The organism is Halorubrum sp. JWXQ-INN 858 (genome assembly GCF_009806985.1).
GTDB lineage: Archaea > Halobacteriota > Halobacteria > Halobacteriales > Haloferacaceae > Halorubrum.
In genome coordinates, this window is the sequence record NZ_WUAX01000016.1 from 405,638 (window position 1) to 633,754 (window position 228,117).

General features: G+C 66.2%; 210 protein-coding genes, 1 tRNA gene and 4 pseudogenes (2 of these 215 only partly in view). 70 read left to right on the plus strand and 145 right to left on the minus strand.

The features are described 5' to 3' along the window. The 15 genes from GRS48_RS13885 to GRS48_RS13955 all read right to left on the minus strand — a co-directional run. Positions 1-2,007, minus strand: partial view of a phage tail tape measure protein gene (locus GRS48_RS13885; RefSeq protein ID WP_159487532.1) — the 5' portion only. It extends 633 nt beyond the left edge of the window; the window shows 2,007 of its 2,640 coding nt (coding positions 1-2,007); it begins with the start codon at positions 2,005-2,007; its stop codon lies off the left edge, out of view. A gap of 269 nt (positions 2,008-2,276) precedes the next feature. Beyond that, a complete protein-coding gene (locus tag GRS48_RS13890; protein WP_159487534.1) occupies positions 2,277-2,726 on the minus strand; it encodes a hypothetical protein in 450 nt (149 codons plus the stop codon). 78 nt (positions 2,727-2,804) lie between these two features. After that, positions 2,805-3,008, minus strand: coding sequence for a hypothetical protein (locus GRS48_RS13895; RefSeq protein WP_159487536.1), 204 nt, complete (start codon positions 3,006-3,008; stop codon positions 2,805-2,807). Between the two features lie 68 nt (positions 3,009-3,076). Next, a complete protein-coding gene (locus GRS48_RS13900; RefSeq protein ID WP_159487538.1) occupies positions 3,077-4,276 on the minus strand; it encodes a hypothetical protein in 1,200 nt (399 codons plus the stop codon). 50 nt (positions 4,277-4,326) lie between these two features. Further along, positions 4,327-4,818 carry a hypothetical protein gene (locus tag GRS48_RS13905; RefSeq protein ID WP_159487540.1) on the minus strand — a complete coding sequence of 164 codons (492 nt, stop codon included), beginning with the start codon at positions 4,816-4,818 and terminating at the stop codon, positions 4,327-4,329. A 3-nt stretch (positions 4,819-4,821) separates the two neighbouring features. After that, positions 4,822-5,214: a hypothetical protein gene (locus GRS48_RS13910; protein ID WP_159487542.1), complete on the minus strand. Its 393-nt coding sequence runs from the start codon at positions 5,212-5,214 to the stop codon at positions 4,822-4,824. Beyond that, positions 5,211-5,522 carry an HK97 gp10 family phage protein gene (locus GRS48_RS13915; protein WP_159487544.1) on the minus strand — a complete coding sequence of 104 codons (312 nt, stop codon included), beginning with the start codon at positions 5,520-5,522 and terminating at the stop codon, positions 5,211-5,213. Before GRS48_RS13915 ends, GRS48_RS13910 begins: the two co-directional genes overlap by 4 nt. Positions 5,523-5,536: 14 nt before the next feature. Further along, on the minus strand, positions 5,537-5,695 hold the full coding sequence (locus tag GRS48_RS13920) for a hypothetical protein (RefSeq protein WP_159487546.1): 159 nt from the start codon (positions 5,693-5,695) through the stop codon (positions 5,537-5,539). Positions 5,696-5,773: 78 nt separating this feature from the next. Beyond that, positions 5,774-6,106 carry a hypothetical protein gene (locus GRS48_RS13925; RefSeq protein WP_159487548.1) on the minus strand — a complete coding sequence of 111 codons (333 nt, stop codon included), beginning with the start codon at positions 6,104-6,106 and terminating at the stop codon, positions 5,774-5,776. 48 nt (positions 6,107-6,154) lie between these two features. Beyond that, positions 6,155-6,964 carry a phage major capsid protein gene (locus GRS48_RS13930; protein ID WP_159487550.1) on the minus strand — a complete coding sequence of 270 codons (810 nt, stop codon included), beginning with the start codon at positions 6,962-6,964 and terminating at the stop codon, positions 6,155-6,157. Between the two features lie 115 nt (positions 6,965-7,079). After that, positions 7,080-8,246: a hypothetical protein gene (locus GRS48_RS13935; RefSeq protein ID WP_159487552.1), complete on the minus strand. Its 1,167-nt coding sequence runs from the start codon at positions 8,244-8,246 to the stop codon at positions 7,080-7,082. Further along, complete coding sequence (locus GRS48_RS13940) at positions 8,243-8,563, minus strand: BppU family phage baseplate upper protein (RefSeq protein ID WP_159487554.1); 321 nt, start codon at positions 8,561-8,563, stop codon at positions 8,243-8,245. The genes GRS48_RS13935 and GRS48_RS13940 overlap by 4 nt, the downstream gene beginning before the upstream one ends. Positions 8,564-8,579: 16 nt before the next feature. Next, a complete protein-coding gene (locus GRS48_RS13945) occupies positions 8,580-8,957 on the minus strand; it encodes a hypothetical protein (RefSeq protein ID WP_159487556.1) in 378 nt (125 codons plus the stop codon). A 149-nt stretch (positions 8,958-9,106) separates the two neighbouring features. Next, complete coding sequence (locus GRS48_RS13950; protein ID WP_159487558.1) at positions 9,107-12,226, minus strand: PQQ-binding-like beta-propeller repeat protein; 3,120 nt, start codon at positions 12,224-12,226, stop codon at positions 9,107-9,109. A gap of 70 nt (positions 12,227-12,296) precedes the next feature. Continuing rightward, positions 12,297-12,827: a minor capsid protein gene (locus tag GRS48_RS13955; RefSeq protein ID WP_159487560.1), complete on the minus strand. Its 531-nt coding sequence runs from the start codon at positions 12,825-12,827 to the stop codon at positions 12,297-12,299. A gap of 15 nt (positions 12,828-12,842) precedes the next feature. On the opposite strand from GRS48_RS13955, the gene GRS48_RS13960 reads away from it, so the two are divergent. Next, positions 12,843-13,019 carry a hypothetical protein gene (locus tag GRS48_RS13960; RefSeq protein ID WP_159487562.1) on the plus strand — a complete coding sequence of 59 codons (177 nt, stop codon included), beginning with the start codon at positions 12,843-12,845 and terminating at the stop codon, positions 13,017-13,019. Positions 13,020-13,215: 196 nt separating this feature from the next. Here GRS48_RS13960 and GRS48_RS13965 read toward each other — a convergent pair whose 3' ends face one another. The 7 genes from GRS48_RS13965 to GRS48_RS13995 all read right to left on the minus strand — a co-directional run bounded on the left by GRS48_RS13965 (position 13,216) and on the right by GRS48_RS13995 (position 21,703). Next, positions 13,216-14,754 carry a hypothetical protein gene (locus GRS48_RS13965; protein ID WP_159487564.1) on the minus strand — a complete coding sequence of 513 codons (1,539 nt, stop codon included), beginning with the start codon at positions 14,752-14,754 and terminating at the stop codon, positions 13,216-13,218. A 27-nt stretch (positions 14,755-14,781) separates the two neighbouring features. Then, positions 14,782-16,290 carry a hypothetical protein gene (locus GRS48_RS13970; protein WP_159487566.1) on the minus strand — a complete coding sequence of 503 codons (1,509 nt, stop codon included), beginning with the start codon at positions 16,288-16,290 and terminating at the stop codon, positions 14,782-14,784. Between the two features lie 91 nt (positions 16,291-16,381). After that, positions 16,382-16,819: a hypothetical protein gene (locus tag GRS48_RS13975; protein ID WP_159487568.1), complete on the minus strand. Its 438-nt coding sequence runs from the start codon at positions 16,817-16,819 to the stop codon at positions 16,382-16,384. Between the two features lie 118 nt (positions 16,820-16,937). After that, positions 16,938-17,096 carry a hypothetical protein gene (locus GRS48_RS13980; RefSeq protein WP_159487570.1) on the minus strand — a complete coding sequence of 53 codons (159 nt, stop codon included), beginning with the start codon at positions 17,094-17,096 and terminating at the stop codon, positions 16,938-16,940. 18 nt (positions 17,097-17,114) lie between these two features. Continuing rightward, positions 17,115-17,426: a hypothetical protein gene (locus tag GRS48_RS13985; RefSeq protein WP_159487572.1), complete on the minus strand. Its 312-nt coding sequence runs from the start codon at positions 17,424-17,426 to the stop codon at positions 17,115-17,117. Further along, complete coding sequence (locus tag GRS48_RS13990) at positions 17,419-17,709, minus strand: hypothetical protein (RefSeq protein ID WP_159487574.1); 291 nt, start codon at positions 17,707-17,709, stop codon at positions 17,419-17,421. The genes GRS48_RS13985 and GRS48_RS13990 overlap by 8 nt, the downstream gene beginning before the upstream one ends. 142 nt (positions 17,710-17,851) lie before the next feature. Then, positions 17,852-21,703 carry an Eco57I restriction-modification methylase domain-containing protein gene (locus GRS48_RS13995; RefSeq protein ID WP_159487576.1) on the minus strand — a complete coding sequence of 1,284 codons (3,852 nt, stop codon included), beginning with the start codon at positions 21,701-21,703 and terminating at the stop codon, positions 17,852-17,854. A gap of 192 nt (positions 21,704-21,895) precedes the next feature. On the opposite strand from GRS48_RS13995, the gene GRS48_RS14000 reads away from it, so the two are divergent. Next, entirely contained in the window at positions 21,896-22,684 is a 789-nt protein-coding gene (locus tag GRS48_RS14000; RefSeq protein ID WP_159487578.1) for a hypothetical protein, read from the plus strand. 78 nt (positions 22,685-22,762) lie between these two features. Here GRS48_RS14000 and GRS48_RS14005 read toward each other — a convergent pair whose 3' ends face one another. The 3 genes from GRS48_RS14005 to GRS48_RS14015 all read right to left on the minus strand — a co-directional run bounded on the left by GRS48_RS14005 (position 22,763) and on the right by GRS48_RS14015 (position 27,319). Next, positions 22,763-23,374: a hypothetical protein gene (locus GRS48_RS14005; protein ID WP_159487580.1), complete on the minus strand. Its 612-nt coding sequence runs from the start codon at positions 23,372-23,374 to the stop codon at positions 22,763-22,765. Positions 23,375-26,032: 2,658 nt separating this feature from the next. Continuing rightward, positions 26,033-26,251 (minus strand): hypothetical protein, encoded by a 219-nt coding sequence (locus tag GRS48_RS14010; protein ID WP_159487582.1) that lies wholly within the window; start codon positions 26,249-26,251, stop codon positions 26,033-26,035. Between the two features lie 462 nt (positions 26,252-26,713). Beyond that, entirely contained in the window at positions 26,714-27,319 is a 606-nt protein-coding gene (locus tag GRS48_RS14015; protein ID WP_159487584.1) for a hypothetical protein, read from the minus strand. A gap of 195 nt (positions 27,320-27,514) precedes the next feature. Here GRS48_RS14015 and GRS48_RS14020 point away from each other — a divergent pair, with 195 nt between their 5' ends. The 5 genes from GRS48_RS14020 (at position 27,515) to GRS48_RS14040 (ending at position 31,395) form a co-directional block, all read left to right on the plus strand. Further along, the gene (locus GRS48_RS14020; RefSeq protein ID WP_159487586.1) at positions 27,515-28,519 is read left to right on the plus strand and encodes a hypothetical protein; all 1,005 of its coding nucleotides are present in this window, start codon (positions 27,515-27,517) and stop codon (positions 28,517-28,519) included. 113 nt (positions 28,520-28,632) lie between these two features. Next, positions 28,633-29,127 carry a hypothetical protein gene (locus tag GRS48_RS14025; protein ID WP_159487588.1) on the plus strand — a complete coding sequence of 165 codons (495 nt, stop codon included), beginning with the start codon at positions 28,633-28,635 and terminating at the stop codon, positions 29,125-29,127. A 75-nt stretch (positions 29,128-29,202) separates the two neighbouring features. Beyond that, complete coding sequence (locus GRS48_RS14030) at positions 29,203-29,760, plus strand: hypothetical protein (RefSeq protein ID WP_159487590.1); 558 nt, start codon at positions 29,203-29,205, stop codon at positions 29,758-29,760. 156 nt (positions 29,761-29,916) lie between these two features. Further along, positions 29,917-30,531, plus strand: a complete 615-nt coding sequence (locus tag GRS48_RS14035; RefSeq protein WP_159487592.1) for a hypothetical protein — start codon at positions 29,917-29,919, stop codon at positions 30,529-30,531. Between the two features lie 252 nt (positions 30,532-30,783). Further along, a complete protein-coding gene (locus GRS48_RS14040) occupies positions 30,784-31,395 on the plus strand; it encodes a hypothetical protein (RefSeq protein ID WP_159487594.1) in 612 nt (203 codons plus the stop codon). A gap of 568 nt (positions 31,396-31,963) precedes the next feature. On the opposite strand, the gene GRS48_RS14045 is transcribed toward GRS48_RS14040, so the two are convergent. Beyond that, on the minus strand, positions 31,964-32,983 hold the full coding sequence (locus GRS48_RS14045) for a tyrosine-type recombinase/integrase (RefSeq protein ID WP_159487604.1): 1,020 nt from the start codon (positions 32,981-32,983) through the stop codon (positions 31,964-31,966). 523 nt (positions 32,984-33,506) lie between these two features. Between GRS48_RS14045 and GRS48_RS14050 the strand changes: the two genes are divergently transcribed. Both GRS48_RS14050 and GRS48_RS14055 read left to right on the plus strand, forming a co-directional pair. After that, positions 33,507-34,586, plus strand: a complete 1,080-nt coding sequence (locus tag GRS48_RS14050; RefSeq protein WP_159487606.1) for a type I restriction enzyme HsdR N-terminal domain-containing protein — start codon at positions 33,507-33,509, stop codon at positions 34,584-34,586. Between the two features lie 496 nt (positions 34,587-35,082). After that, positions 35,083-36,073, plus strand: a pseudogene (locus tag GRS48_RS14055) (transposase). 29 nt (positions 36,074-36,102) lie between these two features. Here the strand turns inward: GRS48_RS14055 and GRS48_RS14060 are convergent. The 8 genes from GRS48_RS14060 to GRS48_RS14095 all read right to left on the minus strand — a co-directional run bounded on the left by GRS48_RS14060 (position 36,103) and on the right by GRS48_RS14095 (position 43,481). After that, positions 36,103-37,194: an Mrp/NBP35 family ATP-binding protein gene (locus tag GRS48_RS14060; RefSeq protein ID WP_159487608.1), complete on the minus strand. Its 1,092-nt coding sequence runs from the start codon at positions 37,192-37,194 to the stop codon at positions 36,103-36,105. Then, positions 37,191-37,565 carry a hypothetical protein gene (locus GRS48_RS14065; protein ID WP_159487610.1) on the minus strand — a complete coding sequence of 125 codons (375 nt, stop codon included), beginning with the start codon at positions 37,563-37,565 and terminating at the stop codon, positions 37,191-37,193. Before GRS48_RS14065 ends, GRS48_RS14060 begins: the two co-directional genes overlap by 4 nt. Before the next feature lie 206 nt (positions 37,566-37,771). Next, complete coding sequence (locus tag GRS48_RS14070) at positions 37,772-38,404, minus strand: helix-turn-helix domain-containing protein (RefSeq protein WP_159487612.1); 633 nt, start codon at positions 38,402-38,404, stop codon at positions 37,772-37,774. 62 nt (positions 38,405-38,466) lie between these two features. Then, positions 38,467-38,928, minus strand: a complete 462-nt coding sequence (locus GRS48_RS14075; protein WP_159487614.1) for a hypothetical protein — start codon at positions 38,926-38,928, stop codon at positions 38,467-38,469. A 78-nt stretch (positions 38,929-39,006) separates the two neighbouring features. Continuing rightward, positions 39,007-39,210: a hypothetical protein gene (locus GRS48_RS14080; RefSeq protein ID WP_159487616.1), complete on the minus strand. Its 204-nt coding sequence runs from the start codon at positions 39,208-39,210 to the stop codon at positions 39,007-39,009. Next, a complete protein-coding gene (nrfD, locus tag GRS48_RS14085) occupies positions 39,207-40,517 on the minus strand; it encodes an NrfD/PsrC family molybdoenzyme membrane anchor subunit (protein WP_159487618.1) in 1,311 nt (436 codons plus the stop codon). Before nrfD ends, GRS48_RS14080 begins: the two co-directional genes overlap by 4 nt. After that, positions 40,517-41,734 (minus strand): 4Fe-4S ferredoxin N-terminal domain-containing protein, encoded by a 1,218-nt coding sequence (locus tag GRS48_RS14090; RefSeq protein WP_159487620.1) that lies wholly within the window; start codon positions 41,732-41,734, stop codon positions 40,517-40,519. Before GRS48_RS14090 ends, nrfD begins: the two co-directional genes overlap by 1 nt. Before the next feature lie 82 nt (positions 41,735-41,816). Further along, positions 41,817-43,481: an ethylbenzene dehydrogenase-related protein gene (locus GRS48_RS14095; RefSeq protein ID WP_159487622.1), complete on the minus strand. Its 1,665-nt coding sequence runs from the start codon at positions 43,479-43,481 to the stop codon at positions 41,817-41,819. An 853-nt stretch (positions 43,482-44,334) separates the two neighbouring features. Here GRS48_RS14095 and GRS48_RS14100 point away from each other — a divergent pair. Further along, a pseudogene (locus GRS48_RS14100) lies at positions 44,335-45,165 on the plus strand (IS5 family transposase). Between the two features lie 93 nt (positions 45,166-45,258). Next, positions 45,259-45,639: a 2Fe-2S iron-sulfur cluster-binding protein gene (locus GRS48_RS14105; protein ID WP_159487624.1), complete on the plus strand. Its 381-nt coding sequence runs from the start codon at positions 45,259-45,261 to the stop codon at positions 45,637-45,639. Positions 45,640-45,768: 129 nt separating this feature from the next. Here GRS48_RS14105 and GRS48_RS14110 read toward each other — a convergent pair whose 3' ends face one another. Next, positions 45,769-46,122, minus strand: coding sequence for a hypothetical protein (locus GRS48_RS14110; protein WP_159487626.1), 354 nt, complete (start codon positions 46,120-46,122; stop codon positions 45,769-45,771). Positions 46,123-46,180: 58 nt separating this feature from the next. Further along, entirely contained in the window at positions 46,181-48,736 is a 2,556-nt protein-coding gene (locus tag GRS48_RS14115) for an RND family transporter (RefSeq protein WP_159487628.1), read from the minus strand. A 315-nt stretch (positions 48,737-49,051) separates the two neighbouring features. Between GRS48_RS14115 and GRS48_RS14120 the strand changes: the two are divergent. Further along, positions 49,052-49,801 (plus strand): annotated as a pseudogene (locus GRS48_RS14120) (transposase); the annotation flags it as partial. 1,007 nt (positions 49,802-50,808) lie between these two features. On the opposite strand, the gene GRS48_RS14125 reads toward GRS48_RS14120, so the two are convergent. After that, on the minus strand, positions 50,809-51,087 hold the full coding sequence (locus GRS48_RS14125; RefSeq protein ID WP_159487630.1) for a hypothetical protein: 279 nt from the start codon (positions 51,085-51,087) through the stop codon (positions 50,809-50,811). A 221-nt stretch (positions 51,088-51,308) separates the two neighbouring features. Between GRS48_RS14125 and GRS48_RS14130 the strand changes: the two genes are divergently transcribed. Then, positions 51,309-51,794: a hypothetical protein gene (locus GRS48_RS14130; protein WP_159487632.1), complete on the plus strand. Its 486-nt coding sequence runs from the start codon at positions 51,309-51,311 to the stop codon at positions 51,792-51,794. Between the two features lie 397 nt (positions 51,795-52,191). After that, positions 52,192-52,384, plus strand: a pseudogene (locus tag GRS48_RS15450) (hypothetical protein). A gap of 2 nt (positions 52,385-52,386) precedes the next feature. On the opposite strand, the gene GRS48_RS14135 reads toward GRS48_RS15450, so the two are convergent. Both GRS48_RS14135 and GRS48_RS14140 read right to left on the minus strand, forming a co-directional pair. Further along, positions 52,387-52,833, minus strand: a complete 447-nt coding sequence (locus tag GRS48_RS14135) for a type IV pilin (RefSeq protein ID WP_159487634.1) — start codon at positions 52,831-52,833, stop codon at positions 52,387-52,389. A gap of 475 nt (positions 52,834-53,308) precedes the next feature. Next, the gene (locus GRS48_RS14140; protein ID WP_159487636.1) at positions 53,309-53,752 is read right to left on the minus strand and encodes a type IV pilin; all 444 of its coding nucleotides are present in this window, start codon (positions 53,750-53,752) and stop codon (positions 53,309-53,311) included. A gap of 193 nt (positions 53,753-53,945) precedes the next feature. Between GRS48_RS14140 and GRS48_RS14145 the strand changes: the two genes are divergently transcribed. Together GRS48_RS14145 and GRS48_RS14150 are read left to right on the plus strand one after the other, a co-directional pair. Next, positions 53,946-54,764, plus strand: a complete 819-nt coding sequence (locus tag GRS48_RS14145; RefSeq protein WP_159487638.1) for a hypothetical protein — start codon at positions 53,946-53,948, stop codon at positions 54,762-54,764. Between the two features lie 253 nt (positions 54,765-55,017). Then, the gene (locus GRS48_RS14150) at positions 55,018-55,782 is read left to right on the plus strand and encodes a glycerophosphodiester phosphodiesterase (protein WP_321168472.1); all 765 of its coding nucleotides are present in this window, start codon (positions 55,018-55,020) and stop codon (positions 55,780-55,782) included. Between the two features lie 31 nt (positions 55,783-55,813). On the opposite strand, the gene GRS48_RS14155 is transcribed toward GRS48_RS14150, so the two are convergent. The 4 genes from GRS48_RS14155 to GRS48_RS14170 all read right to left on the minus strand — a co-directional run bounded on the left by GRS48_RS14155 (position 55,814) and on the right by GRS48_RS14170 (position 62,052). Further along, on the minus strand, positions 55,814-57,499 hold the full coding sequence (locus GRS48_RS14155; protein WP_159487642.1) for a histidine kinase N-terminal 7TM domain-containing protein: 1,686 nt from the start codon (positions 57,497-57,499) through the stop codon (positions 55,814-55,816). Between the two features lie 125 nt (positions 57,500-57,624). Then, the gene (locus GRS48_RS14160) at positions 57,625-58,962 is read right to left on the minus strand and encodes a M28 family peptidase (RefSeq protein WP_159487644.1); all 1,338 of its coding nucleotides are present in this window, start codon (positions 58,960-58,962) and stop codon (positions 57,625-57,627) included. 75 nt (positions 58,963-59,037) lie between these two features. Next, positions 59,038-60,513 carry a CoA-acylating methylmalonate-semialdehyde dehydrogenase gene (gene mmsA / locus GRS48_RS14165; protein ID WP_159487646.1) on the minus strand — a complete coding sequence of 492 codons (1,476 nt, stop codon included), beginning with the start codon at positions 60,511-60,513 and terminating at the stop codon, positions 59,038-59,040. A gap of 87 nt (positions 60,514-60,600) precedes the next feature. Next, on the minus strand, positions 60,601-62,052 hold the full coding sequence (locus GRS48_RS14170; RefSeq protein ID WP_159487648.1) for a short-chain fatty acid transporter: 1,452 nt from the start codon (positions 62,050-62,052) through the stop codon (positions 60,601-60,603). Between the two features lie 417 nt (positions 62,053-62,469). On the opposite strand from GRS48_RS14170, the gene GRS48_RS14175 reads away from it, so the two are divergent. Both GRS48_RS14175 and GRS48_RS14180 read left to right on the plus strand, forming a co-directional pair. Then, on the plus strand, positions 62,470-63,234 hold the full coding sequence (locus GRS48_RS14175; protein ID WP_159487650.1) for an IclR family transcriptional regulator: 765 nt from the start codon (positions 62,470-62,472) through the stop codon (positions 63,232-63,234). A gap of 87 nt (positions 63,235-63,321) precedes the next feature. Next, entirely contained in the window at positions 63,322-64,638 is a 1,317-nt protein-coding gene (locus tag GRS48_RS14180) for an MFS transporter (RefSeq protein ID WP_159487653.1), read from the plus strand. A gap of 11 nt (positions 64,639-64,649) precedes the next feature. Here GRS48_RS14180 and GRS48_RS14185 read toward each other — a convergent pair whose 3' ends face one another. The 3 genes from GRS48_RS14185 to GRS48_RS14195 all read right to left on the minus strand — a co-directional run bounded on the left by GRS48_RS14185 (position 64,650) and on the right by GRS48_RS14195 (position 68,164). Next, the gene (locus tag GRS48_RS14185; RefSeq protein WP_159487655.1) at positions 64,650-66,308 is read right to left on the minus strand and encodes a GAF domain-containing sensor histidine kinase; all 1,659 of its coding nucleotides are present in this window, start codon (positions 66,306-66,308) and stop codon (positions 64,650-64,652) included. Between the two features lie 57 nt (positions 66,309-66,365). Then, positions 66,366-67,667, minus strand: a complete 1,302-nt coding sequence (locus GRS48_RS14190; protein WP_159487657.1) for a ribonuclease catalytic domain-containing protein — start codon at positions 67,665-67,667, stop codon at positions 66,366-66,368. 188 nt (positions 67,668-67,855) lie between these two features. Further along, the gene (locus GRS48_RS14195; protein WP_159487659.1) at positions 67,856-68,164 is read right to left on the minus strand and encodes a hypothetical protein; all 309 of its coding nucleotides are present in this window, start codon (positions 68,162-68,164) and stop codon (positions 67,856-67,858) included. A 116-nt stretch (positions 68,165-68,280) separates the two neighbouring features. Here GRS48_RS14195 and GRS48_RS14200 point away from each other — a divergent pair, with 116 nt between their 5' ends. After that, positions 68,281-68,763 (plus strand): RNA-binding protein, encoded by a 483-nt coding sequence (locus tag GRS48_RS14200; RefSeq protein ID WP_159487661.1) that lies wholly within the window; start codon positions 68,281-68,283, stop codon positions 68,761-68,763. A 129-nt stretch (positions 68,764-68,892) separates the two neighbouring features. On the opposite strand, the gene GRS48_RS14205 is transcribed toward GRS48_RS14200, so the two are convergent. After that, positions 68,893-69,402: a redoxin domain-containing protein gene (locus tag GRS48_RS14205; RefSeq protein ID WP_159487663.1), complete on the minus strand. Its 510-nt coding sequence runs from the start codon at positions 69,400-69,402 to the stop codon at positions 68,893-68,895. Next, a complete protein-coding gene (locus GRS48_RS14210; protein ID WP_159487665.1) occupies positions 69,403-69,684 on the minus strand; it encodes a glutathione S-transferase N-terminal domain-containing protein in 282 nt (93 codons plus the stop codon). 168 nt (positions 69,685-69,852) lie between these two features. On the opposite strand from GRS48_RS14210, the gene GRS48_RS14215 reads away from it, so the two are divergent. Beyond that, positions 69,853-71,229, plus strand: a complete 1,377-nt coding sequence (locus tag GRS48_RS14215; protein ID WP_159487676.1) for a hemolysin family protein — start codon at positions 69,853-69,855, stop codon at positions 71,227-71,229. Between the two features lie 351 nt (positions 71,230-71,580). On the opposite strand, the gene GRS48_RS14220 is transcribed toward GRS48_RS14215, so the two are convergent. From GRS48_RS14220 to ahaH, 10 genes are all read right to left on the minus strand, one after another. Then, positions 71,581-71,982 (minus strand): DUF6276 family protein, encoded by a 402-nt coding sequence (locus GRS48_RS14220; RefSeq protein WP_159487678.1) that lies wholly within the window; start codon positions 71,980-71,982, stop codon positions 71,581-71,583. A 66-nt stretch (positions 71,983-72,048) separates the two neighbouring features. Next, positions 72,049-72,747 (minus strand): V-type ATP synthase subunit D, encoded by a 699-nt coding sequence (locus tag GRS48_RS14225; protein WP_159487680.1) that lies wholly within the window; start codon positions 72,745-72,747, stop codon positions 72,049-72,051. Between the two features lie 5 nt (positions 72,748-72,752). After that, the gene (locus GRS48_RS14230; protein WP_159487682.1) at positions 72,753-74,180 is read right to left on the minus strand and encodes a V-type ATP synthase subunit B; all 1,428 of its coding nucleotides are present in this window, start codon (positions 74,178-74,180) and stop codon (positions 72,753-72,755) included. A 1-nt stretch (position 74,181) separates the two neighbouring features. Next, a complete protein-coding gene (locus GRS48_RS14235) occupies positions 74,182-75,954 on the minus strand; it encodes a V-type ATP synthase subunit A (protein ID WP_159487684.1) in 1,773 nt (590 codons plus the stop codon). 1 nt (position 75,955) lies between these two features. Further along, a complete protein-coding gene (locus tag GRS48_RS14240) occupies positions 75,956-76,285 on the minus strand; it encodes a V-type ATP synthase subunit F (protein WP_159487686.1) in 330 nt (109 codons plus the stop codon). Next, positions 76,282-77,328 carry a V-type ATP synthase subunit C gene (locus GRS48_RS14245; RefSeq protein WP_159487688.1) on the minus strand — a complete coding sequence of 349 codons (1,047 nt, stop codon included), beginning with the start codon at positions 77,326-77,328 and terminating at the stop codon, positions 76,282-76,284. The genes GRS48_RS14240 and GRS48_RS14245 overlap by 4 nt, the downstream gene beginning before the upstream one ends. Continuing rightward, complete coding sequence (locus GRS48_RS14250; RefSeq protein WP_159487690.1) at positions 77,325-77,903, minus strand: V-type ATP synthase subunit E; 579 nt, start codon at positions 77,901-77,903, stop codon at positions 77,325-77,327. Before GRS48_RS14250 ends, GRS48_RS14245 begins: the two co-directional genes overlap by 4 nt. Before the next feature lie 19 nt (positions 77,904-77,922). Further along, entirely contained in the window at positions 77,923-78,171 is a 249-nt protein-coding gene (locus GRS48_RS14255; protein WP_159487692.1) for a hypothetical protein, read from the minus strand. Between the two features lie 209 nt (positions 78,172-78,380). Next, a complete protein-coding gene (locus tag GRS48_RS14260) occupies positions 78,381-80,540 on the minus strand; it encodes a V-type ATP synthase subunit I (RefSeq protein WP_159487993.1) in 2,160 nt (719 codons plus the stop codon). A 21-nt stretch (positions 80,541-80,561) separates the two neighbouring features. After that, the gene (gene ahaH, locus GRS48_RS14265; RefSeq protein WP_159487694.1) at positions 80,562-80,900 is read right to left on the minus strand and encodes an ATP synthase archaeal subunit H; all 339 of its coding nucleotides are present in this window, start codon (positions 80,898-80,900) and stop codon (positions 80,562-80,564) included. 180 nt (positions 80,901-81,080) lie between these two features. Between ahaH and minD the strand changes: the two genes are divergently transcribed. Continuing rightward, the gene (gene minD / locus GRS48_RS14270; RefSeq protein WP_159487696.1) at positions 81,081-82,646 is read left to right on the plus strand and encodes a cell division ATPase MinD; all 1,566 of its coding nucleotides are present in this window, start codon (positions 81,081-81,083) and stop codon (positions 82,644-82,646) included. Positions 82,647-82,719: 73 nt separating this feature from the next. On the opposite strand, the gene GRS48_RS14275 is transcribed toward minD, so the two are convergent. Further along, positions 82,720-83,691 (minus strand): transcriptional regulator, encoded by a 972-nt coding sequence (locus tag GRS48_RS14275; protein WP_159487698.1) that lies wholly within the window; start codon positions 83,689-83,691, stop codon positions 82,720-82,722. A gap of 158 nt (positions 83,692-83,849) precedes the next feature. Between GRS48_RS14275 and GRS48_RS14280 the strand changes: the two genes are divergently transcribed. Beyond that, positions 83,850-85,469, plus strand: a complete 1,620-nt coding sequence (locus tag GRS48_RS14280; protein WP_321168473.1) for a tRNA(Ile)(2)-agmatinylcytidine synthase — start codon at positions 83,850-83,852, stop codon at positions 85,467-85,469. A 60-nt stretch (positions 85,470-85,529) separates the two neighbouring features. On the opposite strand, the gene pheA is transcribed toward GRS48_RS14280, so the two are convergent. Beyond that, a complete protein-coding gene (pheA, locus tag GRS48_RS14285) occupies positions 85,530-86,336 on the minus strand; it encodes a prephenate dehydratase (protein WP_159487700.1) in 807 nt (268 codons plus the stop codon). 63 nt (positions 86,337-86,399) lie between these two features. Beyond that, entirely contained in the window at positions 86,400-87,395 is a 996-nt protein-coding gene (locus GRS48_RS14290) for a radical SAM protein (protein ID WP_159487702.1), read from the minus strand. Between the two features lie 185 nt (positions 87,396-87,580). Here GRS48_RS14290 and GRS48_RS14295 point away from each other — a divergent pair, with 185 nt between their 5' ends. Continuing rightward, positions 87,581-88,690, plus strand: coding sequence for a DUF373 family protein (locus tag GRS48_RS14295; RefSeq protein WP_159487704.1), 1,110 nt, complete (start codon positions 87,581-87,583; stop codon positions 88,688-88,690). Positions 88,691-88,779: 89 nt separating this feature from the next. On the opposite strand, the gene GRS48_RS14300 is transcribed toward GRS48_RS14295, so the two are convergent. After that, a complete protein-coding gene (locus tag GRS48_RS14300; RefSeq protein ID WP_159487706.1) occupies positions 88,780-89,757 on the minus strand; it encodes a hypothetical protein in 978 nt (325 codons plus the stop codon). A gap of 102 nt (positions 89,758-89,859) precedes the next feature. On the opposite strand from GRS48_RS14300, the gene GRS48_RS14305 reads away from it, so the two are divergent. Both GRS48_RS14305 and GRS48_RS14310 read left to right on the plus strand, forming a co-directional pair. After that, complete coding sequence (locus tag GRS48_RS14305) at positions 89,860-90,144, plus strand: DUF5789 family protein (RefSeq protein WP_159487708.1); 285 nt, start codon at positions 89,860-89,862, stop codon at positions 90,142-90,144. A gap of 53 nt (positions 90,145-90,197) precedes the next feature. Next, positions 90,198-90,650 carry a DUF302 domain-containing protein gene (locus GRS48_RS14310; protein ID WP_159487710.1) on the plus strand — a complete coding sequence of 151 codons (453 nt, stop codon included), beginning with the start codon at positions 90,198-90,200 and terminating at the stop codon, positions 90,648-90,650. Between the two features lie 65 nt (positions 90,651-90,715). On the opposite strand, the gene GRS48_RS14315 is transcribed toward GRS48_RS14310, so the two are convergent. The 3 genes from GRS48_RS14315 to GRS48_RS14325 all read right to left on the minus strand — a co-directional run bounded on the left by GRS48_RS14315 (position 90,716) and on the right by GRS48_RS14325 (position 94,767). Then, the gene (locus tag GRS48_RS14315; protein WP_159487712.1) at positions 90,716-91,807 is read right to left on the minus strand and encodes an NAD(P)/FAD-dependent oxidoreductase; all 1,092 of its coding nucleotides are present in this window, start codon (positions 91,805-91,807) and stop codon (positions 90,716-90,718) included. Between the two features lie 150 nt (positions 91,808-91,957). Next, on the minus strand, positions 91,958-93,757 hold the full coding sequence (gene pepF, locus GRS48_RS14320) for an oligoendopeptidase F (RefSeq protein ID WP_159487714.1): 1,800 nt from the start codon (positions 93,755-93,757) through the stop codon (positions 91,958-91,960). Positions 93,758-93,984: 227 nt separating this feature from the next. After that, positions 93,985-94,767 (minus strand): aldo/keto reductase, encoded by a 783-nt coding sequence (locus GRS48_RS14325; protein ID WP_159487716.1) that lies wholly within the window; start codon positions 94,765-94,767, stop codon positions 93,985-93,987. 105 nt (positions 94,768-94,872) lie between these two features. Here GRS48_RS14325 and GRS48_RS14330 point away from each other — a divergent pair, with 105 nt between their 5' ends. Next, positions 94,873-95,919, plus strand: coding sequence for a saccharopine dehydrogenase NADP-binding domain-containing protein (locus GRS48_RS14330; protein ID WP_321168474.1), 1,047 nt, complete (start codon positions 94,873-94,875; stop codon positions 95,917-95,919). Positions 95,920-95,976: 57 nt separating this feature from the next. Here the strand turns inward: GRS48_RS14330 and GRS48_RS14335 are convergent, their stop codons facing one another. Both GRS48_RS14335 and GRS48_RS15145 read right to left on the minus strand, forming a co-directional pair. Continuing rightward, positions 95,977-97,065, minus strand: coding sequence for an Lrp/AsnC family transcriptional regulator (locus tag GRS48_RS14335; RefSeq protein ID WP_159487718.1), 1,089 nt, complete (start codon positions 97,063-97,065; stop codon positions 95,977-95,979). Between the two features lie 180 nt (positions 97,066-97,245). Continuing rightward, positions 97,246-97,407, minus strand: a complete 162-nt coding sequence (locus tag GRS48_RS15145; protein ID WP_200840285.1) for a hypothetical protein — start codon at positions 97,405-97,407, stop codon at positions 97,246-97,248. Between the two features lie 265 nt (positions 97,408-97,672). On the opposite strand from GRS48_RS15145, the gene GRS48_RS14340 reads away from it, so the two are divergent. Both GRS48_RS14340 and GRS48_RS15150 read left to right on the plus strand, forming a co-directional pair. After that, positions 97,673-98,752, plus strand: coding sequence for an anthranilate phosphoribosyltransferase (locus GRS48_RS14340; protein ID WP_159487720.1), 1,080 nt, complete (start codon positions 97,673-97,675; stop codon positions 98,750-98,752). A gap of 350 nt (positions 98,753-99,102) precedes the next feature. Continuing rightward, complete coding sequence (locus GRS48_RS15150; protein ID WP_200840286.1) at positions 99,103-99,252, plus strand: hypothetical protein; 150 nt, start codon at positions 99,103-99,105, stop codon at positions 99,250-99,252. Positions 99,253-99,288: 36 nt separating this feature from the next. On the opposite strand, the gene GRS48_RS14345 is transcribed toward GRS48_RS15150, so the two are convergent. The 4 genes from GRS48_RS14345 to GRS48_RS14360 form a co-directional block, all read right to left on the minus strand. Beyond that, positions 99,289-100,122 (minus strand): NAD+ synthase, encoded by an 834-nt coding sequence (locus GRS48_RS14345; protein WP_159487722.1) that lies wholly within the window; start codon positions 100,120-100,122, stop codon positions 99,289-99,291. Positions 100,123-100,292: 170 nt separating this feature from the next. Continuing rightward, positions 100,293-101,387, minus strand: a complete 1,095-nt coding sequence (locus tag GRS48_RS14350; protein ID WP_159487724.1) for a hypothetical protein — start codon at positions 101,385-101,387, stop codon at positions 100,293-100,295. Between the two features lie 158 nt (positions 101,388-101,545). After that, positions 101,546-102,124 carry an NUDIX hydrolase gene (locus GRS48_RS14355; RefSeq protein ID WP_235028087.1) on the minus strand — a complete coding sequence of 193 codons (579 nt, stop codon included), beginning with the start codon at positions 102,122-102,124 and terminating at the stop codon, positions 101,546-101,548. Between the two features lie 167 nt (positions 102,125-102,291). Beyond that, positions 102,292-102,684, minus strand: coding sequence for a hypothetical protein (locus tag GRS48_RS14360; RefSeq protein WP_159487728.1), 393 nt, complete (start codon positions 102,682-102,684; stop codon positions 102,292-102,294). A gap of 96 nt (positions 102,685-102,780) precedes the next feature. On the opposite strand from GRS48_RS14360, the gene GRS48_RS14365 reads away from it, so the two are divergent. The 3 genes from GRS48_RS14365 (at position 102,781) to GRS48_RS14375 (ending at position 105,763) form a co-directional block, all read left to right on the plus strand. After that, positions 102,781-103,737: a DUF5787 family protein gene (locus GRS48_RS14365; protein ID WP_159487730.1), complete on the plus strand. Its 957-nt coding sequence runs from the start codon at positions 102,781-102,783 to the stop codon at positions 103,735-103,737. An 88-nt stretch (positions 103,738-103,825) separates the two neighbouring features. Next, complete coding sequence (locus GRS48_RS14370; protein ID WP_159487741.1) at positions 103,826-104,239, plus strand: HPP family protein; 414 nt, start codon at positions 103,826-103,828, stop codon at positions 104,237-104,239. Between the two features lie 147 nt (positions 104,240-104,386). After that, the gene (locus tag GRS48_RS14375) at positions 104,387-105,763 is read left to right on the plus strand and encodes an LLM class flavin-dependent oxidoreductase (RefSeq protein ID WP_159487743.1); all 1,377 of its coding nucleotides are present in this window, start codon (positions 104,387-104,389) and stop codon (positions 105,761-105,763) included. 287 nt (positions 105,764-106,050) lie between these two features. Here the strand turns inward: GRS48_RS14375 and GRS48_RS14380 are convergent, their stop codons facing one another. Next, complete coding sequence (locus GRS48_RS14380) at positions 106,051-106,524, minus strand: deoxyuridine 5'-triphosphate nucleotidohydrolase (protein ID WP_159487745.1); 474 nt, start codon at positions 106,522-106,524, stop codon at positions 106,051-106,053. A 329-nt stretch (positions 106,525-106,853) separates the two neighbouring features. Here GRS48_RS14380 and GRS48_RS14385 point away from each other — a divergent pair, with 329 nt between their 5' ends. The 3 genes from GRS48_RS14385 to rimI all read left to right on the plus strand — a co-directional run bounded on the left by GRS48_RS14385 (position 106,854) and on the right by rimI (position 109,898). After that, a complete protein-coding gene (locus tag GRS48_RS14385) occupies positions 106,854-108,839 on the plus strand; it encodes an aconitate hydratase (protein WP_159487747.1) in 1,986 nt (661 codons plus the stop codon). A 135-nt stretch (positions 108,840-108,974) separates the two neighbouring features. Then, on the plus strand, positions 108,975-109,355 hold the full coding sequence (locus GRS48_RS14390; RefSeq protein ID WP_159487749.1) for a hypothetical protein: 381 nt from the start codon (positions 108,975-108,977) through the stop codon (positions 109,353-109,355). Between the two features lie 45 nt (positions 109,356-109,400). After that, entirely contained in the window at positions 109,401-109,898 is a 498-nt protein-coding gene (gene rimI, locus GRS48_RS14395; protein WP_321168475.1) for a ribosomal protein S18-alanine N-acetyltransferase, read from the plus strand. A 110-nt stretch (positions 109,899-110,008) separates the two neighbouring features. Here rimI and GRS48_RS14400 read toward each other — a convergent pair whose 3' ends face one another. Then, positions 110,009-110,590, minus strand: a complete 582-nt coding sequence (locus GRS48_RS14400) for a magnesium transporter (protein ID WP_159487751.1) — start codon at positions 110,588-110,590, stop codon at positions 110,009-110,011. 63 nt (positions 110,591-110,653) lie between these two features. After that, complete coding sequence (locus GRS48_RS14405) at positions 110,654-111,223, minus strand: magnesium transporter (protein ID WP_159487753.1); 570 nt, start codon at positions 111,221-111,223, stop codon at positions 110,654-110,656. Positions 111,224-111,357: 134 nt separating this feature from the next. Between GRS48_RS14405 and GRS48_RS14410 the strand changes: the two genes are divergently transcribed. Beyond that, positions 111,358-111,840, plus strand: a complete 483-nt coding sequence (locus GRS48_RS14410) for a hypothetical protein (protein WP_159487755.1) — start codon at positions 111,358-111,360, stop codon at positions 111,838-111,840. 69 nt (positions 111,841-111,909) lie between these two features. Here the strand turns inward: GRS48_RS14410 and GRS48_RS14415 are convergent, their stop codons facing one another. The 6 genes from GRS48_RS14415 to GRS48_RS14440 all read right to left on the minus strand — a co-directional run bounded on the left by GRS48_RS14415 (position 111,910) and on the right by GRS48_RS14440 (position 120,048). Next, the gene (locus GRS48_RS14415) at positions 111,910-113,214 is read right to left on the minus strand and encodes an ABC transporter ATP-binding protein (RefSeq protein WP_159487757.1); all 1,305 of its coding nucleotides are present in this window, start codon (positions 113,212-113,214) and stop codon (positions 111,910-111,912) included. Continuing rightward, on the minus strand, positions 113,211-114,329 hold the full coding sequence (locus tag GRS48_RS14420; protein WP_159487759.1) for an ABC transporter ATP-binding protein: 1,119 nt from the start codon (positions 114,327-114,329) through the stop codon (positions 113,211-113,213). The genes GRS48_RS14415 and GRS48_RS14420 overlap by 4 nt, the downstream gene beginning before the upstream one ends. Positions 114,330-114,348: 19 nt before the next feature. Then, positions 114,349-115,341, minus strand: a complete 993-nt coding sequence (locus tag GRS48_RS14425; RefSeq protein ID WP_159487761.1) for an ABC transporter permease — start codon at positions 115,339-115,341, stop codon at positions 114,349-114,351. Position 115,342: 1 nt separating this feature from the next. Then, complete coding sequence (locus GRS48_RS14430; protein ID WP_159487764.1) at positions 115,343-116,395, minus strand: ABC transporter permease; 1,053 nt, start codon at positions 116,393-116,395, stop codon at positions 115,343-115,345. Positions 116,396-116,497: 102 nt separating this feature from the next. Beyond that, on the minus strand, positions 116,498-118,159 hold the full coding sequence (locus GRS48_RS14435; protein WP_159487766.1) for an ABC transporter substrate-binding protein: 1,662 nt from the start codon (positions 118,157-118,159) through the stop codon (positions 116,498-116,500). A 266-nt stretch (positions 118,160-118,425) separates the two neighbouring features. Next, positions 118,426-120,048, minus strand: coding sequence for a GTPBP1 family GTP-binding protein (locus tag GRS48_RS14440; RefSeq protein WP_159487768.1), 1,623 nt, complete (start codon positions 120,046-120,048; stop codon positions 118,426-118,428). Positions 120,049-120,154: 106 nt separating this feature from the next. Here GRS48_RS14440 and GRS48_RS14445 point away from each other — a divergent pair, with 106 nt between their 5' ends. Continuing rightward, complete coding sequence (locus GRS48_RS14445) at positions 120,155-121,276, plus strand: aminopeptidase (protein WP_159487770.1); 1,122 nt, start codon at positions 120,155-120,157, stop codon at positions 121,274-121,276. A 24-nt stretch (positions 121,277-121,300) separates the two neighbouring features. Here GRS48_RS14445 and GRS48_RS14450 read toward each other — a convergent pair whose 3' ends face one another. From GRS48_RS14450 to GRS48_RS14480, 7 genes are all read right to left on the minus strand, one after another. Continuing rightward, positions 121,301-121,654 carry a hypothetical protein gene (locus tag GRS48_RS14450; RefSeq protein ID WP_159487772.1) on the minus strand — a complete coding sequence of 118 codons (354 nt, stop codon included), beginning with the start codon at positions 121,652-121,654 and terminating at the stop codon, positions 121,301-121,303. A 75-nt stretch (positions 121,655-121,729) separates the two neighbouring features. Further along, complete coding sequence (locus tag GRS48_RS14455) at positions 121,730-122,731, minus strand: ornithine cyclodeaminase family protein (protein ID WP_159487774.1); 1,002 nt, start codon at positions 122,729-122,731, stop codon at positions 121,730-121,732. A gap of 195 nt (positions 122,732-122,926) precedes the next feature. Next, positions 122,927-124,576, minus strand: a complete 1,650-nt coding sequence (thsB, locus tag GRS48_RS14460) for a thermosome subunit beta (protein ID WP_159487996.1) — start codon at positions 124,574-124,576, stop codon at positions 122,927-122,929. A 402-nt stretch (positions 124,577-124,978) separates the two neighbouring features. Further along, a complete protein-coding gene (locus GRS48_RS14465) occupies positions 124,979-125,161 on the minus strand; it encodes a hypothetical protein (protein ID WP_159487997.1) in 183 nt (60 codons plus the stop codon). A gap of 113 nt (positions 125,162-125,274) precedes the next feature. Then, positions 125,275-125,356, minus strand: a tRNA-Ser gene (locus tag GRS48_RS14470). 27 nt (positions 125,357-125,383) lie between these two features. Then, a complete protein-coding gene (locus GRS48_RS14475; protein ID WP_159487776.1) occupies positions 125,384-125,665 on the minus strand; it encodes a hypothetical protein in 282 nt (93 codons plus the stop codon). After that, positions 125,666-126,046, minus strand: coding sequence for a Rid family detoxifying hydrolase (locus GRS48_RS14480; protein WP_159487778.1), 381 nt, complete (start codon positions 126,044-126,046; stop codon positions 125,666-125,668). Between the two features lie 192 nt (positions 126,047-126,238). On the opposite strand from GRS48_RS14480, the gene GRS48_RS14485 reads away from it, so the two are divergent. The 3 genes from GRS48_RS14485 (at position 126,239) to azf (ending at position 128,176) form a co-directional block, all read left to right on the plus strand. After that, on the plus strand, positions 126,239-126,781 hold the full coding sequence (locus GRS48_RS14485; protein ID WP_159487780.1) for a CDP-2,3-bis-(O-geranylgeranyl)-sn-glycerol synthase: 543 nt from the start codon (positions 126,239-126,241) through the stop codon (positions 126,779-126,781). Between the two features lie 126 nt (positions 126,782-126,907). Next, complete coding sequence (gene sepF / locus GRS48_RS14490; RefSeq protein WP_159487782.1) at positions 126,908-127,261, plus strand: cell division protein SepF; 354 nt, start codon at positions 126,908-126,910, stop codon at positions 127,259-127,261. 96 nt (positions 127,262-127,357) lie between these two features. Next, on the plus strand, positions 127,358-128,176 hold the full coding sequence (azf, locus tag GRS48_RS14495; protein ID WP_159487784.1) for an NAD-dependent glucose-6-phosphate dehydrogenase Azf: 819 nt from the start codon (positions 127,358-127,360) through the stop codon (positions 128,174-128,176). A 77-nt stretch (positions 128,177-128,253) separates the two neighbouring features. On the opposite strand, the gene GRS48_RS14500 is transcribed toward azf, so the two are convergent. The 3 genes from GRS48_RS14500 to GRS48_RS14510 all read right to left on the minus strand — a co-directional run bounded on the left by GRS48_RS14500 (position 128,254) and on the right by GRS48_RS14510 (position 130,718). Then, entirely contained in the window at positions 128,254-128,934 is a 681-nt protein-coding gene (locus GRS48_RS14500; protein ID WP_321168476.1) for a DUF309 domain-containing protein, read from the minus strand. Between the two features lie 177 nt (positions 128,935-129,111). Further along, positions 129,112-129,975, minus strand: a complete 864-nt coding sequence (locus GRS48_RS14505) for a TIGR01548 family HAD-type hydrolase (RefSeq protein ID WP_159487786.1) — start codon at positions 129,973-129,975, stop codon at positions 129,112-129,114. Between the two features lie 50 nt (positions 129,976-130,025). Beyond that, positions 130,026-130,718: a UPF0146 family protein gene (locus tag GRS48_RS14510; protein WP_321168477.1), complete on the minus strand. Its 693-nt coding sequence runs from the start codon at positions 130,716-130,718 to the stop codon at positions 130,026-130,028. A 39-nt stretch (positions 130,719-130,757) separates the two neighbouring features. On the opposite strand from GRS48_RS14510, the gene GRS48_RS14515 reads away from it, so the two are divergent. The 3 genes from GRS48_RS14515 to GRS48_RS14525 all read left to right on the plus strand — a co-directional run bounded on the left by GRS48_RS14515 (position 130,758) and on the right by GRS48_RS14525 (position 132,849). Then, positions 130,758-131,279 (plus strand): archaemetzincin family Zn-dependent metalloprotease, encoded by a 522-nt coding sequence (locus GRS48_RS14515; protein ID WP_159488000.1) that lies wholly within the window; start codon positions 130,758-130,760, stop codon positions 131,277-131,279. Positions 131,280-131,333: 54 nt separating this feature from the next. Further along, complete coding sequence (locus tag GRS48_RS14520; RefSeq protein WP_159487788.1) at positions 131,334-131,633, plus strand: DUF6432 family protein; 300 nt, start codon at positions 131,334-131,336, stop codon at positions 131,631-131,633. Between the two features lie 64 nt (positions 131,634-131,697). After that, complete coding sequence (locus tag GRS48_RS14525; RefSeq protein WP_159487790.1) at positions 131,698-132,849, plus strand: aminomethyltransferase family protein; 1,152 nt, start codon at positions 131,698-131,700, stop codon at positions 132,847-132,849. Positions 132,850-132,924: 75 nt separating this feature from the next. On the opposite strand, the gene GRS48_RS14530 is transcribed toward GRS48_RS14525, so the two are convergent. Beyond that, positions 132,925-133,659 carry a topoisomerase DNA-binding C4 zinc finger domain-containing protein gene (locus GRS48_RS14530; protein WP_159487792.1) on the minus strand — a complete coding sequence of 245 codons (735 nt, stop codon included), beginning with the start codon at positions 133,657-133,659 and terminating at the stop codon, positions 132,925-132,927. A gap of 103 nt (positions 133,660-133,762) precedes the next feature. Here GRS48_RS14530 and GRS48_RS14535 point away from each other — a divergent pair, with 103 nt between their 5' ends. Further along, positions 133,763-135,118 carry a RimK/LysX family protein gene (locus GRS48_RS14535; RefSeq protein ID WP_159487794.1) on the plus strand — a complete coding sequence of 452 codons (1,356 nt, stop codon included), beginning with the start codon at positions 133,763-133,765 and terminating at the stop codon, positions 135,116-135,118. 88 nt (positions 135,119-135,206) lie between these two features. Further along, positions 135,207-135,680 carry a pyridoxamine 5'-phosphate oxidase family protein gene (locus GRS48_RS14540; RefSeq protein ID WP_159487796.1) on the plus strand — a complete coding sequence of 158 codons (474 nt, stop codon included), beginning with the start codon at positions 135,207-135,209 and terminating at the stop codon, positions 135,678-135,680. Between the two features lie 77 nt (positions 135,681-135,757). On the opposite strand, the gene GRS48_RS14545 is transcribed toward GRS48_RS14540, so the two are convergent. Both GRS48_RS14545 and GRS48_RS14550 read right to left on the minus strand, forming a co-directional pair. Then, complete coding sequence (locus GRS48_RS14545) at positions 135,758-138,100, minus strand: DEAD/DEAH box helicase (RefSeq protein ID WP_321168478.1); 2,343 nt, start codon at positions 138,098-138,100, stop codon at positions 135,758-135,760. A 192-nt stretch (positions 138,101-138,292) separates the two neighbouring features. Further along, on the minus strand, positions 138,293-139,672 hold the full coding sequence (locus tag GRS48_RS14550) for an MFS transporter (RefSeq protein ID WP_159487798.1): 1,380 nt from the start codon (positions 139,670-139,672) through the stop codon (positions 138,293-138,295). A gap of 233 nt (positions 139,673-139,905) precedes the next feature. Here GRS48_RS14550 and GRS48_RS15360 point away from each other — a divergent pair, with 233 nt between their 5' ends. Continuing rightward, positions 139,906-140,037: a hypothetical protein gene (locus GRS48_RS15360; RefSeq protein WP_255473153.1), complete on the plus strand. Its 132-nt coding sequence runs from the start codon at positions 139,906-139,908 to the stop codon at positions 140,035-140,037. Here the strand turns inward: GRS48_RS15360 and GRS48_RS14555 are convergent. Then, positions 140,034-142,160: a caspase family protein gene (locus GRS48_RS14555; protein ID WP_159487800.1), complete on the minus strand. Its 2,127-nt coding sequence runs from the start codon at positions 142,158-142,160 to the stop codon at positions 140,034-140,036. The genes GRS48_RS15360 and GRS48_RS14555 overlap by 4 nt on opposite strands. Before the next feature lie 217 nt (positions 142,161-142,377). On the opposite strand from GRS48_RS14555, the gene GRS48_RS14560 reads away from it, so the two are divergent. The 4 genes from GRS48_RS14560 to hsp14 (GRS48_RS14575) all read left to right on the plus strand — a co-directional run bounded on the left by GRS48_RS14560 (position 142,378) and on the right by hsp14 (GRS48_RS14575) (position 145,739). Next, entirely contained in the window at positions 142,378-143,334 is a 957-nt protein-coding gene (locus GRS48_RS14560; protein WP_159487802.1) for a succinylglutamate desuccinylase/aspartoacylase family protein, read from the plus strand. Beyond that, positions 143,334-144,509, plus strand: a complete 1,176-nt coding sequence (locus GRS48_RS14565) for a pyridoxal-phosphate dependent enzyme (protein ID WP_159487804.1) — start codon at positions 143,334-143,336, stop codon at positions 144,507-144,509. The genes GRS48_RS14560 and GRS48_RS14565 overlap by 1 nt, the downstream gene beginning before the upstream one ends. Positions 144,510-144,589: 80 nt before the next feature. Next, entirely contained in the window at positions 144,590-145,027 is a 438-nt protein-coding gene (hsp14, locus tag GRS48_RS14570; protein WP_159487806.1) for an archaeal heat shock protein Hsp14, read from the plus strand. Between the two features lie 268 nt (positions 145,028-145,295). Then, the gene (gene hsp14, locus GRS48_RS14575) at positions 145,296-145,739 is read left to right on the plus strand and encodes an archaeal heat shock protein Hsp14 (RefSeq protein ID WP_159487808.1); all 444 of its coding nucleotides are present in this window, start codon (positions 145,296-145,298) and stop codon (positions 145,737-145,739) included. Positions 145,740-146,132: 393 nt separating this feature from the next. Here hsp14 (GRS48_RS14575) and leuS read toward each other — a convergent pair whose 3' ends face one another. Continuing rightward, positions 146,133-148,847 carry a leucine--tRNA ligase gene (leuS, locus tag GRS48_RS14580; RefSeq protein WP_159487810.1) on the minus strand — a complete coding sequence of 905 codons (2,715 nt, stop codon included), beginning with the start codon at positions 148,845-148,847 and terminating at the stop codon, positions 146,133-146,135. 117 nt (positions 148,848-148,964) lie between these two features. On the opposite strand from leuS, the gene GRS48_RS14585 reads away from it, so the two are divergent. Next, positions 148,965-149,363 carry a hypothetical protein gene (locus tag GRS48_RS14585; protein ID WP_159487812.1) on the plus strand — a complete coding sequence of 133 codons (399 nt, stop codon included), beginning with the start codon at positions 148,965-148,967 and terminating at the stop codon, positions 149,361-149,363. 114 nt (positions 149,364-149,477) lie between these two features. Here GRS48_RS14585 and GRS48_RS14590 read toward each other — a convergent pair whose 3' ends face one another. Beyond that, positions 149,478-150,176 carry a queuosine precursor transporter gene (locus GRS48_RS14590; protein WP_159487814.1) on the minus strand — a complete coding sequence of 233 codons (699 nt, stop codon included), beginning with the start codon at positions 150,174-150,176 and terminating at the stop codon, positions 149,478-149,480. Then, complete coding sequence (locus GRS48_RS14595) at positions 150,169-150,384, minus strand: type II toxin-antitoxin system ParD family antitoxin (RefSeq protein ID WP_159487816.1); 216 nt, start codon at positions 150,382-150,384, stop codon at positions 150,169-150,171. The genes GRS48_RS14590 and GRS48_RS14595 overlap by 8 nt, the downstream gene beginning before the upstream one ends. Positions 150,385-150,642: 258 nt before the next feature. Here GRS48_RS14595 and GRS48_RS14600 point away from each other — a divergent pair, with 258 nt between their 5' ends. After that, entirely contained in the window at positions 150,643-151,233 is a 591-nt protein-coding gene (locus GRS48_RS14600) for a 50S ribosomal protein L15e (protein ID WP_159487818.1), read from the plus strand. Between the two features lie 227 nt (positions 151,234-151,460). Continuing rightward, positions 151,461-152,273, plus strand: coding sequence for a molybdopterin-synthase adenylyltransferase MoeB (locus tag GRS48_RS14605; protein WP_159487820.1), 813 nt, complete (start codon positions 151,461-151,463; stop codon positions 152,271-152,273). Between the two features lie 60 nt (positions 152,274-152,333). On the opposite strand, the gene GRS48_RS14610 is transcribed toward GRS48_RS14605, so the two are convergent. The 11 genes from GRS48_RS14610 to GRS48_RS14660 form a co-directional block, all read right to left on the minus strand. Continuing rightward, complete coding sequence (locus tag GRS48_RS14610; protein ID WP_159487822.1) at positions 152,334-152,726, minus strand: zinc ribbon domain-containing protein; 393 nt, start codon at positions 152,724-152,726, stop codon at positions 152,334-152,336. A gap of 138 nt (positions 152,727-152,864) precedes the next feature. After that, the gene (locus GRS48_RS14615; protein ID WP_159487824.1) at positions 152,865-153,113 is read right to left on the minus strand and encodes a glutathione S-transferase N-terminal domain-containing protein; all 249 of its coding nucleotides are present in this window, start codon (positions 153,111-153,113) and stop codon (positions 152,865-152,867) included. A gap of 95 nt (positions 153,114-153,208) precedes the next feature. Then, positions 153,209-153,703 (minus strand): HNH endonuclease, encoded by a 495-nt coding sequence (locus GRS48_RS14620; RefSeq protein ID WP_159487826.1) that lies wholly within the window; start codon positions 153,701-153,703, stop codon positions 153,209-153,211. Positions 153,704-153,774: 71 nt separating this feature from the next. Further along, positions 153,775-155,199 carry an NCS2 family permease gene (locus GRS48_RS14625; protein ID WP_159487828.1) on the minus strand — a complete coding sequence of 475 codons (1,425 nt, stop codon included), beginning with the start codon at positions 155,197-155,199 and terminating at the stop codon, positions 153,775-153,777. Positions 155,200-155,418: 219 nt separating this feature from the next. Then, the gene (locus tag GRS48_RS14630) at positions 155,419-156,132 is read right to left on the minus strand and encodes a phosphoribosyltransferase family protein (RefSeq protein ID WP_159487830.1); all 714 of its coding nucleotides are present in this window, start codon (positions 156,130-156,132) and stop codon (positions 155,419-155,421) included. Between the two features lie 125 nt (positions 156,133-156,257). Then, positions 156,258-158,384, minus strand: a complete 2,127-nt coding sequence (locus tag GRS48_RS14635; protein ID WP_159487832.1) for a cation:proton antiporter — start codon at positions 158,382-158,384, stop codon at positions 156,258-156,260. Positions 158,385-158,481: 97 nt separating this feature from the next. Continuing rightward, positions 158,482-159,060 (minus strand): 2Fe-2S iron-sulfur cluster-binding protein, encoded by a 579-nt coding sequence (locus GRS48_RS14640; protein ID WP_159487834.1) that lies wholly within the window; start codon positions 159,058-159,060, stop codon positions 158,482-158,484. Between the two features lie 170 nt (positions 159,061-159,230). Further along, positions 159,231-160,457 (minus strand): MFS transporter, encoded by a 1,227-nt coding sequence (locus GRS48_RS14645; protein WP_159487836.1) that lies wholly within the window; start codon positions 160,455-160,457, stop codon positions 159,231-159,233. 78 nt (positions 160,458-160,535) lie between these two features. Beyond that, on the minus strand, positions 160,536-161,927 hold the full coding sequence (locus tag GRS48_RS14650; RefSeq protein ID WP_159487838.1) for a signal recognition particle protein Srp54: 1,392 nt from the start codon (positions 161,925-161,927) through the stop codon (positions 160,536-160,538). A 60-nt stretch (positions 161,928-161,987) separates the two neighbouring features. Continuing rightward, entirely contained in the window at positions 161,988-163,010 is a 1,023-nt protein-coding gene (locus GRS48_RS14655; RefSeq protein ID WP_159487840.1) for an alpha/beta fold hydrolase, read from the minus strand. Positions 163,011-163,297: 287 nt separating this feature from the next. Next, positions 163,298-164,173, minus strand: coding sequence for a pantoate kinase (locus GRS48_RS14660; protein WP_159487842.1), 876 nt, complete (start codon positions 164,171-164,173; stop codon positions 163,298-163,300). Positions 164,174-164,479: 306 nt separating this feature from the next. Here GRS48_RS14660 and GRS48_RS14665 point away from each other — a divergent pair, with 306 nt between their 5' ends. Then, positions 164,480-166,597 (plus strand): hydantoinase/oxoprolinase family protein, encoded by a 2,118-nt coding sequence (locus GRS48_RS14665; protein ID WP_159487844.1) that lies wholly within the window; start codon positions 164,480-164,482, stop codon positions 166,595-166,597. Further along, entirely contained in the window at positions 166,594-168,195 is a 1,602-nt protein-coding gene (locus tag GRS48_RS14670; RefSeq protein WP_159487846.1) for a hydantoinase B/oxoprolinase family protein, read from the plus strand. The genes GRS48_RS14665 and GRS48_RS14670 overlap by 4 nt, the downstream gene beginning before the upstream one ends. 100 nt (positions 168,196-168,295) lie before the next feature. Here the strand turns inward: GRS48_RS14670 and GRS48_RS14675 are convergent, their stop codons facing one another. Continuing rightward, on the minus strand, positions 168,296-168,727 hold the full coding sequence (locus GRS48_RS14675) for a metal-dependent transcriptional regulator (protein ID WP_321168479.1): 432 nt from the start codon (positions 168,725-168,727) through the stop codon (positions 168,296-168,298). Positions 168,728-168,800: 73 nt separating this feature from the next. Next, positions 168,801-169,286 (minus strand): ferritin-like domain-containing protein, encoded by a 486-nt coding sequence (locus GRS48_RS14680; RefSeq protein WP_321168480.1) that lies wholly within the window; start codon positions 169,284-169,286, stop codon positions 168,801-168,803. 282 nt (positions 169,287-169,568) lie between these two features. Here GRS48_RS14680 and GRS48_RS14685 point away from each other — a divergent pair, with 282 nt between their 5' ends. Next, positions 169,569-170,936 (plus strand): aspartate aminotransferase family protein, encoded by a 1,368-nt coding sequence (locus tag GRS48_RS14685; RefSeq protein WP_235028076.1) that lies wholly within the window; start codon positions 169,569-169,571, stop codon positions 170,934-170,936. A gap of 152 nt (positions 170,937-171,088) precedes the next feature. Here the strand turns inward: GRS48_RS14685 and sufD are convergent, their stop codons facing one another. The 4 genes from sufD to GRS48_RS14705 all read right to left on the minus strand — a co-directional run bounded on the left by sufD (position 171,089) and on the right by GRS48_RS14705 (position 178,886). After that, entirely contained in the window at positions 171,089-172,303 is a 1,215-nt protein-coding gene (sufD, locus tag GRS48_RS14690) for a Fe-S cluster assembly protein SufD (protein ID WP_159487848.1), read from the minus strand. A gap of 1 nt (position 172,304) precedes the next feature. Continuing rightward, a complete protein-coding gene (gene sufB / locus GRS48_RS14695; protein ID WP_159487850.1) occupies positions 172,305-173,735 on the minus strand; it encodes a Fe-S cluster assembly protein SufB in 1,431 nt (476 codons plus the stop codon). A 52-nt stretch (positions 173,736-173,787) separates the two neighbouring features. Beyond that, complete coding sequence (locus tag GRS48_RS14700; protein ID WP_159487852.1) at positions 173,788-174,705, minus strand: ABC transporter ATP-binding protein; 918 nt, start codon at positions 174,703-174,705, stop codon at positions 173,788-173,790. Between the two features lie 125 nt (positions 174,706-174,830). After that, positions 174,831-178,886, minus strand: a complete 4,056-nt coding sequence (locus GRS48_RS14705) for a DNA polymerase domain-containing protein (protein ID WP_159487854.1) — start codon at positions 178,884-178,886, stop codon at positions 174,831-174,833. A 101-nt stretch (positions 178,887-178,987) separates the two neighbouring features. Between GRS48_RS14705 and GRS48_RS15155 the strand changes: the two genes are divergently transcribed. From GRS48_RS15155 to GRS48_RS14715, 3 genes are all read left to right on the plus strand, one after another. Continuing rightward, the gene (locus tag GRS48_RS15155) at positions 178,988-179,161 is read left to right on the plus strand and encodes a hypothetical protein (RefSeq protein WP_235028093.1); all 174 of its coding nucleotides are present in this window, start codon (positions 178,988-178,990) and stop codon (positions 179,159-179,161) included. A 142-nt stretch (positions 179,162-179,303) separates the two neighbouring features. Continuing rightward, complete coding sequence (locus tag GRS48_RS14710; protein WP_321168481.1) at positions 179,304-179,795, plus strand: hypothetical protein; 492 nt, start codon at positions 179,304-179,306, stop codon at positions 179,793-179,795. Between the two features lie 26 nt (positions 179,796-179,821). Continuing rightward, positions 179,822-180,262: a hypothetical protein gene (locus GRS48_RS14715; protein WP_159487858.1), complete on the plus strand. Its 441-nt coding sequence runs from the start codon at positions 179,822-179,824 to the stop codon at positions 180,260-180,262. 34 nt (positions 180,263-180,296) lie between these two features. Here GRS48_RS14715 and rad50 read toward each other — a convergent pair whose 3' ends face one another. From rad50 to GRS48_RS14735, 4 genes are all read right to left on the minus strand, one after another. After that, positions 180,297-182,990, minus strand: coding sequence for a DNA double-strand break repair ATPase Rad50 (gene rad50, locus GRS48_RS14720; protein WP_321168482.1), 2,694 nt, complete (start codon positions 182,988-182,990; stop codon positions 180,297-180,299). After that, entirely contained in the window at positions 182,987-184,294 is a 1,308-nt protein-coding gene (gene mre11 / locus GRS48_RS14725; RefSeq protein WP_159487860.1) for a DNA double-strand break repair protein Mre11, read from the minus strand. Before mre11 ends, rad50 begins: the two co-directional genes overlap by 4 nt. Further along, positions 184,291-184,635, minus strand: a complete 345-nt coding sequence (locus tag GRS48_RS14730; RefSeq protein ID WP_321168483.1) for a hypothetical protein — start codon at positions 184,633-184,635, stop codon at positions 184,291-184,293. Before GRS48_RS14730 ends, mre11 begins: the two co-directional genes overlap by 4 nt. A gap of 347 nt (positions 184,636-184,982) precedes the next feature. Then, positions 184,983-185,246, minus strand: coding sequence for a helix-turn-helix domain-containing protein (locus tag GRS48_RS14735; protein ID WP_159487862.1), 264 nt, complete (start codon positions 185,244-185,246; stop codon positions 184,983-184,985). A 182-nt stretch (positions 185,247-185,428) separates the two neighbouring features. On the opposite strand from GRS48_RS14735, the gene GRS48_RS14740 reads away from it, so the two are divergent. Beyond that, positions 185,429-186,646, plus strand: a complete 1,218-nt coding sequence (locus GRS48_RS14740) for a proteasome-activating nucleotidase (protein WP_159487864.1) — start codon at positions 185,429-185,431, stop codon at positions 186,644-186,646. 157 nt (positions 186,647-186,803) lie between these two features. Here the strand turns inward: GRS48_RS14740 and GRS48_RS15160 are convergent, their stop codons facing one another. The 12 genes from GRS48_RS15160 to GRS48_RS14795 all read right to left on the minus strand — a co-directional run bounded on the left by GRS48_RS15160 (position 186,804) and on the right by GRS48_RS14795 (position 199,513). Then, complete coding sequence (locus GRS48_RS15160; protein ID WP_200840287.1) at positions 186,804-186,953, minus strand: hypothetical protein; 150 nt, start codon at positions 186,951-186,953, stop codon at positions 186,804-186,806. 89 nt (positions 186,954-187,042) lie between these two features. After that, the gene (locus GRS48_RS14745; RefSeq protein ID WP_159487866.1) at positions 187,043-188,218 is read right to left on the minus strand and encodes a bifunctional oligoribonuclease/PAP phosphatase NrnA; all 1,176 of its coding nucleotides are present in this window, start codon (positions 188,216-188,218) and stop codon (positions 187,043-187,045) included. A gap of 80 nt (positions 188,219-188,298) precedes the next feature. Beyond that, on the minus strand, positions 188,299-189,201 hold the full coding sequence (locus GRS48_RS14750; protein ID WP_321168484.1) for an NAD-dependent epimerase/dehydratase family protein: 903 nt from the start codon (positions 189,199-189,201) through the stop codon (positions 188,299-188,301). Continuing rightward, a complete protein-coding gene (locus GRS48_RS14755) occupies positions 189,198-189,650 on the minus strand; it encodes a DUF5791 family protein (RefSeq protein WP_159487868.1) in 453 nt (150 codons plus the stop codon). The genes GRS48_RS14750 and GRS48_RS14755 overlap by 4 nt, the downstream gene beginning before the upstream one ends. An 81-nt stretch (positions 189,651-189,731) precedes the next feature. Beyond that, positions 189,732-192,995: a hypothetical protein gene (locus tag GRS48_RS14760; protein WP_200840288.1), complete on the minus strand. Its 3,264-nt coding sequence runs from the start codon at positions 192,993-192,995 to the stop codon at positions 189,732-189,734. Positions 192,996-192,997: 2 nt separating this feature from the next. Beyond that, positions 192,998-193,603: a hypothetical protein gene (locus tag GRS48_RS14765; RefSeq protein WP_159487870.1), complete on the minus strand. Its 606-nt coding sequence runs from the start codon at positions 193,601-193,603 to the stop codon at positions 192,998-193,000. Then, the gene (locus GRS48_RS14770) at positions 193,600-194,019 is read right to left on the minus strand and encodes a hypothetical protein (protein ID WP_321168485.1); all 420 of its coding nucleotides are present in this window, start codon (positions 194,017-194,019) and stop codon (positions 193,600-193,602) included. Before GRS48_RS14770 ends, GRS48_RS14765 begins: the two co-directional genes overlap by 4 nt. A 7-nt stretch (positions 194,020-194,026) precedes the next feature. After that, the gene (locus GRS48_RS14775; protein WP_159487872.1) at positions 194,027-194,506 is read right to left on the minus strand and encodes a hypothetical protein; all 480 of its coding nucleotides are present in this window, start codon (positions 194,504-194,506) and stop codon (positions 194,027-194,029) included. Between the two features lie 79 nt (positions 194,507-194,585). After that, on the minus strand, positions 194,586-196,427 hold the full coding sequence (locus GRS48_RS14780; protein WP_159487874.1) for a type II secretion system F family protein: 1,842 nt from the start codon (positions 196,425-196,427) through the stop codon (positions 194,586-194,588). Then, positions 196,424-198,337 (minus strand): ATPase, T2SS/T4P/T4SS family, encoded by a 1,914-nt coding sequence (locus GRS48_RS14785; protein WP_159487876.1) that lies wholly within the window; start codon positions 198,335-198,337, stop codon positions 196,424-196,426. Before GRS48_RS14785 ends, GRS48_RS14780 begins: the two co-directional genes overlap by 4 nt. 33 nt (positions 198,338-198,370) lie before the next feature. Then, positions 198,371-198,880 carry a hypothetical protein gene (locus GRS48_RS14790; RefSeq protein WP_321168486.1) on the minus strand — a complete coding sequence of 170 codons (510 nt, stop codon included), beginning with the start codon at positions 198,878-198,880 and terminating at the stop codon, positions 198,371-198,373. 105 nt (positions 198,881-198,985) lie between these two features. After that, the gene (locus GRS48_RS14795) at positions 198,986-199,513 is read right to left on the minus strand and encodes a hypothetical protein (RefSeq protein ID WP_159487878.1); all 528 of its coding nucleotides are present in this window, start codon (positions 199,511-199,513) and stop codon (positions 198,986-198,988) included. Between the two features lie 74 nt (positions 199,514-199,587). On the opposite strand from GRS48_RS14795, the gene GRS48_RS14800 reads away from it, so the two are divergent. Next, positions 199,588-200,571 carry a cell division protein gene (locus GRS48_RS14800; protein WP_159487880.1) on the plus strand — a complete coding sequence of 328 codons (984 nt, stop codon included), beginning with the start codon at positions 199,588-199,590 and terminating at the stop codon, positions 200,569-200,571. A gap of 42 nt (positions 200,572-200,613) precedes the next feature. Here the strand turns inward: GRS48_RS14800 and GRS48_RS14805 are convergent, their stop codons facing one another. Together GRS48_RS14805 and GRS48_RS14810 are read right to left on the minus strand one after the other, a co-directional pair. After that, positions 200,614-201,600, minus strand: coding sequence for a tyrosine--tRNA ligase (locus tag GRS48_RS14805; RefSeq protein WP_159487882.1), 987 nt, complete (start codon positions 201,598-201,600; stop codon positions 200,614-200,616). 145 nt (positions 201,601-201,745) lie between these two features. Continuing rightward, entirely contained in the window at positions 201,746-203,791 is a 2,046-nt protein-coding gene (locus GRS48_RS14810) for a DUF460 domain-containing protein (protein WP_321168487.1), read from the minus strand. 231 nt (positions 203,792-204,022) lie between these two features. On the opposite strand from GRS48_RS14810, the gene GRS48_RS14815 reads away from it, so the two are divergent. Further along, positions 204,023-205,534, plus strand: coding sequence for an amidase (locus tag GRS48_RS14815; RefSeq protein WP_159487884.1), 1,512 nt, complete (start codon positions 204,023-204,025; stop codon positions 205,532-205,534). Positions 205,535-205,568: 34 nt separating this feature from the next. Here GRS48_RS14815 and uvrA read toward each other — a convergent pair whose 3' ends face one another. Next, positions 205,569-208,523 (minus strand): excinuclease ABC subunit UvrA, encoded by a 2,955-nt coding sequence (gene uvrA, locus GRS48_RS14820; RefSeq protein ID WP_159487886.1) that lies wholly within the window; start codon positions 208,521-208,523, stop codon positions 205,569-205,571. A gap of 425 nt (positions 208,524-208,948) precedes the next feature. Here uvrA and GRS48_RS14825 point away from each other — a divergent pair, with 425 nt between their 5' ends. Both GRS48_RS14825 and GRS48_RS14830 read left to right on the plus strand, forming a co-directional pair. Then, complete coding sequence (locus GRS48_RS14825) at positions 208,949-209,779, plus strand: lycopene cyclase domain-containing protein (protein WP_159487888.1); 831 nt, start codon at positions 208,949-208,951, stop codon at positions 209,777-209,779. After that, positions 209,776-210,900 carry a Brp/Blh family beta-carotene 15,15'-dioxygenase gene (locus GRS48_RS14830; RefSeq protein WP_159487890.1) on the plus strand — a complete coding sequence of 375 codons (1,125 nt, stop codon included), beginning with the start codon at positions 209,776-209,778 and terminating at the stop codon, positions 210,898-210,900. Before GRS48_RS14825 ends, GRS48_RS14830 begins: the two co-directional genes overlap by 4 nt. Before the next feature lie 24 nt (positions 210,901-210,924). Here the strand turns inward: GRS48_RS14830 and GRS48_RS14835 are convergent, their stop codons facing one another. Beyond that, a complete protein-coding gene (locus tag GRS48_RS14835) occupies positions 210,925-211,320 on the minus strand; it encodes a hypothetical protein (RefSeq protein ID WP_159487892.1) in 396 nt (131 codons plus the stop codon). A 94-nt stretch (positions 211,321-211,414) separates the two neighbouring features. On the opposite strand from GRS48_RS14835, the gene GRS48_RS14840 reads away from it, so the two are divergent. The 3 genes from GRS48_RS14840 to GRS48_RS14850 all read left to right on the plus strand — a co-directional run bounded on the left by GRS48_RS14840 (position 211,415) and on the right by GRS48_RS14850 (position 213,120). After that, positions 211,415-212,014 (plus strand): cadmium resistance transporter, encoded by a 600-nt coding sequence (locus GRS48_RS14840; RefSeq protein WP_159487894.1) that lies wholly within the window; start codon positions 211,415-211,417, stop codon positions 212,012-212,014. A 169-nt stretch (positions 212,015-212,183) separates the two neighbouring features. Then, a complete protein-coding gene (locus GRS48_RS14845; RefSeq protein WP_159487896.1) occupies positions 212,184-212,627 on the plus strand; it encodes a universal stress protein in 444 nt (147 codons plus the stop codon). 151 nt (positions 212,628-212,778) lie between these two features. Continuing rightward, complete coding sequence (locus tag GRS48_RS14850; protein WP_159487898.1) at positions 212,779-213,120, plus strand: dihydroneopterin aldolase family protein; 342 nt, start codon at positions 212,779-212,781, stop codon at positions 213,118-213,120. A gap of 7 nt (positions 213,121-213,127) precedes the next feature. Here GRS48_RS14850 and GRS48_RS14855 read toward each other — a convergent pair whose 3' ends face one another. Continuing rightward, entirely contained in the window at positions 213,128-213,580 is a 453-nt protein-coding gene (locus GRS48_RS14855; RefSeq protein ID WP_159487900.1) for a DUF5790 family protein, read from the minus strand. A gap of 156 nt (positions 213,581-213,736) precedes the next feature. Next, positions 213,737-214,522, minus strand: a complete 786-nt coding sequence (locus GRS48_RS14860; RefSeq protein WP_159487902.1) for a creatininase family protein — start codon at positions 214,520-214,522, stop codon at positions 213,737-213,739. Between the two features lie 254 nt (positions 214,523-214,776). On the opposite strand from GRS48_RS14860, the gene GRS48_RS14865 reads away from it, so the two are divergent. Then, positions 214,777-215,139 carry a hypothetical protein gene (locus tag GRS48_RS14865; RefSeq protein WP_159487904.1) on the plus strand — a complete coding sequence of 121 codons (363 nt, stop codon included), beginning with the start codon at positions 214,777-214,779 and terminating at the stop codon, positions 215,137-215,139. Between the two features lie 42 nt (positions 215,140-215,181). Here the strand turns inward: GRS48_RS14865 and GRS48_RS14870 are convergent, their stop codons facing one another. After that, positions 215,182-217,125: an ABC transporter ATP-binding protein gene (locus GRS48_RS14870; RefSeq protein ID WP_159487906.1), complete on the minus strand. Its 1,944-nt coding sequence runs from the start codon at positions 217,123-217,125 to the stop codon at positions 215,182-215,184. A gap of 64 nt (positions 217,126-217,189) precedes the next feature. Next, positions 217,190-217,465, minus strand: a complete 276-nt coding sequence (locus GRS48_RS14875; protein WP_159487908.1) for a hypothetical protein — start codon at positions 217,463-217,465, stop codon at positions 217,190-217,192. A 125-nt stretch (positions 217,466-217,590) separates the two neighbouring features. Here GRS48_RS14875 and rnz point away from each other — a divergent pair, with 125 nt between their 5' ends. Both rnz and GRS48_RS14885 read left to right on the plus strand, forming a co-directional pair. After that, on the plus strand, positions 217,591-218,541 hold the full coding sequence (rnz, locus tag GRS48_RS14880) for a ribonuclease Z (protein ID WP_159487910.1): 951 nt from the start codon (positions 217,591-217,593) through the stop codon (positions 218,539-218,541). A 32-nt stretch (positions 218,542-218,573) separates the two neighbouring features. Beyond that, a complete protein-coding gene (locus tag GRS48_RS14885) occupies positions 218,574-218,882 on the plus strand; it encodes a hypothetical protein (RefSeq protein WP_159487912.1) in 309 nt (102 codons plus the stop codon). A 29-nt stretch (positions 218,883-218,911) separates the two neighbouring features. Here the strand turns inward: GRS48_RS14885 and GRS48_RS14890 are convergent, their stop codons facing one another. The 7 genes from GRS48_RS14890 to GRS48_RS15300 all read right to left on the minus strand — a co-directional run bounded on the left by GRS48_RS14890 (position 218,912) and on the right by GRS48_RS15300 (position 226,293). After that, entirely contained in the window at positions 218,912-219,565 is a 654-nt protein-coding gene (locus tag GRS48_RS14890) for a chromosome partitioning protein ParA (protein WP_321168488.1), read from the minus strand. Further along, the gene (locus GRS48_RS14895; RefSeq protein ID WP_159487914.1) at positions 219,562-220,452 is read right to left on the minus strand and encodes a hypothetical protein; all 891 of its coding nucleotides are present in this window, start codon (positions 220,450-220,452) and stop codon (positions 219,562-219,564) included. The genes GRS48_RS14890 and GRS48_RS14895 overlap by 4 nt, the downstream gene beginning before the upstream one ends. A 24-nt stretch (positions 220,453-220,476) precedes the next feature. Beyond that, the gene (locus GRS48_RS14900; RefSeq protein WP_159487916.1) at positions 220,477-221,307 is read right to left on the minus strand and encodes a hypothetical protein; all 831 of its coding nucleotides are present in this window, start codon (positions 221,305-221,307) and stop codon (positions 220,477-220,479) included. Next, positions 221,304-221,642: a hypothetical protein gene (locus tag GRS48_RS14905; protein ID WP_321168495.1), complete on the minus strand. Its 339-nt coding sequence runs from the start codon at positions 221,640-221,642 to the stop codon at positions 221,304-221,306. The genes GRS48_RS14900 and GRS48_RS14905 overlap by 4 nt, the downstream gene beginning before the upstream one ends. 84 nt (positions 221,643-221,726) lie before the next feature. Then, positions 221,727-222,017, minus strand: a complete 291-nt coding sequence (locus GRS48_RS14910) for a hypothetical protein (protein ID WP_159487920.1) — start codon at positions 222,015-222,017, stop codon at positions 221,727-221,729. Next, a complete protein-coding gene (locus GRS48_RS14915; protein ID WP_159487922.1) occupies positions 222,018-225,704 on the minus strand; it encodes an LAGLIDADG family homing endonuclease in 3,687 nt (1,228 codons plus the stop codon). It abuts the gene before it with no gap. A gap of 124 nt (positions 225,705-225,828) precedes the next feature. After that, entirely contained in the window at positions 225,829-226,293 is a 465-nt protein-coding gene (locus GRS48_RS15300) for a DUF192 domain-containing protein (protein ID WP_321168489.1), read from the minus strand. Between the two features lie 192 nt (positions 226,294-226,485). On the opposite strand from GRS48_RS15300, the gene GRS48_RS14925 reads away from it, so the two are divergent. Further along, positions 226,486-228,117 carry the 5' portion of a DNA topoisomerase gene (locus GRS48_RS14925; RefSeq protein WP_159487926.1) on the plus strand. Its footprint extends 963 nt past the window's final position, so only the first 1,632 of its 2,595 coding nucleotides appear in the window; its start codon is at positions 226,486-226,488; its stop codon lies beyond the right edge, outside the window.

Below are 228,117 nucleotides of genomic sequence, written 5' to 3' on the forward strand. Positions count from 1 at the left end.
TCCAGCACCCATGAGCCAGGTAGTAACCCTCATGATGGCGCTTCTGACAGTTTGGGTGATGTCGGCTAGCTTGTTCGTCCACAAGCCAGCGAGCTTGCCCAAGAACTCGCTAACTGACTCGCTAGCCGAAGCCATCCAATTCTCGAGGAAGTCGAGTATCTCGTTGAACGTATCAGGAACTATCGAGTTCCCAATGAGGAAGTTGTAGAGCTTTTCGAATGCACCGGAGACGACGTCGAACAGTAGCCCGAAGACGGCTTTGATGCCGTCCATAAACGTCCCCTCAACGAAGCCCAGAATATCCCCGAACGTCGTCGTCCAGAACTCCTCAACGATGTCTAGAACCTCGTCAAAGTCGCCCCGAATAAGCGCGAGAACGATACGAATGGTAGCCGAAATGGCCCGCATCGCAGTGCCAATTGTCAGCTCGAGGTAGGCGAATGTCGCCCCCACAATCGTCATTATTGTGTCGCCGTGTTCGCCCCAGAACTTGCCGAGGAATTCGAGTACCGTCTCAATCTTCTCAGAGACAACGTCCATCGTCTCTACGACGTCGTCCATAATCAGCGAGAACTGCTCTTCCCACAGCTCCTGGAGCTCGACGAGAAGGGGCATCACGTAATCCTCAAAGACTTTCTCGGCGAACAATTGGACAGAAGCAAGTGCGGGTTCGACAGCGTCCCACATCGCCTGCGCTGCTTCCTGAATCCCGCCCATGTTGTTGTCCCACGCAGTGTAGATCGCGTAGGCAGTAGCACCGAGCAGAGCAAGTGCAGCGACTATCGGGAGAATCGTCGTCGCTGCAATACCAGTGAGGGCCGTCAATGCGATTGTGAATCCACCAACGGCTGCTGTCGCAGCCATGATGACTGCTGGTGCCCCATCGAGTCGCTCGTTGAGATCGGCAAAGGCGGACACCATCGGGCCAACAACTTCGACGATATCGATGAGGACTGGGAGGAACGCATCCCCCATCGTAATCATCACGTTGTGAAGCTCGTTCTTGAGGAGCTCCATCTGGCCCGCCATCGTGTCCGTTTCAACTCCTACCTCTTTGGCGAGGGATCCACCCTCCTCCATCGCCTGGTTGGAGGTATCCATCGCGTCGCGCATGGTGTCCGCCGACTCCGCTGTGTCGCGGAACGCACGAGACTGAGCTGTCGTCAGCTCGTCATTGAGGGTGTCAAGCGCATCTTGGTTCCCACCGATGGAGTCCATTAGCTCCATCATCGTATCCTGTGGAGCCTCATCGCGCATGTGCTCGAATTCCTCTGCGGAGACACCGAGCATGTCTGCGAACATCTCGACGTTGTCGGGATCCATCATCGACTCCGACACCTGCTGCATCCGCTGGGCAGCCACACGGCTGGAGGACGAAACCTCGTTGAAGGCACCGGATAGTCCGATGATCTCGTCGGACTCTAATCCGAGAGTACTCAGAGCCTGCCCAGAGCGCTGAGTCGAGTCGACGATCTCGTCCGACGTCGCCTGGAAGTTGTTCGACGTTTCGTTAATCGCGTCGCCAAGTGCGCCCACATTCTCAAGGGGCTCGTCAAGCGCAGATGACACCTTTCCAAGCGCAGTCCCTGCATCATCAGCAGACAGCGTCGTCGCAGCACCCATCTGAGCTGCTACTTCAGTGAACTCGGTGATTTCATCAACCCCTTCGGCCCCCATTCGTCCCGCCTGAGTTGCTAGCTCGGCGAGCTCGTCGTGGGCGAGTGGAATTTCAGTCGCTAAGTCCTTGATGTCACTTTCAAGTTCTTTGGCAACCGTCTCGCTCGTCACCTTCTCGACGCCAGCCATCGCATCCTCGAAGTTGATAGCAGCATCAGCTGCTTTTCCAAAGGCTGCCACTCCGGCTCCAGCGAGGATACCTCCGGCTGCACCAACCGCGTTCTTCATGTTGAGGGCCGAACCCTCAACGCTGCTGAACGCGCCAGAGGCATTGTCTTCGGCGTTAATTGCAATCTCGACGGATTCGCCTCCGCTGGGGGTGAATGACATAGAAGTAGTGTAGAAAGAACGCTAACCGCTTTGCTCGCTATTCAGCTGCTGCACCCACTCTTTGTCGGATTTTCGTGCTTGTCCAGGTGCTCGTTCGTGTGGGCCAGAACCGCGCGAGCTGCCGGACTGTTTCGCCTTCTCCTCGTTCTCAACTGAAGCGCCTTCCAGCAGAACGCGAATTTCTCGAACAGTCAGCTTGTAGAACGACTCGTCGCCAACAAACCGATATCCGTTGTCGTGAAGCTGCTTGATCCAGAGCGCTTTGTCTCTTAGCGCTGTTTCTCCGCCAATTCCATTAGCGTGTCCAGTTTTCCCTCTGGCACCTGATCCAGTATCTCGAGATTCTCAAGGTTCAGCGCATTCTGCATGTCGTAGCCAGACGCACGGAGAATTGCCTGGATTAGTGCGTCGAGTCCGAAACCGATCATGTCGTCAGCAACCTTGTTAGCGGTGACTTCGAAGTCACCTTCTCGGACGTCGTACCAGTGTGCGTTGAGAATCTCAGCGATTTCCTCGTCCGAAAGATCCGCCGGATTCAGCTGCCCATTAGCGTCGCCGAATTCGTTAAGATCGCCCATCGACATGGGAAGGACTCGAATCTCCTGTTCGACGCCAGGGAGAGACTGAGTAACTGGCTGGAGGTTATCATCGGCATCGCGCTGGACAAAGAAGTCTTCGGGCTTTGCAATGTTCAGCTCGTCAGAATTAGTAGAATTCATAGTGTCAGTCTCGCGTTGGTGGGGCTGGGATTCCCACGAGGGCTTGACGCCCAAAATTTGCGACAAAAGGAACGGGAATCAGAAGTCGTCGAAAACGGCGTCCCAGGCCCATTTTGTAAGTCCAGCTATTATCATGACTCCCACAATAACAGAAACAAACTCGGGAAGCAAGTCGGCTGATGGGTTAGGGTAAATTACCCAAAACGCCCCAAATAGTACTGCAAAAAGCGAAGTGGCGCCTATAGCCCTCAATGGCGTGATTGAATCCGCAAGATTAGACATGCTTACGAGATCAACCTAGTTGCTCAAAAACATTCTCCACCGAAATACGCCAGTCTGGACTCACTCAATTAGTTCGCGTTGAACTCGATGGACTTGGGCTCGAACCCGTTGTCCATTGTGGAAATAACGTCTCCGGCGGAAGGCCCGACATCGCCGGGACTCCCCAGAACGGCGTTCTTGAAGACGATATCTCCGCCGTCGAGCTCCCACACCAAGTCGAACTCGTTGCCTTCCAGGTGATCCGTGAGATTCTCGTGGTGGGCGAAGTTGCCTGCCACTGACGCCGAGAATTCCACGTCAAACTCCCCGATGTGGATGGCCTGTTCGGCCGTCCCCATCACCGGCGTTTTATCGTAGTTGTTCGACACCGAGAACGAGGCGGAACGGACTTCCGCAGCCATTTTGCCACCATCCTTGCTGATGTAGTCGTCAAGGAAGTGCTCGTACGAGCCACCGAGCGCGTCGGCGTGCGAGCCATCACCGAGTGCGGGGACACCGAGATCGCCAATCGAACCGTCGTACGAGTCCTCACCACGGAGGCGGAAGAGCTCGTCACCGGCGCTGTCTTCGACGACGACGTCGCCGGTAGTCTCCGAGTCGAGCTCGAAGGCGTCGATGGAGTCGAATGAGTCCTCAGTCGTGACACCAGTCGTGCCGTCAAGCATCACGTCTTCCGACGGGACACCGCCGTCGCCTTCGATCGTCAACGTCTGGGAGGTGTCGGAGGCCGACGTCGAGCGCACGGTGAGGGCTTCACCGATTGGCTGTTCGACTCGGAACATTCGAGCACGCTTCGCCTCGTACTCGAGGCTAGCCACCATTGGAAGGCCACTGGAAGGATCACCGGACAGATCGCTCAAATTCGGGTACGCACCACGGGCAACGACGTAGGTGCGCTCGCCGTCGAACTGTGCCCTGTCGACGACTGTGTGGGTACTTCGAACCCCACCCTCGTCGTTCCGAACCAGGGCGTCGCCGGCGGGATCAAGCGGGTTGCCTGAGCCGTCGACAAAGAAGCGCTGGAGGTGATAGTCGACACTGACAGAGTGATCCTCTGCACCAGTGAAGTGGTTCTGAATCTCGTAGTCGCCGAGTCCGCGCTGTGCCTCAACATTAGCGTCTCCACTCCAAACGAGAGCCGTTTCTAGCGTGTCGGAGAAGAGTTCAAAGTCGGGATCGTCCGGCGTGACACCTGGGGCGTCTTCGCGAACAAACTCGACTCGGTGGTTGCGGAAGCCAGTATCTGCCTGAGTTGCTTGATTAGTCATTAGTAGAAATTATCAGCAAAATGGTACTGTGCTACTCGAAGAGAGCAGCGTTAGTTACGAGGCGGTTCCTTCGTCCAGGTGTACCGAACCTGGAATTGAACTGCGTACTCAGTCGGACTTGCGTCGTCATCGATGAGATCCGTTCGGGAGCCAACTGCCAGTGAGAGATAGTCACCGGGCGACTGATTGTGTCCGATCACACGAGAGATCTCGTCTCCCATCTGCTCTGCCTGGAGACGTTGGCCTTGATTGGTGTCGTAGTCTTCGCGAGAACCGGCGAAGGCAGTCACGAGGACGGTTCCTGTCCGGTTTTGGACTCCACCGGCACCATCGCCGGCAATACCTGTGAAGCCAGTCTGTCCGCCACCTGCGACGTTCTCATCCCGGTTAGACACGGATACTTGGGGGAAGCCCTTGCCATCGTCAAACCAACCAGTATGGATGTCGCGATTACCCAACTCAGTGTGGACAGTACCGTTGTCCCATAGTTCTCGAAGGACGTCACGGATAGCCAGTTTTGGATCCGCAATCGTTTCGGGCATGAATTAGATCTCGTTGACGTGTACTGCGGTGAGGTGGAGCTGCTCTTCAACTGAGACTGCGCGGTACTTGGTGCCCGATTCGATATCAAGGAATTCGGTTGCGCGCTCCTCGTTGGCTTCTCCGGGCCTAATGGCGACGCCATCGTGCTGAAGGTAGATGACGGCGTCCCTCTCGACTTGTACGCCACCTCCTCTTCCCGAACGTCGCTCGGGGTGGGTTGGGAAGTCAATCGTCGCAGGAACCGTCTGGGGGGCTGTGTCAGCTTCTGCCCACTCGCCATCGGAATACGGATTGTCCTCGTCACCGCCCGAATCAAACTCGTAGTTGGTGACACGGAAGTCGCGTCCTAACATCTTGTGGGCGCGGGCAATTGCAGCCTTTCCTGGCGCAGTCATGCGACTCTCTGGGCAGAAATTGAAGCCCGGAGGTTACCTGTATCGACAGGTGCGTTCTTTTTAGCGTACTCTTCAATCTTCACGGCTAGGTGTTCGACGAGCTCGTCAGGACTGTCGACTTCACGTGTGTATCGATCGAATTCACTGAGTGCTTTCTCGACAGCTGGGCGAAGGTAGGGTTGTGCTTGGTTCGAGGCAGTCCCGTACTCAACGTAGACAGCGTACTCGGCGTTCGTCCCAACTCGGTACTCTCGAGAGCCAAACCCATCGTAGTCGAGTGCATCCAGCACACCGTCGAGTCCGAGCATCGTCACACCCGCCATCAGCGCATCACTGGGACGTGAATGTCCGATTTAATTCGAGTGTCAGCCAAGTCGTCGATCTCGTAGATCGTTACTTCCTCGCAGGCGTTGATGCAGTCGTACTCATGCCCAGACTGGGGCATCAGTCCCGGTGGGTACTCGTACTCCTCCGGGTGCATTTCGTCATCACGCGGTTCTCGCGACTTCGTCGGCGAATTATTGCTAGACATGATTCGTGTGAAAAAGTGGGTGTGTAGTTAGGCGGTGTAGACGGAGTAGCCACGATGTGGCGTGTTGAGTCGCCCAGTTGGATCGAGCAGCATTGCCTGATTCCAGTAGCGATCGGCATCGGTGTCGAGCTTTACCTGGGTAACAGCACCAGAAGTAGAAGACACACGAGGCTCCTTCGCAGTTGCAAGATGCGCTGCGAGATACGTCTCAACGTCAGCAAGGGCGCTTTCGTTCTCAGTGAACGGCTTACAGCGTCGGTTGACGACGATGTGTGCGTCCTCAATGAAAGCGGACAAGTCCGCTACATCAAGTTCTGTCTGGAGAATTTCTGAGACGTCTTTGGGAGCAATTCGTGCCATGTATGAATGAAAGAGAAGGGATTGTCGCGTCAGCGAAGAGGGGCCAGTTTAGGCCTCGATCTTGACGCCAGCTTCGGGACGAATAGCTTTCCAGCCGATCCGGTTCCGAACCTGGACGACGAGCTTGTTCTCCGCCTCCTTGTCGTACTGGAGCGAAGTCATCTCCTCGCGCTGTGACTCGATACCGTACCGGCCAGTATCGAACATCATCGCTTCACCGGCACCAATGAGGCTCGAGTCGTCGACGAGAACGTCGACACCACCAACCTGCCCGAAGGCACCGTCGCGAACGACGTCGTCCCCGAGATCGGAGGCACGAGTGAAGGCCTCGGACTTCATCAGATCGCCCTTCGACTGGGCGCTGACGATGAGGAGATCCGGATTGTACGAGTCGCCCTCGAGGGCCGTCATTGAGTCGACGACGTCCTCGTAGGCGAGCGAACCAGCAGCGTCGCCGATGACGTCGTCCTGGAGGTTGCCCTGGATCTCTTCGAAGGCAGCCTCGTTGAGGGAGTCGGCAAGATCCTGTGCTCGCTCCTCAGTGTGGAGGGCGATAACGTCGAGAAGCGCATCCTCGATGGACTCGTAGGTGAGTTCGACTTCGACACCGTACTTGTTGTGCCCGACAGTGACTTTTCGCGTGGCGTCACCGCTGGACGGGTAGGCCGTCCCCTCGTCGACGACTCCCGCTGCGCGGACTTCGTCGAGAACGGGAACCTCGACAGTATTCGAGTCGATACCCGTGCTGTCGATACCTCGGAATGCCTGACGAAAGACACGGTTCTGGTTGGCGTACTGTTCGACTTCTGCGCGGACTGCCTCCTGATCGATAACGTCGTTAGAGTGAATAGTACTCATTTGAATGAGATGGAAGTATCAACAAAATGATACTCAGAAATGGACTGCTGGGAACGGACTTCCGAATCCAGCAGAAAAGTGCGAACGCGCCCCGTTCGCGTGGGTTGGTTACTAATTAAGCCTGGAGCTCGCTGAGACGCTGCTCTGCATCGCCCTTCGCAGCGTCCCAGCCCATCGAGTCGTACTGCTCGATCTTGGACTTGAGCTCGGCAATTTCAGCGTCGGACTCAGTGTCGTCACCAGTAGAAAGTTCGGCGTCACCGTCACCCCCAGTCTGGGGCGCCGGCGTTGCCTCCGACGTTTCGTCGTCGTTCGAGGTGATAAGCGAGGCCTCTGCCTCGTCAAACGCCTCGCGGAGTTCGTCGAAAGAGAACTTCTCTGCAAGCATCTCGGCTTCGAAGGCCGTATCCTCCGATAGCTGGCTCGCATACTCGAGACGAACACTCTGGAGCTCGTTACGGAGCTCTTGGTTCTGAGAGCGAAGCGTCGCGATTTCATCGAGAAGTTCGTCGCCCTCGAGTTCGGCTTCCCCAGTTGCTTCCGACTCGTCGTCAGCCTCAACCGTAGCCTCCTCAGTCTTCTCCGACTCATCGTCGGCTTCAACTTCTGCTTCCCCGGTTTCGTCTGACTCAGTGTCGGCTTCAACCTCTGCCTCTTCGTCGTCCGGTTCGATGTCGTCAGTATTGTCGTCAGTCATAGTTGATGTAGAATCAGAACCACTCGTCGCGAGGATCGCATCGACGTCGGACACAGAAAGCGAGGCCAGCACCTCACTGGTGTGCTCTCCAGCCTCGACGTAGTTACTCGGCGAACCACCGCGTGGGACGAGTGAGAGATCGAGGAAGCGAACGTCCTCGACAATCACTTCGCCTTCGCTGGTGCGCCCACCGTCGCCGTGTAGGGCATGAACGGAGACTTCGAGTCGTCCCCGAGCAACCTTCGTGGCGAGTTCCTCGTCGTCGATTTCTGCCTCGAAGACGATCCCGATACCGGGCTCGAACCCGGCATCGACGACTTCTCCGACGACAGATTCGACGGTTTTGTCGTCATGGTTCTTGTTGAGTGGGACACCGACGAGCGACTGTACGGCAGCCTGAAGCGCCGTGTCGGGCCAGAACTTTGGCCCGTTCTTGCCGTACGTAACCTCGTTGGCGCCAATGGCGACGCCGTGGACGGTGTACGGTTCCGACTGATCTTCAAGGGCCTCACACCTGGCGACTCCGGTGGGGCTCGAAGAAGTAGTCGTGTGCTCGACAGTGTCAGTAGTAGTGTCTGTAGTCATCGTGTAATCACAACGTCGTGGGCGCCAACATTCGGAAACGTCTCGACAGTCCCCGAATTGTACGTTACAACGAATTCCGCTCGATATCGGCCCAACTCGTTCGTGTCCGATTTGTCCCAGCTGTAGCGGACAACGCCAGCTTCGTCGTCAATAACCTCTGCCGGTTCGTCGATGATCACGTCTCCACCGCGAGGCTGGTGCACCTGGAACCGAACGTCAGCGCCAGTGAGTTTGACACCATCACCGGCTCCGTCTCGAAGGACAGCCTGGATTCGTGGCGCCGTATCACCAGCTGCGATGGAGAACGTTTCACCCATGTACTATCAACTCGGGTTATTCGTACTGGAGCCCGACGTTAGTCAGATCGATGATGTCAACGGAGTCAAGATCGTACTCCTGCGGGAGCTCGTTCGTGAAAACCAGATCGCCAGAGCTTGCGTCTCGAACGTAGACGTAGTCAACTGTGCTTGCTGCATTGCCCACGTCAAACGAGATCTCGCCCAGTGTCACTTCCGTGTCTCCACCATTCGCTGAGACATCAGGATCAGTGACAGTCTGGGGTGAATAATCGGAGCCATCAGGCTCTGATGTAATGTCGCTATAGGTGCTTGCTTCTGCAAGAGAATCGGTACTGTCGTTGTAGAGCCCAATTTCTACGTCCCGCCCATTGAACGCGGATTCAAAAATAAGGAGCTCACCTTCGTCGTGCAAAAATGCCATTATATGTTATGTAGCTACAACCGCTCTTCTTCGAAATTCAATCTGCTAGCAATAACTGCGACTTCCCGTATGGTACTATGATCCCCAGGGTGGTGACACTTCACCACCCAATAGATAGCATGTGGAGATTGTGAGGTGTATTACTTGTCGCCTATCTTTGTCGTGACATCCATCCTGTTTTGATAGACACGGAATTCCGCACTATTTGACACAGCACCCGGAGTCTCAAACCGAGGTTCAATTTCTATTATTGTACTCAGAGAATGTGTAGCCAAGACAGTATTTGACGTTGTATCTACACCGCTTACACCTTCTATATCAGAAGGCGCGCCATTTGCACCGACAGAATCTACAGTTGTGTTTGTTTGGGTTGTGGTAGACGTATCTGGCGATCCTGTACTTGTAGACGTCAAATATGCCGAACCAATCGCCAGCGTCTCAACACCAGTTGTCATAGGTGCGCCATCGATCACAGCTGGGCCCACCACAGCAGCAACTTCTTCGCCGACAAATGGGAGTTTCAGTATAACATTCGACGTTACACCACTACCGACTGTACTCGCCAGCGCACTCACACCCGGCGAGTGGGACAATGTCTCTATCGTTGCGAGATCTAAAGGATCTAGCTGTGCTCCAGCAGTGGCGCTGACTTGTGTCGTACCATGTATCGCTGTTGCCTGTACTGCACCTACGGGAGTACGTCTCAATGTGGATATTTCGGGAAGAGAAAGAGCTAGAGGTGTCCTACCGGAAATAGCGTTCGTTTGAGTAAATCCTACGGGATCCAGTAGTGATCCAACTACATTGGTAGTGTATGACTGGACTGTTTTTATTCCCGCACTCGCCGGCACATGTGGGGTGACAATTCCACCTACGTCTGAATCAACTGACGAGGTTGACGTGGAGGTTGAGTAGGTGCCAATAGTGGATGGAGATTTTGAATGTGCGTTGGCCCCCATTGCTGTACTAGAAGTACTGCTCGGAGAGTGAGTACCTGGAGATGCTGTTGTAACGTCAGCACTAACAGAGCCCTGGGTAATCGTCGATGGGATCGTACCAGTGTTTTTCGCTGGGATTGCATCCATTCCCACCCGAATAGATGGGCGTGGTAACGTAGACTGTGCCCCCATTGTGGACACCTGAGCCGAAGGGGTGGATAACGCAGTTGAAGTGGGACTAGCTAAAGTCCCCGAGACGGGTGTTTGTAACGCTGCCAGGAGCTGTCCAATACTTGAAGTCGGCTCCAACGTCGACGTAGTTGATGTGGGTGGAACAATCGTCGCTCCAACCATATCAAGCATATCTGATGTCCACCCATCTGGTTGGTGTGGGAAACTGGGGAACGTCGTAAAGGCAAGTTCATCCCATTGCCCCGTTGGAGTACCAGTGCCAAGGTAAGAGCCATCCGTCGTATCGTATTCGTGGACATCCCCAGTGTCGGCACTGGGTATGTGTAACACACCATCACCATCTACGTCGATCGCGCTAGCTTGGAGTGATGTTTCTATATCCCACTGTATTCCACCATCCCACGTGAAGGCACCAATTCGTGTACCTCCGGAGAATCCACTGTTTAGTACGAAGTAGATTGTCTCGCTGTCGTCGTTAACAATGAATCGTCGGCCTTCATGTCCGCTCGGTAACGACTGCGATTCAATCAGACTCCCATTTACTCCATCGTACCGCCGGATCTCGTCATCGAAGACTAGCGTTACATCTTGGCTCCCATTAGTCCGAATTGGAGCCGAAACATAATCTCCGTCTGGCTCACCCAGTTCCTCAACCCCCCACAACGTACCACCGTCCCCTGAGTCTGGATCGTCCGGATTGACTCGGGCAAATGTAATCTCTGTATCCCAATCAGCGCTTCCTAGAACATACGCCCCACCCTCATCGTCAGCAACCGTTCTGTACGGTGCTGCACCAGGCATGGTTCCGGTGTTCCATAACTCTGAATCACCAGTTTCAGCGTCTAGCTTCTCGACGGTTCCATCATCTTCAACAGCGTACAGGTAACCATCTTCTCCAAGACTGATGTCATCGGCTGAGATGAACTGATCCCATTCGAACTCGCTGTCCGACTCAGGATCAACTTGCTCAATGAGGAAGCCTAGAGATTTATACAGCCGGCCGGCCGAATCCATCTCAATAGATCCACCATCTGCGTCGTATTGGCCGTACTCTTGAGAGGACTCAACTTGGCTGAACGTTGTTACGAACGGCTCTGACGGTGTCGATTGTGCTGGTATTGGAGACACGGTTAGGGATTCAACCACACTTGGTGGCTCCGGTGGCTCTTCTTCCACACCCCAGGTGTTGGGGAACGATGAAAATCGGGGGTGAGTGCTCATAGCGCGTGAGTCACTTGGTGTACCATTCGCCCCCATGTCCCCACTCCAATCTTCGTTTAGATTCGAGTCTCTTGAGACAATGTTAGGACTATCGCTAATATAGATAACTCGTATATCACCGTTTACAAGCTTCGGCATGGCGTCAGAAGACGCACCATTGCTGAATGGGAATGTCTCTCTCTCTAGTGTGTTCCCATCATTTCCAACGATTGCTAACGAACCACCGAACGTATCACCACTGCCTAGGTAGTAGTGTTCGTTGTGATCTCGCCACACAGTATCAGAGTCTGTAACAGCTGAGTCGTTAGTCCAGAGAATTCCCCCATCTCTGTCGTATTTTCTCAGTGCTCCATCAGAGTGGTAAACAACATACTGATCATCATCATCCCGAGTGACGGATGTTGGTGCACCACTAGTCTCGATCTCGTTTACTATATCACCGGATGCGTGCCCAAACTCTCGAATCTGCGTGTTTGCGCCATCGATAGCAATGGAGATATTTCTGGAGCTCAGCGTGGACACACCAAACACAGATCCACCAGGATCTACAGTCCAAACTTCTGAACCGTCTTCTTCGTCGTAACGTGTTACAGCATCATTCCCTGATAACACCGGAGACTGCTCGTCGCAGAATCCGATGTGCGAATCTGAATCAACGCCGTGAATTCGCCACAACTCATCAACGTCTTCCCCACCAGGCCCATCTAATTTTTGATATTTGGCAAAGAAGTTACCAGTAGCATCAGTGCCTAATATGTAGATATAGTCTGACGAAGCCTGCTGGACAGAATAGACATCTCCATCAACACCAAGGCTGTTGAAATTGGGAGAGAAGTGCCCGTCTGAAACACTAACGGCACTACCATTGAGGGCAAATAGATTTAGGTGAGTCTCTGCTTCTGCTGCCATTTTACTGTTGTATATTGATATCCGAGTTATTCGTAGCGGGTACTATACGTAAAGCGACAAAAATCGAGCATCAGTCGTCTACAATGGGAATCCAACTACAGCGACATCTGGGATGGATCGGAATCCTGCCCCGTGCCTCCGCAAGCGTGTACGTGTTACCCTGCAGCGACGCACACGTCGGACACACCCGACTGTCGTCTGCTGTATGGTGCTCGACGTCGGCCTCCACCTCGGTGAAGCCTTCCGACTCAAACCGATCTAGCGTACCCTCAGCGTGGGCATGGATGATCTCAGTCTGCGACAGCGTTCGCGCTCGAGTCATGCCAATCGCGTCGACACGATCGTTGATTTCCCGAGCTGCCTTGCGCGGGTTCCACCCCTGAGAGATCGCGTTCGAGAGCTCTCGAGAGATCTGGGTGTCCATCTCCTGGGTAATCCCTTCGAGGCCGTCGTAGGCTCGAGTGTATACCAGCTCGATCTTCGAGGAGTGAACTGGCTGGTTGAAGATGTCTTCCAAATCCTCGAATACCTGAGCATCGCTTCCTTGCTGGCGTATTTTGGCACCTGCGTCGGTGACACCCTTTGCGTACCCCTTCTGCACATACTGGGACGTCCAGTGTTCACCACGACGCACAGCACGCCCTTCTGCGGGTTCGAGTACTCCACCGTCAACTTGCTCTCGAAGCCACGCCTGGAAGCGCTGACGCTTCTCCGAGTCGGAAAGGAACTCGTAGTCGCGCGGATCCGGGGCACTGTTTTCGGCACTCTGGCGCCCAAGGTGAAGGACATCTAGTTCCTCGACAACTTGGCGGACTTCACCTTTGATAGCGCGGAATCGTTTGTTAACGTCGCTACCGAAATTGTCTCGGAGCGTCTTCGTTTGTGTCGGATCTTTGGCTGGCACGTGTGGTGGGGGTGTGAGTATCGCTAGCGTCGAGTCGGTACTTCGGTGCGACAAAAACAGCAACAATCTGAGAGTCGAGTGGGCGTTAGGCCTCTGCCGTCTCGGAGTCGTCATCGGTGGACGTATCGAGCTCGACGTCGGCGCCGTCCCCAACCGAGTCGGGGGTGGCTGGCTCGCCATAGAGATCCTCGAACTCCGCCTGGACGTTCGCATCTGACTCATCCAAGTCGTACTCGAGCGTCGATTCCTCGGACGCCTCTACTTCGCCGAGATCAGGAAGGCCGAGTAGCCCACGCATCTCGTTGGCGGGGACAATGTCACGTGGACTTTCGCCATCACCTGATGCAGCCTCGAGTCCCTGCGCAAAGGTAGCGAATTCGTCGGCATCGAACCCTTCACGGCGCAGTGGGTTCTTTTCCCGTGGCTCTTCGATAGTCAGTTCAACGCTCGAAGCAACTTCGTCGTTATATCCGAGCTGCTCCGCTTTCTCGCGTAGAACCGGCGTGAAGATGTTCTGGAGCTTGTGCCGTTTCGCCTCAACACGGCGCTCGTACTGAGGAGTCTGCTCGCTTGTGACGTCTCGATTGATGTTGTCGGTGTGGGCAAGCTTGTACTTCGGAACCGGAAGTGCTGCGATGATTTCCTCAACGAGCCAATCGAGAAGCTCCTCGATTTCGGGTACATCCGACGATATAGTGCTCACGTCGACGTCACCGGGGACGAAGTCCTTCTGATTCGCCTCCCAGTTTCCTTCCTTGTGCTCGTTCCGGTACTTCTTCATCTCCTCTTCAGGCCAGATACCTGCACGAGGGTTTTGGGCGTCACCGTTCGGTTCGCCAAGTGAGAACACCCACAGAGGGTACCCCTTCGAGTGAACTGCTTCCCCGACGTCGGAAATCATCCGATCCAACTCTGCAATCTCCTTCGAGATGGGCTCGATGGTGGAGTTCCCGAAGATGTCTGCAGTATCGGGATCATTCACCATCTTGATGACGTCATTCTGGCTCAGGTAGACAGTGTCCTTGTTGAAGGGGCCAGCAAGTGCGCCGTCGCCCCACTGTCCGTACGCTGCTGCTTCCCCAGTCTGCGTCAGTTTGACTCCACTAACGTCCGCGTCGTCGGGGTGGACGAGGACTGCCTGTGAGTCGTAAGTGTAGGCCTCTACTGTACTGGGGTTAACGAGCCTGAACCCCCATGTTTCCTCTGGAGATTCTTTGGTGGGTACTTTCTCGACGATAGTCGTACCCCGAACCTCTTCGTGTATGACAGAGCCCTCGAGAATTTCAGCAAAGTCGCGGTTGGACTCGCCACCGACAATCGCTGCCGTCGAGAGCCACTCCTCAAGCTTTGCGACGAGCTCGTCACTATCGGCCGTGACGCGATACCCAGGTGACACCACGTCGTCGGCGTAGATGTTGATCCCACGCCGGACAAGTGGATTCGATCGATACTGCTTCCAGTAGCTCTCGATATCCCCCTGATCCGGCCCGACTTTGTTGACTTCGCCACTGGTGGAGAAGTGGCCGTAGTCACCAGTATTCTGCTTTGTCTGTGGATCTGCCGTAGAGAGAAACGCCTCACGGGCCTGTTTCGTTCGGTTGCGAATTCTGTCTGAGAGACTCATTAATTAATATTAGAAATCTGATGTTTACTAGTATGAGAAGAAGCCGTAGCCAGCGTTCTCTTCCGAACCGGCGTTCATTCCCCACGCTGCAAGCGACAATGCGTCAAGCAAGTCGGGCGAACGCCCCATCTTGTCCGACTTCTTCAGCTCAGACTTCGACGTCGCCGTCCACGCCTGCGCACTCCGAGTCGACTTCTCAGTAAACTCGATGTGGCGGGATGCAGCTCGGAGCTCGGAGGCGAGATCAGAGCCACGTTCGATGGCACCCTCGTCGAGCCACTCACCAAGTTTGCCGAGCGCCTCTGAGCGTTGGTTGTAGTACTTCGACGGCTCTCGAGCATTCGAGCCACCCTTGAAGCGAGTGACATTGTACTTGGTGTCGAGCTCGTCGGCGACTCCGCTCCCCTCGCCGACTGCGTCGATAATAACGGGGACTCGGGTGTCATTAACTGCGTCTTCGACGAGTTGCTTGTTGACTCGATGATCCCCAGGAGCCTCGACGTCGACAAGAACATCGGCACGCTTGTCGGTGATCCCGATGACGACGGTTCTGTCGTCACCGCCACGGGCGATGTCGACGCCGAACGCCCCGTAGTCGGGAGCGACGACATCGTCACCGTTCCATCGTCCCTCCGCACTAGCGACGTCGTTCGCGTAGAAGGGGCGGACACTCTCAGTTCCATCATCAGGGATGGCGCCAAGTCGGCGTCGAACCCAGCGCTCGTCGAGCCCGTCCTTCGTCGGGCGGAGTATGCCGTCCTCGTCGGCCTCAACGTGCGACATGGCCTCCTCAACGTCGGGAAGATCGTCGTTGTTCCAGAGCGCGTAGTCCTCGTGGAGCTGTTCGAGCCCGACGAGGCCGGGTATCTTCGCACCGTCGTCGAGTCCCGCCTCGACGCGGACGTTGTTGGAGTCGAACGAGGAGAAGTTGATACTGTGGTAGTTGTCCCCCGCGAGGAGATCGTACATCGAGTTCGCTTCCGAACGGGGCGGATTGCCGATGACGAGGAACCTGTCGTTGTCGTCCGTCACTGAGGAGCGGGCTGATTCAATTACTTTCTTCCCGACTTCGGGCTTGTCCGCCTCGTCAACGATGACGAGCATCTTCTCGGAGTGGCGCCCTTCGAGTGAACCAGGGTTCGTCGTCGAGATCGCGCGGAACGCCTTGCTCGGGTGATCGTCGAACTCGATGCGGGGAGGCGACTCCTTCATCGTCCCTGGCAGTGGAAAGCCACGTTCTCGTGCATCCTTCAGCAGCGACTTCATCTCGCTCCACACTGTATCCGACATCTGGGCGTACGATCCCGACGTCATCATCACCGAGCCGTGCGGGTTGCAGTAGAGGAACGCAAGGTTGAGAACGGCGACAGCGTAGCTTTTCCCCACACCATTGCCCGACATGATGACGGTGTTCTTGTGCTGGGTGACGTCGCCGAGAATTCGAGTCTGCGTGTCTGCGAGGTTGAGATTGAGAACCGTCTCCGCGAACCGAACGTACCGCTGCTCGCCCTCGACGAACAGCTGCAGGTTGTTCACAGACTCAGCGGGCATTGCGACAAGAATCAGTTCTTAACCAACATGCGCCATCAGCGGGGCAATTGTTGGTTAAATTCTACAGAGGATATCGTCAGTCGTCAGCTCGATCAGTTGCGTCAGAAATAGCGTCCATCCAGGACTCCGAGGCCTCCGCCTTGCGCATCTCGGGGCCCTCTTTGAGAAGTCCGAGACGCTCAAGCTCGGACGTGGTGTCACTCATAATTCGAGAGTACACCTGATTGGCCCGATTCGACTTCTCAGTCTCGTCGAGAAAATCGTTCGTGAGAATGTACTCGTTCGCTCGCATTCGCTTGATAGTGTCGAGGGCGATGTTTTCAATCGCACCTCGTTCGTAGGCTCCAACCTCAGCCTCGTCCGGGAAGCGCTCAATCAAGTCGACAGCAACATCAACGAGCATTCGCTCTTCGTGATCCGTGAGGTTGTCCCGCAGATTCTGTTTCTTCTGGAAAAGTCCATGAGTAACCGCGTTATCGTTGCCCTCTGGGGCACCAGCATTGTTATCAGACATAGTCTATGTAGATCTCAAACGGCATCAGTCGTGTCCGCCAGTCTTTGCCCGGTAGCGTGCCAGCAGTGCCTCGTTCTCGAAGACACGGTTGCACTCCGAGCAATGGGCGAAGAGCTCGTCACTCATTGATCGGTTGTTCCTCTAGGAACTGCGAGATGCTGTCCCCAGAGACGTCAGCCACATCGCACCCGGCTTCGCCCGCCCATTCTTCAAGGAATTCAGCGTGTTCAACAGGTATTCGAGCTTCAATCAGAACGTCCTCAGTGTAGTCAGTCATTAGTAGGGAGTCCACAGATTACTGCGCGCCGATCTTCGTCCGCTTCGTGAGGGGATGGAGTCCACTGAGTTCAGCCTCACACGGCTCACAGAGCGTCACAGCGTTTGCGCGTTTCTGTCCGACGTTGGCGTCAACTTCGTGGACAACAAGCGCCTCGGTGCTCTCACACCGGACACACTGTTCGTCGTCGCGAGCTCGGACTTCGGACTCGAATTCCGATGGTGCAGGCTGCACCTCGCCATCGTTTGCCACGTCACAGTGGGCCTGGTGGGCGCCGATACCACGCTTATCGAACGACTCACCGCAGTACTCGCAGACAATCTCAGTCATCTCCCAACACCGCGAGTTCCGTCCGTGTCTGGACGGTGGCGATTTCGATCTCGTCGTCCTCGAATGCGTCTTCGAGTCCATCCATGTCGAACGACACCTGGGTGGAGACGTACGAGACATCGTCGTCACCAAGTTCGGCGACTTCGGAGACGATAGACTGCGCAGCTGTCTCTGCAACAGTCAGCGACGCCGTCTCAGTCGTCTCGAAGGCGTCAAGTTCGATTGGAACCTCTACTTCGTATGTATTCAACGCGACATCGTCGAGTGGATCAGTAGCAGACATTGGATAGCAACCTCAACTCTCGATCAAGAAGAGATAGAGAGGGAGAGAGTCGTCGACAACTCGTCTGGTACTATGTTACCCACGATAGTAATACTTCACAGCCAGATAGGTAGCGACGGCGACGAGTTGGAGGGAAGTCGGCCTACTCCGCTGCCAGCTCGTCGAACTTCTCGAGGATGAGATCAAAGTACTCGTCTGTCATCCGACGTGGATTTTGTACCTGATAGAAGTCGTCAAGAATGAAGGCCGTTTGCTCGCGATCGAGTCCGTACGCGTGGAATGCACCAGCATCCAATTCCGCCTGAATACGTTCGCGTTCGTCGGGTGAGGTTACTGCTTCGATGTCAAGTCTATCTCGCATTTCTGCAAATTCATCCCCATAGCAGTTGAGTTTCGCAGCTCGCGTCCAGATATGATCGAACCAGTCGTCGCCGTCAGTAAGGCGGGGCACCTGTGATTCTTTGAACTTATACATCACAACTGTCGAGTCGATCTTCGTTCGCATGAGATAATCAAATGGAACACTGTTGAGGAGTCCTAACGCAACGAACAATTCTTGATCAGTAAATATCCGTTCGTAGACGCCATGGAGCGGTGAATCTGATAAATCTTTTTCAGCCGGATCGATCTTATAAGGACGAACAGTGTGAAGCTTATTCTGACAAACAATCTCGCTCGGTATTACTGACGCAATAAGCGTCCGCTCATCAGTCGAACGGGCGATGTCTCGATACACGATCCGGTACTCAGTACAATCAAGCAAGACATCGTCTTCCGATAATTCCTCTCCACGGTGATCATCAAGGAGTTGATTAACGAATCCAACCTGGGATCCACTTCCGTCGAATGCATCGTACAGTCCTCGTTTGAGCTTTCGGAGATTTTTCTCCCGGATCCTACGCTTAGCGCTTGCGTCTGGATCCACGTCCTCATTCACGCTCCAGAACTTTGGTGACTCAATATCTACGAACGACGGATCGTGGCTGAATTGATAGATATTACTTCCACCGTATACGGGGTAATCACCAGCATCCGAATCCTCAATGAACCGATCAGTATCACTGGTACGGTGTAACTCTGCGTAGGGCTGTGCATACCATCCACCTGCTGATTTATCGCTTACAGGAGGATAGGTGAGGATTGTATCTAACACGCCTACTTCCTCTTGTGATTGAATATATGGGAAAATACGAGCTTCGGGTGAGTATTCTCGAAGGACTCGACGTGGAATCGTTAGCGCTCTACCCTCGATATCATTTAGAACATCCATCCCCACTTGCTGGAAGATTCCATAGAGATTCTCTGTCCGGCCTGAATTCTTGAATGTCACCACACCAAAGTTATACTGGTTATGAATTTCTGGGAAGATGATCCCCCGATTCTCGAACGTTACGAGTGATTGAATCGTCGTCTCATCCAACAAGTGCGTACGCAAATCCTTCGTCGATGCACCGTTAAAAACCGCACCAGGGAGAACCTGTGCTACGTATCCATCATCTTTCGCCAACTGAAATATACGCTCGAGGAACAGCGCAGAGAGATCGTTTTCAGTCCCTTGGGTTTGTCCGCCGATCTTCGGTGTCTGCATCGTGTATTCGTCCGAATTATGAAAGTACTCAGTGACGACTTCAATTTCATGCTGATATCCTTCCCAACCGTCTGCGATCTCATCGTTTTCAAGTAACTCCGCTTGTCGTGCCTCTTTCTCCTCGGGCAATAGCCCCGAGAATTTCTCGTCGAATCTGACGAAGAAATCGTCTCGAGTCGGACGTAATCGATCCCACGGTGGATTGCCAATAATGACGTCGAAGCCACCGTCAGCGTATACTTCCGCAAATTCCAGTACCCAGTGAAACGGGGTGTAGTTGTCCAAATCGTCACTGGTGACACCGTCGACAATGTCTCGGAAATCCTCGAATATCTCACCATCTAGATCCGTACGATACTCACGGAGCAAAGAGAGTGCGTTCTGACGGTGCTGTTCTGCTTCGTCGGGGAATGCGTTTAATTCCTCGTGGAGCTCTATTTCCTCGATGACGTCCTCGTATCTCGATCGGACACTATCCTCCGTCCACCGTTCAAACGTCGCAAGGCCGTCGTCCGTCTCTTCCGGGAAACCCACGTAGCCAATTAATGAGTTACCCTGACGGACGTTGAACGCAATGTTCGGGAGCGCCAATCGTTCGGTACTGAGTTCGTCTACGTCTTCTTCCTCCAGCTCCGAGACGATCGAAAGCCAGAGACGTAGCTTTCCAATCTCAACAGCCGGTTCCATGATGTCGACACCATAGATATTGTTCTGTACCGTCGTCTTCTTCACCCGATGACGGGGTGGTGATTGATCCAGTGTCGCCCACAGTTCCATTCGGATGTTAGTTATTTCCTCAACCGCAGAGGTGAGGAAATGTCCGCTGCCCATGCTGGGATCAACTACATAGAGCTCATCAACGTCGTCCAGTAATGTTGTGATGAGATCTGTCGAGGATGCCAGTCCGTCAACAAGTTCGTACAATGTATCGTACTGATTGATCTCCGCTTCGGGCCATCCTCGATCTTCAACGAGTATCTCCGAGAATCGATCTTTTAGTGCGGGACGAACCGTCTGCTCTGCGCTGAATCGGGTGATCTCTTTGGGCGTATAGTAAGCACCCAAGTCGGCATTCTGATCCCCAGGATCCGTCGTGAGATAGTTGATAGTCTTTTCAAACACAGAACCGAGGACGCTCGGATCGATGTCAGCAGGGCCACCATCGACGGAGAACTGGTATCGTTCGAGCAGGTTGATGATTGACTCGAGAACGCTGTCGCGAACGTTGAAACCACGCTCATCGATGTCAGAGTCAGCGGATAGCTCCGGCCGGAACAAGCCACCGTTGAGATACGGTATGTCTGAGTAGAGTTCGATATCGTCGACGTGCGACTCCCTCTCATCCGACTTGACGTTCATTACGTCGTAAAACAGCGGATCGAAGAACGACTTGTACATCGTCTGGGGGTAAACGCCATCGTCGTACGTCTCGACAATCGTCCGGAGTAAGTCGTGCCGGACGATACGCTTGTCCTCGAGGAATTTGATAAAAATGAGCCGGTTCATCAACTCGACTGAGAACAGGCGCGTGTCGTCACCATCCGCTTCATCTGGTGCAATGACACCGTCGCCGACAAGACTCCGAGCTCGGCGTTCCCCGTCAACGTCACCTTCGTCAACACCGAAGACGTAGCGAATGTAATCGTCGTAGAACTCGTCTGTGATTTCCTCTTGCTTCTCTTTGAGCACTTCCTGCGCGTCGTCGATAATTGAGCGGAAGTTGTCGAAGTTGAAGGTGCGGATGAGTTCGGCGACGAGCTCGCGCTCCTCTTCGGAGACTGCATCCGTGGGTGACACGGATGCCCCAGTTTGATTTTCGAACAGTGTCAAGAAAACAGGTTGTAGATCGACATCAGCAACCGTGGTGTGGGTGTACGAGTCAGCGTCGTAGCGGATGAAGATCCATCGAAGCCCGTCCGTCGCAAAGCCAAAGTCAGACTCAAACTCACGCTGGCTAAGCCACGACTTCACCTGATCGACACCGTGCCCACGGTTTTCGAGTTGCTTCTTGAGGGGTTCAGCCTCAATCAGTAGCCGACTTGAGTCGACGCTATCAATGTCTCGGAGTGACACGGCGTAGTCTGCTTGCTCGCCACGAGTAGAGGAAAAGTCGCCGGCTTCAGCCCCATAGTCAGAGTAGCCGAGTACATCGAGCAACGGCTCGATGACTCGATCCTGCGTTAGTGGTTCAGGATCAAGCTGATCCCTAGTGAAGTCCGAGCGAGGGACGTATTCGCCTCGTCCCCGAGAGAACGTCTTATCGAGATTGTCATCATCCGTGTACTGATCGCGAAGACTGCGGATGCACGAGTCGATAGTGTTGATTACAATATCGACATCGTCGTCGGAGACAGTCGTGTCGAACTCATCAAAATCAAACTCAGTCTGTGCGTCGGAGGCCGACATTGGTGACGGCTTTCGCGTCCGACGACATGAAAGTACGTGTACGAATCCGCGATGTCATCGGAAACGTGGTGTCCGGCGTTTATTCGGACAGAGCAACCGGTAGGAGGTGAACATCTTCCATCATTCCCCGTGACTAGATATGCGAGTAATATGAACCGATACAAACATGAATTTCCATACAAATAATTGCGCATGACTGTCTCCGCTAACGAAGTTGACGAATATATTAACGAACTGGACAGCCTCGCTGGGGATATTATCGAGAGCACAGAGTCGTTCTTCAAGCAATTACAAGTAGATTACAATAGTGGAACGCGTGGGACATATATCGAGGGATGGGAGACTCCAACTACAGAACAGAAGGAGTCCCAACGTGAGATTCTGGAAGCGTATCAAGAATGGTATTCCGGCTCTCGAGTACTTGTTATGGAGTACATCGAACCAGAGTTGGATAATTTTGATGAAGCACGAGCAGAGTTTTATAAGTATATTACATTACAGGTTCTCCCGGATAATACGACGGGAATGGGAATATATAGTACAGCACACGACTGTTTTATTACACAACGCGGAATCGTAAACGCAATTCCACGAAAGATCAGTGCGGAGCGTTTCAGAGTCAAAGAGCAGATCTCGAAGTCGGTGGCAAAAGATGAGATACAGCGAGCTCGGGATTTACTCGACGAGGAACTCTCTCGGGCAAGTGGAGTTACAGCCGGTGTAGCACTCGAACGGCACCTATTAACGATGTGCCAGGAGGCTGATGTCGATCTTGAGTATAGTCACGACGATGGGATCGCAAGCCTCGCACAGACTCTCTACGACGGGGATGTCATCAAGCAAACTACGCTTAGTTCGTTGAAAATGTTGTCATCTATTCGCAATGATTGCGCCCATGCGAATCAGAAGGCTCCGAATGAGCACAAGGTGCGACGATTGATTGATGATACTGATGACTACGTACGGGGACGAGGGATATAGGGGTAGGCACCGACTTGGGGCTGGCACGTGGTGTGTGTTGGGTGAAGTATTAATTGCCTATGCTATCTGAAGAAATAATTAAAGTCCTAGAACGGAGATCAACCCTTTCTGAAGGGCAAGCATCCCAAGATTAGCTGCCACCTCTGGGCTTTTTTCACCTGCTTTTCGTATAAATTCGCGTAACAGCGAGTCATCAGGATCTTCTGATTCAAGCTCTTGCTCAAATTCACTAATAATTGAGTGGAGTTCATCTACTGTCTCTTGATCACGGGAAAGATGGTTGACTAACTCCATCGTCGATTCAACTGTGACTGTTTGTTCTACAGATTGAGTTGCAGTTTGGTGGGATTCCACCTTCACAACATTCATCGGAGAATCATCTTGACGAAGATCCTCTTCAGGTAGATCATATCCTAGCGCATCTGCTAATTGTCCACATTTTGTCCGCACGTTTGAAGCAGCATCTTGTCTTGCTTCCATTCCTCTTACGGAACGCCCTCCTGGCGATACTTCATCCAAAGATTGAACAAAGTCGTTATCTGGAAATTTCTCTTGTAGATTCCCAAGCATTTGATTAAATTGCTCGGCCAATGGGGCAGCCCCTTGAGTTCCATCGATATGATCATCGGCTTCTTGATATAACCGTCCTAGCTGCGATATCCAAAAATCAGCTCCCATATTTTCAGTCATGATTTTCGGTTTGTGTTTATTTCCCTTAGATTTTCCTGCTGAATGTGTAGGACATGTCCTGATCGGGCACACGGGAGCTGATGGCTGACTTTCAGCACAAGACATCCCCGAGTCCTGTTGGACACACATTCGGTGCGAGGGCCCGCCGGCGAGCGCGACGGGTAGATGCAGTCAGGCCAGAACGAGCACTGTCGGACACGACATCAACGACGTCAAACGTGACGGCGTCCTCGTCGCCCGCACTTGGGGTTGAACGTCCGGATGTATTGTTGTGAAGAACGTAGTACTGCTAGTCACCGAGTTTGAGTGGACACATTGGTTGTGTGTGAGGGTTCGACGTCGCCCTCGAGTACACGAAGTAGGTGAAACGATCACGATGACTCCCGAACGGGTACGGATAGAGCTCGACGAGCGCACCGTCTGAGGCGACTCCTGATCAGTCGTCCTCGACGCCCGCATCCTAGGTACCCAGAGTGGCGACGCACCTAGTACTGGTAGTCACCGAGTTTGAGTGGGCACAGGTTGTTGTGTGCTGGTAGACATCGCCGTTGAGTAAACACAGTCGGTGGCACGCGCCTGGTGGCTCGCGAGCAAGAGACATGTCGTGATTGAGCCAGCACCAGTCGCGCTCGACGACAGCACGCCTGCAAAAATCGCGTGCTGCTAAATTGGGGGCAACTGGGGAGATCGTCGATCCCAACCCGCTGGGCAGATGTGTAAGTATTCTTAGGCACATAAGATAAATTATGTTTATCGTTTAGATAGCGGATTAGGGCCGGAGATCGGCGCCAGAGATTTGTCGATCTCGACATCAGAGTCGTCGACGAGCTCGCACAGATTCGCCCTCGACTGAGCCTGGTGGGATACGACTGGTAGCTCGTTGAGTACGACTGAGGCCCCGTAGTGCCCAAGCTTTGGCTCAGTCATGCTCTACCTTGGGATCTGTTGTCCTCAACTCTGTACTCAGTCATCTACCACTGGTACCTTGTAGTGTTGGCTGTAACTCTGTAGGCTGTAACTGTATAGCAACTATGTATACAGCAACAACACAACAACACTGTGGCAACCAGTTCTGTCCCTACCAGTTTGCCAGTAGAGCCCTAACAGTGTAGCGGTAGGTTAGAACCCTACATATAACGCTGTTAGAACAGCACAAATTACGCGCTCTCGCGAGGCAGCCCTAATTGGGGCCTCAGTCGGCCCGCCTCGGAATAGGTGGCAGTGCCAGGGGGCTCACATCGATTGTGTGGTACCCACCGTCCGCTCTGTTGGATTCTACAGGGCCACCCTGTGGGTTGTATCATATCTGAAAAGAAAGACGCTTAGAGAGGACACCACGGATTCCTGAAGATCGACTCTGTGTGAGTTCCAATCGCCTTGCGATTGATTCCTCGTTAAGATGGTTCTGAAGTTCTTTCTGAGCGCTTTTGTAAGCAAGATGGTGGAAACCACTTGGAACCCACTGGGATTGCTGTGAGCTAACGATGGGTGCCTTGGATTCGATCTCTACCCACACTTACTCCAGCCACACTCCAAGCAGAGGGGGCATCCCCCAGTGAGCTGTACTCTCCCGTGCTGACATTCTGGGCAACTGATCGTGTTCGGTTCGGACATGTGCGACATGATAGAAATACGATATGTAGTAGTGTACTATCATTTTAGATACCTTTCTGGCGTGAATGAGTTCGACGTCGAGTTCGATATGAGCGGGCATGGACGTCGCGCTCGGCGTCGAAGAAGTACACCGTCGATCGCCGTCGCCGGCGTTGGAACACTCACAGAGGTGACTCTCAGGTGTCTTCAAAGAGGTGGAGTCCAAGCCACCTCTATGCTATGTCCAAACGAGTGTCGATGCTAAGCCAACTCGTTTGAGCGCCGTCGACACGACGGCAGCTACTGGTTGAAGATTCAGTGGTATAAGTACTGTCTTTCGTTAGAGACACCCCACTTTGCGAGCGTTAGTCGATCAAACAACAATAAAGTGCCTCAGAAACATACAGATGAATGGACACCCACCACTTTGAGAATGTTAGTCCTTCCAGTCACACCGTGTGCTTCACCCAAAATGAAACACCACCGCTTCCGCAACTTCTGCAACTCCGGTTACTTATAAATAATCGAACCCCTGATTTTCGCATAAATATCGCATGACGAAAGCGAGATACCGTCTTTTTTGCTACTTAAAATAGCTGGTATCGCACGTGGTGGCTGTTGGAGGCACCCCACAGCGGTGGGTACGACGTGGATAGGTGGCGTTCGAGGAGGCCGTCGACGTCGTGCTCAAACGCCACAGTGCGATTAACCAACGTGTGGGTGGAGACGCATACAGTGTTGATTAGGGATGATTGGTGGACGCGCCCAACACACCTGTGTCAACTGACGTCCGTCCCCACCCGGTGCTCGATCTGTCCCAAGTCGTCGACGTCGAGAGTCGGTTGACACGCAGCTGCAACTCCCCGCACTCAGTTGTGCTGAGGAGCCCGGTTTGTCGACGTCGAACCTAGGGGTGGTGGTGTCGAAGCTGGGATCAGTAAGTTGCAACGAGGGCTTAGTTGCGTCATCTCAAAATTGTTATTGTTTTCGCTTTCGTTATTAACTCTGGGATGGCCAGTCCGAGCCACACTACTCAGCCCCTCGATCTCAGATTCACTTAAATGCTCAATTCGCGTCCGAATCAGGCTCAACGTGGACATTGATTCGAGGCTCACTGATTTCCTCCTCGGACTCTCGATATCGATGAGTGATGTCTGTCACGATGTATGTCCCGGCCTCAGTCACGATCTTCTCGCCGAAAATCGGCAGCGGAGTCTCGCTGCGGAGATTGAGTTGTTCGATCTCCTCGCCATCCGCAATCAGAACGATTCGTGCGCGTAGCATTATTTGGGTAGTAGCCAGATTACCACATAAATATATTCGAACCGTTTTAGACTACAAATAAGTGTGCCATAGCCTATACGACTCAGTCTGCCCCACTACGTCTTAGAGGACAAGCAGATCAACACGTCCATCGGCACCTGGCACTGACTCTGTCCCGACACATCCCACTGCGAGTCCTTACTGGGGGCCGTGCGTGTCCCCACTGTCGACACACTCATCGACACTAAGGATGGATTTGACGCGACGGACGATGAGTTTGCGCCCAACCTCGTCAAACAGGATCCCAATCGCGATACCGAGGAGAATCTCATCAGTAGCAATAGTAGAAAACATAGTGCGACATTGCCAACTACTACGCGTACGGGTGTGCGGGAGAGTACGTACGCACCTCACCGTCAAAACATATCGGAGGTGATTAGCTAGCGTTATACCCGGACGTGTTGACACTCACAAAGAGTCTATCTATGGTTCGAACCCAATCTCCTTCATCACACCTAATTTTTTAATCGACTCATCGATCTGATTGCCCACACTCAGTACTTCCTGGGCAGTCTGTTCGTAGTCTCGGGGGCCAAAGTTGGATTCATAAGGATACAGAAGGCCAGAGACAGTTACACCGTTCCAAATCTCTGTCTCTGACTCCTCTGGGTGTTGCTCAGCCTTAGTACCGATCCGGCAGTCCGTATGAGTTGCTAACGCGCGAATATCTGTTTCAATTTTCTGTGCTTCTTCTTCGCCTACATCTTGTATCCGATGGAGTGCGACGGTTCTATACAGATCTTCGTCAGAGATTCTCGTTTCGTCGACATTATATTGCTCCATGTGCTCTGTGAGCAGCTTATTATTCTCCTCGTACGCCTGCGAAACCGCTTGAGTAAGTAGAAACTGGTATGTGAGGACAAAGTATCGATCGTTGGGGTGCACATGGAAATTCAACGTAGTGCCGTCACGCAGTATCCAAAAATGAACACCCTCCTCAATTTCCCGCTGTGAGTGGATAAAGTCCTCCGCACTTAGGACATAAGAGAGAACCTGTCCTATCGCATCGTAGTATTCGTCAGCTGCCATGATTTTCTGTTGACAGTAGGAATATATAATATTTGTTGATAATCTCTCCAGTGTGTATTTAGTGATTCAGTGCCTTCGATTGACTGATTAGCTAGCGTTATTTGCACCCCATTTATTACCCGCCCCGACTACTGATATCACGAAGAGGGCTCAGAGTTCGTGGCGAAATTTGAGCACGGTGCAGGCGACGTCGCAATGAGTGCGCAGTCAACTGATCAGCAGGACGGATCGAGCGGATTAAACACAGTCGGAGAGGTTGCGGGCGACGTAGTCGAGGAAGGCAGCTTCCACGTCCCCGAATCGATCGTCGACAACGAAGTCTGGGTAACTTACACGAACACCGACGATGGGCGACGAGTCCCCTGCTCGGGAATAAGTGCAAAGCCTCGGTACATCAACGCCCACGATCCGGAGCCGAAGCACCTCGTCACCTTTGAGCAAGCACTGGCGAGTGTTGAGGAGAGTCGTCACCAGCTCCCCCGCGATGATGCGCTGGATGGCACCATGCTGATCCTCGGTGCGATGGACGGACTGAGCTGCATCGATCTCGACGACGTCATCGGTGACGATGGGAAGTTGGACGAGCTCGCATCCGACATCCTCGACGACTTGGACTCGACGTACGCTGAGGTGAGCCCCTCAGGCGACGGTGTGCACCTGCTTATTCGCGATTTGGAAGGCCTCGACGAGAAGTACACTATCAAGGGCCAAATCGAGACGTACAGTAACCGCGGTGTCAGCTTCTCTGGACGACATATCCAGTCGACGTCGACTGAGATCGCTGAGATAGACGGGATGATGCAAGCGTATCAGCACACCCATAACTCGCGCCGGGACGCGGACTCTGTCAAGGACACCAGCGACTCAGACGACGATATCGACTACGAGCCAACTGGCTCGCTCGCCGACAAAACCCAGGAGCTCGTCGACGCGATGTGCGAGCACGACAACACCGCTGAAGAGCTATACGAACGTGGAGACAGTATGTCACTCGGCCAGTTCGGTGGCGACAGATCGCGGGCAGATATGTCACTCGCAAGTAAAATATATTGGTGGGCGGATGAGAGCGGGATGCTCTCACACAACGACTATGTCGAGGCCGACATCATCGCTGTGTTTATGAGCTCAGATCTTGCGCAGCGGACGAAGGTACAGACACGGCCCGACTACGTTCGGATGACAGTGCGCAAAGTGCGCTGAGTCCGGGACAAGAAACCACCAGCTGTGAGACGCGTGGGCGGGCGATGTCGCAAATGGTGAATGCATTTGGCAAAAAAGTCGGAGCAGGCTGTAAACTAACGGATCACACGCTGATGCTCGAATTCGTCGAGTCCGTCGACACACTGGACTCCCACCGAGATCTCCTCAAGTTTATGATCGGTGAAGGTGACTGGTACCGGCTCGCACTCCGCAACGACGTTGAGGGCGACGAGATAGCTGAGGTGAGTGCTGCAGGGCTTATCGAGCATCGCACGTTCGCTAGTGACGAGGCAACCGACTGGAGGCCAACTGGACGGGCTGAATACCTCCTTGATTCGATCCCTGAGGACGGAGAACTCGATGGCACCGAAGTGGGCGCCCTGTTCGCGATCGGGGATAGGCTGTGGGAGATTCCCGACTCAGAGCAGGAGTGGGCAGAGCGAGAGCTCAAAGTGGAGATCAGCGACAGATCCCTACGTGTGCTCCACGCTACAGGACTTGTCCAGCGACTCAGAGATGAGTCCGAGGATGATCTGCCTGAACGGTGGATGGCTACCCGCAGACTGAGTGAGCTCCAAGATCTGTTGTGGGGGTTTGCTCAGGCCTAGGAGTCAAACGCCACTTAAGAGGGACGCATCGACTACTGATTTAGTAGCGGGCGATCCCGTTCCGGCGACGTCGCAATGTCGTATATCGACAACAGCAGCGAAGCGGAGTACAGTACCTCCGAATTAACTGACAAAGAAGCAGCAGTCGAGCTGGTTGGTGTTCTTGATATCGTGTCCAACTATCGCCAGCTCCTAGAGGATCTCAGAGGCGACGGTTGGTTTCGACTTCGATTCCGCGACGACGTCTCATTCTCCGACATTTGTATCCTCAGCAGCGCGTTTCTGTTGGAACGCGACGAATCGCGAGATATGGGCGCAGTGGCCGACTGGATGGTGACTAATCGTGCCAATCGACTCCTAGACGCAGTCCCGTCGGATGTCAACGTCACGCCGGACGAGTCAGACGCGTTGTTCTCCATCGGGAAGTCGATGTTCGAGATCCCCAAATCCGGAATCGAGTGGAAGCTGCGCGATCTCGACGATGCTGAGATAGCGGATCGGAGTCTCGGAGTTTTGCGGGATGCTGATCTCCTCGAAATGACGAACGATCCACTGGGGCATCCCTCCACGTGGACGGCAACCGAGCGCCTGGACGAGATCAAACACACGCTAATCGGTGTCGTCGATGAGTGAGGCACTCATCCTCCCAGTCATCATTGCTTTAGTGGCACTCAGCACCACCCACGCCGGTGTGGCTGCGTTTGTGACGGCCTTCCTTGCGGTTGTCGTCCTCACGTCGGACTAGTTCGCTAATCACCTGATGACGGTGTCAGGCCCCTCTGTCGCAAAATGAACCTTGCAGATAGCTTTGACAATGCCAGTAACGACAGCGACGTCGACTCCGTTATCGTCCCCCTCGATGAAGACGATCGAGAGCACATTGCCGATCTCGCCAGTGCAAGACATGGCTCGTACGAGCGAGGTGAGACAACGGACGAGGTGTGGGGTGACGACGACTCCGCCGGTAAGATGGTGATCGGAGTTGCGGGCGAGTTGGTGGTGGCGGGGCTTTACGATCGAGCCGAGTACGATACCAGCGTCAGCGCCCAAGGTGATGGCGGAGTAGACTGCGAGATGGATCTTGATGGGGAGACGCGCACGGTGGATATCAAGTCGAGTACGTATGATCGGAGTGGAGCCTCGCTGATGGTGGGCAAGCACCACGTAGAGGATCGCGACATCATCCCGGATGCCTACTTGTCGTGTTATGTAGACGACTTGAGTGAGGTTATCCTCCGGGGATGGGTTACGTCCGACGAGCTCCTCACTGAGGAGAATGAGGAAACGGCGCCGGGTGGGGACTGGATAAACTTCGATATGGATGTGGACGAGCTCAAGTCCGTTCCTGAGCCCGACGGAGATCTCCTCGTCGAGGACGTGGACTACCGAGTCTCCCGAAGCTAATCGAGCGGTATATGGGCTGAGATACTTGATCCTTGGCTTTTCGACGTATCCTACATTTGGATTAGACTTAAATCACATCGCCTCAAATAGACGTGTAACTCACGAGTGTCGGTAAAACAGGAGGTGATGGCCTCCTGTCGTGGAGCTCTGAATCAGGCCCCAACAGCATCCTGATTTGGATATCGGAGCGCTAAAATCTAGCGGTTAGATCCACTGCTCCGTCCTCCGCGCGCTGGCCGTGAGTCGCACCAAATGTCCGCCGACAACGTACCGACGACGGATGCACCGCAGGCTCCCGCTGGAGCCGATAAAGACAGCGTCAGCGCCGAGGTAGCCGAGTTCCGCGAGGAGATGTCCCAGATGCGCGACGAGATAGACGATCTCCGCGCCGAAAACGAACGACTCCGCTCGGAGGTGGACGCCCTTGATACAGAGCTGAGTCAGCTCCGAGTCGACGTACGCGAAGTCGACGATGAGAGCAATATAACTCGCAACCTCGCCAATAAGGCGCACGATCGGATCCATGAGCTCGAGTCCTACCAATCGTCCGTCTCTGAGACGACGGAGCTCCAGATCGCTCTCGCAAAGTCAGCCGATGTCCTCGGGAAGGAATACCGGGTGACGGCACAACGTGCCGTCGTTATGGCCCACTTCGTCAACCAGTGTGGCGGGCCAGGAGGCGTCCGTGTCTCCGACGATAGCCTCCAGCGCCATGTCGAGCACGAGCTCGGCCAGTCACTCCGTTGGACGCAGCACAAGCGAGTTGCGGAGAAGCTGGCCGATATGGCTGGTGACTCGATTGAGTACGTTGTAGACGACGCCCATAAGCTCGTCATCCACGACGACTCCGTCCTACCTGACTGACTACCCACTTTTTGACGTCTCCCACAGTTACGCACACACCTTCTGTGGGTGAACCCACAACGTATTGTGGGCTGGATTTTGGCAATAGCGACTGTGTACTGCTCGATATCCACATACCCACGGTGAGACACACGGCTACTGTGGTGGGTGGCAAACAAGGCGTAATGGCGTGCGACTGTCGCAAACTTGTCGTGACGATGATAATGGTGCCTCTCACTCTCTCCTCGTCATCCTCGACGGACGACTATCGTCTCGTCCGCCCCCCATACAGCTTCGCTACGGCACTCTATGTTGTGTTGGTACTTCAATATGTTGTTTCTAATACGACATGATTGGGCAAACATATCGAGTAGTCGGGTGCGATCACAACGCGAGGTAGCGGACAACCACGTCAGCTGGAGTCCCACCCGTGCCTACACGTTTTTCCCAACCCACAACAGTTTCTATGGGTACTACTGTGGGTGAGTCGATAGATGCCCGCTAGGTGTAGAAATCGGGAGAAGAGCCACCCACAGTCCACTGTGGGTTTACCCACACTAGCTGTGGTTCTGAGTGTGGGGTTTTCGTCTCAGTCCAACTTGTCCAGATGTCGCTTCCGATTTTCGCGCCGTTGCTCCTCAGATCTCACATCATAGTGCTCTGACATTACTTTGGGACTCACACTCATCCGCGACGAGACGATACTCTTGTCGATCCCCGAATCGAGGAAGTGAGTTACGGCTGCTCGGCGCAAAGAGTGGGGCGATCTCGAGCTCGGACACTTGCTCGCGTGTTTGCTCGATGTCGCCTTACACTCGTCTACGACTCTGTCGTGGGGACACTCCCCAGTCACCTCACACGGGCGGGTGATCGAGTAGCAGTGCTTAGCCAGCGTCGTAGGGTGCGCACGGCCGTTTTTTGTCGAGATTAGCGGTTCCCTCCCGTACTCGTCTGTGACGTCGGGCCTGACATCGGCCACCCAGTCGTCCAGTGCCTGGCTCAGTTGGGTGTCACTCACGGTAATGTGCCTCTCACCCTCCGCCCCAAGTTTGATTCTCGTGCCTTCGTCTTCTCGATTCCGGATCGACAGATATCCCTCGTCAGAGTGCCAATCCTCGACGTCTAGCGCGTGGAGTGCTGAACGACGAAGTCCGCAGTGATACAGGGTAGCAAATATAATATGTTTGACAGACGCGTAGTGATAAGATTCTAACCACTCCAGAATCTGTGTTGCTCTCTCGTGGGAGACAGTGTCGTCACGAGATCGTTCGTCGCTCGTTACCGATTGGATGGGGACACGCTCCGCCAGTCCGTCGTCGACGAGCTCTGCCCGTTCGCACCACCGAAGCCACACTCGAAGCGTGTGGGCGTGCTGCTGTAGGGTTATCGGCGCACAATCAGGCGCATCGTCGGAGTGGCGCCAGTTTTGGTACTGTTGGATGTCGAAACCGCCGATCTCAGAGACATCGTTGATGCCGTTGCTCTGGGCCCACTCTGTGAAGATCCCGAGCCGATATTGATGGTTTGAGAGCGTGCTATTTGTCACATCGTGACGTGATTTGAGGTACTCTTCGACTGCCTCCTCGGGGGTTACTGGTGTGTCAGTCATTGTCGTAGCTGGCACACACGTCGGGATCGAAATGGTGGAAGAGGCCCGGTATTGTCTGCGTGTTTGCCAACGGCAAACCGCCAGACACGGGCGGGTTCAGCGAACCCGCGCGCCCATTCCCCGCGAGTCCATCACGGTCCGTGACGCTTCCGATTCAACGGACGGCGGCGGTCTGTTTATAAATAGACCACCAGACCCACGAGAGATTTCGTTATGATTCGTGTCGGGGGTGCTCGCCTGCTTGCGGTTCGTGCGATTCAAAACAGGCTAGTGCGATATAAATAATCGGGTATTGTGGGTTCCCGGGGCATGGAAACCAGTATATCGTTCTGTATGTATCGGACACCCGCCAACCTCTACTAATTCAACTCATGCAGGTACCCGGACGTGGTTCCTACTGTTACCGCAAAAGCGTGGTGAGTCCATATGTGGCATGTTATAGAACAAGCACGTACCTCATATCTGATCCCGTTGAGTTCAACAGATCCTTTGATATGATAATACTGTGAACTATCGAGTAGTCATGAACGAGGAGGCGGTTCGCCAATACACCAATCACGCACAGGCCACGATTGAGTCGTCTCCACAGATGGATGAAGCCAACACGAAGGCCGCCGTCCTCAGAGAGTTCCTTGATCTGCTTGGGTGGGAGATCCCATCCAACACCCAACTGGAGTACTCGGTCAAAGCCTTCGGAAAGACGTACAAGGTGGACTACGCCCTCATTCTAGACGGAACCCCTGTTGCCTTTCTCGAAGCCAAAGGAGTCGATACAGCGATCACAGAGAAGCACAGAGAGCAGTTAGAAGCCTACCTGAAGAACGAAGACGTGAATTTGGGTATCCTGACCAACGGGAAAGACTACGAATTCTATCGACGGGAAGTGATCGACACCAAGGTCCGGGTTAACACCTTGGGCAAGACAGATCTCGAAAGTATCCCAGACAGAGTCACCACGCTGAGCGCGTTTAGAAAAGACGCAATCCAGAGCAACGAGTGGGAAAAGATCCTCAATCGGATTAAGGAACTGCAAGAAGCTCGCACAACACTCGAACAAGAGAAGGACTCGTTGGCGACTGAGATGGCTGATCTGTTCTCTGAACGCGTTTCTGAGAAGATTAGCCCAAAGACCGAGTCACAGGCGAAAGAGATGATTGACCGTTTGATTGCGGATATAGAGAGTGAGATAGACAGCGACGGGGAGTCGGTCGAACGCCCTATCGCACAGGATGGGTCTCAGCCTGACCTTGGTGAAGAGACGGATAACGAAGAATCATACATGATACGGATTCTTGACGGCAAGAACGAGGTTTCTGATTTTCACGCCACCAATCAAGTTGACGCATTTACTGAGACCGTGGAGTATTTGATAAGGAGCCATGACCTTATCTCCCATCTTGAACCACTCCCATACGTCCCCGGTCGAACGCGACCGATCATTCACACCGCCACGGTTGTAGACGGGAAGGAAATGAAGCAACCGAGATCGGTGGGTGATGGCTATTACCTCGAAACGAATTTGAGTTCGACACAAAAGCAACGGGAACTCCGTCGGCTTGTACAACAGTACGAATTTTCGGTTCTATTTGAAGACGGGTGGTAGGCAGGGCCGCTATACTACAAGTAGTTCCTCTTGACAGGTAAGCAATCACCCTCCTCCTTGGTGGAGACCAGTATTTTTCAACTTATCTGGATCTGCGAATGGGTTTCGCCCAGACATGCGTTTATATCCTCTGTCTTTCTTGATCTCCTTACCAAACGAACGCGCGGGCTTTGAACTCATCCGGCAGATGGGTGGGATTCAACAGAACCTCGTTGCGGGTCTGTTGTGTGTCCGAGTGGCGGGGATTCGCGCAATAATCGCGACCAATATCATAACTAGTGTTAGCGACAGAAAGAACGATCATAACGGATACACATCTAGCGGAATCATCCGTGTTGGATACCGCTGACGTGGTGTCTTTGTCCTCTTCGACTCCACAGCGACAGCTCGCCAGTATCAACAATCTCCTACAGAAGAGCGTAGATTGGATAAGGTCTACAAGAGGGTGTCATAGAACAGTTCTCATACCAGAGAGCAGGGTGAACGCTGAGGTGGTATAAGCCCAGCGACCCTGCAGGAGAATCCTACGGTAGAGACGTTCTTCAATGTCGTGGAAACCGAGACGCTAGCGCTGTTTGAGCATCTCTCCTTCGAGTTTCTTGAAGAGTTCGACGTGTTCGCCCCGGCGGAGACGAGGCGAACACGAGACCATGAACCACCCGAGATGATGTGTGGGTTTCTGCACTGCTACTATAAGGATATCTACGGAATTCGTCCGGTTGCGCGAGAACTGAACAACACAGTCGTCTGGCTCTGTTGTGGCTTCGATCGACCGCCGTCGAGAAACGCGGTCGATCGCTTCCTCACCGATCTCGAACACGTCATCGACGAGATTTCAACCACCTCGTCGAGCAGGCCGCCTTGCGGGGCCTGCTCGACTTGACCTACTCGATTGATTCGACAGACGTGAGAGCGATGCCTGCCGATCCTGACGCATCGAAATGCTACGATCCAACGGCTGAAGAGTACTACTACGGCTACGGCTGCACGATTGTTTCGACCGGGTCGAAGATCCCGATTGCAGCGGAGTTCACCGAGAGCAAACAAGCACCAGAGGAGACGGCGATGCGCGTCACCCGTGACGCGCTCGCCGTCGCTAAACGATATGGATGCTTGGTGACAGCGCGTACGATACACTTGACTGGCACGACCCCTGCGGCCAGCAGGTGGTCGTGCCAGTCGCCCCCTACAACCCACGCAACACTGATGACCCGAAGGACATCGAGTACAGGGTCGAAGACCGCATCGAGGAACACAGCGAGGACGTTCAGATGAAGCAATCGACGCTAGACGAGACGTATCACCGCCGAACAGGCGTCGAACGAACCAACGAATCAGTCAAGGACTGCGGCCTCGGGCGAACGCACGCCCGAGGCCGCGTCCACGCACGAGCACAGGTGTTCCTCGCGCTGTGCCTTCGCCTCGTTATTGCAATCACCAACTATGAACGCGGAGACAATCCGGGAAGCACGACCATCACGGTGTGACAAGAGTTCTATGACACCCTCGATAGCTGTTATGGAGTACTTGTGTTACGTTGATGAGAATGTTGTCGACACCAACCGACCTCGTCCATTACATCGCCTGCAAGCGAGCGAAACACGGCTGCCGTCTCGCTGTCGTCCAACACGATTGGCTCGCCGATTTCGCCGGCTTCACCGATGGCGGGATCGATAGGAATGCGGCTCAGTACCGGGAGGTCAAACTCCTCGGCGAGGCGGTCGCCACCGCCCGCCGCAAAGATTTCGTGGTGATCATTGCAGGTCGGACACATGAATGAACTCATATTTTCGACGATCCCGAACACCTCGGCCTCGTGTGGCTCGAACTGTGTGATTCCTTTGCGGGCGTTGTCGAGTGCGACGTTTTGGGGAGTAGTGACAACCACCGAGCCCATGACGGGCATCTGCTGGAGCATCGTCAGCTGGGCGTCACCAGTTCCCGGCGGTAGATCGACGATCAGATAGTCGACATCACCCCACTCGACATCGTGCCAGAGGTCCCCGAGCATCTGGTCGACCACCGGACCACGCCAGGTGATGGGGTTGGCATCGTCGACCATGAAGCCGACACTCAGCACTTTGAGGCTGTGGGCTTCGACCGGTAGGATAGTGTTGGGGCCGCCGGGTTGGGCCATCTCGTCTTTGACACCGAGCATCCGGGGAATGTTCGGCCCGAAAACATCGGCATCAAAAATACCCACACTCGCGCCGCGTTCGGACATGCCGACGGCCAGATTCACCGCAACCGTGCTTTTGCCAACGCCGCCTTTCCCGGAGGAGACGGCGATCACGATCGGTGTGTCGTCGCTGACTCCGGCGGGCGTCGTATCATCGATGTCGACTGAAAGCGAGGGCTCGTAGCCAGCCGACCGGATCGCTTCCCGTACTGCATCGGTGAGATCGGTTTCGGCCGGCGAGTGTGGGGCTCCAAGGGCGAGCTCGACGTGGGCCGTCTCGCCGTCGACCTGGATTCGGCCGACCAACCCCTCTGAGACGATATCGCCCCTGACGGCATCGGAGTTGGTCCTGGAACTCTTGGTTGTAGAGTCTGCCGGCGGTGTCGGTGTCGGAACGGTGCGTAATGCGTCTGTGAGTGTGTCTGTCATGTTGGTTCTTCCGAGAGCGAGGAGTGGTAGGCAGAAAACGGTGGTGTCTCATCAGTGGCTGGCTCGTCGAATGTGACAGAGCCTTGTTCCCAAAAGGTAGCCTCGAATCCGGTGACGATCACCGTGAGTGCGGCTGCCGCCGTTTTGTGTCGCTCCGAGGTGACAAACGAGGCCCACTGTTGGTAGGTCGAAAAGCCGAACATGAATTTGACCTCAGGTGTTGAGCCTGTCGGATTGTACCGGACTTCGAACGCCGAGACACTCTGGTGGGTTATCCACTCAACACAGTGAGCTGAGACCCACTGTTGGTAGCGGTCTCGACTGGAGCTACTCAGGTCGAACTCGATTTCGTAGATGTAGCGTCGCTCCATTGGACACTCACCTCACAGTCGCTTTTGGCTGCTCTCGGTACGCGCTTGCTGTCGACCATGTCGTTCCCGAAGACGGAGCCGTCCATAATCGTCTCGCTGGCCAGTGCATACTGTGAGTGTCTCGTACAGACCCCTTTGACGTATGGCTTAACAAGTGAGTGTTTTAAATACCAGAGCCGACGCGACGTGGACAGTCGTGCAGCTGGTTACTTAAATGCCGCAATAGCAAGTTTCGATTCGACTGCGTTCAGTCGCTGTGACATGGCGGATTTCGAGATGTCGAGCTGTGCGGCAAGCTTGCCGATATCGGTCTCGCGTGGTGTCTCGTAGTAGCCCGCTACAAGCGCATTCGTCGCGGCTTCGCGCTGCTTTTCGGTCAGATCATGCAGGTCAAGCGTGACAGCGTGTTGGTAGTCGACATCCCCGGCGTCGGTCTGGGTGAGTCGTCGAAGCGAGACTGACTGGGCGACTTCGTTGAGTCCATCGATCAGTTCGGTGAGTCGCTCGCGATCTGGCAGATAGGTCTCGATTCGAATCGTGTTTTCGCCGACAGCGGTCACCTGCGGAATACAGTCGAAGTCGAGAAACGTCGGGCAGTGACACTTCGAATCGGGTTCTTTCATCGAGTGAACCACATCGACCGACTCGTCGTCGCGCGTGACTGTTGTATCAGTACGGCACTCATCACTGCTTACCTGCTGGCGGATGGTTTCGATCTCGCCGTCGAACGAATCAAGCGGGCAGGATACCGACCCATCCGGCTCGATCTCGAACTCAGCGTAGAGCCGGTGGGTCCTGGACTCAGTGGGGGAGGGTTCGGTCTCCTTGCGGTCGACCATACGGTGTTCTACATGCTATGGTGTAAATAGTTATGCCACAAAATCAAAAATAGAACCAACACTCACGTATCAGCATCAGTATGGTGGTGCTGGGTATTTGCAGCGGTGTCAGTGTTCTGCGTATCCGGGTTAGTGGTCGGCTGAGCGACACTGGCGGGCAACTGCACTGATCGCACGTCACCGTTGACAGCTGGCGGAGTAAACAACGACCACAGCCGTTGGCACCGTCGTTCGAGGTCGGGTTCGTCGAGCAGCAGTGGGTCTGATTGCTGAGTTGCTGAGGTGATTCGATCCACCACAACTCCTGCAGCAATCGACTCGGCAAGCTCCCTGATGACTGCCTGTTCGAACTCAGTACACTCGCCGTCTGCCGACAGTTTCGAGACGGCGGTCTTGACTTCACGGTCGACAATGGTTGCAGCGACGTGCTCGCTCCAGGCGAGGAGTAGTCCTGGATCCAACGTGGGCTCGCGGCTCGGTATCTGGGCAGTCTCGTCTCGCTGAACCGGCGAAGAGTTGGTCATTGTTGTGGTTTCGGTAGTCGACAGGGCAGAGTCGAGTCAGTCGGTGGTCTGGGAAGTTGTGAGAGAAACAACAGAGAGTCAGAACGGCGTGATGAGGCCGAAGACGATTCCCATCATTGCCGTCGAGCCGATCATGAAGACTGCCATCGCTGCCATCACGCCGAGGCCGATTCCGGCGGTTCTGAAATCCCGCGGCTCGCCGAACAGCCAGCCGACGACGACGGCGTAGATCGGCAACAGCAGGATTCCCAGCAGGATCGGAACGCCGATTGTGGTTGTCATTGGTCTTTCACCTCCGTTGGGGTCTGTGTTCCAGGTGGGCTCCGGCCCAGCGGAACGAGTTTGGTTGCAATCACGAACAACAGAATTGCGATCAAGATTGCGCCAATCGAGATCACCCATTCAACCAGCGTCGGCACGTAGCTGCCGACCTCGTACGGCAGCCCCGAGGGGTACATCAGCGGCTCAATTACGGTGAGCTGCTTTTTGACGAACACACCCCAGAGCATCACCGCACTGACCACAGCCAGGCCGGTTCCGCTTGCCAGCATGCGCTCGCGGAACACCGCAAGCACGAGGACTGGGATCGCAATAGCCGCCATTGCGAGCCAGAAGTCCGTCGCAAAGTGGCCGTAGAGCATCGCTTCGCCGACACGCGATTCGGCCAGCGGAGCCATCGGGAAGATGCTCGGCAGGATCTCGTTGAACAGGATCACGACGTAGACGAAGCCAAACAGCGTCAGCGCCTTACCGAGCCCGACGAACACGTCAGTTGAGAGCACCGACTCCATACCGTAGCTGTACCGGAGCACGCCAGCAATCAGCGCGATTGCGGCGACGCCGCTCAGTAGTCCGCCAGCGAGGAACGAAATCCCCGCAATGCCACCGTACCAGCCGGCCTGTGCGCCGACGACCCCAAGCAGCCAGCCGGGGACCATCCCGCCGGTAAAGGCCAAAATCAACAGCGCGAGACCAAGCCAGCGGAGCATCGAATCCAGCTTTTCACGCTCTTCAGGCCGGTAGCCCAAGGTGAGCAGCTTACCGATCCAGGCGGTGTAGATCGGCAGCTTGTTGAGATTCATTTCGCTGAAATCCCGTCGCAGCGAGAGGATTAGCATCGTCGAGGTCATCACCAACAGCGCGGTGACAAAGGTCACATCCCACGCCAGCGGCGAGTACTGGACCGTGACGAACCACGCCGTCAGGATGTTGAGCACACGATCTGGCCGACCGAGATCAATGACAATCAAGTAGGCCGCCGACAGCCCTGAGATCAGTCCCCAGATCTCGCCAATTCGAGCAATGATGTCGTAGCGCGTGAGCTCGCGGTAGCGAATGTAGCCGACAGCGGCAATCGAGCCGACGGCCATGCCGGCGAACCATTCGAACGTGCCGATGTAGAGCCCCCACGTCACGCCCTCCTGGGTACCCCAACTTGCCAAATCAGTAACGACGAGGCCGAATCGGAGCTGGTGGACGATTGCTTCAACGGTGACTAACGCGGCGATTCCAAGCACGGCGACCAGCGCGAGGAACTTCGTGCTGATCGTCGTCAGTGGTTTCAGTAGGTCGTTATTTGACAGCGACATTAGTCATCACGATCGTGGCTGCCGAGTTCGATTCTACTTCGGCCAGGTCGCTCACGGACAAGGTCGAACCGGTCTTCGCCAGTCGGGCCGTCGATCTGGGTTGCGGTTGGCGACGGTTCGTTGCCGACGTAGACGATGTTTGGCTCGGTGCCTTTGTCTTCGAGCAGTTTGTAGGTCGGCTGGCCGTCGGTGTCGTTCGCCAGGTGTTGTCTGGGCGCGCTCGACTCGTCGTTCATATCGCCGAAGTGGATCGCGTCGACTGGACACGTGTCTTCGCAGGCGGTCGTCCCGTGGAGCGATTCGTCCTCGCTGTCCTGGCGGTGCGCACAAAAGGTGCATTTGCCCATCGTTCCCTGTGGGGCCGAGCCGGCGGCGGTGCGGTCGCCGACCTGGGTGTCGCCCTCGAAGCTGTTGGCCTCGCCAGGGTCGGCCCACTGCAGGTAGTTGACGCCGTACGGACAGGCGACCTCACAGTACCGGCAGCCAGTACACTGGTCGTAGTCGGTGAGGACGATCCCGTCTTTTTCGCGCGTGTAGCGGGCGTTGGTTGGACAGGCCGTCTCACACGGTGCATCCGAGCAGTGCTGGCAGGGCCGAGTGAGGTACTCCTCGGTGTCGGTGTAGTCGTCTTCCTCGTAGCGCAGGACGGCCATCCACAGCGATTCGGCTGGGTTGCCGTTTTCCTCGTTGCAGGCGTCCATACACTGCAGACAGCCGATACAACGGTCGGTGTTGATCGCCATCCCCATCTGGACATCCGACTCGCTTCCACCGCCGCCGGTTTGGGCGGCGGCCGTCCGTGTCGACTGTTGGGCCGCGCTCAGTCCGAGCGTCCCAAGACCAATCGCACCGGCGGTTTTGAGCATTGACCGCCGCGAACGTTTGCCGTTGCCAGTGCCGGGAATGCCGGGTAGTGGTGAGCCGTCGGCGGCCTGTGGCTCCGGGGCAGTCGGTCGGTCGTCGACGCCGAACTCATCCAGGACATCCTCGTGGTATTTGGCCTGGTATTCGGCTTCAGTCATTTCGCCTTTGGCGACGCGTTGGGCGTCCCGAGCAAGGCCAACACCGAGATCAACATCAAAGCCGGTTTCGTCGACGATGTCGGTTGCCCACTGCTCCCAGGCAGCACTTTCGATGTCGTCTGGGGGATCACGTGTGCTCATATATACAACCTCTACTCCAACCGCCGTATCACCCCCGCTGTATAGTTCAGCCATTTACATACTGATGGCTGAGTCAGTCGTGATTTCGGAGTTGGACACGTACTGGAAAATAACCTGCAGCTCGAAATCGAGTCGCCTACTTCCGTGGAGCCATCGACTCTTCGAGATCGATCATGCGCTGAGCGAACGCTTCGGGGTCTTCGTCGTGGTACTCCCAGATGTTGATCTCGTTGTTTCGAATCTCGTCGACGCGGGGATGCTCTCCACTAGTGAGCCACGTCCAGTCGGTCATACCAGGGTACATTAACGGCAGTGTGTACGTTTCGATGGAACCCCAGTCTGGTTCGCCATCAACCGCTTCGGCGACCAGTTCACTGTTGCCGATCTGGGTTTCGCCTTGATAATCGGGTTCAACACCGAGTCCGAGTTTGTACGGATAGCCGACCCAATGCCAACGCTGGGCTCCACCACCATGGACGGCCGGAGAGAAGTCGTACACTTCACCGGCCTCGAACTCAGTCTCACCGAGATAGCCGACTGACAGGTCACGACGCATTTCAATGGTCCACGTCCCGTCCTCCCACGTTCCGTCGACCTTCCAGACTCCGCCGGGGCCCTCGACTTCGTCAGGGAACACCATCCGGCGTGGAATGACTGCACCTTCGAATTCAGCAGTTTCAGGGTCGAACGGTGCAGTTGTGTCCTCAACACCCGGTGGCCAGGCGTCCTCGTCACGGTTCTCATCGCGGTGAATCAGTGCGTGGGTGTCCGTCTGTAGGACATTCCCATCGTAGAGATCATCGAGTTCCAGCGCGCCGCCCCCGACCAGATCTGGGTTGAACATGAACTGTGGTCGACCGTCGTCGTCGAGTCCCTGACTGTCGCGGATCCGGGTCGACGGTTCATCCATCGCGCCGTGTCGGTGATCAAGGATCGTGTGTGGTGTCGCGTAGCCGCCGGGAACACCCCGGGCACAGCGCACCATCGGCATATCGAGATACTCGCCGTTTTCAAGCATCTCGTCGAGTTCTGCTTGGTCTTTGACATCATCCCAGTCGTTCTCCCACCATTCTCCCCCGCGGGATTGCGGGATGTACTTTCGAACGTCGTCGTTTTCCAAGATATCGCCGTGGTGCGGATGGCTCTCGACTTCGTCCGGAGCGGCAGCGTTAGGGAGGGTACGAGTCCCCTCGTGGATTGTCAGCCAGCCACCGAAGTTCTCGAAGCCGTCGACTGTGCCGTCGTCGATCATGAACGCAACCCGGTCTTCGTTAAACCCGCGGAATATGTCGCCGACCCCGTAGTCCGGATCCGCCACGCCGGGGTTCGGCTCGCCGTAGCGAACCCACTCACCGTCCTCGAACACGAACACGTCGTGGAACCAGCCATTCGGGACATCCCAGTCCCACTCAAACCGGAAAAAGATCTCCTCGTCGTTGTACGCCGCTTGCATATCAAGCGGGATAACGAGGTCCTTCATTGCCCAGTCGGGCATCATTGTGTCAATCTCTGTATAATCAGGACGTTCTGCGGGTTCCCCATCGCCCGGAGCCCCGTCTTCTTCTCCTGTGTCTCTCCCTTCGGGCTCTTCGAACAGCCCGAGACAGCCGGCGACCGCAACAGTTCCGGCTCCAGCAATCGCGCCGAGCAGTCGGCGGCGATGTGTCTCGGAACTCCCGCCAGGCATAGTGAACTTTCCGTTGAGTTCCTCTTCTATTTCGGCTGCCTCCTGGTCGTCCAGGGGCGGCTTGCTCTCTTTGTCGTTGGACATAACGAATGAATATACTCTCTGGGCGGACATCTACATACGGCTTAACCATACAGGTGTTTATCAGGGGTCCCGATTCAGCCGCCTAGTCGGTGCTGTACTGTCGACCGAAACGGGGTGTATTTCTTCGACGAACAGTCGACGACTGGTGACCGCTCACAGAGTGTACCACTGGCTTAAAAGACTCCACAATACAGCAGTAGACAGAGGGTCACGTCGTGTGAAAATTTAGTTGTGATGTCATTGAACCACGACACCCCCACGACTGACTGCGAAAGGCTGTGTTGAATCGCCATACAGCAGCGAGGTAGGCCGCTAAATTAAAGGAGCTGAAGCGGGAGACTTCAGTTGTCATTCGTCTTTAGTTAAGAGCAAAATCGCGGTACAGCGACGGGATCAGATAGCAGAGTGCAGCCTTCTATTCGCCTAAGGCGGTGTCGATATTAATACAGACAATTTGTGATTTCGAATAACACTTTAAGAAGTCCGTGCACTCGGTGCACGGACTTCTCTACGAGTTAGATCGTTTCCTATTGCGGATAACCAGCTCTCGGGCCTTTTCTATTCTCTCTTCATCATTCTGCAAATATGCTGTGAGGATCGCTTCAACGATCTCGGAGCGGCTCGCTCCGAGATCTGAGCACTCATCAACGAGTGTATCGAGTTCTTCGACGAGTTCAGTTCGGACAGAGACACCCATTTTGGTTCGAGTCATAATCTTAGACGTTCTCAAAAATACGCGCACTAGGTGCACGGTAAGCTTATCGGCTTATTCTGATTTAAACCAAATGGTTGTCATAATAGATCTCAGCCGCTACTTGCACAGCGAAGCAATCGTGCTGCTGTCTTGCGATTCCTTAACTAAAGACGAATGCTTCAGTTGTTCATGACCCAGATCTCCCGCTTCATTGGGGAAGTTGTGCCGGTTGCTCAAAGAGTTACTGGCGATGGAGGCGAATCCGTCGCCCCGGAAGGTGGCGACGGATTCGCCGACTATGCACTCGTTTCGCTCCACTGTCTGCGGATTTATCTTGATTCATCGTACCGCATGACGATCGACCTGCTCAAAGAAATTCCACAAATAACCGGAGATATAGGCCTCAGAGCGGCTGATCTCCCCGTGCCGCCCACGTTGTGTGAGGTGTTTGACCGGATCAGTATGAGCATCTGTTGAGTGCTGCTGCGCCAGTCGGCGCAGCTGAATGATCTCTCTGAACACGCCGCGATCGACGCCACGTTCTACGACCGCTCACCAGCCAGCTGCCACTACTGCCAGCGAATCAGCTACCGCGTTCAAAAGCCCAAAGTCACTAAACTCGTCGATACAGCGTCTCAAGCCGTCCTTGACGTTCACTGCTCAACGAATCGAGAAGGGAGCGACGCAGACCTTGCCGAGCAGATCGCCCGCCGAAATGCGGGCGATCTGCGGTCTCTTGCCGCGGATAAAGGCTATGACAAGCAATCGCTTCGTGAAGGAGTACGCAAGTTCGGGATCAGACCGCTGATCAAGCACCGTATCTTCGCTCCGTACGACCACGCACACAACGCCAGAATTGACGATAACCGCTACAATCAGCGCTCTATGACTGAAACTGCGAACTCGGCTGTGAAGCGCTCGCTCGGCTTCGCCGTGCGAGCGCGGTCATGGTTTCGTGAGTTCCGCGAGATCGCGCTGATGTGTGTCGTCCATAACATCAAGCGCTTCGTCAAACAGTGAATCTCTACGCCTTACAGGGATTCAACACAGCCCTGCGAAACGAAATCGACGGCGCAATCGCCAACAGACGAGTCACCGATCAAGCGTCGACGCATGCTGGCGTCGATAGGCGCGACCGGCGCGGTTGTAATCGCCGGCTGTATGGGTGACGACGGGCCCGACCGCGACTACTACGAAGTCGAGTTCCACGAATTCGACACCGTCCTCGAAATCGACCAGGACCCCGATCAGACACTGCTGTACGATGGCCTCGACCAGGGATGGGAGCTGCCCTACGCCTGCGAGGAAGGAACCTGTGGGCAGTGTGCGGCCCGATACGACGGCGATGCCAACGAAGTGATTCGCCACGATGGCAACGAGTATCTCGACGACGAGCAGGTCGAAGACGGCTGGTTCCTCCCGTGTGTGGCCTACGCTGAGGACGACTTCGCCATGCAGACCAACGTCCATCCCGACGACGAAGACGAAGAGTAGTCTCTCCGGGTTTCAACTATTTTCGCGTTGAGTGACAGAACCACGACGACCAACCCTTGTTTTCAACCGACAAACGCTCGACGTTTCGGCCAGCAGACTGGACTGCTGCTAGTCGGCTGGCAGAACGGGTTATGTTACCAGCCGGAACGTAAGCTGGAGCATCAACGCATCGTCGTAGTCGAACGCAGTCCCCTGGCCATCCATCTTGTCACGCTCTCGTCTCGTCATCAGCGTGTCGATCTCCGAAAACAGCTCGTCGCACGTCCGTTCGAACTCGTCGACGCGGCTCATATTCTGCTCTGTTTCTTCGAACACGTCGGACACCCACTCCTGTTTATTGTCCTGGATTGATGCGGTATCGACCAGTCCGAAGGTATCGTCAAACCGGGTGCGGAGGGTTTCGACCGTCGACTCGCTCCAGGCGATTTCGTAGGGCACTTCGTCATTGTCGGGCAGGATGACATGTAGTCGGCAACGTGTCATACAACCGAATCACCTCCAACTGTTCTATATGTAGCGGTTGCTGAGCGTTTCGACAGCGTCAGTCGCCCCGATTTTTATTCTCCCTCGTCTGTCGACGATCCCACAACACCAACAGCGCGGGCAAGACGAGCACACTTGCCACGAACGAGTAGCCCACGACCAGTGCGGTGACGAACCCGAACCGCTGGAGTGTGGGGATCAGTGTCATCGTCAACAGCCCAAAGCCGGCTATCGTCGTCACCGCGCTGGCGGCGACTGCCCCGCCCGTCTGGCCGACCGCTACCCTGAGAGCCGTCTGTCGGTCAACCTCGCGGCGTTCGGCTGCGAACCGCTCGGTGATATGGATCGTATAATCGGTCCCAAGCCCAATTGCAATCGCCGTAATCAGTGCAGTCTCAGCGTTGAACGGCAGCGACACCAGCCAGACGGTCCCGAGCAGCCACGCGATGGCGACGACGACCGGTGTAATCGCCACCAAGCCAATTGACCACGACCCATGTCGCCGCCGGAAGACGGTACAAAGGAGCGCGGCGATCACGCCAAGCGCGAGCAGGAACGTGACCACGACGGTCTCTAAGACGGCCTGCTGTTGGACTGCTTCGACGACCGGATCGCCGGTTGCAGTGGCGTCCAGCGAGGGGTTGGCGTCGACCACCGCTGCGGTCGCCTCGGCGTCGGCGCGAATCGCTCTCACGTCGGCAGTCTCGTCGACGGCGATCTCGATTCGTAGCGCGTCGTACTCGCCGTCAGGCCCCTGGTAAATTGTTGTGTTCGCCGCCGTGGAATCCGCGGCAACAACCGCATCAAACAGTGCCGTGAGGTTTCGGTTGGGGACGCCGTCACCGGTCGTATCGCTGTCGGCCAGACGGTTCGCAACCGTCTCGTTTTCACGAGCCACCCGATTGACTGTTTCAAGCGGGCCGCTGATTGCGGGAGTGCCAGCGGTCGCCTGCGTGTTCGACGTAGTTGTCGGCTGGGTGGCCGCCGTTGTTGTTGCGTCCTGAAGTGTCGCCCCCACCGAATCGTTGGTCACATCACCCTCGATCAGTATCTCGACGGTTCGATCCGAGGGGCTCACAAACGTCGACTGGAGATAGCTGGCCTGCTCTCTGAGGCCATAGTCGCTGGGACGGATCGCTTCGGGCAGCGGCTCCATCCAGCCGGCGCGTTCTTCGGGCAGAAACTGGGTTCGGTCCGTCGAGGTGTCGACGGCGGGCGCGCCCATCGCACCGCCAGCCGCTACCAACAGCGCGACCGCGACAACTGCGACGGGTCTCCGGCTTGCCGTGTTCGCACACCAGTCCAGGAGTCGTTTGATGCTCCGCAGTGAGCCGACGGTGACCGGGGTGGGCTGGGATCTGTCGGTGCGGTCGAGCCACTGATCGACCTCGATTCTGAGCGCCGGAACGAGGAGGCCAAACACGACAAACGCGGCACCGATTCCGATGGCAGCAACCAAGCTGAACTCCCGAAGGACGCCGATTGGACTGGCCAGACCGGCCAAAAAGCCAGTGGCGGTCGTCAGCGTCGTCGTTCCGATTGCAACCAGCACGCCGGTGAGTCCGGCCGCCATCGCCACTGCGGGCGGCCACGCCGGATTGGTCGCTTGGTGTTCACGATACCGCATGGCAACGTGGAGATAGTAGTCGACACTCAGGCCGACCAACAGACACGGAACCGCAATCAGCAGTTGGTTGAGAGAGATCCCAAGCCAGCCCATCGCTCCAACCAGCCAGACGAAGACGAGCCCCATTCCCGAACAGGCCAACGCAACATCGACCGGGTCGCGGTAGCTGACAGCCAGCAGTCCAACAACGACGAGCAAGATCAGCGGGCCGACTAAGATGAAGCTGTCAGTGGTCGCTTGGCTGCCGCGCTCGACGGAAAGCGCCTCTCCGACGACAAACGAGTCGACAGATTCCAGATTGTCGAGTTCGGTTTCTGCGGTCGACTCGACTGCCTCTTGGGCGGCCAGCAGTTCGGCGTCGGTTGCGGTTTCGTCGTGGACTATGACGATCAGTTGGGCCTCTGCTCGCTCACCTGCGGTGTACTCTCGTGGGAGCAAAGATGCAACAGATGGCTGGCCGGGGGGCGACAGATCGTCACTCCTGAGTGCGACGCCGAGAGAGGAAGCAATCTGCTCGTCGGTTCGGCCCTCGAGCGTCTCGCGTTTGGTCTCCAGTCGAACGTTACCATCGAATGCTATGCGTGGGTCTGAAGCGATGGCGACAGCGTTCGCCACGCCGACTGTCGGCTGGTCGTCGGCCAACGTCCCGTTGATCGCCGGATTGTCTCTGATCGCCTGCTGTAGTGTGAGTGTCTCGACCAACACGGGTTTCGAGACCATATCAGTCGACTCCGAGCGTACTATGAGTTGGGTGACTGGCTGGCTGTCGCGCTCGAAGTGGTCGGCGGTCCGGTCGCCAGCCTCGTGTGCTGGCGAGTCGACGCCGAACGTCGAGATCTCGAATCCAACACCCCCGGCGAAAACGACACCACTGCCGACCAACAGTGTGGCAACAACTATGAGAGCGATGAGACTCCTTCGCCTGTGGTCGAAAAACAGTGTCGACCAGGCAGCTTGCGGTGGATCGTCTGAGTTGCTGGATGGCATACTGAGTGGTTAAGATCAGCAGCGGATGGCGATCGATATTATCGACTCTTGACCGGCCTGCTGAACGTATATGATTCAGTTATTAACTTCAAGGGTTGGTAGCTGTCCCGTCTTCTTAATCGCGTTACCGTATAACTCGATTATCAAAAATAGTACGTGTTTAGCCCGAGCTGATTTCGTCACTGTCTCGTAGATAGAGACACGCGGGGGACACATGGTCCGTCAGCAGGAATCGGGAATGCCTTCTCAGGGATGGTCTCCGAGCAGCGGAGACCATCCCGTCGGTCCTGCTGTCGTCGTTCCGAGGTGGGATCGATGAGCTGGGACGATCTCACCAAGGATGAACTCCTCTCGCGGTTTCTCCAGATGGAGGAGCGAATCAACGAGTTGGAAGAAAAGCTCGACCAGAAAAACGGGCGGATCGAGGAACAGAACGAACGAATCGAAGAACTCGAAACACGCCTCCGGAAGTACGAGAATCCGCACACTCCACCCAGCAAGCGACGGTCGGGGACCGACGAGTCCCCGACCTCGCAGGATGACGAAGACGACGATGTCCGAACTGACGGTGGCACTCCCGGTCGGAAGGATGGCCACGATCCGGAGTGGCATTCTACGGCCGATCTTGACGAAGAAATCGAAGTCACCTGTGACTGTTGTCCTGTGTGTGGCGACCGCTTCGACGAGTCGGTGGGCATCAGCCCCCGACTCGTCGAGGAGATCCCTGATCCCCAGCCCCCAGAAATCACCCGGTACAACCGCCACTACTACCAGTGCGATTCCTGTGGAACAGAGACAGTTGCGGCTCACCCCGACTGCCCCGATGAGGGGCAGTTCGGGGTGAACGTCATCGCTCAATCAGCTCTGTCACGGTACGATCACCGCCTTCCTTACCGGAAGATCGCTGATCGCTTCGAGCAACTACACGGACTCGAACTCTCGGGTGCATCCGCGTGGCACGCGACCGAGCGCGCTGCGCGCGCCGGTCGCTGTGAGTACGAGCAGATCCGTCAAGAGATTCAGGATGCTGACGTGGTTCACATCGACGAGACAGGCATCAAGCGCACGTACAGCCCCGCGGCGCAGTAGAGCTCGCCACATCAGGGTGAAGCACACGTGACGTATTGACGCGTACTCATACGATGAGAGGTAGTCTAAAATTCTTTCAGCAACCTGCGAGTCGATCATTACATCTTTTGATTCGCTTTCATCTGACAGACTTGGTGACACTACTTTGGCATGGAGATCGGCTGGCACTGCGTCTATGGTAGCTGCCCATCTGATGAACACTCGCAGCGTGTCCATCTGAGTCTTTTCTGAGATGGGCTTGAGGTCTCCATCGGATCGCCGCCACAAGCGGAAACGGTGAAGATCCCTCCCTGAGAGATCATTCATATTAGTCATCTCTTGCTGGTCGCACCAGCGCAGGAAGTGGCCTAGCCGTGATTTATGACCGTACAAGGATCTCTTCGAGAGCTCAGTCTCTCGATCCTCAAGATACAATTCGACTGTGGTTTCGGGGTCGATTGGTTCTAGCGCCATGGTTGGATACGAACCAAAGCGGACAAACACTCCGGGAATCCCGGGACAGCACCGGGATTGAAACGGATATTTCATGTAGCATGACGGAATCCCCGCGAGTCCACTCACTTCGTTCGTTCCCTCGCGTGGTCCCGTTCGCTTCGCTCACGGGACCCCCGCGAGTCCGTGTTCTGCGCCGCGAGCAACATCGCGAGCGGCGCAACACTGCAACGAGCAGGATTTGAACCCTGCCAGTCGCACGCAGCGACTGCTCCACGCGAACCGCTATAGAGGTTCTCTCTACAAACCCATCGCCTCAATCAAATACGTATGTGAGACGGTTTTTTAATGAAATCATGTCAAATCCAGTCGTAGGTATGGTAGTTGTGGGGACACTCGCCATCGCGGGCGCAGCATTATGAGCCATCTACACGGCCTTCTCCGGTGGAAACCTATCTGCCATTTCTGACTGATTCATCCCTGTCTTGTTGTTTGCTCTCTGTGCCGGAGTCGTTTTAGATGCGATCGCGTGAATGCAGTAGAGTGGTCTCTCACACTTTCCACGCCACGACTGCTCCGACTGCGATCAGCACCGCATCACCAACGTTGATCACGGCAGTTCCGCGTTCTTGAACTGCGAATGTGAAGAACTCGCGGTAGAAGTCGAAGAAGGGACCCAGTCCGACCATCTGTGGAAGAAGCATGTTGACCGCACCGAGGAGGAGTACGCCGAGTGCGGCCAGCCGAACGACGTTTTTTACCTGCATCTTCGCTCGCAACCCGAGGATCCGCAATGTGAACCAGCGGGAAGTCGGGTCCTGATCTGGCATACGTGTGTTATCCCGAGGTGCCAATAAAAAAGGTATCCTGCGGTAGCGACCGCAGGTTGTTCATTGTCACGGTCGCCATGATCAATCCAACATCGAAGAGCGCAACGAAAATGTGGCTAAGGCCACGTTTTCTAAGGTACCCCGCCCCGCTTCCGCGACGGCCCCCCGGCCGTTCATGCGCCGCGCTCAAAATTTTTCACCTATGGTGCTCAATGTTGGATATGGTTTCAGCAATAATCGAAGCAGTCGGAGAATTACGTATAGAAACTCTACTTATACCTCCTTTCGTGATCGGATATGTCGGATATCTCTGGTCAGACGCTATTATTCTCGGTGCCGCATTCGTGTCATTGACCGGAGGATCTCAGATGTATCAATTAATGAAGTATCTGAAAGAAAACCATGAACACGAACCGATGAATCCTGAAGAGATATTCCTCTTATTTCCCGCTTCTATGCCTTCACTGTATGCGTTCTTAGCTACCTCAGCATGGTACGCAGTTACCATACCTTTCGGTTATATTTTAGGTGGTTACACATTTTATATAACAAATGATTTCTATTTGTTTATTGGAATGAGTGCGTACTCCTTATGGCTAATTTTGACGGTGACTTCTATAGAACGCTCGGAAGAACCTACAACACAACAACTTCGTGTAATGAACGGACTAAGTAGAGGTTACTTCTCAAAAAACAGCTCCGATTGAGAGCTTAGGTTGTCGACTATTCCGGTGGGTTCCCACCCCAATGCCAACGAAGCAAGGATATCTGAAACCACTTGATTGTGATTTTTAATACCTGCGTTCCAGACCCCCCACTTCTGGTACACCGCAGCCCGTACCGATCACCCTGCCGCTGAAGCCGATCGTGGTACTGCTCGTAGATCTTGAAGTCCCCCAGTTGTCCGTCGACGTTCCGGCGGGCCGTCGCCTTGAGCTCCCACGAGGTGCCGTCTGTCAGTCCATCGTCCCAACTCGTGTCGACCCCGGCCGTCGTCGACGACCCCGCAACGATCGCGGGATCGGTGACCACTTATCAACCCGCCCGTGGCGAGTCACTGCAGATCGGCGGGATCACGAGCGCCAGCTCGAACGGGCGACCGAGATCGTCACGACGGTCCCGATGACGACGATCCGCCGATGAGCGTCATCATCGACGCCGCGCTCGCGCACCTGGTGGAGAGTGACGAGAACATGCGGGATGCCCGCGCGAGCTGGACCCCACGACGATCCAGCGGTTCAACACGGACGTGATCGGGCTACGCTATCGGACGCGAATAGAAAGTAAATGGAGGTAAAACTACTCGACAGTATAGCTGGTCAGGGTTGAGGATGATCCGCCACCCGAAGCCGTCCAGATGACACGGAGTTCACCATTAGACTCGATAGTCTGGTCTCCCTCGGACCATTCAATAGAATCTCCGGAAGAAATGCGGTCATCCGGATCCGCCCACGCTACACCAAGTGAATCACCATCAAATTCTGTTTCAGTTCCGCCGACAGTACCGGTGACCCGATCTGCATCGATATTCTGTCCGCTCACGTGCGTTAACGTCACTTCATCACCAGCCGAATTTTGATCCCAATCGTAGCTGGCGCTCGGTGCAGTATCGCCGACCGAGTCGCCGAGGCCGAGCACGAACGTCCCGATGACGGCCGCGAGGATGACAGTGATTGCGACCATGAGGATGACTCCGATAACCGGAGACACCGCCTTGTCGTCGTTGAATAGCTTGCTGAGTTGCATTGTTGGTTCTCCAGCGGGGCGGGGAAAGGGTGTGCTTTCGGCGCGGTGCCGCCCCCCGTTTGACTCCCGATCCCCGTCTGGTTGATTGATGGCTCCCGTCTCTTCGTAATAAAGAATTCCTTCCGAATATCTCGGCTGATAGAAATGACAGGCGGTTTGACCGAAAATTCGCCGAAGGATACCTGCCCTCCGATGGAGCTCACCGCCCATACGTTCACACGAAACTATGCCCACAGAAGGTATGCGGACCCGTGACAGAGGCCTCGACTACCACCGGGTGTGGGCGTCCACCGGCACCTCCGAGCTGCGTTCGAGGCTGGCTCGACGGCGAGATGCTTGACCCCGTCCACGGATCCGATCCATGACGACTCAGCGGTTCAACATTGATGTGATCGGCTTGCGCTATTGGACGCGAATAGAAGTAAGTGGAGGTGAAGAGATTATATAGTATTGTTAAAATAGAATAGAAGTTGAATTAGTTGTCTGTGTCGGTAACAGTTCCATCAACGCTGGCTAGGGTCGAGGAACTACTATCGGATTCCCAGATCAGGCGAACGGTGACGTCTCCGTCTCCTTCAACAGTAGCCGCTACTTCACTACCAGCAGTCAAGCGCTCACTTCCTTCTGTAGGAGTTGTATCACTTACTGTGAAGTCACCGCTGGCAGCAACTATCCACTCGTTTTCCTCGACTGCATTCCCACTAACATGTTCGAAAGTAGCGATCCCTGACCCGCCCTCGTTGTCCTCAAACGACGTATCGAACTGCACGGTGGGCGCAGAATCACCAATCGAGTCACCGAGACCGAGCACGAACGTCCCGATGACGGCAGCGAGGATGACGGTGATTGCGACCATGAGGATGACTCCGATGACCGGAGACACCGCCTTGTCGTCGTTGAATAGCTTGCTGAGTTGCATTGTTGGTTCTCCAGCGGGGCGGGGAAAGGGTGTGCGTTCGGCCCGGTGGCGTCCCCCCGTCTGACTCCCGATCCCCGTCTGGTTGGTTGATGGCTCCCGTCCCTCCGTAATAAAGGGTTCCTTCCGGATATCCACGCTGATAGCGAGAAGCGACGCTTTAAGTACCGATCCGTCGACGTACAGCCGTCCCCCGATGGAGCCCACGGCCCCCACACTCGCACGAACCTACACTGACCGGGTGTATCCGGACCCGTGGCAGAAGGTCCTCGACTACGAACGGGTGCAGGCGTACGCCGCCGAACACCCTACCCAGGGGCGCACGCGCGTCGGGACGGCGCTCGACCTGCCGCCCGAACGGGTCCGCGGCTGGCTCGACGGCGGGATACCCGATCCCGTCCGCGGGATCCACGTCGCGGCGGACCACGGCTGGCTCGATCCCGACCCCGCGGGCGACACCGCTTCGGCCCTCATCGACCTCCTCGCCCACGTGCTCGCGGGCGGCTCGATCCTCGACGCCACGTACGTGGTCCGGCTCACCCCGGGCTCGCGCGTCGGCGTCGACGAGCTCCGAGCCGCGCTCGACCGCGTCGGCGTCGAGTCGCGGATCGACCACGAACGCGCGGCGGGACGGGCGACCGAGGTCGTCGCCGCCCGCGACGGGTCGGTCCTCGGCCGGTGTCTCGTCGCGATGGGCGCCGCCGCCGGCTCGAAGATCGACCTCCAGCACGTCCCCGAGGTCGTCCGACACGCAACGCCGGCACAACGGGCGTCGTTCTGCCGGATCTACGCGGCACACCGCGCCGTCGAGTTCGACGGCAAAGCCACCCGCCGGATCGTCGAGGAACGACCGTGCTCGTACATGAGTGAACTCCGCGACCTCTTCGAGGACGTGACCGGCGAGACCGTGGGCATGGGCGAGGACGGACTCACGATCACGGCGGACGCCGCGCGAAGGCTCCCGCCGAGCCCCGCGAGCGGGCCGTCGCAGGCCCCGACGACGACCCGCCGATGAGCGTCGTCCTCGACGCCTACTGAGGAGAGACAGCTGCGGGATGCGGGGACAGCAGCCGGCCCCGTGGTCGAGGCGAAACGACCGGTGGAGGTTTCTGCTCACGGGGTCGACACGACACACGAGGGGAGTGATAATGAAGCGCGCCACGCCCGACAGAGACGGTCGTGAACCACCGGAGCGGTCGAGACGGTCGCTCCTGGCGCAGGGCTGTGCGACCGTCGGAACGATCGGTCTCACGGGATGTCTCCGATCGGTGCAAACGACGGACGAGAACCCGGAACCGGCCGTTATCGGCCACCGAGGCTGTGCGGCCGAGAACCCCGAAAACACGATCGGAGCGGTCGAAGCCGCCGCCGCCGTCGCTGGCGGCGTGGAAGTCGACGTCCGCCGGTGTGAGACGGGTGGGCTCGTCGTCTTCCACGACGAGCGGCTCGATCGGCTGACGACGGAAGGCGGTCGAGTGGCGAACACGTCCTGTGACGCCGTAGTAGCGCTCGACGTCGACGACTCGGGTGAAACGGTTCCGACGCTGGCGGAGGTGTTCGAAGCGGTTCCGGCGGACACGAGGCTCGTACTCGATCTCAAGGAACCGGGCCTAACAGCGGACGTGCTCGCGCTCTCGGCCGAGCACGACCACGAACTCCTCCTCTCTTCGTTCCTCCCGTCCGTCTTGCGAGAGGTTCGAGCGGTCGAATCGGACGTGTCGACCGCGTATATCGTCCGAGAGTCCGCCGGAAACCGACCGTTCCGTCCCGTCGTTCCCGGGCTCCCGTCCTGGGTCTACCTTCCGGAGGACGTTGCTGAACTGATACGGGCGACCGTCGAGTTGGGCTGTGATGCGATCCATCCCCGGTACGAACTGTGTTTACAGACCGATCTCGTCACACGCGCCCACGCGGCCGGCCTCCGGGTCGAAGCGTGGACGATCACGGGACGGGACGAGTTCGCCGCACTCCGTGCGGTCGGTGTCGACGCAGTGATCTCGGACGTCTGTACGGACCTGCACGACGGGCAGTGACGTGCACCTCGCCGCTTACCGCGGGGAGGACTCACGTGAGGTTTGGAAGCGTAACCGTGAGCACGTTTCCGTCGTCGTACTCGAAGTCGATGCTGCCGCGGAGCTTCTGTACACACCAGTAGACGATCCACAGCCCGATCCCCTGTCCGTGCTGTAGCGGCGTTTCATCGCCTGCACGGAGGGTTTCGATCTCTATTTCCGGGATGCGTTCGTTGCGGTCACGGATCTCGAAGACGACGCCTCCGTCGGCGTTCGACGCGTCAGAGACGCTGATGCTCGCTGTTTGCTCCGGCACTTCCGAGTGGATGATCGCGTTTTCGACGAGGTTATCGAGAAGCACCGAGAGCAACACCGGATCCGTTCGGAGCCGTAGCTCCGGTGGAGTGACCGTCCACTCGATCGTCGCGTCGCTGTGTGCGGCCGAACAGCTCCGCTCGACGTCGGCTAAGACGGTAGAAACGGCGAGGGGCGCAGGCTGTCGCTCCCGTTCTTGAACGCTCTCGAACGTACCCACTTTTTCAGCGATGGAGAGCAACCGATCGCTTGCAGCCTCGATCTTCCCGGCCCGTGTGGCCCGTTGGAGGTCGTCCACGTCGCCTCCGAGCAGGTCGGCATAGCCGCTGATAACCGTCGTCTCGTTCCGGAGGTTGTGCCGAAGCACTCGATTGAGCACCGCGAGTTGCTGCTCACGTTGCCGGTCCTCGGTCACGTCGTACAACACGAGCATGCTCCCGACGGGGGTGTCGCGTGGATCGGTTAACGCCGTGTACGACACGGCAAACGTCCCGCCCCGCTCCGTCTCGACCCTGATCTCCTCGGTTTCACGGAGCGTCTCTAACCCGACACCGAGGACCGTACCGAGAGCGATCGGTAACGCGTTCGACAGCGTGCTCGGGAACAACTCCTCCGCGCGGTCGTTTACGCGAACGATCTGTTGTTCGGTATCGAGGACGAGTACGGGATCCGAAAGCGAGTCCAGTCCGGTTCGTTCGGCCGTGCGCTGTGTCGCTGGGTTCGTCTGAAACATGTGCGTCCCGACGAACGCGTACGCGTCGAGCGAGACGTGAACGAGCATCAGCGGTGCCGTGAGATGCAACTGTGGAACCGGGCCGAGTTCGAACAGCCACACGAACACCCCAACCGACGGCGGAACGGTGCTCAGGATGACCGCGATGGCTTCGCGTCGGTACAGCGGTCCGTAGCTCAGTATCGCACCGATCAGCAGCAGGGAGCCGACAGCAGCCGTTCCAATGGAGAACAAGACGGCAAAGACACCCCACGGCTGGACCGTATACACGACCGTTGCCAGCCCGAACACCGGATCGAACTGAAAGTCACGCCACACGAGCCCGTGAACCGGATTCGTCACAGCAAGTACGACCGTCAGTAGCGGAACGACGGCGACGATCCCGAAGAGCGGCGTGCGGATGAGGTCCCCACGCCCGGTGTAATCGAGGCCGAACGCGAGAAAGAACGGCCCCATGAAACACACAGAGACGAACGCGACCGCCCCGAGCGCGACCCGTAACGTCGGCTCGAAGACGAGTAGTGCGATCCCGTAGGAGCCACAGAACGCGGCGACGGACGCGATGTTCCCCATGAACCAGCTCGCACCCGATCGCTCCCGCTGGTGATACAGGTACTGCAACAGATACAGCGCACCGAAACTGGCCCCGAGAGAGGCGAAGACGATCCCAGCTCCAAGCGCCCCCGACATCATCCCCTACGCGGGGTTCACCAGGAACCGACTATAAGATTGTGAAACGGAGCCCGGCATCGAGGCCAGTGCCGTGGTTCGACTCGACGGGATCGAAGGGCGCGACCCCGACACGGCGTCGACGATCAGTCGAAGCGCCACCGGCCGGCCGCCTTGAGCTCGCGGACGTAGCCGTCGTGAAGCGCGTCACGGATCTCGCTCGGGTCCTTTTCGGGGAACGCTCGGGAGTCGTCGGCGAGCTCGAGGACGGCGCTCGTGTACGCGATCGCGAGGTCACGGAGGTCACGGACGTCGATCTTGTCGAGGGTGTCGGCCTGCGTGTGTCCCCAGCCACGGCCGCTGGCGGGCGACGTCGAGCCGACGGTCGCCGCCGGGATCCCCCGCTCCGTCCACGGCCAGCAGTCGCCGTGCGGGGCGACCGACTCGTCGATCGGGAACCGGATGTCGAGGTCGGCGGCGACCGTCTCGAACGGGTCGACCAGCTCCTCGAAGGTGTTCGTCCGGCGGACCTTCGGGGTCCGGCTCTTGCCCGAGCCGTCGATGTTCAACACGCACTTGACGTCGTCCCGGTCGGTCGTCGCCGCGAGGTGCGAGGAGCCGTACAGCCCGACCTCCTCGGCGCCGACGACGACGAACCGAACCCGGGTGTCGAGGTCGTCGACGACCCGCGAGAGCAGCCGCGCGATCTCACAGACCATGACCGTCCCGACGCCGTTGTCGACCGCTCCCTCGGCGGTGTCGTGGGCGTCGACGTGGGCGGTCACGAGCACCGCCTCGTCGGTGTCCGGCCCGAGCGATCCCTCGATGTTCGGGGCGGTCGCGGGGCCCGTCTCGCAGTCGACCGTCACGCGTGCGGTCGCGTCGGCGTCGGCGTAGCGGGCCAGCCGGGCCCCGAGCTCGGCTGAGACGCCGACCGCGGGGATCGGTCCGGGGCGGTTCCCGTAGCCCACCTCGCCGGTGGGCGGGAGGCAGCCGTCGATGTGGTTGCGGAAGACGAACGCGTCAGCGCCCGCCTCGAGCGCGAACGCGTACTTCTCCATCCGGTGGTACCAGTGGTCGGCGTCGTCCGGCGAGTCCGACCGCACCATCGCGATCCGCCCCTCGACGTCGGCGGCGTCGAAGTCCTCGGGGAGGCCGTACCCCAGGTCGACCACCTCGCCAGTCACGTCGCCCGGCGGCGTCCCCGGAAGCGCGAGGACCTCGTGTTCGGCCTCGAAGCGTCGGTCCCGGTCGGGGACCGTGATCGCCGACGACCCCCGCCACCAGCCGGGGAGGTCGAACTCGTCGATCGCGACGTCCGAGAGGCCGACGTCCTCGAACGCCGAGCGAACGACCGCCGCGCCCTCCATCTCTCCGTCGTGGCCGGCCATCCGATTCTCGATGTCGACCAGCTGCTCGAGGAGGTCCCACGCGAACGTACTCGTGCGCGCGTCGCCGATGACGTGCTCCGGGAGTCGGGTCATACCCGGGCCACGCCCGGGCGCGACATGAACGTACGGGTCGCGGAGGGAAACGAGGACGACGGCGGCGCTTGGACCCTATACGTCGGGCCAGCGCTCGATGTACACCGTCTCGTCGGTGTAGAACCGGACGACGTCCTCGGCCTGTGCGTGGAGGTCGCCGAAGAAGGAGTCCTTCCGGCCGCCGAAGTGGAAGAACGCCATCGGTGCCGCGGTGCCGACGTTGACGCCGATGTTCCCGACGTCCGCACGGTTACGGAACTCTCGGGCCTCGCCGCCGCGGGCGGTAAAGAGGCTGGCCGCGTTGCCGAAGTCGGTGCCGTTCAGCTTCCGGACGGCCTCGTCGAAGTCGTCGGCGCGGGCGATCCCGAGGACCGGGCCGAAGATCTCCTCTTGAGCGATCCGCGAGTCCGTATCGACCTCCCCGAACACGGTCGGGCCGATGAACGTCCCCTCCTCGTAGCCGTCGACGGTGACGCCGCGACCGTCACGGAGGAGCTCGTTTCCGTCCTCGACGCCGGCGTCGATCAGGTCCGCGACCCGCTCCGCGTGGCCCGGCGAGATCAGCGCGCCGATGTCGGTGTCGGGGTCGAGCCCGTCGCCGACGACCTGGTCGTCGACGACGTCGAGGACCGCCTCGACGAACGGCTCGTAGGCGTCGCCGACGACCACCGCGATGTCGTTGGCCAGACAGCGTTCGCCGCCGCAGGCGAACGAGGAGGAGACCGTCTTCGCGGCCGCGTACTCCAGGTCCGCGGAGTCGGAGACGACCACGTAGTTCTTCGCACCCCCCTGTGCCTGGACGCGCATCCCGGTCCGCGCGGCCGTCTCGTAGACGTGTCGGGCGACCGGCGTGCTCCCGACGAACGACGCGCCTGCGAGGTCCTCGTTCTCCAACAGCGCGTTCACCGTGTCCGGACCGCCGTGGACGAGGTTGACGACCCCGTCGGGGAAGCCCGCCTCGTCGATCAGGTGGAACAGGTACTGTGCGGTCAGCGGGTCCTGTTCGCTGGGTTTGAGAACGAACGAGTTCCCCGTCGCGACGGCGTACGGGAGGAACCACAGCGGGATCATCCCGGGGAAGTTGAACGGGGTGATCGCCGCGAACGTCCCCAGGGGACGGCGGACGGCCATCTCGTCGATCTCCGGGGCGGCGTTCTCGAGGAAGCCGTCCTGCATGAGCCGGGGAGCCCCGCAGGCGACCTCGACGTTCTCGATCCCGCGGCGGAGCTCGCCGCGCGCCTCGTTCAGGTTCTTGCCGTGCTCCGTGACGAGCACCCGCGCGATGTCCTCTTGGTGCTCCTCGAGCAGGGATTTGAGCCGGAAGAGCGGCTGGATCCGGTCTTCGATCGCACGGTTTCGCCACGTCTCGAAGGCGGCGTCGCCCGCGGAGACCACGTCCGCGACCGATCCGGGCGGCGTGAACGGGACGTGCCCAAGGGTCTCGCCCGTCGCGGGGTTGACCACGTCCGCGCCGTCGTCACCGTCGATCGGGGTCCACTCCCCGTCGACGTAGTTCCGAAGCGTTCCGTCGGTGATGTCGTCGATGTCCATTATCGGTGATGGTGTGTCAGTATTGATCGAAGGAATTGGTACCGATCTGATGTCGCCAGATCCGAACGTGTCGATCAGAGCATGTGATCAGAACACGTTGTACGGCAGGACGTACAGGATGACCGCCAGGAACGGCGTCAACAGCAGCAGCATCGTGATCGCGTACCCGAACATGTCACGGGCGCGCATGCCGGTGATCGCCAGCAGCGGGATGGCCCAGAACGGCTGGAAGAGGTTCGTGTGGGCGTCGCCGACGGCGTACGCCATGATCGTGTGGCCCGGCTCGACGCCGAGCGCCTCCCCGGCCTCGAGCATCGAGCCGCCGATGATCGTCCACTCGCCCCCGCCGGAGGGGACGAAGATGTTGAGTATGCCCGCGGTGATCCACGCGATGACCGGGAACGTCTGCGGCGTGGCGATGCTGATCAGGAACTCCGTGACCGTGTCGACCAGCCCGGTCCCCGTCATGATGCCGATGATCCCGGCGTAGAAGGGGAACTGCAGGATGATCCCCGCGCTCGACTGGACGGCCTCGTAGAACTCCTCGAGGTAGTCGATCGGGCTCGTGTACAGCGCGAGCCCGACCATGATGAACCCGAAGTTGAGCACGTTCAGGTCGAGCGCGCCGAGCCCCTGCGTGAGGAACGTGTAGCCCGTGACCGCGACGCCCGTGAGCGCGATGATCCCGCCGAGCACCTTGCTGTTGTTGATGCGGTCGGCCGGGGTCGGCGACGCGTCCTCCCCGCCGTCGGCGGCCACGCCCGAGTCGTCGGGTGCGTCGGCCGCGTCGGTCGGGTCGTCCGCGAACTCGTCGTCCTCGAGGTCGACGTCGACGTACTCGGAGATCCCCCGCGCGTTGTCCTTGGGCGGGGAAAGCAGGTAGAGGAGGATCAGCGCGTAGACGATGCTGGTCGCGGTGAGGATCAGCGCGTACGGGTGGAAGATCGTCTGTGTCGTGCTGATGACGCCGTCGACGACCCCCTGCTCGATGAACACGTTGCCCGGGGTGTTCATCAGGAGCCCGGCGGAACTGGAGAGCCCCCAATGCCAGGTGAGGCTCATTCCGAGGTAGCCGGCGACACACAACAGGGGGTAGTGGACCGCCATCCCCTTCCGCTCGGCGAGCTCGCCCATCTCGCGCGCGAAGATCGCGCCGACGATGAGGCCGAGCCCCCACGAGATCCAGCCCGTCACCATCGCGATGAACCCGACGAGCAGGATCGACTGGCGGCCGGTGTTCGGGATCCGGATGAGCCGGTCGATCCCGCGTTTTACCCACGGGTGGTACGCGACGACGAACGCCGTCACGAGGATCAGGACCATCTGCATCCCGAACTCGAGCAGGGACCAGAACCCGCCGAACCAGGAGAGCGCGAGCTCCGTCGCCCCGGCACCCTCCGAGAGGAACGCGGCGACCGCCGCCACGTACGTCAGGATGATCGCGAACAGGAAGGGACTTGGCATCCATCGCTCGACTCTGGCGGACATCGACTGTCCGAACTGCTGTATCGGTGTTGGGTCCGGGTTCGTGCTAGACATGCACAACCCCACGGACAATAGTCATGTTTATAAGTTTTTCCAGACGTGTCAGAGTTTGGATCATCGACGATCACGAACCTTCGAGAAGCGCTCGCCCGTATAGCCGGACGGAGTCCCGCTTTTTCTCAAAAATAGCGATGATCAATATCTCGATCACCCACAAGTGTTCATCTCTTTTGTCATTTGTTATGTTTCGGTATTGCCGAAACGGAGCGGCGTGTTTCGGGGTTCTCCTCGGCGAGGGAGCCGCCGGGCCGCGTGTTCGACTCCGATCCCGTTCGATCCGGCCACGATCGTCGGGGAAACGCCGTGACAGCCAAACCGTCGTCTCGGATCCGTCACAGGGTTTCGGCCATTCCGAACGACGCCGCGCCACGTGCTCCCAAACACTATACGTGCCGACCCGGAGTGGTGACCATGGTCGACCAGCGTGGGGGCGGGACCACGGTACAGGCGAGCGAACGGACGCTGGAGATCGTGCAAACGCTTCGAGATCGGGAGGAGGCGACGTTGACCGAGCTGGCGAGGGACCTGGAGATGCCCCGAAGCACCCTCCACGGATACCTTTCGTCGATGGTGAACGCGGAGTACCTGATCAAAGACGACGGGGCCTACCGGCTCGGTCTCCGGTTCCTGGATCACGGGGTCGCCACACAGCGGGCCGATCCGCTCTACGACGCTGCGGGGCCGATCCTCGAACAGGTCGCCGAGGAGACGCGGGAGATCGTCTGGCTCGTCGTCGAGGAGTACGGGAAGGCGGTCTGCCTCCGGAAAGCCGAGGGCGACCTCGCGGTCCAGCCGTACAAGAGACTCGGTGCGCGTCTTCACCTCCACGACATCGCCGCCGGAAAGGCGATCCTCGCGCACCTGTCCGAGGGGCGCGTACGGGAGATCCTCGACCGTCACGGACAGCCCGCGTCCACGGACGCGACCGTGACGGACCCCGACCGGCTGCTCGATGAGCTGGCGACGGTCGCCGAGACGGGCGTGGCGTACAACGACGGGGAGTCGCTGGACCGGTTCCGGGCGGTGGCGAGCCCGGTCTGTCTCGACGGCGAGGTCCTCGGATCGATCGTCGTCTCCGGGCCGAAGAACCGTCTCCGCGGCGATCGGTTCCGGGAGACGATCCCGGAGACGGTGACGGGTGCGGCCAACGCGCTCGAGCTCGAGCTGCTGAATTAACCGTTCGCGAACCGTTCCCCACGGAACCCGGCAACCGCGGCGCGTACCCCGTACGTTATCCATCGGGGTGGCGAACGACGATCGAGAATGGACACGGTCGAGCGCCGGATCGTGACGTTCACCGCGGGCTCACACGGGCTCGTCCACACGTACGAACTGTCGATCCCGATCCTGTTGACGGTGTGGGTCGCCGAGTTCTCGACCAGCGCGGCGGTGTTGGGGGCGATCGTCACGGTCGGGTACGGGCTCTTCGGCGTGGGCGCGCTCCCCGGCGGCGTGCTCGTCGATCGGTTCGGCTCGAAGCCGATGATCCTCGCCTGTCTGCTCGGGATGGCCGGCTCGTTCCTGCTCGTGGGGATCGCTCCGAGCCTCCCGGTGCTCGCGGTCGCGATCGCGGTGTGGGGCGTCACCGCCAGCGTCTACCACCCGGCGGGGCTCGCGCTCCTCTCGAACGCGGTCGAACGCCGCGGGATCGCGCTCGGCTACCACGGTATCGGCGGCAACCTCGGGATCGCGCTCGGCCCGCTGGCGACCGTCCTGTTGCTGCTCACGTTCGACTGGCGGGTCGTCGCCGCCCTCCTCACGATCCCGGCGTTGATCGTCGCCGGATACGGGCTGACCGTCGACGTCGACGCCGCGCTGACGGACGCGACCGACCCGGCCGACGCCGACGGAACGACCGCGAGCGACGGCGGGAGCACGGACGCGGACGGCGGTACGGAGGCGGACGACGGGACGGGGGCAGACGACGGGACGGGGGCGCTGGCCGCGATCGTCCGAGACACGCGGACCCTCATGACGCTCGGGTTCGTATTGGTGTTGGTGTTCGTGACGTTCAGCGGGCTCTACTACCGGGCGTTCCTGACGTTCCTCCCGGACTTACTCGGCGGCGTCGTCGACGGACTGATCGACGTCCAGTTGGTCGACCCGTCGAGCCCGTACGCCGACGACTTCGACCTCTCACGATACCTCTACGTACTGATCCTGACCGTCGGCGTCCTCGGACAGTACCTCGGCGGCCGGATCGCCGACCGGATCCCCGCGGAGCGGGCGTTGGTGTACGCCATGCCGGTGCTCGGGACGCTCGCGCTGCTCTTCGTTCCGGCCAGCGGGGCGGTGTGGTCGTTCCTCGCCGTCTCGGTCCTGTTGGGCGTCGCGCTGTTCACCGTCCAGCCCCTCTCCCAGGCGACGGTCGCCGCCTACTCGACGTCGGAGGCGCGGGGGCTCTCGTTCGGCTACACCTACCTCGCGATCTTCGGCGTCGGCTCGTTGGGGGCCGGTCTCGCGGGGTTCGTCCTCACCGTGGCGACCGCAAGGGAGCTGTTCATGGTGCTCGCGGGGATCGCCTTCCTCGGCGCGATCGCCGCCACGGCCGTCGTCCGGCTGGGCGTGCGCCGTGACTGATCGGCAGGCGCTCATTCGGGTTCGACGACTGACTCGGCCGAAGCGGCGGAGTCAGTGGGGTCAGTGGAGTCAGTGGAGTCGGAGGAGTCAGCCGACTCCGCGGAGTCGCCGGAGCCGTCGAACTCGACGCCCGTGAACTCGAAACGAGCGCCGTCCGAACCGTCCGCGAGCGCGACCTCCCACCCGTGGTCGTCGGCGATCTGTCGCACCGTCGCGAGGCCGAGCCCGACCCCGTCGCCGCCGGTCGTGAACCCCGTCTCGAAGACCTTCTCGCGGTCCGCCGTCGGGACACCCGGTCCGTCGTCGGCGACGGCGAACCCGTCGGTGGTCACCTCGACCCTGACGGTCACCGCCCCGCCGCCGTGTTCGACCGCGTTCCGGAACAGGTTCTCCAACGCCTGCCGGAGCCGCGTGCGGTCGGCGAGCGCGACCGTCCCGTCGACGCCGTCGCCGAGCGCGAGCGTGGCGTCCGCGGTGTCGACGAGCGACCACGTCTCCCGGGCGACGTCCGCGAGTCGCACGCGGTCGGGTTCCTCGACGGGGCCGCCCGATCGCGCCAGCGCGAGGAGGTCCTCGATGAGCCGGTCCATCCGCTCGTGGGCCGACGCGACCCGACCCAAGTGCTCCGTCGCCCCCGCCACGTCGCCGTCGCCCATCGACGCACGCGCGAGGTCCGTGTACCCGCGTGCGACCGACAGCGGATTCCTGAGGTCGTGCGAAACGACGCTCGCGAACCGGTCGAGCCGGTCGTTCTGTCGCTCCAGATCGGCCGCCCAGAGCTCGAGCTGCTCGTCGCGGTCGGCCCGTTCGAGCGCGGCCGTCGTCGTTTCCGCGAGCAGCTTCGCCAGCGTCACGTCGGTCTCGTCGAAGCTGTCGGCGGTGACGCTACCGACGTTCATCACGCCGTACACCCCGAGCGGGAGGACGATCTCGCTCCGCACTCGCGTGCTCGGGTCGTAGATCCCCGGCCGGTCCGAGAGGTCGGAGTACTGCTCGACGTCGCCCGTCTCGAACACGTCCCACGAGAGGCTGTTACCCGGGCGGTACACCGGGATCTCCTGGAACTCGGTCTCGCCGAGCCGGGATATCGCGGCCGGATGGAGAGCAGACCCCTCGTCGTTCGCGAGCCACACGCCGTTGATCCCGAGGTCGAGGACGTCCGTGGCGATCCGCACCGCCTGCTGGGCGACCGCCTCGGGCGACTCCGCGGCCAGCAGCCGCCCGGTGGCCCGCTGGAGCGAGGCGATCTGTTCGACCCGTCGCCGCCGCAGCGCGTCGTTGACGCCGATCAACACCCCCGCGGCCGCGCCGACGGTCGCGATGCTCGCGACGAGGAAGACGGCCGCGTCGACGTTGACCCCATCGACCGCGCCGTGAAGCAGCACGAGCCCGGCGAGCGCCCCGGCGATGGCGGTCCCGAGGATCGTCCACGACGCGATCAGCCGGTTCGTCGCCGCGGAGAACCCCTGTTCGTGGGCCCACACGCCGGCGGTGACGACGACCACCGCGATAGACAGGGGCAACACGGCACCCAACACCGACGAGAGGAGGGACTCGTCGTGCGCGATCAGGTGGAAGACGTGGATCGCGACGAACGAGAGACCGATACCGGGAGCGAGGATCGACCACGGGATTCGCGAGTCATCAGTCGCGCGCGCGGCGAGCGGCATTCACCGGTTCTCTCGGCGTCAGCGATACATAGTTTTCGGCTTTTCAACCATCGCCGGCTACGCCGAGTGCGTCGCCTCTTCGGGGTCCTCGACGACCTCCAGCCCGCGGTTGTTCACGGCGTGCGGGTCGAGCCCGACCTCCCGGAGGAAGCCCTTGTACTGTCGCTCGGCGGTCTCGCCGTCCTTCTGTTTGTCGGACGCGTGGTCACAGAGCTCGAGGATGTTCTCCGGGACGTCGTTCTCGTGGACGATCCAGTGGTTGATCGTGTCCGAGAGCCGGCGGATCGGCGACGTGAAGTGGCCGTAGATGTCGAAGTTGAGCGCGTGGTGTCCCCCGAAGGGATCGTTCATGTACTTCGCCCGCGGCATCACCTTCAACACCGCGCGCTGGATCTTGTTGAGCTGGCGGTCGGGCGACTCCTCTAACGCGGCGTTGACGGCCTTCCGCGGGTCGTCGCCCCACGCCTCGCCGGGGATCGAGACGCCGTCGAGTTCCTGGATCTCTTTTAAGGCGTTGTTCCACTGGTCGGGCGTCGGCTGCGGGTGAACGCGGTACATCGCCTCGACGCCACGGTCCCACATCAGGGTGTGCGTGACGGCCTTGTTCGCCTTCAGCATCGACTCCTCGATGATGGTGTGTGCGCGATCGCGACGCGGGTTCAACACGAGCGAGCCGTCCTCCTTGCGCTGTTCGTGCATCCGGTCGGCGAGCTCGAACGCGAGCTCGTTTTCCGCGCCGAGGGGGAGCGACGGGTCGTCGAGGCGGTTCTCACACTGTTTGTAGGTGAGCCGCTCGTCGGAGTTGATGACGGACTTGTAGATGTCGATGGACTCGAACGAGAGCGTCTCGTCGTCGATCTCCATCTCGACGGTGTGTGCGAGCCGGTCCTCGTTGGGGACGAGCGAGCAGACGGTCTCGGCGAGGACCGGCGGCAGCATGTGGTTCGTGTACGCCGGCAAGTACACCGTGTTCGCGCGCTGGACCGCCTCCTCCCACATCGCGGTGTCGGGCGTGACGTAGTGGGTCACGTCGGCGATGTGGACCCAGAGGCGGTAGGCGTCCGCCTCGCGTTCGATGGAGACGGCGTCGTCGAAGTCCTGTGCGTCGACGGGGTCGGTCGTCCACGTCGTCAGGTCGCGGAGGTCGCGACGCTCGTCGATCTCCGATTCGATCTCGTCGTAGACGCCCTCGGTGCGGCGTTCCGCCTCCCGGAGCACCTCGGCGGGAAACTCGTCGCGGATCTCGAACTCCTCGAACAGCTCCTCGCGTTTGTCCGCCAGCTGGCTCGCCAACTCCTCGCTGATCCTCACGGGACCCTGATCCTCGGCGGACCCGGGTTTCGGCTCGTCGTCACTCATACCGGGATCAAAGCGCGTGCGTTAGAAAGGCCTGTCGGGCGGCGCGGTCGGCTGAAGTGGGGCCGATCGGCGGAAGCGGGAGGGACGGAAGCGAAGGGATGGAAGCTGAGGGACGGAAGCGGAGGGATGGAAGCGGAAGGGGTGGAAGCGGAGAGGCGACGGTGAGCGTTCGAGGGGACGCCGAGCAGTCACCGGTCGCGTTCCGAGCGCGTCTCCGACCCGACCGACTCGTCGACGGCGTCGGCGTACCGTCGAAGGAACTCCTCCCGGGAGAGTCCGTCCGACTCGATGGAGAGGAGCAACGATTCGAGACCGTCCCGCGGCTGGTGGCAGATACCGTCGTCACAGCCGGTACACAGGTACTCGAACGACTTGTCCCGCCGGTCCCAGCGGTTCCCCTCCTTGTCGTACTCACGCGCGTCCTCGCGCAGCACTGAGTCCCCGCACGCGATGCAGACGACCGTTCTCCGGTCCCGGCTCCTCCGGGAGCGCCACATGCCTCTCACCTGGTGGCGAGCCTACTTAGCGTTTGGTGCGCGGCTGACGGCCGTCGGACGCCCCGCTCTCGTCGGGGAGCGGACCCTTTATCGGCCGAGCGAGCGACGTATCGGCCATGCAGGTGAAATCCCGCCACCACCTTCGGAGCGACGAGATCGATGCGATCCGCGAGGCGATCGCCGACCACCTCGGCGTCGATATCGACGGGGACAGCTTCGAGTTCGTGGAGTTCGTCGACGCCCCCTACGAGGTCGTGCTAGTCGACGGCGACCCGAGCGTCTTCTACGTCGACGACGACGAGCCGTTCCTCACCGTCAGGGGCGCGAACGACTACGAGCCCGAAAACGGCGTCGTCACCGTGGACGCGGGCGCGATCTCGTTCGTCTCCGACGGCGCGGACGTGATGCGGCCGGGGATCGTCGAGGCCGACACGGCCATCCGCGAGGGCGACCTCGTCGTGATCGCCGAGGAGACGCACGGGAAGGCCCTCGCCGTCGGGCGCGCGCTCGTCGACGGCGACGGGATGGTCGGCGACAGCGGCAAGGTCGTGGCGTCGATCCACCACGTCGGCGACGACCTCTACGAGTTCTCCATCTGAGGTCCAGGCGACCCGTCCCCGGTCGTCGGTTCGGCGTCCCTCCGGTCCCGACGCCCCCGACCCAAGGGCGACGTCAGTCGACGAGGCGATCGATGGCGGCGTCAGTCGACGAGGCGATCGATGGCGGCGTCAGTCGACGAGGCGATCGATGGCGGCGTCGACGGCGTCGTAATCCGGGGACGCGGGGTGCTCGCTCGCGACCCACGCGTACCGGACGCGGCGGTCGGCGTCGAGCAGGAAGACCGCCGGACGCGCCTCCGTGATCCCGGCCATCCCGTCGATGTCGTGGGCGACGCCGTATTCGCGGATCAGGTCCGCGGACGGGTCCGAGAAGACGCGAACCCCCGCCCCGCGCTCGGCCAGCAAGGACCGGTGTTCGTACGGCGTCGAGATCGAGACGCCGAGCACGTCGACGTCGCGGACCCACCCGCGCGCGTCGATCTCCTTGTACAGGTACGTGGCCTGGAACGCCCCGTCCATGGGGTGAAACAGCAGCAGAGTCGGCCCGTCGACGACGTCGTCGAGCGCGCGGTCCTCCCAGTACTCCGCCCCGACGAGCGGGCGGGTGAAGTCGGGCGCGACGTCGCCCACGTCGACGTGGTCCGTGTCCGGAAGCGTAACGACCTCGAAGTCGACCATTCAGGCGGCCCCCGCCGTTCCGGGCCCGGATGCGTCGCCGTACGTCCGTTCGAGGTAGTCGACGATGTTGGCGCTCTCGGACATCGTCACACCCGTTCCGCGGTCGACGAGCGCGGGGACGCTTCGGGCGCCGGAGACGCGCTTGACGACGTTCCGCTCGGAGTGCATCGGCTCCACGTACCGCGAGCGGTACGCGAGGTCGAGCCGGTCGAGCGCCCGGACGACGCGTTCACAGTACGGACACGCCTGCAGCCGGTACAGGGTGATCGATGGCTCCGTCATGGGGAACCGTGTGGTCGCCAGCGACCTAACCGTGTCGACGACATAGCCGCCCGGGCGGTCGTCCTGTCCGTGGGAGCGCGAGCGCCTCCGCGGGTCGTTCCCGTCGACGCCCTCCGTCACGGACCGAGGGCAACCCTTTAACCGTCGCCCGACGGACGTTCAATGAGAATGGGCTTGTGGTCGATCACGTTGCTAGCCGGCGTCCTCCAGATACCGGCATTGGACGGACCCGTCGTGACGCTGCTGGGTATCGCGGTGATCGTCGTGCTGATCGGGATGTCCGCGTTCTTCTCCTCCTCGGAGATCGCGATGTTCTCGCTGCCGAAACACCGCGTCGACAGCCTCGTCGACGAGGGCGTCAAGCACGCGACGACGATCCGAAACCTGAAGGAGAACCCACACCGGCTACTGGTGACGATCCTCGTCGGGAACAACCTCGTCAACATCGCGATGACCTCCATCGCGACCGCGCTCATCGGCGTGTACGTCGAGAGCGCGCTGTTGACGATCGTCTTAACGACGTTCGGGATCACCGCCGTCGTCCTGCTGTTCGCGGAGACGGCCCCGAAGTCGTACGCCGTCGAGCACACGGAGTCGTGGTCGCTGAAGATCGCCCGCCCGCTGAAGTACTCCGAGACCGCGCTGTATCCGCTGGTCGTCCTCTTCGATTACCTCACGCGGATCGTCAACAAACTCACCGGCGGCCGGGCCGCCATCGAGTCGACGTACGTCACCCGCGAGGAGATCCAGAACATCATCGAAACCGGCGAGCGCGAGGGCGTCATCGAGGAGGAGGAGCGCGAGATGCTCGACCGGATCTTCCGGTTCAACAACACCATCGCCAAGGAGGTGATGACGCCCCGACTCGACGTCACCGCGGTCCCGAAGGAGGCGACCGTCGAGGAGGCCATCGAGAAGTGTATCCACGCCGACCACGAGCGCGTCCCCGTCTTCGACGGCAACCTCGACAACATCGTCGGCATCGTCACCGTCCGTGACCTCGTGCGCGAGCTGCGCTACTCGGAGGGCGAACCCTCGCTCGAACGCGTCGTCAAACCGACGCTTCACGTCCCCGAATCGAAGAACGCCGACGAGCTCCTCGAGGAGATGCAGGACAACCGCCTCCAGATGGTGATCGTCATCGACGAGTTCGGCACGACGGAGGGGATCATCACCCTCGAGGACATGGTCGAAGAGATCGTCGGCGACATCCTCGAGGGCGACGAGCCCGAGCCGATCGAGTTCGTCGCCGACAACGTCGCGTTAGTGCAAGGCGAGGTGAACATCGACGAAGTCAACGAGATGCTCGATATCGACCTCCCGGAGGGCGAGGAGTTCGAGACGCTCGCCGGGTTCGTCTTCAACCGGGCCGGACGCCTCGTCGAGGAGGGCGAGGAGATCGAGTTCGACGGCGTTCGGATCCGCATCGAGCAGGTCGACAACACCCGGATCATGAAGGCCCGCGTCACCGTCCTCGACGGAACCGACGACGAGGCGGCCGAGGACGACGAGCAGGACGAGGAGTCGGCCGACGACCAGAGCTGAGGACGGGTTCGGCGATCCGGAGAACCGTCGTTCACTTATAAACTAGCAGCTGCGGTCGGCGCGCGCGAGCAACGCGCGCGAGGGAGCAGTCTGGGCCCGGCGGGCCCAGACTGCGAGGCTGGGGAGGGTGAGGCGACGGAACGGTGCGGGGCCGTTCGGAGCCGTACGGGGCCGTGCGGAGCCGTACGGGGCCGTGCGGGACAACGCAGGTACGAGGCCGTTCGTCGGTCGTCGTCCCTCGGATCCTGCCGATCCGTGACGACGTACTCCGCAGCGGTGGCCTCGAGACCGCTCGTTCCGCTTATAAGTCCCGGAGAAACGTCGACCGCCGACGGAACCGTCGTGCCGCGATCAGAGCCCGTCGAGCAGCGCCGCCCGCCGCCGGTCGAGGTCGAACGCCGCCGTCGACCCGTCGAGCCGGTCGAAAAAGAGGAAGACGTCCGCACCCTCCCGCTCGGCGTGGGCCAACAGCGCCTCGATCGCCGGCCGGTTCAGCGCGTACGACTCCAACAGCCCGCAGACGAGCGCCAGCGCGACTCCCGCCTCGCCCTCCGGGAACGCGGGGTCGACCGACGAGAGGTCGACGGCCGTCTCGCCGGCGGCGTCCGGGTCAGCCGCCCCCGCCGCGTCGCTTCCGGCGACGGTCCGGAGACACCGGTTACAGATCGCGCTCTCGCGGGCGGGCGCGTACTCGCGTAGCGCGTCGGGAACGACGAACGCGACGAGCGTGCCGCCGCAGTGTGAACAGGACATGGCTGTCGCGTACGCCGTCGACGCGTAAAAAGAACCGACGCGGGCGGGCGGACGGAGGCGGACGGATCAGGCGTCCGCGGTCTCGGCCGCGTCCGCCGCTTCGGCGGCTTCGGCGGCTTCGGCGGCCTCAGCGGCCTCTTCGTCCTCCTTTTTCGCCTTGATCTTCTTGAGCCGGAAGATCTCCTCGCGCTCCTGCTCTTCGAGCTTCTGCTCGATGTACTCCTGGTTCTCGTACAGCTGCGGGAGGAGCGTGAACTCCAGCGCGTTCACCCGCCGCTTCGTCGTCTCGATCTCCGTCAGCATCTTCTTCATCGCCGTCTCCACCTCGGCGGCGAGGATGATCGTCTCCAACAGCTCCTCGTAGGCGTCCGCCGCCTCGTCGATCCGCGCGGAGGAGCCGAGCAGGCCGTAGCCGCGCTCGTCGAGGCTCTTTTTCACCTTCGAGGACTCGATCTGCGGGACGACGACCCCCATGATGTTCTTCGACTGCGTGGTGATCTCGGGATGTTCTTTCAGCGCCGCGGCCGCGCCGCGGACGGCGACGTCGCCCTCCATCGCACGGGCCATGTCGATCGTTCGCTGAGCCCGCTCGTAGTCGTCCGCCATGTCCGAACGGACGTCCTGCGCCTGATCGAGGATGTCCATGAACTCCATGATGAGCCCGTCACGCTTCTGTTCGAGCGTGTCGTGGCCGCGCTCGGACAGGTCGATCCGGTCCTCGATCGCCATCAGGTTCTTGCGCGTCGGCTTGACGTCCTTGGCCATGGTGGTTAGTCCGCCGCCTCGATGATCTCCCGCTCGGAGTCGTCCTCGCGGTAGTGTCGTTCGATGAACTCCTCGTCGATGCGGTTGAGCGCGTCCGTCGGAAGCATCGAGAGCAGGTCCCAACCGATCTCGAGGGTCTCCTCGATGTCTCGGTCCGTGTCGAACCCTTGATCGATGAACTCCGTCTCGAAGGCGTCCGCGAAGTCGAGGTACTTGTTGTCGAGTTCCGAGAGCGCCTCGCGACCGACGATGTTCACGAGGTCACGCAGGTCCTCGCCCTCCGCGTACGCCGCGAACATCTGGTCTTTCACGTCGGCGTGGTCCTCGCGGGTGAGTCCCTCGCCGATACCGTCGTCCATCAGCCGTGACAGGCTGGGCAGCACGTTGATCGGTGGCTGCAGCCCCTGGCTGTTGAGGTCGGGGTCGACGTAGATCTGCCCCTCCGTGATGTACCCGGTCAGGTCCGGGATCGGGTGGGTGTCGTCGTCGCCGGGCATCGTGAGGATCGGGATCTGCGTGACCGATCCCTCACGGCCCTCGATCCGGCCCGCACGCTCGTACAGCTGCGCCAGGTCGGTGTACATGTAGCCGGGGTAGCCACGTCGACCCGGAACCTCCTCACGGGCCGCCCCGATCTCGCGGAGCGCCTCACAGTAGTTCGTCATGTCCGTGAGGATGACGAGGACGTGGTAGTCCTTCTCGAACGCGAGGTACTCGGCCGTCGTGAGCACCATCCGCGGCGTGACCGTCCGCTCGACGGCGGGGTCGTCCGCGAGGTTCATGAAGACGACAGAGCGCTCCAACGCGCCCGTGCGCTCGAAGTCGGCCATGAACTCGTTGGCCTCCTCGGCCGTGATGCCCATCGCGCCGAAGATGACGGCGAACTCGGAGCCGTCCTCGTCGTCGCCCTCGTTCTCGTCCTCCTCGGGGACGCTTGCCTGCCGGGCGATCTGCATCGCCAGGTCGCTGTGTGGCTGGCCCGAACTCGAGAAGATCGGGAGCTTCTGACCGCGAACGAGCGTGTTCATGCCGTCGATGGCGGAGACGCCCGTCTGGATGAACTCCTCCGGGTACTCCCGCGAGTACGGGTTGATCGCCGCGCCGACGATGTCCTGTCGCTCCTCGGGGACGATCTCCGGACCGTCGTCGATCGGGCGGCCGGAGCCGTCGAGCACCCGTCCGAGGAGGTCCTCGGTGACGGGCATCTTCATCGTCTCGCCCAGGAACCGGACGGACGCGTTCTGGTCGATCCCGGAAGTGCCCTCGAACACCTGGATGGCGACGACGCCCTCCGAGGATTCGAGCACCTGTCCGCGCAGCGTCTCCCCCTGTGCCGTCTCGATCTCGACGATCTCGTCGTAGCCGATGGCCTCGTCGACCTCGGCGTACACCAGCGGGCCGCTGATCTCGGTGATTGTTTGGTACTCTTTCATATCAGTAGAGGCTCCGAAGCTCTTCGGCGATCTCCGCTTTGAGGTCCTCGACGTACGTTTCGTACTCGTCCTGCACGCCGATCCGGTTGATCTGCGGGGCGGAGTCCGTCGAGATGATGTCCTCGATGGGGACCCCCGCCTCCAGCGCGTCGAACGCCTCGTCGTTGAACGTCTCGATCGTCGTCAGCATGAGGTACGTCTTCTCCGGGGGACAGAAGGTGTCGACCGGGTGGAAGGCGTTCTGCTGGAGGTACGCCTCACGCAGGTAGCGGGCGACCTCGAGCGTCAGCTGCTGATCGTCCGGGAGCGCGTCCTTCCCGACGAGCTGAACGATCTCCTGCAGCTCGGTCTCCTCGTCGAGCACGTCGACCGCCCACTGGCGCTTCTCCGCCCAGTCGTCGGCGACCTCGTCCTCGAACCACGGGTCGAGCTGGTTCTTGTACAGCGAGTACGACTCGGTCCAGTTGATCGACGGGAAGTGCCGGCGTTCGGCCAGGTCCGCGTCGAGCGCCCAGAACGTCTTCACGATACGCAGCGTGTTCTGCGTGACCGGCTCGGAGAAGTCGCCGCCGGGCGGCGACACCGCGCCGATAGCGGAGACGGAGCCCTCCGTTCCGTTGATGTTCTCGAAGTAGCCGGCACGCTCGTAGAACTGCGCCAGGCGGGCGGCGAGGTACGCGGGGTACCCCTCCTCGCCGGGCATCTCCTCCAGCCGGGAGGAGATCTCGCGCATCGCCTCCGCCCACCGCGAGGTGGAGTCGGCCATCAGCGCGACGTCGTAGCCCATGTCGCGGTAGAACTCCGCGATCGTGATCCCCGTGTAAATACAGGATTCACGGGCTGCAACGGGCATGTTCGAGGTGTTCGCGATGAGCGAGGTCCGGGCCATCAGCGGGTTGCCGTTGGCGGGGTCCTCCAGCTCGGGGAAGTCCTCGATCACTTCCGTCATCTCGTTGCCGCGCTCGCCGCAGCCGACGTAGACGATGATGTCCGCGTCGGCGTACTTCGCGAGCTGGTGTTGGGTGACCGTCTTCCCGGAGCCGAACGGACCCGGGATGGCGGCCGTCCCCCCCTTCGCGATGGGGAACAGGCCGTCGAGGATGCGCTGTCCGGACACCAGCGGCGTCCGGGGCGTCTTCTTCTCGTTCGACGGGCGGGGCTCGCGCACCGGCCACTCCTGGTGCATCGAGACCGTCTCGCCGTTCTCGAGCTCCGCGACCGTCTCGGTCACGTTGAAGGAACCGGCCTCGATGGCGACGACCTCGGTCGTCTCGTCCTCCTCGAGGGCGTCCGGCGGAACCATCACCTTGTGGTCGATGGTGATCGTCTCCTCGACGATCCCGACCACGTCGCCGCGGCCAACCTCGTCGCCGACCTCGACGGTGGGTTCGAACTCCCACTCCTTCTCGAGGTCGATGCCGGGGGCGTCGACCCCGCGGTCGAGGTACGGGCTCTCCATTTTCTCCTCCAGCACGTCCAGGGGGCGCTGGACGCCGTCGTAGATGGCGTCCAGCACTCCCGGACCCAGGTCGACCGACAGCGGCTCGCCCGTGGTTTCGACGGGTTCGCCGGGGCCGACGCCGGAGGTCTCCTCGTACACCTGAACCGTCGTGATGTTGCCCTCGATCTCGATCACTTCCCCCATGAGTCCTTCGTCGCCGACGTAGACGACGTCGTTCATGCGGGCGTCGAGGTCGCGGGCGCTCACGACCGGACCGCTCACGCTTTGGATAACACCGTCGCCGGTGGTCTCCGTGGATTCTGCTTTGCTCATATTAGTCGTCCTCCTCCATCAGGTCGATACCGATGGCTCGTTTGATCTGGTCGCGTAGCCCGCCGCTTCCGGCACCGGACGCGCCGAGCGTGACGAGCACGGGCTCGATGCTCCCCTCGACCCGCTCGCGAGTCCCCCGCGAGAGGTGATCGAGGTCGTCGTCGTGCATGACGACGATGCCGATGCCCTCGTCGTCGAGGGTCCGCTCGACGGCGTCGTCGAGCCGATCCGGCTTCTCGTCCTCCTGCACGTTCTCGAACTTACGGACGCCGGCGAGCCGGAAGCCGGTGGTGAACTCCGGACTGCCGACGACGGCGATCTCCTGGCTCATGTTATCACCAGCTCCTCTTCGATCTCGTTCGCCGGCAGCCCGGCCTCCTTCCCGCGGGCGATCGCCCGGATGTTCTCGACCTCGCGCTCCTTCGCGAGGATGTACGAGATGACGGGCGTCACCGACACCGGATGGATCGTCCCGAGCCGGTCGCCGTACGCCAACAGTGCGGCGTCGGTCGCGTGCTCGAACGCGATGAGGCTGTCCGCCTCCTCGAGTTCGCGCAGCGCCGGACCGAGCTCGTCGGCGTACTGGCTCTCCGCGATGTACTCGACGAGCTCGTCGAGGTTTCGCGCGAGGCGGGCGAGCGTGTCCCGGGTGAACAGCTCGCCGCCCTCGATGAAGTACTCGGCGGGGTCGATCTCCGCGCCCGAACGGGCGAGCCGGAGCGCGTTGTCCGCGTTCCGGAAGTCGACTTCCGCCTTGAGGAACGCCTCGTACTGGCGCGTCGGCTCGTCGCCCGGCAGGTTCCCGAGCAGGCGCTCGTAGAAGACGCGGTCGACGGCGTTCTCGAGCGGGACGAGGACGTCAGTCTCCTCGTACTCGGCGTACGCCTCGCGCAGCGGGGCCCCGTAGATCGTGTCCTCGAGGACCTCGACGACGGCCTCGATCGAGTCGGCCTCGAGCAGCCGTCGGATCCGACGGTCGTCGAACTCGCCGGCCCGGATGAGGTCGACCTCGACCTCCTCCTGGCTCGCGCCCGTGTACACGCCACGGATGACCGTCTTCACGTTCCACGCGTCGAACTTCCGGAGGTATCGAGCGATGAGGTCGTACAGCCCGCCCTCGCTCCAGTCTAAGATCCCCTCGAACTGCTTCGCGAGGTTTCGGTTCAACGCGTACTCGATGAGGTCGACGCCCGCGTGTCGGCTCCCGAGGGCGTTGATCTCCGCCTCGTACGTGGACTCCTCCATGAAGCGGGCGATCTCCGACGGGCTCATCCGTGTGAGCTTGCGGTACTCCTCGTCGCTGTACAGGCTCCCGCGCCTGGCGCGGACCCGTGCGACGACGTACTCAGGGTTCGAGCTGCCGACGGCGCTCATTGGTCGAACAGTCGCTCCGAGAGGTTCTTCAACTCGTCGTCCCAGACGGCTTCCAGGACCGAGTCGAACGTGTTGTTCACCCGAACGCGGGAGGTGTCGCTCTCGGCGACGACGCCGCCGAGACAGTCGACTTCGCCGTCGACCTCGGCGTTGCGGTCCGCCACGAGCTCCTGTAACAGGTCGACGTCCTCAGCGCGGGTGTAGACGGCGACGTCGGCGTCCCCGTCGAACTCCGCGAGCGTCGCGTCGAGCAGCGCCTCGGTCAGCTCGCGGCGGCGGTCGCCGTCGAGCGAGGCGATGGCGTCCTCGACGCCCTCGCGGACGTCCGCGAGGACGTCCCGTCGCGCGCCGAGCCGCTCCTGTTTGGCCTCGAGCTTGGCGGACGACAGCGTCTGTTCGCGCTCCTGGTCGATCTGTCGTTCGACCGCCGCGAGCCGCTCCTCGCGGATACGCTCGGCGTCCGCCTCCGCCTCGGAGACGATCCCTTCGGCGTCGACGTCGGCCTCCTCGCGGATCTGCTCCGCACGCGCGCGGGCTTCGTCTCGAATGTCCTCAACGACGGTGTCCAAACTCATTGGTTGGAAAGGGGGCTGGTTAGACCAGGAAGACGACGACCAGCGCGAGGATAACGAGCGTTTCGGGCAGGACCGTCAGGATGAGGCCGTTGACGAACAGGTCCTCGTCCTCGGCCATCGCGCCGACCGCGGCGGACCCGATCCCGCGTTCCGCGTACCCGGCACCCAGCGCCGCGAGGCCGACCGCGAGCGCGGCCGCGGCCTCGCCGTCGGTCAGCGTTCCTTCCTGCAGTACGACGTTCCCGAGTTCGTTGGTAGCTTCAAGCATTGGTAGTAGTTCCGGTTGCTCGTCTCCGAACAGTTCGTAGTTGCCTCCACAGTGGACATAAAGCTTCCCAAAACGAACGGACGCGAACGACGGAGAGGCGCTCTCAAACCCACGTCTGTGGGGTCTTCTCACATGCTATCGGCGGCGCTATCGCGCCAGTGGGTATTTATAAAGACGGTCGGTCGCGGGCGTCGACCCCGCGAGCCCGACTACTCCTCGGCGGTGTACTTCCGGTCGTAGCCGAACGGCGTGTACTCGTCGCCGCCGCCCTGGTAGAACTTGCCGAAGAACTCGACGTACTCGAGGCGGATCCCCTGGATGCCGGCGGCCGTGATGCCGAGCAGCAGGACGACGATGTGGCCGACGATGGCCACGAGCAGCCCGCCGACGATGCCGATCGCCGTGAAGTCCGGGCTCGTCGTCATGCCCGCGAAGACGAGCTCGACCTCGCCGGCGGCGGCCCGCTCTTGGACGTCCGCGAGGTTACTCGGCGTGAAGATGAAGCTGAAGCTCCCCTCGCCGCCCTGGTCGATGTAGGCGCCGAACGCGAGCAGGTTGGCCGCGAGCGCCATCCCGCCCTTCGCGAGCAGGACGGCCATGATCCGGGCGTACGAGACGGCGTTGACCACGGGGGCCAACACCTCGGGCAGCTCGGCGGGCTCGCCGATGGCGATCAGGACGACGCCGAGCACCGCGGCAACGAGGCCGGCGATGCCCATCCACGCCGGGAAGCCCGCGAAGCTCACGACGCCGAGCGTGAGCACCGACACCGAATCGAAGATGAAGTCGGGCTTAGGGCCGGGGACGTGCTGGCTGAAGATCCAGACCCAGATCCCGTTGAGTAACAGGAGCCAGGAGGCGCCCTCGTAGACCGCGTGTTTGAGGTCGTGCTGCTGGTACTGGCTAACGAAGCCGAGCACGTAGCCGACGTTCAGGTGCAGGATCCCGAACAGCACGCTCGCCACGAGCCACGCCAGCGCCCACTCGGTGGCACCCGGCGAGAGCCCCTTGGAGATCGGCCACGACTCGATGCCGAGCAGCGGGTACGCGTGGTACCCGAAGACGTCGACGCCGTAGTAGATCCCGAACAGCATCGTGAACGCGCCGGCCCAGATGGCGACCGCGCCCATCTCGCGCATCGCGCCGTCGTAGGCGCGGTACATGAACGCGCCGATGCCGGCGTAAAGGAGCCCGTACCCGAGGTCCCCGATCATGAACCCGAACATGAGCGGGAAGGTGAGGAACACCAGAAGCGTCGGGTCGAACTCCGAGTACTTCGGCCGCCCGAAGCCCTGGACGAGCAGCTCGAACGGGCCGGCCGCACCGGCGTTGTCCTGGACGACCGGCGGCTCGTCGCGTTTCGCGTGGCCGCCGTCGGTCGCCGCCTCGCGTCCGGCGTCGGACCCGGAGTCGCCCCCGTGGACCGGCTCCGTGTGGTGGTCGCCGTCGGGCGTGAACGACGCCCGCTCCAGCTCCTCGACCTCCGCGTGATCGTCGACCGCGTCGGCGATCGTCGCCTCGAACTCGCCGAACGTGGCGGTCGGGATCCACCCTTCCGCGACGAACGCGTTCTCGGTGGTCGCGAACGACAGCGGGGCCTGCTTCTTCTCGGCCTCGATCGTCAGCTGTTCTTCGGCACGAAGCAGGAAGCCGGCCGCCTCTTCCTTGACCGCGGCCAGCCGGGCGTCGACGGACTCGAGCTCGCTCCGAAGCTCCGCGCGCTCGCGTTCGAGCTCGGAGACGTACTCGGACGGGCTCGCCTCCGCGTCGGGCACCTCGAGGAACGCGACGTCGACGCCGACGAGCGCGTCCTGGAGCGCCCCGGGGCCGGCCCCCTCGGCCGGCCGCGCCACGATCGCCACGACGCCGCCGCCGACGAACGTCTCGAACGCCGCGATCGTCTCGGCGTCCGCGAGCGCCGCCTCGACCGCGTCGGGCTTCGCCTCGCCGACCACGACCTCGAGGGAGTCGTACCCCCGCAGCAGGTCGAGGTCGATACCGAGCTCGGCGAACGGCCCCATCCGGTCGATCTCCTCCTGTCGGTTCCGGACGGCGGCGCGGAGCTCGTCGCGCTCCTCGTTGAGCTCGTTGACGTCCTCACGGACGTCGGCGAGCCGCGCCTCGAGGTCCTCGTCGTCGAGCGCGCCCGCAGCGTCGATCTCGTCGCCCTCGACGTCGAGGATGCTCTCGAGGGAACGGACGGTGACGAGCCGTTCGTTGACGTCCTCGGCCCCCGAGAGCGACGTTCCGCGCTCGAAGCCCTCGTATCGGTCGTCGTAGTCCGTGACGTGTAACGAGTGGTGGTCGTAGGTGGCCTCGATGACCTCGTCGATGACGCGTTTCGACCCCGTCACCGACACCTTGCTCATCCGCTCGGGTCTAAGCGCCATTCATACCTCCGTCTGTTCGTTCACCGCGTCCTCGAACCGTTCGACGGCGTAGTCGACGGCGTCGTCGACCCGTTCGCGCGCCTCGCGTTCGAGCGCGTCGCGGTCGGCACGCCCCGCCTCGAGGATCTCCTCGCGACGGTTCTGGAGCTCCTCGCGGGCGGTCGCCAGCCGTTCGTCGGCCTCGGCTGACGCCTCCCGTTCGGCCTCCGAGCGGATCTCGTCCGCGCGCTGCCGGGCCTCCGCGAGGCGCTCGCCAGCGTCGGCTTCCGCCGCCGCGATGATCTCGTCCGCCTCACTCTCGGCCTCCTTGATCCGGTCGAGCACCTCTGGTCTCGCCATACTCACTAATCGTCCGAAACTGCACGAGCGACGTATAAGGTGTTTGCGAAAGCGCGTGGCGGTTGACGCCGGGTGTCGAGCGGTATCGGGGGGTCTCCGGTGTGGTCGGACGGGGCGCGGGTTTTTTAAGTGCCGGACGCGCCGCGTACATTTAAGTAGCAGTCGCCGGACCCTGACGGTATGACAACGGTGTATGCGGTCGCGTCGGCGAAGGGTGGCGTCGGCAAGACCACCACGACCGCGGCGTTGGCGACGGTCCTGGCCGGGGCGGGCGCCGACGTCGTCGCCGTCGACGCCGACATCGGGATGGCGAACCTCGCGGGCGCGCTCGGCGTCGAAACGGGGGAGACGACGATCCACGACGTGCTCGCCGGGCGCGCGGACCCGACCGACGCGGTCCACGAGGGGCCCGACGGGCTGCGGGTCGTCCCGGGCGAGGTCGCCCTCGACGCGTACGCCGCGGCGGACCCCTCGGGGCTGCGTGAGGTCGTCGACGCCTTCGACGACGCCGACTACGTGCTGCTCGACGCGGGCGCGGGCCTCTCGCACGACTCGACGCTCCCGCTCGCGTTGGCCGACCGGACCCTGCTCGTCTCCACGCCCGAGCGCGACGCGCTCGGCGACACGGAGAAGACCCGCCAGCTCACCGACCGGCTCGGCGGCACCGTCGCCGGCGCGGCGATCACTCGCGTCGACCCCGACGACCCCGACCCGGACGTCGTCGCCGCGGTGTTGGACGCCCCGGTGCTCGGTCGGATCCCCGAGGACGCCGCGATCCGCCGCGCCGACCGGGCGGGCGAGAGCGTCGTCCGCTTCGACCCCGACGCCCCAGCGAGCCGCGCGTACCGCGAGCTCGCACGGACGCTCACGGGCGAGGCGATCCCGGAACCGTCGCCCGAAAGCGCCGACAGCGACGAGAGAGAATCGGGCGAAACCCGATCCGAAGGCGCGGCCGCGCCGATCGGCGTGACCGGTCGCGACCACGCGGGGGGCGTGGACGACCCGGGAGGCACGGGGGACGCGGACGAGATGACGGACGCGGACGACGAGCCGGAGCCCGAAGTCGATGACGACGAGCCGGAGCCCGAAGTCGATGACGAGGACGGCGAAGACCGCGCCGGCGACGACGAGGCGGACGGATCGGACCCCGATCCGGACGAGGACGTCATCGTCGCCGACGCCGGACCGGTCGGCGTGGTCGAGGAGGGCGACGGGGAGGAGATCATCGTCGCCGGAGGGGACGCTGACGAACGGCGATCGGACGGGAGGGACGAGACGGGTACCCTCGCCGATCGGACGGACGGGACCGACGGCCAGGAAACCGCCGCGGACTCGGAAGCCGTCAACGGCGACCGAGACCCCGCCGACGGCGACGAAGAAGCATCGGGCGAATCGGTGGCTTCGGAGCCCGCGGACACCACGGACGGCGCGGACGCCGCCAACGCCGCGGTCGATGACGACGCCGCGGTCGACGACCACGCGGAGGTCGACGAGGAGCCGGACGCCGGGATCCCCGACGCGGAGGGGCGGGACGACATCGCAGCCGAAACGGCCGGCAACGGCGGGAGTTCCCCGACCGAGCCCGACGAAACGGACGACAGCGACGACGAGCTCGCGGGCAGCGTCCCGTTCCGCGACGACGACGGCGGGATGGAGACGGAGCTGACGCGAGCGGAGGACGATGACGAGGAGGCGGACGACTCGAAGAAGCGGGGCGGATTCTTCAGCCGCCTGTTCGGTCGATAGACACGCCAGTACCCGGAGCGACGACACGTCGGGCGGGAGACGCGGAGGACCGCGTGATCCGGTGGAGGATAGGTTATGCTTCCGAGGGCGTCTCGGCGCGGTCGCGGATGAGGTCGCGGATCTCCTCGGGGTCGGAGATGTCGGCGAGCTCCTCACACGAAACGAGGGCGGTGCCGTCGACGGACTCTCGTTTCGGCGTCTCCTCCGTGAAGTACACCGATCGAGTGTGTGCCACTTGGCCGATCGAAGACATGATCCGCGCGCGCTTCTCCGCGGCGCGGGTGAACTCCGAGTGGCCGGTGAGCATTCGCATCGCGGGGCCGTCGTCGTCCTCCGAGACCGCCTTAAAGGGCGCTCTCGCGGTCGGGTGGACGGTGAAGCCCGCGCTGGTGAGCACGTGGACCACGTGCTCGTCGTCGGGGTCGGCGTCGGGCGCGGCGGGCGTCGGCTCGGCCTCGCGCACGTCGCCCGCCCCCTCGAGGACGTCGACCGGGCTCGAGAACGGCTGTTCGAACAGGTCCTCGAGCTGGACCGCCACCTCGATGGAGGCGTTCATCCCGTCCTCGTACTTCGAGACGGTCCGCCGGGAGACGCCGAGCTCGGTCGCGAGCCGGCCGAGCGACCAGCCGCGTTCCTCGCGCTCGTCCGCGAGCAAGTCCCCGTCGAGGCTGACGTACAGCCCGCCCGGGGCGGCGTAGATGAGCGGGGGCATCCCCTCGACGAACAGCTCGTAGGCGGTGTCCGGGTTGAACACGGGGACCCCGTGTCTGAAGTAAACCACGCCCGGTTTCAGGTCCTCGTCGCGGGTGCGGAGCCCGACCACCATCGGCGTCGCGTCGAGGTATTCGCCGAGACGGCGCATCTCCGCGCCCGTTTCGGCGTCGAGCGCGTCGACGTTCCCGAGGATCTTCAGGAGCACGAGGTCCGCCTCGCGCCGCGCCGCCACGTCGAAGCTCTTGGGCCGGACCGCACAGCGATCGCTGACGAGGAAGCCCGCGTCCTCCAGCATCGCGGTGACGTTGCCGATGAGCGCAGTCCGGGACATGTCCGATGGTAAGCCGCTCGTCATATATATACGTTTTGTCGGTCGGCGCAGGACGGACGCTACCGCCGCCCTGCGGTTTCCTCGCTCTCGAGAAGGAGAACGTTTATATAGCCTATCTGTGCCGAAAACGGCTTGTTCGCGAACGGGCAAGAGCGGGCGTGACGATCGTCGCCATCGACGACACGGACTCCCGCGAGGACGGGATGTGTACGACCTACGTGGCCGTTCGGCTCGCCGAGCGGATCGCGGCGGCCGGCGGCCGCGTCGAGCGCCGGCTCCTCGTGCGACTCAACCCGGCGGTGAAACACAAGACGCGCGGCAACGCCGCGGTCGCGCTGTGTGTCGCCGACCTCGACGCCCGAGCGGCGTTCGACCTCGCGTGCGAGGCGGTACGCGAGTTCGCGGTCGTCGACGACCCGCGGACCTCGCCGGGCGTCGTCGTCGCCGACCTCGACGTCGCGGTCCCCACGGGTCCCGGATTCGGGGCGGCCGACGCGTCGGCGACGATCCCCGACGACGTCGCGGCGTTCGCCCGGCGCGCGCTCAGACGCCGGCTGACGGTGGCCGAGGCGGTCGCGCTCGCGGACGCACACGGGTTCTCCCACGCCGGGTTCGGCGAGGGGGACGCCGAGTTCGGCGGGGAGAACCCAGACGCCGATGAGAGGGACGCCGGGTCCGGTGAGGGGACCAGGGACCCTCCGGATCCCGTGATCGGACGCGGTCGGATCGGCGCTCTCGCGGCGGTCGGCGCGCCCGCCGCCTTCGACGACTGGACCATCGAGCGGATCTCCTACCGGGAGTTCCACCGCTGTGGGACCCCCCGCGACGTCGACGTGGATGCCGTCTTCGCCGCCGCCGACGAGGGGTACCCGGCCGTCTGGGACACCGTCGACAGGGGCACCGGCGAGGCCGTCTGCGTCCCCAACGCGCCGGGGCCGATCCTCCACGGGATCCGCGGCGACGACCCCGACGCGTGCCGGACCGTCGCGGAGCGGATCGGAAGCGAGCCCGTCGACCGGGCGGCGACGTTCCACACGAACCAGGGGGCCGACGTCCACCTCGCCGCCGGGGGGATCGGGGACCTGCGCGACGGCGCGGGGTACCGCGTCGACGGGGTCGTCGCGAGCGAGCCCGAGACGAGACGCGGGGGGCACGTCCACGTCGACGTGGCCGCGCTCCCGGAGGAGAGGGAAAAGGGCGAAAAGGGCGAAAAGAGGGAAAAAGAGGCCCGACGGGACGAAGGGGACGGAGGGGCACCGCCGCTCCGCTGTGTCGCCTTCGCGCCGACCGGCCGGTTCCGCGAGCACGTCCGCGCGCTCCGTCCGGGCGACCGCGTGACGGTCTGTGGCGAGTGTGCGATCCGTCCCGTCGACCCCGCGTCCGGAGCCGGAGACTACGACGGGGGCGGTGCCGGCACCGACCGCGACGGGAGCGAAGGCAGGGACGGAGATCGCGACGGGAACGGAGACGGAAACGGAAGCGACACGGTCGCGCCACGGGAGACGCTGAAACTGGAGAAGCTCGCGGTTCGCGGGCTCGTCCGGACGGAGCCGGCGACGCCAACGTGTCCCGACTGTGAACGAACGATGTCGTCGGCCGGACGCGGTCAGGGATACCGCTGTCGCGACTGCGGAACGGACGCCCCCGGGAAGACCGACCGCCCGATCGACCGGGCGCTGTCGCTCGGGTGGTACGAGGTGCCGCCCGCGGCGCGTCGACACGTCGCGAAGCCGCTTATCAGGGGCGGCTTCGACGGACCGGTTCACCCGGAGCGGTAGCCGCTCGGAACGGCGCGGAACGACGGCCGAAACGGGGGTGCACACCACCCCTGGGTCGGGTCACTCCAGGACGTGTTGGGTGTCGTACGAGCCGAGCACGCGGACCCACCCCTTCTCGGCGATGCCCGAGACCTCCTCGACCGCCGCCGCCATCCGCTCCTCGTAGAGCCCGGCGTCGACGTCGAAGTGGAACAGGTAGTCGCCGAGCCGCTCGCCGCTCGGGCGCGACTCGATCCGCGAGAGGTTCAGGTTCCGGTCCGCGAACGCCTCGAGGAGCCGCAACAACAGCCCCGGGTAGTTGTCGTTCGGGTAGACGATCAGCGTCGTCTTCCCGCCCGCGTCCGATCGCGCCTCGGCGGGCGCGACGACGAGGAACCGGGTCGCGTTCGACGTGCGGTCCTGGATGTCCTCGGCGAGGATCTCGAGGTCGTCCCCCGCGTTGTCGGGGTGGCCGATCCCGGCGACCCGGGCGTCCTCGCGGGCGCGCTCCACGCCGCGAGCCGTCGAGGCGACCGCCTCCAACCCGACGCCCGGGTGGGTGGCCTCAAGCCAGTTCCGGCACTGTGCGAGCGCCTGCGAGTGGCTGGCGACGACCTCGAACTCCGAGGACTGCGCGAGCAGCGCGTGTCTGATCGGCGTGACGATCTCCTTCGTCACGGCGACGTCGTAGTCCGCGAGCGCGTCGAGGCTCTCCGTGACCGACCCCTCGATGCTGTTCTCGATGGGGACGACCCCGCGCTCGAACTCGCCGTCGGCGACGGCGTCGACGATGGCGGTGACCGACTCGCGGAACGACACCTCGGCGGCGACGGCCCGGGCCGCACGGTGTGAGTACGTGCCGGCGGGGCCGAGCGTGACGGCGTTCATCGCCTGTACGCAGACGACCGGCCCTCAAAAGGGTGGCGGGGGCCGGAACGGTCGTGCGCCCCGTCAGGCCACCGGCGTGCGCTCGACGACCGTCCCGTCGGCGGTCGGGTACTGCTCGACGATCTCGCCGGCGTCCAGGTCGCCCGCCTCGACCATCTCCTCCAACAGCCACCACGCCACCTCGACGTGGTTCGTCTTGACGGTGTAGAACTCCTCGGGGACGCCGAGCGCCTCGAAGCGTCCCGGGTCGGCGTACGTCTTTCCGTAGACGAGCGTGCCGTCGTCGGTCACCTCGTCGAACTCCCGGCGGAGGTTGTTCGCCATCCGCTTGAGCCGGTTGCGGTGTTGGGCGGCGTCCTTGAACACCGAGGTGCAGAAGTACACCTTCTCGTGGGACGCCATCTCCTCCAGGATCTCCGATTTCGACCCGTCGACGGCGGACATGTGACCCTCCTGCAGCTCGAAGCCCTCCTCCTGCATCCGGCGGTAGTTGCCGTCGCTCATCTCGAACTCGTTGACGTTACAGAAGTCGGCCGCGCCCTCGTCGAGGAACTCGAGGAACTCCGTCTCCGGGCGGATGCCCGGAATCTCGAAGGCTGGCGTGAGCCCCTCCTCGCGGGCGATGTACAGGATCTCCTCCCACTCCGTTCCGTGCATGTCGCCCCACAGCTCCAGGGGCGGGTGGAAGCGGATCTCGTCCAGCCCGGCCTCGCTCAGTCGGCGCATGTTCTCGCGCCCGCCCGGGATCCCGGTGTACAGGTGGGTGTGGTGGTCCTCGCCGAACTCGTCTTTGAGCAGTTCGAGGTACCGACACGTCTTCGCCATCGCCTCCTGGGGCTCCCCGCCGGTGATCGAGGTGCCGAGCGCGCTCATGCGCTTTGCCTCCTCGATCACGTCGGCGTCGGACTCGACCTTCCGCTCGTTGGCGTACACGTCCGTGACGTTCTTCCGGTTCTCCCCGAGCGGACAGTAAAAACAGTCCCGCTGGTCACAGTAGCCGTAGACGAACAGCACCATCTTCCCGCCCTTGGCGCACTGTTCACAGCCCTTGGAGATCATCTATCCTCTGATACCGTCTCAGGCCTCAAAAATCGACCGAAGCGACGATAGCGGGAGAGAACGAGTGACATGCGGGAGCGGAATCGGCAGGCCCGGAACCGACGCGACACGTGGAATCGGGGGTGGGGGCGACGGCGATCGTGCGAGCCGAAGGCATATGCCGACCCGTCGCGTAGCCCACCTCGATGCTGCTCGTCCTCTGTGTCGATCTCGACGACGACCTCGGCCGCAAGGCCGGCGTGTCGACGCCGGTGATCGGCCGGGACGCGGTCGAGGCGGCCGCCGTCGCGCTCGCGACGGTCGACCCGGAGGACTCCGACACCAACGTCCTCTTTCAGGGGATCAACACCCACGACGAGCTGGCCGCGGAAGGCGAAGCCGTCGAGGTCGCGGCCGTAACGGGGCTGGAGGGGTCGGACGTGAAGGCGAACCGCGCGGTCGGCGAGGAAGTCGATCGCGTGTTGGCGGAGCTGTCGACCGGCGAGGAGGTGTCGGCGATCGTGATCACCGACGGCGCACAGGACGAGTCGGTGCTGCCGGTGATCCGCTCGCGCATGCCGATCGACGGCGTCCGCCGCGTCGTCGTCAGACAGGCACAGGACCTCGAGTCGCTCTACTACACCATCAAGCAGGTCCTCGCCGACCCGGAGACCCGCGGCACGATCCTCGTCCCCCTCGGGGTGTTGCTCCTCATCTACCCGCTCGTCGTCGTCGCCAACCTCTTCGACGTCGCCGGCGCGGCCGTGCTCGGGATCATCTCCGGGCTCGTGGGGCTCTACTCGCTGTTCCGCGGGCTGGGATTGGAGGAGACGGTCGACGACGCCGCCGACGCGGTTCGGAACCTGCTGTACGCGGGTCGGGTGACGCTCATCACGTACGTCGTCGCGCTGGCGCTCGTCGTGGTCGGCGGCGTACAGGGCCTCGAAACCGTCGACGCCGCCCGCGACGTCCACGACGGGGTCATCCCCGCCGGCACGGCCGTCGCCGCGTTCGTCCACGGCTTCGTCCAGTGGCTCGCGGTCGCCGGCGTGACGTCGAGCCTCGGGCAGATCACCGACGAGTACATCGCGGGGCGGTTCCGCTGGCGCTACCTCAACGCGCCGTTCTACGTCGTCGCGATCGCGGTCGTGCTGTACGCGCTCTCGGGGTTCTTCCTGCCGCCCGCGCCCGGCGTGACGCCGCTGGAGTTGGGTGACCTCGCGATGGCGCTCGCGGCGGGGACGCTCATCGGCGTGTTGAGCACGCTCACCTTCGCGATCGCCGAGTCACAGCTACCGTCCGCCGAGCCCGCGTGAGCGGTCGGCGGATCGGCGACGATCGAAAGATCGGTCGGCGGGTCGGCAGGTCGCCGGGTCGGAGGCACCACCGGAAGCGGTCGTCCCGCCTACCGCGGGACCCACTCGTCGCACGCGTCCATGTCGTCCATGAGCTCGTCGTACTGCTTACAGTACGGCCGGATCCCGTCGTCGGTCCGAACGTAGTCGAACCGCGCGCAGTTGCCACAGTACGAGTCCCCGGGGCCGTCCCGTGCGGACGCCGCTGCTCGGTCGTTCCCGCGCGACGGCCGGGACGCGGTCGACCCGGACGCGGGAGCGGTCTCCGGCGAGGAGGTGGTCGACGACGTGGTCGAACCGTCGGGCGGGGAGGTGGTCGACGACGTGGTCGAACCGTCGAGCGGCGAGGAGAGGTCCGCCGTCGTGCTGCCGCCGTCGCTCACGCTCGTCGACGAGGACGACGAGCCGCCGCCCGACGCGCGGTTCCGGTTCGTCTGCGTCTCGACTTCGCCGTCGGGCGTCCCGCCGAGCAGGCCGACGCCGCCGAGGCTCCCGAGCTGGTCGCGCTCGACCTCGATCACTTTCGTCTCGCCCTTGTGAGTGACCTCCATCGTGACGGTGCCGCCCGGGTCGTTCCGGGTCTTGAAGTTGGCGACGCCGACGAACAGACACCAGAGCGTGGTCGCCGCGCCGAGGAAGTAGACGCCCGCGGTGGGGAGGGTGAGGTTCGTCAGCTCCGGACGCGGACCGCCAACCCACTGGTACGGGTACGCGTGGGCGAACAGCGCCACGCCGAGCCCCATGATCGCCGCCCCGACGACCGCCGCCGCGCGGGTGTTTCGGTCGGCCGGAAGCACGGTCATGATGCCGAGCATGACGAGGGGGACCCCGAGCCCGCCGAGGACCCCGCCGTACCGCCGGGCCGCGCCCGACGAGAAGACGTCGCCCAACAGCACCTCCGCCGCCGTGAGGATCCCGGCGACGAGCAGGACCGTGCCGCCGACGAACAGCCCCACGCCGAGCGAGAGCCGGCGCGGGTCCACCTCGGAGCGCCCTCGACCCCCGTACGCCTCCGAGAGACTGGTCATACGCCGCCTACGAGGGCCTCCCTGAAAACAGTATGTCAGACGCTCGCGCGACGACCGGCCCGTATCGAAAACGTTACCGTCGATGCACCGGAATCGCGAGGTATGAGCGACAACGAGGACGAGGAGGCCGAGCCCGCCGTCGAGCTCGGCGAGGGCCCCGACGTCGCCGGCGAGCCGATCGCCCGCGTCGCGTCCCGGCTCACGTGGCCCGCCAAGAACAGCGACGTGAGAGCGCAGGAAGGCGACGCCGTCGTGCGAACGCCCGACGGTCCGCGCGGCCTCGACGCGGTGCTCGACGAGTCGGGCGTCCCGCTGTTCGAGACCCGCGGCGAGTTCGTCGCGGCCGTCGAGGACGTCGTCGGCTCCGGCCCGGTCGCCGTCGAGTAGCCCCGATCACCCCCGTCCACACCCTTTTGTTCGGCCGCGCCCCATTAGGAGCCATGACGCTCCCGTTCGACCCCGACGCGCTCGACCCCGAGGAGTACGGCGAGAAACGAACCACCCTCTCGATGGGCCACGAGGAGGCGATCGAACGCGTCCGCGAGGTCTGTACCGACGTCGGCTTCGGCGTCCCCGTCGAGTTCTCGCCGAGCGAGCTCCTCAACGAGAAGGTCGACGCGGACCGGGACCCGTACTACGTCCTCGGTGCGTGCAACCCCGCCGTCGCCGACCGCGCGCTCGACGCGACCGACGGCCGGATCGGCGCGCTGTTCCCGTGTAACATGGTGATCTGGGAGTCGGAGCCGGGCACCCAGGTCGTCTATCACCTCTCGATCATGAAGGTCGCGCGCCTGCTCGGGCTCGCCGTCGACGACGCGGCGCTGGACGAGGTCATCGACGACACCGGCGAGCTGGTGACCGAAGTGTACGACCGCCTCGAGGCGGCGGAGTAACGCAAGCGGAAAACGGAGTACGCTAAGCGATCCGTGTACGCGTCGGAGGCGACGCGCCCCGCCGCTTAGTCGTCGCCCTCGACGACGGCGACGTCCTCTCCCTCACCCTCGCTCTCGGCCCGGTGGAGCTCCCCGGCGCGTTCGCGCTCGGAGAGGTACTCGTCGGCGTCGATCGCGGCCTGACAGCCCATTCCGGCGGCCGTTACCGCCTGCTGGTAGTGGAAGTCGACGACGTCGCCGGCCCCGAACAGCCCCTCGACGCCCGTCGCCGTCTGGTTCCCGCCGCGGCCCCCTTGCGTCCGGAGGTAGCCCTCGTCGTCGAGCTCGACGTCGACGCCCGTCAGGTAGCCCGTGTTCGGCGTGTGGCCGATCGCGTAGAACACCGCCCCGACGTCGAACTCGTACGTCTCGACCTCGTCGGCGGTCGCCGGGTCGTCGAGCTTGGCCGTCGGGTGCCCCTCCGGGTGTTCGACGAGCGTCACGCGGTCGATACCCCCTTCCGGCGTGCCGTGGATCTCGGTGAGCTCCGTGTTGAGGAGGAGTTCGATCTCGCCGGCCTCGACCTTCTCCTCGATCCGGTCGATCCACACGTCCTCGGCGCGGAACTCCTCGCGGCGGTGGGCGATGTAGACGGTGTCCGCGAACTTGGTGAGGAAGTTGGCCTCCTCCATCGCGGCGTCGCCGCCGCCGACGACGAGCATGTCCTCCCCGCGGAAGAACGCGCCGTCGCAGGTCGCACACGTCGAGAGCCCGTACCCCATCAGCTCCTCCTCGCCCGGGACGCCGAGCGTTCGCGCCGACGCGCCGGAGGCGGCGATCACGGCGTCGGCCGTGTACACGTCGCCGTCGGTCAGCTCGACGCGGAAGTGGCCGCCCTCCTCGCGGGCGACGGCCTCGATGATCCCGTTCCGGGTCTCGGCTCCGAACTTCGTCGCCTGCTGTTTCATGTCGTTGATGAGCTCCGGCCCGGAGATGCCCTCGGGGAAGCCGGGGTAGTTCTCGACGTCCGTGGTGAGCGTGAGCTGTCCGCCCGGCTCGTCGCCCTCGACGATCAGCGGCTCGTTGTTCGACCGCGCCGCGTAGATCCCCGCCGTCAGCCCGGCGATGCCGGTGCCGGCGATGATCAGCCGACGGTGTTCGACGACTGTAGAGTCCATGTGGACGGGTTGGCCGTCGTGAAGTATGTAGGTTGCGCTGTCGGAGGCGACCGCCTCGGCGGGGAAGGATGCGGGGCGACGAGCGACGGAAAAGGATGCGGGGCGACGGAGCAGCTACGTCAAGTCGAACGACGACGGCAGATCGAGCGGCTACGCCAGGTCGAGCAGCGCCGCCACCTCGTCGAGGTAGCCGTCGTAGATCCCGACGGCCGACTCGATCGGGGCGGGCGACGCCATGTCGACGCCCGCGAGCTCGACGACGTCGAGCGGGTAGTCGGATCCGCCGGCGGCGAGCATCTCACGGTAGTCCGCGGCCGCGGGCTCTCCCTCCTCGAGCACGCGCTCGACGATCGCCGCCGCCGCGGAGATGCCGGTGGCGTACTGGTAGACGTAGAAGTCGTAGTAGAAGTGCGGGATCCGTTCCCACTCGCGCTCGATCCCGCCGGTGAGCGCGACGGGCTCGTAGTACGCGCCCTTCAGGTCGGCGTAGAGCTCGTCGAAGCGGTCGGGCGTGAGCGCCTCGTCGGCCTCGAGGCGCTCGTGGATCTCCGCCTCGAAGGCGGCGAACATCGTCTGCCGGAACAGCGTCGACCGGAACCGCTCGAGGTACTCGTCGAGCACGTGCGTCCGGAGCTCGGCGTCCTCGACCGTCTCCAACAGGTAGTTGGTGAGCAGCGTCTCGTTGACGGTGGAGGCGATCTCCGCGACGAAGATGTCGTAGCTCGCGTCGTGCCACGGCTGGGCGTCGCCCGCGAGCTCGGAGTGCATCGAGTGGCCGAGCTCGTGTGCCAGCGTGTACATCGAGGCGATGTCGTCCTGGTAGTTCATCATGATGAACGGCTGGGTGTCGTACGTCCCCGAGGAGAACGCCCCCGAGCGCTTCCCCCGGTTCTCGTACACGTCGACCCAGCGGCTCTCCAACCCCGCGGCCATCCGTTCCTGGTACGCCTCGCCGAGCGGGGCGACCGCCTCGATCACCCACTCGACGGCCTGGTCGTAGCCGACGTCCGGCCCCTGATCGCCCGTCAGCGACATGTAGAGGTCGTGGCTCTCGAGTTTGTCGACGCCGAGCGCCGCCGCCTTGAGGTCGGCGTGTCGGTGGAGCACGTCGAGGTTGTCGCCGACGGTGTCGACGAGGGTGTCGTACACGGTGACCGGGACGTTCGGCCCGTCGAGCGCCGCCTCGCGGGCGGAGTCGTAGTTCCGGATCCGCGCGCTCACGACGTGTTCGCGGACGGCCTTCTCGAGCGACGTCCCGACCGTGTTCCGCACGGACGCCCACTCGTCGTAGAACGTCTCGTGGACGCGGCGGCGGAACGCGCGGTCGGGGTTCGTCTGGAGCTTCGTGAAGTTCGACTGCGTGATCTCCACGTCGTCGCCGTCGGGGCCCTCGACGACGCCGTAGGTCAGGTCGGCGTTCGTCAGCATCGAGTAGATCTCCGCGGGCGCGGAGGTGACCTCCGAGAGCTCCGCGAGCACCGCCTCGACCTCCGCCGAGCGGACGTGCGGTTTCATCCGGGAGACGTCGTCGAGGTAGTGGTCGTACTCGGCGAGGTCCGGCTCGGCGGCGATGAACGCCTCCACGTCGTCCGCGGACAGCGACCCGAGCTCCGGTTCGAGATACGAGATCGCGCTCGACGCCTCCGACTGCAGCGACGACGCCCGCCCGGACATCGCCTGGTACTCCTGATTTCGAGTGTCCTCGGCGCTCCGGAGCTGGGCGTACATCGCCACCTCGCCGAGCTCCCGGAACACCGCCTCGCGGAGCTCCAGCAGCTCGAGGAGCGTCCCGGGGTCCTCCGTGACGCGCCCCTCGTACGCGCGGAGCTCGTCCACTCGGCCGGCGACCGCCTCGAACGCCGTTTCCCACGCCTCGTCGCTCTCGAAGACGCTCGTCAGCGACCACTTGTATTCGACGTCGATCGCCGACCGCTCGGGTACCGTACTCATACGGCTTCCTCGTCGCGGGACACACTAAGGATTGTGAAGGACGTCGTCGGACCGTGGCGGATCGTGGCGGGTCGTGGCGAAGCGCATCGGATACAAAGCGACGGGCGGCGGCGAGCGAGGCGGTTCCGAGACCGATGGGCGGCGGTGAACGAGGCAGTATCGAGCCGGCGATCGAACGGAACGGGGTGGTGGGAAAACCGTCGTTTCGTCAGGTTTCAGGGACCGCCTCAGACGTCGACGACGCGCTCCTCGCGATCGATGGCGTCGATCCGGTCGACGTCCTCGGCGTCGAGTTCGAGCTCGCGGGCCGCCCAGTTGGCCTCGATGTGTTCGGGGGTGGCGGCCTTCGGGATGGGGGCGACCCGGTCCTTCGAGAGGAGCCACGCGAGGCTCACCGCCGCGGGCGTCGATCCGTGCTTCTCCGCGATCTCCTGCAGGACCTCGACGTTGGCGACGCGGTTGCGCGCGATCGGCGAGTAGGCGACCAGCCAGTGGTCGTTCTCGACGGCGTACTCGCGGAGCTCTTCCTGTTGACAGAGCGGATGACACTCGACCTGGTGGGCGAAGAGGTCGGCATCGAGGCGCTCTGTCGCCTCGTCCAGCTGGTCCGGGCTGAAGTTCGAGAGCCCGACGTGGTCGATCACGCCCTCGTCGACGAGGTGGTCGAGCGCGGGCAGCGTTTCGTCGGGATCGTAGGCGTTCCTCGGCCAGTGGACGTACAGCAGGTCGATGGTGTCCACGCCGAGCCGTTCGCGGCTCTCCGCGGCCGTCCGGACCGCGTCGTCGTACGCGAGGTTCGAGGGGTGCAGCTTCGTCGCGACGAACAGCTCGTCGCGGTCGACGGGGGCCCGTTCGAGGGCGTCGCCGACGAGCGCCTCGTTGTCGTACATCTGTGCGGTATCGACGTGACGGTAGCCCGTCTCGATCGCGTGCGTAACGCTCGAGACGCACTCCTCGCGGTCGTCCAGTTTGTACGTGCCGTAGCCGAGCCGGTCGAAGGTGTCTGACATGGACGACCGTTCGGTCGGGCGACAGTTAAAGGGAGGCGGCGGGGACGCGCCCGGCCGCCGATCCCCGGTGAAACCGTCAAGTGCGCGGGCCGTCACGTGACACGTGTGACCCTCCTCGTCTACGGCGCGTACGGCTACACCGGCGCGCTCGTTTCCCGCGCCGCCGTCGACCGCGGGACGGACCCGATCCTCGCGGGGCGCGACGGCGACGCGCTCCGCGAGCTCGGCCGCGACCTGCGGTGTTCCGTCCGGGAGTTCGACCTCTCGATCCCGGAGGCCGTCACCGAGACCGTCCGCGACGTCGACGCCGTGCTCAACTGCGCCGGACCGTTCGCGTCGACCGCGGCCCCGCTCGTCGACGCCTGCGTCGAGACCGGAACCGACTACCTCGACGTCACCGGCGAGTTCCGGGTCTTCGAGGCCCTCGCGGCCCGCGACGCCGAGGCGACCGCCGCGGACGTGACCCTGCTGCCCGGCGTCGGCTTCGACGTGGTCCCGACCGACTGCGTCGCCGCCGCCCTCCTCGACCGGCTCCCGGACGCGACCGCGCTCGCCCTCGGGTTCGACGCCGATGGGGACGTCTCGCGAGGCACCGCCCGCACCGCGGTTCGGGGGCTCGGCGAGACGGTCGTCGCGCGGCGCGGCGGCGCGCTCGTGTCGCTCCCGACCGACGAGCGGGAGCGACGGATCGACTTCGGGCGCGGGGAGCGCCCCGCGGCCGCGGTCCCGTGGGGCGATCTCGTCACCGCCGCGCACACGACCGGCGTCGGGGACGTGACCGTCTACGCCGCGTTGCCCCCGCGAGTCGCCAGGCTGCGCCGGCTCGCGCGCCCGGTCGGGCCGCTGCTCCGGACGCGCCCGGTCCGATGGCTGCTCGATCGCGTCGTCGCCGCGCGCGTCGAGGGACCGACGGCCGCGGAGCGCGCCGCCAACCGGGCGTTCGTCTGGGGCGAGGCGCGGACCGACGCCGGCGAGGTGGCCGTCGAGCGCCTCCGGACGCCCGACCCCTACGACCTCACCGTCGAGGCGTCGCTGGCGGCCGCCGAACGGGTCCTCGCCGGCGACGCCCCGTCCGGGTTCACCACGCCCGCGGGCGCGTTCGGGTCGAGCTTCGTCGACGTCGTCGACGGCGTGACGTGGCTCGACCGCTGAGCGGGCGGGCGCGGCGGCCGTCGCCGATCGCCTTCGTCGCCCTCGGCGGCGACCCGATCACGCGTCGTCGTCCTCGGCGGCGACGAGCCCCTCGTACTGCGCGCCGGTCTGTTTCAGCGTCTCGGTGGAGTAGAGCCGCTCGTGCTCGAACGGGAGGTGATCCGCAGCGAGCTCGTCGATCTTCGCGTCGACCGCGTCGGCCTCCCGGCCGTGGATCATCGTGAACAGGCTGTACTCCCACCCCTGTTCGGGACGGCGCGGCCGGTGGTAACAGAGCGTGACGTACGGGAGGCTCCCCACGACCTCGCCGCGGGCGTCCAGCTCGTCGTCGGGGACGTCCCAGACGACCATGCAGTTGTTCCGGAAGCCGGTGACGACGTGGTTGACGACGCAGCCGATCCGCTTGATACAGCCGTCCGCGAGCAGCCGGTCGACCGCGTCGACGACGTCGTCGGTGGTCGGATCGAGGCTCGAGTCGGCCGCGCCGATCTCGGCCGCGACGTCGGCGTAAGGGGTCGCCGAGAGCGGGAAGCCGTCCTGGATCGCGAGCAGGAGGTCGGCCTCGAGCGGGGTGAGGTCGCCGCGAGCCTCCTCGGAGATCCGGGTGGCGGAGACGGTCGTCTCCGCGACCGACTCCCGGGCGAAGCGGTCGTCGTTGACGACGGGGAACTCCAGGTCGATGTAGTAGTCCGTTAACATCGGGAGGTTGAGCACGTCACAACCGGTTTCGGCTTCGATCTCGGCGAGGATCGCGTCGCGCTTCCCCCGCGAGCCCGCGGTGACGACGAACCACTGGTTCCACTCGTGGTCGCGCCGGTAGTTGTGGTTCACCTGTCGGTAGCCGTTGATGACCGCCGCGACCTCGTCGAACCGGTCGGCCGGCGCTCGCACGGCCGCGAGCGTCGAGGAGCCGATGACCGGCGGGTTGAGCACCGCCCCGAACCGGCGGAACACGCCGCGTTCGCGGAGGTCGCGGACGCGGGCGAGCAGCTCGTCGGCGTCGACGTCGACGCCCGTCTCGGCGGCGACCTCGCGGGCGACCCGCTCGAACGGGCGGGGCTCGACCGGGAAGCCGCTCTGGTACTCGTCGATCAGGACGGCGTCGACGGCGTCGATCCCGGCCCGCCAGTCGGCGTCCAAACTCATTGACCCGCGTAGGGGACGGACGTATCTACGGCTTTCGGAGTCGGCGGACGGCACACCGGAGCGGGTCGGAGCGGTTTATAAGCGATCGGTGGAAAACCGTCGAGGGGCTATAAACCGCCGTCGAGCCGGCGGGGATCCCTTATAAATCGCCGCTCATGAACGGTCGTCCGCGCGTCCGCGTCAGTTCGCCGGCTCCGTCCCGGCGTCGGCGTTCGGGACGACGGCCCGCGCGCTCGCTCGCAGCTGTTCCGGCGTGCACCCGCTCGCCGTCGCGGCCTGCTCCAGCGTGATGGTCCGGGAACGATATAGCGTCAACGCAGTGGTCACGGAGTGGGACGTCATCGTGTACAACACCTGGTTAGTTTACGACTACATAACTATGTCGCATCTCAACGCGTGATAGTTTCTAAATTAGCGATGTGAAAGTCAAATATCGACAGATGGCCCGGTGAATAGGCCCTGATTGTAAATTTCCCACGTGTAGTATATAAACCACGGTGTGACGCCCTTTCGACCGGGCCGCTCGGCGTCGGCGCGAGCGCCCGCGCTTCCCACGCGGCGGGAGTCGAACGGGAGGCTTTTCGTCCGAGGACTCGAACCGTGGCGTATGTCTCAGGCGACCCAGGAGTTCGGCGAGTGGCCCCTCAAGCGGCTGATGACCGAGGTCTGTGGCTCCGGCCACAAGTCCGCCGACGACCTGACGCGCGCGCAGGCGACCGAGGCGTTCGAACGGATCCTCGCTGACGAGCCCGACCACACGACGCTCGGGGCGTTCTGGCTCGCGAACCGCTGGAAGCGCAACACGCCCGAGGAGCTCGGCGCGTACACCGACGTGATGTGCGAGCGCGTCGACTACGCCGAACCCGACTGTGACCCCGTCGACTGCGGCGCGAACTACGACGGGAAGGGGCGGTCGGCGATCCTCGGCGTCGCCGCCGGCGCGGTCGCGGCCGCCGCGGGCACCCCGGTCGTCGTCCACTCGGGCGACCGCGTCCCGACGCAGAAGCAGGACGCGTACAAACACGTCCTCGACGAGCTGGGCGTCGCGACGGAACTGACGCCCCGCGACTCCGCCGACATGGTCGACGAGACCGGCTTCGGCTTCTACTACCAGCCCGCGTTCAACCCCGCGATCGACGACCTGTTCGAGCGCCGCGACATGATGGGCGTTCGCACGTTCGTCAACACGATCGAGACGCTCGCGAACCCGGCGGGCGCGTCGACGCACCTCGGCTCCTTTTACCACCTCGCGTTCGCGAAGAAGGTGATCGACACGTTCGTCGAGAGCGACGTCCACGACCTCGACCGCGTCCTCATGTTCCAGGGGATGGAGGGGTACGACGACGTCCGCCCCGGCTACACGAAGGTCGCCGAGTGGGACGCCGACGGCGGCGACGGCGAGCCCGCCTTCGACGACTTCGAGATCGAGACCGCCGACTACGGGATGGACTTCGAGACGGAGGACCTCGCGGTCGACGACGTCGCCGTCGACTCCGCGCGGATCACCGAGGCGGTGCTCTCCGGCGAGCGCGACGACCGGTTCGCCGACGCGATCGCCCTCAACGCCGCGCTCCGGATCTACGCCCGCGAGGACGCCGACTCGATCGACGACGGGCTCGCCGCGGCGCGCGACGCCATCGACGACGGCTCCGCGGCCGCCGTGCTCGAGGACCTCCGCGCGTTCTGACGCCGCCGTGCCGGCGACCGAGGAGGCGGATGAACGCGGAGGCGGATGAACGCGGAGGCGGATGAACGCGGAAGCGGGTGAGGGCGGAGACGGGTGAGCGCGGTGACGGGACGACGGGATCACGGCCGCCGAACTCGCCGTCGGCCAGGCACCGCGTCGGCCGTCGGATCGGCGGACGGTGGCTCGCCGATCCGCCGCCATCGGGCCGGGTCGACGGCGGCGTAGTCCCGCGATTCCGTCCGATCACGGACGAAATTGGGAGAGAGTTCGGAAAGCCGTCTTAGGGGCGCGTCCCCTCCTTCGAAACGTACCGTCCATGACCCATCGAACCACCCATCACCCCCGAACCCATGCCTGCCTGTGAACACTGCGACGGGCACGTCTCCGAACGGTTCGCGCGCGTGTTCGCCGACGCACGCGGCCGAGTCCTCGCCTGTCCGAACTGCTCGGCGAACGCCGGGATCGCCGAGGTCGCCCAGCAGCGCGGCCACGACGCCTGACCGACTCAGGCGACTGACCAGCAGACCGCGACCGCGCTACCGTTCCGGCGCGGGCGGCATCGATCGCTTGTGCGCGCTCCGCTCGGACAGCTCGACGACCCGGTCAACCGCCGCGGCCGATACGCCCAGCTCGCGGACGGTCGCGTCGCGCGAGAGGCCACCGTCGACGTGGACCGCGAGGACCGCGTCGACCGTGTCGTAGTCGAGCCCCATCTCCTCGGCGTCGGTCTGTCCCGCCCACATCCCCGCGGTCGGCTCCTGCATCACGAGGTCGTGGGGGACGCCGACGTGGGCGGCGAGCTGGCGGACCTGCATCTTGTACAGGTTGCCGATCGGGTTGCAGTCGACCGCCTGGTCGCCGTACTTCGTGAAGTAGCCCGTCATCGCCTCCGCGCGGTTGCCCGTCCCCAACACGAGGCAGTTCTCCGCGTTGGCGACGAGGTAGAGACACACCGCCCGCGTCCGGACGGACACGTTGCCGGCGGCCATCCGGTCGGCGGCGGCGTCAGGGAACGCCGAGCGGAACCCCTCGGTGATCGGCTCGATCTCGACGACGTCGTACTCGATCCCGAGGTCGGCGGCGACGCGCTCGGCGTCGCCCATCACGTCGGGGTCGTTGACCTCGGCGGGCATCGTGACCCCGTGAAGGCCGTCCGCGCCGAGCGCCTCGACCGCGAGATACGCGGTGAGCGTCGAGTCGATCCCGCCCGAGAGACCGAGCACCGCCCCCTCCGCGCCCGCGTCGGCGACGATGTCTGCGATGAAGGAGACGACCCGATCGCGGGTCGCCTCCAGTTCCGGCTCCGAGAGCCGCAGGTCGATCGGCGGGTCGTCCGACAGCAACACAGACTGCTCCGTGGTCGGGCTCATGGGAAGGGAGAGGGAGCGGGACGACTAATACCTCCCCGTCGGCGCGCCGAACTGGACGTTCGTCCGGTTTCGACGCCCCGACCGCCAATGAGGGCCGGTACGTCCCGGACGCTTCGAGTGTCGACGCGTCCCGGCCGCTCCGAAGTTCGGCGCGTCTCGACAACCCCCGATCACGTCGTGTCGCGCTTCCGTGCCGCGTCGAGCCGGCGGCGGAACCGGACGAGGCGTGTCGTCCGGAGCCCGCCGTGGACCGCGAGCGACGACCCGAACGCGATCGTGCCGAGCTTCCCGCCGGAGCCCGCGAGGAACGGCGAGGTGTAGACGACGACCACCCCGACGAGGGCCCCGGCGAGCGCGACCCATCGCTCGTCCGGGAGCCGTCCCGTGTCGCTCATCCCCGCGAACGACGCCCCGAAGGCGGCCGCCGCTGGAAGCGTCCCCGCCGAACCCAGCGCGAGGGGGAAGCCGGCCCCCGCGACGACGCCGACGAGCCCGGACGCGAACACGGCGCTTCCGCCGACGCGGACGTGTAGCGAGAACGTGACGACCGCCGCGACCACGGCCGTGACGACGACGAGGAGCACCGCCTCCCGGCCGGGGATCGCCGCGGTCGGGAACGGGCGCGTCGTGGCGACCGCGGTGAGCGTGACGCCGACGAACGCCGTCGTCCCGAGTTTTCCCCCGACACCGTGGTACACCGGCCGGGCCGCGAGGAACAGGACAGCGGCGACCCCGGCGGCGGCGGTCGTCGCGACGTAGGTGTCGAACAGCGCGGGCGAGGTCATTCCGACGAACGCGCCACAGTACGCCGGCACGGCCCGGGTCGGCGCGACGAGTGCGGCTGCCACGCCGATCGCTCCCGCCCCGACGACGGGCGTGACCCCGCCCTCGACCGCGAGCCCATAGGTCGAGACCGCCCCGACGAGGACGGCGGCCGGGATCGCCACGACCTCGCGCGCCTCGACGAGCGACGGGCGAAGGACGCCGTCCTCGCTCGCGCGAGCGAGCGCCGCGCGGAGCGTCCACCACTCCGCGTGGGCCCCGGCGACGACCGCGGTGACGGCGGCGACCAGGATCGCGGCGACGAGCGCCGCGACGGGCGCCCCCGCGTCGGACGTGGCCGCGCCGGCGACGCCGAGCGCGACGAGGACGACCGCCGGAACCGACAGCGCGAGGAACCCCACGACCGTCTCGGAGCCGAGGTGAACGGACGGGGCGTCGCCGCGCGCGGTCTCCACGGGATCGGCCGCCCGGTCGTCGCTCATGCTCCCGCATCGCGTCCGGGACGTATTGGTCGCTTCGGCGGTGAGTCGGAGCCGCGGGGTTCTCGTCTCCCGGGCCCGCGGGGGTCTCGTCTCCCGGACCCACGGGGGTCTCGTCTCCCGGGCCCGCGAGGGTCTCGTCTCCCGGACCCGCGGAACCGCTACAGCAGTCCGTCGTGTGCGGCGATCAACAGCCCTTCCAGAGTCGCGTCGTTCGTCGGCGGCTCGCGGGCGACGTCGATCGCGTCCGCGACGGGGACCGCGCGGGGCGTGAGGAACTCGTTGCTGTCGGTCTCGGCGGCGACCGGTTCGAGCCCCTCGGCGAACACGTAGCCGCGCTTGTGCCGGAGCACGCCCGTCGAGCACCACACCTCCTGCAGCAGCGTCGTCGACGACGGGTCGAAGCCGGTCTCCTCGGCGAGCTCGCGCGCCGCGGCGGCGGTGTACGACTCGCCCGGCTCGACGATCCCGGCCGGGAGCTCGTGGCTCGTCTCGCGGGTCGCCGGCCGGTACTGCTCGACGAACAGCACCGTGTCCTCGGCGACCGCGATCACGACGGTCGCGGGCGGCAGCTCCGCCCAGTAGTAGTCCTTCTCGGTGCCGTCGGGCTGCTCGACGCGGTCGTAGCCGCCGACGAACCAGCCGGTGTCGTACTCGACGGCGACCTCGCGGACCGGCCACGCCGGCTCGCCGGGCAACGAGTGTAACCGCCCGTCCGAGAACGCCGGGAGGTCCCGCAGATCGCTCGCGGCGTCCGTCGCCGGCCGGGCCTCGTGGTCGGCGTCGTCCGCCTCGTTCGGGTCGCGGTCGGACGGGTCGGCGTCGGACGGATCAGCGCCAGGATCGGACGGGTCGGCGTCGGACGGATCAGCGCCGGAATCGGGCGGATCGGCGTCGGGGTCGTGGCTCATGGGTCGGATTGGACGACGGTGACTGAATACGTTTGCTCCCCGTCCGTCACCCGAACGCCGCCGTCGTCAGTCGCGGCGTCGGGGACCCGCTGTGTCAGCGCGTCCACCTCGTCGAACGGGGTGTGCGTGAACCACTCCTTGATCCCGTACGGACCCAGCTGGTACCCCTCGGACCGGCCGTCGGGGCTCGCGAGCGCGCTCGTCAGGAACGGGTAGCGGCGTTCCGAGACGTCGGAGACGTCGGCGGCGGGTTCGTCGGTCTCGATCGGTTCGACGGTGAGGTAGTAGGGATCGCCCGCCCCGAGGTAGCTCGGGAGCGCGCCCAACGCCAGCAGGGCGACGACGATCAGCGCGATGGCGACGAGGAGGTTCCGGGTGACCCGGCGCATGATCGACCGTACGGGTCGACCTCGAATACGGGTTTCGACCCGCGGGAGCCACGGACGCAGCGACGAGTTTTAGCCCGCGCCGCCCGTTCGCCCGCCATGGAGTACCGGTTCGAGCTGGCCCTCTGTGCCGCGCTCGAAGCGCCCGATCGCGTCGTCGCACGCCAGCTCGGCGCGGGCGTCGTGCGGCCGGGCGGCCGCATCGTCGACGTCTGTCTGCTGCGGCCCGGGCCGGAGTTCGGCGACCGGACGGCGATCACCCCGTCCCGGATCCCGACCGCCGCGATCGAGGCCGCCGTGGGCCCGGGGGCGACGGTCCCCGTCGCCGACGCGTTCGACTTCCCGCCCGAGCGGGCCACGGGCGTCGTCGAGGCCGCCGTGGAGGCGGGCTACCTCGAGCGGGAGCGCCGCGACGGGCGACCGGCAGTGCGCGCGACCGCGCGCTACCCGGACGACTGGGTCGGGTCGCTGACAGCGATCGAGAACAAGCCCGACCTGGGCGAACCGGGCGAGCTGGCGGCACAACTCCGGTACGACGTCGCGCTCGGCCTGTTCGACGAGGTCGTCCTCGCGACCGGCTCCTACGTCACGCGGGCGCACCTCAACCGGATCCCCGACGCGGTCGGCGTCTGGCGGTTCGACCCCGACGCCGGCGACCGCGAGGTCGTTCGCGAGCCGACTCCCCTGGAGCCGACCGCGCCCGGCGTCGAGATCACCGCGGAGCGGCCACTCCGTACCGACGTCGCGCTCGTCGACCCCGAGGCGAAGGCGCGGACGCGGCGGCGGGTCGCCGAGCGCGCGTACGGGAAGGGGTGGCGGCCGGACCCGCCCGGTTGTGTCGAGGCGACGACGACCGACGACGGGCGACCGTACTGCGAGCGGTTCGATCGCGTGATCGACCCGGGACGCGACTGCGGCGTCGGCTGTCCGGCGTACGACCCGGCGGAGCCGCCGCCGACGGACCGCGACCGGCTCCGCGACGGGCGGACCGCGTGGGTCGCGGAACCGAACGGCGACGGCCCGCGGCGACAGGCCGGGCTTTCCCGGTTCGGCTGAGCCCGCGGGATCGCGGGCCCGCGGCCCGTCGCCGCTTGTCAGTATCCACCATGAGAATCCTTATACGGCGAGCGCGGGATGGATCCGCATGGACGACATCGAAGACATCTTCGTCGCCCGGTTGATGACGACGGACCTGCACACGGTGGGGCGGGACACGCTGGTGGAGGACGCCGCCGCCGTGCTGCTCGACAACGACATCAGCTCCGTGCTCGTCGTCGACGACGACGACCGGCTCGAGGGGATCCTCACGACGACCGACTTCGTCGACATCGTCGCGAAGAGCCAGCCGAAGGCCCAGACGACGGTGGAACGCTACATGAGCACGGAGGTGGTGACGGCCGACGCCCAGGACACGGTCGCGGACGTCGCCGCGACGATGGTCGATCGCGGCTTCCATCACGTCCCCGTCGTCGACGACGAGGGGGCCGCGATCGGGATCATCACGACGTCCGACCTCGCCGCGTACGTCTCGACCGCCGGGACGCACACGTCGGCGTGAGCCGACCCGCCCGTCCGTAACGCTCGGCGATCGGCCGCGACGCAACGCTTGCCGCCGTCGGGGACGCGATCGGGCGGTCCCGGCGCGGTAGCCACAAGAGACGCCACTATCTGGAGGGTATTACGGCCGGACGCCGTAGCCGTAGCCATGTCCGATCACCTACGTCTCAACCTGTTCACGATGAACGCCGCCGAGCACGTCTCGCCGGGCTCGTGGACGTACCCGGGCGACCGGTCGGCCGACTACACGGACCGGGAGTACTGGACCGAGGTCGCACGGACCGCCGAGCGGGGCGGGTTCGACGCCGTCTTCTTCGCGGACGTGCGTGGGATCTACGACGTGTACGGTGGCGATCGGGACGTCGCCATCGAGAAGGCGGTACAGACGCCCGCCAACGACCCGCAGCTCGTCGTCCCCGCGATGGCCGAGGTCACCGACGACCTCGGCTTCGCGGTCACGCGCTCGACCACGTACACCCACCCCTACCAGCTCGCCCGCGAGTTCTCGACGCTCGACCACCTCACGGACGGGCGGATCGCGCTCAACGTCGTCACCTCCTACCTCGAGTCCGCCGCGGCGAACCTCGGGCTCGACGAGCGGATGGACAAGGGGACGCGGTACGACCGCGCCGACGAGTTCCTCGACGTCTGTTACGCGCTGTGGGAGGAGTCGTGGGCGGACGACGCGGTCGTCCGCGACCGCGAGACGGGACGGTACACGGACCCGTCGAAGGTGCACGCGATCGACCACGAGGGCGAGCACTTCTCGGTGCCGGGACCGCACGGCTGCGAGCCGTCCCCGCAGCGCACGCCCGTCCTGTATCAGGCCGGCTCCTCGGACCGCGGTCGGGAGTTCGCCGCCGCCAACGCGGAAGCGGTCTTCGCCAGTCAGCCGACCGAGGCCGGCGTTCGCGAGTACATGGCGGACGTCCGGTCGCGCGCGGCCGACCACGGGCGAGACCCCGAGAGCCTCCGCTTTTTCATCGGCGTCGTCCCCGTCGTCGGCGAGACGGAGGCGATCGCCGAGGCGAAACACGAGAGCTACAAGGACCACGTCGACGTCGAGGCGACGCTCGCGCTGCTGTCGGGGTTCCTCGACATGGACCTGTCCGCGCTCGACCCCGACCGGAAGGTCGAACACATCGAGACGGAGGCGATCCAAGGGACGATGAACGCGTTCACGAGGTCCCAGCCCGACCGCGAGTGGACCGTGCGCGAGGTCGCGGAGTTCTGCGGGCTCGGAACGACGTCGCCGACGCTCGTCGGGACGCCCGAACAGGTCGCCGACGAGATCCAGTACTGGCACGAGGAGGTCGGCGTCCACGGCTTCAACGTGAAGGAGGTCGTCCGCCCGGACTCGCTGTCGGACTTCGTCGACCTCGTCGTGCCGGAGCTCCGCGAGCGCGGGCTCGTCCGTGCCGCCGACGCCGACCCTCGCGGCGACACGCTCCGTGAGCGCCTCCTCGGGGAGGGGCAGCGCCGCCTCCGCGACGACCATCCGGGAAAGGGTAAACGAACCGACTGATAAGGGAGGGAACGCCGTACTGGACGGCTTCACGTCACGGAGGCATGCCGGGCGGCTTCACGTCACGGAGGAGCGGAGAGGGAATGAGAGGCCTGCCGGCCCCGGCACCCTTAAGTACGTCCCGGCGATCGTATCCGATGACGCTTCGTCTGGAGGGCCGAAGCGTCAGCGGGGACCTATCGAACGACACGCCCGTGCCACTTTTTCCCGGCACGGGCCGTCGTTCGTCCTTTCGGAACCGACCGCCGAGCGGCGCGTTCACCCTTTTAAGCGGCCGGCGACGACGGTCAGACCCCCTCGCCCTGATAGTCGCCGTCGTACGTCCCGTCGTGATCGGCGCGCGCGAGCACCAGCTGTGCGATCCTGGCGCCGGGCTCGATCTCGATCGGGTGGCCCACCCGGAGGAGCCCCTCGCCGACGCCCTCGTAGCCGGCGTCCCACACCGCCGTGTTGAGCATGGCGGCGTTCCGGAGCAGCGTCGACCGCGGGTAGACGAAGCCCACGTGCCCCTCGGGGATCCGGACCGGCTCGCCGTACCGAACCACGTAGGAACCGGGGTCGAGCCGGTAGGTCCCGTCCGCCGGCGACAGCTCCCGCCGCTTCCCGACCCGCTTGGCGTCGCGACCGATCCGGCCCGGTTCGACCGGCTCGAAGGCCGCGTCGACGGTGAGGTCGACCCCGTTCGGCTGGCGCTGTGCGTCGTCGAGGTCCGCCCCGGCCGCCTCCAGCGCGGCCGCCACGAACGTCCCGGATTCGTACATGTCGTGGCGATCCGGCCGCCCGGGCAAAACCGTGTCGTCGTCGCGGTTGGCTGTGCCGTCGGTGTCGGCCGGGGCGACGGCCGTAGCGCCGGCGCTGCGTTCGGCGGCGGCGCCACGTTCGACGCCGGCGCCGACTGGAGCATCGGTGTCGTCGGGACGGCGACGATCCTTTAAGTTCCTTAAACGATGCCGATCGATCCGGCGTCCCGCGGGGCGTGTCAACGCACCCGCGTTCGCACGAGCATTGCCGGTTTCGGCCGATCCCACACGGTCGATCTGGCGGAAAACTCGCGGGATTTATATCCGAGGCGCGGCCATCTCCGCGTGATATGGGACAGACGATAGCGGAGAAGATCCTCGACGACCATCTCGTCGAGGGCGAGCTGACGCCCGGAGAGGAGATCGGTATCGAGATCGACCAGGTGCTCACGCAGGACACGACCGGGACGATGGTGTGGCTCCAGTTCGAGGCGCTGGACATCGACGAGGTCCAGACGGAGCTCGCCGCACAGTACTGTGACCACCAGACGTACCAGTTCGACTTCAAGAACACCGACGACCACCGTTTCCTCCGCTCGGCGGCGGGAACGTACGGCGCGTACTTCTCCCGGCCCGGCAACGGTATCTGCCACCAGGTCCACAAGGAGAACTTCGCCGCGCCCGGCAAGACCCTGCTCGGCTCCGACTCGCACACGCCGACCCCCGGCGGGCTCGGCCAGCTCGCGATCGGCGCGGGCGGGCTCGACATCTCCGTCGCGATGGGCGGCGGCGCGTACTACGTCGAGATGCCCGAGGTCGTCAACGTCCACCTCGAGGGCGAGCTGCCCGAGTGGGCGACCGCGAAGGACGTCGCGCTCCACCTGCTCGGCGAGCTGACCGTCAAGGGCGGCGTCGGCAAGATCTTCGAGTACACCGGCCCCGGCGCGGAGTCGCTGTCGATCCCCGAGCGCACCACGATCACGAACCTCGGGACGGAGCTCGGTGCGACCTCGTCCATCTTCGGGACGGACGAGAAGACGAAGGAGTGGCTCGCGCTCCAGGACCGCGAGGAGGAGTTCGTCGATCTCACGCCCGACGAGGACGCGGCGTACGCCGAGACGATCGAGGTCGACCTCTCCGACCTCGAGCCGCTCATCGCGTGCCCGTCGATGCCCGACAAGGTCGTGCCCGTCAGCGAGGTCGCCGGCACCGAGGTCGAGCAGGTCATCGTCGGCTCCTGTACGAACGGCGCGTACGAGGACATCCTCCCCGGCGCGAAGATGCTGGAGGGTCGCGAGGTCGCGAAACACACCGAGATGATCGTCGCGCCCGGCTCCAAGCAGGCGTCCGAGATGCTCTCGCGTGAGGGCTGGACCGCCGAGATGATGGCGGCCGGCGTCAACTTCTCCGAGGCGACGTGTGGTGCCTGTATCGGCATCGGTCACGTTCCCGCCTCCGACTCCGTCTCCCTGCGGACGTTCAACCGCAACTTCGAGGGTCGCTCCGGCATCGAGGACGACTCCGTCTACCTCTGCTCGCCCGAGGTCGCCACGGCGGCGGCCATCGCCGGCGAGATCGTCGACCCGCGCGACCTCGCCGACGAGCTCGGCGACATGGAGGCCCCCGGCCTCGAGATGGGGTCGACCTACTCGCCCGGCATGGGCCGGAACGACGCCGACATCATCAGCCCCGACGAGGCGATCGACGACGACCTCATCAAGGGCCCGAACATCGGCGACGTCCCGCTGAAGGACGGTCTCGCGGCCGAGATCGGCGGTGAGGCGCTCCTCAAGATGGAGGACAACATCACCACCGACCACATCATCCCCGCGACGGCGGACATCCTGAAGTTCCGCTCGAACATCGAGAAGCTCTCGGAGTTCACGCTCTCTCGCGTCGACGACACGTTCGCGCAGCGTTCGCTCGACGCCGACGGCGGCGTCCTCGTGGCCGGCGAGAACTACGGCCAGGGCTCCTCGCGTGAACACGCCGCCCTCTGCCCGATGTTCCTCGGTATCGAGGCGGTCTTCGCACAGAGCTTCGCCCGCATCCACAAGGCGAACCTGTTCAACTTCGGCATCGTCCCGCTCGCGATCGACGCGGAGACGTACGAGCGACTCAACCAGGGCGACGACGTCCAGATCGTCGACGACGTGGCGGCGGGCGCCAGCTCGGGTCAGGAGGAGTTCACGGCGAGCGTCAACGACGGCGAGTGGGAGTTCACCGCCGACCTCGACGCCTCCGAGCGCGAACGCGAGATCCTCGCCGCCGGCGGGAAGCTCTCGTGGGTCAAGGCGCAGCACGACGACTCCGGCGCCGCGCCCGCGGACGACTGAACGCGCGCGACCGCCGACCGGAGCCGTCCCGCGCGGGACGGCTTCGGCCCCCGTTTTCGCTTTTTCACCCGGCCAGCGGCCGCGCTCGGCGGCGGCAGGCTTTTGCGCTCCGCGACCCGACGGTCTGGCGAGCGGATGTCACAGTCTCACACCCGATCGGCACACACCCCTCACGGCGACGTCGAGTACACGGTCGTCACCTGTGTGAACTGCGGGACGGAGGTCGTCCCCGACGACGCCGTCACCGTCGCCGTCGGCACCGAGACGTACACCTGCGGCGGGCTCCCCTTCTGTCGGGAGACCCACGAGCGACCGCGAGCGGTCCGCGCGCTGTGTGGCTACTGTGCGGCGGCGACGCTCGGGTACGACGACGAACCCGACGGCGTCGGCGACCGGCTCGCGGCGTTCGCGGCCGACGGCTCCGCGGTCGGCGTCGGCCTCTGGCTGGGGACCGTCGTCGGCGTCGCCCTCGTGGTGGCGCTGTCGGTCCTCCGTCTCGTCCTCGGCGTCCCGTGACCGCGGCGTCGTCGGGCTTATCGGCCCCGAACCCGAAGCGTCGCCGTGACCCCCGCCGAGACCGTCGTTCGGCCGGCCGAGCGCGCCGACCTGCTGGCCGTGCTCTCCATCGAGAAGGCGTGTTTCTCCGACCCGTGGCCGTACGCCGCCTTCGAGCGATTCCTCGGCGAGTCGGGGTTCCTCGTCGCGGCGCGGGGAAACGACGTGCTCGGGTACGCGGTCGCCGACGTGACGCCGAACTTCGGCCGCGACATCGGCCACCTGAAGGACCTCGCGGTCCGCCCCGACGCCCGCGGGCGGGGGATCGGCCGGCGGCTCCTGCGGGCGACCCTGAACGCGCTCCGCGTACAGGGCGCCGCCGTCGTCAAGCTGGAGGTCCGTGAGGGGAACGCCGTCGCCCGCGCGTTGTACGCGGACGAGGGGTTCGAGCCCGTCCGCCGGGTGCCGCGCTACTACCGCGACGGCGAGGACGCGCTCGTGCTCGTCGTCGACCTCGACGGGTGGGCCGTGGGCGGGGCGGCGACCGGTGAGGAGGGGCAGTGAAGGGGACGACGAGGGGGCGATGGAGGGGCCGGCTGAGCGGCGCAAGTCGGAACGAAGCGGTCGATCGGGCGGCGCAAGTCGGAACGAAGCGGTCGATCGGGCGGCGCGAGTCAGAACCCGAGCACCCACGCGGAGACGCCGATGAAGATCACCATCCCGAACACGTCGACGACGTTCGTGACGATGGGGATGGTGGTGTCGTCGGGGTCGACCCCGAGCCGGTAGGAGCCGTACGTCGCCAGGAAGCTGAACACGACGGCGATGACCGCGACCGACAGGCCGCTGATCAACGAGATCGTGAGCAGCGTCGACAGCCCGAGCGGCGAGCCGACGACCTGCCCGATGGCCCACGCGCCGACCGCCAGGGCGGTAAACACCGTGCCAGCCAGCGCGAACACCGCCGCGACGTTCGCCCACAGGACGCGGTCGTGGACGTCGACGTCGCTCGTGCCGAGGTGAAGACGGGTGGTGAGCCGGGAGCTGAGGATCGCGCCGAGGTTGCCGCCCATGTCGACCATCGTCGGCACCATCACCGCGAGCAGCCCGTACCGTGCCAACAGCTCCTCGGCGTCCTCGAGCGTGATCCCCGCCCAGAGGACGATGGCACAGAGAACGACGAGCAGCGGGAACATGTTCGAAACGATCGCCTTCGCGTCCCACGTGCCGAGCGATCCGCCGGGCGGGACGACCATTACGCGATCACCTCGTCGAAGGACGCCGACATCAGAACACCACCCCGTCGAAGGACGCCGACATCAGAACACCACCCCGACGACGAAGACGGCCATGAACAGGAACACCATCCCGAAGACGTCGCCGAGCGTGGTGACGATGGGGCCCACGAGGTTGTCCGGGTCGTACCCGCGCTGGTAGCCGGCGAAGATCAGCAGCAGGAGCCCGAAGATCAGCACGAACGAGGTGAAAACCCCCGCGATCAGCATGATCGCGACGAGCTCGTAGACGGGGGCCACCTCGCGCCCGAGCACCCGTAAGGCGATCCACGAGAGCACGCCGATGACGACGGAGATCCCGATCCCGTTGACGAACGACGCGATCACGGCGTTGACGAGCCGCTCGTTCCGCTCGAACCTCGGGGGGAGCAATCCCTGGTGGAGCCCGCTGGAGATCCGTCCACCGAGCGCGCCGTACACGTTGCCGCGCGTCGCGAGGAACACCGGCACCATTACCAACAGCCCGGGGAAGCGCTCGACGCTCTCGATGAGCTCCTCCAACACGAGGCCGGCGAAGAGTCCCCCGAGGAGGGCGATCAAAAGCACCGGCAGCGCCTCGCGGTAGATCGAGCGAAAGGTCCCCCGGAACCCCATACCCCCGTGTGTCCCAAACGGCTGTTAAATCTGTCTCTCTCCGCGGATCGATCCCTCCGAGAACCACGCTACGGTCGCCAACCGGCCCGACGAGCCGGAACACTCAACCGCCGCAAGCGACTCCCTCGGATCGAATGGACCCGTCGCGAGGCCGCCGCGGAGCCGACCCGCTCGGGGAGGAGTACGACCCGTCGGTGTTCTCCCGGGGGCTCGACAAGCTCATCCCCGCCGCCGTCGCCCGGGCCGTCGCGACCGTCGACGTCGACACCGACCGGGCCGTCTACGGACCGGGGGAGCCGGTCACGATCCGCGTGACCGTCGAGAACCGCCTCCCGTTGCCGATCGAGGTCCCGATCGCCGAGGCGCGCGTCTGGGGCTGGGCCGTCGACGGCCTCCCGGAGGCGACCGACGAGCGGACCTACGAGCCGACGGGAGGGCGAACGCTCGAGCTACGGGCGGGCGAGAGCCGCGAGTACGAACACGTCTGGAACGGTCGGGTAAAGCGGTCCGGCCAGCGAACGACGTACGAGCCGCTGTCCCGGGGGGACCACGAGATAAGCGCCTTCCTCGGGACCGACCCGCGAAAGACCGCGTCGACGACGATACGGATCCGTTGATTCCGACGACGACCCGGTGCCGCTGACTCCGGCGATGACCCGGTGCCGCTGACTCCGACGACGGCGCGTTCAGGTCGCGTCCTCGCGGTGGAGGTGACAGCCCACGAAGTGTGAGCCGTCGCCGACGTCCGCGGGAAGCGCGTACTGTGGGCGGTCCGTGGCGCAGACGCTCCGTTCCTCGACGCGCTCGGTGACGAGCGCCTGTGCGTCGTCCCACTCCCGGTCGGCGATCGACCGACACACCTCCTCGACGAGCGTTCCCGCCGCCCCGTCCGGGCGGCCGTCGGGGAAGTACTCCTCGTCGACCCTGTTTTCGACCGTGCCGACCGGGAGCCCCTCGCTCTCGTCGGGGTAGCCGGGGACGAACGTACGCCGCTGGACCGCGCGGGTGAACGCCAGCAGTCGGTCCCACTCGCCGTCGGCGAGGTCGTACTCGTCCGGGGCGATGAGCGACGGACACCGGGTCCGGAACCGGCAGCCGCTCGGCGGGTTGATCGGGCTCGGAACGTCGCCTTCGAGGGTGCCGCGCGCGTCCCGCGAGCGCGGGTCCGGGATCGGGATGGCGTCGAGGAGCGCCCGCGTGTACGGGTGTTTCGGGTTCTCGTACAGCTCCTCTTTTTCCGCCAGCTCGGCGATGTGGCCGAGGTACATCACCGCGACCCGGTCCGCGATGTAGCGGACGACCGAGAGGTCGTGTGAGATCACGAGGTAGGTGAGCCCGTACTCCTCCTGGAGGTCACGCATCGTGTTGAGCACCTGCGCCTGCACGCTCACGTCGAGCGCGGACACCGGCTCGTCACAGACGATGAGGTCGGGGTCGGTCGACATCGCCCGCGCGAGGTTGATCCGCTGGCGCTGGCCGCCGGAGAACTCGTGGGGGTAGCGGTTGTAGTACTCCCGTTCGAGCTCGACGCGTTCGAGGAGGTCCTTCGCCCGCTCGCGGCGCTCCGCTTTGGTGTACATGTCGTGCGCCTGCATCGGCTCCTCGATGATCTGCCCGACCTTCATCCGCGGGTTGAGCGAGGACTGCGGGTCCTGGAAGATCATCTGCATGTCCCGCCTGAGCGGCCGGATCTCCCGCTGGCTGTGTTCGGTCAGGTCGATCCCCTTGAAGGCGACGCGACCCCCGGTGGGCTCGATGAGCTGGAGGATCGTGCGGGCGAGCGTGCTCTTCCCGCAGCCGGACTCGCCGACGAGCGCGATCGTCTCGCCCTTCGCGACGTCGAAGCTGACGTCGTCGACCGCCTCCACGTCCTCGGAGCCGAACAGGCCGGCGAGAATGCCGGTGTCCGACTGGAAGTGTTTGCTGAGGCCGTCGACCTCGAGGATCGTCTCGCCCATCCCGACGTCGTCGAGCCCGTCGAGGACGCTCATCGTTCCCCCTCCTCCGCGGCGGCGTCGGCTCCCGCCGGCGTCGTCTCGGACGCGCCCGAGTCGAGCGGACCGGCGTCCCAGTAGCCGACGTCCTCGTGTTTGAGGCAGGCCGCACGGTGTGGCGAGCCGTCGGCCGTCTCCGCCGCGACGCGGAACTCCGGGGCCACCTCGCGACACGGCTCCCGTGCGTCGGGACAGCGCGGGTGGAACCGACACCCGCTCGGCGGGTTCATCGCGCCGGGCATCGTCCCCTCGATCGGCTCGAGGTCGCCGACGGTCCGGTCCGGTCGGGGGATCGAGTTCAACAGCGCCTCCGTGTACGGGTGTTGGGTGTCGTGGAAGATCTCGTCGACCGGCCCCTGCTCGACGATCTGGCCGAGGTACATCACGTTGACGCGGTCGCAGATCTCGGCGACGACGCCCATGTCGTGGGTGACCCAGATGAAGCTCGTCCCGAACTCCTCCTGGAGATCGTCGACGAGCTCGAGGATCTGCCCCTCGACGGTGACGTCGAGCGCGGTCGTCGGCTCGTCCGCGATGATCAGGTTCGGTCGGCAGCCGAGCGCCATCGCGATGAGCACCCGCTGACGCATCCCGCCGGAGAACTCGTGTGGGTAGTCGTCGTACCGCTCGGCCGCCTCGGGGATCCCGACCCGACGGAGCATCTCGATCGCCTCCGCCTTCGCCTCCTTCCCGTCGATGTCGCGGTTGATCTCGATGAACTCCTTGACCTGCCCGCCGACCGTGTAGACGGGGTTGAGGCTCTCCATCGGGTCCTGGAAGATGATCGCGATCTCGTTGCCCCGAACGTCCTCGCGCATCTCCGACTCCGAGAGCATGTCGTCGCGGGGGACGAGCTCCTCGCCGGTGTCGTCGAAGCCGACGATCGTCCGTCCCATGTAGTCGACCTCGCCGCCGACGACCTCGCCCGGCTCCTCGATGAGCCGCATCACGCTGGAGGTCGTCACGCTCTTGCCGGCCCCGGACTCGCCGACGAGCCCGACGATCTCCCCCTGCTTGACGTCGAAGGAGACGCCGTCGACCGCGCGGACGACGCCGCGTTCGGTGTAGAACTGTGTCTTCAGGTCCGTTACTTCGAGTATTGTCTCTGACATGGTTAGATGACTTGTGAGATCACTTGATCCGCGGGTCCAGCGCGTCCTGGAGCCCGTCGCCGAACAGGTTGAACCCCATGATGGTGATCAGGATGGCGAGCCCCGGCCAGATGCTCATCCACGGGTTCGAGTGCATGTACTGATGGGAGATCCGCAGCATCTCGCCCCAGTCGGGCGTCGGCGGCTGCGCGCCGTACCCCAGGAACGAGAGGCCGGCGACGATGAGGATCGTGACGCCGATCTGTAGCGTCGCCAGCACGAGCACCGGCGCGAAGCTGTTCGGGATCACGTGTCGTCGGAGGATGTCCCGGTCCTTCACGCCCGTCGCGCGGGCGGCCTCGACGTAATCCATCTCCCTGACGCTGAGCACCCGACTGCGTATCAGCCGGGCGAACACCGGGATGAACGCGATCCCCACGCCGAAGACGGCGTAGGTGATGTCGGGATCGCCCCCGCTCACGAACACCGTGAACACGATGACGAGGACGAGCGGCGGGATGGCGTACAGCGTCTCGACGGCGCGCATCAGCACGTCGTCGATCCAGCCGCCGTAGTAGCCCGACACCGCGCCGATGAGCACGCCGCCGAGCATCCCCAGCGCCGTCGCCACGATGCCGACGAAAAAGGAGATGCGGGTGCCGTACACCAGCCGCGAGATGTAGTCGCGGCCGTTCCGGTCGGTCCCCAACGGGTGTTCGAGCGAGCCGCCCTCCACGAAGAAGGGCGGCATCCGACGCTCGGTCGTCCCGGGGTCGGGGTGACGCTCCGGGTGGTACCACACCGATTCCGCGAGCGCGAAGTCCTCGACCCGGCCGAGCGTCAGCCGCGAGAGGTTCGCGTCGATCGTCGTCACGATCGCGACGGTCGCGACCGCCGCGATCACGTACAGCCCGAACCTGGCAGTCGCGTCCGACTTGATCTTGTCGAGGGTGTACCGCCAGCCGACGTTCGCCTCGACGCCGTCGCCACCGCCGTCCGAGTCCTCCTGTGTCTGTTGTTCGCCGATAGCCATCTTAGTTCTCCTCCCCGTACGAGACGCGGGGGTCGATGTACGCGTACGAGATGTCCGTGATGATCACGCCGATAACGAAGACGAACCCGATAACGACGGTCGTCCCGATCGTGAGCTGGTAGTCGTGCGTCTGGATCGCCTGGATCAGGAGCCGCCCCATCCCGTTGATCGAGAACACCATCTCGATCAACACCGCGCCGCCGATCGCGCTCGTCAGGTTGAGACCGATCAGCGTGACGACGGGGAGCTGGGACGGGCGGAACGCGTGTTTCCGCATGATCTTCCGCTCCGAGACGCCGTAGGCGCGCGCCAGCTGGACGTACTCCTTCTGGAGCGACTCGATCATCGAGCTCCGCTCGACCCGCATGATCGTCGCCATCTGGAGCGTCCCGAGCGCCACCATCGGCAGTATCAGGTGGCGGACGGTCTGGTAGTACAGCTCCCACTGTGAGGTCAACCCGTAGTGTGACGGGTCACGCCACGGATACACCAGCCTGCCGGACGGCAACCACCCCAGTTGGACCGAGAACAGGATGATCAACATGATGCCGATCCAGAACGAGGGCGTCGAGACCCCGATCAGCGCCACGACCCGGGAGACGTGGTCCGCGGGCTGGTTCCGACGCTTGGCCGCCAGCACCCCCAGCGGGACGGCGGTCGCGATCGCGAACGCGAACGCGGAGATCATCAACAGCAGCGTCGGCGGGAGGCGAGTCAACATGAGGTCGGCGACCGGGCGCTCGTAGTACATGCTGAAGCCGAGGTCGCCCTGGAGGATCCCGGGCGGGCTCCCGACGAAGCCGGGGATCCCGACCGCGCCGAGGATCCACGACAGTCCGATGTAGTTCAGGAACTGGATGTGGAGCGGTTCATCGAGCCCGTACCGTGCCTCGATGGCGGCGATCAGCTCGGGGCTCGCTTCCTGCTCGGCCAACATGATGTCGACCGGGTTCCCCGGCATCGAGTTGACGAGCAGGAACGTGATGACAGCGATCCCGAACATCACGGGGATCGACTGCAACACGCGGTTCAGTGTGTATCGAAGTAGTCCCATTGTCTAATGCGTGTCAACGGTTAGCGGAAATATCTGCTCGATCCTGATAAACTAATCCATTAGCGCGCGTTTCGGTGGGGAAAAGTCCCCGGAAAGCGCCGATCAGTCGTGCAGGCGGGCGTCCGACACGTCCAGACGCGGGGTCGTGGACGTGGAGGTGTCGGGGAGGACGCCGTCGACGCGGTCGGTGTCGACCGCGATCGCGCTCAGCGTGTTCCAGCCGGGGACCCAGACGCACTCCTCGAGGATCTCCTCGGTCGCCTCGATGTAGAGCTGACGGCGGGTGTCGAAGTCGACCGTCTGGCGGGCCTCCGCGATCTTGTCGTGGAACTCGTCGTTGTCGTAGTAGTGGCCCTGGGTGACGCCCTCGTTGTCGCGGTGGAACAGCTGGTAAAGGTACATGTCGGGGTCCGCCCCGCCGGTCCACCCGAGCGAGTACACGTTGTAGTCGTCGGCGTCGCCGGTGTCGTACGTGCTGAGGAACGTGTCCCAGTCGAGCCGCTCGACGGTACCGCCGTAGCCGATCTCGTTCAGGCGGTCGGCGACGAGCTCACACCACTGCTGTCGGAGGTCGTCCGGGGGCGAGATGAAGTGGATCTCCTCGCCCTCCTCGATCGCGTCGGAGCCGTCGAGCAGCTCCCGTGCGTAGTCGGGGTCGAACTCGTACTCCATGTCGTTCCACTCGTCGAGCGGGAAGTCCCACTCCTCGCCGATCGTCGGCGCGACGGGGTAGTTGATGTTCTGGCCCGCCTCGCCGATGACGTCGTCGACGTACGCGCCCGTGGAGTGACAGTGGGCGATCGCGCGCCGGACGTCGGGGTCCGCCGTCGGCCCCTCGTTGCAGTTGAACGCGAGGTAGAAGACGCCGGTGTCGGGCGTGTCCTCGATGGTGATCCCGTCTTCGGCGTCGATGTCCTCCCAGTCGGCCGGCGGGATGCCCTCCATCACGTCCGTCTCACGCGCGAGCATGCGGGAGACGCGGCCCGCGTCGTCCTCGGCGGGCTCCCAGCGGATCGAGGGGATCTGGCTGGGCTCGTCCCAGTAGTCCTCCCACAGCGTGACGTCGGCGAACTCGCCGATGACCGCGTCGTCGAACTGGTAGGGGCCGGAGCCGATGGGGTTCTCCGTGTTGTACGCCTCGGGGTCCTCCTGTCGAGCCTCCGCGTGAACGACGTTGCGTGCGAGCGTCATCTCCGTGAACGCCCCGTACGGGAACTCGAGGTCGAACTGGACGGTGTGGTCGTCGAGCGCCTCGGCCGATTCGATCATCGCGACGTCGGGCATGTTGTCCGTCTGCTCCTCGATCGGGGCCATGAACGTGTGGACGACGTCCTCGGCCGTGACGGGGGTGCCGTCGTGGAACTCCGGCTCCTCGCGGAGGGGAACGATAAAGCGCGTGCCGTCGCGCTCGATCTCGGGTTCGGCGGCCGCGATCTTCGGCTGCGGGTCGAGCGTCTGCACGTCGTACTCGTAGAGACCGTCGTATACCGTGTGGATGATCTGTTCGGAGTACGCGTCGTTCAGCACGATGGGGTCCCACTCGACGGGCGCCACCTGCTGGGTCACGTTGAGCTGGTCGACGACGCCGCCGTCGTCCGAGCCACCGTTCCCGCCGTTTCCACCGCTCCCGCCCGTTCCGTCGTCGTCGGCGAGGTCGGGGTCGTCAGCACAGCCTGCCAGAAGGAGGGCTGCGGAAACCGACGCGCCACCAGCGATCGCCTGCCGACGGGTGATACCGGACCGACTGTCGTTGTTACGCGGCATACCCACGAATTTCGAGCATCAACGTATAAACCTTGCTCAATGAAGTGAAACGATCGTGAATGTTTAAGATGTTTTTAAAAATCAACGGGATTATCGCGTATATCGGAACGTTTCGATGGATCCCTTCGTTTTTGCCGGAACATATACGCTCATAATCGATCAGTCGCGAAGCCGTGAGGAAACGAACACTCCGTTTGAAAGTTCACGAGACGTTGAACGGCGCGCTCGGCCGAACGGCGATCGGAGCCGCATTCGGTGGGTCAGGATCAACCGACGGCGACGACCGTCCCGACGCCCTTGCTCGCGCCCTCCCGGAAGACGAACCGCTGCCCGGGCTCGACCAGGTACGGCCGGAACTTGAACCGGACGCGCGTCCGGCCGGTGTCGCCGGGGAGGAGCCGGCCCTCGGCGGGGGCGAACACCGCCGCCTCCGAGAGCGTCTCCAGGTGGACCACCGGCTCGTATCCCTCCCGGATCCGGGTCGGGTGATTGAGCACCATCACCTCCGCCTCGAACTCGCGGACCGGCTCGGGCGCCGCGTCGCGCGGGAGCAGCGCCATCCCGCGTTCGATCTCCCTCTCGTCGACGCCCTTGAGGGCGATCCCGACGATCCGTCCCGCCGTCGCCTTGTCGACGCGGTGGTAGTGCATCTCGATCGACCGCACCTCAACCTCGCGGAAGGAGCCGTCCGCGAACGGGCCGAGCAGGAGTTCGTCGCCCGCCTCGACGGTGCCGGAGTTCACCGTTCCGGAGGCGACCGCGCCAACGCCCGTCACCTTGTAGCTCCGGTCGATGTACATCCGGAACGCCTCCCGCTCCGGCGTCGCGCGCTTCGGCAGCGTCTCGAACAGCCGGTCGAGGTCGTCGATCCCGTCGCCGGTCACCGCGCTCGTCCGCAACAGGGGGACGACGCCGTCGCCGACCTCCGCGACCGCGACGTCGACCCCGTGGCGGTCGACGAGCAAGGGGGTCTGTCCGGCGTTCCGCAGCGTCGACTCCACCTCGCGTTCGACCGCGGCGAGCCGCTCCTCGCTCACGGCGTCCGCCTTCGTGATCGCGACGATCGTCGGGAGCTCCGTCGCCAACAGGATCCCGAGGTGCTCACGCGTCGTCCGCGTCGGCCCGTCGTCGGCGGCGACGACGAGCAGGCCGTAGTCGAGCTTCTGGCCGACCAGTCCGCGAATCGTGGTCCGAAGCCACGGCTCGTGGCCCACGGTGTCGACGAAGGAGACGAGCCGATCGGCCCGCTCGACGACCCCCGCCCGGTCCGTCTTGCGGTGTGGGTTGTCCATGCGGACCGGCTCGTCGGCGTCGTCCGCGAAGCCGTACACCGCGTACGAGAGGTCCGCGGAGAGCCCCCGCTCGACCTCGTGGGGCTGGACGTCGAGGAACCCCCGCGTCCCGCCCTGTCCGTCGTCGGCGCGGCCGGTGACGAGGGTGCCCACGAGCGTCGACTTCCCGTGGTCGACGTGGCCGGCCGTCCCGACGACGAGGTGGTCGTCGTCGGCCTCGAACATCCCGCCCTCGCGCAGGGTCGCGAGCCCGACGAGCCCTTCGACGTCGCCGTTGCCGGCGGAGCCCGCGCTCCACGTCTCGACGTCGGCGATGTGGGCGTCGGCCTCCTCGGCGAGCAGCGAGAGCACGTCCATCGTCTCGGAGAAGGCGTCCGGCGAGATCCCGGCGAGCCCGCCGGCATCGGTGACGCCGAGGACGTAGGTCGCCTCCCCGTCGCCCGAGAGGACTCGGTGACGGAGCTGCGCCACGAGCGACTCCATCCGCCCGTCGACCAGGTGGACTTCGCGAGTCAGCCGCTCCTTGAACTCGATCGCGCCACCGTCGCGCTCCCCACGCTCGATGGTCCGTCGGAGGACGGACCGGTCAGCGCTCATGGCCGGGCGTAGGCGATAGCCGGCTTTAACGGTTTTCGTGGGAAGATAACTCATGCCATACCCGAAGCGACGGCGGCCTTTTTAAGGCTCGCCGAGAGGGGACGGCATGGACGAACGCGTACGCGAACACGCGGCGGTGCTGGTCGACTGGAGCGCGCGGGTCGAGGCGGGCGACGACGTCGTCGTCAGCGTCGCCGAGGACGCGCACGAGCTCGGGGTCGCCGTCGCCGCGGTGCTCGGCGAGCGTGGGGCGACCGTGACGACCCTGTACGGGTCCGACGAGGTCGAACGCGCGTACTTAAAGGGTCACGAGGCCGGCGACGCCGAGGGGTTCGAGGAGCCCGCCGTCGACCGCGCGCTCTTCGAGGCGGCGGACGTCTACCTCCGGATCGGCGGGGGCCGGAACACGACCGCGACCGCGGACGTCGAGGGCGCGACCCGTCGGGCGTACGCGACCGCGAACGCCGGCGTCCGGGAGGCCCGGATGGACACCGATTGGGTGTCGACGGTCCACCCGACCCGCTCGCTCGCACAGGGGGCGGGGATGGCGTACGAGGAGTACCAGGAGTTCGTGTACGACGCGGTGTTGCGCGACTGGGCGGCGCTCGCCGAGGAGATGGCCGAGCTGAAGGCGATCTTCGACGCGGGCGACGAGGTGCGGGTCGTCACCGAACGCGACGACGCGCCCGACACCGACGTGACGATGTCGATCGCGGGACGAACCGCCGTCAACTCCGCCGCGTCGGTCGCGTACGACTCGCACAACCTCCCCTCCGGCGAGGTGTTCACCGCGCCGTACGACACCGAGGGCGAGGCGTTCTTCGACGTGCCGATGACGATCGACGCGACGCGCGTGCGGGACGTTCACCTCGTGTTCGAGGACGGCGAAGTCGTCGACTTCTCGGCCGGGAGCGGCGAGGACGCGCTGGCGTCGATCCTCGACACCGACCCCGGCGCGCGGCGGCTCGGCGAGCTGGGCGTCGGGATGAACCGCGGCATCGACCGCTTTACCGACTCGATCCTGTTCGACGAGAAGATGGGCGACACCGTCCATATGGCTGTCGGGCGCGCCTACGACGCCTGCCTCCCGGAGGGGGAGACGGGCAACCAGAGCGCGGTCCACGTCGACGTGATCGCCGACGTGAGCGAGGACTCGTTCATCGCGGTCGACGGCGAGGTCGTCCAGCGGGACGGGACGTTCCGATGGGAGGACGGCTTCGAGGGCTGATCGAGGGACTCCCTGCTCGCGGAGTTACAGTCGTTCGACGAACGTCGCGTCCGCGGAGGTGTGTCCCTGGTTGAACGACAGCACCTTCGCGCGGATCACGTCGCCCTCGCCGACGGAGCCGGGGATCCCCTCGGTGAAGACGACGAACCCCTCGACCTTCCCGACGGCGACCTCCTCGCCGGAGTGGTGGTCGGTGAGTTCGGTGACCCCGAACTCGTAGGTGCCGCCGATCTCGACGGGCGGGTCGCGCGCTCTGGCGGCGTCGTGGGCGCGTTTCGACTCCCGGGCGTCCGTCGACGGTCCGCGGAGCCGGCGAACGACGAGGAGGAGGACGACCGACAGCGCGACCCCCGCGGCGACGTAGTGGACGGGTTCCATGCGGGCGAATGGCCCGGGACCCTTTTCAAGCGGTCGGTCGGCGACGGCGGCTCGCTGGGTGGCGCGCTGGGTGGCTCACTCGGCGAGCCCGAGCAGGTCGAACGGGTAGCCGTTGTCGTTGTCGTCGGCGTACTCGTACACGACGTGGGCGGTCGCGACGTCCTGGATCGCGAGGCCGGTCGAGTCGAAGACGCTGACTCCGGTCACGCCGCCGTCGCCGGCGCGGCCCGCGCGGTTCCCGACGACGATCTCGCCGATCTCGCCGTAGACGTCGTCGTCCGTGAGCGTCCCGGCGGCGTAGGGGACGTTGATCTCGCCGGAGTGGGTACACTGCTCGTGGTCGTCGATGACGATCGTCGCGTCGAGCAGCAGCTCGTCGGCGAGCTCGTGTTTCCCCTCCGCGTCCGCGCCCATCGCGTTGACGTGCGTGTGCTCGCCGACGTCGTCCGGGCCGACGATCGGCGTCTCGACGGGCGTCACCGTCGAGAGGACGTCACAGTGGCCGGCCTCCGAGATGGAGCCGGCACGGACCTCGAACCGGTCGGCGAACGCGTCGATGAACCGGGCGACGCGCTCCTCGTCGAGGTCGCTGACGACGACCTCCTCGATGTCGCGCACCTCCGCGATCGCCTCGAGCTGGGTGTACGACTGGACGCCGGCGCCCACGATCCCGAGCGACGAGGCGTCCGCGACCGCGAGGTGGTCGGTGGCGACGGCGGCGGCCGCGCCGGTCCGTTTCATCGTCAGCTCCGTGCCGTCCATGATCGCGAGCGGGAACGCCGTCTGGGGGTCCGAGTAGACCATCGTCCCCATCACGGTCGGGAGGTCGAACGCCTCCGGGTTGTCGGTGTGGACGTTCACCCACTTGATCCCGGCCGCGTCCCAGTCGCCCGTGTCCATGTACGCGGGCATCGACCGGAAGTCGCCGTTGTACTCGGGGAGGTCGATGTACGACTTCGGCGGCATCTGTGCGTCGCCGCGCTCGTAGGCCGCGAACGCGCCCTCGACCGCGTCGATGACGCGGTCCATCTGTGCGTTCTCGTCGACGTCGTCGCTGTTGAGAAGCAGCGTCTGCATGTGGCCAGACTTGCCGTTCAGGTATTTAATTCATGTGAGACGCGTCGCTCCCGGAGCGACCTCCATGCGGTCCCCGTTCTCGTCGGAACGGATCCGAAAAAACGCGCGTTCGTTGGCGATTCGTCGGTCAGCGGTCGGCTGCCGGCCGATCGACGGCCGGTCGGTGTCGTGGGGAGCGAGTGCGTCCGGCCGGGGTTACATCATGCCGCCCATCCCGCCGCCCATGCCGCCCATCCCGCCGCCGGGCGCGCCGCCCTCGTCGCCGTCGCCCGAGGTGGACAGGTCGCCCGCGGCGATGATGTCGTCGATCTTTAAGACGAGGTTCGCGGCCTCGGTCGCGGAGGCGATCGCCTGCTCTTTCGCGTGGGCGGTCTCGACGACGCCCGCCTCGAAGGTGTCCTCGACCTCGCCGGAGAACACGTTGAGCCCGGCGTTCTCCTCGCCGCCCTCGTGGGCCGCGCGGAGGTCGACGAGCAGGTCGATCGAGTCGAGCCCGGCGTTCTCGGCGAGCACGCGCGGGATCAGTTCGAGCGCGTCGGCGAACGCCTCGACGGCGAGCTGCTCGCGGCCGGAGACGGAGTCCGCGTAGTCGCGGAGTCGGCGGGCGAGTTCGACCTCGATCGCGCCGCCGCCAGGGAGCGTGCGCCCGTCGGAGACGGTCGTGGCGACGACGTCGATCGCGTCGTTGACGCCGCGCTCGAGCTCGTCGACCACGTGGTCGGTGGAGCCGTACAGCAGCAGCGTGACGCCGTGAGCGTCCTCGCCTTCGACGTAGAACAGCCCCTCGGCCTCGTCACGCCGGACCGAGCCGACCGCGAGGTCGTCCGCGGTCAGCGAGTCGAGGTCGGTGACGATGTTCGCGCCGAGCACGTTCTTGAGGAACTTGATGTCGGACTTCTTCGTGCGGCGGACCGCGAGGATCCCCTCCTTCGCGAGGTAGTGCTGTGCGAGGTCGTCGATCCCCTTCTGACAGAAGACGACGTCCGCGCCGGAGTCGACGATCGCGTCGACCTTCCCGCGGAGCTGCTGTTCCTCGCTGTCGAGGAACTGCTGGAGCTGGTCGGGCGACTCGATGCTGACCGCGGTGTCGACGTCGGCCTCCTCGACCTCGATCGGGTCGTTGAGCAGGAGGACGTTCGCCTCCTCGAAGTCCGTCGGCATGTCGTCGTGGACGGGGTCCTTGTCGATCACCGCGCCCGAGAGGAGCTCGGACTCGCCGGCCGAGCGGCCGGTGCGGGTCTCGATGTTGAGGTTCTGGAGGTCGACGACGTGCGAGCCGTCGTCGGCCTCGACGGTGACGCCCTGGATCGCGCGGACGATGAGGTCCGCGAGGACCTCCTTTTCGAGCTCCGCGCCCTTGCCCGTCATCGACGTCTCGGCGACGTTCATGAGCGTCTCCGTGTCGTCGGCGTCGACCTCGTGGGCGATGTCGTCGACCTGCTCGCGGGCGTACTCGCTCGCGAGGTGGAAGCCCTTGATGACCGCCGTCGGGTGGATGTCCTGTTCGAGGAGGTCCTCGGCGTTCTTGAGCAGCTCGCCGGCGATGGCGACGGCGCTCGTCGTGCCGTCGCCCGCCTCGTCCTCCTGGGTCTGGGCGACCTCGACGATCATCTCGGCCGTCGGGTTGTCGATGTCCATCTCCTGCAGGATGGTGACGCCGTCGTTCGTGATGGTGACGTCGCCCATCGAATCGACGAGCATCTTGTCCATCCCCTTCGGCCCGAGCGTCGAGCGGACGGCCTCCGCGACGGCTCGTGCCGCCGAGATGTTGTACTCCTGTGCGTCCTTATCCTGGACACGCTGGGCGTCCTCGCCCATAATGATCATCGGCTGCCCCTGCTGCATTCGCTGACTCATACACTGCCTGATTGATTGTGATTCTATATAAAACTTTTGCTGGCGGTCGGAAGCGGCGGCGCCGCCGGCGGTCGGAGAGGATCGGGAAAACCGTTGGACCGAAGCCTCCTACTCCGAACAGTCACGAGGAGAGTTAACACGGATCTTGGGATGGGTCCACGTCGCTGACGGCCGAGTTTATATACGGTTTCCAGTGCCGAAGTGTATGTATGATTTCCGACACCGAAAGGGACGTCGCTCATGTCCGTGGATCGGCAGGATCAGTCGGGACGGAGGGGACAGAGGGGACAGAGGGGACGGCAGAATAGCGGAACGGCAGAACGGCGGAGACGGCGGGAATGGCGGAAAAAGCCGGCCTCGCAACCGTCCGGTCACGAGACTGTGAGACGACTACTCGGTATCGAGCCACTCGTCGAGTTCGTCGGGCTCGGGGAGATACTCCGAATCCTCCGCGTCGAGCGTCGGCTCCGGCGGTTCGTCGGCGGCTTCCAGCTCTCGTTCGTTGAGGCGGCTTTCGAGCTGCCGGCGCTTGTTCCTGCCTTTCCGCTCGCGGCCCGATTTCGTGTCTGGCATCGTCACCCATGACAACACCACCCATACACATGAATCTTGTGTCGCCTCGTCGATCGGTTCGGGACCCTGACGGCGCGACCGGCGCACCGCTAGGCGTCTGATCGTTTCGAGAACGCCAGGAGAGGGATTTGAACCCCCGATCCCGGAAGGGAACACGCTTTCCAGGCGTGCGCCTTACCACTCGGCCATCCTGGCTCGATCGAACGTAATCCGCTGGGACTGTTAAGTCCTTCTCTTCGCCACCCGGTGTTCGACCCCGTACGTCACGCCGGCCGACCCGACCGCGACGCCGGCGGCGACGACGAACAGCCACGCGTACGCGAAGGGGAGATCACCGTCGAGCAGGAGGTACCCCTGCGCGAGCACGAGGAAGGAGAACCCGCCGACGAGCCCCCACAGAACCGCCGACTTCGCTCGGTTCCGGGGCGTCGCCGGAGCGCCCGGCAGGGGGGCGTCGCCCTCGGCGTCCTCGGACCCACCCGAACCGTCGGCCCCGGTCGGCATCTACTCCAGGCTGGCGACCGCCTCGATCTCGACGCCGACACCTTTCGGAAGCGCGCCGGCCTGCACGGCCGACCGCGCCGGCGGCGACTCGTCGAAGTAGCCCGCGTACGTCTCGTTCATCTCCGCGAAATCGTCGATGTCGGCGAGGAAGACGGTCGTCTTGAGCACGTCCTCGGGCTCCGCGCCGGCCTCCGCGAGGACGGCCACGAGGTTATCGAGCGCCAGCGCAGTCTGCTCGGCGATCGGCGCGTCGTCGCGGAGCTCACCCTCGGTGGTCAGCGGGATCTGCCCGGCGGTGAACACGAGGTCGCCGTTCGTCGTCGCCTGGCTGTACGCGCCGACCGCTTCGGGAGCGGCGTCCGTGTGAACGATCTCTTTCATGCGACGACCTGGTCCGCGGGGACACTTAAGTGTGCGCGAGACGGCCACGCCCACGCACCGTCCTTCGTCCCGGGTGGCCTTCGTCCCGGGTGGCCTTCGTCCCGGGTCCTCCTCGTCCCGGATCCCCTTCGCCCTGGGTCTCCCTCGTCCCGGATCCCTCCCTTATTAAACCCTCACGGCCCTCGCCGACGTATGATCGGTTCGCTCGTTGCGACGGCGTTCTGGGCGATGCTGCCAGCGTACGTCCCCAACAACTTCGCGGTGCTCGCGGGCGGCGGTCGCCCGATCGACGGCGGCAGGAAGTGGAACGGCAGCCGGGTCCTCGGCGACGGGAAGACGTGGCGCGGCACCGCCGTCGGCACCGCGGCCGGGTTGGCCATCGCGCTCGGGCTCAACGCGCTCAACGAGCCGATAAGCGGCGCGCTCGGCGTGGAGCTCCCCGCTTTCGAGCTTCACGCGGCGCTCGCGCTCGCGTTCGGGGCCATGCTCGGCGACATCGGCGCGTCGTTCGTCAAGCGGCGGTCGGGCCGCGAGCGCGGCGCGGCCTTCCCCGGGCTCGACCAGCTGGACTTCGTCGTCGGCGCGCTGCTTTCGGCGTTCATCGTCGCCCCCGGCTGGGCCCTCGGCGTGTTCACCCTCCCGGTCCTCGCCGTGATCCTCGTGATGACGCCCGTGCTCCACGTGACGACGAACGTCGTCGCCTACAAGCTGGGGCTCAAGAACGAACCCTGGTAGGAAACGAACCCCTCAGAAGACGACGCCGACCGAACGGGAAGGACGGCGTCGACCGAACGCCGCGGCCGACGGTCGAGCGGCGGCGTCTGACGTAAGAACTAATGTTCACTCGCGGCTGATCGGTGTATGGGCATCATGAGCAAGATCCTCGGCGGGGGCGGAAACCGGTCGGTCGACGACTACGTCGAGCTCGACATGGACGACTTCGCCGAGGCGAGCGCCGAAACGGGAATGCGGGTACACATCGCCGAGATCGGCGACCAGAGCGACGTCATCCCGATCAAGGACGCCGTCTACGACGGCGACTTCGTCATCGCGGACATCACCCGCCACTCGACGTCCGACCGGACCGTCGAACACATCATCGACGAGCTCCGCCAGGTCGCCCGCGAGGTCGACGGCGACATCGTCCAGAAGGGCGACGACCAGATCGTGTTGGCCCCGACGGGCGTACGGATCTCCCGCGAGAAGCTCTCGTAGGGCGTACCAGCACCCCTCGACCCTCTCGAGCCGCCGCTCCACGCCTCGGGGGTGAACCGTGCGATATATGCCCGTCTCGCGCCCACTGTCGGACGAATGGACGAGCCGGTCCTGCTCACGGGCGCTGGTGGACGGGTGGGTCAGGCCATCCTCCGCGGCATCGGCGACGACTACGAGTGGCGACTCCTCGACCGCGAGCCGCTGCCGGCGGCGAAGGTCCCCGACGGCGTCACCGACGCGGACCGCCACGTCGCGGACATCACGGACGCCGACGCCGTCCGCGAGGCGGTCCGCGGCGTCGGGGCCGTGATCCACCTCGCGGGCGACCCGCGGAAGACCGCGCCGTGGGACTCGGTCCTCCGGAACAACATCGACGGGACCCAAGTCGTGATGCGGGCGGCCGCCGAGGCCGGCGTCCGGAAGTTCGCGTTCGCCTCCTCGAACCACGCCGTCGGCGGCTACGAGACCGACGAGCGCGTCCCCCAGCTGTACCGCACGGGGGACGACTACCGGCTCGACGGCACCGAACTCCCCCGCCCGGGCAACCTCTACGGCGTCTCGAAGGCGACCGGCGAGTTCCTCGGCCGCTTCTATCACGACGAGTTCGACATGAGCGTCGTCTGCGTCCGCATCGGGAACCTCACGGAGGGCCACCCGCCGCGCGAGTACGAGCGCGGCCAGGCGATGTGGCTCTCACACCGCGACTGTGCGCACCTCTTCGACCGGAGTCTCCGCGCCGACTACGGCTTCGAGGTCGTGTACGGCATCTCCGACAACGACCGGAAGTACTACTCCATCGACCGCGCCCGCGACGTGTTGGGGTACGACCCGCGCGACAACTCCGCGGACTACACCTTCGAGGGCGAGCCGAAGCCCGGAACCGACGCCGCGCTGCCCGACGACCGACCCGTATAGGTCGGCGGCGCTCGGCTCCCTCCCCGCGGCCGGTCCGCCGTTCGCGCACGGCTCCCTCGCCACGAGCCCGCCCGCGATCAGAAGAGGTCGTCGACGTCGCGCCGCTTCCGCCGTTCGCGCTCGACGTGGTCCGCGAGCCGCGCGGCGATCTGCGGGCGCGCATCGGGCGTCCTGACGAACGCGAACAGCAGCTCCGCGAACCGCGTTCGCCCGGTTCCACGCTCCTCCCGTGCGAGCCGCGCGGCCGCCTCGAAGAGGCCGTCGCCGTCGGGATCCCTCGCAGCGTCGACCCCGACGGTCGCCGCGAGCGCCGGCGCGAGCGCGAGCGTCGCCTCGAAGTCGAGGTCGTCGAAGCCGACGGCGACGCCATCGATCCGGAGGGTCGGCGGCCGGGCCCGCTCGATCCGTTCGGGGTCCGCCGCCAGCCGCCGACACCACCGTCGGATCGGGGCGAGCGCGAGCCCCCGCCGCGTCGGGCCGAGGTCGTCGAGGTAGCCGGCCGCCCCGACTCCGCAGCCGACCGCGCCGGCGTAATTCCCCGATCGAGCGTGGTGTGTCGCGGCCGCGAACTGGATCAACCCGTGAAGGAGCCGCTCGTCCGCGCCCCCGTCGAGCGGGAGCCACGCCGCCTCCCACGGCTCGTGAGCCGCGAGCCAGTGGCCCTCGTTGAACAGCGCGACGCCGGCGCGGAGTGCCGCGTCGACGTCCGGGGGAACCCCTTCGCTTCCGGTGGAACCGCCCGTCCCGTCGGCGGTCACGACGTCCTCCGTGGACGTGCCCGTGTCCGTGTCCGTACCCGTGCCCGCGGGCCGGCTCGGCGGTCGGTCGGAGCCGCCGGTACCGCCCCGTTCCGGCGGTTCGTGGTGATCCGTGCGCTCATGGGGTGTCGTGGTCGTGCGGACGAAAAAGCGGTTCGGCGGGCGGGGACGTGGCCGCTACTCCAGGAGGTCGACGAGCTCGTTCACGTCGTCGACGATTGCGTCGGCCGGGACCGCCGCGAAGGCCCGACGGCCCGACTCGCCGGTCAGCCCTCCGGTGAGGACGCCGATCCCGTAGTAGACGCGCGACTCGTCGTCCGCGTCGGCGTTGCGGGCGGTGCGCACGTCGTCGAGGGTGTCGCCCGCGAACGCGACCCGCTCGGCGTCGAACCGCTCCGCGAGCGTCACGAGCGCCCGTGGGTGGGGTTTCCCCTCCTCCCAGTCGTCCATGGTGAACCGGTGGTCGGCGGCGACGTCGAGCCCGACCCGGTCGAGCGCGATCTCGGCCTCGGCCGCGGGCCGCCCGGTCAGGACGCCGACGTCGAAGCGGTCCGTCAGGTCGTCGATCGTCGCCGGCTCGACCAGCACCGGCTCGTCGTGGATGTATCCCGCCGTCTCGAACGGCGGCTCGCCGCCCTCGAGGTCGCGGTACAGGTCAGCACCGAGGTACAGCGCCTGGAACACGTCGCGAAGCCGTTCGGTGTCCCACTGGTCGCGGACGCGCGCTTGCGAGACGCTCGGGAGGTCGGCGACGACGCGCTTGGCCGCGTCCAGCCCGCCCCCGTGGTCGGCGACGGCGTCGGTGAACGCGTCGACCTCCATGCGGAGCCCCTCGCGGCGCGCCAACACGTACAGCGCGGCGGCGTACGTCAGCTCCCAGTCGTTGTTGAACCCGCCGGCGTCCTTGAACGACTGGACCGCGTCGCGGTCGATCGTCTTGCCACAGACGCGTTCGATCGATTCGAGGATCGCCCGGCGATAGGAGTCCGCGACGTCTACCAACACGCCGTCGATGTCGAGGACGACTGCGTCGACCTGCATATACGCCTTGGGCGACGGGAAGCGGAAAGAACGTTCCGGGTCGGACGCGGCTAGCGGTTCCCGGGATCGTCCGCCGAGCCCGATTCCCGTGAGCCCGACCTGGACCGCGACCCCTCCGCACCGGGCACGCCGCCCGCACCACGCCCGGATCCCTGACGCCCGGAGCGCGCGATGAACAGCGTCTCGCCCGGGACCGACCGCCGCCGAACCGGGACCGTCGGCTCCTCGAACCCGAGCGTCGTGAACAGGCAGGCGGCGTCGAGCCGGTCCGCGAGCGCGACGGTCGGGCGCTGGAGCTCGGCCGGGAGGTTGCAGGCGTAGACGGCGTCGATCCCGGAGGGTGCGCCCCCCTCTCCTGAGTCCGGGCCCTCACCGACAAGGACCGTCGCGAGCGGGTCCGGGTCGTCCGCGAGCGCGACGACGTCTCCTCGGCGTAGTCGCAGCGACCCCGATCGGTCACCGTCGGTGTCGGCGGTGTCGGCGGTATCGGCGGTGTCGGCGGTGTCGACGGTGTCGGCGGTGTCGGCGGCGTCGGCGGCGTCGGCGGCGTCCACCGTGCCGGCGGCGTCCACCGCGTCGACCGTTTCGGCCGCGTCGATCTCGATCACGTCGATCGCGACGACGTGTCGTCCCCTGGTCGCGAGGGCGCAAGCCACGCCGGGGCGGTTGCCGACGCCGACCTCGAGGAGCCGGTCGAAGGCGGCGAGTTCGTCGACGAGCGCGCGACGCGATGGGGATACCACGGCGGGGGGTTTATGAGCGCCGCGGTCAAAAGCGGTTCCATGCTCGTGGACATCGTTCCGGTCGGGGAGGTCTCCCCGCGCGTGAAACGGGAGGCTTCCGGCGCGTTGCGGTCGGTGTACGACTGCGACGTCACGGTCCACGACGACCAGCCGGTCCCCGAGACCGCCTACGACGAGGGGCGGGGACAGTACCGCGCCGAGGAGCTGATCGAGACGGTCAGCCGGGTCGGCACCGGCGAGAAGAACATCGGGATCACGCCCCGGGACCTCTACTACCGGCGGCGCAACTACGTGTTCGGGCTCGCGTACCTCAACGGCAACGGCTCCGTCATCTCCACGCATCGCCTCCAGACCTCCTCTGACGGCGGTATCTCGACGAAGCCCGCCGCCGACGTCTTCGCGGACCGCGTCCGCAAGGAGGTGGTCCACGAGATCGGCCACACCCTCGGACTGGAACACTGTGACAACTCCAAATGCGTGATGTCCTTCTCCCCGACCGTCCGCGAGGTCGACGTCAAAGAGGAGAACCTCTGTGGCTCCTGCTCCCGACTGGTCCGCTGACCCGCCGTTTCGACCGCCGGTAGACGTAAACCCCGGCCGGTCCATACCCCATCTATGGCCGCGAAGCCGGAGTACCGCGACCGTCCCGACGTCGAGGTCGCCCTGCTCGACGCGCTCGTCGACCGCGGGGGCGAGGGGATGACCGTCCTGGAGCTCCGAGCGGTCGTCGACGCCGACATCGACGCGATAGAGGAGGCGCTCTCCGCGCTGAAGGCGGACTCGCTGATCACGGTTGAGAGCGACGACCGGGTCCGCGTCTACCCACACGACCGGGTCGTCCCCGACCCGGAGGCCGACGGGGGACGAACCGACCGGGGGATCGTCGACGTCCTCCGGGAGCGGCTCGGGCTCTGAGGGCCCGAAGCCGGCCGGGTCCGCTTTCAGCGTCCTTTTGACGCTGCCGCCACTCCGTACGGGCATGACTCTCGTTTCCGACGCCCACAGCGACCACGGCGCGACGTACCGCGACCGCGGCGGTCGCGAGGTCGTCGACCACTACGGCAAGCCCGAGCGCGTGGGGAAGGCCGTCCGGAAGGTCGTCGGCGCGATCGAGATGGGGTACGGGATCCTCGCCGTCACCGGCGACGACCGCGTCGAGTTCGTCGACAACGCCGTCTCCAATCGCGTCCCAACGACGGACGGACAGGGCGTGTACGCGCTGCTGCTCGACCCGCAGGGCGGGATCGAGACGGACATGTACGTGTACAACGCCGGGGAGCGCCTGCTCGTCTTCCTCCCGCCCGAGCGGGCCGAACCCGTGCTGGACGACTGGTCGAGCAAGGTGTTCATCCAGGACGTCGAGCTCCGCGACGCCTCCGCGGAGTTCGGGGTCTTCGGCGTCCACGGCCCGATGTCGACCGAGAAGGTGGCCTCCGTGCTCAACGGCGCGGGCGCGCCCGAGGAGCCGCTCTCGTTCGTCCGTGGCACGATGGTCGACGCCGGCGTCACGGTGATCGCGAGCGACAGCCCGCTGGGCGAGGAGGGGTACGAGGTGGTGTGTGCGGCCGCGGACGCCCCCGACCTGTTCGACACGCTGCTCAACCGCGGGCTCAACGCCGCCCCGTTCGGCTACCGGACGTGGGACGCGCTGACCGCGGAGGCCGGCACCCCGCTGTTCGAGTACGAACTCCGGGGGACCGTCCCGAACGTCCTCGGGATCCGCAACGCCCTGGACTTCGAGAAGGGCTGTTACGTCGGACAGGAGGTCGTCTCCCGCGTCGAGAACCGGGGCCGGCCGAGCCGCCGGCTCGTCGGGCTCCGCCTCGACGGGCTGGTCGACGCGATCGCGGGCGTCGACGGCGACGCCGACCCCGATGCGTCCGACGAGCGGCTCCCGGACCGCGGGGCCGCGGTGTTCGACGGCGACGAGGCGGTCGGCGAGGTGACCCGCGCAGTCGTCGCCCCCACGAGCGGCGATCCGATCGCGCTCGCGCTCGTCGGGTTCGACACCGTGGCGGGCGACGTGACGGTCCGGGTCGACGGCGCGGAGACGGCGGCCACGGTCGCGGACCTCCCGTTCGTCGACGGGAGCGCCCGGTCGCGTCGGCTACCGACGTACCCGGACGCCTGAGCGCGGGGTTCGCCCGGCGACCGCGACGGCGACGACGACCGTAACCGCGACAGCGACGGCCACGGCGGTCGCCCGTCAGTCCCCGTCGCAGGTGCCGTCGAGGCACCGCCGCCCGGTCGCGGTCTCGAACACCGGGAGCCCGCAGCCGCATTCATCGACGACGACGCCGTGCGGGACGGAGAACGTCGTCTCACAGTCGGGGTACTGCTCACAGCCGAGGAAGACGCGGCCGGGCGCGGACTCGACGGTGAGGTCGCCGTCGCAGTCCGGACACGACCAGACCCGGTCGAACCGGTCGCGGACCGCCGCGACGAGCGGGTCACAGCCGGGGTCGACACAGAGGTGGAACGGCTCGCCGCGCTCGACGCGAACCTTCGGGAGCCCGCAGTCCGCACACGTCGTGTCGGTGACGCTCGCGCCCGCCGGCAGCCCCCACCGCTCCTCGCAGTCGAGACAGACCACGTCGCCCCGCGAGCGGACGAGCGACCCGCCGTCCTCCGGGCAGGTCCCCACCGGGACGCCCGCCTCGGTCACGGGGAGGCCGCGGCTGGCGGTGGCCGCCTCGGCGACGACGCGAAGGCGGCGTTCGCCCGTCCGCGCGGTGACCGAGAAGCCCGCACCGTCACCCTCGACGACGACCGAGTCCGGGCGGGTGAGCCACGCGACCGGTTGATAGCCGTCGGCGTCGTGGACGAGCGTGGTGTTGTCGGGCTTTATCAGGACGACGACGCGGCCACGGTGGGTTCGCGTGCGGTCGCCGCGTTCGGTCACCCGACAGTCGCCGGCAAGGACGCGAAGGCGCTCTGGCATACGACGGGGTGGAGCCGTTTTCGGGTTTAACGAGTCGGTGGGGCGTCCTCCCGGACTGAGAACCATGTCGCCCGTTTAACACGATGGTCGACGTGAAGGACGTATGGACGCGACCCGCGAAGGCGACCGATCGACGTCGGGGGACGCGAACGGGGAGACGTCGGTTCGTGTCGGCGTGTTGAGCTTCCACGAGAGCAAGGAGACGAAGGCGATCTGTAACGCGGTACGGGCATTAGGACACGATCCCGTCTGGCTCCACGAGGGGAACACTCGCAGTTGGCTGGACGGGGGGACTCCGCGCTTCGAGCCGGCGGTCGACGTCGTCGCGAACCGGCTGTTGGCGACGAAGGCGTTGCGGCCGCTCGACGACCTCGGCGTGGCGACGAGCTACGCCGCCGTGTGCCCCGTGTTGAACCCGGTCGACGCCGTGATCCGAGCCATGCACAAGTACGGTGCCGCCGCCACGCTCGCCGCGGCGGGGGTGTCGGTCCCGGACGCGTTCCTGGCGTTTACACACCAGGCGATCGCCGACCGCGACCACCTCGTCGACGGCCCGGTCGTTCACAAGCCGGCTATCGGAACGGGCGGCGATCGGATCGCCATCGTCGGCGGCGACGGTCCGGTATCGCCGCGCGTCGCTCGACGGCTGACGTTCCTGCAAGCGTTCCTCGACTCCGGGACGGATCGACCGTTCGACGTCCGCGTGTACGTCGTCGACGACGAAGTCGTCGGGGCGATGAAGCGCTACGCACCGGCCGACGAGTGGCGGACCAACGTCGCGCTCGGCGGCACGGTCGAGGACTTCACCGCGGAGCTCCCGTCGGAGGCCGCACAGCTCTCGAGGCGAGCGACGGACGTCCTCGGCCTCGATTACGCCGGCGTCGACCTCATGTGTCACGCCGGGACGTGGTACGTCCTCGAGGTGAACGTGACGGCCGGATTCAAGGGCCTCTTCGCGGCGACGGGGACCAGCCCCGCGCCGCACATCGCCGGGCTGGCGATCGAGCGAGCGGGCGGGCGGGTCGACGCCGAGCGCGTCGCGTCGCTCACGACGGAGCTCGACGACTCGATCCCGGAAGGCGCACCGGTGATCGGGTCCGACGCGAGCGCCAAGGGAACGGTCGGCTACACCGAGCGGGTCGCGGTCGGCGGCGAGGACCGGATCGAGGAGACGGTCGCGAAGTCCGACACCGGGGCCACCCGGACGAGCATCGACACCGAACTCGCCGCGCGGATCGGGGCGGGTCCGATCGTCGACACGGTCACCGTGCGGTCCGGCACGCGGACCGGCCGCCGGAAGCGACCGCTCGTCGAGATCGACCTCGAGCTCGCCGACCGCTGGGACCGGGTGACCGCGAGCGTCGAGGACCGGAGCCACCTGAACTACCCCGTGCTGCTCGGACGGGACGTTCTGCGTGGCCATCGAGTGGACATCGAACGCCGGGTGAGCGAGGAATGAGGCCGAACGATCGAGAACCGCGTCCGATCCGGCGGAGGTTCCGGAGGCTCCAGAGGCCCCGGAAGCCCCGGAGGTCCCGGAGGTCCCGATGAAACACGTCGAGTACGCGTACACGACCGGCATGGACGACGCCGAGATCGACGACCGCCTCCGAACCGCCGCATCGGGGGTGCTCGCGCTCTGTGACGACGGCGACGCCCACGCGGTACCGTTGGCACACTACTACGACGGGGAGCGGCTGTACTTCCGACTCGGAACCACCGAAGGGAGCAAGAAACGGGAGCTGTGGGAGCGAACCGGGACCGCGAGCTACGTCCTCCACGGCACGGAGCCGACCGACGATCCCCAGGAGATCGACTCGTGGAGCGTCGTCGTCACCGGCCGGCTCGTCGAGCTTCCCGAATCAGAGCGCGAGCGGTTCGACACCGCGGAGATCAACCGCCGGTTCTCCCCGATCCGCGTGTTCGGCGAGGCCATCGAGGAGATCGAGGTGTCGATCGTGGAACTCGAGATCGACACGGTCACCGGCCGAGTCACCTCGGACGGGGCACGGGGGGAGTGAGCGGAGGCGCGGTCACCGACGCTCCGGATCGTCACGCGGGATCACGCCACGTCGACGCTCCGGATCGTCACGCGGGATCACGCCACGTCGACGCTTCGGGTCGCCCGAACGGGCATCAGCGGGAGGTCGGGGAAGACGACCTCGACGACGAACGACAGCTCGTCGGCGGTCGGGGTGCCGAAGACGCCGACGGGGACCGTCGTCTCGCCGTCGAGGTACGCCGTCTCCGCGGTCATCTCCACGTCGTTGACGGTGACGCGGATCCCCACCCGCGCGCCGCCGCCGACGTTCCGGACGGCCACCTCCCGGAGGTCGTTCTCGCCGACCGCGATGGAGCCGGGGAACGACCCCCACTCGACCTCGATCCGGGGCTGGTCGCCAGCGGCCGACACGACGCGGTCGGCGACGGAGTCGCTCATGCCGGCGTTCGAGAGGACGTCGGGGCCGGCGTCGACGACCGCGCCCGGGGAGCCGAGCCCCGCGTCCGCGAGCCGCTCGGCGCGGCCCGCGCCGACGCCGTCGATCGCGGTGAGCGCGACCGCGTCGCGGCCGACGCCGTGTTCGACCCGCGCCTCGACCCGGCGGGCGAGGTTGGCCGCGCGGGGGCCGGCGAACCGGTCGAGGAACTCACACAGCGCCGCGAGCAGCCGGAGGGCGTTCTGCCGGATCACCCACGCGTCCGAGCGGAGGTCCGAGGGCATGGAGTCGGCCATCCCCGCGAGCAGGATGGCGAACACCTTCCGGTGGCCGTCCTCCAGGCTCGTCTCGTGGCCGTCGAGGATCCGGTCGACGGCGTCCGCCTCCGCGGAGCGCGCGGAGACGGAGTCGAACTCGCCCGCGCTCGCGACCGTCTCGAGGATCGCGTCGACCGTGAGCCGCTCGCGGTCGGCGAGCGCGCGGAACCGCCGGGCGGTGTCGAGCCGCAGGTAGTACTTCGAGGCGAGCCGCCCGAGCGCCGAGGGCTCGATCGAGAGGTCCTCGTCGGCGGTGACGAAGCCGTCCTCGACGAGCGAGTCGAGGGTCCCGCGGAGGCGCTCGCGGACGTTCCCGAAGTCGTACTCCTCGGGCTTCGAGCGCGCGCGGACGTAGTAGAACGTCGTCTCGAGCCACGCCATCACGTCCTCCAGTCCGCGGATCGTGCCCATCGCGATCTCCGCGTTGAGGTGTGACTCGAGGTCCGCCGCGAGCCGCGACTCTATCTCCTTGCCGTCCCGCAGCAGGCGGCGGTACGTGTCGGCGTCGCCGCGGTCACAGACGACCCAGCCGTAGCCGACGTCGTCGTAGCCGGGGCGGCCCGCGCGCCCGACCATCTGGAGGACGTCGAGCGGCGAGATGTCCGTCTCCCCCTCCAGCGGGTCGTGGTACTTCGTGTCACGGATGACGACACAGCGCGCGGGGAGGTTCACGCCCCACGCGAGCGTCGACGTCGAGAAGAGGAGCTTGATCTTCCCCTCCTTGAACCACCGCTCGACGCGGTCGCGATCGCCTTTCCCGAGCCCGGCATGGTGGAAGCCGACGCCGTCGATCACGGACTGTCTGAGGGTGTCGTTCGTCAGCTCCGTCGCCTCGTTGTGGTAGTCGTAATCGCCGTGGGAGTCGATCGGAACCTCGCGCTCGGCGATCTCGTCGCGTGCCTTCTTCGCCGCCTGCACCGTGTCCTGCCGCGAGGAGACGAAGACGAGCGCCTGGCCGTCCTCGCGGATGTGCGGTTCGGCCAGGTCGATCGCGCGGTAGAGGCGGCGGTACTTGTCGGCGAAGGCGTTCGATCCGTGCGAGTACGTCTTCACGCCCGTCTCGAGGTCGACCGGGCGGTACTCGTCGCCGAACTGGTAGGTGGTCTCGGCGGGCGCGTCGAGCCAGTCGGCGACGTCGCCGACGTTCGGCATCGTCGCCGACAGCGCGACGACGCGGGGGTCCTGCAGCCGGCGGAGCCGCGAAACGGTCACCTCGAGGACGCCGCCGCGCCGATCGGAGTCGAGCAGGTGGACCTCGTCGATGACGACGCAGTCGACGTCGGTGATGAACGAGTAGCGCGCGGAGTCGTGTTTGCGCGTCGCGCTGTCTGCCTTCTCGGGGGTCGTCACGAGCACGTCCGCGCGCGCGGCGCGCCGGGGATTGAGGTCGCGCTCGCCGGAGACGACGTAAACCGAGTAGCCGAGGTCCTCGAACCGCTCCCACTCGCTTTCCTTCTCGTTGGTGAGCGCGCGCAGCGGCGCGATGAACAGCGCCGTGCCGCCCTCCGAGAGGGTCTTACAGATCGCCAGCTCGGCGAGGGCGGTCTTTCCGGAGGCGGTCGGCGCGGACGCGACGACGTTGTGATCCGTCCGCCAGATCCCGGGCAGCGCCTCGCGCTGCATCCGGTTGAACTCCTCGAACCCGAACGCGTCGGCGAACTCCGGCACCGCCTCCGCCACCTTCACGAGGGGTCACCTCGGGGACTGGCTCGCATTACTCTGAGTCCGGGGCCTCACGGCCAAAGGCGTTTCTCATGCGGCCGGAAACGACTTCGATCGAGCCCAGTCCGACCCCCGTCCGGCCCGCGTTCGAGCCCTGTGCGGCCCTCGTTCGAGCCCCGCCCGAGCCGTCATGCGGGCACGTCCCCGCCGGGCGGCTCACGCGTACGCGTCGTACTCCTCGCCGAACAGCGCGAAATACGCGACCCCGACGACCCCGATCGCGCTCGCGAGGCCGAACGCGACCGTCGGGCTCCCCGGGACCGAGACCCCGGTGCCGGGGACGGCGAAGCCGCCGTAGATCAGCCCGCCGATCGCCGCGCTCGGAATGACGATCGTGTTGCGCACGAGGTAGTAGGACCCGGCGACGCGTCCGCCCGTGTCGCGCTCCGCGGGGCCGACGATGAGCGCCTTATGCGCCGGGAGCCCGGCGAACCGGAGCCCGGAGAACGCGAAGAGCGCCACGACGATCGGAGCCGTCAGCGCCGTATCGGCCGGGACGCTGATGAGCAGCGCCGGGAAGACGGCGTACACGAGGAAGCCGAGCCCGACCACCGGCTTGAGCCCGACGCGCTCGGCGAGCCGCGCGGCGGGCGGCATGGTGATCAGCGCGATCACCATCTCGACGGCGAGGAGGACGCCGAAGAACACCGCCGGCGACAGCGACACCGGGCCGACGTCGAGACCGACCCCGAGGAACCGGACGATCACGATCACGAAGAAGACGTACACCATCCCGTTGGCGAACCGGACGAGCGTGTCGGCCACGAGCAGCGGGCGCAGCTCCGACGGCAGCCCGCGGAGATCGGCGACGACCTCGCCGACGCCCGCGAACTCCTTCCCGAAGGTGTCCTCGCTCGCGTCGTAGAGGACGTGTTGGGCCGCGGTGGCGACGACGCCGAACAGCAGCGCGACCGCGAGCACGTACTGGAACCCGACCGCGAAGTCCGCGAACAGGTGGAGGACGCCCGCCGCGATCAGGGGACCGAAGAGGAACGCGGTCCGGCGGAACACCTCCGTGCTCGCGAACCCGCGCGCGAGGCGGCCGGGCGGGACGGACTGTTTGACGATCGCGAACGTCGCCCCGAGCCCGAACGACTTCCACGCCTGCGCGAAGAAGAGTCCGACGAAGATCCAGATCCACGGCTCGAGGACGACCCCCGCGACCGTCACCGTCCCGAGTGCCGGCGCGACGAGCCACACCACAAAGCCCAGCGTCGACGTCAGCCCGAACAGCGTGAGCGCGACCCGCGAACCGATCCGGTCGGAGAGCCGACCGCCGGGATACGGGTACACCGCGCCGATGACGTTGCCGACGGTGCCGAACAGCCCGATGACGAGCGCGCTCGCGCCGAGCGCCGCCATGTACTCCGGGACGTACCGGGTCGTCATCTGGAAGCCCAGACTGAACGCGAACATCGCCACCGACAGCACCAACACGTCCCGCTGGAGCGAGAAGAACTGCCGGAACGGGTCGAGGAGGTCGACCTCGTCGTCCGCCCGCTCCGCCCCCCCAGAGTCGGCGTCGCCTCCGTCCATACGAGACCACACCGCGAACAGCCCCTTGAACGCTCCGGCGACGGGTTCGGGAGGGACGGTATCGCTCCGCGGGGAAACACACACTACAGGCGTTCAAAAGGCCGGTTTCGGCGGATGAACCGGTCGGGATGGCCGACCCGGACATTAATTTCGTTTCGTTGATCGTTAGAACAGACGCGATCTACCAGTTCTCATAAGAGTTCATCTTAATCTCACGCGATATCGGATGTAATATGCACGAAAGTGTTGCAGACTACGTGGCAGAGCACCCGAAGATGGCCGGCGTCCTGTTCGCGGCGCTGTTGATGCTGTCGCAGGCGGCCCCCGCGGCGGCGAACATGGCGGTCTCGAACCCCGGCCCCTAATCCAGAGAGAGTTCGTCGGTCCAGGCCAGATCGCCGTCGACGAAGATCGGCACCGTCTCCAAGTTAAGGAAGTCGAGAAACTCCGACCGAGGCACGCCCTCGACACGCATTTCTGCAGGAACGTAGTAGTTCGTATCCGTAGACGACAGGTTCAGATACGTCATCGTTCCGATCCCGTAGGGGCCGTTGGGAAACGCGTCTGCGATGACGTCCCAGCGATCCTCGTCCGCCCGCTTCGAGTCGATGACTAACGCGACGCCGCTGCGGTTCTGACAGATCGTCGTCCCCCCGTCGCCGACGACGATGTACTGATTGCCGGTGATCAGCTCCCGCTGGGCGACGTGGAGCGCGGTACGGAGGTTGAAGCCGCTGTTCATCAGTCGGGCGATGATCCGACCGAGCCGGGTCGCCGGCGAGTTCGGGACGTCGGTGAGCGTCACGATCCCGCCGCGGCTCCCCCGGTCGATCAGCGCCGCCCCCTGCTCGTACGACTGACACGCGTTCAGCAGGAAGGCGTCGACGCCGACGTCGAACGTCCCCTCCCGCAGGTCGAGGAACCCGTCGGGACACTGCATCCCGCGCTCGTCGACGTGGCCGATGTAGTGGAGGAAGTCGACGTCGGCACCGAGCGTCGTCCGCAGCTCCTCGCGCGTGAGGTCGTACCGGACCTCGATGTCGAACTGGACGATGTCGCGCAGCCCGTATAACTCGGCGACGTCGCCCTCCTCGCGCATCAACTCGTCGTTACAGACGACGAGCACCGAGATGCGCGACTGCTCGACGGGACCGACCTCCAGCCGGCTGCGATACGCGTCCAGCGTCGCCTTGTTCGCACCGAGCGGGACGCCGTCACCGACCCACGCGTGCTCGACCGTCTCCACCGGCTCCGGCCTGACGAAGTCCGCGTCGTCCGGGATGAACCCGTGAACCCCCCGGCGGGCCGCCCCGCGAGCGAGGCCTGCCCCCTCGGCGGCGGACGCCTCGAGCCCCGTCCCGCCCCGGAAGAACTCCCCGGCTCCGGGCTCCGGCGCGCGCAGGAAGCCGGCCGTCCGCTCCCCGTCGCTCTCGCCCGGTCGGCGAACCGTCTCCGGCGATCGCACGAGCGAGAGCTCGCCGGCGATAAAGGGGAGCATCTCGACGTTCTCGGCGGCCGGCCGGACGTCCGTCGTCAGGGTCCACTGCGGGAGCTCCGGCTCGACGCGCTCGAACGGCACCGCGGCGTGCTCGCCGAGCCGCTCCGCGAGCGGGGCGTCGTACAGCGCCGCCCAGTCGAGGTCGAGGTCCGTCGCCGCTCGCTCGTGGAGGTCGATCGGATAGAACCCCTCCGTGCGCGTGATACAGTCGAGGTGGAACGAGCGCCGGAGCAGCTCGGCCGCCCGCCGCTCGAGGTCGGGCTCCAGGGAGTGTGACCACCCGTCGCCCGTGATCCGCGGGTGCTCGCCCGGGACGACCTCGGCCGCGAAGTAGTACGCCAAGGGGACGACCGGATACAGGGAGCGGTACTCGGGCGGGACGACGATCCGCACCCCGCTGTCCGGCGGCGTCACGTGTTCGGGCACGGAGAGCTCGTCGGCGGGTTCGAGCAGGGGCGGATGGCCGCGCAGCGTCGGGAACGACCGCTCGGGGCTCGTCGTCTGGAGCGCCGACCCGAAAAGCGACACCGCCCGCATCAGCGACTCCGGGTCCGTCGGGGTGCCGATCGTCCCCGCCGGCACCTGGTGTAACGAGCGGAAGCCGAGCGAGACGGACCGGGGCCCGTCGAACTCGATCCGGGTCGTCCGGTCCGTCGTCGTGACGGAGAACGCCGATCGGAACGAGGCGTACAGCTTGGTCGGGGCGGGGTCGATACCGACGCGGTACTCGCCGGTCGGCAGCGAGTAGTCGTCGCCGCGGGTGACGAGCGTCCCGTCGCCCGAGCGCGCCTCGACGGCCGCGAGTCGGGGGATCTCGATGACGCCCGTCTCGACGGAGACGCTCGCGCCGACCGGGAAGTAGTGGGCGTCAGCGTCGTCGGGCGTCGGATCGACCGGTCGGTCCGTGTACAGCACGAACTGCGTGTGTTCGATGTGGTCCGTGACGGTGAGCCCGTCGTGCGCCTCCGACGGGACGATCTCGATGCTCATGGCGGACGACGGGGGGTCCGAGGCGGATCGGACGTCTCTCCCGACACGCCGCGACCGCCGCGATGTCGACCGCCAGTTCGGCGAACCCGGCGATAAAGCTTGTGTCGTGCGACTGCCCCAAACCAGGTCGAGCGCCCCAAACCAGGTCGAGCGCCTCAAACCGGGTCGACTGCCCCGGACCGAACCGATAAAGGGGCCGACGACCGAGGGTTGAGCAATGATCACGCTGGGAACGGCGAGCGCGGAGCCGGGCGAAACCGATATCGGGCGACTGGAGGTCGGAGAAACGCGAGACGGGAGCCCCGTCCGGCTGCCCGTCGCCGTCATCAACGGCGCGGACGACGGGGAAACGCTGTACATGCAGGCGGTAAGCGACGGCGACGAGCTCAACGGGTTGGGCGTGATCAACCGCGTCGTCCCGCGGATCGACCCGGCCGAGCTGTCGGGGGCGGTCCTCGTCGTCGGCATCGTGAACTACTTCGGCTTCCAGGTCGCGGAACACCGGAACCCGATCGACGACCGGAAGATGAATCGCGGCTACCCCGGCGACGAGGAGGGGACGACGAGCGAGCGGATCGCCCACGCGACGTTCCAAGCCGCGAAGCGCGCGGACCTCGTCCTCGACCTCCATCAGGGGTCGACGAGCCGGATGATAAACGAGACGCGGGTCCGCTGTGGCACCCGCCACCGGCTCCACGGCGACTGCCTCCGGCTGGCGAAGGTGTTCGGCTGCGGGCACGTCCTCGACGTGAAGGGGCCGGACGGCCAGCTCGCGCGCGCCGGCCCGGACGAGGGGATCCCCACGATCGACCCCGAGCTCGGCGGCTGTGTCGGGTGGGACGAGGAGTCGATCCGGTACGGCGTCGAGGGCGTCTTCAACGTGCTCCGCTACTACGGGTTCCTCGACGGCGACGTCTCGATCGAGCCGCAGACGCGGGCCCGTGGGTTCGACCAGTACGGGTCGCCCGCTGGCGGCCTCGTCCGGTTCGAGGCGGAACTCGGCGACCGGGTGTCGGCCGGCGACCCGCTGTTCGAGGTGACCGACACGTTCGGCGAGCTGAAGGGACGCGTGACCGCCGACAGCGACGGGGTGTTCTGGCGGACGAGACGGCTCCCGCAGGTCGCGGCCGGCGAGTACGTCTGCTCGGTGGGCACCGAGGTGGACTCGTACTGATGCTTGGCGACGCTCGCGACGACGGTCCGGGCGGCACCGGAAACGGACCGCGTCGCCTCCGCTGTCCCGACTGCGGGGCGGAGACCCCCGATCGCTGGCGATGTCGCTGCGGCTCGCCGCTCCGCTTCGTCGACCCGCCGGTCCCGGACGCACCGCCGCCGGAGCCCGACGCCGTCGACACGCGGGACGGGCTCTGGACGTTCGATGGGTTCCTCGCGGTCGGCGACGACCTCGCCGACAGGGTGACGCTCGGCGAGGGGATGACCCCGCTCGTCGACGCGGACGGCTGGGACGCGGCGTTCAAACTCGAGTACGTCTTCCCGACCGGGTCGTTCAAGGACCGCGGCGCGACGACGACGCTGACGCGTGCCGCCGAGCTCGGCGTCGAGCGCGTCGTCGAAGACTCCTCGGGCAACGCCGGGGCCGCGATCGCGACGTACGCCGCCCGCGCGGGGATCGACGCGGAGATCTACGTCCCGGCGGACGTCAAGGAGGCCAAGATCCGGGCGATCCGTCGCGCCGGCGCGACGCCGGTCCGGATCCCCGGCGACCGGGGCGACGTGACCGACGCGTGCGTGGCGGCGCTCGGGGCGAACGGGGACGGAAGCGGCGGCGATACATCCCCCGCGTGGTACGCGAGCCACGCCTGGAACCCGGCGTTCTTCGAGGGGACCGCGACGTTCGCCTACGAGGTGGCCCTCCAGCGCGACTGGGAAGCGCCCGACGCGGTGGTGACGCCGGTCGGTCACGGCACCCTCTTTTTGGGGGCGTACTGGGGGTTCCAACGCCTGCTGCGGGCCGGCTGGATCGACCGGCTCCCGCGGCTGCTCGGCGCGCAGGCGGCCGGTATCGCGCCGGTCGTCCGTGACCACCGCGGCCCCGAGGCGGCCGACCCCGACGGCGAGCGCAACGACGCCGCCGACGGGATCCGGATCGCGGAGCCGGTCCAGATCGACCGGATCCGCGAGGCGATCGCGGCGACCGATGGCGACGCGATCGCGGTGACCGAAGCCGAGCTCGACCGCGAGCTCGACCGGCTCCACGCCGCCGGCTTCTACACCGAGCCGACGTGTGCCGTCGCGCCCGCGGCGCTGTCCACGTACCGCGATCGCGGCGTCATCGGCCCGGACGACGACGTCGTCGTCCCGCTGACCGGGAGCGGACTGAAAACGTAGCGCGGGCTGAACGCGTCACGCGCGGGTGTCGGGGCGGCCGGCCGCGGTTTCAAGTCGTTGCGCGCCGAACCGTGGCCCGCATGACTCGACGAGACCCCTTCCGAGAGATAGAGCAGCTGTTCGACCGCATGGGTCGTGAGTTCGAGGAGCTCGGCGGCGACATCGAGGCGTCCGTCTCCGCGGACGTCAGCGTCGACGTCGCCGAGGACGACGAGCACGTGATCGTCACCGCGGACCTCCCCGGCTACGATCGCGAGGACATCAACGTGGAGCTCCAGGACGAGAGCCTGACGATCGCGGCGACACACGAGACCGAGGACGTCGAGGAGGAGACCGACGACGGGCTCCGCTATCACCACCGCGAGCGTCGCCGCCGCGCCGTGTCGCGACGGCTCCCGCTTCCCGCCGCCGTCGAGCGCGAGGACGCGTCCGCGACGTACAACAACGGCGTGCTCACCGTTACGCTCCCGAAGCGGGCGGCGGGCGAGTCCGGCGGCCACAGCATCGACGTCAACTGACCGGTCTGGAGGGGGGTATTTATAAAGAGCGGCGAGCGATGCGGCCGAACGCATCCCTCCGCGATCCTCCCCATCCCCGCGGAGTCCGGAGCGCCGCCAACACCGGTACGGATGAGCCGTCCAACACCGGTACGGATGAGCCGTCCAACGCCGGTACGGATGAGCCGTCCAACGCCGGTTCGGATCGTGCGACGACGACGCGGATCCGCGTGCTAGCAACCGTGTATCTGGCTTTAATATCTCACGAGCCCTTATAAGGGTGATCAGCATGAACCGATCGAACCCCTTCGACGAGATAGAGCAGTTCTTCGGACGAACCCCCTTCGGGGGCGACCGGACGTGGGGGCGCGAAGCGCCGTGGGCCCGGGGCCACGGGATGGAACACGCCGACGTGGACGTCGCCGACTACGACGACGAGTTCGTCGTGATGGCCGACCTGCCGGGATACGACCGCGAGGACATCGACGTCCGCGCGACCGACGGCCACCTCACCATCAGCGCCGAGCGCGACGCCGAATCCGACGCCGGCGAGGGGCGCTACCTCCGCCGCGAGCGTCGCCACGAGTCGGTCACCCGGACGATCGACCTCCCCGCCGCGGTGATCGAGGAGGAGGCCACCGCCGCGTACCAGAACGGCGTCCTCACCGTCACGCTCCCGAAGGAACAGGGCGACGACGACGCCGACGACAGCCACCGGATCGACGTCGAATAGCTCGCCGCCGTCCGGACGCCGAACTCATAAGCGAATCACGGAGGTTCGGTTATGAAGTGAGCGAGGCACGACCTCGCTGAAAAGCGGCGCTGTCCGTGAGCCCTCATGCGCGGATGGGATCGAGGCTCGTGCGAACGGGTTCGCTCGCGCGGAGAGGTCGCTTCGCTCCGAGTGGACGACCCGAGACACACCCACGGAAGCGAGCGATTGAACGAGCCGGAGCCGAGCGCCTTTTAACTAACACTAGACGCCCTTTTGGGTGACACTGATACCTTTTAACTAATGCGTAGATTCGTGTACGCGAGCGACTGCGGCGTCCCGTGAGACCGACGGAAACGGTCGTCGCCGTGGCGGTTGGTCTGCCGTGGCGATCGTCGCTTCCGGTGGCGATCCTCACTCCGTGATGTCGATCGCGGGGCGGCCCGGCTCGGCCTTGCGGACGACGTCGTCGGCGGCGTCCGCCGCGCGCGTGACGCTCACGGGCGCGTCGAACTCGCGTTCGATCAGCCACGCGGCCGCCCGGAGCGCCTCGTACTCGTCGTCGCCCGGCAGCGTCTCCGAGAGCGCCTCGCGCTCCGCCTGCAGGTCCTGTCCGTAGGCGGCGGCGGCGTCGCCCTCCTCGCGGATGTGGCTCTCCTGCATCAGTTCGCCGATGAGGTTGTCCGCGTCGCTCGCGATCGCGATCTCCAGCGCGTCGTACTTCCAGTCGGGCGCGATCACGACGTCGATGGCGGACGGGTCCTCGATGCCGGCGACGTCGACGATCTGACGGACGTCCTCGCGGGTGTTCTCCACCAGCCGACGGCGCATCTCGGCGGTCCCGCGGTCGGCGTCGGAGGTCGGCCAGTCGGCGTCGACGGCGAACGCGGGCGTCTCGCCCGGTTCGGCGTCCGTCTCCAGCGTCTCGTACAACTCCTCGGCCACGTGCGGCGTGACGGGCGCCAGGAGCCGGACGGCGACCGAGAGCCCGCGGTTCAACACCGCGGGATCGGCGGGGGCCGCGTAGTCCACGTAGTTGCGAAGCGTGCCGACGAGCCCCTGCGCCTCGCGCAGGGCGACGTTGAACGTGAGGTCGTCGTACTCCTCGGTGGCGACGGCGACCGCGGCGTCGATCTCGTCGTCGACGTAGGCGGCGACCGCGGGGTCGGGGTCCGCGTCCGTCACGGTCGAACCGCCGGCGTTCGCGTACTCCTCGACCAGCCGCGTGAGGCGGGTGATGAAGCGGTAGGTGGAGCGGACGCCCTCCTCGGACCAGTCGAAGTCGCGTTCGGGCTGGGCCGCCTGCATCATGAACAGCCGCGCGGTGTCCGCGCCGTACTCGTCGACGATCCGCTGCGGGGAGACGACGTTGCCGACCGACTTCGACATCTTCTCGCCGTCGAGCTGGACCATCCCCTGCGCGAGCAGGTTCGTGAACGGCTCGCGCGTCGTCAACCCCTCCGCGTCCGCGAGGAACTTCGTGACGAACCGGCTGTACAGCAGGTGCATCACCGCGTGCTCGATGCCGCCGACGTACTGGTCGACCGGCATCCAGTCGTCGGCGCGGTCGGGGTCGAACGGCGCGTCCGCGAGGTCCGGCGAGACGTACCGCAGGAAGTACCACGAGGAGTCGACGAACGTGTCCATCGTGTCCGTCTCGCGCGTGGCCGGGCCGCCACACTCCGGACACGTCGTCGCCTTCCACTCCTCGGCGGCGTCCAAGGGGTTGCCGGTCGTGTTGATGAACTCGGGGAGCTCGACCGGGAGGTCGGCCTCGGGGACGAGCACCGAGCCGCAGTCGTCGTGACAGTGGACGACGGGGATCGGGGTCCCCCAGTAGCGCTGGCGGGAGATCCCCCAGTCGCGCAGCCGGTACTGCGTCGTGAGCGCCGCGCCGTCCGTGTCGGCGGTGATCGCCGCGCGGGCGTCGGCGCTCCGGAGCCCGGAGTAGTCGCCGGAGTTCACCGCGACGCCGTCGTCGGTGAACGCCGCCTCGCTCACGTCCGGCGCGTCGGGGACGGCGTCCGTCTCGGGGTCGTACCCCTCGGGCTCCGGCGCGACGACGGGGACGACGTCGACACCCGTCTTCTCGGCGAACGCGTGGTCGCGGTCGTCGTGACCGGGAACGCCCATCAGCGCGCCCGTCCCCACGTCCGAGAGGACGAAGTCCGCGACGAAGACGGGGAGCTCCGCGCCCGTGACGGGGTTCGTGGCCGTCAGCCCGGTGGCGACGCCGTTCGGCTCGTCGCCCTCGGGGTCGGCGACCTCCTCGACGAACTCGCGGACGTCGTCGTCCGCGGCGACCAGCTCCTCGGTGATCGGGTGATCGGGCGCGAGCGCGAAGAACGTCGCCCCGAAGGCGGTGTCCGCGCGCGTCGTGAACGCCTCGACGGACTCGTCGACGCCGTCGCCGGAGACGGCGAAGGTGAGCCGGGTCCCCTCCTGGCGGCCGATCCAGTTGCGCTGCATCTGCCGTACCGAGTCGGGCCAGCCGTCCAGGTCGTCGATGCAGTCGAGTAGCTCGTCGGCGTACTCGGTGATCGAGAGGAACCACTGCTCCAGCTCGCGCTGCTCGACGAGGTGGTCACAGCGCCAGCAGCGCTCGTCTTCGCCCTCGACCTGCTCGTCGGCGAGGACCGTCTCGCAGTCGGGACACCAGTTGACCTCGGCGTCGCGCTGCTCGGCGAGCCCCTCCTCGTGGAACCGGCGGAACAGCCACTGGTTCCACTCGTAGTAGTCGGGGGTGCAGGTCGCGATCTCGCGGTCCCAGTCGTAGCCGAACCCCATGGATCGCATCTGTCCGCGCATCGTGTCGATACAGTCGAACGTCCAGTCGCGGGGGTTCGTGTCGCGCTCCTTGGCGGCGTTCTCCGCGGGGAGGCCGAACGCGTCCCACCCCATCGGGTGGAGCACGTCGTCGCCGCGCATCCGGCGGTACCGGGCGTACGCGTCGGTGATCGTGTAGTTGCGGACGTGACCCATGTGGAGCTTCCCGGACGGGTACGGGTACATCCCGAGGACGTACGTCGGGTCGTCCACGTCGTCCGGCGTGCGGTACACGGAGGCGTCCGCCCACGCCTCCTGCCACCGTTTCTCGACCGCGGTGTGGTCGTAACCCTCCTGAGACATCTGCTTATATACTGGTGGTGTGGTCGGCGTCGTATACCTTTCCATCCACCGATGGGGCGTCGCAGGCCCCGATGGCGTCGGGAGAAACTATTTGCGCGCCGACCCACGACGTGGGGTATGGCCCTGAAGAAAGCCCTCTACTACGGCGCGATCGCGATCGCGATCCTGATCGCCGTCACCGTCGTCGTCTCGGTCCTCACGACGATCCTGAGCCTCGCGTGGGCGATCGTCTCGGCGGCGGTGTCGCTCGCCGTCCTGCTCGGGCTCGTCTACGTCGCCTATCGGGTCGGCAAATGGCTGTTCGGCGGAAGCGACCGCGGCGGAAGGACGACGGACGGGATCGGGACCTCCGGGTCGTCGACGACGAGCGAGCCGGCCGACCCGCAGGAGCGCCTCCGCATGCAGTACGTCGAGGGGCAGATCAGCGAGGCGGAGTTCGAGCGCCGGATCGAACGCGAGCTCGAAACCGAGTCCGTCGAGGACGAACTGGATAGGGAACTGAACCGCGAGCGGTGAGCGGGACAGCCCCCGCAGCCACCCGATCAACGGTGCTCTCCCGGCTGATCGCGGTCCCCGACCGATCGTGTTCCTCGATCACCCGTGCTTCCCGACCGATCGTGAGCGGTCGGTCTACTCCCGAACCGCACGCACGACGAGGTAGACGAACGGCGTGTCGACGACCGCGATTAGCAGCTTGAGCAGGTACTGCCCGACGACGAGCGTCGCCGCCGCGCCGATCGGCATCGACATTCCGATCCCGAGGACCGCTGGCGCGACGACGAACGCGACTCCGACGAAGATCACGGTGTCGAGGACCTGGCTGGTCGCCGTCGAAGCGAGGTTGCGGAGCCACAGCTTTCCCGGCCCGGTTCGGTCGCGGATCGCGTGGAAGACGACGACGTCGTAGTTCTGGCTGACGACGTACGCGAGCAGGCTCCCGATAACGACGTTCGTCGCGGGGCCGAGCGCGGTGTCGAAGGCGGCGGCGACCTCGGGGTCGATCCCGGGCGACGCGAGCGTCGACCACACCAGCGCGAGGACGACGAAGTTCATCGCGAACGCGACGTTGACGACGACCTGCGCCGCGCGCCGGCCGTACAGCTCGGCATAGCAGTCCGACGCGAAGAAGGTGACCGCGTACGCGATCGCCGCGCCGGGGAGGAGGATCTCCGGGCCGATCGCGGGCAGCGCCACCGGGAGCGGCAGGGCGAGGATCTTCGCGGCCGTCACCTGCGCGGTCGCGAGCGCGGTGACGAACAGCGCGACGAGCGCGACCTGCGCCACCGCGGGGCGATCGAGCGGGTCGCCGGCGTACGGGTGCTCACTCATCGCGCTCGGCGGGCTCGTCGTCCCCGTGGACCTCGGCCTCGTCGATCAGGCGACCGTGGCGCTCGTCGATCTCGTCGAGGACGTCCAGCGTCTTGCGGATCGACGCGCGGACGGCGTCGCTGCGGTTGACGAACTTCCCGTCGTCCCCGACGTGCTCGTCGAGGTCGGCGAGCAGCTCCCCCGGGATCTCGACGCTTATCTTGGGCATACTCGAGGATTCTCTCTCGAATATAAACCTGCGTCGGATCGCGCCGACGGGTGGCGGTGCCACGCGATCGACCCGGGTGTGACGGTCCTGCATGGCCGCCTACGGAACGAAGCCCTTACAACCGAACGGTGGGTACGTTCGCCAACTCGCTGGAACGGACGTCAGCGGGCACTCGCCGCCGCGCCGGGGGACCCGACGCGGGACGAGACGAAATGTGGCCGCCTCGCGGCTGAATCGCAAGCGTCCGTGGACACGACAATGGCACGAAGCTTCTACTCGCACATCAAGGAGGCATGGCAGTCCCCGAAGGAGGGGAAACTCGCAGAGCTGCAGTGGCAGCGCAAACAGGAGTGGCGCGACGAGGGCTCGATCGAGCGCATCGAGCGTCCCACCCGCCTCGACAAGGCCCGCGAGCTGGGCTACAAGGCGAAACAGGGCATCGTCGTCGCCCGCGTGAGCGTCCGGAAGGGCGGCGCGCGCAAGCAGCGACACAAGGCCGGCCGCCGCTCGAAGCGGCAGGGCGTCAACCGGCTCTCGCGGCGCAAGTCGATCCAGCGCATCGCCGAGGAGCGCGCCTCGCGGAAGTACCGCAACCTGCGCGTGCTCAACTCCTACTGGGTCGGTGAGGACGGCTCGCAGAAGTGGCACGAGGTCATCCTCGTGGACCCCGCTCACCCCGCCATCGAGAACGACGACGACCTCAACTGGATCTGCTCGGACAAGCACAAGGGTCGCGCGTTCCGCGGGCTCACCTCCGCCGGCACGAAGGGCCGCGGACAGCGGAAACGCGGCAAGGGCACGGAGAAGACCCGACCGAGCGTCAGCGGTAACCGTCGCCGCGGCAAGTAACACGGTCGTCGACGGGGCGGTCGCGCCCCACCGGTCGCACACCACCGGTCGTACCTCGGTTCGCACGTTTTTTACACGGTTCTCGCACGCGGCTCCACACCGTTCACAGACGTTTTTAAGGCGCTCGTTATCGCGATCCTACGATCCGCAGGCCGCCGCGGGGGCCCCGCCGACCCACCGCCCGTCCCGGTGGCGGCTTTATAGGCGTTCGGCGGATACCTCGGACCATGAGTCTCTCGCTGGACGCCACACAGCTCGATCGGTACTCGAGACACATCATCATGGACGAGGTCGGGCCGGCGGGGCAGCAGCGGCTGCTGGAGGGTCGCGCGCTCGTCCTCGGTGCGGGCGGCCTCGGCTCGCCCGTCGTCCAGTACCTCGCGGCCGCGGGCGTCGGGACGCTCGGGATCGTCGACGACGACGTCGTCGAGCGATCGAACCTCCAGCGGCAGATCGTCCACGGCGACGCCGACGTCGGCGAGCCGAAGGTCGAATCGGCACGGCGGTACGTCGAACAGCTCAATCCCGACGTCGACGTGGAAACCCACGAGACGCGTCTCGACGTCGACAACGCCCGCGAGCTGATCGGGGACTACGACCTCGTCGTCGACTGTGCGGACAACTTCCGGACGCGGTACGTCGTCAACGACACCGCCCGGATCGAGGGCGTCCCCGTCGTTCACGGGGCCATCTACAAGTTCGAGGGACAGGCGACGACGCTCGTTCCCGGCGGCCCCTGCTACCGCTGTCTGTTCCCGGAAGCGCCCGAGCCCGGGACCGTCCCCGACTGCGCGACGACGGGCGTGCTCGGCGTGCTCCCCGGCACGGTCGGCTGCATCCAGGCGACCGAGGCGGCGAAGCTCCTGCTCGACGTCGGCGAGACGCTCGACGGGCGGCTCCTCTTTTATGACGCGATGGGGATGACCTTCGAGACCGTCGACTACGAGCGGAAGCCCGACTGTCCCGTCTGTGGCGCGGACGGGATCGACACGCTCGACGGGATCGACTACACGGGCGGCTGTCGGATCGACGCGGACTGACGACGGCCGCGGACTGACGACGGCCGCGGGCGGACGGACACGGCCCGTCCCGTGACCGGCTCAGAACGGCCGGTGTGCCGTTCCCGTCCCCGCATCCGCGCCGTCGTCGTCCCCCGCGAACCCCGACCGCACGCACCAGCGACAGTACCGGTACCCCGGGCGGTTGTCGGCACCGCAGTGGCGACAGACGACCACCTCCTCGGCCGCCGGCAGCGGCGGCGGGTCGATGGCCGGTTCGGTCCCGGTCCCGGTCCCCTGCCGCTCTCCGTCCTCGGCGGCAGCCGGCGATTCGTCGTGTTCGGCGGGTCGACCCGCCGCCTTCCCGGGTCGGCGGTCGTCCCCGTCACGGAGGAAGTCGCGAACGTCGTGATCGCCGCGGACGAACAGCCAGACGATCACGAGGTTGCCCACGAACACGGCGACGACGAGCAGGAGCAGTGTTTCCACCGCCATACATGGCGTGTGTTACCACTCAACAACCAAATGTGTCACGGTGGGGCGGGGAGGTCGACGAAGCCAGCCGAGCCGGTGGGACGGGGGAGCGGATCGGAACAGTCGGCTAGAAGGTCGATCGGAAGCAGGACCGATCGGTTAGCTGGCGTACGTCTCCTCGAGGTAGGCGACGATGTCGTCGCTCTCGGACATCCCCTCGATCCCGTTCGCCTCGTCGACGAGGACCGGGACGCCGGTCTGTCCGCTGACCGCCTCCACGTCGGTCCGTTCGCCGTGCGAACGGGGAACCGAGATCGAGTCGTACTCCAGGTCCAACTCGGCGAGTTTCTCCCTGACTTTCGCACAGTACGGACAGCCCTCGAGTTCGTACAGCTTCAGGTTCGTCATCGCCGGGACCTACGACGCCTACGGATAAAGAAGTCGGCGGTAGATGCGAGCGGCGCACACGACCGTCGTGTGCGGGCGGGCGTGACGGAGCGCGATCAGCCGCGTCGGCCGTCCCCACCGTCGGCCCGGGTTCCGAGCGGCGGGCGGGTTCGGTCCCGCGGGATCCGGTCGACGCGGCGGTCGTGGACGTCGGCGTGGCAGTCCGGACACAGCGTGAGCAGGTTCCCGAGGTCGTTCGACCCGCCGTTCGCCCGGGGAACGACGTGGTGGACGTCGAGGCGTCGCGCGGCGGTCCCCTGTATCGACGCGTCGGGCGGGCGTTTCAGCGTTCGTCCGTCACGGGCACGCCACCGCGCCGCACCGTCGAGGGCGTGGAACCGCCCCGCGGGACAGAGCGCACACCGGAACTTGTCGCGGAGCCGGACGCGCGCTTTCGTCTCCCACGCCGGCTGCGGCGAGCGGTACGCGAGCGGGCCGTTCGCCGACAGCTTCGACAACAGCTCGCTCACGGTCAGGGCGGGCGGGTCGGGGAGCTCCCGGAGCTTCCACGCGCGAACCGCCTGCCACTCCTCGGTTCGCCGGCCGTTCATGCGCCGACTATGCCGTCCGCGCGGTAAAACCGACCGCTCTCGGACCCGCCGCGTCGACGGGGTCGCCCCCGTCAGAAGAAGACGCCGCTCGTGGTGACGTAGAAGTACGCGACGAACGCCAGCGCGATCCCCCACTGGCCGGGGTGGACGTCGCTCCCTTCGCCCATCGCGGTCTTCACGACCGGGTACGCGATCAGCCCGGCGGCGAGCCCGTTCGCGATGGAGGCGGTCAGCGGCATCACCGTGATCGTGAGCCCGCCGGCGATCAGCCACGCGGGGTGGTCCCACTCGATGTCGACGACGCCCTGCAGCATGAGCAGCCCGACGACGATCAGCGCGATGTACGCCGCGAACGACGGGACCGCGGTGACCAGCGGGATGACGACGAGCGAGACGAGGAAGAGGGCGGCGACGACGAGCGCCGTGAGCCCGGTCCGACCGCCCTCCTCGATGCCGGTCGCGGACTCGATGTACGTCGTCACGGTGGACGTCCCGAGCGCCGCGCCGACGGTCGTCCCGACCGCGTCCGCCATCAGCGGCTTGTCCATCTCGGGGAGGTCACCGTCCTCGTCGAGGAAGCCGGCGAACTGCGAGACGCCGATGAGCGTGCCGGCGGTGTCGAAGAAGTCGACGAAGAAGAACGTGAACACGACGAGGGTGAAGACGAGCGGGTCGACCTCGCGCAGCCCGTCGACGAACGCGCCCGCGAGCGGCGTGATGTCGTACTGCGGCTCGGCGAGCTCCGCGGGAGTGACGGTCCCCCGATCGAAGAGGCCGGCGAACGTGAGCCCCCACGCGAGCAGCGTCGTCGTGAGGATCCCGATCACGATGGAGCCGGTGACGCCGCGGGCGTACAACACGAGCGTGATGCCCAGTCCGAGCAGGCCGAGAAGCGCGACCGGGCTACTGGCGATGTCACCGAGCTGGACGAGCGTCGCGTCGTACGCGACGGCGATCTGTAGCTCCTGAAGCCCCAGAAACAGCAGGAAGACGCCGATACCGGCCCCGACCGCGAACTTCACCGGCTCGGGGAACAGCTCGATGACGTACCGTCGCGCGCCGACCGCGGTGAGCAGGACGAACAGGATCCCTTCAACGAACACCGCCGCGAGCGCGGTCTGCCACGGGACACCGAGCGCGGCGACGACGGAGAAGGTGAAGAAGGCGTTCAGCCCCATCCCGGGCGCGAGCCCGAACGGGCGTTTCGCGTACAGCGCCATCACGAGCGTGCCGGCGACCGCCGCGAGGATCGTCACGATCGCGAGCATCTGGAACACCTCCGGCCACGTGTAGACGACCCCGTCGATCGTCGTCTGCTCGGCGGGCGCACCCGCCTCGTGGTCCCAGAGGATCGCGTCCGCGAGGATCGCGGGGTTGACCACGATGATGTACGACATCGCCAGGAAGGTCGTCAACCCGGCGACGAACTCCGTACGGACGTCGGAGCCGTTCTCGTCGACGTCGAACCGTTCGGCAAGCGTCTCGGTGAGGCCCATTGAACGGTTGTGCGTATTCCCGGATCGGGATATAAGCGTTACCTTCGAGAACCAGCAGACATACACACACGTGTATTGATTCCGCTCAGTTCGGAGAGGAGCCGGAGAAGTATGCACGAAGACGTATCATCAAGCGAGTGGAGGGACGACGCCTCGGCCTCACCGCTCCGTCCGACAACTGTTCGCTCCGCGCCCGCACCTACTCGACCCGCCCGGCGATCACTCGAACGTCTCCAGCGCGCCGACCGGCGCGTCGGTGATCTCGCGGGCCCGGTCCATCCCCTCGTCGCCGACGGCGATGAGGGTGAACACGCCGGTGACGTCGGCGTCCGCCTGCATCGCGATGTCCAACAGGAGCTCCTGGGTCTCGCCCGATCGGATGAGGTCGTCGACGACGAGGACGGTGTCACCCTCGTCGATGGCGCGCGCCGGGAGGTAGTAGGTGAGCTCGATCCCCGAGGCGAGCCGCTGGCGGGACTCGATGAACTCCTCGACGGCCGTCTCCTTCGACTTCTTCGCGTACGCGAGCCGCGCGTCGAAGAAGGAGGCCATCGCCGCGCCGAGGGTTATCCCGTCGGTCGCGGCCGTCAGGACGACGTCGGGCGACTCGAACTCGAACGTCTCGGCGGCGACCGGCGCGACCAGGTCGAGGAACGACTGGTCGAAGACGACGCCGGAGTTGTCGACGTACCCCTCGTCGTCGAACTCGACGCGGGCGATGAGCTCCTCGGCGAGCGCGTCGCGACCGACCCCCTGAACGACTTCTCGGGCGCGATCGGTCCCCGGCAGCACGTGTCCGTTCACGTAGCGGTTTAAGTCACCAGCGGGCAGCCCCGTCACCGCGGACAGCTCGTCGTACGTTCGCGTCTGTTTCAACACCCGCAACACGGCGACCGCCTGCAGCTGGAGGGTCGCCTTCTCGGCTCGGTTCATACGAATGATCGAGATTACACAAGTATGAATACATCGAAGTCGATCGATCGGAGGATAACCACACATGTGGGCCAGAACCACGCGTGGAGTTCACACATCCAGGAGGCAGCCGGCGTCGACCCGGGCTACTCGATCTTCAGGAACCGGGCCGCGTACCCCGGCTCCTCCCGCCGGGGCGTCACGACGATGAACGAGTGGGGCGGCAGATCCGCGAGCCGGCGGGGCAGCCGCGCCAGCTCCGGGTCCCAGCCGACGTTTCCCTGCCGCGGCGAGACGGGCATCACGAGGTCGTTCGCCTCGGTTCGGCCACGGAGCGTCCCGTCGAGCGCCTCCCAGTCGGCGACCCCCTCGAACGTCCCCTCGATCTCCGGGTCGACCATGCCGAAGAGCCGCTCGTACTGCCGGGGATTGTCGCCGACGACGTACACGTGCAGCTCGGCCCCGAGCTTCTCGGCGAGCCGTTTGACGACGTGGACGGACTCGTAGAACCCCTCGTGGTGGTCGACCCCCGGCGGCGTGACCACGAAGATCCGCTCGGTCGTGTTGAGCGGGTGCCCGAGCCGGGAGACGAGCACGGGCACCGTCGTCCGGCCGAGCACCTGGTCGATAATGCTCCCGAACGCCCGGTTACTGAGCGACCGCTCGGCGTCCCATCCCATCACGATCAGCTCCGCGCGCGTCTCCGTGCTCGCCCGCACGATCCCGGAGGCGATGCTGTGGTTCACGCGCGTCTCTGACCGGACGGGAACCTCCGCGGCGTCGGCGATCTCGGACGCCTCCGCGAGCCCCGCCTCGGCCTCCGCGACGGCGTCGTCGTCGTCGCCCGATCCGTCCGGTTGAACGACCGTCAGGAGGTGCACCGGACTCTCGGCCAGCTCGTCTTTGAGCGTGAACACGAGCTCGAGGAGGGGACGCTGGCGCTCCGCGTTCATCGACAGCGGGAGGAGCACCCGCGGGTCGAACTCCCCGGCCTCGCCGGGCTCCACGTCGCCGCCGAGCGCCAGTCGCGTCCCGTATCGCTCGGTGAGCCACGGGCTGAGAACGGCCGCGACGAGCATCATGAGGACGACCGCGTTGAGCACGTCCGCACCGAACAGCCCGGCGTCGTACCCGACGAGGGTGATCGCCAACGCCGCGGCGGCCTGTCCGACCGACAGCCCCGTGATCACGCCGAACTCCTCGCGGTCGTACCCCTGGATCGCCGAGACGATCCCGGCGGCGGCGACCTTCGTGACGAGCATGGTGGCGACGATCACGCCCGCGACGAACAGCGTTCGCGGCCCGTCGAGGATGACACCAGGATCGACCAACATCCCGACGTACAGCAGGAAGAAGGGGACGAACAGCGCGTTCCCGACGAACTCGATCCGGTTCATCAGCGGGCCGCCGCGGGTGACCAGCCGGTTCAGCGCGATGCCGGCCACGAACGCCCCGAGGATGTCGGAGAGCCCGAGCACCTCCGCGAAGCTGGCCGCCCCGAAGATGGCCGCCGCAACCAGCAGGAACTCGAAGTAGCTCTCCTGGCTCGTGTTCCGGAAGAACCAGCGGGCGATCGGCGGGAGGACGAACCAGACGCCCGCAAAGAGCACGGCGATCGACGCGAACACCTGTCCGAAAAGCAGCGCGGTCAGCTCCCCCTCGACCGCCCCGAGCACGATGGCGAGCACGACGAGCGCCAACGTGTCGGTAAAGAGGATCCCGCCGAAGACGGCGGTCACCGCACGGTTCTTCGTCACGTCGAGCCGGTTGACGACGGGGTACGCGAGCAGGGTGTGTGAGGAGAACACGGCCGCGAGCAGGAACGACGCCCACGGGTCGAGCCCGAGGACGGAGATCCCGACCGCCGAACCGATCACGAACGGGAGAAAGAAGCTCGTCAGCCCGAACAGCGCCGCGTTCTCCGGGGCGGCCGCGAACCCGCGGAGGTCGAGTTCCAACCCGACGGTGAACAGCAGATAAACGAGCCCGACGTTGCCTAGGAGGACGATCGCGTCCGTCTCCGCGAGGACCCCGGTCCCGTTCGGCCCGAGCATCGCGCCGACGAGGACGATGCCGACGATCCCCGGCAGGCCCGCACGCTCGATCAGCATCGGCGCGATCAAAAACGTCGTCAGCGCGAGCGCGAACACGATCACCGGCTCCTCGATCGGGAGCGAGGGGATCGACAGGGCGAGCGGATGCGCGGAGAGGGAGGGATCGAACGACTGGAGCTGAAGGACGGGCGTCGGAGACGTCGACGGGAGCGGAGACATTGTGAGGGACCTCGTCAGCGGCGAACGATGTCGTCAGCGGGAATCGATGTCCGCGACGAACGATGTCATCAGCGGCGGGTCGGAGCGAACGCCGGTATCAGGGCGCTTCGCCCGTCTCGATGCTGAAGGAGTCGCGCGGGTACGCCACGCACGTCAGGGTGTAGCCGTCGTCGAGCTCGGAGTCGTCGAGCATCTGCTGGTTGTCGTGTTCGATGTAGTCCTCGGACGGGCCGTCCGTGATGTGGCCCGCACAGGAGACACACTGCCCCTGCCGGCACGCGTACGGGAGGTCCCAGCCGTGCTCCTCGCCCTGGTCGAGGATCGTCTCGTTGTTGGCGAGCTCGATCGTCTCGCCCTCCTTGAGGAACTCGACCTCGAAGTACTCGACCTCGTCCTCGGGGATGTCGGCCGGGCCGGCGGACGCAGCGCCGCCCTCCTCGAGCTCGCCGCCCTCGCCGTCGCCGCCGGCGGGGATCGCGCCGCCGCCACCGCCGCCGCCGATCGCTCGGTTACCGGGCTCCGGGAAGTCGGTTTCCGGCACGGCCGCGGCGCGCTTCTCTAAGACCTCGTCGGAGATGTCCGCCGTCGGCTCCCACCCCGTTCCTTTCAAGGAGCTGACGAGGACGACGGCCAGCGTCGCGATCGCCGCGAGCGCGATCGCCAGTGGGTCGTACATATCGCCGCCTACGGAGAGGTTCCTTAAGGCGGTTTTGATCGGCCCGAGTCCGTGGCGGCTCGTCCCGTCGTCTACGCCCCCCTCTCGACTCGCTCCGTCACCCGTCGTTCACCGACTCATCCCGTCACCCGTCTTTCACCGACTCATCCCGTCACCCGTCCTTCACCGACTCACTCCGTCACCCACAGCCCCGCCGCGCCGATCGCCGCGAGCGCCATCGACGCCGCGAGGAGCCCGAACGCCGGCCTGAACCCGGAAACGTCGGCGACGACCCCCACGATCCCCGGCGCGAGCGCGCCCGCCCCCATCAGGAGGGTTCGGACCACGCCGAGCCCGCCGCCCGCGAGCCAGTCGGGGAGGATCTCCATCAGATACGCGCCGCGGACCGGGCGGTAGCCGTGCGCACCCAGCCCGAGCGCGATCACGAGCGCCCCGAGCGTGATCGCGCCCGCGCCGGCCAGCAGGACGACGCCCACGAGGGCGGCCGCCGCCAGCCCCAGCGAGACGACCATGACGGGGAATCGGCCGACCCGGTCGGAGACGTCGCCGGAGAGCAGCTGGACGAACGTCACCGCGAACAGGGCCGAATAGAGGAGACTCGCCGTCGTGGTCGCCAGCCCCGCCTCCTGTGAGAGGTACAGCGGCAGGAACGCGACCGTGCCGTTGTACGCGAACGAGAAGGCGATCGTCACCAGGACGAACGCCGAGAACCGGACGTCCCGGAACAGCGTGAGGTAGTCGCGGGTGCCGGGCTCGGGGCCCTCGGTTTCGACCCCGCGGTCCGCGTCGTCCGGGAGTCGCTTCGGGACCCGCAGCAGGAACGTCGCCGCCAGCGCGAGCGCGACGAGCCCGCTCACGAGGAACAGCCCGCGCCAGTCCGCGCCCGGGAGCCGGGCGAGCAGGACCGCGAGCGCGGGGGGCGCGGAGACGAAGAGCACGATCGCCGCGGGCGCGACGACGCCGCCGAACGCGCCGAACGTGTCGTGTGCCCCCAGCGCGCGTCCGGTTCGGGAGGGATAGACGCGGGAGAGCAGCCGGACCGCGACCGTCTTGTGCGCCCCCGTACCGCCCCCGATGACGAGCATCGCCGCGACGAGCACGGCGAACGGCGAGTCGGCGACGAGCGCGAGCGCCCCGAGCCCGGCGACGGCCACCCCGGCCACGATGACCCGGACCGCGCCGACCCGGTCGGCGAGCGCGCCGCTGGGGAACTGCATCAGCGCGTAGACGATCATGAAGCCGGTGAACGCGGTGCCGATCGCGGCGTTGCTGACGCCGTAGCTCCCCTGGAGCGGCTCGAACAGCGGTGGGAACGCGTACCGCAGGAACTTCCCGAGGAACCAGATCAGCGCCGTCAGCAGGAGGACGTCGTAGTCGACGACCCGCTTGACGTTCATCGCGTGCCCTTACCCAGTCGGGCGCTTAAAAGGGAGGGACCCGGCAGAGCCGGCAGGAACGACGGAGGGCGGGAGCGATCAACCGAACGGACCCTTGCCGCCGCCCATCATGTCGCCGAGGCCGCCGCCACCGCCCATCTTCTTCATCATCCGCTGCATGTCGCCGTCGCCCATCCCCTGGAACTGGCTGATGGTCCGCTCCATCATGCTGTGCTGTTCGAGCAGCTGGCGGACCGTCTCGACGTCGGTCCCCGACCCGCGGGCGATCCGCTCGGTCCGCGACTGGCCGACGACCTTGGGGTTCTCGAGCTCCTCGTCGGTCATCGAGTCCATGATCCGCTCGAACTTCCGCATCCGGTCCTGCGTGACGTCCATCGCGTCGTCGGGCAGCTGGTCCATCATCCCGCCGCCCATCCCGGGGATCATGTCCATCACCTGATCGAGCGGCCCCATGCGGTTCATCGCGTCCATCTGCTTTTGCATGTCCTTGAGGGTGAAGTTCCCCTCAAGCAGCTGCTCGGGGTCCCAGTCCTCGTCGTCCTCCTGTGCCTCCGCCATCGCGCGCTCGACGCGCTCGGAGAGCTGCTTGAGGTCGCCCATCCCGAGCAGCCGGGAGATGAACCCGGACGGCTCGAAGCGCTCGATGTCCTGGACCGTCTCCCCGGTCCCGAGGAAGGCGATGGAGGAGTTCGTCTCGTTGACGGCCGTCAGCGCGCCACCACCCTTCGCGGTCCCGTCGAGCTTCGTGATCATCACGCCCTCGATACCGATCGCCTCCTCGAAGCGCGTCGCCTGGTCCTTCGCGCCCTGGCCGATCGCGGCGTCGAGCACGAGCAGCGAGCGGTCCGGGTTCACCTCGCGTTCGATCTCCTCGATCTCCGCGATGAGGTCGTCCTCGAGCGCGTGCCGGCCGGCCGTGTCGACGATGTGGACGTCGGCGTCGGCGGTCGCTTCCATCCCCTCGCGGGCGATCTCGACGGGGTCGTCGCCGTCGGGGTCGCCGTAGAAGTCGACCTCCGCGCGCTCGCACATCTGTTTCGCCTGGTCGTACGCGCCGGGCCGGAACGTGTCGGTCTGGATCACGGCGGGGCGGAGCCCCTTCTTCGAGAACCACCACGCCATCTTCGTGGCGGAGGTCGTCTTCCCCGACCCCTGGAGCCCGGCGAGCATGATCGTCTGCGGCTCCAGCGGGAGCTCGGTGGAGTCGCCGACGAGCGCGACCATCTCCTCGTAGACGATCTTGAGGACGTGATCGCGTGCGGTGGTGCCGCCGGGCGGCTCCTCCTCCAGCGCGCGCGTCTTGATCGAGTCGGACAGCTCCATCACGAGGGAGACGTCGACGTCGGCGGAGAGCAGCGACCGCTGGATCTCCTTGACGATCTCCTCGACGTCGTCCTCGTCGAGCCGGGCCTTCCCCTGGAGCTTGTCGAGCGTGCCCCGTAGGGACGTCCCGAGGTCGTCGAGTACCATTTGCCGGACCGTAGACGGTCCACGCGGTAAAGGCTTCCTTCGTCGGCGGCGCGTCCGCGATCAGTCGTGGAGGTCGTACGTCGTCTCGGGCGCGCCGTAGTCGTAGCCGTGCGCCTCGTGGAACGCGACGAACGAGACGATCCGGTCGACGAACGCCTCGGGGTACTCGCGGTACGGGTGATGGCCCGCGCGGTTCACGACCTCCATGTGGACGCGCGGGTTCTCCTTCGCGAGCAGCTCGTACAGCGAGATCCCGGCCGTCAGCGGGACGGTCGGGTCGTCTCGGCCCCAGTACACCAGCGTCGGCATCTCCAGTCGACCCTGCCGGATCCGACGCTGCGCCAGCGACATGTGCGCCTCCATGGAGTCGAGCCAGACGTCGAGTTGCCCCTCGGCCATCCCCTCGGCGACGCGGCGCGCCTTCGGCCGGGTCGCCATGTACCCCGCCGCCATCGCGTCGGCCTCGGTGACGTGGTGGGGCGAGTACTGGTACTGCTCGTACAGGTGTTTGAAGCGGTCCGCCTCGTACGTCGGGCTCGATTCGTCGGACGGGGCGTCCCGCAGCGCCCGCGTCTTGAAGAAGTCCTTGTTCGGCGCGGTCGGCGACAGCGTCGCGCTGTTGACCACCGTGAGCGTCGCGACCCGGTCGGGGGCTTCGACGGCGACCCGGCCCCCGATCCCGCCGCCGCGCGACTGGCCGACGACGTGGAACGACTCGAGCCCGAGGGTGTCAACGAACGAGAGCACGTGCTCCAGCTCCGCCCCGTACACCCAATCCGCGCGGTCGTCAGGGACCTCGGTCAGCCCGCACCCGAGCCGGTCCATCGCCAGCACGCGGTGTGAATCGCTCAGCGCGTCGACGATCGGCGTCCACGTGTTCGCGCTCGCCGTTCCGGACCAGTTGCCGCCGTGTAAGAGTAAGACCGGATCCCCGCGACCGACGTCGTAAAAGCGCGTCTCGATCCCGTCGACGCGCTCGGTTACCCCGTCCACCTCGACGAACGACGCCTCCAACCCGCCCACGGACCCGTCCTCTGGAACGTCGCCGTACGCGTCCGACGCGTCGGCGTCTGTGCGTGACATACCCACGAACGGTCCGCGAGAACGAAGTAACTTCGCCAACCGGCGGCCCGAGACGCGGGGAAAGACGAGCGAGACGGAGCTCGCGACCGGGTCGAGCGCGGTGCGGGATGCGGGGCGGGATGCGGGGCGACCGGCCGCGACGGCCCCCGTTATAAACGGCCTCGCAGCTCTCGTTTATAAGCCACCTCGCCGATCCCATTTATAAACGGTTCCAGTAGTTCTACTTATAAGCGACTTCCCGCCTGCAGCGGGGATCCGCGCCGTCGACGTTCGACGCACGGGGCCGCTCACCGGTCGTCGACGAGCCGCGCGCCCGCCGCGTGCGTGTGACAGACGGCGGGGTCGTAGCCGGCGTCGGACAGCCCGGTTCCGAGCGCGAAGACGCTGCGGCCGAGCATCGCCATCGCCGCGGAGCCGCCGGCCGCCTCGACGTCGTCGATCGCCGCGGCGACCTCGGGGACGAGCAGGTCCGCGCGCGCGGCGAACTCCCGGGCCGCGGTCATGAGCGTCGGCAGCCGCGGGTCGCGCCGGACGCGGGTCAGCGCGCGCTCGCCGGCGTCCGAGAGCGCGGTCGTGTCGCCCGCGAGCACCGCCTCCGTCGACAGCTCGCCGAAGGTGACGTACTCGATCCGGGCGTCCGCGGGGATCCCGTCCAGCTCGCCGTGGCCCGGCGCGCCGGGCTGGAGGCGGATCGGGACCCCGCCGCGCGCCTGCGCGACGACGTCGCCGAGGCCCGTCCCGCGCCCGACCTCCGCCTCGTGGGCGATCCGGACCAGCTCGTTCTCCGAGCGCCCGGCGTCGACGGCGTCGGTGACGGCGAGGGCGGCCCCCAGCGCGGCCGCCCCGGAGACGCCGAAGCCGGCACCGACCGGGAGCTCGCTCTCGAGACGGATCCGTACCGCGTCCCCACGGACGCCGAGCGCCGCGAGGACGTCGTCGACCGCGCCGATCGTCGCCGGCTCCCCGTCCAGCGTGAGCCGGGCGGCGGCCTCGTCGTCGGAGGCAGCGGCCCCGTCGTCGATATCGACCGTCACCTCGACGCCGTCCGTGAGGGTGATCCCGGCCCCGCGCGACCCCGCGACCGCCGGCCGCTCGTCCGGGTGCGCGCTAAAGAAGGCCGTCACGTGCCCGGGGACGAAGGCGGCCCCCCGTTCCGTGGTCATGTCCGGTCGGAAGGGGAGGGGTCGATTAACGGTTGTTATCCCGGCCGTCGCGCCGCGAAGGGATTTATAAGCGGAGCGACCCGATTGCCGGCTGTTCGACTCGGGCGAGCGCGTCCCGTAGCGGCCGGGCGGACGCCACCGCCCCGCGACCCACACGGTTTCACGCGACACCACGCGATCACACGACTCCACACGCGATCACGCGACCCCACACGACCTCGTGTGACCGCACACGGTTTCACACGACCCCACACGACATCACACGACCCCACGCGACCCACACGACTCCACACGATCACACACCCCATGACCGACACACGGATCGGCGTCGACGTCGGCGGCACGTTCACCGACGTGACCCTGCTCGTCGACGACGACCTCATCACGGCGAAGGTACCGACCACGAACGACCAGAGCGTCGGCGTCATCGAGGGCGTCCACAAGGCCTGTGCGACCGCCGGGATCGAGCCGGCGGCGGTCGACGCCTTCTCGCACGCGATGACCGTCTCGGTGAACGCCCTCCTCGAACGCGACGGCGCGGACACCGCGCTCGTCACCACGGCGGGGTTCCGCGACGTCCTCGAGATCGGCCGACAGGCCCGACCCTCCCTCTACGACCTCGACGCCGAGAAGCCGCCGACGCTCGTTCCGCGCCGTCGACGCTTCGAGATCGACGAGCGGGCGACGCCCGCGGGGATCGAGTCGGCCGTCGACGACGACGCGGTCCGCGAACTGGCCGCCGAGATCGACGCGACGGACGCCGAGAGCGTCGCCGTCTGCCTGCTCCACGCGTACGCGAGCCCGGAGAACGAACGACGGGTCGCGGCGATCCTCCGCGAGACGCTCGACGTCCCCGTCTCCGCCTCACACGAGGTGCTCCCGGAGTTTCGCGAGTTCGAGCGCACGGCGACGACCGCCGCCGAGGCGTACGTGACCCCCGGGATCGACGGCTACCTCGGCCGCCTGCTCGACGAGAGCCGTGAGACGGGGCTCCCGGACCCGCGGATCATGAAGTCGAACGGCGGCGTCGCCGACGTCGACACGGTCCGTGAGAACGCGGTGACGACGGTGCTTTCGGGGCCCGCGGCGGGCGTCGTCGGAGCGGCCGCGTCCGTGGAGGGCGACGGGATCGCGTCCGTGGAAGGCGACGGGATCGAAACCGAGGCGAACGACGACACCGCGGCCGCCGAGGGCGTCGTCACCTTCGACATGGGCGGCACGTCGAGCGACGTGAGCCTCGTCCGCGACGGGAGCGCGGCGCGCACCGCCGAGACGGAGATCGACGGCATCCCCGTCCGGACCCCGATGGTCGACGTCGACACCGTCGGCGCGGGCGGCGGCTCGATCGCCTGGACCGACGCGGGGGGCGCGCTGCGCGTCGGCCCTGAGTCGGCCGGCGCGGACCCCGGCCCCGCCTGCTACGGGAACGGCGGGACCCGACCCACGGTGACGGACGCCAACGTCGTGCTCGGCTACATCGGCCCGGACGCCGCGCTCGGCGGCGAGCTCTCGCTCGACGTCGACGCCGCACACGACGCGCTCGACCGGCTGGCCGAGGCGGCCGGGCTCGCGGACGCGACGGCGGCCGCGCGCGGGGTGTACCGCGTCGCGAACGCGACGATGACCCGCGCGATCCGCTCGGTGACCGTCGAGCGAGGACACGACCCGCGCCGGTTCGGCCTCGTCGCCTTCGGCGGGGCGGGACCGATGCACGCCGCGGCGCTCGCCGAGAGCCTCGGGGTCTCGCGCGTGATCGTCCCCGGGCCGGCCGGAGTCCTCTCGGCGTACGGCCTGCTCGCGGCCGACGAATCGCACGACGCGGTCCGGACCGTCCGGCTCCCGCTCGACGGCGACCGACCGTCGAGGGACGTCGCCGCCGCGGGCGACGAGGTATACGACGAGCTCGTCGATCGCGTGCTCGAGGACGCGTCGGCCCCCGAGGCCGCGCGGGTCGAGCGGGCCGCCGACTGCCGGTACGTCGGACAGAGCTTCGAGCTGACCGTCCCCGTCGACGGATTCGACCCGAAGACGGTCGCCGCGCGGTTCCAGGACGCACACGAGCGCGCGTACGGGTACCGGCTCGACGCGCCGGTCGAGGCGGTCAACCTCCGGGTGAGCGCGACCGTCGACGTCGACTCGCCGACCGTGACCCACACGGGCGGGAGCGGCGACGCGACGGTCGGGGCCCGAACGGCGACGTTCCCGGGGGCCGGAGCCGTCGAGACGACGGTGTACGACCGGGACGGGCTCGCCGTCGGCGAGCGGATCGAGGGGCCGGCGGTCCTCGAACAGGCGGAGAGCACGACCGTCGTACCGCCCTCGTGGGCGGGGAGCATCCGACGGAACGGGGCGCTCGTGCTCGATCGGGCGGCGTCCGACGGCGGGGTCGACGACGTGGCGCGCGGGACGGAGGCGGGACGATGAGCGACGCGATCGACCCGGTGACGCTCGAGGTGGTGCGGAACCAGCTCGAGGGCGTCGCCGAGGAGATGGGACAGGTCCTCATCCGCGGCGCGTACTCGCCGAACATCAAGGAGCGACAGGACTGCTCGACCGCCCTGTTCGACGCCGCGGGACGGATGATCGCGCAGGCAGAACACATCCCGGTCCACCTCGGCGCGATGCCGGAGGCGGTCGACGCCGTCCTCGAGCGCGACCCGAACCCGGGCGACGTCTTCGTCCTCAACGACCCGTTCGCCGGCGGGACCCACCTGCCGGACGTCACGCTCGTCTCGCCGATCGCGATCGGCGGCGGGATCGTCGGCTACGCGGTCTCGCGTGCACACCACGCCGACGTCGGCGGAATGGCCCCCGGCAGCATGCCGGCCGGCGCGCGCGAGATCCACCAGGAGGGACTCAGGATCCCGCCGATTCGGCTGGTGAAGGACGGCGAGCGCGACGCGGCGCTGTTCGAGCTGCTGCTCGCGAACGTCCGGAACCCCTCGGAGCGGCGCGCGGACCTCCGCGCACAGGTGGCCGCCAACGAGCGCGCGGAGACACGGGTCCGCGCGCTGATCGACGAACACGGGCTCGACCGGCTGGAACGGGCGTTCGACGCGGTGATCGACTACTCCCGCGACCGGGTCGTCGAGGAGATCGCCTCGCTTCCCGACGGAACGTACGCGGCGACCGACGTCCTGGAGGGCGACGGGGTGACCGACGCGGACGTGCCGATCGCGGTCGCGGTGACCGTCGCGGACGACCGGATCGCCGTCGACTTCTCGGGGACCGCCGACCAGGTCGAGGGGAACCTCAACGCCCCGCTCGCGGTCGCCAAGAGCGCGGTGTACTTCGTCGTCCGCTGTGTGACCGACCCGGAGATCCCGCCCAACCACGGCTGTTACGAGCCGATCGACGTCCACGCGCCGGTCGGCTCCCTGTTGAACCCGGAACCCCCCGCGGCCGTCGTCGGCGGCAACGTGGAGACCAGCCAGCGCGTCACCGACGTGACGCTCGCCGCGATCGCCGGGGCGGCCCCCGACCGCGTCCCCGCCGCGAGCCAGGGGACGATGAACAACGTCACCGTCGGCGGCCGGGACGGCTCGTTTACCTACTACGAGACGATCGGCGGCGGGTTCGGCGGTCGGGCCGCCGCCGACGGGATGGACGGCGTGCAGGTCGGCATGACGAACACGCTCAACACCCCGATCGAGTCGCTGGAGACCGAGTACCCCCTCCGCGTCGAGCGCTACGCGCTCCGCCCGGACAGCGGCGGTCGCGGCCGGTTCCGAGGGGGACTCGGGATCGAACGCCGCGTCCGTGTCGGGACGGACGCGACGGTGTCGCTCCTGACCGAACGCCGGCGGCACGCCCCGCAGGGAGCCGACGGTGGAGGGCCCGGCGCGCTCGGCGAGAACCTGATCGACGGCGACCCCGTCGACGCGAAAACGACCGTCGACGTGTCGGCCGGCACCACGGTCACGGTGAGGACGCCCGGCGGCGGCGGTCACGGCGACCCCGCCGACCGCGACCCCGAGGCCGTCGACGAGGACCGTACAGACGGGAAAGTGAGCGACCGATAACGAGAAGGAGCGAGCGGGCGCGGAACCGGCGGGCGGGAAGCGAGCGAGTGCGGAATCGGCGAGCGGAAAGCGAGCGGGTGCGGAACCGGCGGCCCCGGCGTCACTCCGCCCGGTCGAACGTCAGCTCCAGGCAGGCGCAGGCGTCCGTTTCGGGGTCGAAACAGTCGGGACACTCCGGGCGGCGGTCGATGATCGTGTCGAGGCGGTCGGCGACGGTCCCGTCGATGACGGCCTCGAGCTCCTGGGCCTCCGCGCGGAACTCCTCGACGCCGAGCACGTTCGCGAGGAACCGCTCGATGATACAGTACGTCCGGAGCGCGTCGCGGGCGCGGACGATGCCGTCGTCGGTGAGCCGAACGCCCTTGTACTTCTCGTGTTCGGCGAGGCCGCGCTCCTCGAGCTTGCCGATCATCTCGTTGGCGCTGGCCGGGCTGACGTCGAGCGCGTCGGCGATGGCCCCCGTCGCCGCGGGGCCGTCCGAGCCCTGTTGGATGACGTAGATCGCCTTGAGGTACTGTTCCGCGGTGTTCACGCGTCCCCTCCGTAGCCGCCGCCGGACGGTCGTCGCGTCGCTTCGATCGTCGCTGGAGTCGTGTTCGGGGGCGTCATCGTCGCTCCATGATCTCGGTTACCTCGCGCGCGCCGTCGGCCTCCTCCTGTCGGATCGTCCGGAGCGTGTCGAGCAGCTCCGCCCGGTCCAGCGAGAACTCCGCGTCCGACTCCTCGATCGCCGTGATGAGGTCGTCGTAGAACTTGTAGGCGGTCTCCTCGTTACAGAGCTGGTCGTACAACACGCCGTCGAAGTCGTCGGGCTGCGTCCGGCCGTACCGCGCCTCGACGAGCGACTCGATCTCGTCGAAGGGGACGCTCTCGACGCCGAGCCCCTCGATCAGCGCTTCGAGCCGCTCGCGGTGTTGTGCCGACTCGGCGGCCGCGTCCGACAGCAGCGTCTCGATCTCCTCGTCGAGGTCGGCGTCGAGGCTCCGGTAGTGGTGGTACGCCCGCGCCTCGACGACCTCCTCCAACACGATGCCGATCTGGAGCAGGCGGGCGAGCTGGTCGTCGGACGTGACCCGATGTCCGACGCTCACTGTACCCACCCGGCCGACGCACCCGTTCGCATACGGTCCCACGTCGGAGCCTGGTCGACTTAAGCGGTTCCCTCGGCTGTCGGCCCCGTTCGTCGGCCCCGTCCGTCGACCCCGTTCGTCGGCCCCGTCCGTCGACCCCGTTCGTCGACCTCGTTCGTCGACCTCGTTCGTCGACCCCGTTCGTCGACCCCGTTCGTCGGCCCCATCCGCTGACCTCGTCCACCGAACCCATTCATCGACCGAGCCGTGCGGAACCGATCGCGTCTTTCGGGGGTGTGATTTATGTACCTCAGCCGAGACGACCGAGCCATGAGCGTGTTTTATAAGTGGGGCGCGGGGCGGCACCCGGGCCATCCCACCATCGTCGACGCGTACGACGACTACCTCGTGACGGAGGACGGCGACGAGATCGTCGACGCGGCCGCGGGCGCGGCCGTCGTCAACCTCGGCCACTCGCTCGACGGGATCGGCGACGTCATGGCGGCCCAGGCCGACCGCGTCGGCTACGTCTCCACGTCGCATTTCACGACCCCGTCGGTCGAGTCGGTCGGCGAGACGCTCGCGGCGATGACCCCCGGATCGCTGAACAACGCCTTCTTCGTCAACTCCGGGAGCGAGGCGGTCGAGTCGGCGATCAAGCTCGCCCGGGAGTACCACCTCGCCCGCGGCGAACCGACCCGCGAGACGGTGATCGGGCGGTGGCAGTCGTACCACGGCGCGACGCTCGGCGCGCTCGCCGCCTCGGGCAACACCGGCCGCAGAACGGCGTACAAGCCGTACCTCCAGGACTGGCCGAAGATCGGACCCGCGTACCCGTACCGCTGGGATCACGAGGGGACGCCCGAGGAGCAGGCGGTGGCCGCCGCCGGCGAGCTGGAGCGACTCATCCGGCAGGAAGGTCCCGAGACCGTCGCCGCGTTCGTCGCCGAGCCCGTCGGCGGGTCGAGCATCCCCGCCGCGCGCCCACATCCCGCGTACTACCGCGAAGTGAGCCGGATCTGTGCGGAACACGACGTCCTCTTTATCGCCGACGAGGTGATGGTCGGGTTCGGCCGGACCGGTGACGCCTTCGCCTGTGAGGGGGCGGGCGTCACCCCCGACCTGCTGGCGCTCGGAAAGGGGCTCTCTGCCGGCTACGCGCCGATCAGCGCGACGATGGTGAGCGACCACGTCGTCGAGACCCTCGAGGAGGCCTCGCGGTCGTTCTACCACGGCCACACTTACAGCGGGAACCCGATCTCGACCGCGGTCGCCGAACACGTGCTCGACCGGTACACCGACGACCTGTTCGCGGCGGTCCGCCGGCGCGGCGACCGGCTCGAACGGTCACTGGAGCCGCTCGCGGAGAGCCCGATCGTCGGCGAGATCCGGCGGGCGGGGCTCCAGCTCGGCGTCGAGTTCGTCGCCGACCGCGAGACGAAGGCCCCGTTCGACCCGGACGCCGGTGTCGCCCGACGGATCTACGACGACGCCCTCGAGAACGGGGTGTACGTCTACCCCGGCGGGAACAGCGTCGACGGGCAGGCCGGCGACCACCTGATGCTCTCGCCGCCGCTCACGGTCGGCGACGACGCGATCGCGGCGATCGGCGACGCCGTCGTCGCCGCCGTGAACCGCGTCGCCGCCGCTGAAGGCCGGGAGACGGTGTAGCGAGCGGCGGACGGCAAGCGGGGCGGCGGCCGTGCGGATGGCCGTACAGGCGGTCGTCGACGCCGCCACTCCCGGGACGGCGGACGAAACACGAAAAACACGAAAAGGACGAAAAACACCGACTGCGGCAACCCGTCGAGGAGGACTCGCGCCTACGAGAGCCGCTCGAGGACGAGCGCCTCGACGTCCTCCCGGTACTCGTCGACGGCGATCTCCTCAAGGACCGGCACGAAGAACCCTTCGACGAGCATGTTGCGCGCCGTCTGCGGGTCGATCGTCCGGCTCTCGAGGTAGAACAGGTCCTCCGCGTCGACCTGACCCACGGTCGCGGAGTGGGAGGCCTCGGTGTCGTGGTTGTGGATGATGAGCTTCGGCGAGGCGTCGGCCTCGGCATCGTCCGACAGCATCAGCGTGTTCTCACGCTGGTAGCTGGAGGTGCTCCACGCGTCCCGACCGACGTCTTGGACCCCCTCGTAGACGGACCGGGCGACGTCGTCGAGGACGCCCCGGGTCACGAGGTCGGCGGTCGTGTGCTCGCCGAGGTGCCACACTCGCGCGTTGATGTCGAAGTGCTGGTCCTCGCTGCCGAAGAACGTCCCGACGATCTGGCTCTCGGAGCCGTCGCCGACGAGTTCGGTCTCGACGTCCGAGCGGGCGAGCTTCGATCCGAAGTTGCTCTCGATCCAGTCGACCGTCGCGTACGTGTCGGTGACGCCGCGCTTCAGCGAGTAGGTGTACGTGTCGTCGTCGAGGTTCTGCAACGAGCCGAACTGGACGTGGGCGTTCTCGCCGCCCACGACCTCGACGAGGTTGCTGAAGTAGCGGTCGCCGTCGACGGAGCCCTCGCCGGACTCGATCGATTCGAGGATCGTCACCGACGACGACTCCTCGGTGACGACGAGCGTCTGGCTGAACAGCGACCGGGAGTTCATCTCCGCGCGAACCGTCACGTCCTCGACGTCGACGCCCTCGGGGACGTAGACGAACGTGCCGGTGGTAAAGAGCGCGACCGACAGCGCCGTCAGGTAGTTGTGCTCGGGGTCGAGCACGGAGCCGAAGTGCTCCGCCATGACGTCGCCGTACTCCGCGAACGCCTCGGTGAACGGCAGGACGACGGCGTCGTCGCCGCCGGCCGACCGCTCCGTTGTGTCCGACTGGTCGAGCGGGTCGACGAGCGACTCGAAGTCGAGCGCCTCCAGGTCCGTCCACTTCCGGCCGGGCGTCCGGATGACGTCCGGTAGCTCGGCCGTCTCCAGCGCGTCCAGCGCGCTGAGACGGGTCTCGAGGAGCCACTCGGGCTCGTCGCGTTCCTCCGCGATGCGTCGTACCGTGTCCTCTGAGAGGCTCTCGATAGCTTTCGTACTCATGTTATCCGAGCGAACCCTCCATCTCGAGCTCGACGAGCCGGTTCAGCTCGACGGCGTACTCGATGGGCAGTTCCTCCGTGATGGGCTCGATGAAGCCCGAAACGATCATCTGTTTCGCGTCGTCGTCGTCGAGGCCCCGCGATTGGAGGTAGAAGATGTCCTCGTCGCCGATCTTCCCGACGGTCGCCTCGTGGGCGACGTCGACCTTCGACTCGTTGATCTCCATGTACGGCATCGTGTCCGACGTCGACTCGTTGTCGAACATCAGCGCGTCACACTCGACGGCCGTCGAGGAGTTCTCCGCACCGTCGGCGATGTGGACGAGCCCGCGGTAGTTCGTGCGGCCGCCGTCCTTCGCGATCGACTTCGACTCGATCGTGGACTTGGTGTTCGGCGCGTTGTGGTACACCTTCGCGCCGGTGTCGATGTCCTGACCCTCGCCGGCCATGGCGATGGTGATGTGGTTGTCGGACGCGCCGCGCCCCTTGAGGATGCTCGCGGGGTACAGCATCGTCGCCTTCGAGCCCATCGAGCCGGAGATCCACTCCATCCGGCCGCCCTTCTCGACGATGGCGCGTTTCGTGTTGAGGTTGTACGTGTTCTTCGACCAGTTCTGGACCGTCGAGTACTGGACGTGGGCGTCCTCGCCGACGAACACCTCGACGCCGCCGGAGTGGAGGTTGAACGCCGAGTACTTCGGGGCCGAACAGCCCTCGATGTAGTGGACCTCGGAGCCCTCCTCGGCGATGATGAGCGTGTGCTCGAACTGGCCCATCCCCTCGGAGTTCATCCGGAAGTACGCCTGCACCGGCATGTCGACCGTCGTGTCCTCGGGCACGTAGACGAACGAGCCGCCGGACCAGATCGCGCCGTGAAGCGCCGCGAACTTGTTGTCGCTCGGGGGGACGCACTTCGTCATGAAGTACTCCTTGACGATCTCCTCGTGTTCACGGACCGCCTCGTCCATGTTACAGAAGATGACGCCCTTCTCCTCCCACTGTTCCTGCATGTTCTGGTAGACGACCTCGGACTCGTACTGTGCGCCGACGCCCGAGAGCGCGTTCTTCTCCGCCTCCGGAATGCCGAGCTTGTCGAACGTGTCCTTGATCTCGTCGGGCAGCTCCGTCCAGTCGTCGACGCCCGCCCGGACGTCCACGTCGGGGCGGATGTACGGGATGATCTCGTCGACGTCGACCTCGGAGAGGTCGGGCTGGCCGGGCCAGTCGGTGGGCATCGGCATCGCCTGGAACTGCTTGAGCGCGCGCAGACGGCGCTCCAGCATCCACTCCGGCTCGTCTTTGTCCTCCGAGATGAGACGGATCGTCTCCTCGGTGAGCCCCTTATCTGCCTTGAAGGCGGACTTCTCCTCCTTCTTGAACTCGAAGCGGGCCTCGGTGTCTGTCTCTTTCAGGTGGTCTTGTTCTGAACTCATGGTGTTAGTTTACGTCTCTGGGTTCTTATCCGTTATCTGTAACCACATCAGGTTACGCTGCCTCGTACACTTCCTCGCGAACCCAGTCGTAGCCCTCGTCCTCGAGGTCCTGCGCGAGCGACGCGTCGCCGCTTTTCACGACCTCGCCGTCGAGCATGATGTGGACGCGGTCCGGCTCCACGTACTCGAGGATGCGCTGGTAGTGGGTGATCTGGAGGACGCCCGTCCCCTGCTCGTCGCGGAGGGCGTTGATACCCTCCGAGACGTCCTGCAGGCGGTCGATGTCGAGCCCGGAGTCGATCTCGTCGAGCACGGCGACGACGGGTTCGAGCATGGCGGCCTGCAGCACTTCGTTCTGCTTCTTCTCGCCGCCGGAGAAGCCGGCGTTGAGGTACCGCTGCATGAACCGCTCGTCCATGTCGAGCAGCTCCATCTTCTCCTTGAGGATCGACTGGAACTCGGCGACGCCGATCTCGCCGTCGTCGGCGGGACCCTCCATCGGGGAGGTATCGTAGCCGGCGTCGTCGTCGTCACCGTCGTCAGCCTCGTCCTCGTCCTCGAACAGCTCCTCGCGCTCGGCCGCCTTCGCGTTGAGCGCCTGCCGGAGGAAGTTCGTCATCGTGACGCCCTCGATCTCGGCGGGGTACTGGAAGCCGAGGAAGATGCCGAGCGCCGCGCGCTCGTTCGGCTCGAGTTCGAGCAGTTCCCAGTGGTAGTCGTCGTCGTCGAGCTCGACGTCGATGTCGTCGACATCGGACTCGTCGAGGTGCAACAACACCTGCCCGTCGGTGACTTCGTACGCCGGGTGGCCCGCGATGACCTTCGCGAGCGTCGACTTCCCGGAGCCGTTCGGTCCCATCAGCGCGTGGATCTCGCCCGACTTCACTTCGAGGTCGACGCCCCGAAGGATCCGTTCTCCGCCCTCTTCGGCCACCTGTGCGTGGAGGTTCTTTATCTCGAGAGTTGCCATATGTAAGGTCGTGCCTCGTGGTCGATACGAGGTGGTTGGCGGGGTTAATGGTTACGGAATCACCCGTGAGAGTACCTAAATGGGGGAAGAAAACTTTCCGTACCGAAAACAGCTGTTTCGTATTGCTACATAAAGGAGCCGAGTCCCGTCTGTTCCTGGCCCGTCTTGACCTCCTCCCACGACATCCCGAGCGCCTCGATCACCCGCTCGATCGGCCCTTTAAGCGTCTTCTCGAGCATCTTCTCCCAGTCGACCTCGAACTCCGGTGGCACCTGGTCGGCGTACTCGAAGCAGATCACGTCCGGGTCGCGTTTGAACTCGCCGTAGAGGAGGTCTCGCTGGGGGTCGAGGCCCTCCTCGGATTCCATCCGCCGCCAGAAGTCCGGGTGTACCTTCTTCAGGTAGAGCCGCTTGGGCTTCGAGCCGTTCCCGAAGTTCGTGCCGAAAAGCAGGTTCGCGTACTGCGCGCCACGGACCTGCGCCGTCGGCGTCTCGTACGCGTCGAGCCGTTTGCCGATCCCGCCGGGGATCCCCACCTCCTCGACGTCCATCTCGCCCGCGAGGAAACGGTCGATCACGTCGGAGAGGTACGTCTTCACGTCCGCGAGGTCGTCGTCGATGTCGTCGCCCGTGACGATCGTCTCGATGACGTGCTGTTGGACCTCCTTCGTGATCCCCGCGATGTCGGACCGTTTGTACTCGAAGCCCGTGATGTCGATGTCGTCGACGTCGTTCCCCTCCTTCCAGACGATGTGGCCGGCGTATCGCTTCTTCTTGCCCGCCTGGAAGAAGCGGCGGTAGAGCTTCTCGAACTCGATCTGGAAGCGGTGGAACTCGGCGTTCAACTCCTCGCGAGCGAAGTCGTCGTAGCGTTCGTTGATGTGGTCCTCGATCTCGAAGGAGGTCTCGATCGCTTCCTCCTTCGACATGTCTGACAGGGATATCATGACGCTGTCAGTATCGCCGTATGCGACTTGATAATCGAGCTCGTTCGTGGCCGTTTCGGTGAAGTCGATGACCTCTCGACCGGTCGCTGTGACGGCTGCTGCGCCCTCCTTGTCGTAGAGGCGGAACCGATCCCATCCCGTTACGCCGTATAACGACTGTCCGACGAACTGGAACTTCCCGTTCCGTCCCGCGAGGAGCGTGTGGTTATCCTCGACGGTCACGCAGTAGACCCCGTCTTCGGCCTCGCTTCGAGTCGCGCTCCGATGCATCCGAAGCGTGTTCTTCGCGTCTTCCGTGACGTAGATCCGCCAGCTTCCGCTGTCGTGACTGTAGCTCGCGGTGATCCCGAGATGCGCACACAGACGAAGCACGTCGTCCCGTAGCTCCTCGCTCGACGTCGTGTATCGCCACGATCCGGTCCGCCGGTCACCGTCGCCGTCGATCAGCGTCTCCAAGAACGCTCGTTTCTGCGCTCTCGTCGCCTCGAAGACGAGGTCAGGGATTCGCTTCTCGAAGCTGCCGTCGCCACAGCGGTCACGGAGGAGCCCCCCGAGTAGCTTCGAGGTGAACTGATAGCTGCGCTCGTCGACGTAGTAGTCCATCTCCATCCGATCGAGGAGCTCGCCGATCGTCGCGTGATCGGAGCCCCCGCCGTCCGCGACCGCGTCCTGTGCGATCTTCACGGTCGTTGCCGACCCTCGCCGGTTCTCACCGAACGTCTTCGCTTCGGAGGTGTAGACGTTCCCTTCGGTGACGTACCACGCAAGCAGTTCGAGGAAGTCGTCGCCGTCGAACGTCCGGGGGATCCACTTGCGACCGGATTCGCGGTGAATAACGCTCGTCTCACAGACCGACTCGATGTACTCGCGGTGGTCCTCGAACTCCGAGGCCGTGAACACGTAGCCGGTCTGTCCGAGATCCGCCTTCGGAACGCGCCGCGGTGTCCATCCCAACTCGGCAGTGAAGGTGTGACCGTGGACGCTCGGCCGGACCCACACTTCGTACTCGCCGTCGACGAGCTCGGTCAGGTCGACCTCATCGACTCGCTCCCCGTCCGGTCCGGTCCAGTCGTGGGGGAGCTCGTAGTTCGTCGCCCGATCGAGATCGGCGGCCTCCACGAAACCGTATCCGTCTTCGGAGATCCCGTTCGTCTCGTTTTTTCGGACCAGCATCCGGTGGTTCGGCGTGACTCGGAAGTCGATCTTCGAGGTCTCGATATCGACGAGCTCCCCTCGATAGTCGGGGTACGTGTGGGTCTCTTCGACGGTCTTGACCGCCATCTCCTCCGTGTCGGGGTCGAGCGAGTACACGGCGTCGTCGACGTCCAAATCCGTGATCGACCGAACGCCTTCGGGAGTCAAGACCTCGGTGTCGGGCGTGAAGCAGTTCATAATCACCTTGACAGCTCCCTGCTGTCGGTCGTACTGTTCGTAGGGTTCGGTGCCGGGAGCGTGGTCGTTCCGGCGGGCCTTCTTGTCCTCGCGTTCGGAGAGCAGCTCGTCGACCATCTCGCGCATGATCCCGTCCGGCTCCTTCCGGAAGTGGGTCCCGTTGGGCGCGACGTACGTCTCGCCGTCGTAGGCGTCGGGGTTCACCTTCGTCTCCGGCCCGGCGTTGATCGTCACCATACACATCGGGTACAGCGACTTCAGGTCCTGTACCGTCACCATCTCCTTGACCCCGGTTATCGGGTCGAAGACGGCCCCGCCCTCGAAGTCCTCGGACTCCTGTTGCCCCTTCGTCGGGAGCGCGAACTTGCCGAACGCCTTGTGGAGGACGTACATGTCGACGGTGTCGCCGGGCGTCGGCGCGTCCTCCAGCTTGCAGCCGACGAACGTCCGCACCTCGTCCCAGAAGTCGATCACGTCCTGTTTGCGGTCGATCTCCACGCAGAGCTCGACGTCGCGGATGCTGTATTCGAGCAGGCGCTCGGGGTCCTGCTCCCACAGATCGCCGATGTCGCCGGCGTACCGTTCCTTGCCGACGCCGAGCTCGCGTTCGCCGACCGCGTCGAGGCGGTAGGACTCGAGCTCCGTGAACATCGTCCGTTTGTACGCGTACAACAGGTCGAACACGACCCGACCCTTGATGTCGGGGCCGCCCCAGCCGGAGCGCCACACTTCGCCGATGCGGGAGAGCCGATCGACCGAGAGGTCGTACTCGCCGTTCGTCCGCTCGTCGACGACCTCCATGCGGTCGAGGAAGTACGGCGCGTCGAAGTCCTCGAAGTTCCAGCCGGTGAGGACGTCCGGGTCCGTGTCGTCGAGGTAGTCGATGAACGCGTCGAGCATCGCCCCCTCCTCGGAGAACGTCTCGACGCGGAACGCGAGCCCGCCATCGTCGGCGACGTACTCGTCAATTCCGCCGTCGTCCGCCCCGCTCTCAACGATCCCCTCGTAGTTCGGGAGGTCCGTCGGCGGCGGGACGTCCCCGTCCGGCGCGTCGTACAGCCAGATCACGTACTCGTCGTCGTAGGAGTCGTGGCTGGTGAGACAGATGATCGGCTCCTCACCGTCCTCGGGAAACCCGCGGCGGTCGTCGACCTCGATGTCGAAGGTGTTCACCCGCATCTCGGCGTCGACGTCGGCCGGTTCGAGGTGTCCCTCGTGGACCTGCAGGCTTCCCGATCCGTCGTCGAGGCGGCGCTCCTCGACGCGGATCCCGCCCTTGAGGCCGTTGTCGATCAGGAAGCGGTTCGGGAAGAGGATGTCCGCCTCGAACGTCGTCTCGAAGTCGTCGCGGATCGCCCCGACGTCGCGGGGCGTTCGGGTGACGATCCGCGTCAGCGGCTCGCCGCGGATCTCCTCGTAAGGCTCGCCGTCGGGTGTCTCCTCGCGCGTGCCAATGACGACGTCGTACTCCTCGACGGGGTCGCGATCGAGGTCCGCGGTCGGGACGTAAAAGTACGGCTCGACGCCGAGCACGCGCACGTGTTCGTGAACGTCGTCGCCGTCCGCGACGGGGCGACGACCGAACACGTGGATGACGGGGTATTCGTCGCTCCCGTACCCCTCGACCGCGTAATCGATCTGCGTGATCATCAGCTCGACGGTCCCGGTCGACGCCGGGAACCGCGCCTCGTCGACGTCGACGACGTCGCTGACGTGGCCGCGCCCGCCGCCGGCGACGACGACCGCCTCCTCGGCGGCGAGGTCGTCCCGATCGCCGGTCGTCCGGTCGGCGTCGTCCGCGACGTCGGGCGAAGAGAAGTCCGACAGTCCCGACTGGTTCATGCGCCTCCTTTGGCGTACCCGGCTAAAAAACTCGGCTTTCGGGGGCGGCGAGGGTTCCCGCCACGGAAAGGCATTTATTATGGTACTCCCTACCACACTTCGTGACCTCGAACCCACACGCGGACGACGGGACGCATCGCTCGAGCGACCGTGAGGCGGACGACGCCGGGGTGGAGTGCTACGAGGACGGCGGGAACGTGGTGCTTTTCGACGCCACGAACCCGCTCGCGTGGGTCGAGGCGAGCCGAACGGTCCGGCTCACCGACGCGGCGTGAGACGGTCAGATCCCCGTCGCTCCCCGGGATCGGGGACGTGGGGACCGCTCGGTGAACGGCAAGGGACGGCGAGCACGCTCGGACACCGCTCCTGACGGTCGGACACGACCCCTTTTTGAGTGACGATACCGTACGAACCGGCGTGAACCCGTTCGACGAGGACGACGAGGGCGAGATCTCCATCGGCGAGCGCTCCGACGTCGAGCGGGACATGACTCCGGACATCCCGAAAGCGCCGTCGGTGAAGACGTTCGACGACACCGGGAACTTCGACGCCGCCGGCGACGTCCACCGGGACACCCTTCGGGCGTTCGTCGCCTGCGTCATCTACGCGAACGCCGCCCTGTTGCTCGTCAGCCTCGGCCCGATGGTGTGGTTCTTCGAAGGGTGGACGCAGATCGGTGCGGCCCTCCTCGCCGGGGGAGTACTCGCCGGGATCCGAGCCTACCAGACGTATCGTGCGTGGGATCGGTCCCGTGCCGAGCGGGACGACGACGCCGGAGGCGAACCCAGAGACGACCACGACGACGCCGGAGACGACCACGACGACGCCGGAGACGACCACGACGACGCCGGAGGCGAACCCAAGGACGACCTCGATGACCCCGCACGGGAGCCCGCCCCGGAAGCGTAATCCGTCAGCCCGGCGTCGGTCACGGTATGCAGACGGTTCGTGACGCCGACGGCACCGCCCTCCTCCTCGTGAAACGGTCCGGCGAGTCGAGCCGGGTCCGCGACCCGGCGACCGGCGAGGAGCGATACGTCGACAACGCGACTCTCACCGTCGTCGACGACGAGTCGCCGCTTTCGACCGCCGCGTCGGGCGTTCCCGCCCCCGTTCGCCGAGTGATGGGGGCGGTCCACGACGACCGCACCCTCGGGCTCCTCGTCGAGCTCGTCGATCACGGCCCGCTCTCGGTCCTCGAAGCGATGGACGCGTACGACATGTGCGAGTCCGACCTCCACGGTCGGCTCGCCGAGTTCCGTGCGGCCGGGCTGATCGACGAAGCCGACGTCGCCGGCCGCCGAGGGTACGAGGCGACCGCGATCGCCTCGGCGGCCGTTCGACTGCTCCGTGGAGAGACGGACGGACCGACGTAGCCCACACCAACCCGCACGACCCGTGACGACCCGATCAGTCGTCCGCGAGGGAGGCGGCGTCGATCCCGATCGCGTCCTCGCGGGTGACCGTCGACCGGTTGGACCGCGGGTCCTTTTCGACGGTGACCAGCTCGTCGGCGGCCCCGACCAGCTCGTCGTCGTGGCTCACGATGACGATCTGTCGGACGCCGAACCCCCGCATCTCCTCGACGAGGGTCACGAGCCGGGAGACGTGTCCGGAGTCGAGGAACACCGTCGGCTCGTCGAGGATCAACGGTGGGGTCGGCGCGGCCCCCTCGATCCCCTCCGCGAGGAGTCGGTAGATCGCACAGCGAAGCGAGAGGTTGAACAGGGCCCGTTCCCCGCCCGAGAGCTGTTCGGGGTCGAGCGACTCGCCGTCCTTCTGGTACACGGTGAGCACGTACTCCCCGTCGAGTTCGATGTGTGAGTACGCGTCGTTGCCGTACACCAGGTCGAACGTCTCGTTCAGCGTCCGCTCCAGCTCGGCGACGTTGCGTCGCCGCAGCTCCGCGCGGAGGTCGCCGTACATCGCCTCCAGCGCCGTCGTCTCCTCGTGGAGGCCCGCGAGCGCGTCGACGTTCCCGGCCAACGCGTCGTGCTCCTCACGAAGGGCTTCGAGCTCCTCGATCTCGGCAGTGACGCCGCCGATCGCGTTCTGAAGCTCCGTACGCCGCTCGTCCAACCGATCGAGCTCGCCGACGACCTGTTCCAGGTAGTCCTCGGCCGTCCGTTTCTTCTCACGAGCGGTTTCGACCGCCGACTCGTCGACCGCCTCGGCGAGCTCGTCGCGGCGGTCCCGCTTGTCCGCGAGCCGGTCGCGTCGCTCGTCGTTGACCGCCGTCACGTTCTCGCGCCGCTCGCGGAGGCGCTCGATACGGTCCTCCAGCTCCGCGATCGTCTCCAGTCGCGACGCGACCGCGTCGACCCGCTCGCGGCTCGCCGCGACCTCCTCGAGCGTGTCCTCCAGCTCCGCGACGCGCTCGGTGGCGGCCTCCGCTTCCGCCCGCTTTTCGGCGGCGACCTCACGGAGCGTCTCCGCCTCCTCGCGGAGCGCCTCCGCCTCCGCCCGCTCGGCCGCGGCCTTCTCACGCTTCCCGTCGGCCTCCTCGCGCCGCTCGGCGACGCGCTCCTCGATCATCGCCGCCGCGTCGTCGATTTCCGCGAGTCGCTCCTCGGCGGCGACGAGCCCGTCGAGCGCGTCGATCCGGTCGGCCAGATCCTCTCCGCGCTCACGGGCGGCATCGAGGTCGTCTGCGAGCGTCGCGGCGCGCTCGCGGTCCTCCTCGACGCGGTGAGCGTGTGGCGAGTCCTCGACGGACTGGCCGCATTCCGGACACTTGCCGGCGTCGAGCAGTTCCTCCGCCTCCGCGACGCGGCCGCGGGCGTTCTTCAGGTCCGCCTCGAGCTCCGCGACGCGTTCGCGGACCTCGCCACGTTGCGTCCGGAGCTCCTCACGGCGGTCGGTCGCCTCGCCGCGTTCGACGTCGACATCGGCCGCCGCGAACCGTTCACGGAGCTCCGCGGCCTCCGCACGGAGGTCGTCGAGGGACTCCTCGCGCTCCTCCGCGTCCGCCGCCGCGTCGGCGGCGTCGGCGTCCAGTTCGTCGGCACGCTCCGTGGCGTCGTCGGCGCGGGCGACGAGGTCGCTCGCCTTGTCGGCGAGGTTGGTCGCCTGGTTGCGGAACCCCTCGGCCGTCACGCGGACGTCGCCCAGCGCGTCCTGGATCTCGGACTCGCGTCCCTCGAGCTCCTGCCGGCGTTCCGCGATGGCGTCCGAGGTCGCGGCGTCGATCCCCGCCGCGTCGAGCCGCTCGTCCGCCTCGGCCCGGAGCTCGTCGGCACGCTCCCGCGCCTCGCGGATCCCCGATCGCAGCTCGTCGCGCTCGGTTTCGGCCTCGCGGAGGGCCGCCTCCAGTTCCTCGATGTCGGCCTCGATCCCGCGCAGGTCCTCGCGCTTCTCCTCGTACGCCGTCAGCACCGCAGCGGCCTCCTCGCGGGTCGTCTCCGCTTTCGATCGCTGTGTCTCGTAGTTCTCGACCCGTTCGTCGAGCTCGGCGAGGTCGCTTTCCAGGCCGTTGAGCCGCTCGTGGAGGTCCCGGTCCTCTTTGGCCGCGATCTGTTCGTCGAGCTGGTCGAGCCGTCCCCGTCGGTTCTCGAGGACGTCCTCGACGCCGAGCCGGGCGTCGCCGGCCCGCTCGCGGTACTCCTCCAGCTTCCCGAGCTGGAGCAGGTCGTCGATCGTGTCCTGTCGCTCGCCCGGCGAGGCGTTGATCAGCTTGTTCACCTCTCCCTGTCTGACGTACGCGCAGTTGACGAACGCCTCGGCGTCCATGCGAAGCAGCTCCGTCACGAAGGTCCGGACCGCGGTCGCGCCGTCGCGAGTCACGTCGGCCCCCGCCGTCGCCTCCAGCGTGCACTGGTGGTCGATCCGGCCGTCGTAGTCCTTGAGCCGACGCTCGATGTGGTACGAGACCCCGTCGTGGGTGAACCAGAGATCGACTTCGGTCTCCGCCTCGCCGTTGGTGATCACGCCGTCGAGGGTGCCGTCGAGCGCCTTCGAGCCGTACAGCGCGAAGAAGCACGCCTCCAGCAGGGAGGACTTGCCGCTGCCGTTGAGCCCGTGGATGACGGTGACCCCCTCGGTCAGCGTCAGGTCAGCGTCGCCGTACGGCTTGAAGTTCGAGAGCCGGACCCGGTCGAACCTCACAGGTAGTCCTCCATGGAGACCTGCCCGTCGGTCGGATCCGGTTCGTTCACGGGCCCGTGCGCGTCCGGGTCGCCGTCGGGGGTCTCGTCATCGACTCCGTCGCCGTCGGGGGTCTCGGCATCGGCCCCGTCGCCGTCGCTCCCGTCGACGGGTTCGCCGTTCGCTTCCCCGTCGTCGGCCGCCCCAACGAACGCGTCGAGGTCGTCGAGCCGCTCCTCGATCCGGGTCTTGACCTCCTCGCGGACGTTGCTGTCGGCGACCGTCTCCGCGCGAACCGCCTCGTCGACCTCGATGGCCGCCTCCGAGAGCCCCATCCCCGCGATCCGTTCGCGGACGGCGTCCTCCGGGTCGGCGAAGCTCACGTCGATCTCCGCGTCGGTCTCGACCGTGCGCCGGTCCGTGACGCGGGCGATGAGAGCCCCTCGCTCCGTCGTGAACTCCTCGATCGCCGCCGGCGTGACGGGGTCGCCGTCGCCCGTGACCTCGACGAGCACCACCGCGTCGGTCAGGTCGTGTTCTCGGACGCGTTCGCGCACGCGCCCCTCGCCTTCGCCCTCGCGGAGGTCGACGCTGACGAAGACGAACGGGCGGGTGTCGAGCGCCCGTCGGCGGATCCCGACCGGGTCGTCGCCGTCCGAGGCGTCGCCGAACGTCACGATGTTGTAGCCGCGGCCCTCGCGCTCGCTCGCACTCGCGCGCTCCGTGGATCCCGGATACGTGACCCACGTCCCGGCGACCTCCGCGCGGTCCGGCGTGTGGTTGTCGCCCAACAGCATGGCGTCGAAGTCGACGGTGCTCTCGGCGAGCACGGTCTCGGTGTCCCAGTCGGCGTACGCGAACGGCTCGAACAGGCCGTGTGCGACCAGCGCGGCGTGGTCGGCGTCGTGCGGCTCGAACGCGTACTCGAGGTCGTCGCGCCGCGAGACCGGCACGTGGTCGAGCCCGTAGATCGCGACGTCGCCGACGACGACGGGCTCCGCGCCGAGCCGCGTCGCGAGCCCGAGCCGCTCGAACAGGTCGAGCCACTGGCCGCCGCGCGTCGATTCGTGGTTGCCGACGACCGCGAGGAACGGGATCCCGGCGTCGTCGAGCCGGCGGAGCGTCGCGATCGTTCCGAGGAGATCGGGGAGGTCGGGGCGACGGTCGTGGAAGAGGTCCCCCGCGTGGACGACCGCGTCGACGTCGTCGTCGAGCGCGTCGTCGACGACGGCGTCGAACGCGTCGAGGAAGTCCTGTCGTCGGACCGGCGAGTGGTACTGTCGGTACCCGATGTGGGTGTCGCCGGTGTGGATCACCCGTGTCATTCTGTCGACCCTTGGCCGGTGTCGGGTTTAGGGGTTCCGGCGGCGTGGCGGGGCCGGTCCGTTCCGGACTCCTCGCGGGCGGCGACCGCGCGGAACCGACGGTACGTCGCCAGCGCGTCCCGGCCGCGCTCGGCGGCCCCCTCGCGTCCGTCGCGTTCGGCCGCGTCGACCGCGTCGGCGAGCCGCTCGAGGCCGACGGCGTCGACGAACCCCGCCGCTCGACGGACGTCCCCGCGGGCGGCATCTGCCTCGTCGATGACGGCGACGTACGGGCGGGTAGCGGTGTCGGTGCGCGTTGCCAGCGCGGCGAGCGCGCGCTTGACGGTGACGGTCGAGACCACGCGGTGTCTGGCGCGGTATGACTGATAAAGGAGGCGGTGGGACGGAAGGGAAGCTGGGCAAAAGGGACAGTCGTGTGGAAGGGACAGTGGGTGAGAGGGACAGTCGTGTGGAAGGGACAGTGGGTGAGAGGGACAGTCGTGTGGAAGGGACAGTGGGTGAGAGGGACAGTGGGTGAGAGGGACGGTAGGGCGGAGGAGGACAGTAGGGTGGAGGGGGACAGTAGTGTGGAAGGGCGGTGGGGCGGCGTGGTGGACGGACGATTCGACCGCACGGGATCGGGCGCGAGTGCGCGATCGATCGACCGCGTGCGGGGGCGAGAGAGCGCCGGGACGAGAGCGCGCCGGATCTAGACCGACAGCGAGTACAGTCGTTTCCGGGCGTCGGCGAACGAGAACCGGGAATCGACCACGTCCTCCTCCTCGAGCCGGGAGAGGGCGTAGCGGACGGTTCGGGGAGGTAACAGGGTCTCCTCGGCGAGCTCGCTCTGCGTCAGGGTGTCGTTGTAGTCGAGGACCTTCGCGACCAGCTTCGCGCTGGGCGGAAGGTCACGGACGGGCTCCCAGCGGTCCGTGACGTCCTCGTCGGCCGCGACTGCCTCAGTCGTGCTCATGCGTGATTCACGATGAGTCATGCTGCTAAATAATATTTACTATCTATTCTGATTACTGCTAAGCATTCAAGGGCAGAGGCGACGAGAAACGACACCACATCGACTTCGGGACCGGAACGACGTCTCGTCGGGGAGTACCCCGACCCGAAGCCTCTTATCCGCGACCCGCCTAAAAGCCCCCAATGAGCGACACGGTGGACGACGTCGATATGCCGTACGAAGAGGCGTCGGCGTCGAGACAGGAGAAGATCGAGTCGTTACAGGATCGGCTCGAGGTTCTCGAATCGCAAAACGAGGAGATGCGCGACAAGCTCCTCGACGCGAACGCGGAGAACAACAAGTACCAACAGAAGCTTGAGCGGCTCACCCACGAGAACAAGAAGCTCAAGCAGTCCCCGCTGTTCGTGGCAACCGTCCAGGAGCTGACCGAGGACGGAGCCGTGATCAAACAGCACGGCAACAACCAGGAGGCGCTCACGGAGGTCACCGACGAGATGCGCGAGCGGCTCGACCCCGACGACCGCGTCGCCGTCAACAACTCGCTGTCGGTCGTGAAGAAACTGGAGAAGGAGACCGACGTCCGCGCCCGCGTGATGCAGGTCGAACACTCCCCCGACGTCACCTACGCGGACATCGGCGGGCTCGAGGACCAGATGCAGGAGGTCCGTGAGACCGTCGAGATGCCGCTCGAGCACCCCGACATGTTCGAGGACGTCGGCATCACGCCGCCGAGCGGCGTCCTGCTGTACGGGCCCCCGGGGACGGGCAAGACGATGCTCGCGAAGGCCGTCGCCAACGAGACCGACGCCACGTTCATCAAGATGGCCGGCTCCGAGCTCGTCCACAAGTTCATCGGCGAGGGCGCGAAGCTCGTCCGCGACCTCTTCGAGGTCGCCCGCGAGAACCAGCCCGCGGTGATCTTCATCGACGAGATCGACGCCATCGCCTCGAAGCGCACGGACTCGAAGACGTCCGGCGACGCCGAGGTGCAGCGCACGATGATGCAGCTGCTCTCGGAGATGGACGGCTTCGACGAGCGCGGCGAGATCCGCATCATCGCCGCAACCAACCGCTTCGACATGCTCGACCCCGCGATCCTTCGTCCCGGCCGATTCGACCGCCTCATCGAGGTGCCGAAGCCGGACACGGCGGGCCGGGAGATCATCTTCCAGATCCACACCCGGAAGATGAACCTCTCGAACGACGTCGACTTCACCGAGCTCGCCGAGCTCGTCGAGGACGCGTCCGGCGCGGACATCAAGGCGGTCTGTACCGAGGCCGGGATGTTCGCCATCCGCGACGACCGCACCGAGGTCACCATGGACGACCTGCTGGCCGCCTACGAGAAGCTCAGACAGGAGGACGACGCCGGCGCGGACGACTCGCTGGCGTTCGCGTGAAGCGTCTCGGGCCGGCGACGGTCCGCAACCGACGCCGCGTCGTGAGCGACGACGGTCCGTAACTGACGGCGAGCCGCAAGTAACGACCCGAGAGCGACGACCGACACGCCGGCGATCGAGACCCTTTTTTCGAGCGACCGACCGCGGAGCAGTCCGGCTACAGCGCCGCGAGTAGGAGGAACGGGAGGACGAAGAACGCGACGAAGATCAGCGCACACGCCAGTCCGTAGCCGGCGGCGACCCCCGCGAGCGCATGCCAGCCGTCCGGTCCGTCCGTACCGTCCCCGACCGCGACGTCGGTGTTCATACCGACTCCTACGGCGGGTCCGTGTTAAACGTTGATGCCCGCAACGGCCTGTCACCGTGGCGGGACCCGCGATGTCGTGAGGACGGTCGTCAGACGTCGCCGGCCATCGCTCGGAACAGCCCGTCGGTGAGCGCCTCGCGGTCGACGGTCGCCGGCTCGCCTTCGTCGGTCGGATCGCGGTCAGCGACGACCGTGCCGCCGCCCATCCGTGCGTGGCCCCCGCCGTCGCCGTTGTCGACGTCGACCAACACGGCCTCGATGGCGTTCCCCATGTGGACGCGGTCGTCGCGCGATCGGCCGGAGAGGTGGAGCGTCCCGTCACGTTCGCCGATCACGACGACCGCGCTCACGCCCTCGAGCTGGATCAGCTCGTCGGCCGCCTGCGGGATCGCGTCGACGTTGTTGACGCCGCCGACGTCGGCGACCGCGAACGACCCCTCGATCCGGCGGCCGGCGATCGCCCGGGCTTTCACCTCGAGCACCTCCGCGTCGACCGCGGGGTTCGCGATCCGATCGAGCTGGTCCTGGTCGACGCCGGGGTAGACGTACGCGGCGGCCGCGAAGTCCGGCTCGCTCGCGCCGACGGTGAGGTGTTTGGTGTCCGCGAGGATCCCGTACAACAGTCCGGTGGCGACCCGGGTCGATAGCGCCAAGTCGCCGGCCGTCTCGCTGGCGTGCTTGTCCGGCGGCACCGGAACCGCGTCGTTGTCCTTGAAGTACTCCGCGACGATGGAAGCGGTCGCACCGTAGTCGGTGCGGACGTCGGTGAACGCTTCGCCGGTTCCGTCGCCCGGGTGATGATCGACGACGGCGATGGGAAGGACGCCGTCAGCGCCCGCGAATCCCCGTGCCTCGTTGTGATCGACGAGCACCACCGACTCCGCCGCGAGGTCAGTGACATGGTCGATCTGGTCGAGGTCGAGGTCCAGCACCGTCCGGAACGCGCGGTTCTCCTGATGGCGGATCTGGCCGGGGAACTGGATCGTCGCGTCGACGTCGAGCTGGTCGGCCAGGGAGGCGACGCCGACCGCCGCCGCCATCGCGTCCGGATCGGGGTTCGGATGCATCAGGACGGCCACCGCGTCCTGTTCGGCGAGCAAGCGACGGAACCGGACGCCGGGCGCGCGGCGGAGCCGCAGGAAGGCGTACGTGCTCGCGAGCACGACTAGCGCCGCCACCACGCCCGCGGCAGTCAGTTCGGGGTGGGTCCGGACGAACCCCTCCACGCCCGCGAACGTGTTTCCCGCGACCGCTGGAACCCACATACACCCAGTCGAAACCACTGACAGCACAAGAACCTTGTTGGCGTTTTTGACCTTTCACCGGCAACAAGATCGGGAAGGGACTACCTTCCGGACGCCCGAAACGCCTCGATCGCGGCCCGGTACCCCTCACGGAACGTCGGATACGCCAACTCGTAGCCGAGCCCTCGAAGCCGGTCGTTCGAGCAACGCTTGCTCGTCCGGATCCGCCGACGGGCGGCCGCCGAGAGGTCGCCCTCGGCGATCCGTGCCTCCTTCGACCGCTTCTCCGGCCGATCGACGCCGCACTCGTCGGCGAGCCAGTCGGCGAACGCGTGTTTCTCGACCGGCTCGTCGTCGACCACGACCACGGGCTCGCCCCGCGCCCGATCCGTCTCCAGGAGGAACCGAACCGCCCCGGCGGCGTCGTCCCGGTGAACCATGTTGAGGTAGCCCGCGGTGACCGGTCCCCTCACGTACCGCTCCAGCCGGTATCGGTCGGGGCCGTACAGGCCCGCGAAGCGTGCGACCGTCCCGTCGATCCCCGCATCCGACCCGGCCTCCAGCGCGACGCGCTCCGCTGCCGCGAGCACCCGCGTCTTCTCCGTCGTCGGGTCGATCGGCGTTTCCTCGTCGACCCACGCCCCGCCGTGATCGCCGTACACGCCCGTCGAGGAGGTGTACACCAGTCGGTCCGGCGGCGAGGGCCGTGCCGCGTACTCGTCGACGACGTTCCGGAGCCCGTCGACGTACACGGCCCGGGCGGCGTCGGCCCCTCGCCCCCCGGAGCTGGCCGCGAAGACGACGGCGTCCGCGTCGGGCAGCGCCGACAGTGACTCTGGGTCGGTCGCATCAGCGCGGACCGGGTCGACGTCCGGGGAGACCGCGGCGACAGCGTCGAGCCCGTCGGCGGACCGTCGAACCCCAGAGACGTCGTGATCGCGATCGTCGAGCTGTCGGGCGAGCTCGAGCCCGACGTAACCACACCCCACGACGACGACTCTCACGGCTTCCTCGTCTCGATCACCGCGAGGATCTCGGCGAGCTGTGCGAGCGTCATCGCGGCGCGACCTTCCAGCGCCTGCTGGACCTCCTGACCCGTGAGGTCCGCGTCGATCGCGCCGGCGATGGTGTCGACGTCGAGCACGGCGGTCGTCATCCCCATCAACAGGTGATCGCGGAGCTCGAAGACGACCGCGTCGGCGTCGATGTCACGGGTCGTCGCGATCACCGCCGCGCCCTCCTCGACCGTGAGCCCCGCGACGTCCCCGCCCGCGATCGCGTCGATCGTCGCCGCATCGAGCGACGTCCCCTCGAGAACGCGGTCGCGACCCGCCTCGGCGAGCGCATCGACGACGAGCGTCTCGAACGCCGCGAGCAGCGACGCCGCCTCGACGGCGTCGTCGGTGGCGTCGTCCGCGGTCGGTCCGGCGTCGTCGACGGCCTCGTGAAACATGCCGTGATCTCGGCGGGCACCTCCCAAAACGCCTGCGGTCGGGGCGGGGTGGCGTCGACAGCGGCAGCGACACGTTCGCGGTCAGACGCGACAGTCGTCCGGAGCGTCGGGCGCGGGCTCCGTCTCGGGGTCGAGCGCGTCCGGTCCGCCGGGACAGGGCCATCCGGGCGAGGTCTCATCGCGCGTGCCGTCGACGTCGCCGACGCCGGGCGGCCCGGCGGGAACCGCCACCACGACGATCGTCCCGGTCTCGAACCGGACCGGATCGGTCGCACCGAACGACACCGGCGTCCCGCCGACGTCGACCGTCACGTCCCCGGCGGACCGGATGTACGCGAACGGTTCGTCCGGGGTCCCGACGTCCGCGTGAAGCGTGAACTCCGGGTACTCGCCCCGGACCTGAACGCGCCAGGCGTTCACCGTCGCGACCCAGTACCCGGGAACGGGCGCGACCGGAAGCCCCGCCCCGACGCTCCGAACGGGCTTCGGAGCCCACCGCTCGGCGGTCTCGTGGCCCGCGCGTTCGACGCCGTCCTCGACGGACCCCTCCAGGCGGTCGCGGATCAGTGCCCGCGACCGCTCGGTCGGCGCGTCGACGAACCGGGACGGCACCCGGACCGCGTCGCGCCCGGTCGTCGTCCGGAGGGTCACGCGGAGGCTCGCGGCGAGCGCCGCCTCCTCGGCCGACGAGAGCGATCCGCGGTCGGCGGCGGTCGTCGCGACGCGGTCCGCGTAGCTCCCGTTTCCGACGGCGACCGCGCGGTGGCCGGGCGAGTCGTACGTCGCGGCCACCGAATCGACGACCTCCCGACGCTCCCCCCGCGAGAGCGAGGTCCGCTCCCCGAGCGCCCCGACGAGCGCGTGGTCGACCGCTTGGAGCGGACCGTGGAGGCGGTCGGCGAGCGCGTCCCGATCCGCACGCAGGTCGGGATCGGCCTCGGGGCCGCCGGCAGCGTCGAGCGCGGTGTCGGCGGTCACGAGCGCCCGCCCGGCGACGCCGAGGGCGACCGTGTCCTCGGTGCCGAGGATCCGGTCGACGATCCCGCCGGAGACCTCGTCGTACGGGACGGTGACGTAGTTCAGGTTCCGAACGGCGAGCGGACGCGTCGTCGTCCCGTCGACCGCCTCGACGTTCGCGCCGTCGACCGCCGTTCGCGGCAGATACCCCGGGGACCCGTCCGGAACGAACGTCACGTCCCCACCGGGGCCGCCCGCGCCGACGCGGTGGGGATCCGTCTCGCGCGCCGCCTCGCGGCTGGCGATCACCTCCCCGACCGACGGCCCGCCGAACGCGCCCTCGACGCGGTCCAACAGCCCGTCGATCGCTGTTCCCTCGTCCTCGGACGCGGTCTCGAGTTCGTCGACGACGGCGTCGACGTAAGCGGCTCGGGCGGAGACTCGGGCACGATCGGCCGCCCCGTCGTAGGTCGCCGGCGCGTCGACGAGCGCCGAGCGACGGTCCCGGATCGCGTCCGCGAGGTCGCCGTACGGGTCGGCCTCGCCGGCGGCGACGTCGCCCATCCGGACGTCCGTCTCGATCGCGTGAACGTCGGCGCGAAGCTCCTCGATGTCGGCCGCAACCCGTTCCTCGAGGTCCGCCGGGCGGCCGCCGAACACCACGGTCGAGCGGGAGACGTCGCCCGACCGAACCGCGTCTCGGGCGACCCGATCGACGTCGCCCGCCGTCGCGACGCCGAGGTCGTCCCGGGCGTCGGCCGGGGTGTCACCGAGGTCGTCGCCGTCGATCCAGCCGCCCGCACCGAACGTCGTCGTCGGCCGGGACGGCGCGTGTCCGCCCGGCGCGTACGTGCCGGTCGCGGTCACCCGAACGCGATAGCGGTCGGTCGTGCTCGCGCGGGTCCGAACGCGCTGGGTTTCGACGGTCACGTTGCCGTCCGCGTCCGTCCGTTCCACCTCCCGCTCCCACGTGGCGGTGGCACGCCGATCGACCGCGACGGAGCGCGTGGCGCTGCCGAACGACAGGGACCGCCCGGCCCGCACCGTCCCGGACGGCGTCCCGGTGGGGACGTCGCTCCCGCCGACGACCGAGACCGATTGTCCCCTCGATCCGCCGGTCCGACTCCACTCCCGCCCGGGCGACGACGGGCGCGGCCGACCGCCGTGGACGACCCTGACGGCGGAGGATTCGGCGGTCGCTTCGACCCGGTAGGGGTCGCGAACGAGCGCGCCGAGGTCGTCGTGGACCGCGGTCGCGGCCACGTCGGCCGCGTGTTCGATCGCCACGGCGGTCTCGCCGTCGAGATGGTCCGTGTCGTCCCCGAACCCGTCCTCGGCAGCGAACGCACCGGTATCCCCGGGCGTCCCGCCGCCCGTCTCGCTCTCCCCGCCCGCACCGCCCGTCTCGCTCTCCCCGCCCGCCCCGCCGGTCGGCGTCGGCGCGTCGAGAACTGTCTCGCTCCACGACGACTCGTCGAGCCCGGTCGGCGCGAGCAGGTCCGTCAGCCCGGTCTCGGCGGCCGCGCGGGCGACGCCACCCCGTGCGTGCGGATCGGTCGCACCGAAGACGTCCCGCTGCGTCCGGACGATCCCGGCGTTCGTCGACAGCTCGACGTGTCGGTTCGCGAGGACGTTCCGAACCGGCGCGCCCGCGTACTGTGCGTACCCGCGCGCCCACGTCATCGGGTAGAGGCTGGCGGTGAGCTGTCGCCCGAGCCCGGGGCCCTCGACCGGCCCGCGCCCGAGCCGCTCCTCGAACCGCTCCGTGCGCTCGTGGGCGGCGAGCGTCGGCACGGCGACGACGACCGTGCGATCGCGGGTCCGGTCCGCGACGACGCGCCCTTCACGGAGCGCTCGCGTGTGCACGTCGCGGAACGTCACGCGCGTCGCGGTCCCGTTAGCCACGGGCTCGACGGAGACGCGGCCGCGTGCCTCCGAGAGACCGTCCGGGTCGTCGACCGCCGGGAGCGACGCCGACGCCGTGACGGGACCGACCGTGGCCTCGGTCTCCGAGAGCGACTCGGCGGCCGCGATCGCCAACCGGAGGCGGAACGCGTCCTCGAACGCCGACCCGGGCCGTACGGCGTCGGTTGCGACCGTGTCGTCCCCTCTGGGTCGACCGTCCGGCGTCGCCCGCGTCACCGGCTCGGCGGCGGCCGCGTGGGCCGCCTCGCGGGCGGCGTGTTTCAGCGCCGTCGTCGTGTCCGCGTCGACGCGTTCGACCGCCCGCTCGACGTCCCGGTCCTCGCCGACGAGCCCCTGCTCGGCCACGCCCGCCGCGTACGCCGTGCTCATGACGAGGAGCAACACGCCGATCAGCGCGAACGGGACGCGGCCACGGCGGTCCGCGAGGAACGACACGTCGACCACGTCTCGGAGTCGGTCCACGGTCACCACGCCCGTACGACGACCCGAAAGCGATCAACGGATTCCGGAAGCGACGCGGTCGCCGGCACCGTCACGACGGCCGCGGTGGCGTCGGCGCGGCGCGGGGGCTCCGATCCGATGGCGATCCCGCCCACCCCGCGTCCCGCGTCGCCGATCGGCGACGGTCGATACCCGTCGGGCGTCGCTCGTTCCGGACGGACGTCGAGGCGAACGCGGGAGCCGACCGCGGCAGAGACGACGCCGACGGCTCGCGGGCGGAACCGATCGGCGTCGCTCCCGGCGTCGTCCGTCCCGGTCGAAGCATCGGCAGCATCATCGCCCGCCGCGTCCGGACCGCTGGTCGTCGCGGCCGCGGCGACGAGCAGTTCCGCGAGCGTACCGTGGTACGTCCGGTCGGCCGGCTCGACACCGCCCGCCGAGTCTCCATCGACGGGCGGGCCTGAACCGTACGTGACCGTCGCGGTCTCCGTCGACAGCCGGTCGGCCACCGCCGAGGCGGTCGGTCCAGGGGTGTCGCCGTGTGGATCCCCGCCGACCCCGCCGAGGGCGACGACGCTGGCCGAGACGCACAACAGCATGACCGTGACGTCGAGGACGGTGCTCGTCATCGACGAACCGCCACACTGAGCGTGCCGCGGGCGTTCTCCCCGGGGGCGACGCGGACCGTGACCGTCGCCCGCGCGATGTCATCGCCGGCGGCGCGGCCGATCGCGTCCGGCGCGTTCTCCCCGGAGCGAGCGACCCACGACCCGCGTCGCGTCTCGAGCATCGCGGTTGCGCCGGCGTACGGGTCGGGAGCCGGCACCGACAGCCGCGACGGGTCGACGACGCCGCCGACCGCGGCGTCCCGCTCGACCCGATCGAGCGTCGTTCCGGCGAGGTCCCGCTCCCGATCGGGGGCAGCGTCGGCGAGCGCGCCCGCGTACAACCCGAGCGCGGCACCGACCGCGACCAGCGCGATCAGCGCGGCGACCGGCTCGACCGCGGCGCGGCCGTCGGCCGCGATCCGCTCGCTGGCCGCCACCCTACGGTCACCCGACGAGCGTGACACGGACGTCCCCGTAGTGGACCTGTCGGATCGTGAGCCTGTTCGGAGCCGCACGCCACTCGTGAGGGCCGTCACGGGCCGTCGTGGCGGCCGCGGCGAACGCGTCCGGGTCGGCGAAGACGCGATCCGGTGGGACCCCGTCGAGCACGCGTCGGAGGTCCCCATCGGCTCGCCCTGGGGGAGCAACCGGTGTCGTTCGGGCGGCGAGAAGCGTCGCCCGTGCCGTGCCGCCGTCGGACCGGAGCGAAACGGTTCCCGTCGTGATCCGGACCCGGTCCGCGGAGAGACCGTGCTCCGCCGTCGCCGGGTACTCGCCGTCCGCGACCGAGTCGATCGTGTGTGCGACGCCGCTCGCGTCGGGCGGCGGGGACGCCGGGAGCGTGGCCGCGACGCCCGCCGTCGCGACGCTCACCAGCGCGACGCCGAGCCACGCGTACGTGGCGTCGAAGGGTGCATCGAACATGGGACGGGGTGGCCCCGACATCGTACTTAAAGGATCGGGCACTCGCCGATCGCTTGCCGATCGCCCACCGAGGCGACGGCTACAACAGCAGCCCCGCCCCGGCCAGTGCGACGAGGTACGTGGCGGTCGCCGTCGGGAGCGCGATCCCGACGCGGTACGCCACGAGGGTGCGATCGAACCCGCGTTCCAGTCCGGTCGCGAGTCCCGTGAGAACCACGGCGAGCAGGAGGACGTACGCGCCGACGATCCGCCCGAGCACGGGAACGGGGAGCAGAGCGCCTCCGTCGCCCGGCCCGTCGTGATCGCCGGGAACGTCGGAGGGCGCGTCGCCGCCCGCCGCCGACGGCCCGTCCACGGTCGTCGCGGAGGACCCGGCCGTCGTCGGTCCGTCGGAGAGCGTGTCGACGCCGGTCAACCCGCCGGGCCCCATCCCGCCCGCGTCGATCCCGGTCGCGAGCGCGACGGTCGCGCCGCCGACGAGCGGGGCGAACACCGCGGCGGTGTTGCTCAAGGTCCCGGTGACGGTCGCCAGCTGCCGGCGGGAGTCGCGTTCGAGCTCGCGGAGTCGCTCCAGCTGATCGGCGAGGTCGAGGAGGACGTCGCCCGCGGGACTCCCCTCTCGGGCGGCGACCGAGAGCAGCGCGACCGCGCCGTGAACGCGGGGGGACGGGACCGTCTCCGCCGGGCCGCCCCGGCCGAGGAACGCCTCGTGGACGCCGACGCGGAGCGTGTGGCTCCGCCGGGCCGCCCGCTCGAACACCTCGCCGGTCGCCCCGTCGAGCCGCTGGCCGGCGTTCGCGACCGCCCGTTCGACCGCGACGCCCTCGGCGACGTCGCCGCCGATGACCGTCATCGCGTCCGGGAGGTCGCGCTCGACGTCCCTGACCTCGGAGAGGACGCGCCGACGGGGGTGCGCCACGACCAGCAGAGCGACACCGGACCCCACACCGACCGCCGCGACCGGGGCGCTCCACGGGGCCACCGTGACCGCCGCGATCACCCCGGCAGCCAGCGCGGAACCGCAGCCGGCGACGACGGCGTGGGGACGCCGGCGGGGGACGTCAGGGTGATCGTCCGCGATAGACGGCGGCGGGAACGCGACCGGGCGGCGCGACAGCAGCCACGCCGCCGCGGCGAGCAGTCCCGCCGGGAGCGCGACGAGGTACACCACCGCGACGACGCTCGCCCGGATCGGGACGCCGGACGTCGCGGCCGCGGGCAGCAACGCGATCAGCGCCAGCGGCAGCAGGACGCCGAACGCGTACAGCGCGGATACCGGGCCCCGAACCTCGCCGACAAACGCGGCGAGCCGATCCGTCGTCCCCGAGAGGACGGCGTCGAGCGCGCGGTCGAGACACCGGCCGCGGCGTTCCGGTGGCGCGGCCGCCGCCGTTCGGACGAGCGCCGCCGCCCGGTCGATGGCGGGGAACCACGGCCGCCACTCCCGTGCGAACCCGCGGAGCCCGCTCGTCGGGCCGGCCGTGGACCGTCGCTCGTGACGGGCCAACCCCTCGGCTAGGGGGCCGTCGCCGGTCCGCGCCGCGAACCGGACCGCGCGCTCGGCCGACGGGTCGAGGCGCATCCGTAACACGAGCCGTCCGACGAGCCCGGGCGTGGCCCCGAGCGCGCGGGTTCGCCCCAGCGTCGCGAGCCACACCGGGGCACGGTGGATCGCGTGGACGGCCGCGAGCCCGACGAGAAGCCCGACGAGGACGCCCGAAACGGGATCGGACCGGTACGCGGTGGGGAGCGCGCAGACGAGTCCGACCACGGATCCGATCCGGTATCCGAACGTGACGACGCGGTCGCGCGTCGTCTCCCACCCGAGAAAACGCAAGGATCGGCGGAGCTCGTCGTCGCTCACCGACTTGTGCCCGTCGGGATCGCCGTCGCTGGCCGCGCGACCGGCGGCATCGGTCATGTCCGCCCCGTCGACGTCGCTTCCGATCGCCCCGCCCCGGAGCGCTCCGGTTCGATTCGCCCCGCCTCGACCGCCGCGCGGATCCGTTCGGTTCGGCGATCGATCGCGTCCCGGACCGTCGCGTACGACCCCTCCGGCGAAGCGAGCCCGTCGACGAGGCGGCTCTCGCCCCGATCGATCCGCCCGGTCGCGGCGAGCCCATTGCCGGTCCGCTCGAACAGCGGCTCGAACGCGGTGTCGCCGCCGTGGTCGACGACCTCGGCGACCGTGTGGAGGCGGTGGTCGTCGAGGACGACGACCAGGTCCGTCGTGGCGAACGAGGACGCGGAGACGCCGAGGTCGGTGACGACGCGCTCTCGGACTGCGGCCGGGTCCTCGCCGTGGATCGTGCCGAGAACGGTCTCGCCCGCGGCTCCGACACGCATCGCCTCGTACAGCGCCGCCGCCTCCTCGCCGCGAACCTCCCCGACGACGAGCGCGCCGCCACCCAGTCGGAGCGCGGTGCGGACGGCCTCGCTCGGGGAGAGCTCCGCCCCGCCGCCGACGCGGAGCCGCTGGACGTCACGGTCGGCGGACGCGAGGGCGTCCGCCGGGAGTTCCGGCGTGTCCTCGACGAGGATCGCCCGCGTCGACGGCGACAGCTCCCAGAGGAGCGACCCGAGGGCGGTCGTCTTGCCGGCCCCGCGGCCGCCGGCGACGAGCCCCGAGACGCCGCGTTCGACGGCGACCGAGAGGAGCCCGGCGGCCGCCGGAGTGAGCGTCCCGGCGTCGACGAGCCGAGCGAGCGTCCACGACTCGGGGTCGCCGCGGCGGAAGGTGAACGAGAGGCCGTCGCTCGCGGGGGCCGTCGTCGCGGCGACACGGACCGTGCCGGACTCGGTCCCGATCGTTGCGTCCAGCGTGGGGCTCGCTCGAGAGAACCCGCGACCGCTCGTCCGGCGGAGCCGGGACGCGAGGGTCGCGGCCCCCTCGGGCGGGAGGCGGACGTTCGTCGCGCAGCGCTCGCCGTCGACGACGACGCGAAGCGGGTTCTCCGCCACCGGGGCAGTGAGCGTCGCGTCGCTCACCCGATCGTCCGCGAAGACGTGCTCGAGAACGCCGAACCCACGGGTGTGCCGACGGAGGGCCGCGGCGAGTTCGGGAACGGGATCGGCGTCGGTCGCGACCGCGCGGACCGCTCGGCCGGGCGCGCGGTCGCCGCCGGCGGGATCGGCGAGGAGCCCGTCACGCGCGGCCGCCAGCGTCGCGAGCGCGTCGGCGTCGAGGCTCGCCGACGGCGGCGTGAGGTGATACGTCCGAAGCGGCCCTGACCCCTCGTACAGCCGGACGGTCGCGTCCGTTCGCACCTCCCACCGGTCAACGAGGGTGGCGTCGGCCGGCGGGTCGGCGGCGACGCGGGCGGCCGCGACGGTCGGCCCCGCGTGTGCCCGCAGCGCGCTCGCCTCGTCGACCGCGGCCGCCGCGAGCGCGTCGAGCCCCGTCTCCGCGGCGATCCGGCTCGACGGCCCCGCTCGCCCCGCCGCTTCCCGGGCCGCGCCGAGCGGGTCCCGGGCGACGCGGTCGGCGAGCCGCTCCTCGTGGAACCGGACCTGCTCCCGGAAGCGGCCGGCCGCGACCAGCAGCGCGACGGACCGCCCGGCGTAGCTCCGCTCCCGCCCGCCGTGTCGCGTCCGTACGACGTCGGCGTCGCGATCGGTAAGCGCCCGGACGACGGTCGCCCGACACGCCGGGCTCGACGCGAGGTCGCCCGCGCCCGCGCAGCCGTCGGCGTCGATCGCGAGCACGACGCGGTCGTCGACGCCGGTGCCGACCGGCTCGTGAAACGACGCCGAGCAGTCGCAGTCGGGGGCGTCGTCCCCGCCGAACGGGCCGAGCTCCGGGAGCCCCACGGACGGGAGGTCGAAGGTCATAGCGGGCGTGGCCGCGGCATCGCTGATAAACCCTCAGCCGACCCGCGCGATCCGCACCGCCCGGTCGCCGTCGTGGTCGACGAGCCGGAGCCGGAGTCGAGTGTCGCCCGCCGTACGGAGCCGGATCGGCCCGTCGACGACGCGGAGCGGCGGGAGCGTCGAGGAGGAGAGCGGGACCACACGGAGGTCCTCGCCCGCGATCCGATAGCCGAGCGCCACGTCGGGCGGGTCCGACGCGACGGGCGTCGCGGGGGCGTCGGCCGCCCGTCCGCGGATCCGCGCCGGGTCGCCGAGGACCGCCCGGTCGACGCGAGCCGCCGTGAGCCCGGTCGGAACCGTGACGGTGACCGTCGTCCGCGCGGCGAGCGTCGGGTCCGCGACGGCGACGGAGCCCGCTGCGAGCGCGGCCGCCTCGCGTTCTACCCGTTCGATGCCCGTATCGAGCCGGTCGGTCGTCGTCGCCGAACGCGTGTCGTCGAGCACCGGCAGCGCGACGCCGAGGAGCGCGACGGCGACGAGGACCGCCAGGACCGCGCGGATCACGGCCGACGGGCGATGACGGAGCGGCGAGGTGTTCGCGACCGGCGGACGGCGACGGAGCGGCCAGTCACCCGCGGCCGGCGGGCGATCGCGAGGCGACGGGGCACCCTACAGGACCTCACGGAGCCTGGACAGCGTGTCGCTCCCGATCGGGTCGTCGTCCCGATCGCCGCGGTCGACGCCGTCAGCGGAGCGGCCGTTCGCGGAGCGCCCGTCGGCGACCGCGGCGATCGCGGCGGGGTCGGGCTCCGATCGGTCGCTGGAGGGCGCGTCTCCCGCGTGCGCGTCTCCCGCGAGCGCGCCTCCCGCCGACGTCTCGCCGTCGCGGGCCTCCGTCGCGGCGGCGAGCGCGAGGTCCGCCCGTTGTTCCACCTCGCGGTTGACCGCGCGGATCGAGCCGACGTACCCCCGTAAGGCCTGCGTCGCCGCCTCCAGCTCCGTGACCCGCGACTCCAGCTCCGTGACGCGCTCCGCGAGGGCGTCCCGCTCGGCGGCGGCGGTCGCCCCGTCGGCGAGGTCGACGACGGCGCGGTCGCCGTCCGTGATCGCGCGCTCGACCGCACGGAGCCGTTCGCGGACCCGTTCGGCGTCGTCTCCGGCCCCGATCCCCGTCGTCTCGTCGGCGGTGTCGGACATGGGTCGGCTGGCCGCGGCATCCCTTGTAAGGGTGCGGGGAAGACATATGGTGGTTCAGCCGACAGGAACAGTATATGAAGGCCGTTCTCGTCGGCGTCGGACAGGCCGGTGGCAAGCTCGCGACGGCGCTCGCGGAGTTCGACGCCGACATGTCGTTCGGCGCGGTCCACGACGCGCTCGCGGTCAACACCGCGTCCGCCGACCTCCGTCCCCTCCCGCTCGACACCGTTCTCGTCGGCCAGTCCCGCGTGAACGGCCACGGCGTCGGCGGCGACAACGAGCTCGGTGCGTCCGTGATGGACGAGGACGCCACCGAGGTGCTCGACGCGCTCGCACCGAAGGTGACCGCCGCGGTCGAGGCGGTGTTCGTCGTCGCCGGGCTCGGCGGCGGCACCGGGTCGGGCGGCGCGCCCGTGCTCGTCCGCGAGCTGCGCCGCGTGTACGACGTCCCCGTCTACGCGATCGGCGTCCTCCCCGGCCGCGACGAGGGGGCGATTTACCAGGTGAACGCCGGCCGGTCGCTGAAGACGCTGGTCCGGGAGGCCGAGTCGACGCTCCTCCTCGACAACGACGCCTGGCGGTCCGCCGGCGAGTCCGTCGTCGACACCAGCGAGGTGATCAACACCCTGCGGGCGGGCGGGATGGCCGCCGTCGGCTTCGCCTCCGCGCCCGCCGCCGAGGACCCCGGCGAGAACGTGACGACGGTGATGAGCATCACCCGGAGCGCGGTGATGACCGGCCTGTCGCTCCCGAACGCGACGAACGCCGACGCGGCGCTCGTCACGATCGCCGGCGACCCCGACCGGATCCCCCGGAAAGGCGCGGAGAAGGCCCGAAAATGGGTCCAGGAGGAGACCGGATCGATGCAGGTCCGCGGCGGCGACTTCCCGATGACGTCGGACCGGCTCGCGGCGCTCGTGCTGCTCGCTGGCGTGGAGCGGTCGCGACGGGTCGAGGAGTTCCTCGAACGCGCCCGGCAGGCGATACGGGACGAACCGGAGGAGCGGCCGGATCCCGCGGACGCCTTCCTGAACGACGAGCTCGACGACTTGTTGTGAGCGAGGGGGCGGGGAAGGGCCGTTCCGAAGGCGACGTGCGGGCTACTCGGCGAGCTGTTCGCGCCCCGGCGCGATGAGCCGGTCGAGGTACTCCGCGAGCGCGCCCTTCGCGTCCGCCGGGTGGAGCTCGCCGGATTCGAGGTCCGATTCGAGCGCGTCGTAGGCCTCGTACGTCAGGTCGCCGCCGTACTCCTCGGGGCGCTCGACGACGACCGAGTCGAACCGCGGGAACACGTGGTACTCGAACACCTGCAGCACGGGGTTCTCGCGCTCGACGCCCGCTTCGGTCGGCTCGGGGTCGACCGTCGGCGGACAGTACGCCTTGTTCACCTTCGTCGTGATCTCCTCGCGGGAGTCCTCCATGGAGATGGTGACGCCCGTACTGGAGGACATCTTCCCCTCGCCGGTTCCGAGGTCGGCGATGAGCGGGGTGTGGAGGCTCGTCGGCGGCTCGCGGTCGATGCTGGGGAGCACGTCGCGCGCGAGCATGTGGACCTTGCGCTGCTCCATCCCGCCGATCGCGAGGTCGACGCCGAGGTACGGGATGTCGAGCGCCTGCATGAGGGGGTAGACGGCCTGTGACACCTTCACCGAGTCGCCCGACTTGATCTCCGCCATGGCGCGCTCGGCGCGTGCGAGCGTCGTCTCCAGCTCCAGCGCGTGGAGGTCGAGCGTGTAGTCGTCGTCGAGCTGGAAGTCGGAGCCGAGCACGAACTGGGTGTTCGACTCGTCGAGCCCGTAGGCGATGAACTGGTCACGCATGCGCTCGGCCGTTCGGCGGATCTCCTCGAAGGATCCCTTGTCGTTGAGGTAGGCGTGGACGTCCGCGAGGAGGACGGTTACCTCGAACCCGGCCTCCTGGAGGTCGATGAGCTTGTTCGCGGTGAGCATGTGACCGATGTGGAGCACGCCCGAGGGCTCGTATCCGACGTACGCCCGCTTCCCGTCGGGGTCGTCGGCCAAGGCCTCGATCTCCTCCTCGGTGACCACCTCGGCGGCGTTCCGGGTGATCAGCTCGTGGGGGTTCATACCTCCGACTGTGTCGTTCCCGGACATATGACTTCTGGAAGCACGACGTGTTTCGGCGTTCTCCGGCGCCCTTCGACACCCCCAACGCTCCCAAACACCGCGACGTAGCCGACCGTGTCGTCGCCCCCCGACGCCCCCGTCGGCCTCACTCTTCCGTCTGGGGAAGCCTCGTCCCCGCCCGGTGTTCGGAGATGATCCGATCGAGCCGTTCGGCGCGCTCCGCGCGGTCGCGTCGCTCGGCGCGTTCCTCCCACTCCTCGATGGCGGCCCGCAGGCGCGCCTCGCCGGCCACCGCCAGCTCGTCGACCTCGCGGACGGGAACGGACTCCGCGGGGACGACGGGGACCGACGCGTCGAAGAGGGTCTGGTCGGCGACGTCCGAGAGGTTCCCGTCGCGGATCACCGCCCGCGGCTCGTGGGCCGCCAACCGCTCCGCGGTTCGGCGACCCGCGCCGGAGGCGTCCCGGAGGTAGACGACGTCGCCCGCGGCGATCCCGTACGCCTCCGCGGTCGCGGCGATGGCGTCGTGGGTGAACTGCTCGACGACCTTGACGCTGACGAGGTCGCGTCCCCCGGCGACGTCCGCGAAGTTCGAGTGGTCGAGCTTCCACAGCTCCTTGAGGCTCTCGACTTTCCCCTCCAGCTCCGCGACCGTCTCGCGGGCGTCGTCGCGCTCGCGTTCGAGCCGGTCGGTCTCGCGTTCGAGCCGGGAGACGATCCGTCGGCTCCGCGCCTCGATCCGCTCCTGCCGTTTCGCCTCCTCCAGCGCCGCCTCCAGCTCGTCGATCCGCTCGTCCCGCTCCTCGATCGTTCCCGCTAACGCCTCCGTGTGCGACTCCAGCCGGTCGACGCGATCGCGCAGGCGGCGGATCGTCTCCTCCTCCTCGGTGCGCTCGGGCTCCGTCGGCCCCGACCCGCCGTCGTCCTCGTCGCCCCCGTCTCCGTTCGAATCGTCGCGGAGGTCCGCGACGACGGCCTCGACCGACGCGCCGCCCGCGACGACGCCCGCGATCACCGCCTCGCGGTCCAGCCGCGGCGGGGTCTTCGCCGCGATCCGCTCGAACTGGTCGGCGTGGTCGTCGTACGCGTACAGCGCGGCCGCCAGCGCGTCGCGTTCGTGGTCGTTGTCGTACCCCGCCTCCCGGGTGCGGTGGAGCTTCTCGTCGACCGGGAGGTCGGTCGTCGGCCGCCAGCCGGCGGCGTCGAACGATCGACGGAACTTCTCGACCGTCTCGGGCATCGGCTCGACGTCGGCGGCGACGATGATCGGGCGGCCCTGCTCGACGATCCACTCCGTCACCGCGGCGGTGTCGGCCGTCCGCGAGGAGTACACCTCGTGGACCGTCCCGTCGAGGCCCACGACGGCGACCCCGGTCGTCGTCCCCGGGTCGATGCCGACGATGACCCGGTCGCGGCGTTTCACCAGGGGCTCGTACTCGATCCCGTCGCGGCGCTCGCGCTCGAGCGCGACGCGGACGTCGCCCGCCCGCGAGTTCGATATCGGGATGTCCTCGGGCCGGGCGGCGACGGTGAAGACGGCGCTGGAGTAGCCGCCGTACTTCTCGGTCACCTCCCGTTCGTACTCCAGGTTCGCCGACCGGAGCTTCGATTCGACCTGTCGGCTCCGCTTTTTGACGTTGCCGTGGATCCGGCGCGTGTACCGGTCCTGGCTCCACCCGCCCTTCCCGGTCGAGCGCCCCCGGGAGACCTTGACGGTCGTCTCGTCGGTGAAGGCGGTCACCTCGTGGCCGACGTCGGCCGCCGCGAGCCGCGCGGCCGCCTCCGCCTCCTCCATCGGGTCCTTGCCGTAGGGGATCCCGTGTCGGGAGGCGACCCGCGAGAGCGGCTCCGGGCGCTCCGCGCCCGTCACCTGCACGAGGCGGGTGCCGTCGGGCAACGACCGGAGGAGGTTCACGAGCGCGTTCTTGTCGGCCGCGAGCTCGTAGGCGTTGTCGGTCGCGAGGTACAGCGGCTCGCGGTCGTCGACGAGCCGGCGGAGCTTCCGGAGGGAGACGACGTCGCGGGTGATCCGCGCGACCGGAACGTCGGTGTCGGGCGCGTCGGGGTCGTCCGCGTCGACGGGATCCAAGACGACGAGGGCGTACGACGGGCCGTCGCCGCGGACGTCGCCGCTCTGCACGTCGACGCCGAACACCGGCCGGTCGCGGGCGCGGATGGTTCGGGTAGTCACGTCGCCCGATAGGCGATCCGCGCGTATATACTCCACGCCGGATCGGCCGCCCTCGGCCCCGTATCCGCGATCGTCGCCGTCGGGACCGGACACGTTCTCGCGTCCCCTCGTTCCCTTGCGGGCGCGCTGGATGGTCCGAGCGGCGACGTTCCGTCCGAACGATGATTTTCCGCCCGGACGATGGCTTCAGGTCGCTGCTCCGTGACGGAGGTAGACGCATTCGAATCAACCATGACCGCTCCGCCCACCACCCCGTTCGACCCCATCGAAACGACCGTCGCCGACGTCCACGAAGCCATGCTGGACGGGCGCGTCACCGCCGAAGCGCTCGTCGACACCTATCTGGCACGCATCGACGCGTACGACGACGACCTCAACGCGATCCTGGCGTCGAACGGCGGCGCCCGCGAGCGGGCGCGCCGGCTCGACGAGCGGTTCGAAAGCGACGGGTTCGTCGGTCCGCTCCACGGCGTTCCGGTGTTATTGAAGGACAACCAGGACACTCACGACATGCCCACCACGGCAGGATCGACGGCGCTCGCCGACTCGGCGCCCGGTCGAGACGCCGCCGTCGTCGAGCGGCTTCGTGAGGCGGGGGCGATCGTCCTCGCGAAGACGAACCTGCAGGAGCTGTCGTTCGGCGTCGACACCGTCAGTTCGCTCGGCGGCGCGACGCGGAACGCCTACGACCTCGACCGCCGACCGTCGGGATCCAGCGGCGGCACGGCCGCGGCCGTCGCCGCGAACCTGGGGGCCATCGGGACCGGCAGCGACACCTGCTCCTCGGTCCGGTCGCCGCCCGCGTTCAACGACCTCGTCGGGATCCGTCCGACCCGAGGGCTGGTCAGCCGGACCGGGGTCGTCCCGCTCAGCTCGACTCAAGACACGGTGGGGCCCATCACCCGAACCGTCGAGGACGCCGCCCGGATGCTGACCGTCATGGCCGGATACGATCCCGCGGACCCGGTCACCGCCCGGGGCGCGGGACGGATCCCGGCGGACGGCTACGTCGCCCACCTCGGAGCGGACGGGCTCGAGGGCGCGCGTATCGGCGTCGCCAGGCAGTTCTTTGGCTTACGGAACGAGGAGAGCGCTCCCGAAGCCGCCGCCGAGGCGGTGACGACCGTCATCGAGGGGGCCATCGAGGAGATGACTGCGGCCGGCGCGACGATCGTCGATCCCGTGGACGTCGTCGACGTCGACCGGCTCCGGAGCGCCCGCGTGCTTAAGTACGAGTTCGCCCGAGACTTCGATCGATACCTCTCGGAGCTCGGGGACGCGGCGCCGCACGATTCGTTAGCTGCTCTCGTGGCTACCGGGGAGGTCCACCCCGCGATCGCCTCCCGCATCGAGGAGGCAGACGTCCTCGACGTCGACGGCGGATCGCTGGACACGAACGTCGGGTACTTGCGTCGGCTTCGACGGCGACGGCGGCTCAGAGACGTCGTGCTCTCGCGGCTGGCCGACGACGACTTGGATGCCGTGCTCTACCCGCCGTCGACGGTCCCGCCCGTCGAGATCCCGGCAAACCAGCCGTTCGACGAGATGCGATGCGAGCTGGCGTCACACACCGGGCTTCCGGCGATCGTCGTGCCGGCCGGCTTCACCGACGACGGCCTCCCGGTCGGCGTCGAGCTGCTCGGTCGGGCGTTCGACGAGGGGCGGCTCATCGAGCTGGCCTCCGCCTTCGAGGGAGCGACCGACAACCGGCGTCCCCCCGAGCGGTTCGGTCGGCTGGACTGAGGCGTTTTGGCCGTCGTAGCCATCTCTCGTCACTTCAGTCGTCGCTCGCGGCCTTCGCCGGCTTTCGCCGGTCGCTCCGGGGGCCCTCGATGTCGACGTCCGGGAGCAGGTCGCGAAGGTACCGTCCCGTGTGGGAGGCGTCGTCGCGGGCGACCGCCTCGGGCGTGCCGCTCGCGACGAGCTCGCCGCCGCCCTCGCCGCCCTCGGGCCCGAGGTCGATCACGTGGTCAGCGTTCTTCACGAGGTCGAGCTCGTGTTCGATGACGACGACCGTGTTGCCGCCGTCGACGAGCCGGTGGAGCACGTCGATGAGCTTTCGCTCGTCGGCCTTGTGTAGCCCCGTCGTCGGCTCGTCGAGCAGGTAGAGGGTGTCGCCCGTGGCGCGCTTGCCGAGCTCCTCGGCGAGCTTCACGCGCTGGGCCTCCCCGCCGGAGAGCGTCGTCGACGGCTGGCCGAGCTCCATGTAGTCGAGCCCGACGTCCTTGAGGAGCTTCAGGCGGCGCTGGAGCCCTTGATGGCTCTCGAAGAAGTCGTACGCCTCCTCGACGCTCATGTCGAGGACGTCCGCGATCGTCGCCCCCTTATACGTCACGTCGAGCGTCTCGTCGTTGTAACGCGCCCCGCCACACTGCTCACAGGGGACGTACACGTCCGAGAGGAAGTTCATCTCGATCTTCACCGTCCCCTGCCCGCCACACTCCTCACAGCGACCGCCCTTCACGTTGAACGAGAACCGCCCCTTCTCGTAGCCGCGGCGCTTGGAGAGCTTCGTCTCGGCGAACAGCTCGCGGACGTGGTCGAACACGTCCGTGTACGTCGCGGGGTTCGAACGGGGGGTCCGGCCGATCGGCGACTGGTCGATGAGCCGCACGGTCTCGATCGACTCGATCCCCTCGATCGAGTCGTGATCGCCCGGGTCGACCGACGTGTTGTCGTTCATCTCCCGCACGAGCGCCTTATAAAGCACGTCGTGCATCAGCGTCGACTTCCCGGAGCCGGAGACGCCCGTGATCGCCGTGAGCGTCGCGAGCGGGACGGGCACGTCGAGGTCCTTCAGGTTGTGCTGGCGTGCCCCCGTCACGACGAGTTCGCCGTCCGGTTCGCGGCGCTCCGCGGGGACCGGGATCTCCTTGCGGCCGGCGAGGTAGTCGCCGGTGATCGACCCGTCGGTCGCGACGATGTCGTCGAAGTCGCCCTGCGCGACGACCTCGCCGCCGCGCTTCCCGGGGCCCGGCCCCATGTCGATGACGGAGTCGGCGCGGCGCATCGTCTCCTCGTCGTGTTCGACGACGACGAGCGTGTTCCCGAGGTCGCGCAGCCCCGCGAGGGTATTTAAGAGGCGGTCGTTGTCGCGCTGGTGGAGCCCGATCGAGGGCTCGTCGAGCACGTAGAGGACGCCGACGAGCCCGGATCCGACCTGCGTCGCGAGCCGGATGCGCTGGCTCTCGCCGCCCGAGAGCGTCGACGCCTCCCGGTCGAGCGTGAGGTACTCCAGCCCGACCTCCTCCATGAAGCCGAGGCGGGCGCGGATCTCCTTTAAGATCTCCGTCGCGATCGTCGTCTCGCGCTCGTTCAACTCGGCCTCCAACCCCTCGAAGTGCCGCCGGGCGTCGCCGATCGACAGGCGGTTGATCTCGTCGAGCGACGTGCCGGCGACGAGGACGTGTCGCGACTGCTCTTTCAGTCGGCTCCCCTCACAGGCGGGACACGTCGTCACCGACATGTACTCCTCGATGTGTTCGCGGGTCGACTGCGACTCCGTCTCGACGTGACGGCGCTGCAGGTTGGGGATCACGCCCTCGAACCGCTTCTCCTTCCGTCGGGTGCCGTTCCTCGTCTGGCGTTTGAACACCACCGCCCCGTCGGTGCCGTAGAGGAACTGCCGCCGCACGTCCTCGTCGAGTTCGGCCCACGGCGTCTCGACGGAGACGCCGAAGTGGTCGGCGACGGAGTCGATCCGGGTCCGGTAGTACGACCGCCCGTACGACCACGCCTCGAAGACGTCCTTCAGCGGCTTGTCGGGGTCGATCACGACGAGGTCCTCGTCGACCTCCTTGGCCGAGCCGATCCCCTCACACTCCGGACACGCGCCGTAGGGGCTGTTGAAGGAGAACGAGCGCGTCTCGATCTCCGCGAAGTGGAAGTCGGAGTGCGGGTTGCCGAGCTCCTCGGAGAACTCGACGACGAGGCGGTCGTCGCCCTCGGCGTCCTCCCCGAGCGACCCCGTCGAGCGCGTGTTGGACGCGAACGGGACGTCCGCGGGCGGGTCGGGCACGATCAGTTTGAGCGCGCCGCCGGCCTCCTCCAGCGCCGTCTCGACGGAGTCGGTGATCCGCGAGCGCGCGTCGGGGCTCACCCGTACGCGGTCGACGATCACGTCGATCGTGTGATCGTAGTTCTTGTCGAGTTCGGGGTCGTCGAGCGTCAGGTCGACGGGCTCGCCGTCGACCTCGACGCGGCTGTAGCCGTCGGCGACGAGCTCCGCGAACAGGTCCTCGAACGCGCCCTTCTGATCGCGGACGACGGGCGCGGCGATCTTCGCGCGGGTCCCCTCGGGGAGTTCGAGTATCTGCTGGACCATGTCCTGTGCCGACTGCTCGCCGACCTCCTCGCCGGTGATCGGGTCGTACTGGGTGCCGATCCGCGCGTAGAGGAGACGGAGGTAGTCGTGGAGCTCGGTGACGGTCCCGACCGTGGATCGGGGGTTGTTCGCGGCGTTCTTCTGGTCGATGGAGATCGCCGGCGAGAGCCCCTCGACGGCCTCCACCTGTGGTTTGTCCATCTGCCCGAGGAAGTTCCGCGCGTACGCCGACAGCGACTCGATGTAGCGGCGCTGGCCCTCGGCGTAGACGGTGTCGAACGCGAGCGACGACTTGCCCGACCCGGAGAGGCCGGTGACGACCGTGAACTCCTCGCGCGGGATCCGGACGTCGAGGTCCTTGAGGTTGTGCTCCTCGGCCCCGCGGACCTCGATGTAGTCCTTGCTCATCTTGAAGCGCATCTTGCGCCCGCGCGCGGGAATACCCGTCGATCCCTGCCAGAGCGCCCGTCGATCCCTGCCAGAGCGCCCGTCGATCCCCGGCTGAGGAACGGGGGCACCGGATCACCGGCGTGGCGGCGGCGCATCGGGTTCAAAACACCGCCTCCTGTGGAGCAGGACGGCCGGCGTTCTCCTCCGCTTCGGGGCGACGGCTCCCGACCGCGTTGGGATATAAACCGCCGGCGACCGTAGACCGAGCCGTGTCCCGTGACCACGTGCTGCTCGTCGGGTCCGTGCCGACGCGCTCTCGGCATCCTCGGGAGGCCGGACCTGACTGGTTCGGCATGGTGGACTTCTCGCTTTCGAACGAACACCGTGACCACGACCGTCTCCGCCGATCCGACGCGACCCCCGCGTAGCAGCTACGACACCACATGTTCCCCGAAACCTACCTCGGCTTTCTCGCCGCGTTCCTCCTGCCGCCGATCGCGGCGCTGGCGCTGCTCGCCCGGCTTCGACCGACCCCACGACGGGGCCGTGCTCCCGCCGCCGGAGTCGGGATCATCCTCGTGCTCGCGGTGGCGTACACGACCCCGTGGGACAACCTGTTGATCGAGCGGGGCGTCTGGTGGTACGGCGAGGGAGTCACCGTCGCTCACCTCTGGGCGGCCCCCGTCGGCGAGTACCTGTTTTTCGTGCTCCAGCCGGTGTTGACGGCGCTGTTCCTCTATCGGCTCCCGATCCCGACGCACGGTGACCTCCGCGTACCGTGGGGGCACCGGCTCGGCGGGGTCGCGGCCGGGCTGGCGGTGACGGGCGTCGGCGTCGGCCTGCTGCTCGCCGGGCCGTCGACGCTGTACCTCGGCGCGATACTGGCGTGGGCGGGCCCGATCCTCGCCGTCCAGTGGGGGTTCGGCTGGCCCCAGCTCGTGCGCGCTCGACGCCCCGTCGTGCTCGCGGTCCTCGTCCCGACGGTATACCTCTGGGTCCTCGACTGGTACGCCATCACCGTCGCCGGGCTCTGGACGATCTCCGGGACGTACACCGTCGGGATCGCCCCCTTCGGGCTGCCGATCGAGGAGATGCTGTTCTTCCTCGTCACCAACGTCTTCGTCGTGCAGGGGTTGGTGTTGTGGCTCTGGCTCGTCGACCAATGGCCCGCCGTCGCGGGCGACGTGCGGCGACGGCTCCCCGCGCGGATCGTCGCGCTGGCACCGCGCGGCACGTTCGGCGTCGACGGCGACGGTCAGGACCGCCGCCGATGAGCCGGGACGCGACCCGGACGGAAACGGAGGAACCGGAAGGAACGGAGGAGCCGGAGAGGGCAGGGGGAGCGGAGGATCCGGAAGGAACCGAGCGTCGCGACCCCACCGTCGGGCACCTCTCGCGGCTCACGCTGCTCCCCGGATGGGTCGTCCTCGCGTCCGCGGCGCTCGTGTTCGCGGTGGTCGGGGAGGTACCGCTCGCGTACCAGTTGGTGCCGCTGGCCGCGAGCGTCGTGCTCCTCGGACTCCCACACGGCGCCGTCGACCACCTCGCGCTGCCGCGGACGCGCGGCGAGCCCGTAACCCGACGGTGGCTCGTCGTGGTCGGAGGGATCTACCTGCTCGTCGGGGGCGTCTACGCCGCCGTCTGGGCCGTCGCGCCGGCGGTCGCCTTCGCGTCCTTCATTCTGCTCACCTGGATACACTGGGGACAGGGGGACGTGTACCCGCTGACCGCCGTCGTCGGGGCGGCGGGCACGTATCCGGGGGGACGCGCCCACCGGGTTCTCGTCGCCGCCACGCGCGGGGCGTTGCCGATGGTCCTCCCGCTGGTGGCGTTCCCGGCCCAGTACGAGCTGGTCGCGCGGACGCTGGTCGGGCTGTTCGACGTCGACGCCGCCGCGTCGCTGTCGGCGGCGTTTACCGTCGAGGCGCGGGCGGTGGCCGCCGGGGTCGTGGGCGTGCTCGTCGTCGCCTCGCTGCTCGTCGGCTACCTGCACGCCGGCCCGGCCCTGCCGTGGCTCGTCGACGCCAGCGAGACGCTGCTGTTGGTCGGCTACTTCCTGACGGTGCCGCCCGTGTTCGCCGTCGGTCTCTACTTCTGTGTCTGGCACGCGCTCCGGCACGTCGGCCGGCTGGTCGCCGTCGATCCGGTCGGTGCCGACGCCCTGCGTACGGGGGCGTATCGGTCGGCGCTGTCCGCCTTCGCGCGTGACGCCGCGCCGCTGACCGCCGCCTCGCTGCTCTTTCTGGTCGCGTTCGCGCTCGTCGTTCCCGGTGGGGTCGAGACGCCGCTGGAGCTCGTCGGCGCGTATCTGGTATTGATAGCGGTGTTGACGCTGCCACACACCCTCATCGTCGTGTGGATGGACGCCGAGCAGGGCGTCTGGCGCCCCGACTGATCCCGCGGCCGACCCGTTCCCGACTCACGCCGAGCGCCAGTGGACCACGGCGGTACCGACCGCGAACGCGTCGTCGACGTCGGGGTTCCGGCGGATCCGCAGGGTGTTCTCGCCAGACCGAAGCCGCCCGTCCTCGATCACGTCCATCCAGAGCCCCCAGCCGTCCCGGGGCGGGATGTCGAACCCCGGGAGCGGCTCGCCGTTACAAACGATCTCGTGGCCGACGTCGCCGACCTCGAACGCCTGCAGCAGGACGTATCCGTCCCGCGGTTCGTCCCCTCCGATCTCGAAGGCGTACGCGTCCGTCCGATTCCCGGCGAACGTCGCCCACGGCACGTCGAGCGTCGCGTCGGTCGGGCCGAGGTGATCGTTGATCGGGACGACGGCGTGGTCGGACTGAGGGGCGTCGGGGGGCGACATCGACAGTCACCCGGACGCGGGCCCACTTAAGTAGCCACGCGCTTCCATCGCGACGGTAGCCAGCCCTTTTAAGCCGGGCAGTGTATTCTCCCCCGTGCGTTCGACGCTCCTCCTGGCGACCGGGCTGTTCGTCGTGACCCACCTCGACACGTTCGCCGTCCTCGTCGCGTTCTGCGTCGACGACGCCTACACGACCGGCGAGGTGTTCGCCGGCCACCTCGTCGGCGTCGCCGTCGGGCTCGCGGCCGCGGTCGCGCTCGCGACCGTGGCGGACGCCGCCCTCCGCGAGTGGGCGTTCCTCCTCGGCGCCGTCCCGGTCGCGATCGGCGTGTTGAGCCTCCGGTATCGACGGTCCGACGATCCCCTCCCGAACGCGGACGGCGTCGGGACGAGGGTCCGCGGCTTCGGCCCGCTGGACGGATTCGCTGGATTCGCCGTCGTGGCGGCCGTCAGCGTCGGGCTTAGCGGGGAGAACCTCGCGGTGTTCGTCCCGTTCTTCATCGGTCTCACGCCGGACGAACTCGGCGCCGTCATCGCGTGGTACGTCGCCGCCTCAGTCGTCACGTTCCTCCTCGCGGGCGGCGTCGCCAGGGCCGCGCCGACGAAACCCCCGGCGTGGGTCGACCGCTGGCTCGTTCCCGGAACCCTCGTCGTCGTGGGGCTGTACGTCCTCGGGACCGGGTTCGCGGTGTGAACTGCCTCGGAGCGTCTCATCCGGAGACCCGCGGCGTGGACTCGCGGCGCGGTCGTCGCGTCGATGACTCGCCCGCGACGACGAGTCGCGGCCGCGGTCGAGCGCGTCGGTCCGTCGTTTCGCCGCTCCCCGGGAACCGCTTATGGTCCTTCTCGCCGAACCATCGCGTATGTACGACCGGATCCTGTGTCCGACCGACGGGAGCGACGGGGCCGCGGCGGCCCTCGATCACGCGATCGAGCTGGCCTCCCGGTACGACGCCTCGTTGCACCTGCTGTACGTCGTCGACGAGTACCTCCCGGCGCTGGACGCCGGCGACCCGGAGCTGGCGGGCCAGTTACGGGCGGCCGGCGAGCGGATCGTCACCGCGGCCCGCGAGCGGGCGATCGACGCCGGCGTCCGAGAGGTCCGGGGGGAGGTCGTCGGCGGGACCCCACACCGGCGGATCCTCTCGGCCGCCGACGCCGAGGACGTCGACCTCGTCGTGATGGGGACCCACGGGCGGACCGGCCTCGACCGGTACCTCCTCGGGAGCGTCGCCGAGCGCGTGGTCCGGCTCGCCGACGTGCCGGTGCTCACCGTTCGGCGGCCGACCGCCGACTGGGATCGGTAGCGAGGCCGGGAGTCGTGGGAGACGAGGACCGACGGACGGGAGTGGCGACGGACGGGAGGTGGCGACGAACGGGAGGTGACGACGGACGAGCCGATCAGGGCCGTCGCCCGCGCTCCGAAGGCTCTTTGCCCGACGCCGCGGCGGTACCGGTATGACGACCGACGCCCACCAGGCCTGTTTCGAGGCGGGGATCAAGTTCGGTTCCCTGTACCACCAGTTCGCGGGCACCCCGGTGAGTCCGGCGAGCACGCGGAGCCTCGAGGTCGCGATGGCGGAGGCGATCGAGAACCAGCCGTACTGTGAATCGGTCGACGTGACGGTCCACGACGACCGCGTGGCCGATGCGATCGACCACGAGAACGGGTATACGGAGCTGACGGGATCGCTGATGGACGTCGAGATGCGGATCGCCTACGAGGGCGTCGACGTCCACACGCGGATGCGGATGGTCGACGGCTACCCGCTGATGGAGCTCGTCGCCGTCGGGGACTGATCGGCGACTACTCCTCGTCGTCCTCGTCGTCCTCCTCCGACTCGTCCTCGTCGCCCGCGGCGGCCGCGGCCGCCGCGTCCTGAAGCGCCCCGCGGATCGCGGGGATCGTCCCCGTGAGCGACGCGACCTCCTCGGCGGCCGCGTCGATGTCGCCGACGAGCGACTCCAGCGCCGCGATCTCCTCCGCGAGGTCCTCCGCGTCCTCGAAGGCGTCAGCGCGCTCGCCGAGCACGTACGCCTTCTTCGCGGAGCGGACGTGGTCGACGGCGTCGCCGACGTCGAGCGCCGACTTCAGCCCGTTGAGCGCCCCGAGCACGTTGTCGGCGTCCGTCAGCCACACGTCGTCGGGGGCGGGCAGCTGCTCGCGGGCGGCCGCGAGGTGGTCTTCGACCTCAGCACGGGTCTCCGCCGCCGCCTCGCCGAACAGGTCGTCGTCATCGTCGAACGTGGACTGGCTCATACGCGACACGTCGCCCCGACGCCTTTTAAAGCCGTGCCCGAAAGCGGAAGTGAAACCGTCCCCGCCGCGCCGTCTCCCGTCCGTTCGGCCGACGAGGGCGTTCAGTTCCGCCCAGCGTCGCCGTCGGCGGATCGTGACCGCCGGTCGTGACCGCCGTCAGCGACGGGCGCTCGAGGACGGGACGTCCCGGTCGACGACCGCACGGAGGAGGTCGACGAGCGCGTCGCTCGCGCGGTCGAGCAGCTCCTGCCCGCGCTCCGCGTCGCCGTCGGCCGGGTCGCCGACCACGCCGTTGTCGGTGAACTCGTCGGAGTCGTGCGCGAGGTTGACGCCGGCGACCCACTCGCCCCAGCGGTCGGCCGCACCCGCCCGGGCCGCCTCGATCCGGTCCTCGCGAACGAGGTCGGGGTTGCTCGCGCGCAACAGCGCCGTCTCTAACGGTCCGGCGTGGCCCATGTCGCTCGCGTGTTCGCCGACCGCCTCGAACCACGTGAACGCCACCGCGTACCCGTCGTGGTCGGGGTCACGCGAGAACCGTCGGGCGACCTCCGCGAGGGCCTCCACGTTCCCGCCGTGGCCGTTCACGAACACGACGCGCTCGATCCCGTGGGCGGTCAGCGAGGCCGCGGCCTCGCGGACGTACGCCCGGAACGTCCCCGGCCGCACCCACATCGTCCCGTCGAACGCGCGGTGCTCCTCGGCGACGCCGACCGGGATCGGTGGCGTCACCGCCGTCTCCCCGCGGGCGACGGCCGCGGCGACGCCGTCGCGGTCCCGGTCGCCGTACGCCGCCGCCGCGGCCTCCGCGACCGCGACCGCGTTGAGGGTGTCGGTCCCGAGGGGGGCGTGTGGCCCGTGCTGTTCGGTGCTCCCGACCGGGACGACGGCGACGTCGACGTCGGCGTCCCGCACGTCGGTCCAGGTGGCGTCCGAGAGTCGCATACCGCCAGTCGACGGCCCGACGCCGTATAGCCGACGGTCCGAGCCGGACGGTGCGGACGGTGCGGGCGGTACGGGCGGTACGGGCGGTACGGACGGTGCGGGCGATGCGGGCGGTACGGGCGGTACGGACGGTGCGGGCGATGCGGGCGGTGCGGGCGATGCGGGCGGTACGGGCAGTATGCGCGGCAGGGACGACCGGTCCGACGCTGCGGCCGGTCCCGAAGGTTAACACGATACCCTCACCAACGGCGGGCATGGGGAACGAAGGCGGGGATGGGACGCGCGTCGACGGAGTCGAGTTCGGCGCGCTCAAGGAGGCGCTACAGGAACACCAGTACCCGGTGACGGCGTCGGAGCTGGTCGAGGTGTACGGTGGCTTCGAACTCGAGGGGCCGAACGGGACCGACAGCGTGGAGAAAGCCCTCCGCCACGCCGACGTCGACAGCTTCCGGACCCCGGGAGACGTCCGCGACGCGATCGTGCACGCGGTCGGGAACGAACAGGGAGACGGAGACGAAGAAGCAGACGGGGACGAGAACGGTAACGGAAGCAAGGACGAGAGCGACCCTGACGATGACGACGGCGCGAGCGGCGACTGGAGCCCGAAGTCGGTCTGAGCGGAGAGCAAGGAGACCCGAGCCAGGGGACCCGAAGAGCCCTCAGTCGTCGTCGTTCCCGGCGTCGTCGGCGATCCGGGCCGTCCGGCGCTGTGCCCGGTCGATGAACTCCTGGGGGAGCTCGTCGATCTCGCCCGCCTGCACGCCCCAGAGGTGTGCGTACAGCCCGTCCTCGGCGATCAGGTTCCCGTGGGTTCCGCGCTCGACGATCCGCCCGCCCTCCAACACGAGGATCGTGTCCGCGTCCTTGATCGTCGACAGGCGATGAGCGATGGCGAACGTCGTCCGGTCGGCGGTGAGCCGGTCGAGCGACCGCTGGATCAGCATCTCCGTCTCCGTGTCGACGTCCGAGGTCGCCTCGTCGAGGATCAGGATCTCGGGGTCCTTCAACACCGCCCGGGCGATCGTGACTCGCTGGCGCTGGCCGCCGGAGAGCTTCACGCCGCGCTCGCCGACCATCGTGTCGTACCCCTCCGGGAGGTTGCTGATGAACTCGTGGGCCTCCGCCGCCCTCGCCGCCTCGCGGACCTCCTCGTCGGTCGCGTCGAACGAGCCGTACGCGATGTTCTCCCCGACCGTCCCGTAAAAGAGGTAGGAGGACTGCCCGACGTAGCCGATCGATTCCCGGAGCGAGCGGAGCGTGACGTCGCGGACGTCGTGGCCGTCGATCCGGATCGCCCCCTCGTCGACGTCGTACATCCGGAGGAGGAGCTTGAGCACGGTCGATTTCCCCGCCCCGGTCGGCCCGACCAGCGCGAGCGTCTCCCCGCCGTCGACCGAGAAGTCGATCCCTTCGAGCACGCGCTCGCCGTCGTCGTCGCCGTAGCCGAACGCGACGCCCTCGTAGACGACCGCCCCGTCCTCGACGACGAGCTCCGTCGCGCCCTCGTCCTCGTCGAGCCGGCTCGTCTCGTCCATCAGGCCGAACACGCGGGCGGAGGAGGCCCGGGCACGCTGATACATATTTATAATCTGACCGAACTGCGCCATCGGCCAGACGAACTGCTGGGTGTAGAGGATGAACGTGACGAACGTCCCGACGCCGAGCGTCCCCGTCAGCGGTCCCGGCGCGGTCCCCGTCGACACCCAGTAGCCGCCGACGAGGAACGTGAGGACGAAGCCGAACCCGGAGAGCAGCTGGAGCCCGGGGAAGAACTTGATCCGGATGTCGATCGCCTCCCAGTTCGTGTCGAAGTACCGCCGGGAGGAGTCGTCGACGCGGCCGGACTCGTACGTCTCGGTGTTCGACGCCTTGATCACTTGAATGCCGCCGAGGTTGTTCTCCAGCCGCGAGTTGAGCTTCCCGACCGACGAGCGGACCTTCGCGTACTTCGGCTGAATGAGCCGCACGAAGAGGTAGGTGAACCCCGCGATGAGCGGGACCGGGAGCAACGAGACGAGCGCGAGTTGGGGGTTGAGGTAGAGCAGCAGCACCGAGATCCCCACGACCATCACCGACAGGCGGAAAAAGGAGTTGAGCCCGTCGTTGAGGAACCGTTCGAGCTGGTTGACGTCGTTCGAGAGGATCGACATCATCTCACCGGTCTGTTTGTCCGCGAAGAACTCCATGTTCAGCCGCTGCATGCGGTCGTACGTGTCGACCCGGACCTGGTGTTGGATGTCCTGCGCGAAGGCGTTGAACCCCCAGTTACGGATCCAGTGGAACGCCGCGCCGAAGACGAACGAGCCGGCGATGATCCCCACGATGAGGAAGAACTGCCCGTCCGGATCGGCCGGGAGCCACGCGTCGGGGACGAGCGGGAGCGAGAACGGTTGGTCCCCGAGGAAGACCGTGTCGATGGCGATGCCGAGGAGGAGGGGCGGGAGGAGGTCGAGGATCCGAGCGAACACGCTGCCGAGGATCCCGACGGTGAGGGAGAACCGGTTGGGGACGCCGTACGTCGCGAACAGCCGACGCATCGGGTTCTCGACGTGCTCGCGCTGCTCCTCGAACGGGTCGTCCTTCTCCCAGTCGACGCTACTCATCACCGCGACTATCGGACGACGAGGGAAATAGGTTCGTTTCGGCCCGATCCGTCGCCAAGCCGGATCAGATCGACCGCCGCTCGGCGTCGGGGTCCACGTCCGCCGCCGCCAGGTCCCGACGGATCCGCTCCCGGAGCGGCCCCGGGACGGTCCCGCGTGCGACCGGCGTCGCCGGCGACGACCCCGTCTCATCCGGCACCGACCAGTAGAGCACCGCGTCGGAGTCGGCGTAGTACTCCACCGCGAACCGATCGGCTGCCCCCTCGTAGTGAACGCGTGCGGCCGCGCCCTCCGCCCGCCAGCCGTCGAGCTTGACGAGTTCGGCGATCGAGTCGTGCATACGCGTGGATCCGTCCGGCGAGCGCTTAGAAACGTTCGATCCGGTCGCGACCCGCGAGGGGGAGCGGACGACGACGCGTCCCGCATCGACACCGGTTTAAAAACGCCGGCCGCATGGCGAGGTGTATGTCCCTTCGCGTCACGTTCCTCGGGACCGGCGGTGCCGTGCCCACGACCGAGCGCGCGCCGAGCGCCCTGTTCGTCAACCGCGAGGGCGACCGCCTGCTGTTCGACTGCGCGGAGGGGACCCAGCGCCAGATGATGCGGTTCGGGACCGGCTTCGGGATCGATCACCTGTTCGTCTCACACCTCCACGGCGACCACGTTCTCGGGATCCCCGGGCTGATCCAGACCCTCGATTTCAACGAGCGCGACGCCCCCCTCACGATCCACTGTCCGCCGAACACCCGGACCGACCTCGACGACCTCGTCCACGCGGTCGGCCACGACCCCGGGTTCCCGATCCGATTCGACGTCGTCGCGCCGGACGAGGTCGCGCTCGACGGCGAGGGCTACGAGGTCCGAGCGTTCGAGACGGAGCACCACACCCGATCGCAGGGGTACGTGCTCGAGGAGTCGGACCGACCGGGTCGGTTCGACCGACCGGCGGCCGAGGCGCTGGGCGTCCCCGTCGGCCCGAAGTTCGGCCGGCTCCACGCGGGCGAACCGGTCGAGGCGACCGACGGCACGGTCGTCGACCCCGAGCAGGTCGTCGGTCCCCCGCGTCCCGGGCGGAAGGTCGTGTACACCGCCGACACCCGGCCGCGGGAGCGGACCGTGGCCGTCGCGGCGGACGCCGACCTGCTCGTCCACGACGCCACCTTCGCCGACGACATGGCCGACAGGGCCCGGAAGACCGCCCATTCGACGGGGCGGGAAGCCGGCAGCGTCGCCGAGCGCGCCGGCGCGAAGCGGCTCGCGTTGGTGCACGTCTCCTCGCGGTACGCCGGCGACGCGTCGGCGATCCGTCGGGACGCACGGGAGACGTTCGACGGCGACTGTTTCGTCCCCGACGACGGCTACCGGATCGAGGTGCCGTTCCCCGACGCCGGGGAAGAACCCGAGACCGAGGAGTAGATTCATACGGACCGCCCGAGAGAGTGGGACGCATGGAACGCGTTGCCGTGACCCTCGACGACGACCTCGCGGGGTCGCTCTCACGGTACGCACGGACGCGGCGGCTGGACCGAAACGTCGCCGCCGAGCGCCTGCTGGCGGCGGCGCTCGCGGAGTGGCGACGGGACCACGCGCTCGAACGCTTCGCCGACGGCGACGTCGACTTCGAGCGTGCCGCCGCGCTCGCCGACGTCGACCCCTGGCGGTTCGCCGAGCTGTTGTGCGAGCGCGCCGCGGCGAACCCCGACACGCTCGGACGCGGTCGCGTCGCTCGCGAGGCCGCGGACGACTGGGACCGATAACGGAGCCGGGAGCCCCCAGGGACCGGAGTTCATCCGAGTGGCACCCGTCCGGCGAGCTCCCGTACCGCGGCCGCGGCCGCGCTGTCCGGGGCGGCGTCGACGACCGGACGCTCCGACGTGACCGAGCGCCCGACCCGCGGGTCCGCGGGGACGACCGCCGCGGGCGCGCCGAGCGCGTCGGCGATCGCCGCCGTCGGCGGCTCGTCGGTCACGCGGTTGACCGCACAGCCGGCGAGCCCGGTGTCGAGCTCCCGCGCCAGTTCCCGGGTCCGTACCGCGTCCGCCAGCGCGAACGCGCGCGGCGAGACGACGAGCAGACAGGCGTCGGCGACCGCGAGCGGAACGCCCGCGTCCGCCCGCCGGCCGGCCGGACAGTCGACGACGACGGGACCGCGCGCCCGGCGGAGCGTCGTCAGCGCGTCCCCCAGCGCCGCGAGGTCACAGGCCCGAGCGCCCGCGAGGGTGCGACCGCACGGAACGATGTCGACCGGCCCGGAGCGGACCGCCGCCGTGACGTCGGCGTGTCCCGCGAGCACGTCGTGGAGGGTCACGCCGCGCCGTCCCGGCAGGTCGGCCATCCCCAGGTCGGCGTCGACGACGACGGCGTCGAGCGCGGCCGCGACGTTGTACGCCACGGTCGTCTTGCCGACCCCGCCCTTGCCCCCGGCGACGGCGAGGATCACGAGAGGTCCTCCAACGCCTCGACCGGCACGTCCGCCGCGTCCGCGCGCGCCGCGAGCGCCGCCGCCCGATCGCTCAGCCGCCGAAGCCGCGTCGCGTCGCCCGCGAGCCGACCGTCCAGATCAGCGAGCGCCCCGACCCCGCCGGCCGCGGCGACGACCTCCGTCGCCGTCGCCACGTCCGCGCCGGTCAGTCGCTCGGCGCGTTCGACCCGCCGCTCGACCGCGTCGAGCCAGCCGGCCGCCCGGTCAGGGCCGACCGGATCGTCCCACACGTCCGTCCCCTCCCGATCGTTCGCCCCCTCCGGATCGTTCGCCCCCTCCGGATCGACCGGATCGGCCGCCGGTCCCGCCACGTCGGCTGCGCCCGAGACCGACGCTCCGGACAGGGGGTCGCCGATGGCCTCGGAACCGTCGTCACCGGCGAGCGCGTCCCGCGGCGGCCGATGCGAGCCGAGCTCGCGGACGGCCGTCTCCGCGGCCGTTCCGGCGTCTTCGGCGTCGGTCGGATCCGCGTCAGCGATCGGAGCGACGTTCGCGATCTCGACCGGCGGATCGGCTGACGGATCCGCCGATCGATCGACGGCCGAATCGGGCGAGGCGGACGAGACCGGCGAAGCGGACGAGACGGACGGGGTAGGCGAGACGGGCGAGGCAGGCGAGACGGGTGAGGCGAACCCGAGGGGGCGTCGCTCGTCGGGCGCGACGCGAACCGTCACGCCGTCGGCGTCCCATCCCGACTCCGGGATCCCCCCGCGCCGCGGCGGCAACACCGGCCCGTCGAGCAGACAGCGGACCCGAACCCGTTTCGGGGCGACCCCGTCGTTGTGGATCCGACAGCGAACCAGCGAGACGTCGCCAGCCCGATCGACGCGCCACGAGAGATCCATACGCCGGCTGGCTCGGCATCCTATTTAAGGGTCGAGGCGAACGACGGCGGCATCGAGCACGTCCTCGGCGGCGAGTCGGGCGTCGGGCCGAACGGGGGGCCCGTCGGGCGTCGTTTCGGCCGGCGTCGTTTCGGTCGGCGTCGTTTCGATGGAGGGCGACCGCTCGTCCGGCGACGAGAGCGCCGCGAGCGCCGCCGGCGACAGCGCAACTGGCCCGTCGAGGTCCGCGACGCGGACCGCCGCGAGCGACGCGGCGAGGGACGGGCCCGAGTAGGCGCTCGGCGCGTCCCCGGCGTCGTGCGGATCGCCGCCCGGGACCGCCGACAGCGCCGCACGGAACCGGGGATATAGCTCCTCGGCGAGTTCCGCCCGCGCGTCGCGTCGCCGGTTCTCGAGGCGATCGCGCAGCCTGAGCCGTCGCTCCCGCGAGTCGCGCGCGGCGGTCGCCCGCTCGCGAGCCCGTGAGAGCGCCTGCTCGGCCGCGAGCCGCTCGGTCTGGACGGCGGCCAACTCGGCCGCCGCCGCCTCCAGCGTCTCGAGGGTCGCGTCGGCGTCCGCCCCGATCTCCCGGCGTGCCCGGACGTCGCCGCGAGCGGCCGCGACCCGCTCTTTCAGTCGCTCCTCCTCGCCCGTCGCCGCGGCGAGGCGCTCGCGGGGACCCGAGAGATCGACCGCACCGACCTCGACCGTCTCGAGCGTCCCGTGGACGGCGGCCAGCTCCGCCGCCACCGACGACCGCTGACCGAGCGACCGCGCCGCGGCCGCGAGCTCCCGAGACAGCGTTTCCCCGGTCGGAACCCGTCCGAGAACGGCGCGCGGGGCGGGGACCGCGGCGACGACGTCTGACGACGTCACAGGTCGGTCCCCTTCATCGCGTCCGGGTCCGGATGGTCCGTCCCGGCCGCGAAGGCGGCGTACGGCGTCGACGGCGCGTCCCGGTTCGCGTACGCGCTCGCCGCCTCGCGTACCGCGTCGTCGACGGCGTCGAACTCGTTGAACGGCTCCGTCCGCTCGATCTGGACGTCGCCGCCGTGCGCCTCGCGCAGCCGCAGCGCCAGGAACGCCCCGTACACCGTCGCCTCGAACAGCGCCGCTCGCCCGAACCGCCGCGAGACGTGTGACCCGTGCCCCCGACAGACGTTACGGAGGGCGGTCCGTGCCGGCTCCGAATACGTCACGACCAACAACACGACCGGCCGTGATCGACCGCGAACCATAGCGCTTGCGAACGAGCGAGGTTCTTAAAAGACGCCGCAAGCGAACGCCGGAGCGCGTCAGACGCGGTCGACGTCGAACGAGGGGGACTGTACGTCGGCTTCGGGGTCGATCCCCGCGGCCGCCAGGACGCGTTCCCGGGCCGCGGGCGCGGAGGACGCGACGACGACCGTCCCGTGGACCGGCTCGTCGCCGACCGCGCGGAACACGTGGTCCTCGCCGTCGAAGTCGGTCGCGTAGGTCCGTAGGACGGCCGCCACGCGCCGCTCCGTTCCCGCGAGGTCGGTCTCTCCCTCCTCGAACGCCCGCAGCGCGTCCTCGACGTTCCGGAGCGCGGATATCCGGTCCATCTACGTCGTCCGCAGGTGGCCCTGCTTCGGCTCGTACACTTCGCCCTTCGTGCGGAGCTTCTCGATCTCCGCCTCGGCCTTGGTCTGATCCATCCCGATCTCGCCGGCGCGGCCGAGCACCTCCTCGACGGGCGCGCCCTCCTCGTACTCCGTCTCGATGTCCGCGATGAGCCCCTTGATGTTCTTGATGCGGTCGCGTTGGGTCTTCGAGGTCCCCGTTTCGACGACGTCGGCGTCGAACTGCCCCGTCTCCGGATCGACGCCGATGTCCTTGAGACACGACTCGACGATGCCCGTGGCGCGGTCGGCGTCCTCCCGCTCGACCGTGTCCGACAGCCGAACCCGCGCGCTCGCTTCGGAGAGCCTGACGAGCGCCTCGAGCTTCCGCGCGGTGACGGGAACGGGCGCGTCCTCGTCGGCCCCCTTCGATCGGAGGTCGACGTAGAACTGCTCGATCAGCTCCTTCGCCTCCTCGGTCATCGTCGGATAGCAGTCGCGTTTGGCGTGTGCGATGTACTTCCGGAGGAGGTCGGCGTCGATCTCCGGGGCGACCTCGTCGGTGACGTCCGCCACCTGCTCGGCGGTGAACTCCGAGCTCGCCAGCTTCTCGCGCTGGGTGTTGAGCTCGCCGGCGTAGTTCGTCTTGATGATGTGTTGGGCCAGCCGCGCGTCGTGTTCGGGGTCCGGCTGGTCGGTCACCGTGAAGATGAGGTCGAACCGCGAGATGAGCGCGGGCTCTAAGTCGATCTGTTCGCCGATCGGCTCGTACTGGTCGAACCGACCGTACTTGGGGTTCGCCGCGCCCAGCAGCGAACACCGAGATTTCAGCGTGGCGTTGATGCCGGCCTTGTTCACGCTGATCTGCTGCTGTTCGAGCGCCTGGTGCATGGCCGAGCGATCCTCCGATCGCATCTTGTCGAGCTCGTCGACGGCGGCGATCCCCTTGTCCGCGAGCACCAGCGCGCCGGCCTCGAGCGTCCACTGCTGGCCGTCGCCGAAGTCGTCGCGAACCGCCGCGGCCGTGAGCCCCGCCGAACTGGAGCCCTTCCCCGACGTGTACACGGATCTCGGTGCGATTTGTCGGATGTATGATAGCATCTGGGAGTTGTGCGAGACGATGCCGTTCCCGAGATACGTGTGTGTCTCAGCGACCTCGAGGTCGTAGACCCACTCGTAATCCGGCTCGACCGGCACTATCGACTCGATCCGATCCCAGTGGACGTCGTTCTCGCACAACTCGTCGAGTTCGGAGACGTCAGAAGCGACGGACAGCGCTTCGTCGAGGCGATCGAGGATCACGTCCTTCGCGGCCGCCGTCCGTCCACCATCGGGAGCGACTTCGTTTCGTTCGTAGTAGCTGATCGCCGTCTGAGAGACGTCCATTCCGTCGGATAGCGTCCTTTGAGAGACGTTTAGTTCCCTTCTCAGCGTTTCGACGGCTTGCCAGTCACCGTCCAACAGTTCGCGACGCTTCTTGCGAAGCCACGCGAGGCGGGTCTCGAACGTGTCGACGACTGCTCTGAGGCTCGCTTTGCTGGGGTTTCTGTCACCACGCTCGTAGTGCTGATACGTCGGCCGTGGCAGTTCGAGATCGGACTGTGACAACGCGAGAGCCTCCCGAATCCGTCGAAGGTCATCGCTCAGCCCGGGCACCACGTCCGTGTTGGTGTTCTCTGAAACGTCGTCGAACGCTTCCGCGGCCGCGGTCTTGCGGTCGGTAACGAATCCGATCTCGTCGACGTACTCGATGAAGTCTCCCCCACTGATACGAAGGCGATAGCTGTCGTTGTGTCGTGCCCGTACGTGGCTCTGGATACCGAACGTGACCAGTAGCGTCTGTACGTCGGTCAGCAACTCTCGACTCATCGAGGAAACGGTTATTTCGCGTTGCGTGGCCGAAACGGTTCCCTCGCTATCGATGAACGTCCGTAAGAACGCCGCCTTGTTGGGCGGAGTCGCTCGTTTAAGACAGCTGGGGACGACCTGATGCTCGGAGGTCTCGAGAATCGCCGGTTCGAGCTCTTTGAGGAACCGGACGAACTCCAACGAGGAGCAGCTGACTATCTCGGCGGTCTCGTGGTCGTGTTTCCGTCGACGGGACCACCGAAGACCCAACTGCCGGAAGCAGTTCTCTGCGTCCGTCAGTATCTCCTCGTCGACGTTCGTAATACTGGTGGCGGCGCTTGACCCCGACACCTGGGTATACCCTTCGGCGATGATATATCCGAGAAGCCGCGATAGGGTGGGATCGAGCCGTTCAGGCGGTGTAAACGGGTTCGCGTTGTACGCTTCGACCCGCTGGAACGAGACATCGATCGAATCGTTCCACTCCGCGTCGAGACACTGAGGAGCTGCGACTAGATCGCCTTCCGCGAACTGATCCGCCCGTTGCGGTGATAATCTTCTGTCCGACTGTTTGAACAGCGGATGTGATGGCGTCACTTCCACCTCCCGCCCCGAAGCCATCGTGATCCGATACATCCGGTCGGGCGCTTCCCGCTTCCAGACCTTGGTCGCGTTCCCGATCTCGACCGCACCCGCCTCCGTTACCGTTTGAACCCCGATGTCGACCGGCTCGTACACACCATCGTCGACGGCTATCGGCTCGTCGAGGTTTGACTCCACCAGGTCTCCGATGGCGGTCTCCGTTCCGTCGGCTAGCGTCACTTTCGTATTATATTCTTGACACTTTCCGGTACCTGGATCCCCGATCAGGAGCATGTGCAGGTCGCCGCGGATCCGCGACCCGTCGGGGAGGCGTTTGGTAACGCCGGAGAACAGCTGGAGGATCATCGCGAGCTTCTCCTCCTCGTAGCCGTAGATGGCCGGCGCGATGGAGTCGACCATCGCGTCGTAGATGTCGGGGCGGTTCGAGAGCTCGATGATCTCGCGTTTGTCCTCCTCGGTGATGTCCATGTCCTCGAACTCCTCGTCCTCGATGGCGATGGACACCCCGTCCATGTACAGATCGAAGATGGCGGACTTCTCGTTGCCCTGCTCGATCTGCTCGATGTGGAGGACGCCGACGGCGGTGACGTGGTCGCCGGGGCTCACCTCGCCGGTGATGTCGTCCTCGATGTCGAGGTCGATCGACTGGGGCGTTTCGCCGCCGCGGAGCCCCTCGGGGGACTCCTGGATGCGCAGCTTCTGGGAGTCGATGAACTCGGACTGGTCGAAGTTGACCCGGAAGGGGCCCTGCCGTTCACAGCCCTGACACTCGTGGGGTTCCTGGAAGCCGCCGTCGCTCTGGGGGATGTACGTCATCGTCCCACAGCGCTGACACTCGAAGGCGGCCTCCGTCACCTTCGGGCGGACGTCGGTCGCCTTGCGGACGATCCCCTGGATCGAAACCAGCTTGCCGATGTGATCGTCGTGGACGCGGATCCCGCGGATGTCGATGCCGTCGGGGAGGTTCTCGATCCGGACGTGTGCGCGGCCGAGGCTGACGTCGGCGGGAAGGTCGTACAGCCGGAGCGCCTCCTCGGCGTACTCGCGCATCTGGTCGGGCTGACTGCGGAAGTCCTCGGCCAGGTCGCGGTCGAACTGGAAGAGGTCGTCGTAGTCGACGGCCAGCGACCGCTGCTCGTTCGGGTACCGCTGTGCGAGCCTGCCGATCTCGTCACGGTAGTAGTTCCGATAGAACTGAATGAACCGCTCCGTGAGGTCCTGATTCCCGGCCTGAGCCATTACGACGCCCCTTCGTCGGCATCACGTATGAACCTCAGGTTCGCGGCCCGGAAGTGGTCGTCCATCGCTTCGCCGGCCACCGTTCCTGCTGCTTCCGTTCCCCCGGTCCCCGTCTCGCCGGCCGCTACTCGACGAGGGCGACCTCGTCGCCGACGGCGACGCCGTCCGCGGCACCGGCGGGGAGCTCGACTATCAGGTCGGCGGTCCCGCGGCCGAGCCCGACGAACGGCGCGAGCCGCTTCGTCGCCGTCACCTCGCCGTCGGCGACCCAGACGGCGTCGATGGCGAACGGGACGAACAGCATGTGGAGGGTTCGCGACGCCGTCCGCTCGAACGGGAAGGCGAGCGCGTACCCGTCGGGGACCGAACGACGGAACATCAGCCCGCGAGCCTGTTGGAGGGTCGTCTCCGCGAGCGCGACGTCGGTCGCGAGCGTCCGTTCCTCGCGGTCGTCGAGGACATCGGGAACGTCGCGGTCGTCGGGGACGTCACGGTCGTCAGGGGCGTCGCGGTCCCCCGGAGCGTCGGGTCGGGTCGACGAGCCGGGATGACGGCCGTTCGGCGGATCGGGACGGTGGACGAGTCGCACACGCGCCCGTGGCCGGCGGGACACAAATACCCCTGGCAAGCGAGCCGGCCGATCCCGCGACGCGTGGCGACGAAACCGTGACGTATGGGACTTGCGAGCGCGCCGGCAGGCCCGCGGGCGGGCGATCCCGCGCGGTGGGAGCGGTCCGCCGTCGCGAAAGGTTTAGGCGCGGGAGCGGCGTATCCACCGCCAATGAGTCGGGGCCCCGAACTGATCATCACGGAGAAGGACAACGCCGCGAGGCGGATCGCCGACATCCTCAGCGGCGAGTCCGCGACGTCGGAGCGGCTGAACGACGTCAACGTGTACAAGTGGGGCGGGAAGCGCTGTATCGGCCTCTCCGGCCACGTCGTCGGCGTCGACTTCCCCGCCGAGTACAACGACTGGCGCGACGTGGAGCCGGTCGAGCTCATCGACGCCCCGACGACGAAGCAGCCGACACAGGAGGGGATCGTGCGGGCGCTGCGACGGCTCGCCCGGAACGCCTCCAGCGTCGTCATCGCGACCGACTACGACCGCGAGGGCGAGCTGATCGGCAAGGAGGCGTACGAGCTCGTCCGCGAGGTGAACGCGGACGTCCCGATCGGCCGCGTCCGCTTCTCGTCGATCACCGAAAACGAGGTGCAGGGAGCGTTCGCGGAGCCCGACGAGCTGGACTTCGACCTGGCGGCCGCGGGCGAAGCCCGCCAGGTGATCGACCTGACGTGGGGGGCCGCGCTCACGCGATTCCTCTCGCTGTCGGCGGGACAGCTCGGCGACGACTTCATCTCCGTGGGACGGGTGCAGGGGCCGACGCTCAAGCTGATCGTCGACCGCGAGCGCGAGATCCAGGCGTTCGACCCCGAGGACTACTGGGAGCTGTACGCCGACCTCTCGAAGGGGGCCGGCGACGCCTTCGAGGCCAGCTACTTCTACCTGAACGACGCGGGCAACGAGGCGGGGCGCGTCTGGGACGGCGGGGTGGCCGAGGTCCTCACCGGGGCGCTCGCCGCCGCCGACGGGGCGACCGTCGACGACGTGAACCGCCGGACGCAGGTCGACGACCCGCCGGCCCCGTTCAACACGACCCAGTACATCCGCGCGGCCGGGTCGCTCGGCTACGCCGCCCAGCGGGCGATGTCCATCGCCGAGGACCTGTACACCGCCGGCTACGTCACCTACCCGCGGACGGACAACACCGTCTATCCCGAGGACCTCGACCCGCGCGAGCTGTTGGAGGCGCTCGCCGCGTCGGGGACGTTCGGCGAGGACGCCGCGTCCCTGCTGGAGCGCGAGGAGATCGAGCCCACCGAGGGCGACGAGGAGACGACCGACCACCCGCCGATCCACCCGACCGGGGAGCTGCCGTCGGCGTCGGACCTCTCCGACGACGAGTGGACGGTGTACGAACTGATCGTCCGCCGCTTCCTCGCCACCTGCGCCGCGCCGGCGACGTGGGAGCGGCTCAAGGTGGTCGCGCTGGCGAACGGCGAGGCGACGGCGATCGCCCGCGAGGCGGATCCGGTGGCCGCGCTCCGGGACCCCGACGACGCCGAGGGGACCCCCGAACTCGCCGCCGACGGCGGGCTCCGGCTGAAGGCGAACGGGAAGCGCCTGCTCGAGGCCGGGTACCACGACGTCTACCCGTACCTGTCGAGCGACGAGCGGATCGTGCCGGACGTCGAGGTCGGCGAGCGGTTGACCCTCGACGACCGCCGGACGGAGGCCAAGGAGACGCAGCCGCCGCGGCGGTACGGCCAGTCGCGGCTCATCGAGGAGATGGAGTCGCGCGGCGTGGGGACGAAAGCGACCCGCCACCGGACCTTAGAGAAGCTGTACGACCGG

Excerpts from the sequence above, each read along its gene's own strand:
- GRS48_RS13890 (WP_159487534.1), bottom strand. The coding sequence starts at position 2,726 with ATGAATTCTACTAATTCTGACGAGCTGAACATTGCAAAGCCCGAAGAC.
- GRS48_RS13895 (WP_159487536.1), bottom strand. The coding sequence starts at position 3,008 with ATGTCTAATCTTGCGGATTCAATCACGCCATTGAGGGCTATAGGCGCC.
- GRS48_RS13900 (WP_159487538.1), bottom strand. The coding sequence starts at position 4,276 with ATGACTAATCAAGCAACTCAGGCAGATACTGGCTTCCGCAACCACCGA.
- GRS48_RS13905 (WP_159487540.1), bottom strand. The coding sequence starts at position 4,818 with ATGCCCGAAACGATTGCGGATCCAAAACTGGCTATCCGTGACGTCCTT.
- GRS48_RS13910 (WP_159487542.1), bottom strand. The coding sequence starts at position 5,214 with ATGACTGCGCCAGGAAAGGCTGCAATTGCCCGCGCCCACAAGATGTTA.
- GRS48_RS13915 (WP_159487544.1), bottom strand. The coding sequence starts at position 5,522 with ATGCTCGGACTCGACGGTGTGCTGGATGCACTCGACTACGATGGGTTT.
- GRS48_RS13920 (WP_159487546.1), bottom strand. The coding sequence starts at position 5,695 with ATGCACCCGGAGGAGTACGAGTACCCACCGGGACTGATGCCCCAGTCT.
- GRS48_RS13925 (WP_159487548.1), bottom strand. The coding sequence starts at position 6,106 with ATGGCACGAATTGCTCCCAAAGACGTCTCAGAAATTCTCCAGACAGAA.
- GRS48_RS13930 (WP_159487550.1), bottom strand. The coding sequence starts at position 6,964 with ATGAGTACTATTCACTCTAACGACGTTATCGATCAGGAGGCAGTCCGC.
- GRS48_RS13935 (WP_159487552.1), bottom strand. The coding sequence starts at position 8,246 with ATGACTACAGACACTACTACTGACACTGTCGAGCACACGACTACTTCT.
- GRS48_RS13940 (WP_159487554.1), bottom strand. The coding sequence starts at position 8,563 with ATGGGTGAAACGTTCTCCATCGCAGCTGGTGATACGGCGCCACGAATC.
- GRS48_RS13950 (WP_159487558.1), bottom strand. The coding sequence starts at position 12,226 with ATGGCAGCAGAAGCAGAGACTCACCTAAATCTATTTGCCCTCAATGGT.
- GRS48_RS13965 (WP_159487564.1), bottom strand. The coding sequence starts at position 14,754 with ATGAGTCTCTCAGACAGAATTCGCAACCGAACGAAACAGGCCCGTGAG.
- GRS48_RS13975 (WP_159487568.1), bottom strand. The coding sequence starts at position 16,819 with ATGTCTGATAACAATGCTGGTGCCCCAGAGGGCAACGATAACGCGGTT.
- GRS48_RS13980 (WP_159487570.1), bottom strand. The coding sequence starts at position 17,096 with ATGACTGACTACACTGAGGACGTTCTGATTGAAGCTCGAATACCTGTT.
- GRS48_RS13985 (WP_159487572.1), bottom strand. The coding sequence starts at position 17,426 with ATGACTGAGATTGTCTGCGAGTACTGCGGTGAGTCGTTCGATAAGCGT.
- GRS48_RS13990 (WP_159487574.1), bottom strand. The coding sequence starts at position 17,709 with ATGTCTGCTACTGATCCACTCGACGATGTCGCGTTGAATACATACGAA.
- GRS48_RS13995 (WP_159487576.1), bottom strand. The coding sequence starts at position 21,703 with ATGTCGGCCTCCGACGCACAGACTGAGTTTGATTTTGATGAGTTCGAC.
- GRS48_RS14000 (WP_159487578.1), top strand. The coding sequence starts at position 21,896 with ATGACTGTCTCCGCTAACGAAGTTGACGAATATATTAACGAACTGGAC.
- GRS48_RS14005 (WP_159487580.1), bottom strand. The coding sequence starts at position 23,374 with ATGACTGAAAATATGGGAGCTGATTTTTGGATATCGCAGCTAGGACGG.
- GRS48_RS14010 (WP_159487582.1), bottom strand. The coding sequence starts at position 26,251 with ATGCTACGCGCACGAATCGTTCTGATTGCGGATGGCGAGGAGATCGAA.
- GRS48_RS14015 (WP_159487584.1), bottom strand. The coding sequence starts at position 27,319 with ATGGCAGCTGACGAATACTACGATGCGATAGGACAGGTTCTCTCTTAT.
- GRS48_RS14020 (WP_159487586.1), top strand. The coding sequence starts at position 27,515 with ATGAGTGCGCAGTCAACTGATCAGCAGGACGGATCGAGCGGATTAAAC.
- GRS48_RS14025 (WP_159487588.1), top strand. The coding sequence starts at position 28,633 with ATGCTCGAATTCGTCGAGTCCGTCGACACACTGGACTCCCACCGAGAT.
- GRS48_RS14030 (WP_159487590.1), top strand. The coding sequence starts at position 29,203 with ATGTCGTATATCGACAACAGCAGCGAAGCGGAGTACAGTACCTCCGAA.
- GRS48_RS14035 (WP_159487592.1), top strand. The coding sequence starts at position 29,917 with ATGAACCTTGCAGATAGCTTTGACAATGCCAGTAACGACAGCGACGTC.
- GRS48_RS14040 (WP_159487594.1), top strand. The coding sequence starts at position 30,784 with ATGTCCGCCGACAACGTACCGACGACGGATGCACCGCAGGCTCCCGCT.
- GRS48_RS14045 (WP_159487604.1), bottom strand. The coding sequence starts at position 32,983 with ATGACTGACACACCAGTAACCCCCGAGGAGGCAGTCGAAGAGTACCTC.
- GRS48_RS14050 (WP_159487606.1), top strand. The coding sequence starts at position 33,507 with ATGAACGAGGAGGCGGTTCGCCAATACACCAATCACGCACAGGCCACG.
- GRS48_RS14060 (WP_159487608.1), bottom strand. The coding sequence starts at position 37,194 with ATGACAGACACACTCACAGACGCATTACGCACCGTTCCGACACCGACA.
- GRS48_RS14065 (WP_159487610.1), bottom strand. The coding sequence starts at position 37,565 with ATGGAGCGACGCTACATCTACGAAATCGAGTTCGACCTGAGTAGCTCC.
- GRS48_RS14070 (WP_159487612.1), bottom strand. The coding sequence starts at position 38,404 with ATGGTCGACCGCAAGGAGACCGAACCCTCCCCCACTGAGTCCAGGACC.
- GRS48_RS14075 (WP_159487614.1), bottom strand. The coding sequence starts at position 38,928 with ATGACCAACTCTTCGCCGGTTCAGCGAGACGAGACTGCCCAGATACCG.
- GRS48_RS14080 (WP_159487616.1), bottom strand. The coding sequence starts at position 39,210 with ATGACAACCACAATCGGCGTTCCGATCCTGCTGGGAATCCTGCTGTTG.
- nrfD (WP_159487618.1), bottom strand. The coding sequence starts at position 40,517 with ATGTCGCTGTCAAATAACGACCTACTGAAACCACTGACGACGATCAGC.
- GRS48_RS14090 (WP_159487620.1), bottom strand. The coding sequence starts at position 41,734 with ATGGCTGAACTATACAGCGGGGGTGATACGGCGGTTGGAGTAGAGGTT.
- GRS48_RS14095 (WP_159487622.1), bottom strand. The coding sequence starts at position 43,481 with ATGTCCGCCCAGAGAGTATATTCATTCGTTATGTCCAACGACAAAGAG.
- GRS48_RS14105 (WP_159487624.1), top strand. The coding sequence starts at position 45,259 with ATGCTGGCGTCGATAGGCGCGACCGGCGCGGTTGTAATCGCCGGCTGT.
- GRS48_RS14110 (WP_159487626.1), bottom strand. The coding sequence starts at position 46,122 with ATGACACGTTGCCGACTACATGTCATCCTGCCCGACAATGACGAAGTG.
- GRS48_RS14115 (WP_159487628.1), bottom strand. The coding sequence starts at position 48,736 with ATGCCATCCAGCAACTCAGACGATCCACCGCAAGCTGCCTGGTCGACA.
- GRS48_RS14125 (WP_159487630.1), bottom strand. The coding sequence starts at position 51,087 with ATGCCAGATCAGGACCCGACTTCCCGCTGGTTCACATTGCGGATCCTC.
- GRS48_RS14130 (WP_159487632.1), top strand. The coding sequence starts at position 51,309 with ATGGTTTCAGCAATAATCGAAGCAGTCGGAGAATTACGTATAGAAACT.
- GRS48_RS14135 (WP_159487634.1), bottom strand. The coding sequence starts at position 52,833 with ATGCAACTCAGCAAGCTATTCAACGACGACAAGGCGGTGTCTCCGGTT.
- GRS48_RS14140 (WP_159487636.1), bottom strand. The coding sequence starts at position 53,752 with ATGCAACTCAGCAAGCTATTCAACGACGACAAGGCGGTGTCTCCGGTC.
- GRS48_RS14145 (WP_159487638.1), top strand. The coding sequence starts at position 53,946 with ATGGAGCCCACGGCCCCCACACTCGCACGAACCTACACTGACCGGGTG.
- GRS48_RS14155 (WP_159487642.1), bottom strand. The coding sequence starts at position 57,499 with ATGTCGGGGGCGCTTGGAGCTGGGATCGTCTTCGCCTCTCTCGGGGCC.
- GRS48_RS14160 (WP_159487644.1), bottom strand. The coding sequence starts at position 58,962 with ATGACCCGACTCCCGGAGCACGTCATCGGCGACGCGCGCACGAGTACG.
- mmsA (WP_159487646.1), bottom strand. The coding sequence starts at position 60,513 with ATGGACATCGACGACATCACCGACGGAACGCTTCGGAACTACGTCGAC.
- GRS48_RS14170 (WP_159487648.1), bottom strand. The coding sequence starts at position 62,052 with ATGTCTAGCACGAACCCGGACCCAACACCGATACAGCAGTTCGGACAG.
- GRS48_RS14175 (WP_159487650.1), top strand. The coding sequence starts at position 62,470 with ATGGTCGACCAGCGTGGGGGCGGGACCACGGTACAGGCGAGCGAACGG.
- GRS48_RS14180 (WP_159487653.1), top strand. The coding sequence starts at position 63,322 with ATGGACACGGTCGAGCGCCGGATCGTGACGTTCACCGCGGGCTCACAC.
- GRS48_RS14185 (WP_159487655.1), bottom strand. The coding sequence starts at position 66,308 with ATGCCGCTCGCCGCGCGCGCGACTGATGACTCGCGAATCCCGTGGTCG.
- GRS48_RS14190 (WP_159487657.1), bottom strand. The coding sequence starts at position 67,667 with ATGAGTGACGACGAGCCGAAACCCGGGTCCGCCGAGGATCAGGGTCCC.
- GRS48_RS14195 (WP_159487659.1), bottom strand. The coding sequence starts at position 68,164 with ATGTGGCGCTCCCGGAGGAGCCGGGACCGGAGAACGGTCGTCTGCATC.
- GRS48_RS14200 (WP_159487661.1), top strand. The coding sequence starts at position 68,281 with ATGCAGGTGAAATCCCGCCACCACCTTCGGAGCGACGAGATCGATGCG.
- GRS48_RS14205 (WP_159487663.1), bottom strand. The coding sequence starts at position 69,402 with ATGGTCGACTTCGAGGTCGTTACGCTTCCGGACACGGACCACGTCGAC.
- GRS48_RS14210 (WP_159487665.1), bottom strand. The coding sequence starts at position 69,684 with ATGACGGAGCCATCGATCACCCTGTACCGGCTGCAGGCGTGTCCGTAC.
- GRS48_RS14215 (WP_159487676.1), top strand. The coding sequence starts at position 69,853 with ATGGGCTTGTGGTCGATCACGTTGCTAGCCGGCGTCCTCCAGATACCG.
- GRS48_RS14220 (WP_159487678.1), bottom strand. The coding sequence starts at position 71,982 with ATGTCCTGTTCACACTGCGGCGGCACGCTCGTCGCGTTCGTCGTTCCC.
- GRS48_RS14225 (WP_159487680.1), bottom strand. The coding sequence starts at position 72,747 with ATGGCCAAGGACGTCAAGCCGACGCGCAAGAACCTGATGGCGATCGAG.
- GRS48_RS14230 (WP_159487682.1), bottom strand. The coding sequence starts at position 74,180 with ATGAAAGAGTACCAAACAATCACCGAGATCAGCGGCCCGCTGGTGTAC.
- GRS48_RS14235 (WP_159487684.1), bottom strand. The coding sequence starts at position 75,954 with ATGAGCAAAGCAGAATCCACGGAGACCACCGGCGACGGTGTTATCCAA.
- GRS48_RS14240 (WP_159487686.1), bottom strand. The coding sequence starts at position 76,285 with ATGAGCCAGGAGATCGCCGTCGTCGGCAGTCCGGAGTTCACCACCGGC.
- GRS48_RS14245 (WP_159487688.1), bottom strand. The coding sequence starts at position 77,328 with ATGAGCGCCGTCGGCAGCTCGAACCCTGAGTACGTCGTCGCACGGGTC.
- GRS48_RS14250 (WP_159487690.1), bottom strand. The coding sequence starts at position 77,903 with ATGAGTTTGGACACCGTCGTTGAGGACATTCGAGACGAAGCCCGCGCG.
- GRS48_RS14255 (WP_159487692.1), bottom strand. The coding sequence starts at position 78,171 with ATGCTTGAAGCTACCAACGAACTCGGGAACGTCGTACTGCAGGAAGGA.
- GRS48_RS14260 (WP_159487993.1), bottom strand. The coding sequence starts at position 80,540 with ATGAGCAAGGTGTCGGTGACGGGGTCGAAACGCGTCATCGACGAGGTC.
- ahaH (WP_159487694.1), bottom strand. The coding sequence starts at position 80,900 with ATGGCGAGACCAGAGGTGCTCGACCGGATCAAGGAGGCCGAGAGTGAG.
- minD (WP_159487696.1), top strand. The coding sequence starts at position 81,081 with ATGACAACGGTGTATGCGGTCGCGTCGGCGAAGGGTGGCGTCGGCAAG.
- GRS48_RS14275 (WP_159487698.1), bottom strand. The coding sequence starts at position 83,691 with ATGTCCCGGACTGCGCTCATCGGCAACGTCACCGCGATGCTGGAGGAC.
- pheA (WP_159487700.1), bottom strand. The coding sequence starts at position 86,336 with ATGAACGCCGTCACGCTCGGCCCCGCCGGCACGTACTCACACCGTGCG.
- GRS48_RS14290 (WP_159487702.1), bottom strand. The coding sequence starts at position 87,395 with ATGATCTCCAAGGGCTGTGAACAGTGCGCCAAGGGCGGGAAGATGGTG.
- GRS48_RS14295 (WP_159487704.1), top strand. The coding sequence starts at position 87,581 with ATGCTGCTCGTCCTCTGTGTCGATCTCGACGACGACCTCGGCCGCAAG.
- GRS48_RS14300 (WP_159487706.1), bottom strand. The coding sequence starts at position 89,757 with ATGACCAGTCTCTCGGAGGCGTACGGGGGTCGAGGGCGCTCCGAGGTG.
- GRS48_RS14305 (WP_159487708.1), top strand. The coding sequence starts at position 89,860 with ATGAGCGACAACGAGGACGAGGAGGCCGAGCCCGCCGTCGAGCTCGGC.
- GRS48_RS14310 (WP_159487710.1), top strand. The coding sequence starts at position 90,198 with ATGACGCTCCCGTTCGACCCCGACGCGCTCGACCCCGAGGAGTACGGC.
- GRS48_RS14315 (WP_159487712.1), bottom strand. The coding sequence starts at position 91,807 with ATGGACTCTACAGTCGTCGAACACCGTCGGCTGATCATCGCCGGCACC.
- pepF (WP_159487714.1), bottom strand. The coding sequence starts at position 93,757 with ATGAGTACGGTACCCGAGCGGTCGGCGATCGACGTCGAATACAAGTGG.
- GRS48_RS14325 (WP_159487716.1), bottom strand. The coding sequence starts at position 94,767 with ATGTCAGACACCTTCGACCGGCTCGGCTACGGCACGTACAAACTGGAC.
- GRS48_RS14335 (WP_159487718.1), bottom strand. The coding sequence starts at position 97,065 with ATGAGTTTGGACGCCGACTGGCGGGCCGGGATCGACGCCGTCGACGCC.
- GRS48_RS15145 (WP_200840285.1), bottom strand. The coding sequence starts at position 97,407 with ATGACGTCCCACTCCGTGACCACTGCGTTGACGCTATATCGTTCCCGG.
- GRS48_RS14340 (WP_159487720.1), top strand. The coding sequence starts at position 97,673 with ATGTCTCAGGCGACCCAGGAGTTCGGCGAGTGGCCCCTCAAGCGGCTG.
- GRS48_RS15150 (WP_200840286.1), top strand. The coding sequence starts at position 99,103 with ATGCCTGCCTGTGAACACTGCGACGGGCACGTCTCCGAACGGTTCGCG.
- GRS48_RS14345 (WP_159487722.1), bottom strand. The coding sequence starts at position 100,122 with ATGAGCCCGACCACGGAGCAGTCTGTGTTGCTGTCGGACGACCCGCCG.
- GRS48_RS14350 (WP_159487724.1), bottom strand. The coding sequence starts at position 101,387 with ATGAGCGACGACCGGGCGGCCGATCCCGTGGAGACCGCGCGCGGCGAC.
- GRS48_RS14360 (WP_159487728.1), bottom strand. The coding sequence starts at position 102,684 with ATGCGCCGGGTCACCCGGAACCTCCTCGTCGCCATCGCGCTGATCGTC.
- GRS48_RS14365 (WP_159487730.1), top strand. The coding sequence starts at position 102,781 with ATGGAGTACCGGTTCGAGCTGGCCCTCTGTGCCGCGCTCGAAGCGCCC.
- GRS48_RS14370 (WP_159487741.1), top strand. The coding sequence starts at position 103,826 with ATGGACGACATCGAAGACATCTTCGTCGCCCGGTTGATGACGACGGAC.
- GRS48_RS14375 (WP_159487743.1), top strand. The coding sequence starts at position 104,387 with ATGTCCGATCACCTACGTCTCAACCTGTTCACGATGAACGCCGCCGAG.
- GRS48_RS14380 (WP_159487745.1), bottom strand. The coding sequence starts at position 106,524 with ATGTACGAATCCGGGACGTTCGTGGCGGCCGCGCTGGAGGCGGCCGGG.
- GRS48_RS14385 (WP_159487747.1), top strand. The coding sequence starts at position 106,854 with ATGGGACAGACGATAGCGGAGAAGATCCTCGACGACCATCTCGTCGAG.
- GRS48_RS14390 (WP_159487749.1), top strand. The coding sequence starts at position 108,975 with ATGTCACAGTCTCACACCCGATCGGCACACACCCCTCACGGCGACGTC.
- GRS48_RS14400 (WP_159487751.1), bottom strand. The coding sequence starts at position 110,590 with ATGGTCGTCCCGCCCGGCGGATCGCTCGGCACGTGGGACGCGAAGGCG.
- GRS48_RS14405 (WP_159487753.1), bottom strand. The coding sequence starts at position 111,223 with ATGGGGTTCCGGGGGACCTTTCGCTCGATCTACCGCGAGGCGCTGCCG.
- GRS48_RS14410 (WP_159487755.1), top strand. The coding sequence starts at position 111,358 with ATGGACCCGTCGCGAGGCCGCCGCGGAGCCGACCCGCTCGGGGAGGAG.
- GRS48_RS14415 (WP_159487757.1), bottom strand. The coding sequence starts at position 113,214 with ATGAGCGTCCTCGACGGGCTCGACGACGTCGGGATGGGCGAGACGATC.
- GRS48_RS14420 (WP_159487759.1), bottom strand. The coding sequence starts at position 114,329 with ATGTCAGAGACAATACTCGAAGTAACGGACCTGAAGACACAGTTCTAC.
- GRS48_RS14425 (WP_159487761.1), bottom strand. The coding sequence starts at position 115,341 with ATGGCTATCGGCGAACAACAGACACAGGAGGACTCGGACGGCGGTGGC.
- GRS48_RS14430 (WP_159487764.1), bottom strand. The coding sequence starts at position 116,395 with ATGGGACTACTTCGATACACACTGAACCGCGTGTTGCAGTCGATCCCC.
- GRS48_RS14435 (WP_159487766.1), bottom strand. The coding sequence starts at position 118,159 with ATGCCGCGTAACAACGACAGTCGGTCCGGTATCACCCGTCGGCAGGCG.
- GRS48_RS14440 (WP_159487768.1), bottom strand. The coding sequence starts at position 120,048 with ATGAGCGCTGACCGGTCCGTCCTCCGACGGACCATCGAGCGTGGGGAG.
- GRS48_RS14445 (WP_159487770.1), top strand. The coding sequence starts at position 120,155 with ATGGACGAACGCGTACGCGAACACGCGGCGGTGCTGGTCGACTGGAGC.
- GRS48_RS14450 (WP_159487772.1), bottom strand. The coding sequence starts at position 121,654 with ATGGAACCCGTCCACTACGTCGCCGCGGGGGTCGCGCTGTCGGTCGTC.
- GRS48_RS14455 (WP_159487774.1), bottom strand. The coding sequence starts at position 122,731 with ATGCAGACGCTGCTTCTCAACAGCGACGACGTCGACGAGAACGCACAG.
- thsB (WP_159487996.1), bottom strand. The coding sequence starts at position 124,576 with ATGCAGCAGGGGCAGCCGATGATCATTATGGGCGAGGACGCCCAGCGT.
- GRS48_RS14465 (WP_159487997.1), bottom strand. The coding sequence starts at position 125,161 with ATGCCAGACACGAAATCGGGCCGCGAGCGGAAAGGCAGGAACAAGCGC.
- GRS48_RS14475 (WP_159487776.1), bottom strand. The coding sequence starts at position 125,665 with ATGCCGACCGGGGCCGACGGTTCGGGTGGGTCCGAGGACGCCGAGGGC.
- GRS48_RS14480 (WP_159487778.1), bottom strand. The coding sequence starts at position 126,046 with ATGAAAGAGATCGTTCACACGGACGCCGCTCCCGAAGCGGTCGGCGCG.
- GRS48_RS14485 (WP_159487780.1), top strand. The coding sequence starts at position 126,239 with ATGATCGGTTCGCTCGTTGCGACGGCGTTCTGGGCGATGCTGCCAGCG.
- sepF (WP_159487782.1), top strand. The coding sequence starts at position 126,908 with ATGGGCATCATGAGCAAGATCCTCGGCGGGGGCGGAAACCGGTCGGTC.
- azf (WP_159487784.1), top strand. The coding sequence starts at position 127,358 with ATGGACGAGCCGGTCCTGCTCACGGGCGCTGGTGGACGGGTGGGTCAG.
- GRS48_RS14505 (WP_159487786.1), bottom strand. The coding sequence starts at position 129,975 with ATGCAGGTCGACGCAGTCGTCCTCGACATCGACGGCGTGTTGGTAGAC.
- GRS48_RS14515 (WP_159488000.1), top strand. The coding sequence starts at position 130,758 with ATGCTCGTGGACATCGTTCCGGTCGGGGAGGTCTCCCCGCGCGTGAAA.
- GRS48_RS14520 (WP_159487788.1), top strand. The coding sequence starts at position 131,334 with ATGGCCGCGAAGCCGGAGTACCGCGACCGTCCCGACGTCGAGGTCGCC.
- GRS48_RS14525 (WP_159487790.1), top strand. The coding sequence starts at position 131,698 with ATGACTCTCGTTTCCGACGCCCACAGCGACCACGGCGCGACGTACCGC.
- GRS48_RS14530 (WP_159487792.1), bottom strand. The coding sequence starts at position 133,659 with ATGCCAGAGCGCCTTCGCGTCCTTGCCGGCGACTGTCGGGTGACCGAA.
- GRS48_RS14535 (WP_159487794.1), top strand. The coding sequence starts at position 133,763 with ATGGACGCGACCCGCGAAGGCGACCGATCGACGTCGGGGGACGCGAAC.
- GRS48_RS14540 (WP_159487796.1), top strand. The coding sequence starts at position 135,207 with ATGAAACACGTCGAGTACGCGTACACGACCGGCATGGACGACGCCGAG.
- GRS48_RS14550 (WP_159487798.1), bottom strand. The coding sequence starts at position 139,672 with ATGGACGGAGGCGACGCCGACTCTGGGGGGGCGGAGCGGGCGGACGAC.
- GRS48_RS15360 (WP_255473153.1), top strand. The coding sequence starts at position 139,906 with ATGCACGAAAGTGTTGCAGACTACGTGGCAGAGCACCCGAAGATGGCC.
- GRS48_RS14555 (WP_159487800.1), bottom strand. The coding sequence starts at position 142,160 with ATGAGCATCGAGATCGTCCCGTCGGAGGCGCACGACGGGCTCACCGTC.
- GRS48_RS14560 (WP_159487802.1), top strand. The coding sequence starts at position 142,378 with ATGATCACGCTGGGAACGGCGAGCGCGGAGCCGGGCGAAACCGATATC.
- GRS48_RS14565 (WP_159487804.1), top strand. The coding sequence starts at position 143,334 with ATGCTTGGCGACGCTCGCGACGACGGTCCGGGCGGCACCGGAAACGGA.
- hsp14 (WP_159487806.1), top strand. The coding sequence starts at position 144,590 with ATGACTCGACGAGACCCCTTCCGAGAGATAGAGCAGCTGTTCGACCGC.
- hsp14 (WP_159487808.1), top strand. The coding sequence starts at position 145,296 with ATGAACCGATCGAACCCCTTCGACGAGATAGAGCAGTTCTTCGGACGA.
- leuS (WP_159487810.1), bottom strand. The coding sequence starts at position 148,847 with ATGTCTCAGGAGGGTTACGACCACACCGCGGTCGAGAAACGGTGGCAG.
- GRS48_RS14585 (WP_159487812.1), top strand. The coding sequence starts at position 148,965 with ATGGCCCTGAAGAAAGCCCTCTACTACGGCGCGATCGCGATCGCGATC.
- GRS48_RS14590 (WP_159487814.1), bottom strand. The coding sequence starts at position 150,176 with ATGAGTGAGCACCCGTACGCCGGCGACCCGCTCGATCGCCCCGCGGTG.
- GRS48_RS14595 (WP_159487816.1), bottom strand. The coding sequence starts at position 150,384 with ATGCCCAAGATAAGCGTCGAGATCCCGGGGGAGCTGCTCGCCGACCTC.
- GRS48_RS14600 (WP_159487818.1), top strand. The coding sequence starts at position 150,643 with ATGGCACGAAGCTTCTACTCGCACATCAAGGAGGCATGGCAGTCCCCG.
- GRS48_RS14605 (WP_159487820.1), top strand. The coding sequence starts at position 151,461 with ATGAGTCTCTCGCTGGACGCCACACAGCTCGATCGGTACTCGAGACAC.
- GRS48_RS14610 (WP_159487822.1), bottom strand. The coding sequence starts at position 152,726 with ATGGCGGTGGAAACACTGCTCCTGCTCGTCGTCGCCGTGTTCGTGGGC.
- GRS48_RS14615 (WP_159487824.1), bottom strand. The coding sequence starts at position 153,113 with ATGACGAACCTGAAGCTGTACGAACTCGAGGGCTGTCCGTACTGTGCG.
- GRS48_RS14620 (WP_159487826.1), bottom strand. The coding sequence starts at position 153,703 with ATGAACGGCCGGCGAACCGAGGAGTGGCAGGCGGTTCGCGCGTGGAAG.
- GRS48_RS14625 (WP_159487828.1), bottom strand. The coding sequence starts at position 155,199 with ATGGGCCTCACCGAGACGCTTGCCGAACGGTTCGACGTCGACGAGAAC.
- GRS48_RS14630 (WP_159487830.1), bottom strand. The coding sequence starts at position 156,132 with ATGAACCGAGCCGAGAAGGCGACCCTCCAGCTGCAGGCGGTCGCCGTG.
- GRS48_RS14635 (WP_159487832.1), bottom strand. The coding sequence starts at position 158,384 with ATGTCTCCGCTCCCGTCGACGTCTCCGACGCCCGTCCTTCAGCTCCAG.
- GRS48_RS14640 (WP_159487834.1), bottom strand. The coding sequence starts at position 159,060 with ATGTACGACCCACTGGCGATCGCGCTCGCGGCGATCGCGACGCTGGCC.
- GRS48_RS14645 (WP_159487836.1), bottom strand. The coding sequence starts at position 160,457 with ATGAACGTCAAGCGGGTCGTCGACTACGACGTCCTCCTGCTGACGGCG.
- GRS48_RS14650 (WP_159487838.1), bottom strand. The coding sequence starts at position 161,927 with ATGGTACTCGACGACCTCGGGACGTCCCTACGGGGCACGCTCGACAAG.
- GRS48_RS14655 (WP_159487840.1), bottom strand. The coding sequence starts at position 163,010 with ATGTCACGCACAGACGCCGACGCGTCGGACGCGTACGGCGACGTTCCA.
- GRS48_RS14660 (WP_159487842.1), bottom strand. The coding sequence starts at position 164,173 with ATGACCACGGAACGGGGGGCCGCCTTCGTCCCCGGGCACGTGACGGCC.
- GRS48_RS14665 (WP_159487844.1), top strand. The coding sequence starts at position 164,480 with ATGACCGACACACGGATCGGCGTCGACGTCGGCGGCACGTTCACCGAC.
- GRS48_RS14670 (WP_159487846.1), top strand. The coding sequence starts at position 166,594 with ATGAGCGACGCGATCGACCCGGTGACGCTCGAGGTGGTGCGGAACCAG.
- GRS48_RS14685 (WP_235028076.1), top strand. The coding sequence starts at position 169,569 with ATGTACCTCAGCCGAGACGACCGAGCCATGAGCGTGTTTTATAAGTGG.
- sufD (WP_159487848.1), bottom strand. The coding sequence starts at position 172,303 with ATGAGTACGAAAGCTATCGAGAGCCTCTCAGAGGACACGGTACGACGC.
- sufB (WP_159487850.1), bottom strand. The coding sequence starts at position 173,735 with ATGAGTTCAGAACAAGACCACCTGAAAGAGACAGACACCGAGGCCCGC.
- GRS48_RS14700 (WP_159487852.1), bottom strand. The coding sequence starts at position 174,705 with ATGGCAACTCTCGAGATAAAGAACCTCCACGCACAGGTGGCCGAAGAG.
- GRS48_RS14705 (WP_159487854.1), bottom strand. The coding sequence starts at position 178,886 with ATGAACCAGTCGGGACTGTCGGACTTCTCTTCGCCCGACGTCGCGGAC.
- GRS48_RS14715 (WP_159487858.1), top strand. The coding sequence starts at position 179,822 with ATGCAGACGGTTCGTGACGCCGACGGCACCGCCCTCCTCCTCGTGAAA.
- mre11 (WP_159487860.1), bottom strand. The coding sequence starts at position 184,294 with ATGACACGGGTGATCCACACCGGCGACACCCACATCGGGTACCGACAG.
- GRS48_RS14735 (WP_159487862.1), bottom strand. The coding sequence starts at position 185,246 with ATGAGCACGACTGAGGCAGTCGCGGCCGACGAGGACGTCACGGACCGC.
- GRS48_RS14740 (WP_159487864.1), top strand. The coding sequence starts at position 185,429 with ATGAGCGACACGGTGGACGACGTCGATATGCCGTACGAAGAGGCGTCG.
- GRS48_RS15160 (WP_200840287.1), bottom strand. The coding sequence starts at position 186,953 with ATGAACACCGACGTCGCGGTCGGGGACGGTACGGACGGACCGGACGGC.
- GRS48_RS14745 (WP_159487866.1), bottom strand. The coding sequence starts at position 188,218 with ATGTGGGTTCCAGCGGTCGCGGGAAACACGTTCGCGGGCGTGGAGGGG.
- GRS48_RS14755 (WP_159487868.1), bottom strand. The coding sequence starts at position 189,650 with ATGTTTCACGAGGCCGTCGACGACGCCGGACCGACCGCGGACGACGCC.
- GRS48_RS14765 (WP_159487870.1), bottom strand. The coding sequence starts at position 193,603 with ATGACGAGCACCGTCCTCGACGTCACGGTCATGCTGTTGTGCGTCTCG.
- GRS48_RS14775 (WP_159487872.1), bottom strand. The coding sequence starts at position 194,506 with ATGTTCGATGCACCCTTCGACGCCACGTACGCGTGGCTCGGCGTCGCG.
- GRS48_RS14780 (WP_159487874.1), bottom strand. The coding sequence starts at position 196,427 with ATGACCGATGCCGCCGGTCGCGCGGCCAGCGACGGCGATCCCGACGGG.
- GRS48_RS14785 (WP_159487876.1), bottom strand. The coding sequence starts at position 198,337 with ATGACCTTCGACCTCCCGTCCGTGGGGCTCCCGGAGCTCGGCCCGTTC.
- GRS48_RS14795 (WP_159487878.1), bottom strand. The coding sequence starts at position 199,513 with ATGTCCGACACCGCCGACGAGACGACGGGGATCGGGGCCGGAGACGAC.
- GRS48_RS14800 (WP_159487880.1), top strand. The coding sequence starts at position 199,588 with ATGAAGGCCGTTCTCGTCGGCGTCGGACAGGCCGGTGGCAAGCTCGCG.
- GRS48_RS14805 (WP_159487882.1), bottom strand. The coding sequence starts at position 201,600 with ATGAACCCCCACGAGCTGATCACCCGGAACGCCGCCGAGGTGGTCACC.
- GRS48_RS14815 (WP_159487884.1), top strand. The coding sequence starts at position 204,023 with ATGACCGCTCCGCCCACCACCCCGTTCGACCCCATCGAAACGACCGTC.
- uvrA (WP_159487886.1), bottom strand. The coding sequence starts at position 208,523 with ATGAGCAAGGACTACATCGAGGTCCGCGGGGCCGAGGAGCACAACCTC.
- GRS48_RS14825 (WP_159487888.1), top strand. The coding sequence starts at position 208,949 with ATGTTCCCCGAAACCTACCTCGGCTTTCTCGCCGCGTTCCTCCTGCCG.
- GRS48_RS14830 (WP_159487890.1), top strand. The coding sequence starts at position 209,776 with ATGAGCCGGGACGCGACCCGGACGGAAACGGAGGAACCGGAAGGAACG.
- GRS48_RS14835 (WP_159487892.1), bottom strand. The coding sequence starts at position 211,320 with ATGTCGCCCCCCGACGCCCCTCAGTCCGACCACGCCGTCGTCCCGATC.
- GRS48_RS14845 (WP_159487896.1), top strand. The coding sequence starts at position 212,184 with ATGTACGACCGGATCCTGTGTCCGACCGACGGGAGCGACGGGGCCGCG.
- GRS48_RS14850 (WP_159487898.1), top strand. The coding sequence starts at position 212,779 with ATGACGACCGACGCCCACCAGGCCTGTTTCGAGGCGGGGATCAAGTTC.
- GRS48_RS14855 (WP_159487900.1), bottom strand. The coding sequence starts at position 213,580 with ATGAGCCAGTCCACGTTCGACGATGACGACGACCTGTTCGGCGAGGCG.
- GRS48_RS14860 (WP_159487902.1), bottom strand. The coding sequence starts at position 214,522 with ATGCGACTCTCGGACGCCACCTGGACCGACGTGCGGGACGCCGACGTC.
- GRS48_RS14865 (WP_159487904.1), top strand. The coding sequence starts at position 214,777 with ATGGGGAACGAAGGCGGGGATGGGACGCGCGTCGACGGAGTCGAGTTC.
- GRS48_RS14870 (WP_159487906.1), bottom strand. The coding sequence starts at position 217,125 with ATGAGTAGCGTCGACTGGGAGAAGGACGACCCGTTCGAGGAGCAGCGC.
- GRS48_RS14875 (WP_159487908.1), bottom strand. The coding sequence starts at position 217,465 with ATGCACGACTCGATCGCCGAACTCGTCAAGCTCGACGGCTGGCGGGCG.
- rnz (WP_159487910.1), top strand. The coding sequence starts at position 217,591 with ATGTCCCTTCGCGTCACGTTCCTCGGGACCGGCGGTGCCGTGCCCACG.
- GRS48_RS14885 (WP_159487912.1), top strand. The coding sequence starts at position 218,574 with ATGGAACGCGTTGCCGTGACCCTCGACGACGACCTCGCGGGGTCGCTC.
- GRS48_RS14895 (WP_159487914.1), bottom strand. The coding sequence starts at position 220,452 with ATGGATCTCTCGTGGCGCGTCGATCGGGCTGGCGACGTCTCGCTGGTT.
- GRS48_RS14910 (WP_159487920.1), bottom strand. The coding sequence starts at position 222,017 with ATGGACCGGATATCCGCGCTCCGGAACGTCGAGGACGCGCTGCGGGCG.
- GRS48_RS14915 (WP_159487922.1), bottom strand. The coding sequence starts at position 225,704 with ATGGCTCAGGCCGGGAATCAGGACCTCACGGAGCGGTTCATTCAGTTC.